Annotated in this window: 224 protein-coding genes (2 of these 224 only partly in view); 70 read left to right on the forward strand and 154 right to left on the reverse strand. The window is 64.1% G+C overall.

Going from position 1 to position 226,361, the window contains the following annotated elements; genetic code table 11:
• Both AAFN84_RS10895 and AAFN84_RS10900 read right to left on the reverse strand, forming a co-directional pair.
• A protein-coding gene (locus AAFN84_RS10895; protein ID WP_347514573.1) for a UDP-2,3-diacylglucosamine diphosphatase crosses the window boundary here: on the reverse strand, positions 1-240 show its 5' end (the start). 597 nt of this gene lie to the left of the window's left edge; the window shows 240 of its 837 coding nt (coding positions 1-240); its start codon is at positions 238-240; its stop codon lies beyond the left edge, outside the window.
• A 108-nt stretch (positions 241-348) separates the two neighbouring features.
• Positions 349-2,160 (reverse strand): feruloyl-CoA synthase, encoded by a 1,812-nt coding sequence (locus AAFN84_RS10900; protein ID WP_347514574.1) that lies wholly within the window; start codon positions 2,158-2,160, stop codon positions 349-351.
• A 109-nt stretch (positions 2,161-2,269) separates the two neighbouring features.
• Between AAFN84_RS10900 and AAFN84_RS10905 the strand changes: the two genes are divergently transcribed.
• On the forward strand, positions 2,270-3,049 hold the full coding sequence (locus tag AAFN84_RS10905) for a crotonase/enoyl-CoA hydratase family protein (protein ID WP_347514575.1): 780 nt from the start codon (positions 2,270-2,272) through the stop codon (positions 3,047-3,049).
• On the opposite strand, the gene AAFN84_RS10910 is transcribed toward AAFN84_RS10905, so the two are convergent.
• A complete protein-coding gene (locus AAFN84_RS10910) occupies positions 3,030-3,956 on the reverse strand; it encodes a LysR family transcriptional regulator (protein ID WP_347514576.1) in 927 nt (308 codons plus the stop codon). The two genes, AAFN84_RS10905 and AAFN84_RS10910, sit on opposite strands and share 20 nt — an antisense overlap.
• A 110-nt stretch (positions 3,957-4,066) precedes the next feature.
• Here AAFN84_RS10910 and mdlC point away from each other — a divergent pair, with 110 nt between their 5' ends.
• Positions 4,067-7,195: a benzoylformate decarboxylase gene (gene mdlC, locus AAFN84_RS10915; RefSeq protein ID WP_347514577.1), complete on the forward strand. Its 3,129-nt coding sequence runs from the start codon at positions 4,067-4,069 to the stop codon at positions 7,193-7,195.
• A gap of 88 nt (positions 7,196-7,283) precedes the next feature.
• Here the strand turns inward: mdlC and AAFN84_RS10920 are convergent, their stop codons facing one another.
• The 4 genes from AAFN84_RS10920 to AAFN84_RS10935 form a co-directional block, all read right to left on the reverse strand.
• Positions 7,284-8,585 carry a TRAP transporter large permease gene (locus AAFN84_RS10920; RefSeq protein WP_347514578.1) on the reverse strand — a complete coding sequence of 434 codons (1,302 nt, stop codon included), beginning with the start codon at positions 8,583-8,585 and terminating at the stop codon, positions 7,284-7,286.
• Positions 8,582-9,082: a TRAP transporter small permease gene (locus AAFN84_RS10925; protein ID WP_347514579.1), complete on the reverse strand. Its 501-nt coding sequence runs from the start codon at positions 9,080-9,082 to the stop codon at positions 8,582-8,584. Before AAFN84_RS10925 ends, AAFN84_RS10920 begins: the two co-directional genes overlap by 4 nt.
• 74 nt (positions 9,083-9,156) lie before the next feature.
• On the reverse strand, positions 9,157-10,173 hold the full coding sequence (locus AAFN84_RS10930) for a TRAP transporter substrate-binding protein (protein WP_347514580.1): 1,017 nt from the start codon (positions 10,171-10,173) through the stop codon (positions 9,157-9,159).
• 60 nt (positions 10,174-10,233) lie between these two features.
• Positions 10,234-11,250 (reverse strand): TRAP transporter substrate-binding protein, encoded by a 1,017-nt coding sequence (locus AAFN84_RS10935; RefSeq protein ID WP_347514581.1) that lies wholly within the window; start codon positions 11,248-11,250, stop codon positions 10,234-10,236.
• Between the two features lie 267 nt (positions 11,251-11,517).
• Between AAFN84_RS10935 and AAFN84_RS10940 the strand changes: the two genes are divergently transcribed.
• Genes AAFN84_RS10940 through AAFN84_RS10950 form a run of 3 tightly spaced genes read left to right on the forward strand, consistent with a single transcriptional unit; the run spans position 11,518 to position 15,780 of the window.
• A complete protein-coding gene (locus tag AAFN84_RS10940) occupies positions 11,518-12,744 on the forward strand; it encodes an alpha-hydroxy acid oxidase (protein WP_347514582.1) in 1,227 nt (408 codons plus the stop codon).
• Positions 12,741-14,408 carry a thiamine pyrophosphate-requiring protein gene (locus AAFN84_RS10945; protein ID WP_347514583.1) on the forward strand — a complete coding sequence of 556 codons (1,668 nt, stop codon included), beginning with the start codon at positions 12,741-12,743 and terminating at the stop codon, positions 14,406-14,408. Before AAFN84_RS10940 ends, AAFN84_RS10945 begins: the two co-directional genes overlap by 4 nt.
• Entirely contained in the window at positions 14,401-15,780 is a 1,380-nt protein-coding gene (locus tag AAFN84_RS10950; protein ID WP_347514584.1) for an FAD-linked oxidase C-terminal domain-containing protein, read from the forward strand. The genes AAFN84_RS10945 and AAFN84_RS10950 overlap by 8 nt, the downstream gene beginning before the upstream one ends.
• A gap of 475 nt (positions 15,781-16,255) precedes the next feature.
• On the opposite strand, the gene AAFN84_RS10955 is transcribed toward AAFN84_RS10950, so the two are convergent.
• From AAFN84_RS10955 to AAFN84_RS10975, 5 genes are all read right to left on the reverse strand, one after another.
• Positions 16,256-17,218: a catechol 2,3-dioxygenase gene (locus AAFN84_RS10955; protein ID WP_347514585.1), complete on the reverse strand. Its 963-nt coding sequence runs from the start codon at positions 17,216-17,218 to the stop codon at positions 16,256-16,258.
• Between the two features lie 35 nt (positions 17,219-17,253).
• Positions 17,254-18,141: a DUF1932 domain-containing protein gene (locus tag AAFN84_RS10960; protein ID WP_347514586.1), complete on the reverse strand. Its 888-nt coding sequence runs from the start codon at positions 18,139-18,141 to the stop codon at positions 17,254-17,256.
• Positions 18,142-18,247: 106 nt separating this feature from the next.
• The gene (locus tag AAFN84_RS10965; RefSeq protein ID WP_347514587.1) at positions 18,248-19,153 is read right to left on the reverse strand and encodes a methylenetetrahydrofolate reductase; all 906 of its coding nucleotides are present in this window, start codon (positions 19,151-19,153) and stop codon (positions 18,248-18,250) included.
• Between the two features lie 259 nt (positions 19,154-19,412).
• Positions 19,413-20,822 carry an aminomethyltransferase family protein gene (locus tag AAFN84_RS10970; RefSeq protein WP_347514588.1) on the reverse strand — a complete coding sequence of 470 codons (1,410 nt, stop codon included), beginning with the start codon at positions 20,820-20,822 and terminating at the stop codon, positions 19,413-19,415.
• A gap of 114 nt (positions 20,823-20,936) precedes the next feature.
• The gene (locus tag AAFN84_RS10975) at positions 20,937-21,641 is read right to left on the reverse strand and encodes a GntR family transcriptional regulator (RefSeq protein ID WP_347514589.1); all 705 of its coding nucleotides are present in this window, start codon (positions 21,639-21,641) and stop codon (positions 20,937-20,939) included.
• A gap of 318 nt (positions 21,642-21,959) precedes the next feature.
• Here AAFN84_RS10975 and AAFN84_RS10980 point away from each other — a divergent pair, with 318 nt between their 5' ends.
• From AAFN84_RS10980 to AAFN84_RS11000, 5 genes are all read left to right on the forward strand, one after another.
• On the forward strand, positions 21,960-23,129 hold the full coding sequence (locus tag AAFN84_RS10980; protein WP_347514590.1) for an ABC transporter substrate-binding protein: 1,170 nt from the start codon (positions 21,960-21,962) through the stop codon (positions 23,127-23,129).
• Positions 23,130-23,246: 117 nt separating this feature from the next.
• On the forward strand, positions 23,247-24,098 hold the full coding sequence (locus tag AAFN84_RS10985; RefSeq protein ID WP_347515109.1) for a branched-chain amino acid ABC transporter permease: 852 nt from the start codon (positions 23,247-23,249) through the stop codon (positions 24,096-24,098).
• A gap of 5 nt (positions 24,099-24,103) precedes the next feature.
• The gene (locus AAFN84_RS10990) at positions 24,104-25,093 is read left to right on the forward strand and encodes a branched-chain amino acid ABC transporter permease (protein WP_347514591.1); all 990 of its coding nucleotides are present in this window, start codon (positions 24,104-24,106) and stop codon (positions 25,091-25,093) included.
• Complete coding sequence (locus tag AAFN84_RS10995; RefSeq protein ID WP_347514592.1) at positions 25,090-25,851, forward strand: ABC transporter ATP-binding protein; 762 nt, start codon at positions 25,090-25,092, stop codon at positions 25,849-25,851. Before AAFN84_RS10990 ends, AAFN84_RS10995 begins: the two co-directional genes overlap by 4 nt.
• Complete coding sequence (locus AAFN84_RS11000; RefSeq protein WP_347514593.1) at positions 25,844-26,554, forward strand: ABC transporter ATP-binding protein; 711 nt, start codon at positions 25,844-25,846, stop codon at positions 26,552-26,554. Before AAFN84_RS10995 ends, AAFN84_RS11000 begins: the two co-directional genes overlap by 8 nt.
• Before the next feature lie 134 nt (positions 26,555-26,688).
• Here the strand turns inward: AAFN84_RS11000 and AAFN84_RS11005 are convergent, their stop codons facing one another.
• From AAFN84_RS11005 to sppA, 10 genes are all read right to left on the reverse strand, one after another.
• Complete coding sequence (locus tag AAFN84_RS11005; protein ID WP_347514594.1) at positions 26,689-28,161, reverse strand: DUF4214 domain-containing protein; 1,473 nt, start codon at positions 28,159-28,161, stop codon at positions 26,689-26,691.
• A gap of 154 nt (positions 28,162-28,315) precedes the next feature.
• Complete coding sequence (locus AAFN84_RS11010) at positions 28,316-29,191, reverse strand: GNAT family N-acetyltransferase (RefSeq protein WP_347514595.1); 876 nt, start codon at positions 29,189-29,191, stop codon at positions 28,316-28,318.
• Positions 29,192-29,349: 158 nt separating this feature from the next.
• Entirely contained in the window at positions 29,350-31,650 is a 2,301-nt protein-coding gene (locus tag AAFN84_RS11015; protein ID WP_347514596.1) for a response regulator, read from the reverse strand.
• A 71-nt stretch (positions 31,651-31,721) separates the two neighbouring features.
• Positions 31,722-32,720: an MDR family oxidoreductase gene (locus AAFN84_RS11020; protein WP_347514597.1), complete on the reverse strand. Its 999-nt coding sequence runs from the start codon at positions 32,718-32,720 to the stop codon at positions 31,722-31,724.
• 61 nt (positions 32,721-32,781) lie between these two features.
• Positions 32,782-33,276 carry a signal peptidase II gene (gene lspA / locus AAFN84_RS11025; protein ID WP_347514598.1) on the reverse strand — a complete coding sequence of 165 codons (495 nt, stop codon included), beginning with the start codon at positions 33,274-33,276 and terminating at the stop codon, positions 32,782-32,784.
• A complete protein-coding gene (locus AAFN84_RS11030) occupies positions 33,273-34,127 on the reverse strand; it encodes an RNA methyltransferase (RefSeq protein ID WP_347514599.1) in 855 nt (284 codons plus the stop codon). Before AAFN84_RS11030 ends, lspA begins: the two co-directional genes overlap by 4 nt.
• Positions 34,124-35,122, reverse strand: a complete 999-nt coding sequence (locus AAFN84_RS11035; protein WP_347514600.1) for a class I SAM-dependent methyltransferase — start codon at positions 35,120-35,122, stop codon at positions 34,124-34,126. The genes AAFN84_RS11030 and AAFN84_RS11035 overlap by 4 nt, the downstream gene beginning before the upstream one ends.
• Positions 35,123-35,190: 68 nt before the next feature.
• Complete coding sequence (locus AAFN84_RS11040; protein ID WP_347514601.1) at positions 35,191-35,511, reverse strand: LapA family protein; 321 nt, start codon at positions 35,509-35,511, stop codon at positions 35,191-35,193.
• A 34-nt stretch (positions 35,512-35,545) separates the two neighbouring features.
• A complete protein-coding gene (locus tag AAFN84_RS11045; protein ID WP_347514602.1) occupies positions 35,546-35,833 on the reverse strand; it encodes an integration host factor subunit beta in 288 nt (95 codons plus the stop codon).
• 55 nt (positions 35,834-35,888) lie between these two features.
• Positions 35,889-36,860 (reverse strand): signal peptide peptidase SppA, encoded by a 972-nt coding sequence (gene sppA / locus AAFN84_RS11050; protein ID WP_347514603.1) that lies wholly within the window; start codon positions 36,858-36,860, stop codon positions 35,889-35,891.
• Between the two features lie 418 nt (positions 36,861-37,278).
• Between sppA and AAFN84_RS11055 the strand changes: the two genes are divergently transcribed.
• The 6 genes from AAFN84_RS11055 (at position 37,279) to ptsN (ending at position 42,364) form a co-directional block, all read left to right on the forward strand.
• On the forward strand, positions 37,279-37,872 hold the full coding sequence (locus AAFN84_RS11055; RefSeq protein WP_347514604.1) for an LPS export ABC transporter periplasmic protein LptC: 594 nt from the start codon (positions 37,279-37,281) through the stop codon (positions 37,870-37,872).
• Entirely contained in the window at positions 37,862-38,416 is a 555-nt protein-coding gene (locus AAFN84_RS11060) for an LptA/OstA family protein (protein ID WP_347514605.1), read from the forward strand. The genes AAFN84_RS11055 and AAFN84_RS11060 overlap by 11 nt, the downstream gene beginning before the upstream one ends.
• Before the next feature lie 92 nt (positions 38,417-38,508).
• Positions 38,509-39,222: an LPS export ABC transporter ATP-binding protein gene (gene lptB, locus AAFN84_RS11065; RefSeq protein WP_347515110.1), complete on the forward strand. Its 714-nt coding sequence runs from the start codon at positions 38,509-38,511 to the stop codon at positions 39,220-39,222.
• A gap of 249 nt (positions 39,223-39,471) precedes the next feature.
• The gene (gene rpoN / locus AAFN84_RS11070; protein WP_347514606.1) at positions 39,472-40,992 is read left to right on the forward strand and encodes an RNA polymerase factor sigma-54; all 1,521 of its coding nucleotides are present in this window, start codon (positions 39,472-39,474) and stop codon (positions 40,990-40,992) included.
• A 251-nt stretch (positions 40,993-41,243) separates the two neighbouring features.
• Positions 41,244-41,825: a ribosome-associated translation inhibitor RaiA gene (gene raiA, locus AAFN84_RS11075; protein ID WP_347514607.1), complete on the forward strand. Its 582-nt coding sequence runs from the start codon at positions 41,244-41,246 to the stop codon at positions 41,823-41,825.
• A gap of 74 nt (positions 41,826-41,899) precedes the next feature.
• Positions 41,900-42,364 carry a PTS IIA-like nitrogen regulatory protein PtsN gene (gene ptsN, locus AAFN84_RS11080; protein ID WP_347514608.1) on the forward strand — a complete coding sequence of 155 codons (465 nt, stop codon included), beginning with the start codon at positions 41,900-41,902 and terminating at the stop codon, positions 42,362-42,364.
• A 52-nt stretch (positions 42,365-42,416) separates the two neighbouring features.
• Here the strand turns inward: ptsN and AAFN84_RS11085 are convergent, their stop codons facing one another.
• Both AAFN84_RS11085 and AAFN84_RS11090 read right to left on the reverse strand, forming a co-directional pair.
• Positions 42,417-42,674, reverse strand: coding sequence for a DUF1150 family protein (locus tag AAFN84_RS11085; RefSeq protein WP_347514609.1), 258 nt, complete (start codon positions 42,672-42,674; stop codon positions 42,417-42,419).
• A gap of 79 nt (positions 42,675-42,753) precedes the next feature.
• Positions 42,754-43,179, reverse strand: a complete 426-nt coding sequence (locus AAFN84_RS11090) for an Hsp20 family protein (protein WP_347514610.1) — start codon at positions 43,177-43,179, stop codon at positions 42,754-42,756.
• Positions 43,180-43,296: 117 nt separating this feature from the next.
• Here AAFN84_RS11090 and AAFN84_RS11095 point away from each other — a divergent pair, with 117 nt between their 5' ends.
• Entirely contained in the window at positions 43,297-44,238 is a 942-nt protein-coding gene (locus AAFN84_RS11095) for a nucleoside hydrolase (protein ID WP_347514611.1), read from the forward strand.
• 4 nt (positions 44,239-44,242) lie between these two features.
• Here the strand turns inward: AAFN84_RS11095 and AAFN84_RS11100 are convergent, their stop codons facing one another.
• The 4 genes from AAFN84_RS11100 to AAFN84_RS11115 form a co-directional block, all read right to left on the reverse strand.
• On the reverse strand, positions 44,243-44,584 hold the full coding sequence (locus AAFN84_RS11100) for a winged helix-turn-helix domain-containing protein (protein ID WP_347514612.1): 342 nt from the start codon (positions 44,582-44,584) through the stop codon (positions 44,243-44,245).
• Positions 44,585-44,663: 79 nt separating this feature from the next.
• The gene (locus AAFN84_RS11105) at positions 44,664-45,566 is read right to left on the reverse strand and encodes a ribokinase (protein WP_347514613.1); all 903 of its coding nucleotides are present in this window, start codon (positions 45,564-45,566) and stop codon (positions 44,664-44,666) included.
• A 62-nt stretch (positions 45,567-45,628) separates the two neighbouring features.
• Positions 45,629-46,507, reverse strand: coding sequence for a bifunctional helix-turn-helix domain-containing protein/methylated-DNA--[protein]-cysteine S-methyltransferase (locus tag AAFN84_RS11110; RefSeq protein WP_347514614.1), 879 nt, complete (start codon positions 46,505-46,507; stop codon positions 45,629-45,631).
• A gap of 62 nt (positions 46,508-46,569) precedes the next feature.
• Complete coding sequence (locus AAFN84_RS11115; protein WP_347514615.1) at positions 46,570-47,055, reverse strand: DUF2244 domain-containing protein; 486 nt, start codon at positions 47,053-47,055, stop codon at positions 46,570-46,572.
• Between the two features lie 21 nt (positions 47,056-47,076).
• Between AAFN84_RS11115 and nth the strand changes: the two genes are divergently transcribed.
• Positions 47,077-47,844, forward strand: a complete 768-nt coding sequence (gene nth, locus AAFN84_RS11120; protein ID WP_347514616.1) for an endonuclease III — start codon at positions 47,077-47,079, stop codon at positions 47,842-47,844.
• Here the strand turns inward: nth and AAFN84_RS11125 are convergent.
• From AAFN84_RS11125 to AAFN84_RS11145, 5 genes are all read right to left on the reverse strand, one after another.
• Positions 47,838-48,290 (reverse strand): DUF2214 family protein, encoded by a 453-nt coding sequence (locus tag AAFN84_RS11125; RefSeq protein ID WP_347514617.1) that lies wholly within the window; start codon positions 48,288-48,290, stop codon positions 47,838-47,840. The genes nth and AAFN84_RS11125 overlap by 7 nt on opposite strands.
• A gap of 88 nt (positions 48,291-48,378) precedes the next feature.
• Complete coding sequence (locus AAFN84_RS11130) at positions 48,379-49,125, reverse strand: sulfate transporter family protein (RefSeq protein WP_347514618.1); 747 nt, start codon at positions 49,123-49,125, stop codon at positions 48,379-48,381.
• Between the two features lie 104 nt (positions 49,126-49,229).
• Positions 49,230-49,727, reverse strand: a complete 498-nt coding sequence (locus AAFN84_RS11135; RefSeq protein ID WP_347514619.1) for a hypothetical protein — start codon at positions 49,725-49,727, stop codon at positions 49,230-49,232.
• A 1-nt stretch (position 49,728) separates the two neighbouring features.
• Positions 49,729-50,076: a hypothetical protein gene (locus AAFN84_RS11140; protein WP_347514620.1), complete on the reverse strand. Its 348-nt coding sequence runs from the start codon at positions 50,074-50,076 to the stop codon at positions 49,729-49,731.
• Between the two features lie 361 nt (positions 50,077-50,437).
• Positions 50,438-51,403 (reverse strand): AraC family transcriptional regulator, encoded by a 966-nt coding sequence (locus tag AAFN84_RS11145; RefSeq protein ID WP_347514621.1) that lies wholly within the window; start codon positions 51,401-51,403, stop codon positions 50,438-50,440.
• Positions 51,404-51,562: 159 nt separating this feature from the next.
• Here AAFN84_RS11145 and AAFN84_RS11150 point away from each other — a divergent pair, with 159 nt between their 5' ends.
• Entirely contained in the window at positions 51,563-52,555 is a 993-nt protein-coding gene (locus AAFN84_RS11150; protein WP_347514622.1) for an adenosine kinase, read from the forward strand.
• A gap of 11 nt (positions 52,556-52,566) precedes the next feature.
• On the opposite strand, the gene AAFN84_RS11155 is transcribed toward AAFN84_RS11150, so the two are convergent.
• The 3 genes from AAFN84_RS11155 to gyrB form a co-directional block, all read right to left on the reverse strand.
• Entirely contained in the window at positions 52,567-53,316 is a 750-nt protein-coding gene (locus tag AAFN84_RS11155; RefSeq protein WP_347514623.1) for an SDR family oxidoreductase, read from the reverse strand.
• Between the two features lie 63 nt (positions 53,317-53,379).
• The gene (locus tag AAFN84_RS11160; RefSeq protein WP_347514624.1) at positions 53,380-55,527 is read right to left on the reverse strand and encodes a transglycosylase domain-containing protein; all 2,148 of its coding nucleotides are present in this window, start codon (positions 55,525-55,527) and stop codon (positions 53,380-53,382) included.
• Between the two features lie 144 nt (positions 55,528-55,671).
• The gene (gene gyrB / locus AAFN84_RS11165) at positions 55,672-58,146 is read right to left on the reverse strand and encodes a DNA topoisomerase (ATP-hydrolyzing) subunit B (protein ID WP_347514625.1); all 2,475 of its coding nucleotides are present in this window, start codon (positions 58,144-58,146) and stop codon (positions 55,672-55,674) included.
• A gap of 208 nt (positions 58,147-58,354) precedes the next feature.
• Here gyrB and AAFN84_RS11170 point away from each other — a divergent pair, with 208 nt between their 5' ends.
• Positions 58,355-59,731: a cytochrome P450 gene (locus tag AAFN84_RS11170; RefSeq protein WP_347514626.1), complete on the forward strand. Its 1,377-nt coding sequence runs from the start codon at positions 58,355-58,357 to the stop codon at positions 59,729-59,731.
• Here AAFN84_RS11170 and AAFN84_RS11175 read toward each other — a convergent pair.
• From AAFN84_RS11175 to rph, 7 genes are all read right to left on the reverse strand, one after another.
• Positions 59,728-60,552 (reverse strand): cyclase family protein, encoded by an 825-nt coding sequence (locus AAFN84_RS11175; protein ID WP_347514627.1) that lies wholly within the window; start codon positions 60,550-60,552, stop codon positions 59,728-59,730. The two genes, AAFN84_RS11170 and AAFN84_RS11175, sit on opposite strands and share 4 nt — an antisense overlap.
• A gap of 88 nt (positions 60,553-60,640) precedes the next feature.
• Positions 60,641-61,015 (reverse strand): YraN family protein, encoded by a 375-nt coding sequence (locus AAFN84_RS11180; RefSeq protein ID WP_347514628.1) that lies wholly within the window; start codon positions 61,013-61,015, stop codon positions 60,641-60,643.
• A complete protein-coding gene (rsmI, locus tag AAFN84_RS11185; RefSeq protein ID WP_347514629.1) occupies positions 61,005-61,904 on the reverse strand; it encodes a 16S rRNA (cytidine(1402)-2'-O)-methyltransferase in 900 nt (299 codons plus the stop codon). The genes AAFN84_RS11180 and rsmI overlap by 11 nt, the downstream gene beginning before the upstream one ends.
• Before the next feature lie 4 nt (positions 61,905-61,908).
• Positions 61,909-63,063: a radical SAM family heme chaperone HemW gene (hemW, locus tag AAFN84_RS11190; protein ID WP_347514630.1), complete on the reverse strand. Its 1,155-nt coding sequence runs from the start codon at positions 63,061-63,063 to the stop codon at positions 61,909-61,911.
• Complete coding sequence (locus AAFN84_RS11195; protein ID WP_347514631.1) at positions 63,060-63,710, reverse strand: non-canonical purine NTP pyrophosphatase; 651 nt, start codon at positions 63,708-63,710, stop codon at positions 63,060-63,062. Before AAFN84_RS11195 ends, hemW begins: the two co-directional genes overlap by 4 nt.
• The gene (locus tag AAFN84_RS11200; protein WP_347514632.1) at positions 63,711-64,121 is read right to left on the reverse strand and encodes a VOC family protein; all 411 of its coding nucleotides are present in this window, start codon (positions 64,119-64,121) and stop codon (positions 63,711-63,713) included.
• A 26-nt stretch (positions 64,122-64,147) separates the two neighbouring features.
• Positions 64,148-64,864 (reverse strand): ribonuclease PH, encoded by a 717-nt coding sequence (rph, locus tag AAFN84_RS11205; protein ID WP_347514634.1) that lies wholly within the window; start codon positions 64,862-64,864, stop codon positions 64,148-64,150.
• Between the two features lie 145 nt (positions 64,865-65,009).
• Between rph and hrcA the strand changes: the two genes are divergently transcribed.
• Positions 65,010-66,080, forward strand: a complete 1,071-nt coding sequence (gene hrcA / locus AAFN84_RS11210; protein WP_347514635.1) for a heat-inducible transcriptional repressor HrcA — start codon at positions 65,010-65,012, stop codon at positions 66,078-66,080.
• A 2-nt stretch (positions 66,081-66,082) separates the two neighbouring features.
• On the opposite strand, the gene AAFN84_RS11215 is transcribed toward hrcA, so the two are convergent.
• The 10 genes from AAFN84_RS11215 to AAFN84_RS11260 all read right to left on the reverse strand — a co-directional run bounded on the left by AAFN84_RS11215 (position 66,083) and on the right by AAFN84_RS11260 (position 79,130).
• A complete protein-coding gene (locus tag AAFN84_RS11215; RefSeq protein WP_347514636.1) occupies positions 66,083-66,667 on the reverse strand; it encodes a thermonuclease family protein in 585 nt (194 codons plus the stop codon).
• 65 nt (positions 66,668-66,732) lie between these two features.
• Positions 66,733-67,767, reverse strand: a complete 1,035-nt coding sequence (locus AAFN84_RS11220) for a proline racemase family protein (protein WP_347514637.1) — start codon at positions 67,765-67,767, stop codon at positions 66,733-66,735.
• Positions 67,768-67,775: 8 nt separating this feature from the next.
• Positions 67,776-68,798, reverse strand: coding sequence for an Ldh family oxidoreductase (locus tag AAFN84_RS11225; RefSeq protein ID WP_347514638.1), 1,023 nt, complete (start codon positions 68,796-68,798; stop codon positions 67,776-67,778).
• Positions 68,795-69,970, reverse strand: coding sequence for a M20 aminoacylase family protein (locus AAFN84_RS11230; RefSeq protein WP_347514639.1), 1,176 nt, complete (start codon positions 69,968-69,970; stop codon positions 68,795-68,797). The genes AAFN84_RS11225 and AAFN84_RS11230 overlap by 4 nt, the downstream gene beginning before the upstream one ends.
• 20 nt (positions 69,971-69,990) lie before the next feature.
• Positions 69,991-70,812, reverse strand: coding sequence for an ATP-binding cassette domain-containing protein (locus AAFN84_RS11235; protein ID WP_347514640.1), 822 nt, complete (start codon positions 70,810-70,812; stop codon positions 69,991-69,993).
• On the reverse strand, positions 70,809-71,696 hold the full coding sequence (locus AAFN84_RS11240; protein WP_347514641.1) for an ABC transporter ATP-binding protein: 888 nt from the start codon (positions 71,694-71,696) through the stop codon (positions 70,809-70,811). Before AAFN84_RS11240 ends, AAFN84_RS11235 begins: the two co-directional genes overlap by 4 nt.
• Before the next feature lie 9 nt (positions 71,697-71,705).
• Complete coding sequence (locus tag AAFN84_RS11245; RefSeq protein WP_347514642.1) at positions 71,706-72,605, reverse strand: ABC transporter permease; 900 nt, start codon at positions 72,603-72,605, stop codon at positions 71,706-71,708.
• Positions 72,602-73,609, reverse strand: a complete 1,008-nt coding sequence (locus AAFN84_RS11250) for an ABC transporter permease (protein WP_347514643.1) — start codon at positions 73,607-73,609, stop codon at positions 72,602-72,604. The genes AAFN84_RS11245 and AAFN84_RS11250 overlap by 4 nt, the downstream gene beginning before the upstream one ends.
• Positions 73,610-73,660: 51 nt before the next feature.
• A complete protein-coding gene (locus AAFN84_RS11255; protein ID WP_347514644.1) occupies positions 73,661-75,217 on the reverse strand; it encodes an ABC transporter substrate-binding protein in 1,557 nt (518 codons plus the stop codon).
• A gap of 85 nt (positions 75,218-75,302) precedes the next feature.
• Entirely contained in the window at positions 75,303-79,130 is a 3,828-nt protein-coding gene (locus AAFN84_RS11260) for a hydantoinase B/oxoprolinase family protein (protein ID WP_347514645.1), read from the reverse strand.
• Between the two features lie 295 nt (positions 79,131-79,425).
• Between AAFN84_RS11260 and AAFN84_RS11265 the strand changes: the two genes are divergently transcribed.
• From AAFN84_RS11265 to AAFN84_RS11275, 3 genes are all read left to right on the forward strand, one after another.
• Complete coding sequence (locus AAFN84_RS11265) at positions 79,426-80,163, forward strand: IclR family transcriptional regulator (RefSeq protein ID WP_347514646.1); 738 nt, start codon at positions 79,426-79,428, stop codon at positions 80,161-80,163.
• Positions 80,164-80,297: 134 nt separating this feature from the next.
• Positions 80,298-80,963, forward strand: coding sequence for a nucleotide exchange factor GrpE (gene grpE / locus AAFN84_RS11270; protein ID WP_347514647.1), 666 nt, complete (start codon positions 80,298-80,300; stop codon positions 80,961-80,963).
• A gap of 67 nt (positions 80,964-81,030) precedes the next feature.
• Positions 81,031-81,663: a trimeric intracellular cation channel family protein gene (locus AAFN84_RS11275; RefSeq protein ID WP_347514648.1), complete on the forward strand. Its 633-nt coding sequence runs from the start codon at positions 81,031-81,033 to the stop codon at positions 81,661-81,663.
• Between the two features lie 11 nt (positions 81,664-81,674).
• Here the strand turns inward: AAFN84_RS11275 and AAFN84_RS11280 are convergent, their stop codons facing one another.
• The gene (locus AAFN84_RS11280; RefSeq protein ID WP_347514649.1) at positions 81,675-82,235 is read right to left on the reverse strand and encodes a PAS and helix-turn-helix domain-containing protein; all 561 of its coding nucleotides are present in this window, start codon (positions 82,233-82,235) and stop codon (positions 81,675-81,677) included.
• Positions 82,236-82,356: 121 nt separating this feature from the next.
• Between AAFN84_RS11280 and AAFN84_RS11285 the strand changes: the two genes are divergently transcribed.
• The 6 genes from AAFN84_RS11285 to AAFN84_RS11310 all read left to right on the forward strand — a co-directional run bounded on the left by AAFN84_RS11285 (position 82,357) and on the right by AAFN84_RS11310 (position 88,616).
• Positions 82,357-83,553, forward strand: coding sequence for a substrate-binding domain-containing protein (locus AAFN84_RS11285; protein ID WP_347514650.1), 1,197 nt, complete (start codon positions 82,357-82,359; stop codon positions 83,551-83,553).
• A 213-nt stretch (positions 83,554-83,766) separates the two neighbouring features.
• Positions 83,767-84,534, forward strand: coding sequence for an ABC transporter ATP-binding protein (locus tag AAFN84_RS11290; protein ID WP_347514651.1), 768 nt, complete (start codon positions 83,767-83,769; stop codon positions 84,532-84,534).
• A complete protein-coding gene (locus tag AAFN84_RS11295) occupies positions 84,531-85,250 on the forward strand; it encodes an ABC transporter ATP-binding protein (protein WP_347514652.1) in 720 nt (239 codons plus the stop codon). The genes AAFN84_RS11290 and AAFN84_RS11295 overlap by 4 nt, the downstream gene beginning before the upstream one ends.
• 231 nt (positions 85,251-85,481) lie before the next feature.
• Positions 85,482-86,477: a branched-chain amino acid ABC transporter permease gene (locus AAFN84_RS11300; RefSeq protein ID WP_347514653.1), complete on the forward strand. Its 996-nt coding sequence runs from the start codon at positions 85,482-85,484 to the stop codon at positions 86,475-86,477.
• A gap of 205 nt (positions 86,478-86,682) precedes the next feature.
• Positions 86,683-87,780, forward strand: coding sequence for a branched-chain amino acid ABC transporter permease (locus AAFN84_RS11305; RefSeq protein ID WP_347514654.1), 1,098 nt, complete (start codon positions 86,683-86,685; stop codon positions 87,778-87,780).
• Positions 87,777-88,616, forward strand: coding sequence for an alpha/beta hydrolase (locus AAFN84_RS11310; protein WP_347514655.1), 840 nt, complete (start codon positions 87,777-87,779; stop codon positions 88,614-88,616). Before AAFN84_RS11305 ends, AAFN84_RS11310 begins: the two co-directional genes overlap by 4 nt.
• A gap of 6 nt (positions 88,617-88,622) precedes the next feature.
• Here AAFN84_RS11310 and AAFN84_RS11315 read toward each other — a convergent pair whose 3' ends face one another.
• Entirely contained in the window at positions 88,623-89,075 is a 453-nt protein-coding gene (locus AAFN84_RS11315; RefSeq protein ID WP_347514656.1) for a host attachment family protein, read from the reverse strand.
• Positions 89,076-89,280: 205 nt separating this feature from the next.
• Here AAFN84_RS11315 and cysG point away from each other — a divergent pair, with 205 nt between their 5' ends.
• From cysG to rpsU, 5 genes are all read left to right on the forward strand, one after another.
• Positions 89,281-90,717 (forward strand): siroheme synthase CysG, encoded by a 1,437-nt coding sequence (cysG, locus tag AAFN84_RS11320; RefSeq protein ID WP_347514657.1) that lies wholly within the window; start codon positions 89,281-89,283, stop codon positions 90,715-90,717.
• Between the two features lie 17 nt (positions 90,718-90,734).
• Complete coding sequence (locus AAFN84_RS11325) at positions 90,735-91,043, forward strand: DUF2849 domain-containing protein (protein ID WP_347514658.1); 309 nt, start codon at positions 90,735-90,737, stop codon at positions 91,041-91,043.
• Between the two features lie 20 nt (positions 91,044-91,063).
• A complete protein-coding gene (locus AAFN84_RS11330) occupies positions 91,064-92,734 on the forward strand; it encodes a nitrite/sulfite reductase (protein WP_347514659.1) in 1,671 nt (556 codons plus the stop codon).
• A 6-nt stretch (positions 92,735-92,740) separates the two neighbouring features.
• Positions 92,741-93,277: a DUF934 domain-containing protein gene (locus tag AAFN84_RS11335; RefSeq protein WP_347514660.1), complete on the forward strand. Its 537-nt coding sequence runs from the start codon at positions 92,741-92,743 to the stop codon at positions 93,275-93,277.
• A gap of 207 nt (positions 93,278-93,484) precedes the next feature.
• A complete protein-coding gene (gene rpsU / locus AAFN84_RS11340; RefSeq protein ID WP_347514661.1) occupies positions 93,485-93,748 on the forward strand; it encodes a 30S ribosomal protein S21 in 264 nt (87 codons plus the stop codon).
• A gap of 63 nt (positions 93,749-93,811) precedes the next feature.
• On the opposite strand, the gene AAFN84_RS11345 is transcribed toward rpsU, so the two are convergent.
• From AAFN84_RS11345 to AAFN84_RS11365, 5 genes are all read right to left on the reverse strand, one after another.
• Complete coding sequence (locus AAFN84_RS11345; protein WP_347514662.1) at positions 93,812-94,006, reverse strand: hypothetical protein; 195 nt, start codon at positions 94,004-94,006, stop codon at positions 93,812-93,814.
• Positions 94,007-94,109: 103 nt separating this feature from the next.
• Positions 94,110-96,851 (reverse strand): sensor histidine kinase, encoded by a 2,742-nt coding sequence (locus AAFN84_RS11350; RefSeq protein WP_347514663.1) that lies wholly within the window; start codon positions 96,849-96,851, stop codon positions 94,110-94,112.
• The gene (locus AAFN84_RS11355) at positions 96,848-97,084 is read right to left on the reverse strand and encodes a hypothetical protein (RefSeq protein WP_347514664.1); all 237 of its coding nucleotides are present in this window, start codon (positions 97,082-97,084) and stop codon (positions 96,848-96,850) included. Before AAFN84_RS11355 ends, AAFN84_RS11350 begins: the two co-directional genes overlap by 4 nt.
• Before the next feature lie 27 nt (positions 97,085-97,111).
• Positions 97,112-97,498: a response regulator gene (locus AAFN84_RS11360; protein WP_347514665.1), complete on the reverse strand. Its 387-nt coding sequence runs from the start codon at positions 97,496-97,498 to the stop codon at positions 97,112-97,114.
• Between the two features lie 88 nt (positions 97,499-97,586).
• Positions 97,587-99,170 (reverse strand): short-chain fatty acyl-CoA regulator family protein, encoded by a 1,584-nt coding sequence (locus AAFN84_RS11365; RefSeq protein WP_347514666.1) that lies wholly within the window; start codon positions 99,168-99,170, stop codon positions 97,587-97,589.
• A gap of 171 nt (positions 99,171-99,341) precedes the next feature.
• Here AAFN84_RS11365 and AAFN84_RS11370 point away from each other — a divergent pair, with 171 nt between their 5' ends.
• The 6 genes from AAFN84_RS11370 to glp all read left to right on the forward strand — a co-directional run bounded on the left by AAFN84_RS11370 (position 99,342) and on the right by glp (position 105,913).
• On the forward strand, positions 99,342-100,703 hold the full coding sequence (locus tag AAFN84_RS11370) for a substrate-binding protein (RefSeq protein ID WP_347514667.1): 1,362 nt from the start codon (positions 99,342-99,344) through the stop codon (positions 100,701-100,703).
• A gap of 89 nt (positions 100,704-100,792) precedes the next feature.
• The gene (locus tag AAFN84_RS11375; RefSeq protein WP_347514668.1) at positions 100,793-101,824 is read left to right on the forward strand and encodes a branched-chain amino acid ABC transporter permease; all 1,032 of its coding nucleotides are present in this window, start codon (positions 100,793-100,795) and stop codon (positions 101,822-101,824) included.
• Entirely contained in the window at positions 101,825-102,967 is a 1,143-nt protein-coding gene (locus AAFN84_RS11380; protein ID WP_347514669.1) for a branched-chain amino acid ABC transporter permease, read from the forward strand.
• A 16-nt stretch (positions 102,968-102,983) separates the two neighbouring features.
• Positions 102,984-103,751, forward strand: coding sequence for an ABC transporter ATP-binding protein (locus AAFN84_RS11385; RefSeq protein WP_347515111.1), 768 nt, complete (start codon positions 102,984-102,986; stop codon positions 103,749-103,751).
• A 44-nt stretch (positions 103,752-103,795) separates the two neighbouring features.
• Positions 103,796-104,518 (forward strand): ABC transporter ATP-binding protein, encoded by a 723-nt coding sequence (locus tag AAFN84_RS11390; RefSeq protein WP_347515112.1) that lies wholly within the window; start codon positions 103,796-103,798, stop codon positions 104,516-104,518.
• 186 nt (positions 104,519-104,704) lie between these two features.
• Positions 104,705-105,913, forward strand: a complete 1,209-nt coding sequence (glp, locus tag AAFN84_RS11395) for a gephyrin-like molybdotransferase Glp (RefSeq protein WP_347514670.1) — start codon at positions 104,705-104,707, stop codon at positions 105,911-105,913.
• 17 nt (positions 105,914-105,930) lie between these two features.
• On the opposite strand, the gene AAFN84_RS11400 is transcribed toward glp, so the two are convergent.
• From AAFN84_RS11400 to AAFN84_RS11430, 7 genes are read right to left on the reverse strand one after another with little or no spacing between them, the layout of a single operon-like run.
• Positions 105,931-106,989, reverse strand: a complete 1,059-nt coding sequence (locus tag AAFN84_RS11400) for a 4-oxalomesaconate tautomerase (RefSeq protein WP_347514671.1) — start codon at positions 106,987-106,989, stop codon at positions 105,931-105,933.
• Positions 106,982-107,656 (reverse strand): 4-carboxy-4-hydroxy-2-oxoadipate aldolase/oxaloacetate decarboxylase, encoded by a 675-nt coding sequence (gene ligK, locus AAFN84_RS11405; RefSeq protein WP_347514672.1) that lies wholly within the window; start codon positions 107,654-107,656, stop codon positions 106,982-106,984. The genes AAFN84_RS11400 and ligK overlap by 8 nt, the downstream gene beginning before the upstream one ends.
• Entirely contained in the window at positions 107,656-108,387 is a 732-nt protein-coding gene (locus tag AAFN84_RS11410) for a PIG-L deacetylase family protein (protein WP_347514673.1), read from the reverse strand. Before AAFN84_RS11410 ends, ligK begins: the two co-directional genes overlap by 1 nt.
• Before the next feature lie 12 nt (positions 108,388-108,399).
• The gene (locus AAFN84_RS11415; protein ID WP_347514674.1) at positions 108,400-109,269 is read right to left on the reverse strand and encodes an amidohydrolase family protein; all 870 of its coding nucleotides are present in this window, start codon (positions 109,267-109,269) and stop codon (positions 108,400-108,402) included.
• Between the two features lie 26 nt (positions 109,270-109,295).
• A complete protein-coding gene (locus AAFN84_RS11420; protein WP_347514675.1) occupies positions 109,296-111,227 on the reverse strand; it encodes a TRAP transporter fused permease subunit in 1,932 nt (643 codons plus the stop codon).
• An 18-nt stretch (positions 111,228-111,245) separates the two neighbouring features.
• Positions 111,246-112,181 carry a TAXI family TRAP transporter solute-binding subunit gene (locus AAFN84_RS11425; RefSeq protein WP_347514676.1) on the reverse strand — a complete coding sequence of 312 codons (936 nt, stop codon included), beginning with the start codon at positions 112,179-112,181 and terminating at the stop codon, positions 111,246-111,248.
• A gap of 38 nt (positions 112,182-112,219) precedes the next feature.
• Positions 112,220-112,897, reverse strand: coding sequence for a TetR/AcrR family transcriptional regulator (locus AAFN84_RS11430; protein WP_347514677.1), 678 nt, complete (start codon positions 112,895-112,897; stop codon positions 112,220-112,222).
• Positions 112,898-113,112: 215 nt separating this feature from the next.
• Between AAFN84_RS11430 and AAFN84_RS11435 the strand changes: the two genes are divergently transcribed.
• From AAFN84_RS11435 to AAFN84_RS11445, 3 genes are read left to right on the forward strand one after another with little or no spacing between them, the layout of a single operon-like run.
• A complete protein-coding gene (locus tag AAFN84_RS11435) occupies positions 113,113-113,826 on the forward strand; it encodes a DUF1428 domain-containing protein (protein ID WP_347514678.1) in 714 nt (237 codons plus the stop codon).
• 11 nt (positions 113,827-113,837) lie between these two features.
• Positions 113,838-114,611, forward strand: a complete 774-nt coding sequence (locus AAFN84_RS11440) for a VOC family protein (protein WP_347514679.1) — start codon at positions 113,838-113,840, stop codon at positions 114,609-114,611.
• 11 nt (positions 114,612-114,622) lie between these two features.
• Positions 114,623-115,096, forward strand: a complete 474-nt coding sequence (locus AAFN84_RS11445; protein ID WP_347514680.1) for a VOC family protein — start codon at positions 114,623-114,625, stop codon at positions 115,094-115,096.
• 16 nt (positions 115,097-115,112) lie between these two features.
• Here AAFN84_RS11445 and AAFN84_RS11450 read toward each other — a convergent pair whose 3' ends face one another.
• From AAFN84_RS11450 to coxB, 3 genes are read right to left on the reverse strand one after another with little or no spacing between them, the layout of a single operon-like run.
• A complete protein-coding gene (locus AAFN84_RS11450; protein WP_347514681.1) occupies positions 115,113-115,445 on the reverse strand; it encodes a hypothetical protein in 333 nt (110 codons plus the stop codon).
• Complete coding sequence (gene ctaD, locus AAFN84_RS11455; protein WP_347514682.1) at positions 115,442-117,964, reverse strand: cytochrome c oxidase subunit I; 2,523 nt, start codon at positions 117,962-117,964, stop codon at positions 115,442-115,444. The genes AAFN84_RS11450 and ctaD overlap by 4 nt, the downstream gene beginning before the upstream one ends.
• On the reverse strand, positions 117,961-118,620 hold the full coding sequence (coxB, locus tag AAFN84_RS11460) for a cytochrome c oxidase subunit II (protein WP_347514683.1): 660 nt from the start codon (positions 118,618-118,620) through the stop codon (positions 117,961-117,963). Before coxB ends, ctaD begins: the two co-directional genes overlap by 4 nt.
• 132 nt (positions 118,621-118,752) lie before the next feature.
• On the opposite strand from coxB, the gene AAFN84_RS11465 reads away from it, so the two are divergent.
• Positions 118,753-119,253, forward strand: coding sequence for a DUF2231 domain-containing protein (locus tag AAFN84_RS11465; RefSeq protein ID WP_347514684.1), 501 nt, complete (start codon positions 118,753-118,755; stop codon positions 119,251-119,253).
• Here the strand turns inward: AAFN84_RS11465 and AAFN84_RS11470 are convergent.
• Together AAFN84_RS11470 and AAFN84_RS11475 are read right to left on the reverse strand one after the other, a co-directional pair.
• A complete protein-coding gene (locus AAFN84_RS11470) occupies positions 119,234-119,728 on the reverse strand; it encodes a CopD family protein (protein WP_347514685.1) in 495 nt (164 codons plus the stop codon). The two genes, AAFN84_RS11465 and AAFN84_RS11470, sit on opposite strands and share 20 nt — an antisense overlap.
• Positions 119,725-120,465, reverse strand: a complete 741-nt coding sequence (locus AAFN84_RS11475; protein ID WP_347514686.1) for a cytochrome c oxidase assembly protein — start codon at positions 120,463-120,465, stop codon at positions 119,725-119,727. The genes AAFN84_RS11470 and AAFN84_RS11475 overlap by 4 nt, the downstream gene beginning before the upstream one ends.
• Positions 120,466-120,641: 176 nt before the next feature.
• Between AAFN84_RS11475 and AAFN84_RS11480 the strand changes: the two genes are divergently transcribed.
• Positions 120,642-121,001 (forward strand): septal ring lytic transglycosylase RlpA family protein, encoded by a 360-nt coding sequence (locus tag AAFN84_RS11480; RefSeq protein WP_347514687.1) that lies wholly within the window; start codon positions 120,642-120,644, stop codon positions 120,999-121,001.
• Positions 121,002-121,004: 3 nt separating this feature from the next.
• Here AAFN84_RS11480 and AAFN84_RS11485 read toward each other — a convergent pair whose 3' ends face one another.
• Together AAFN84_RS11485 and AAFN84_RS11490 are read right to left on the reverse strand one after the other, a co-directional pair.
• Complete coding sequence (locus AAFN84_RS11485; protein WP_347514688.1) at positions 121,005-121,883, reverse strand: SMP-30/gluconolactonase/LRE family protein; 879 nt, start codon at positions 121,881-121,883, stop codon at positions 121,005-121,007.
• 60 nt (positions 121,884-121,943) lie between these two features.
• Complete coding sequence (locus tag AAFN84_RS11490) at positions 121,944-123,293, reverse strand: EAL domain-containing protein (protein ID WP_347514689.1); 1,350 nt, start codon at positions 123,291-123,293, stop codon at positions 121,944-121,946.
• A gap of 175 nt (positions 123,294-123,468) precedes the next feature.
• On the opposite strand from AAFN84_RS11490, the gene gshB reads away from it, so the two are divergent.
• Both gshB and AAFN84_RS11500 read left to right on the forward strand, forming a co-directional pair.
• Positions 123,469-124,410, forward strand: coding sequence for a glutathione synthase (gene gshB / locus AAFN84_RS11495; protein WP_347514690.1), 942 nt, complete (start codon positions 123,469-123,471; stop codon positions 124,408-124,410).
• A 193-nt stretch (positions 124,411-124,603) separates the two neighbouring features.
• Positions 124,604-126,136, forward strand: a complete 1,533-nt coding sequence (locus AAFN84_RS11500) for a YifB family Mg chelatase-like AAA ATPase (protein ID WP_347514691.1) — start codon at positions 124,604-124,606, stop codon at positions 126,134-126,136.
• 92 nt (positions 126,137-126,228) lie between these two features.
• Here AAFN84_RS11500 and AAFN84_RS11505 read toward each other — a convergent pair whose 3' ends face one another.
• The 9 genes from AAFN84_RS11505 to dnaK all read right to left on the reverse strand — a co-directional run bounded on the left by AAFN84_RS11505 (position 126,229) and on the right by dnaK (position 134,592).
• On the reverse strand, positions 126,229-126,747 hold the full coding sequence (locus tag AAFN84_RS11505) for a transglutaminase-like cysteine peptidase (RefSeq protein WP_347515113.1): 519 nt from the start codon (positions 126,745-126,747) through the stop codon (positions 126,229-126,231).
• Positions 126,748-127,010: 263 nt separating this feature from the next.
• Positions 127,011-128,291, reverse strand: coding sequence for a polyhydroxyalkanoate depolymerase (gene phaZ, locus AAFN84_RS11510; protein ID WP_347514692.1), 1,281 nt, complete (start codon positions 128,289-128,291; stop codon positions 127,011-127,013).
• A gap of 137 nt (positions 128,292-128,428) precedes the next feature.
• On the reverse strand, positions 128,429-128,977 hold the full coding sequence (locus tag AAFN84_RS11515; RefSeq protein WP_347514693.1) for a GNAT family N-acetyltransferase: 549 nt from the start codon (positions 128,975-128,977) through the stop codon (positions 128,429-128,431).
• Positions 128,967-129,260, reverse strand: coding sequence for a DUF1330 domain-containing protein (locus tag AAFN84_RS11520; protein WP_347514694.1), 294 nt, complete (start codon positions 129,258-129,260; stop codon positions 128,967-128,969). The genes AAFN84_RS11515 and AAFN84_RS11520 overlap by 11 nt, the downstream gene beginning before the upstream one ends.
• 23 nt (positions 129,261-129,283) lie before the next feature.
• Positions 129,284-129,976, reverse strand: coding sequence for an orotidine-5'-phosphate decarboxylase (gene pyrF / locus AAFN84_RS11525; RefSeq protein WP_347514695.1), 693 nt, complete (start codon positions 129,974-129,976; stop codon positions 129,284-129,286).
• Position 129,977: 1 nt separating this feature from the next.
• Positions 129,978-130,565 carry an NAD(P)H-dependent oxidoreductase gene (locus AAFN84_RS11530; RefSeq protein ID WP_347514696.1) on the reverse strand — a complete coding sequence of 196 codons (588 nt, stop codon included), beginning with the start codon at positions 130,563-130,565 and terminating at the stop codon, positions 129,978-129,980.
• A gap of 69 nt (positions 130,566-130,634) precedes the next feature.
• On the reverse strand, positions 130,635-131,237 hold the full coding sequence (gene pmtA / locus AAFN84_RS11535) for a phospholipid N-methyltransferase PmtA (protein ID WP_347514697.1): 603 nt from the start codon (positions 131,235-131,237) through the stop codon (positions 130,635-130,637).
• Positions 131,238-131,348: 111 nt separating this feature from the next.
• Positions 131,349-132,482, reverse strand: coding sequence for a molecular chaperone DnaJ (gene dnaJ / locus AAFN84_RS11540; RefSeq protein ID WP_347514698.1), 1,134 nt, complete (start codon positions 132,480-132,482; stop codon positions 131,349-131,351).
• 193 nt (positions 132,483-132,675) lie between these two features.
• Positions 132,676-134,592 (reverse strand): molecular chaperone DnaK, encoded by a 1,917-nt coding sequence (dnaK, locus tag AAFN84_RS11545; RefSeq protein WP_347514699.1) that lies wholly within the window; start codon positions 134,590-134,592, stop codon positions 132,676-132,678.
• Between the two features lie 284 nt (positions 134,593-134,876).
• Between dnaK and AAFN84_RS11550 the strand changes: the two genes are divergently transcribed.
• Positions 134,877-135,236 carry a DUF423 domain-containing protein gene (locus AAFN84_RS11550; protein WP_347514700.1) on the forward strand — a complete coding sequence of 120 codons (360 nt, stop codon included), beginning with the start codon at positions 134,877-134,879 and terminating at the stop codon, positions 135,234-135,236.
• On the opposite strand, the gene AAFN84_RS11555 is transcribed toward AAFN84_RS11550, so the two are convergent.
• From AAFN84_RS11555 to infC, 9 genes are all read right to left on the reverse strand, one after another.
• The gene (locus AAFN84_RS11555; protein WP_347514701.1) at positions 135,237-136,226 is read right to left on the reverse strand and encodes a Gfo/Idh/MocA family oxidoreductase; all 990 of its coding nucleotides are present in this window, start codon (positions 136,224-136,226) and stop codon (positions 135,237-135,239) included.
• Between the two features lie 99 nt (positions 136,227-136,325).
• Positions 136,326-138,731 (reverse strand): phenylalanine--tRNA ligase subunit beta, encoded by a 2,406-nt coding sequence (gene pheT / locus AAFN84_RS11560; RefSeq protein ID WP_347514702.1) that lies wholly within the window; start codon positions 138,729-138,731, stop codon positions 136,326-136,328.
• Positions 138,728-139,153, reverse strand: coding sequence for a GFA family protein (locus AAFN84_RS11565; protein WP_347514703.1), 426 nt, complete (start codon positions 139,151-139,153; stop codon positions 138,728-138,730). Before AAFN84_RS11565 ends, pheT begins: the two co-directional genes overlap by 4 nt.
• Positions 139,150-139,428: a DUF2442 domain-containing protein gene (locus AAFN84_RS11570; RefSeq protein ID WP_347514704.1), complete on the reverse strand. Its 279-nt coding sequence runs from the start codon at positions 139,426-139,428 to the stop codon at positions 139,150-139,152. Before AAFN84_RS11570 ends, AAFN84_RS11565 begins: the two co-directional genes overlap by 4 nt.
• Positions 139,397-139,645, reverse strand: a complete 249-nt coding sequence (locus AAFN84_RS11575) for a DUF4160 domain-containing protein (protein WP_347514705.1) — start codon at positions 139,643-139,645, stop codon at positions 139,397-139,399. Before AAFN84_RS11575 ends, AAFN84_RS11570 begins: the two co-directional genes overlap by 32 nt.
• Positions 139,645-140,742, reverse strand: a complete 1,098-nt coding sequence (gene pheS / locus AAFN84_RS11580) for a phenylalanine--tRNA ligase subunit alpha (protein WP_347514706.1) — start codon at positions 140,740-140,742, stop codon at positions 139,645-139,647. The genes AAFN84_RS11575 and pheS overlap by 1 nt, the downstream gene beginning before the upstream one ends.
• Positions 140,743-140,851: 109 nt before the next feature.
• Complete coding sequence (gene rplT, locus AAFN84_RS11585) at positions 140,852-141,253, reverse strand: 50S ribosomal protein L20 (protein ID WP_347514707.1); 402 nt, start codon at positions 141,251-141,253, stop codon at positions 140,852-140,854.
• A 34-nt stretch (positions 141,254-141,287) separates the two neighbouring features.
• Entirely contained in the window at positions 141,288-141,497 is a 210-nt protein-coding gene (gene rpmI, locus AAFN84_RS11590; RefSeq protein ID WP_347514708.1) for a 50S ribosomal protein L35, read from the reverse strand.
• Between the two features lie 187 nt (positions 141,498-141,684).
• Positions 141,685-142,221 carry a translation initiation factor IF-3 gene (gene infC, locus AAFN84_RS11595; protein ID WP_347515114.1) on the reverse strand — a complete coding sequence of 179 codons (537 nt, stop codon included), beginning with the start codon at positions 142,219-142,221 and terminating at the stop codon, positions 141,685-141,687.
• Between the two features lie 220 nt (positions 142,222-142,441).
• Between infC and AAFN84_RS11600 the strand changes: the two genes are divergently transcribed.
• A complete protein-coding gene (locus AAFN84_RS11600) occupies positions 142,442-143,215 on the forward strand; it encodes an alpha/beta hydrolase (RefSeq protein ID WP_347515115.1) in 774 nt (257 codons plus the stop codon).
• Positions 143,216-143,232: 17 nt separating this feature from the next.
• Here AAFN84_RS11600 and ugpC read toward each other — a convergent pair whose 3' ends face one another.
• The 19 genes from ugpC to AAFN84_RS11695 form a co-directional block, all read right to left on the reverse strand.
• The gene (gene ugpC / locus AAFN84_RS11605) at positions 143,233-144,351 is read right to left on the reverse strand and encodes a sn-glycerol-3-phosphate ABC transporter ATP-binding protein UgpC (RefSeq protein ID WP_347514709.1); all 1,119 of its coding nucleotides are present in this window, start codon (positions 144,349-144,351) and stop codon (positions 143,233-143,235) included.
• Between the two features lie 21 nt (positions 144,352-144,372).
• A complete protein-coding gene (locus AAFN84_RS11610; protein ID WP_347515116.1) occupies positions 144,373-146,025 on the reverse strand; it encodes an alpha-glucosidase in 1,653 nt (550 codons plus the stop codon).
• Between the two features lie 36 nt (positions 146,026-146,061).
• On the reverse strand, positions 146,062-147,216 hold the full coding sequence (locus AAFN84_RS11615; RefSeq protein ID WP_347514710.1) for a carbohydrate ABC transporter permease: 1,155 nt from the start codon (positions 147,214-147,216) through the stop codon (positions 146,062-146,064).
• 1 nt (position 147,217) lies between these two features.
• The gene (locus AAFN84_RS11620) at positions 147,218-148,231 is read right to left on the reverse strand and encodes a sugar ABC transporter permease (protein WP_347514711.1); all 1,014 of its coding nucleotides are present in this window, start codon (positions 148,229-148,231) and stop codon (positions 147,218-147,220) included.
• Between the two features lie 155 nt (positions 148,232-148,386).
• Positions 148,387-149,739, reverse strand: a complete 1,353-nt coding sequence (locus tag AAFN84_RS11625) for an ABC transporter substrate-binding protein (RefSeq protein WP_347514712.1) — start codon at positions 149,737-149,739, stop codon at positions 148,387-148,389.
• A 201-nt stretch (positions 149,740-149,940) separates the two neighbouring features.
• Positions 149,941-152,427 (reverse strand): NAD-dependent epimerase/dehydratase family protein, encoded by a 2,487-nt coding sequence (locus AAFN84_RS11630; RefSeq protein ID WP_347514713.1) that lies wholly within the window; start codon positions 152,425-152,427, stop codon positions 149,941-149,943.
• A 75-nt stretch (positions 152,428-152,502) separates the two neighbouring features.
• Complete coding sequence (locus tag AAFN84_RS11635) at positions 152,503-152,916, reverse strand: RidA family protein (protein ID WP_347514714.1); 414 nt, start codon at positions 152,914-152,916, stop codon at positions 152,503-152,505.
• Between the two features lie 51 nt (positions 152,917-152,967).
• On the reverse strand, positions 152,968-153,654 hold the full coding sequence (locus AAFN84_RS11640) for an ABC transporter ATP-binding protein (RefSeq protein WP_347514715.1): 687 nt from the start codon (positions 153,652-153,654) through the stop codon (positions 152,968-152,970).
• A complete protein-coding gene (locus AAFN84_RS11645; protein ID WP_347514716.1) occupies positions 153,651-154,400 on the reverse strand; it encodes an ABC transporter ATP-binding protein in 750 nt (249 codons plus the stop codon). The genes AAFN84_RS11640 and AAFN84_RS11645 overlap by 4 nt, the downstream gene beginning before the upstream one ends.
• On the reverse strand, positions 154,393-155,373 hold the full coding sequence (locus AAFN84_RS11650) for a branched-chain amino acid ABC transporter permease (protein WP_347515117.1): 981 nt from the start codon (positions 155,371-155,373) through the stop codon (positions 154,393-154,395). The genes AAFN84_RS11645 and AAFN84_RS11650 overlap by 8 nt, the downstream gene beginning before the upstream one ends.
• 10 nt (positions 155,374-155,383) lie before the next feature.
• Complete coding sequence (locus AAFN84_RS11655; protein WP_347514717.1) at positions 155,384-156,307, reverse strand: branched-chain amino acid ABC transporter permease; 924 nt, start codon at positions 156,305-156,307, stop codon at positions 155,384-155,386.
• 195 nt (positions 156,308-156,502) lie between these two features.
• Entirely contained in the window at positions 156,503-157,645 is a 1,143-nt protein-coding gene (locus AAFN84_RS11660) for an ABC transporter substrate-binding protein (RefSeq protein WP_347514718.1), read from the reverse strand.
• Positions 157,646-157,769: 124 nt separating this feature from the next.
• On the reverse strand, positions 157,770-158,606 hold the full coding sequence (gene kynA / locus AAFN84_RS11665; protein WP_347514719.1) for a tryptophan 2,3-dioxygenase: 837 nt from the start codon (positions 158,604-158,606) through the stop codon (positions 157,770-157,772).
• A 46-nt stretch (positions 158,607-158,652) separates the two neighbouring features.
• Positions 158,653-160,272 carry an AMP-binding protein gene (locus AAFN84_RS11670; protein ID WP_347514720.1) on the reverse strand — a complete coding sequence of 540 codons (1,620 nt, stop codon included), beginning with the start codon at positions 160,270-160,272 and terminating at the stop codon, positions 158,653-158,655.
• Positions 160,273-160,275: 3 nt separating this feature from the next.
• Entirely contained in the window at positions 160,276-161,421 is a 1,146-nt protein-coding gene (locus AAFN84_RS11675; RefSeq protein ID WP_347514721.1) for an acyl-CoA dehydrogenase family protein, read from the reverse strand.
• Between the two features lie 235 nt (positions 161,422-161,656).
• Positions 161,657-162,469 carry an enoyl-CoA hydratase family protein gene (locus AAFN84_RS11680; protein ID WP_347514722.1) on the reverse strand — a complete coding sequence of 271 codons (813 nt, stop codon included), beginning with the start codon at positions 162,467-162,469 and terminating at the stop codon, positions 161,657-161,659.
• Positions 162,466-162,942, reverse strand: a complete 477-nt coding sequence (locus AAFN84_RS11685) for a MarR family transcriptional regulator (RefSeq protein WP_347514723.1) — start codon at positions 162,940-162,942, stop codon at positions 162,466-162,468. The genes AAFN84_RS11680 and AAFN84_RS11685 overlap by 4 nt, the downstream gene beginning before the upstream one ends.
• Positions 162,939-163,697, reverse strand: a complete 759-nt coding sequence (locus AAFN84_RS11690) for an SDR family NAD(P)-dependent oxidoreductase (protein ID WP_347514724.1) — start codon at positions 163,695-163,697, stop codon at positions 162,939-162,941. Before AAFN84_RS11690 ends, AAFN84_RS11685 begins: the two co-directional genes overlap by 4 nt.
• Entirely contained in the window at positions 163,697-165,991 is a 2,295-nt protein-coding gene (locus AAFN84_RS11695) for a bifunctional salicylyl-CoA 5-hydroxylase/oxidoreductase (protein ID WP_347514725.1), read from the reverse strand. Before AAFN84_RS11695 ends, AAFN84_RS11690 begins: the two co-directional genes overlap by 1 nt.
• Positions 165,992-166,140: 149 nt before the next feature.
• Between AAFN84_RS11695 and AAFN84_RS11700 the strand changes: the two genes are divergently transcribed.
• Complete coding sequence (locus AAFN84_RS11700) at positions 166,141-166,971, forward strand: alpha/beta hydrolase (protein ID WP_347514726.1); 831 nt, start codon at positions 166,141-166,143, stop codon at positions 166,969-166,971.
• Between the two features lie 72 nt (positions 166,972-167,043).
• Positions 167,044-167,280, forward strand: a complete 237-nt coding sequence (locus AAFN84_RS11705; protein ID WP_347514727.1) for an Lrp/AsnC ligand binding domain-containing protein — start codon at positions 167,044-167,046, stop codon at positions 167,278-167,280.
• A 10-nt stretch (positions 167,281-167,290) separates the two neighbouring features.
• Here AAFN84_RS11705 and AAFN84_RS11710 read toward each other — a convergent pair whose 3' ends face one another.
• From AAFN84_RS11710 to AAFN84_RS11795, 18 genes are all read right to left on the reverse strand, one after another.
• Positions 167,291-168,877, reverse strand: coding sequence for an FGGY-family carbohydrate kinase (locus AAFN84_RS11710; RefSeq protein ID WP_347514728.1), 1,587 nt, complete (start codon positions 168,875-168,877; stop codon positions 167,291-167,293).
• Complete coding sequence (locus AAFN84_RS11715) at positions 168,874-169,551, reverse strand: HAD family hydrolase (RefSeq protein WP_347514729.1); 678 nt, start codon at positions 169,549-169,551, stop codon at positions 168,874-168,876. Before AAFN84_RS11715 ends, AAFN84_RS11710 begins: the two co-directional genes overlap by 4 nt.
• Positions 169,552-169,570: 19 nt before the next feature.
• Positions 169,571-171,049, reverse strand: a complete 1,479-nt coding sequence (locus tag AAFN84_RS11720; RefSeq protein ID WP_347514730.1) for a mannitol dehydrogenase family protein — start codon at positions 171,047-171,049, stop codon at positions 169,571-169,573.
• Between the two features lie 2 nt (positions 171,050-171,051).
• Positions 171,052-171,825: an L-iditol 2-dehydrogenase gene (locus AAFN84_RS11725; protein WP_347514731.1), complete on the reverse strand. Its 774-nt coding sequence runs from the start codon at positions 171,823-171,825 to the stop codon at positions 171,052-171,054.
• A complete protein-coding gene (locus AAFN84_RS11730; protein WP_347514732.1) occupies positions 171,822-172,823 on the reverse strand; it encodes an ABC transporter ATP-binding protein in 1,002 nt (333 codons plus the stop codon). The genes AAFN84_RS11725 and AAFN84_RS11730 overlap by 4 nt, the downstream gene beginning before the upstream one ends.
• A gap of 45 nt (positions 172,824-172,868) precedes the next feature.
• Positions 172,869-173,693 carry a carbohydrate ABC transporter permease gene (locus AAFN84_RS11735; RefSeq protein WP_347514733.1) on the reverse strand — a complete coding sequence of 275 codons (825 nt, stop codon included), beginning with the start codon at positions 173,691-173,693 and terminating at the stop codon, positions 172,869-172,871.
• Between the two features lie 19 nt (positions 173,694-173,712).
• Positions 173,713-174,585 carry a sugar ABC transporter permease gene (locus AAFN84_RS11740; protein ID WP_347514734.1) on the reverse strand — a complete coding sequence of 291 codons (873 nt, stop codon included), beginning with the start codon at positions 174,583-174,585 and terminating at the stop codon, positions 173,713-173,715.
• A 108-nt stretch (positions 174,586-174,693) separates the two neighbouring features.
• Positions 174,694-176,004, reverse strand: coding sequence for a sugar ABC transporter substrate-binding protein (locus tag AAFN84_RS11745; RefSeq protein WP_347514735.1), 1,311 nt, complete (start codon positions 176,002-176,004; stop codon positions 174,694-174,696).
• Between the two features lie 158 nt (positions 176,005-176,162).
• Complete coding sequence (locus tag AAFN84_RS11750) at positions 176,163-177,119, reverse strand: sugar-binding transcriptional regulator (RefSeq protein ID WP_347514736.1); 957 nt, start codon at positions 177,117-177,119, stop codon at positions 176,163-176,165.
• 31 nt (positions 177,120-177,150) lie between these two features.
• Positions 177,151-177,585, reverse strand: coding sequence for a universal stress protein (locus tag AAFN84_RS11755; RefSeq protein ID WP_347514737.1), 435 nt, complete (start codon positions 177,583-177,585; stop codon positions 177,151-177,153).
• An 11-nt stretch (positions 177,586-177,596) separates the two neighbouring features.
• Positions 177,597-180,269, reverse strand: coding sequence for a TRAP transporter permease (locus AAFN84_RS11760; protein ID WP_347514738.1), 2,673 nt, complete (start codon positions 180,267-180,269; stop codon positions 177,597-177,599).
• A 92-nt stretch (positions 180,270-180,361) separates the two neighbouring features.
• Positions 180,362-181,306 (reverse strand): TAXI family TRAP transporter solute-binding subunit, encoded by a 945-nt coding sequence (locus tag AAFN84_RS11765; protein WP_347515118.1) that lies wholly within the window; start codon positions 181,304-181,306, stop codon positions 180,362-180,364.
• Between the two features lie 140 nt (positions 181,307-181,446).
• Complete coding sequence (locus AAFN84_RS11770; protein ID WP_347514739.1) at positions 181,447-182,280, reverse strand: 3-keto-5-aminohexanoate cleavage protein; 834 nt, start codon at positions 182,278-182,280, stop codon at positions 181,447-181,449.
• Positions 182,277-183,629 (reverse strand): aspartate aminotransferase family protein, encoded by a 1,353-nt coding sequence (locus tag AAFN84_RS11775; RefSeq protein ID WP_347514740.1) that lies wholly within the window; start codon positions 183,627-183,629, stop codon positions 182,277-182,279. The genes AAFN84_RS11770 and AAFN84_RS11775 overlap by 4 nt, the downstream gene beginning before the upstream one ends.
• Positions 183,626-184,513: a MurR/RpiR family transcriptional regulator gene (locus AAFN84_RS11780; protein ID WP_347514741.1), complete on the reverse strand. Its 888-nt coding sequence runs from the start codon at positions 184,511-184,513 to the stop codon at positions 183,626-183,628. The genes AAFN84_RS11775 and AAFN84_RS11780 overlap by 4 nt, the downstream gene beginning before the upstream one ends.
• A 75-nt stretch (positions 184,514-184,588) precedes the next feature.
• Positions 184,589-185,812, reverse strand: coding sequence for an MFS transporter (locus AAFN84_RS11785; protein ID WP_347514742.1), 1,224 nt, complete (start codon positions 185,810-185,812; stop codon positions 184,589-184,591).
• A gap of 116 nt (positions 185,813-185,928) precedes the next feature.
• A complete protein-coding gene (locus tag AAFN84_RS11790; RefSeq protein WP_347514743.1) occupies positions 185,929-186,495 on the reverse strand; it encodes a thioredoxin family protein in 567 nt (188 codons plus the stop codon).
• Positions 186,496-186,654: 159 nt separating this feature from the next.
• Positions 186,655-187,161, reverse strand: a complete 507-nt coding sequence (locus AAFN84_RS11795; protein ID WP_347514744.1) for a ferritin-like domain-containing protein — start codon at positions 187,159-187,161, stop codon at positions 186,655-186,657.
• A gap of 353 nt (positions 187,162-187,514) precedes the next feature.
• Here AAFN84_RS11795 and AAFN84_RS11800 point away from each other — a divergent pair, with 353 nt between their 5' ends.
• Positions 187,515-187,664: a hypothetical protein gene (locus tag AAFN84_RS11800; protein WP_347514745.1), complete on the forward strand. Its 150-nt coding sequence runs from the start codon at positions 187,515-187,517 to the stop codon at positions 187,662-187,664.
• A 1-nt stretch (position 187,665) separates the two neighbouring features.
• On the opposite strand, the gene AAFN84_RS11805 is transcribed toward AAFN84_RS11800, so the two are convergent.
• From AAFN84_RS11805 to dut, 7 genes are all read right to left on the reverse strand, one after another.
• On the reverse strand, positions 187,666-188,028 hold the full coding sequence (locus tag AAFN84_RS11805) for a DUF1850 domain-containing protein (RefSeq protein ID WP_347514746.1): 363 nt from the start codon (positions 188,026-188,028) through the stop codon (positions 187,666-187,668).
• Complete coding sequence (locus tag AAFN84_RS11810) at positions 188,025-190,139, reverse strand: TRAP transporter permease (protein ID WP_347514747.1); 2,115 nt, start codon at positions 190,137-190,139, stop codon at positions 188,025-188,027. Before AAFN84_RS11810 ends, AAFN84_RS11805 begins: the two co-directional genes overlap by 4 nt.
• 85 nt (positions 190,140-190,224) lie before the next feature.
• A complete protein-coding gene (locus AAFN84_RS11815) occupies positions 190,225-191,181 on the reverse strand; it encodes a TAXI family TRAP transporter solute-binding subunit (RefSeq protein WP_347514748.1) in 957 nt (318 codons plus the stop codon).
• A 112-nt stretch (positions 191,182-191,293) separates the two neighbouring features.
• Positions 191,294-191,911: a LysE family translocator gene (locus tag AAFN84_RS11820; RefSeq protein WP_347514749.1), complete on the reverse strand. Its 618-nt coding sequence runs from the start codon at positions 191,909-191,911 to the stop codon at positions 191,294-191,296.
• A 171-nt stretch (positions 191,912-192,082) separates the two neighbouring features.
• Complete coding sequence (locus AAFN84_RS11825) at positions 192,083-192,646, reverse strand: type 1 glutamine amidotransferase domain-containing protein (RefSeq protein ID WP_347514750.1); 564 nt, start codon at positions 192,644-192,646, stop codon at positions 192,083-192,085.
• A gap of 112 nt (positions 192,647-192,758) precedes the next feature.
• The gene (locus AAFN84_RS11830) at positions 192,759-193,424 is read right to left on the reverse strand and encodes an HAD family phosphatase (protein ID WP_347514751.1); all 666 of its coding nucleotides are present in this window, start codon (positions 193,422-193,424) and stop codon (positions 192,759-192,761) included.
• Positions 193,424-193,903, reverse strand: a complete 480-nt coding sequence (gene dut, locus AAFN84_RS11835) for a dUTP diphosphatase (protein WP_347514752.1) — start codon at positions 193,901-193,903, stop codon at positions 193,424-193,426. The genes AAFN84_RS11830 and dut overlap by 1 nt, the downstream gene beginning before the upstream one ends.
• Before the next feature lie 166 nt (positions 193,904-194,069).
• Here dut and AAFN84_RS11840 point away from each other — a divergent pair, with 166 nt between their 5' ends.
• The 11 genes from AAFN84_RS11840 to AAFN84_RS11890 all read left to right on the forward strand — a co-directional run bounded on the left by AAFN84_RS11840 (position 194,070) and on the right by AAFN84_RS11890 (position 206,327).
• Positions 194,070-194,873 (forward strand): class II glutamine amidotransferase, encoded by an 804-nt coding sequence (locus AAFN84_RS11840; RefSeq protein ID WP_347514753.1) that lies wholly within the window; start codon positions 194,070-194,072, stop codon positions 194,871-194,873.
• 66 nt (positions 194,874-194,939) lie between these two features.
• Entirely contained in the window at positions 194,940-195,881 is a 942-nt protein-coding gene (locus AAFN84_RS11845; protein ID WP_347514754.1) for a glutaminase, read from the forward strand.
• A gap of 98 nt (positions 195,882-195,979) precedes the next feature.
• A complete protein-coding gene (locus AAFN84_RS11850) occupies positions 195,980-197,080 on the forward strand; it encodes a DNA alkylation repair protein (protein WP_347514755.1) in 1,101 nt (366 codons plus the stop codon).
• Between the two features lie 85 nt (positions 197,081-197,165).
• On the forward strand, positions 197,166-198,755 hold the full coding sequence (locus tag AAFN84_RS11855) for a peptide chain release factor 3 (protein WP_347514756.1): 1,590 nt from the start codon (positions 197,166-197,168) through the stop codon (positions 198,753-198,755).
• Between the two features lie 142 nt (positions 198,756-198,897).
• The gene (locus AAFN84_RS11860) at positions 198,898-200,763 is read left to right on the forward strand and encodes a DEAD/DEAH box helicase (RefSeq protein WP_347514757.1); all 1,866 of its coding nucleotides are present in this window, start codon (positions 198,898-198,900) and stop codon (positions 200,761-200,763) included.
• A gap of 124 nt (positions 200,764-200,887) precedes the next feature.
• A complete protein-coding gene (locus AAFN84_RS11865; RefSeq protein ID WP_347514758.1) occupies positions 200,888-201,832 on the forward strand; it encodes an aldo/keto reductase in 945 nt (314 codons plus the stop codon).
• Between the two features lie 155 nt (positions 201,833-201,987).
• Positions 201,988-202,647 (forward strand): peroxiredoxin, encoded by a 660-nt coding sequence (locus AAFN84_RS11870; RefSeq protein ID WP_347514759.1) that lies wholly within the window; start codon positions 201,988-201,990, stop codon positions 202,645-202,647.
• Between the two features lie 127 nt (positions 202,648-202,774).
• Entirely contained in the window at positions 202,775-204,022 is a 1,248-nt protein-coding gene (locus AAFN84_RS11875; protein ID WP_347514760.1) for an EAL domain-containing protein, read from the forward strand.
• 157 nt (positions 204,023-204,179) lie between these two features.
• Positions 204,180-204,986 carry a D-alanyl-D-alanine carboxypeptidase family protein gene (locus AAFN84_RS11880; protein ID WP_347515119.1) on the forward strand — a complete coding sequence of 269 codons (807 nt, stop codon included), beginning with the start codon at positions 204,180-204,182 and terminating at the stop codon, positions 204,984-204,986.
• 24 nt (positions 204,987-205,010) lie between these two features.
• Positions 205,011-205,697: a D-lyxose/D-mannose family sugar isomerase gene (locus tag AAFN84_RS11885; protein ID WP_347514761.1), complete on the forward strand. Its 687-nt coding sequence runs from the start codon at positions 205,011-205,013 to the stop codon at positions 205,695-205,697.
• A gap of 12 nt (positions 205,698-205,709) precedes the next feature.
• Positions 205,710-206,327 carry a nucleoside/nucleotide kinase family protein gene (locus tag AAFN84_RS11890; RefSeq protein ID WP_347514762.1) on the forward strand — a complete coding sequence of 206 codons (618 nt, stop codon included), beginning with the start codon at positions 205,710-205,712 and terminating at the stop codon, positions 206,325-206,327.
• A 14-nt stretch (positions 206,328-206,341) separates the two neighbouring features.
• Here AAFN84_RS11890 and AAFN84_RS11895 read toward each other — a convergent pair whose 3' ends face one another.
• The 7 genes from AAFN84_RS11895 to ureC are packed head-to-tail and all read right to left on the reverse strand — an operon-like array spanning position 206,342 to position 211,663.
• On the reverse strand, positions 206,342-207,112 hold the full coding sequence (locus AAFN84_RS11895) for a class II aldolase and adducin N-terminal domain-containing protein (protein ID WP_347514763.1): 771 nt from the start codon (positions 207,110-207,112) through the stop codon (positions 206,342-206,344).
• A 45-nt stretch (positions 207,113-207,157) separates the two neighbouring features.
• Positions 207,158-207,799 carry an urease accessory protein UreG gene (gene ureG, locus AAFN84_RS11900; protein WP_347514764.1) on the reverse strand — a complete coding sequence of 214 codons (642 nt, stop codon included), beginning with the start codon at positions 207,797-207,799 and terminating at the stop codon, positions 207,158-207,160.
• Positions 207,796-208,503: an urease accessory protein UreF gene (locus AAFN84_RS11905; protein ID WP_347514765.1), complete on the reverse strand. Its 708-nt coding sequence runs from the start codon at positions 208,501-208,503 to the stop codon at positions 207,796-207,798. The genes ureG and AAFN84_RS11905 overlap by 4 nt, the downstream gene beginning before the upstream one ends.
• Positions 208,460-208,984 (reverse strand): urease accessory protein UreE, encoded by a 525-nt coding sequence (ureE, locus tag AAFN84_RS11910; protein WP_347514766.1) that lies wholly within the window; start codon positions 208,982-208,984, stop codon positions 208,460-208,462. The genes AAFN84_RS11905 and ureE overlap by 44 nt, the downstream gene beginning before the upstream one ends.
• Positions 208,981-209,583 (reverse strand): glutathione S-transferase family protein, encoded by a 603-nt coding sequence (locus AAFN84_RS11915; RefSeq protein WP_347514767.1) that lies wholly within the window; start codon positions 209,581-209,583, stop codon positions 208,981-208,983. The genes ureE and AAFN84_RS11915 overlap by 4 nt, the downstream gene beginning before the upstream one ends.
• A gap of 31 nt (positions 209,584-209,614) precedes the next feature.
• The gene (locus tag AAFN84_RS11920; protein ID WP_347514768.1) at positions 209,615-209,911 is read right to left on the reverse strand and encodes a putative quinol monooxygenase; all 297 of its coding nucleotides are present in this window, start codon (positions 209,909-209,911) and stop codon (positions 209,615-209,617) included.
• 39 nt (positions 209,912-209,950) lie between these two features.
• Positions 209,951-211,663: an urease subunit alpha gene (gene ureC / locus AAFN84_RS11925; RefSeq protein ID WP_347514769.1), complete on the reverse strand. Its 1,713-nt coding sequence runs from the start codon at positions 211,661-211,663 to the stop codon at positions 209,951-209,953.
• Positions 211,664-211,880: 217 nt separating this feature from the next.
• Here ureC and AAFN84_RS11930 point away from each other — a divergent pair, with 217 nt between their 5' ends.
• A complete protein-coding gene (locus AAFN84_RS11930) occupies positions 211,881-212,372 on the forward strand; it encodes a hypothetical protein (protein WP_347514770.1) in 492 nt (163 codons plus the stop codon).
• Positions 212,373-212,398: 26 nt separating this feature from the next.
• Here AAFN84_RS11930 and AAFN84_RS11935 read toward each other — a convergent pair whose 3' ends face one another.
• From AAFN84_RS11935 to AAFN84_RS11950, 4 genes are read right to left on the reverse strand one after another with little or no spacing between them, the layout of a single operon-like run.
• Entirely contained in the window at positions 212,399-212,704 is a 306-nt protein-coding gene (locus tag AAFN84_RS11935; RefSeq protein ID WP_347514771.1) for an urease subunit beta, read from the reverse strand.
• An 11-nt stretch (positions 212,705-212,715) separates the two neighbouring features.
• Positions 212,716-213,309, reverse strand: a complete 594-nt coding sequence (locus AAFN84_RS11940) for a HupE/UreJ family protein (RefSeq protein ID WP_347514772.1) — start codon at positions 213,307-213,309, stop codon at positions 212,716-212,718.
• Positions 213,310-213,334: 25 nt separating this feature from the next.
• The gene (locus tag AAFN84_RS11945) at positions 213,335-213,637 is read right to left on the reverse strand and encodes an urease subunit gamma (RefSeq protein WP_347514773.1); all 303 of its coding nucleotides are present in this window, start codon (positions 213,635-213,637) and stop codon (positions 213,335-213,337) included.
• Positions 213,638-213,650: 13 nt separating this feature from the next.
• Positions 213,651-214,454 carry an urease accessory protein UreD gene (locus AAFN84_RS11950; protein ID WP_347515120.1) on the reverse strand — a complete coding sequence of 268 codons (804 nt, stop codon included), beginning with the start codon at positions 214,452-214,454 and terminating at the stop codon, positions 213,651-213,653.
• Positions 214,455-214,642: 188 nt separating this feature from the next.
• Here AAFN84_RS11950 and AAFN84_RS11955 point away from each other — a divergent pair, with 188 nt between their 5' ends.
• A complete protein-coding gene (locus AAFN84_RS11955; protein ID WP_347514774.1) occupies positions 214,643-215,347 on the forward strand; it encodes a glutathione binding-like protein in 705 nt (234 codons plus the stop codon).
• A 57-nt stretch (positions 215,348-215,404) separates the two neighbouring features.
• On the opposite strand, the gene AAFN84_RS11960 is transcribed toward AAFN84_RS11955, so the two are convergent.
• Genes AAFN84_RS11960 through AAFN84_RS11975 form a run of 4 tightly spaced genes read right to left on the reverse strand, consistent with a single transcriptional unit; the run spans position 215,405 to position 218,917 of the window.
• Complete coding sequence (locus AAFN84_RS11960) at positions 215,405-216,259, reverse strand: metal ABC transporter permease (protein ID WP_347514775.1); 855 nt, start codon at positions 216,257-216,259, stop codon at positions 215,405-215,407.
• Positions 216,256-217,116: a metal ABC transporter permease gene (locus tag AAFN84_RS11965; protein ID WP_347514776.1), complete on the reverse strand. Its 861-nt coding sequence runs from the start codon at positions 217,114-217,116 to the stop codon at positions 216,256-216,258. The genes AAFN84_RS11960 and AAFN84_RS11965 overlap by 4 nt, the downstream gene beginning before the upstream one ends.
• Positions 217,113-218,033 (reverse strand): manganese/iron ABC transporter ATP-binding protein, encoded by a 921-nt coding sequence (locus AAFN84_RS11970; RefSeq protein ID WP_347514777.1) that lies wholly within the window; start codon positions 218,031-218,033, stop codon positions 217,113-217,115. The genes AAFN84_RS11965 and AAFN84_RS11970 overlap by 4 nt, the downstream gene beginning before the upstream one ends.
• A complete protein-coding gene (locus AAFN84_RS11975; RefSeq protein WP_347514778.1) occupies positions 218,030-218,917 on the reverse strand; it encodes a metal ABC transporter substrate-binding protein in 888 nt (295 codons plus the stop codon). Before AAFN84_RS11975 ends, AAFN84_RS11970 begins: the two co-directional genes overlap by 4 nt.
• Positions 218,918-219,092: 175 nt before the next feature.
• Here AAFN84_RS11975 and AAFN84_RS11980 point away from each other — a divergent pair, with 175 nt between their 5' ends.
• Positions 219,093-219,524, forward strand: a complete 432-nt coding sequence (locus AAFN84_RS11980; protein WP_347514779.1) for a Fur family transcriptional regulator — start codon at positions 219,093-219,095, stop codon at positions 219,522-219,524.
• A 132-nt stretch (positions 219,525-219,656) separates the two neighbouring features.
• Complete coding sequence (locus tag AAFN84_RS11985; RefSeq protein WP_347514780.1) at positions 219,657-220,106, forward strand: Rrf2 family transcriptional regulator; 450 nt, start codon at positions 219,657-219,659, stop codon at positions 220,104-220,106.
• Between the two features lie 12 nt (positions 220,107-220,118).
• On the opposite strand, the gene AAFN84_RS11990 is transcribed toward AAFN84_RS11985, so the two are convergent.
• The gene (locus AAFN84_RS11990) at positions 220,119-220,271 is read right to left on the reverse strand and encodes a hypothetical protein (RefSeq protein ID WP_347514781.1); all 153 of its coding nucleotides are present in this window, start codon (positions 220,269-220,271) and stop codon (positions 220,119-220,121) included.
• Positions 220,272-220,496: 225 nt separating this feature from the next.
• Here AAFN84_RS11990 and AAFN84_RS11995 point away from each other — a divergent pair, with 225 nt between their 5' ends.
• Positions 220,497-221,597, forward strand: coding sequence for an acyltransferase family protein (locus AAFN84_RS11995; protein ID WP_347514782.1), 1,101 nt, complete (start codon positions 220,497-220,499; stop codon positions 221,595-221,597).
• A 50-nt stretch (positions 221,598-221,647) separates the two neighbouring features.
• Here AAFN84_RS11995 and AAFN84_RS12000 read toward each other — a convergent pair whose 3' ends face one another.
• Both AAFN84_RS12000 and AAFN84_RS12005 read right to left on the reverse strand, forming a co-directional pair.
• Positions 221,648-222,265 (reverse strand): ribonuclease D, encoded by a 618-nt coding sequence (locus AAFN84_RS12000; protein ID WP_347514783.1) that lies wholly within the window; start codon positions 222,263-222,265, stop codon positions 221,648-221,650.
• A gap of 17 nt (positions 222,266-222,282) precedes the next feature.
• Positions 222,283-223,668: a M20/M25/M40 family metallo-hydrolase gene (locus AAFN84_RS12005; RefSeq protein WP_347514784.1), complete on the reverse strand. Its 1,386-nt coding sequence runs from the start codon at positions 223,666-223,668 to the stop codon at positions 222,283-222,285.
• Positions 223,669-224,107: 439 nt separating this feature from the next.
• On the opposite strand from AAFN84_RS12005, the gene polA reads away from it, so the two are divergent.
• Positions 224,108-226,361 carry the 5' portion of a DNA polymerase I gene (polA, locus tag AAFN84_RS12010; RefSeq protein ID WP_347514785.1) on the forward strand. It continues 692 nt past the right edge of the window, so only the first 2,254 of its 2,946 coding nucleotides appear in the window; the start codon lies at positions 224,108-224,110; the stop codon falls past the right edge of the window.

Raw genomic sequence — 226,361 nt, forward strand, 5'->3', positions numbered from 1 at the left:
CAGAAGCTTCTGGACGACGTCGTTATGCGCCTGCGGCCAGTACCAGGAGGAACGCAGCCGCCATCCGTCGACGATGTCGCCGACGAGATAGATGGTTTCGGCGTCGTGATCGCGAAGGAATTCAAGCAACGCATCAGCCTGGGCACCCCGGGTGCCGAGATGCACGTCGGAAATGAAGAGGCTCCGATACTGCGGAACCTCGACTGACTGGTGAGAATCGCTGAGCCGTTGCTTCGTCATGCGATGCCTTTGACCAGCATTGCATGACATGTCGATGACTCTGCATGACGGCGCGATGACGGTGTCTGTAGACAGACGGTGTCGCAAACGGACTGCGTGCGGCCGCGACTACCTGCCGTCCAGCGCCACGACGCGCCCCGAACCGGCATAGAGCTCCTCGACCAGGGGGGCTCGGTTGCGCAGCACGGCGCGCTGGTTGAGCGACCCCTTGTCGGTGAGTTCGCCGGCATTCATCGACGGCGGCTCCTCGACGACGAGCAGACGCTTGATGCGCGTCGACGATCCCGACGCGGCTGCGGCGAACGAAGCGAGCTTCTCACGCAGGGATTCGATATAGGTCGGGTCGGCGGCCTTCTCTGGCTCCCGCGGGAAGATCAGCGCGCCGAGATAGGGCCGGTCGGCTCCGGTGATCGCGACATCGCGGATGAGGTCACCGAAATGTTCGATGACGGCCATGCGCAGCGCGCCGGTGGCAACCCAGGTGCCGGTGTCGAGCTTGAAATTTTCCGCCGTCCGACCATCGAAACGGAAGCCCTTGGTCAGGTCGTCCGGGTCCATGGGCAGAAGCGCGTCGCCCAGCCTGTAGAAGCCTTCCTCGTCGAAAGCCGCCGCCGAAAGTTCCGGCTGCCGCCAGTAGCCGGGCGTGATGTTGTCGCCCTTGAGACGCGCATCGTATTTGCCCTCGAACGGCACCAGCTTCAGCGTGACGCCGGGGATGGGCAGGCCGACATTGCCGGCCGCGTCCTGCGGCCAGGTGCAGAACAATGCCGCCGGCGCCGTTTCCGTCGCGCCCAGCCCGGTACCGATGACGATCTCGCGGCCCGTCGTCTCGATCGCCAGTTCCTTCAGCGCGTCCCAGCTATGCTGCGCCAGCGATGCGCCGGCGTACCAGAACATCTTCAGGTTCTTGAAGAACGTCTTTCTCAGCTCGGCGTCGGCCTTGAGATGCGGGATCAGCGCATCGTAGCCGGTCGGTACGTTGAAGTACCAGGTCGGCGAGACTTCCTTGAGGTTGCGGATGCTCTTGCCGATGTCGGCCTTGGTCGGCCGTCCATCGTCGATGTAATAGGTTCCGCCATTGAAGATGTTCATCAGGAACACCTTGTTGCCGCTGGCGGTATGGTTCCACGGTGCCCAGTCGAGAAAGACCGGCGGTTCTTCCTTCATGAAGGCAAAGGATTCGCGGGTCATCACCTGGTTGGAACACAGCATGCGATGGGTGTTGATCACCGCCTTCGGGGTCCCGGTAGACCCCGAGGTGAACAGGAACTTGGCGATCGTGTCGCCGGTTACGGCGGCCGCGGCCCTGTCTACGGCCTGCGTCGGCGACGTCGCCAGGATATCGGCGAAGGTCCGTTCCGCCCCACCGGCGGCCGCGTCAGCGATCAGCGGCACGCCGGGCGCGGCGGCGTTCGCCGCCGGACCGAACACCGTGGCATCGGCCGCGTAGATCAAGCCGGGCGTCACCGTGCCGAGAACGTCCTTGAGCCGGCCATAGTCGCCGCCGGACAGCGAGTAGGCCGTCGAAACGGCCGCATAGGGGATGCCGACATGCATCGCCGCCAAGGCCAGCGTCGCATGCTCGATGTCGTTGCCGGAGAGTATCACCAGCGGGCACTCGGCAGACAGGTCCTGATCGAGCAGGAACTGTGCGGCACGGCGCATGTGGTCGTGCATCTCGCCATAGCTGATGGTGCGCCAGCCGTCGCCGCCGGCCTTGCGGTCGGCCATGAAGACCCTGTCGGGAACCTCGGCGGCAAAGCGATCGAACGGTTCCGTTACGCGCACCGGATAGGATGGCAGCGGATAGCGCTCCGTGACATAGATGGTGCCGTCGGCGGCGTGCTCGACATGCGGCGTCGGCACGAGAAAATCGCCCGAAGGCGACGCCATGCGACGCTGCTCACTGCTTGTAGGCATCACTCCTCCCGGATGCTCGCTTGCGATCCACAATACTTATGTTGCATAACAATCTTGAGGAACACAAGAGCGCGATGCGCGATATTCACGTTCATCCCGGAGGAAGGCAATGGCACTGGTCGAGTATAGCATCGAGGAGGGTGTCGCCCTGCTCACTCTGGCACGCGCGGACAAGCGCAATGCGATGTCGGATGCGATGGTGGCTGATCTTTCCGTTGCGGTCGAGCGCGCTGATGCGGAAGCACGCGCGGCCGTGCTGTGCGGCGATGGCGCACACTTCTGCGCCGGGCTCGATCTCGCCGAGCATTCCGCAAAGTCGGCGGTGGAGACGATCGAAGGCTCGCGAAGCTGGCATCGCGTGTTCCAGCGGATTCGCGGCGGCCGCATCCCATGGTTTGCGGCGCTGCATGGCGGAGTGATCGGCGGCGGGCTCGAACTCGCTTCGGTCACGCATGTGCGAGTGGCAGATACGACGGCGTTCTTCGCCCTGCCGGAGGGCCAGCGCGGCATCTTCGTCGGCGGCGGCGGATCGGTGAACGTCTCGCGGCTGATGGGCGTGGCGCGCATGACGGACCTGATGCTCACCGGGCGCGTGCTCGACGCAAGCGAAGCCGAGCGCGCCGGCGTGGTGACCTACCTGACCGACCCCGGCGGCGCAGTGGCCAAGGCGATGGAGTTGGCGCGCAAGGCGGCGGAAAACGCGCCGCTTTCCAACTACGCCATCATCAACGGCCTGCAGCGCATCCACGACAGCGGCCAGGATGAGGGGCTGTTCTTCGAATCGATGATCGCCGCGCTGACGCAGACGACCCCGGAAGCCCGCGAGCGCCTCAAGGCATTCTTGGAAAAGCGCACCGCCCGCATCGAGGTCAAGGGCGAGAAGGCGTAATCCGGCTCTGATGCGCGAGATCGCGGATCGCCTGCACGAGGATCGCCGCCGACGGCGTCATCACCCCCTTGCGTCGACGGTAGATCCGGAAAGCGCGCGACCATTCCATCTGGGGTGCGTGGATGGCGACCAGCGCGCCCGCCCCCTCTTCCGCCGCGACGAGCGGCCGCGGCATCCAGCACAACACGTCCTCCGCCATGGAAGCGGCCTTTATCACGCCCACCGAACGCGAGACGATGCATGGGAGACGGGGCTCGACCGCGATGGCGTGGAAGCGCCGCAGCCATTCGCGCACGATGGGCGTTCCCGGCGGTGGCAGCGCCCAGTCGCGGGCAGCAAGATCCTCCAGCGACACCGAGGCCTTGCCGGCAAGCGGGTGGGCGGGACGTGCATAGGCATGGACCACGTCGTGGAGCGTGTCCTGCGTTGCAAGCGTGATCTCGTCATCGGCGTAGGGTTCCGGTGAAATGGCGATGTCGATCTCGCCGCTCTTCAGCGCGTCCAGCAGCCGGTCTTCCAACTCCTCGATCACCTGGAACTGCACGTCAGGATGATGGCGTCGTGTCGCGGTGATGGCGGCGACGATGACGGTGGACATCACGCTCGACACGCCACCGACCCGCACCACCCCCCGGCTGGCGCCGCGCATCTGGTTGATCATGTCGCCGGCATTGCCGGCTTCCGAGACGATCAGCTTGGCGTAGGGGAGCAAGGCTTCGCCATAGACCGTCGGCAGAACGCCACGGGTGGTGCGCTCGAAGAGCGGCACCCCATAACTTTCCTCCAGTGTCTTCAGCGTCCTCGTGATTGCCGGCTGCGTCATGTTGAGCGCCGCGGCGGCCCGGCCGAGGCTGCCTCGGCGGACGCATTCCAGCAGGATCGAGGCGGATCGCACATCCAAAGTCATGCCTATTCGTAATGGCTTTCGATAATTTGTTCAATTCCACGACGAGGTTGGCTGTGTCACACTGAGTTGCGGGCATGATCGGCCGATCGCATCCGCGCAGGGAGGAATTCATGAACAAGTTCAGCCGGGACTTCCTGGCCAACTCCGCATTGCACGACCGCACCGTCGCGGAGGTCGTCTTCGACTTCCTGCGCGCCAAGGACATGACGCGTGTCTTCGGCAATCCCGGATCGACCGAACTGCCGATGTTCGTCAACCTGCCGTCGGACTTCTCCTACGTTCTCGGGCTTCAGGAGTCGCTGGTCGTGGCGATGGCCGATGCCCATGCACAGGTCACGCGGCGGCCGGCCTTCGTCAATCTGCATTCCGCCGCCGGCCTCGGCCATTCGCTCGGCAACCTCTACACGGCGTTCCGCAACCGCGCACCGCTGATCGTCACCACCGGCCAGCAGACGCGCGATCTCCTGATGCACGATCCGTTCCTGTTCAACGAGGGTCCGACGGAGTTTCCGAAGCCCTACGTGAAATGGGCGATCGAACCCGCGCGGCCTGAAGACGTGCCGGCGGCGATCGCGCGCGCCTATTACGTGGCGATCCAGCCGCCAATGGGTCCGGTCGTCGTATCGGTTCCGCTCAGCGACTGGGAGCAGCCCTGCCCGCCTCTCGTCGAACGCGAGGTGGACACCGTCATCGGCCCTAACCCGGACGCGCTCGACCGGCTCGGGGAAAAACTCAACCGCGCCCGTGCGCCCGTCATGGTCGTCGGCGCCGGCGTCGACATCGATGGCGGCTGGGACGCGACCATCCGCCTTGCCGAAACGCTTCAGGCGCGTGTATGGGCGAGCCCGATGTCGGCCCGCTGCAGCTTCCCGGAACGGCATCCGCTTTTTGCCGGCTTCCTGCCTGCCCACCAGCCGGCGCTGTCGCAGTCGCTTGGCGATACCGACTTCGTTCTGGTGCTCGGCGCGCCGGTCTTCACCTATCATTTCCCCGGTTCAGGCGGGCACGTGCCGCAGGGCGCGGAGCTGTGCCTTATCAGCGACGACCCAAGGCAGACGGCAGGCGCGGCGACGGGTTCGGCGATGCTGTCGAACATCCGTCTCGCGGCGGAAGGCCTCGCGGCGCGCGTCAGCCAGCGCCCTTCGCGCCAGATAGGCCCGGCGCGGCGCATCCCGCGTTTGCCGCAGCCCGCCGCGATCTCGCAGGAATTCTTCATGCAGACACTGGCGGACGTGCGCTCGCCTAACAGCATCATCGTCGAGGAAGCGCCGAGCGCGCGCGGCCCGATGCACGATTTCCTGCCTATCGAGCGTGAAGGCGGGTTCTACACCACCGCCAGCGGCGGCCTCGGCTATGGGTTGCCGGCAGCCGTCGGCGTGGCGCTGACGAAGCCGCATGAGACGGTGATCGCCATCATGGGCGACGGATCGAGCCTCTATTCGATCCAGTCGCTTTGGTCGGCTGCCGAATACGACGTCGACCTGCTGGTCATCGTGCTCAACAATGGCGGCTATTCGGTGCTGAAGGGCATCGCGGACCAGTCCGGCAGCGCGAAAGTCGACGGCGTCGATATCGGCCATGTCGATTTCGTCGCCATGGCGAAGGCGCAAGGGGTGCAGGCCGCGCGCTGTTCAGCAGGCGGCGACCTTGCCGGCCATCTGCGAGAAATGCTGGCCCACAAGGGTCCGCGACTGCTGGAAGTCATGATCAACGGCCGGGCTCCCGCCATCGCGCAGGCAGTCCCGAAAGAGGAGGAAACCACAATGAACGTCGCAGCCAGAAACGTCGGTTCCGGTTCGTCCGCAGTTTCGACACCGGAACGCTTCTTCATCGGCGGCCGCTGGGTAGAGCCGATTTCGAAGTCGATGCTCAAGGTCGTGTCGCCATCGACGGAAGAAGAACTGTTTTCGTATCCAGAAGCAGGCCCGGCCGACATGGACCGGGCGGTCGCCGCCGCACGCGACGCCTTCGACAATGGCCCATGGCCGCGCATGGCGCCATCGGAACGGGCGCGCTACCTGCGCAAGGTCGCCGACATCCTGACCCGCCGCCTGGACGAGATCGCAACGGCATGGACCACGCAGGTCGGCGCACCGATCATGCTGACCAAGAAGCTGGTCGGCCAGAACCCGACGCTGTTCAACTACTATGCCGATCTCATCGAGACCTACGCGTTCGTCGACGAGCGGCGTCGCGACGATGGCGGCAAGGTCAAGGTGGTGAAGGAGCCGGTCGGCGTCTGCGCCGCGATCACGCCGTGGAACGCGCCCATGGTGCTGTTGTCCTACAAGATCGCCGCCGGACTTGCCGCCGGATGCACCATGGTGGCCAAGCCGTCGCCTGAAACGCCGCTCGAGGCCTACATACTGGCCGAGGCAATCGAGGAGGCCGGGCTTCCTGCTGGCGTGTTCAACCTGGTGCCGTCCGGCCGCGACGGCGGCGACCACCTCATCCGCCACAAGGGCATCGACAAGGTCGCTTTCACCGGGTCGACGGCGGCCGGCAAGCATATCGCATCGGTGTGCTCGGAACGGCTAGCACGCGTCAGCCTCGAACTGGGCGGCAAGTCCGCTGCACTCCTGCTCGAGGATGCCGACTTTGCCGCGGCGCTGCCCAGCCTGATGGTCTACACCATGCCGATCACCGGCCAGGTGTGTTTCTCGCTGACGCGCATCCTCGTGCCCGAGAGCCGCGAGAAGGAATTCCTCGACATGTATCTGGGCGCGGTCTCGAAGATCAAGGTCGGCGATCCGTTCGACCCGTCGACCCAGATGGGACCGCTCACCATGGAGCGGCAGCGCGCGCGCGTCGAAGGCTACATCGCCGCCGGCCGCGCGGCTGGTGCGACCGTCGCATGTGGCGGCGGCAGACCGAAAGGCTTCGACAAGGGCTTCTACGTAGAACCCACGGTGTTCACCGGCGTCACCGCCGACATGAAGATCGTCCAGGAGGAGATTTTCGGACCGGTGGTGTCGGTCCTGACCTATCGCGACGAGAACGAGGCGGCGGCGAAGGCAAACAATTCGGTCTACGGGTTGAACGCTTCCGTGTATTCCGCCGATCCCGAGCGCGGCTATGCGATGGCGCGCCGCATGCGTGCCGGCAACGTCACCGTCAACGGCATGATCGTCGATCCCAAGCAGCCCTTCGGCGGCTTCAAGGAGTCTGGCATGGGACGCGAAGGTGGTCCTGAGGGCCTCGAGAACTACGTCGAGACCAAAACGATCCACTTCGCCTGAGGCTGAAGCAATTACACACCGATGAAAAAAGGGCCGCCGGATCAGATCGATCCGGCGGCCCTTTGGTTTTTTGTGTTCTGGGCTGCCGCTATTGCGCGCGCATCGTCATCGGCAGCCAGAGGATGATCGCCGGGAAGATCACCATCAGCGCCATGCGGATGACGTCGGCGACGATGAACGGCATGACGCCGCCATAGATCGTCGTCAGCTTGACGTCCTTGGCGATCGAATTGATGACGAACACATTGATCCCCACCGGTGGACATATCATGCCGAGCTGGCAGGACGTGACCAGGATGATGCCGAACCAGATCGGATCGAAGCCGAGGTGGATGATCACCGGGAAGATAATCGGCACGAACAGGATGATCATCGCCATCTCGTCCATCAGCGCACCGGCGATGAAGAACATGATCAGGATCAGCACCAGCGTGCCATAGGCACCGAGATCCATGCCGATCATGAACATCGTCAGTTTCTGCGGCGCCTGGGTGATGGCCAGGAAGTAGCCGAACAGCACGGCACCGATCAGCACGGTGAAGATCGCAACCGAGGTGCGCAACGCCTCCACCAGGCTGAGCAGGATGGTTTGCGCGTTGAGCCGCCGACGCGCGATGCCGATGAGCATGGTGAGAAACGCGCCGACCGCCGCTGCCTCCGTCGGGGTCGCGATGCCGAGATAGATCGCGCCGACAATGGCGACGAAAAGTACGACGACGGCCCAGATCGGAATGAGCGAGAGCAGCGCCTCGCGCATGTCGAACTTCTTGCCCGCAGGCAGGCCCTTGCGATGGGCGATAACCACGGTCGCCATGTACATCAGGGTCGCCAGAATGCCTGGAATGATGCCGGCGATGAACAGCCGCCCGACATCGGTCTCGGTCAGGTAAGCGTAGACGACCATCACCACGGATGGGGGGATGAGGATGCCGAGCGTTCCGCCCGCCGCGATGACGCCGGTGGAGGTGGCGTCGTGGTAGCCGACCTTGCGCATCTCGGGAAGCGCGATCCGCGTCATGGTGGCGGCGGTGGCGACCGAGCTTCCGCAAATCGAGGCGAAGCCCGCGCAGGCGGCCACCGTGGAGAGCGACAGCCCGCCGCGGAACTGGCCTAGCCACGCGTTGCCGGCGCGGAAGAGTTCCCGCGAAATGCCCGAATTGGTGGCGAAGACACCCATGAGCACGAAGAATGGGACCAGGCTGAGGTTGTAGTCGGTCACCGTGCGCACCGGGGAGGTGGTGAGCAGGTTAAAGGCCGGCGTCATGCCCCGTATGGCGCCGAAGCCGAAAACGCCCACCACGCCCATGGCGATGCCGATGGGCACGCGCAGTGCCATGAGCCCGAACATGGCGACAAAGCCAAGGACTGCAATCCAGTCCGCATATGTCATTGGCCGCTCCCTCCGAAATCCGGATCGTCATTTTCCCGTGGCGCGCGGAGGATCGACAGCCCCACCGTGATGACGCTGACCGCGCAACCGACCCAGATGAGAGCGATCAGCGGCCATACCGGCAGGCGGAGGTCGAAGGTGGACTCGTTGCTGGTGTAGGCACCGGTGACGCGATACCAGAGCATCCAGGTCAACATGACCGTGAAGCCAAGCAGCACGGCCCAGGCAAAGAGATCGATGAGACGCCGCATTCGCCCTCCCGCCATCTCGTAGACCAGGTCGACGGCGATGTGCCCGCCGCGATAGCCGATCGACGCGAGGCCCCACATGATGCAGGCGCCGATAAGCAGGCGCGACATGTCGAAGGAATCAGGGATGGTCCAGGCGAAAAGGTAGCGGCCGGCCGTGGACGCGACGATGAGCATCATCACCGCGCCCAGCAATATGCCGGCAACCAGTTCCACCAGCTCGCAGAAGCGTTCAATGGTGCGAAGCATGGTCTGCCTCAGTCTTGATGAAGGAAATGGCGGGCGCTTGCGCGCCCGCCGACGAGAGTCGTCGTGTCGGTGTTCTACTCGACCTTCGAATCATATTTTTCGAGGGTCTCCTCGAGGCTTGCCCAGCCCGCTTCCGCGTCGATGCCGGCCTTCGTGGCGGCGGCCTTCCATTCGTCGCGCAGCGGAGCGGTTGCCTCGATCCAGAGTTCCACTTCCTCCGGCGTCGGCTTGTAGAGCGTGTGACCGTCATCGATCATCCGCTGGCGCCCGGCGGCTTCGCCATCGGCCCATTTGGTCGCCATCTTCTCGGCCCATTCCGGGGTGCAGTGATCGTCGATCACCTTGCGGTTTTCCTCGGACATGCCGTCGACGACCGCCTTGTTGAAGACGTGCGCGAAGGTGGTGACGTAGAACGGCATGTCGAGGTGATGCTTGGCAAGATCCTCGGCGCCGAAGGTGTAGATCGATCCCCAGGGCGATGCCGTGATGTCGGCGGCGCCACGAGCCAGAAGCTCGCGCATTTCCGCCGCACCGGCGAAGACGGAACTTGCGCCGAGCGCGTTGACCAGCCGCGCCATCGTTCCGTGGGCCGGACGAACGTTCTTGCCGTTCAGATCCGATGGAACCTGGATTGGGCCGCTGGTGCCGTGCAGCGTACCCGGATCATGCAGATGCACCATGCAGAAATAGACGTCGCCCATCTCCTGTCCCGCATATTGCCGGTACCATTCGTCGTAGGCCCTGGACCCGGCCTTTGCATTGGAGATGGTGAAGGGGATTTCGCCTGCCGCGACGATCGGGAAGCGGCCTGGCTGGTAGCCGGGATTGACGAAGGCGATATCGACGATGCCGTCACGCGCCATGTCATAATGATCCTGCGCGGCGCCGAGCTGGGACGCCGGGAAGATGGTGATCTCGATACGGCCTTCCGAGGCCTCCTTGATCGATTCCACCCAGGGCTCCATGCCGCCGGGCTGCAGCGGATGCTGGGCACCCACCCAATGCGAAAGCGAGAGTTCCACCTCGGCGGACTGCGCGGTGGCCGTCAGCGCCACCACACCGACCGTCGCCAGTAGGGTCTTGAATTTCATCGTCTGCTCCTCCGTTTTTGACGATACGGCGCCGGCGCTAACCGCCGGCGCCGGCGCATATCAGCCTGCAAAGGAATCGTATTTCTTCAGGTGCTCGATGAGGCTGTCATAAATGGCATCGGCATCGTGCCCCTTCGCCGAGACCGCCGCACGCCACTCCTCCGTCAGCGGCGCCGCTGCGTCCTTCCAGAGCTGGAGCTGTTCGGCATTAGGCTTGTGCAACGTGTGTGCGGAGTCGGCCGCGATCTTGTCGCGTCCGGCCGACTCGGCATCGGCCCAGCCGCTCGACATCGTCTCCGCCCATTCCGGCGTGCAGTGGTCTTCGATGACTTGCCTGTCCTGCGCTTCCATGCCCTCCAGCTTCGCCTTGTTGAAGGTGAAGACGTTGATCGAGGCATAGAACGGCATGTCGAGGTGATGGGTCACCACGTCCGCCGCACCGAAGATGTAGAGCGATTCCCAGGGCGACTGCGTCATGTCCGCCGTGCCCCGTGCCAGCACTTCGCGCATCTCGCCGACAGGAACCTGGACCGACGTTCCGCCGAGCAGGCTGACGAAGCGCCCCTCGGTCGCGTTGGCGGGACGTACCGCCTTGCCCTCGACGTCCTTAGGCACCAGGATCGGCGTCTTCGAATGGATGGTGCCCGGATCGTGCGAGATCGCCATGCAGAAATAGGTGTCGCCCATTTCCTCGTCGGCATACTGCTTGTACCACTCGGTCAGGCCGCGCACGCCGCCTTTGGCGTTGGCAAACAGGAACGGCAGCTCCGCCGCCGCCATGATCGGGAAGCGTCCCGGCTGGTAGCCCGGATTGATGAAGCTGATGTCGACGATGCCGTCGCGGGCCATGTCGTAGTGGTCGCCGGCTGCGCCGAGCTGCGAGGCCGGATAGATCGTGATCTTCACGCGCCCGTCTGTGGCGTCGCTGATCGACTGCGCCCAGGGCTCCATGCCCAGCGTCTGAAGCGGATGCGTGCCCGGCACCCAGTGTGAAAGCGTGAGTTCGACATCGGCAGCCGCGCTAGCCTGCACGAGGCCAACGGACAACGCCAACGCTGCAAGCGTTCGTGTATACATCTTTCCTCCCTTTCGAGGTGCACCGCCAGCCAATTCCTCCCGGCCGACTTTCACCTCACCCTTCAATTAACATCATAGTTAAAGCCGCAAAACAAGCCGATATCGGACAAGCCATGCGCGCGCCACAAAATCGGAGCTGCGATACCGCAGGTCAGGCTCGGGGGAGCGTGGCGCAGGGCGAATCGTTGATGGACGCCTGTTTGTATACATACTATAAGCCCCTTAGCGGGCGTGAGGTGCCGGCTGCGAGGGAGGAGACAGGCGTTGATGGACAGGGATGGCCGCCTGGCGCGCTGGCGCATGCGGTATCCGACGGTGACCGATCTGGTCCCGCGGGCGCGACGACGCGTGCCTGGATTCGCGTTTGATTTCCTCGAAGGGGGAACGGGCGAAGAGCTGTGCCTGGCCCGCAACAGGGCTGCGTTGGACGGGATCGAGATTGTCCCGCGTTTCGGCATCGACGTCTCGTCGGTGGAGGTATCGGTTCGCCTGCTGGGACGGCGCCATGCCGCGCCGCTCGTCATCGCACCAATCGGCATGGACGGCGCGGTCTGGCCCGGCGCGACACGTTATCTCGCGCAGACGGCACAAGACCTCGACATTGCCTACATGCCATCCACCATGGCGGCCGCCGCGATCGAAGATATCGCCGCAATCGCACCCGGACAGGCATGGTTCCAGCTCTATGGCTTTCCCGCCGACGACCATGCCGTGACTTTCGACCTCATCAGCCGTGCGGAACGCGCGGGCGTGCACGCGCTCGCCGTCACGCTCGACATCCCGGTGCCGGCGCGGCGGGCCCGCGACATGCGCAACGGGTTGCTGCCGCAGTTCCGGGTCACGCCGGGCAAGATCGCGACGATGCTGGCCCGGCCCACCTGGCTCGCGGCACTGGCCCGCGACGGCCTGCCGGTGGTGCACAACATGAAGCCCTACTGCCGCGAAGGCGCGGGAAAGAACGAGCTCGACAGGTTCGTGCAGCAGGGCCGCGCCGGCAGCGGCATCACATGGGACGTGATCGCCCGCATCCGGGAGCGCTGGAAAAAGCCGCTGATGGTCAAGGGCATCCTGCATCCCGCAGACGCGGAACGCGCGGCCAGCCTCGGCCTCGACGGCATTGTGGTTTCGAACCATGGCGGCCGCCAATTCGACGCGGCTCCCGCACCCATCAACGTGCTGCCCGCCATTCGCGCCACGGTCGGCGATCGGCTGGAAGTGCTCGTCGATGGCGGGATCATGTCCGGCACCGACATTCTCAAGGCGCTGGCCTGCGGTGCCGACGCCGTTCTCGCCGGCCGCGCCTTCATGCTGGGGCTGGCGGCATTGGGCGGCGACGGGGCTCGCCATGTCGCCGCTACGATGACCGACGAACTGCGCGTGGCCATGGCGCAGGCCGGCATCGTGTCGCTTGACCAGGCGCGAACGCTCAGCGCACGCCACCCCGGCGCATGGAAGCAGGACTTGTTCAGAGTATCAGCGGAGGAAGAGACATGAAGGTTGGCGACGCGATCGCGGAGATCATGAAGCGCGAGGGCATCGACACGCTCATAGGCTATCCGGTGAACCACGTGCTGGAGCACGCCGCCATCGCCGACATCCGCACGATCATCGTGCGCCAGGAACGCACCGGCATCCACATGGCGGACGCCATGTCCCGTCTCAGTTCCGGCAAGAAGATCGGCGCGTTCGCGATGCAGCTCGGACCGGGCACGGAGAACGCTTATGGCGCAGTTGCGCAAGCCTATGCGGAGTCGGTCCCGATCCTCGTCCTGCCCGGCGGCTACCCGCGTCGGATCGCCCATATCGATCCGAACTACAACGCGACAGTGTCGATGCGATCCATCTCCAAGATGGTCGAGCCACTGAACGTGCCCTCCGACCTTCCAAATGTCTTCCGGCGCGCCTTTACGCAATTGCGCAATGGGCGTGGCGGGCCGGTCGTTATCGAAATCCCGAACGACATCTGGGACGAGGAGGTGCCGGAGCCGATCAACTATCGCCCGGTGGCCGTTACCCGTACCGGACCGGAACCGGCGGCAGTGCGAGCCGCCGTCGACATGCTCGTCGGCGCGAAGCGCCCGGTGATCTATGCCGGCCAGGGCATCCACTATGCGCAGGCATGGCCGCAACTGAAGGCGCTGGCCGAACGCCTCGCCATTCCCGTATGCACGAGCCTCGAAGGCAAGAGCGCGTTTCCGGAGAACCACCCGCTGGCGCTGGGCTCCGGCGGCAACGCCATTCCCTACCCGGTGCGCCACTTTCTCGACAATGCCGACGTCATCTTCGGCATCGGTTGCTCATTTACCGAAACGGCGTTCGGCGTCGAGATGCCCGTCGGCAAGCGTGTGATCCACTCGACGCTCGATTTCGCGCATATCAACAAGGACTATGAGTGCGACGTGCCGATGGTCGGTGACGCTGCCCTCACCCTTGATGCGATGCTGGGCGAACTCGACCACCGCAAGGTCGCGGCGCGGCCGTGGACGTTCTTCGCCGACGAGATCGCCAGTGTGCGGGCAGCCTGGCTTTCCGAGTGGATGCCGAAGCTGACCTCCAACCAGAACCCGATGACACCCTATCGCGTGCTGTGGGACCTCCAGAAGACGGTCGACATTCCCAACACCATCATCACGCACGACGCGGGCAGCCCGCGCGACCAGCTCTCGCCGTTCTGGGTCTCGACAGAGCCCTTGAGCTATATCGGATGGGGCAAGACCACGCAGCTCGGCTACGGGCTCGGGCTCGCCATGGGTGCGAAACTCGCCTGCCCGGACAAGCTGTGCATCAATGTCTGGGGCGACGCGGCCATAGGCTTCACCGGCATGGATTTCGAGACCGCCGTGCGCGAGCGCATCCCGATCCTGTCGATCCTGCTCAACAATTTCTCCATGGCGATGGAGTTGCCCATCATGGGGGTGTCGACGGAAAAATACCGCTCGACGGACATTTCCGGCGACTATGCCGCATTTGCCCGCGCGCTTGGCGGCTACGGCGAACGCATTACAGACCCGTCGGAGATCATCCCGGCGATCAAGCGCGGCATCGAGCAGACCCGCAACGGGGTGCCGGCACTGCTCGAATTCATCACCTCGCAGGAGCTTGACTCGTCAAAGCATCCGACGAAGACCAAGAATGCCAAGGGAGGGCACTATGTCTGAGGCTGCCTCGCGCGCGATCGCGATGCTCGAACCGCTGCTGGGCGACCGGCTGGTGACCTCGCAGGCGGTTCGCGAGCACCACAGCCGCGACACCTCGCGTCTCGCGCCCGCGATGCCGGACGCCGTCGCGTTCCCGCGCGACGAGGCTGAGGTACAGGCAATCGTGCGCGCCTGCGCCGAACACGGCGTGCCAGTGGTGCCGTTCGGCGCCGGCTCGTCGATGGAGGGCCATACCATCCCGATCAAGGGCGGAATTTCGGTCGACACGCGGGAGATGAACCACATCATCGCGATCGTGCCAGAAGACTCGATCGCAGTCGTCCAGCCGGGCGTGACCCGCAAGCAGCTCAATGTCGAGCTGCGCGAGACCGGGCTGATGTTTTCCGTCGATCCGGGCGCCGATGCGTCGCTGGGCGGCATGGCGTCGACGCGCGGCAGCGGCACGACCGCGGTTCGCTACGGCACGATGCGCGAAAATGTCATGGCGCTGCGTGTCGTCACGCCGGACGGGGTGGCGATCCACACCGGCTCGCGGGCCAAGAAATCATCCACAGGATACGACCTGACGCATCTGTTCGTCGGTGCGGAAGGCACGCTCGGCATCATCACCGAACTGACGCTGAGGCTCCATCCGCAGCCGGAGGCGGTGTCGTCGGCGGTCTGCTCTTTTGCTAGCGTGCGCGGGGCGGTCGAGGCAGTGATCGAGACGGTGCAATACGGCATACCCGTGGCGCGCGTCGAATTTCTCGACGAGGTGGCGATCGAGAACGTCAACAGCCATTCCGGCCTGACGCTGCCTGTGGCGCCGACGCTGTTCTTCGAGTTCCACGGCACTCCGGCCTGGGTGGCGGAGCAGTCGCGCATAGTCGAAGAGATTACGGCCGGCCATGGCGGCAGCGGCTTCCAGTGGTCGACCGACGCGGACGAGCGCGGCAAGCTCTGGCAGGCACGCCACGACCTCTACTGGGCGACGAAGGCGCGGCGTCCCGGCTGCGAGCTCCATACCGGAGACATCTGCGTGCCGATCTCCAAACTCGCCGAAAACATCGTCGCGGCCCGCGAGGACATCGACGCCTCGCCGCTGATCGGCCAGATCATCGGCCATGTCGGAGATGGCAACTACCACACCGCCTATCTGATCGACCCGCACGAACCTGCAGAGCTGGCCGAGGCCGAGCGGCTATCCGAACGCATCGTGGAGCGCGCGCTTGCCTGCGGCGGCACGGTCAGCGGCGAGCATGGCATCGGCACCGCGAAGCTCAAATATCTCCGCCGCGAACATGGCGAGGCGGTCGATGTGATGAAGCGGATCAAGGCGGCGCTCGACCCCAAGGGCATCATGAACCCGGGAAAGATGGGGCAGGAGGGGTAGGATAGGCTACCAAAAATGCTGTGCTCGGCCGTGCACAGCACCCCCTCTCCGACCCGCTGCGCGGGCCACCTCTCCCCCTGCCCGGGGGCGAGGAACCCAAGCTGGAAAAGCGCCGGCATCGCGGCAACGCTTTTCCTCACCCCCGGGCAGGGGGAGAGGTGGCCCGCGCAGCGGGTCGGAGAGGGGGTGCTTAACGCCGGATACCACATGTGTGCCTTCGCAGAACCCCGCCGACAGATTCCCGGACAGAGGTGGACAAACCCACCCCCGTCATCCCGGCCGACCGGAGCGAAGCGGAAGGAGAGCCGGGAACCATTGAGAAGCTCGGCCGGGCCGCGGGTTTACGCAAACGGAGCTGACAGGTGTCAACGCGAGGACTGGGCCGTGCTGGACGATGTTCAGGCCAATGGATTCCGGCTCTCCCTGCGCTTCGCTCCGGTCGGCCGGGATGACGGCAGGGACTACAAGCCTTTCGCTACGTCTTCGCGACCGGCGGGGTGCCGTGGGTGTGGAAGCTCTCGATGGTCTTGAGCCCCCAGGCCTGGCCCTTCCGACGCTCGGCCTCGTTCCAGACGATCGGCTGCCAGTCGGGGTCGAGGATCAGGCGGGCACCGGCGTTTGCGATCTCGATGCGGTTGCCGGCCGGCTCGTAGACATAGAGGAAGAACGTGCCCTGGATCGCATGCTTGTGCGGCCCGGTCTCGATGAAGACGCCGTTTTCCAGGAATACGTCGGCGGCGCGCAGGATGTCGTCGCGATGGTCCGCCGCGTAGGTGAGATGATGGAAGCGGCCACGCGTGCCGGAGTGATCCTCCGTGCAGGCCATGTCGTAGCCCTTGTTGTTGACCGTGAACCAGCAACCGCCGATGCGGCCATTGTCGAGCTGGATCATCTCGGTGACGCGGCTGCCAAGCGCCTCGACCATGAAGTCACGTATCTTGGACACGTCCGTGGCGAGGAGGTTGAAATGGTCGATGCGCCGGGGCGCCGCGCCCCTGCCATGGAAGCGCTGGGCGATATTCTTCAAGGACGGCTTTTCGGCCTCCGGCGCTGCATATTTGTTGGTGTCCCAATAGAGCTCGAAGACGTGGCCGTCGGGGCTGTTGAACCGGTAGGAGCGGCCATGGCCGAGGTCGCCATCGGTCCAGCCGATGCCCAGCCCCATCTTCTCGATCACCGCGACACGGCGCTGGAGTGCCGACTCCGACGATGTCCGATAAGCGCAATGTGCCATGCCGGTGGTGTTTGAAGCCGTGAGCTTGAGCGAATGGAATTCGTAGTCGTCCCATGCGCGCAGGTACACCGAGTCTCCCTCGCGTCCGCTCTCCGTCAGGCCATAGACATTGACAAAGAAGTCGAGGCTCTCCTCGGGCTTGTCGGTCAGCAATTCGACATGGCCGAGATGGGCTACGTCAAAGCAGGGTTCTTCGTTGCTCATTTGGTTGCTCCTCCTGTGTGTCGGCGGTCCCGACTTCATGCCTTGTTGCGAAAAGCTCCCAACAGGCTGGAATACTGATCCGCCACGTCTGCGTCGGTGTCCGGCACGAAACCAAGGCGGCCGATCTGCTCCTGCACGTCTGCGATGGCATCGGCCAGTTTGTGACCGGCGTCGAACCCCAGTTCCTTCTGGGTCGCAGCCGACTCGCGCATTTCGGCTGCACGGCGAACACCGTGGCGCGAGACGCGTTCGATCTGATATTTCGGATATTTCGGCCAGTCGAGTTGCGGAAAGGATTCCGACAGCGAGGCATAGACCTCGTCGAAGCGGCCTGCCGCCTTCGCCGCCAGAAGCGTCTGCACCGTCACCGCCTCCATGCCCTTGACGAACAGGGAGCGCAGCATCTTGATGGAGGTGGCGGCGCCGATTTCGTCGCCGACGATCGAATAGGCGAAGCCGAGACGGGAAAACCGCGCCTCGAGCGTCTCGCAATCCGGACCTGCCAGCAGCACCGGTGCGCGGTGCCCGCGTGGATGCACTGGCGCCATCACGGCCATGTCGACATAGGCCGCGCCTCCCGCACAGACGCTTTGCGCCGTCTCGCGCTTGCGGCCGGCCGAGACCGAATTGATGTCGATGAAGGTCTGTCCCGTCGTCAAAAAGCTTGCGACGGAGCGCCCCGCCTCAAGGCTGTCGGTCGCGGTGACGGCCGAGATGATCCACTCGGCGCTCTCGATGGCTGCAGCAGGGCTGTCGGCGAGAGCGACGCCCATCTCGCCCGCCGCATCGCGTAAGGCACCCTCGGAATCGCGCCCCGAACCAAGCAGCACGTCATAGGCCGCGAAGGTCAGATCCGGCGTGGAACGCAGCGAGGCGACAAAAGCGCGCGCCGCCTCTCCGAAGCCAATGAAAGCAATCCTCATCGCGAGCCTCTCCCCGGTTCTTAGCCGCCGGCGCGATTGCAGCCAATAAGACGGGCTTCGTAGCGCCTGCCTTCAGCCACCGCAATCGCGACCGGCGCACAAGGAGTTACTTGACCGCGTCGAGCCTGCCATTGACCCATTCGGCATTGGTCTTGATGCCCCCGAGGGGGAAGAAGTGGACCTGCTTGATCAGGCCTTCCGGATGCTCTGCCTGCCAGGCGGCAAGCTCTGCGACCACGTCGTTGGGCTCGTAGGGGAGCATCAGCTTGGTCAGGTCCATGGCGCGTTTCTGCAGCACCTTGAGCGAGGGACCGACGCCGCAACTGATCGCGTATTTGATGAGCGTCTGCAGCTTTGCGGGCCCCGCGATGCCGACATGGATCGGGAGAGAGATGCCTGCATTTCGCAAGCGCTCGGCCCAGTCGACGATCGGCTTGGCGGCGAATGCAAACTGCGTGACGATGGCCATCTCTACGCCGGTCTCCTGCGCGAATGCCTGCTTCCAGGCAAGTGCTGCGTCGGCGATTGCCGATGAGCCGTCGGCGTCGATGTCCTTGTTGCCTTCAGGATGGCCTCCGACATGCAGGCGCTTTAGGCCGTGCTTCTGGAACAGCCCGGTCTCCATCATCTTCATGGAACTGTCGAAAGCGCCATAGGGTTGGGTGACGCCACCGGCCAGCAGCAGTGCCTGGTCGACGCCCGCTTCCTGGGTGTAGCGAACAAGCCACTCCTCGAGTTCGGCCGCATCCTTGATGATGCGCGCCGGAATATGCGGCATCGGCGCGAAACCCTCGTCGCGGAGCCGCTTGGCCGTCGCCACCATCTCCTCGATCGGCGTGCCTTCGATGTGCGCGACGTAGACCCGCGTGCCCTGCGGCAGGAGCGCGCGAAAATCCTCCACCTTGGCGGCGGTGCGCGGCATTACTTCAATCGAGAAACCGGAAAGAAAGTCTGCGATCAGGCGATCGTCGGTGGCGACGGTTTCCGTGCGCCCCTTGAGCAAGTTCAGCAAGGCCAATCCTCCCTTTGCCGATTGGTTGTGGACATAATGTATACATTATGCAGGAAGCTTGCAATCATCGCCCTGCGGAAAACGACGCCTTCCCCTCATTCTGCGGCAGATTCGGCGCATTTGGTGCAGCGGCACCACTTTACGCTCATTGCGACCGTGAATCCTGCATACATTCTCAAGGTGCTGCATACGAAAAGGCCGCGGCAGAACCGCGGCCTCATCCTGGCATGGTGCCGGCGAACCGGCGATCTCAGAAGCGTCAGGCGCCTTTCTTCGTGCGCCAGCTGTCGGCGTAGCTCTCGCGCGCCTGGCTTGCATAAGGGGTCGGCGAAACGCGCACGCGGATCTCCGTCTGCTTGTGCTTTTCGGTCGAAGTCTTGCCCGTGGTCTCGGGCTCGCCCCACAGCATCGTCAGCACGTCGCCTTCCTGGACGTCGGCATTGACGACGCCCAGCGAGAGCACGCAGCGCTCGTTCCAGGAATAGCCGTTGAACATCGACATGCCGACCATCTTGCCGTCGCGCATGACCATGTCGGCCGACGACGAGGCATAGTTCGGCTGCGGGAAGTCGATCCACTTGTAGGGCTCGCCCTTGTCGAAGGCCGAGGCGATGACCTTGAGCACATCGTCGCGGTTCCACTCGAAGGTGACCTTCTTGCGGTTGGTCTGGCCCTTCATTTTCTCGAGCGCCGCCTTGCCGACGAAGTCGTCCTTCTTCCAGCCGATATAGAAGTCGTAGCCGAGTTCGAACGGATTGACGTAGTAGTCCTCGATGTTGTCGGAAACGAAGCTGCCGCCGATCGCGCCGCTGGCCTCATAGCTGTCCGCTCCGAGCCATTCGCGATAGGCCTTGAGCATGCCGTCGCCGGTGTAGATGCCCGGCAGCGGAGACGGGATCCAGCCGGATTCCAGCGTGTTGGTCGAGTAGGCGCGGCTACCGCAGCGAACCAGATCGACGCCGGCTTCCTTGGCCGCTTCGAGGATGCACGACAGGATGTAGCTCTTGTCCTCGTAAGGACCCCAGATTTCGAGGCCTGGAGCACCGGACATGCCGTGGCGCAGCGCCTGCACCTTCTTGGAGCCGATATTGATCCAGTCGACGTGGAAGAACTTGATGTCCGGGATCGGGCCGCCGTTCATCTTCTCGAAGATCTTCGGCGCTTCCGGTCCCTGGATCTGGTAGCGGTAATGCGTGCGCAGGACGCGCTCGCCCTCGGGGCGGGACGGCGACCGGGGATCATGCTTGATGCGGACATTCCACTTGCCATAGGCGGCGCAGAACATCAGCCAGTTGGAGGTCGGCGCGCGGCCGACGAGGATGAACTTGTCCTCGCGCTCGCGGAAGATGATGTGATCGCCGATCACGTGCCCGGCAGGTGTAACCGGAACGAAGTGCTTGGCGCGGTTGAGGCCGAAATTCGAGAACGAATTGATGCCGTGATGGGAGAGGAACTTCTCCGCCTCGGGGCCCTCGACGATCAGCTCGTCCATGTGGTGGGACTGATCGAACAGCACCGCGGAATCACGCCAGGCGCGCTGCTCCTCGCGCCAGTTGGAAAATTCCGGCGCGACCACAGGGTATACATACATGCCTGTTTTTGAGTTGCGGAGCAGCTCAACGGGGTTACCGCTGCCCTGCAAAACGGCTTCCAGACTGGATTTTGTCACTATTCTTCCTCCCGGGTGGGTTCGTTGATGTATACAATCTCGCTCATACGGGCGACGAATGCAAGCGCGATATGCCGTCGCGCCATCTAATCCAGCGTCGGTAATGCGGGAGCGTCAGCTCGCCAGCAGAGCGAGGCCGGGCATCCGTGGGATGAGGCTGCGATCCTCGATCATGACGTAGTCGAGGTTTCGGCGCGCGCTTCGGGCGTGCTCCCTGGCGATCGCTTCCGCACGCGCGCCTTCCCGCGCGGCGATCGCAGCGACGAGTTCGCGATGCTGTTCCTGCGCGATGGTCAGCGACCGCCGAAAGGCGTCAATGTCGGCCTTGTCGGGGAGGAACGCCGACGGCGAGGCGAAGGGAAGCCGCGTCGCGCGATCTATCTCCCGCCGGATCGTCTCGCTGCCGGCCAGATCCGCAAGCTGCCGGTGAAACTTGGCGTTGAGCTCCGAGTAGCCGTCGAAGTCGACATCCTGCGGCGTGACGCCGAAACATTTGTCGAGCGCGGCAACCGTTGCGCGGATGCCTGTCAACGCCTCAGGGTCTGCGCCACGTTCGGCCGCCAGCCGTGCTGCGGTGCCTTCCAGCACCCCACGCAATTCGATCGCGTCGATGACATCGGCAAAACCGAAAGTGCGAACGATGAATCCTCCACCCCTTGCCCGGTCGAGCAGCCCCTCCTCCGCCAGGCGCGACATCGCTTCCCGGACCGGCGTGCGGGAGATGTTCAACGACTCCGCCATCGTCACTTCGAACAACCGCGTTCCGCCGGGGATTTCGCCGCTGACGATCTTCTCGCGCAGCTCGATGACCGCGCGCATCGCATGTGTCCTGCTGGAAGCCCGCTCCATACGTCCGACATCCTCCCGTGATCGGCATCCCAAGTATACATGTTTCGCTCCGATTACGCCATTCCGATGGGTATCGACGCCCGATCCAGCACCATGGGGCCGGAAAGCTGCGGCACTGAATACATTCCGGAATTGCCGGAAAGTTGATTGCCGTCATTTGGCCGCGAGCGTGCATCTGCCTCTTGGCGTGGCTGCAATCGATGTATACACTTTGCCTCAGGAGGCGCAGTTCCCGCGGATCGGTCGATCCATCAGGGGAGCGACTCGGCAACAAAGGGAGGATTTTGCATGTTGGGAAGAACAGCAGCCATTGCGGCGTTCGGACTGGGCTTGGCCTGGTCGACGAGCGCGCTTGCCCAGGAAACGGTTAAGATCGGCGTCATCCTGCCCTATTCGGGGCCGTTCGCCGATGCCGCAAATCAGCTTCAGGCCGGCATTGACCTCTATATCGCCAAGCATGGCGACGAGGTCGCCGGCAAGAAGATCGAGATCATCAAGAAGGATACTGGCGGCCCGGCGGCCGACGTCGCCCAGCGCATGGCGCAGGAACTCGTCGTGCGCGATGAGGTCGACATCATCGCAGGCTTTGCCCTGACGCCGGAAGCGCTTGGCGCGGCCCCCGTTGCCGACGAAGCGCAGAAACTGATGGTGGTGATGAACGCCGCCACCTCGGTGGTCACCGAGCAGTCGCCGTATATCGTGCGCACCTCGGTCACCATCCCGCAGCTCAACTATGCCTTCGGCAAGTGGGCGGTCGAGGAAGCCGGCATCAAGCAGGCCTATACGCTCGTATCGGATTACGGCCCGGGCCATGACGCCGAGAAGGCGTTCTCGTCGGGCTTCACCGAGGCGGGCGGCACGATCCTTGGATCGGATCGCACACCAGTCGCCAACCCCGACTTCTCCGCTTATGTGCAGCGCGTACGTGACGCCAACCCGGAGGCCGTCTACATCTTCGTGCCGGGCGGCGCACAGCCTGCCGCCATCGGCAAGGCGCTGGTGGATCGTGGCCTGGCACCGCCGGACACCAAGATCTTCGCGCAGGGCGAGCTCACCCACCCGGAAGCGCTGGAAAGCATGGGCGCGACGGCCAACGGCATCATCACCACCTTCCACTACACGCTGGAGCGTGACGATCCGTTGAACAAGGAATATGTCGACGCCTATCTCGCCGCCAACAATGGCCGCGCGCCGGACCTGTTCTCGATCGGCGGCTATGACGGCATGCACCTGATCTACGAGGCACTCAAGAAGACCAACGGCGACGCCTCGGGCGATGCCCTCGTCGAAGCCGCCAAGGGCATGTCGTGGGAAAGCCCGCGCGGACCGATGTCGATCGACCCCGAGACGCGCGACGTCGTGCAGACCGTCTACATCCGTGAAGTCCAGGATGTCGACGGCACGCTGCAGAACGTCATCATTCACGAGATCCCCGACGTGAAGGACCCGCTTCACTAGGAACCGGCAGGGGCGGCAGCGCCGCCCCTTCACCTTCGATCAGGCTTGGGGAACAGCGTTGCCCGGGCTTCTGAAGCCGCACCAACAGAGCAGGCGCGATCAGTCGCAATGAGCAGTATCGTCATCGTTCTCTTCGACGGATTTGCCTTCGGGATGCTGCTGTTCGTCCTGTCGGTCGGGCTTTCGGTCACGCTGGGGCTGATGAATTTCATCAATCTCGCCCATGGCGCTTTCGGCATGTTGGGCGGCTATGTCGCGGTGACCGTCATGCGGCAGCTCGGTTTTCCATTTCTCCTGGCGCTGCCGGCCGCCTTCCTCGCCGCAGCCTTGATCAGCATCGTTTTCGAGCGGACACTCTTTCGCAGGCTCTACGGCGCAACCGAGCTGAACCAGGTGTTGTTCACCATTGGCGTCGTGTTCGTCGCGGCTGCTGTCGCCACCTATGTCTTCGGCACCGTGCAGCAGGTGCTGCCGCTGCCGTCATGGCTGCGGGGTTCGGTGATGATCGCCGGCATGCCATTCGGAATCTACCGGATATTCCTGATCGTGGTCGCGCTGATCGTCACTGCCGTGCTGGTCTTCGGACTGGAGCGGACGCGGCTCGGCGCCCAGATTCGCGCGGCCGTCGACGACCAGCGCGTGGCACAGGGGCTGGGGCTTGATGTCAGCAGGATATTCGGCATCACCTTCGCGCTCGGCAGCGGACTGGCTGGACTGGGCGGCGCGCTTGCGGTGGAGATCGTCGGCCTCGATCCCTCCTTCGGTTTTCATTTCCTCGTCTACGTGCTGATCGTCGTGTCGGTGGGCGGCCTCGGCTCCATCACCGGTTCCTTCGTCGGTGCGGCACTTCTCGGCATCGGCGACGTGGCGGGCAAATATTTCGTGCCCGAGGCGGGATCGTTCCTGATCTACCTGCTGCTGGTGGCGATCTTGTTCGTGCGTCCTCTCGGCCTGTTCGGAAAGCGGTGAGCGGGATGAGCGACGTCACCATCGATCAAACCTCCGCGCGCGGCTGGCTCAAGCGGCAGAGCCGATGGAGCCCGTTCGAGATCGTTTTCTGGGCGGCGCTGCTGCTGCCGTTCTTCCTGTTTCCAACCTACCTGCCCCTGGCAAGCCAGGTGGCGATCGCGGCGCTCTTTGCGCTCTCCGTTGACCTCATCCTCGGCTATGCGGGCATCATCACGCTCGGCCATGCGATGTTCTTCGGGCTTGGCGCCTATGCTGCGGCCCTGCTCGGCCAGGCGGGTTGGGGCGAACCTTTGACGGGGCTGCTCCTCTCCGGCGCATTTGCGGGGCTGGTCGGCTATGCCGCGAGCTTCATCATCGTGCGCGTGCAACATCTGGCTCTGCTGATGATCACGCTCGGACTGGGGTTCCTGACGCTCGAGCTCGCCAACGCGATGAGCTGGCTGACCGGCGGTACCGACGGGCTCAGCATTCCCCGCACATGGCCGATATTCGGATATTTCCGGTTCGACCTGTGGGGCTACACGGCGTTCGGATATACGCTTGCGGTGCTCTTCATCTGCTTTCTCGCCAGCCGGAGGCTCGTCAACTCGTCGTTCGGACTGGCGTTGCGCGGGGTGCGCGAGAACATCAAGCGCATGCCGGCGATCGGTTCGGAATACCGCTCTCACCTGCAGAAGATTTACGTCATATCGGCGGCGATGGCGGGGCTCGCCGGCGCATTGCTCGTCCAGACCACCAGCACCGTGGCCCTCGACGTGCTCAGCTTCAACCGTTCAGCCGACGTCGTCGTGATGTTGATCCTCGGCGGCACGGGCCGGCTGTACGGCGCGATCGTCGGCTCGATCATCTTCCTCCTGGCGCGTGACCAGCTCTCCGGCATCAACCCGCAATACTGGTACTTCTGGATCGGCATCCTGCTGATGTTCGTGGTGCTTTTCATGCCCAAGGGCGTGCTGGGTTTCCTCGCGCGCATCACCGGCGGGCGTGATCGATGAGCGACACCAACGACGCAGTCCTGCGCACGGAGGCGCTAACCAAGAGCTTCGGCAAGCTCGAAGTGACGCAATCGGTGTCGCTGGCCCTGCCACGCGGTTGCCGCCATGCGCTGATCGGGCCCAATGGCGCGGGCAAGACCACCCTCATCAACCTGATGACGGGTCAACTGAAACCCGATTCCGGCCGCATTTTCCTTGAGGGCGACGACATCACCGGCAAGCCTGCCGCCGCCCGCGTTCGGCAGGGGCTGACGCGCACGTTCCAGATCAACACCCTGTTTCCGGAGCTCACGCCGCTCGAAGCAGTGACGCTGGCGGTGTGCGAACGCGAAGGCAAGACCGGCCAGTTCTGGCGCCCCCTCGCCTCGCATGATGACGCGATTGAGGAAAGCCTTGCGATCCTGTCGCAGCTCGGCCTCGCGGATGCCGCAACGCGCCGCACGCGGACACTGGCCTACGGCCAGCAGCGGCTTCTGGAGATCGCGCTCGCGCTTGCGACACGGCCGAAGGTTCTGCTGCTCGACGAGCCCGCAGCCGGCGTACCGAAGGACGAAAGCGCCGCCCTGTTCGAGGTGATCGCAGCACTCCCCGCCGACATCTCCGTGCTGTTCATCGAACACGACATGGACATCGTCTTCCGATTCGCAACGCGGATCATCGTGCTCGTCGCCGGTGGCGTGCTGCTGGAGGCCGAGCCGGACGTGGTGCGCAGCGATCCGCGCGTGCGCGAAGTCTATCTGGGCAAGGGCCATGACTGAACCGCTGCTCGAACTGCAGGACGTGCGCGCCGGCTATGGCGAAGCCGTGGTGCTGGATGGTGTGTCCCTCTCCCTGCCGGAGGGCGGCAGCCTGGCGCTTCTGGGCCGCAACGGCGTCGGCAAGACGACGCTGCTGCTGACAGTAATGGGATTCGTCGGATTGGCGCGCGGCGCGGTCCGGTTGAAGGGCCAGGATATCTCGCGGCTCCAGCCGCACAAGCGCGCGCGGCTCGGCATCGGCTGGGTGCCGCAGGAGCGCGACATCTTTCCGTCGCTGACGGTGGAAGAGAACCTGACGGTCGCGGCGAAGCCGGGACGGTGGGACGTGGATTCCGTCTACGGCCTGTTTCCGCGATTGAAGGAGCGGCGCGGCAACATGGGCAACCAGCTTTCCGGCGGCGAGCAGCAGATGCTCACCATCGCGCGAACGCTGATGACCAATCCTTCGGTGCTGCTCCTCGACGAACCGCTCGAAGGCCTCGCGCCGATCATCGTCGAGGAACTGACCGCCGCCGTGCGCAAGATGTCACAGGACGAAGGCATGGCCCTCGTGCTGGTCGAGCAGCATGCCGAAGTGGCGCTGCGGCTTACCCGGGACGCGGTGATCATCGAACGTGGCATGATCGCCCACCGCGCGCCCTCGGCGGACCTGCTGGACGACCAGGCAACGCTTGAGCGCTATCTCGGGCTCAAACTCGGTTAGGTCGGGCTGCTCCGAACCGAAGAGGTCCGCCACCTGAGTTAATATAAACCCGACGCAGGATATGCGTCGGGTCTGATGCGGTTTAGCATGCGCAACCGATATAGGGGGAGAACATTGCCCTGCCCCTAGCTTGCCTATAGCTGATACCAGATGCCGTCGGCGATCAGCGGCGCGATATTCTCGACGTTCTCCTCGCTTTCGGAGAAGACCGCGAGCAGCCAGTCATAGGTGGCGCCATTCTCCAGCGCCTCTTGCCAGAAGGCAAAGCCGTCGTCTTCGAATTCGCGACCGAGAATGTTCTCGTAAAGCAATTCGATGAAGCTCAGATTCTCCACCCCATTTCCATAGAGACTCTCGAACTCATCGGACTGGATGAATGATTGCGCGAGACCCAGCAGATCGATTTCTCCATCGTCAAGACGCTCGATCCAGAAGCCCAGGCCCGCCTCATCGGCCTCGCGACCGAAGGCCGCTTGGTAGAGGCGGAAGGCCAGGCCCGGTTCGGCCTCAACGTCGAGCGCCAGGACGCCGTCATCGAAGTGAAGGCGCTCGATCGACTGGAGAGTGTCTGCGGCTCCAGTGCCCTTGATGGTGAAACTGCCGTCCTCGTTGCGGGTGACCGTGAAATCCTCGCGAGAACCGGAGAGCGAGACTGCGTCGATGGCGTCATCCTCACCAACGAATGTCTCAGCCTCGTCCGTCGCCACAGCCTGCCCATCATCGTCGGTATGCACGATGTTTGGCTCAGGTTCCGGCTTGGGCTTAGGCTTCGAGCCACCGCCGCCGGTCGATGGTTTAGCTACGGTGAAGTTCAGGTCCGTTGCGCTGCTGATGCCTGCAAAAGCGTTGCCGTTGGCATCCTCAAGAACGCCCGACGCGATCTCGATATAATAATTGGCATCCGGCTTCAGATTGTCGGTTGGATTGATCGTGACCGTTTTGCCGTCGATCGTAACCTGACTTTCGCCAACAGCAATTGTCCGAGAATCGCTCGGATCATCTACATTGACAATGACGATATCTCCGCTGCCGGCGACCATGTCTTCGTCGAAGGTCAACACAATGTTGGCGTCGGCGGCAAATCCGGTTGCATCGTCTGCCGGCGTGTTGCTTACGAGCGTCGGCGCAGTGGTGTCTGGCGAAGGTGCGACCGACACAGCGGCGAACGCGTCCGAATCGAAGTAAAATGGTCCTCCACTGTTGTCCATGTACTCCAATTTGATGCCGTAAACGTCTTCAAAATTGAGTTCTAGTATTTGAGATGAAAACGCACTATTTACATCAACATTCTCAGTAAATAGACCAACCATACTACCTGTGGTATTTCCGTTTGAATCCAATCGCCATACAAAAATATAGTCGCTCGTATCTCCGGTATCCGCAACTACAAGAGACCCGATGTCGAACGGCGTATTTTCGTCAGACGTGATTGTGATATTATAATATGTAGCGGTTTGCTTGATGGCGGAGAAATACACCCCGCTGAAACCATTTATGTTTCCGTCGTTGTCCGCAACGGACCCTCCCTCAAACACCGTCACGTCAACTTCAGAAAGAGATTGAGTTGAGTCACCCAACTCAATGGAAATACTAACGTTAGTCGCCACGACTACCCCCGTCTACAACCTGCCCGAGCATGAGCACCGCAGTCGTAGGCGGAGTTTATGAAAGCGAAGTTACTGACTTAAGTGCTCTTGATTTACGCAACGGCAAGAACGTCCGCACGGCAACCAAGATATTAGGGAGTCGAACATTAGCTCTTCACGCTGCAAACCGCTCTGCGTCGGCGCCGTAATAGTTGATGTAGCGCGAGGAGATGGTTTCGACCGGCAGCACGATCAGCACGTCGGTGGTGCCGAAATCCAGGTCGACGACACAGCCGTCTCCTACCTTTGCGCCGAGCCGCAGATACCCCTTGATGAGCGGCGGCATGGCAGCCAGCGCGGCGCGGGCATTGATGGCTTCCACCGGCATCAGGTCCATCGGCTGGAAGCGCCGCGCGACGGCCGCGACATGCCAATCGCCGTCCGCGCGGCAGTTGTGGGCCAGGAACGACAAGGCTTCCGCATGCGCCGCCGGCACCGTTCCCGGGAATGAGGCACAGCCGGTCATCACACCGATGCCATGGTGGTTCACATAGGCCCAGATGCCTTGCCACAACAGCTCGATCGTCCGCTTGGAGCGGTATTGCGGCAGCACGCAGGAACGCCCCAGCTCGAGAAAGCTGAGATGTGGATGACGCGCGACCAGCGTCTCGAGGTCAAACTCGTCACTCGAATAGAAGCCGTCGGCGGCACGTGCGGACTCCTGCCGCAACAAGCGGTAGGTGCCGACGATGCGGGCATGGTCCGGCCCGTCTATCGTGCTGTCCAGCACCAGGAGATGATCACAGACGTCGTCGAAGCGGTCGGCATCGCGCCTGTCCTGCAGACCCGCCGCATGGGCGCGCGCGCCAAGTTCCTCGTGGAAGACGCGGTATCGTATCGCCTGGGCAGCCTCGACCTCGCCCGAATCACGCGCAAGGCGAACCTGCAAGGTGCCAATGCGCCCCAGAAGCCTGCCGTCCCGCAAGGCCGCCTCGACAGGGTGCCCGAGCGGGTGATTGAGAGGGGATTTTTCCATCATGACATCACGCATGACCGAATCTCCTTCCTGCGGCTATCAGTCCAGGTTCGATCTACGCCCGGACTGCAACAGGACTATGACCAGATTCGGATGGTAGAGCGTTTGGCGCCCGTAGGAAACGCCCCGGTTCCGCAAATCAGCCGCAAATATTGCCGGCTAATCACCGCGCTTCAAGCCGTGACTTGTCCCTCGACGGCCTCGATCATGCGTTGCGGATCGACAGGCTTGGTCAGGAAGCCGGTGGCGCCATGGGCAATCACGCCGTGGCGCGTCGTTTCCTGGCTGTCGGCTGAAAGCACGAGGATCGGAACCGGCGAAATGCCCTTGGCATCCTCATGCTTGCGGATGTGGGCGATCGCGTCGAGTCCGTCCATCACCGGCATATGCAGGTCCATGAGCACGACGTCGAAGCGATGCGCTCCGCCGCCAGCGGTAAGCGCTTCCACGGCCGCGCGGCCGTTGCGCACGACTTCGACCATGTGGCCGGCCTTCTCGAGCGTGGCGCGGGCGAGCAGCGCGTTGATCTCGTTGTCTTCGGCGACGAGGACGCTGAGACCAGAGTCGGACCCCTGTTGCGCCCCGATATCCGATGACATGCCGGTGAGCCCCGCCGTCGAAGGCGGCACCGACAGCAACACCCGCACAAGCGTTTCGCCGCGAACGGGTCGCGCGAGGAACGTGTTGTAGCCGACTGCACGGTATTCGGCGAGCTGGCCCCGATCGGTCGGCGCGATGAGCGTGATCGCCTCGGCGCCGTCGAAACCCGCGCTGCGCAAACGCTTGAGCACGCGTCCGTCGGCGCGCTCCAACCCGGCATCGACGAGAACGACGTCGAACTGCGCATCCGCGCGGGCGCGGAGCGCGGCGGCCTCCTCGACGGTGCAAGCCGTCGCCGCGATGCCACCATGAGCCGTGATGATATGTGCCAGCGCGTCGGCTTCGACGCTGTTGCTCGATATGATCATCGCATGGCGACCGGCGAGCGCGTCGGCAGCGCCGATCGACGAGTCCGCGGCGTCAATGGCGGGAATGCGCACGGTGAAGGCACTGCCCTTGCCGATGGCGCCTGCAACCGAAATCTCGCCATCCATGGCCTTGACGATGCGCCGCGAGATGGAGAGGCCCAGGCCCGCGCCGCCGTGGCGGCGGGTCGAGGTGCCGTCGGCCTGTTCGAATTCCTCGAAGATGCGCGCCCGGTCTTCTTCGCGAAGGCCGGGGCCGGTGTCGGTGACCGTGATGCGGATGGAACGGGCGCCGGGTTCCCCATCCATGTCGACGCCGACGATCACGCCGCCGGCTTCGGTGAACTTGACGGCGTTGCCGACGATGTTCAGCAACACCTGCCGCAGCCTGCCGGGATCTGCCGATACCAGTTCGGGAACCTGCGGCGCGATATGGCAGCCGAGCCCGATGGATTTCGCATAGGCGCGCGGCGCCAGCAGCTCGACGACATTCTCCACCAGTTCGCGCAGGCTTATCTGCTGCGGCTCGAGCTGGAAGCGGCCGACCTCGATCTTCGAGTAGTCGAGCAGGTCTTCGATCAACGCCAGCAGGGCTGATGCCGATGTCGACACCGCGGCGACGTAGGTCTGTTGCTCCGGCGTCAGCCGCGTATCGGCCAAAAGCTTGGCCATGCCCATGATGCCGTTCATCGGCGTGCGGATTTCGTGGCTGACGGTGGCAAGGAAGCGCGACTTGGCCTGGTTCGCCGATTCCGCGCGCTCGCGCGCGTTGATCAATGCCGTCTCGGCGTGTTTGCGCGCGGTGATGTCGCGCGCGACCGCGCGATGCGACACGGCATTGTTCTGCTTGTCGCGAACCGACAACTCGATCCACGAGAACCAGCGCACGCCGTCGCTGCCCCGCAGGGCGACATCCGTCGAGGACAGGCACTCACCGCTGGAGAAGGCACTGTCTGGCACGACGCCAATGTCGATGCCGAGTTCCGCCAGGCTCTTGCCCACCAGCTCATCCGGCGTGGCGCCGACCAGATCTGCCAGCACGCGATTGACGTAGACGATGCGGCCGGCACGATCCCGATGGACGACGACGTCGCCGAGCGCATTGATCAGCCCCTGGAAGCGCTCCTCGCTCTCTTCGAGCTCCCACATGCGATCGGCAAGGCGTTCGATCTCTTCACGGCTGCTACGCACGTTGTCCTCGAGCCGGGAGGTGAGCTGCCATTCCTTGCGCATGTCGCGCACCTGAAAGGCGAGAACCACCATGCTCATCGCCACAAGACCGCCGGTGACGAACAGGGATGACCCGGTGAGATACGCCACGCCCGCCAGCGCCAGCAGCGCGGCGACGAGAGCAGGACGCGCCAGCGGAACCCGCCAGCCAGACGTCAGATCGGGCGCGAGTGGAGGAGGCGCGCCGACATGCATACGCCGACGCGCAGCAGGCAGCGCGGCGTCGCGCCCTGCGCCGGCTTCTGCCGCCGTGTCGAAGTGATCGAGGTCCACCGTCATGACCGCACGGTAACAGCGAACGGTTAGGGAAGCTTTCGGCCTGTCGCTACAATTTTAGCAAGGCCGTGCCGTCAATCCCTACCCATGTCGACGACCAGGCGGCCGCGCACCTTGCCCTCGACGATGTCGTGGGCCGCGTTGATGATACCGGAGAACGGCATCACCGTGGACAGCGCGGTGAGCTTGTCGTGGTCGAGATCGCGGGTGATGCGACGCCAGGCTTCGAGCCTGATCTCCCGTGGCGCCATGACCGAATCGATGCCGAGCAGCGAGACGCCGCGCAGGATAAACGGGGCGACGCTGCCGGGAAGGTCCATGCCTCCCGCAAGGCCACAGGCGGCGACGGCGCCGCCATAGGCGGTCATTGACAGCACGTTGGCCAGCGTGTGGCTGCCGACGGTATCGACTGCGCCGGCCCACCGCTCCTTGCCGAGCGGGCGGCCCGGCTGCTCCAGTTCGGCGCGCTCGATGACTTCATTGGCACCAAGTTCGAGCAGGAAGTCGGCATGCGTCGGGCGCCCCGTGGAGGCAATGACGTGGTAGCCGAGCTTCGACAGGATCGAGATGGCCACCGATCCGACACCGCCGGCGGCGCCCGTGACGACGACGGGCCCGCGCTCCGGCGCAATGCCATGGCGTTCCAGCGCCATGACGCACAGCATCGCTGTGTAGCCGGCGGTGCCGACGGCCATCGCGTCGACCGGCGTCATCGACTGCGGCAAGGGCAACAGCCATTCTCCCTTGACCCGCGCGCGTCCCGCATAGGCGCCATGGTGGGTTTCGCCGACACCCCAGCCATTGAGGATGACGCGATCGCCTTCCTTCCAATCGGGATGTTGCGAGGTGACCACGGTTCCTGAGAGGTCGATGCCGGGAATAAGCGGCCAGCGCCGCACAACGGGCCCCGCACCGGTGATCGCCAGGCCGTCCTTGTAATTGACCGTGGTTGCTTCCACCGCGACGGTGACGTCGCCGTCCATCAGGTCGCCATCGCTCAACTCGACGACATCGACGGATTGTTTCTTGTCGTCGTCGCGCGAGACGAGGATTGCCTTGAACGTGTCGGTCATCGGTATCTCCCTGTCGGTTGGCAACGTCGTGCCGCAAGATTGCGGCTGGCCGGAGGCAAGGTCAATCGCGACGATCGGCCTCTTCCTCGCCGCGCCCGCGCCACCAGCCGAGGAATTCCTCGAAGATCACCAGCGCCGCGCCCATGGATATGAAGGCATCGGCGAGATTGAAGATGGCGAACGACCAGCCGGGCAGGTGGAAAAGCACATAGTCGACGACATAGCCGAGCCAGACCCGGTCGATCAGGTTGCCGATCGCCCCGCCGACGATCAGCGCGAAGCCCAGCCTGGCAAAGACCTGCCCAGGCTCCGTGCGGGCGGCGATCCACGAAACGAAGACGATGATGCCGATGGTGAGAACGGCCAGACCGACGCTGCCGATGTTGGAAAACATCGAAAATGCAATGCCGGTATTGTGTGCCCGATAAAGCGCCAGGAACGGCAGAACGTCGACCTGCTCATGCATGGCGAGGCGTGTTTCGACCGCGTACTTGATCGCCTGGTCGATCAGCACCGACAGCACCGCGATCACGCCGTAGACGGTCCAGCCCCTCACTGTTCTTCTCTCCCGACGCTCGGCAGCGCATGGCGGCGCATTTCATAAAGGGCAACGCCGGTGGCCACCGCAAGGTTCAGCGAGTCCGCGCGGCCGGCCTGCGGAATTCGGATCAGCGCGTCGCAGGCATCGGCAAGCGCGTCCGGCAGGCCCTGCTGCTCGTTTCCCATGACCAGCACGACGGCTCCGCGCGCATAGTCCACGGTGCGATAATCGACCGAGCCCTTGAGGTGGGTGCCGATGAAGCGCGCATCGGTCGTCTTGCGCCATGCCAGGAAGGCGTCGACGCCCGCCTTGGCGACCGGAACCGCAAAGACGGATCCCATGGTGGCACGTACGGTCTCGACCGAGAACGGATCGGTTGTATCGCCGACAAGGATGACACCCTTGGCGCCAACGGCGTCCACGGTGCGCAGGATCGTCCCCAGATTGCCGGGGTCCCGCACGCGATCGAGCGCCACCCAGAGGTCGCCATCCGCGGGCCTGATCTGCTTGAGGGTCGTCCAGCGCTGTTCGAACACGCCGAGCACCATCTGCGGATTATCGCGCCGGGTGATCGCGCCAAGCACTTTTTCCGACACTTCCAGAACCAGCGCGCCGGCAGCCACAGCGCGGGCCGCCACTTTCTCGACCGCCTGGTTGCCACGCTGCGACTTGCCGAAAACGAGGGTCCTGATTGTCCAGCCGAGATCGAGCGCGTCTATCACCAGCTTGAGTCCCTCGGCCATGAAGGCGTTCTGCTGGTCGCGGAACTTCTTCATCGCCAGCGCGCGGATGTCCTTGACGATCGGGTTGGTGAGGCTGGTGATCTCCTTCACCTGCCCGACGCGCCTGTTCTCACCGGTGCTCATTGCGCCACCCAGCGTGAATAGAGCGACGTGGACAGCGCCCGGCCCGCTGACTTCTCGCGGATGATCAGTTCGCCGGATTCGATGCGTCCGCCCATGCCGGCAAAGGTGTCACGCATCAGCGCGTGGATGGCGAAGAACGACGCGCGGATCGAATACGCCGTCAGCACCACCGCCAGCGGTTTTGGCGTCAGGATTTCTCGGCAGATGTCGGCCATGGCGGGCAGATGTTCGAAAAGCTGCCAGACCTCGCCCTTGGGACCGCGTCCATAGGCGGGCGGATCGAAGAGTATGATGTCATAGCGGCTGCCACGCCGCTCCTCCCGCTCGACGAACTTCATGGCATCCTCGCAGATCCAGCGGATCGGCTTATCGCCCAGCCTGGCAAGCTCCTGGTTCTCGCGGGCCCAGCCGATCGCCTTCTTCGAGGCGTCGACATGCGTCACCTCCGCACCGGCGCGCGCCGCCGCAAGCGAGGCAAGCCCGGTATATCCGAACAGGTTCAGCACCTTCACCGGGCGTCCGGCATCGCGGATCGTCTGCTCCATGTGACGCCAGTGTGAGCCCTGCTCGGGAAACACCCCGACATGGCGGAAGGAGGTGAAACGGCCGAGATAGTCGATGCCGTCATGCTTCATCGGCCAGGTCTCGCCCAGCGGCTGCCCGGGAAAGCGCCAGCGCCCGATGCCTTCCTCGTCGGTATCGCCGGTGAAGACGGCGTCGGCGTTCAACCACTCCTTTTCGGGCAGCGCAGGCTGCCAGATCGCCTGGCCCTCGGGCCGCTCGATGCGGTAGGGGCCGTATTGCTCGAGTTTGCGGCCATTGCCGGAATCGAGCAGCGCGTAGTCGACCGATGGCTCGACTTCGAGGATCAGCGGCAGATTCTCGGCCGGTAGCGCGCCCTGACGCCGCACCAGCACACGCGGCTCGGCAGCAGGGCCTGCCGGCGCATGGCGGGTCTGCGTTCGGTCGCGACGCTTGTCACGCGGGGCTTTCAAGACGATTGCTGGCTCCGTGGGATTGCGCCGCTTTTGACACAGGCGCGTTGCGAGCGCAACGCGCCGGGTCAGGCGCTAGGCTTCTGCAGCGCCGTGCCGGTCGGACCGGCAGGTCGAGCCTGCGCTGGGGCAGTTTCGACCGGGCGCTGCCTGGCGAGCTTGCGATAGCGTCCCTGCCGGAACCATGTCGCCATGCTGCCGATCACCAGCCCCAGCGCCAGCGCGGCAAAGAGATAAATGAACAGCGGCAAAGTCGTTGTGAGCCCGGGATTGCCGGGATTGAACGGGTCGAAGGTGAACGCGACCGGCGCACGGTTTGCGACCGCGAGCGCGATCAGCACGATAGCCAGCGGAATGAAGACCGCGACGGTCAAGACGCGATTCATCATGTCGAACTCCTGCGTCGCAAGGTGGGGTGAAGCATCACTTGTCGTCGGCGTTCAGGCGCTCGCGCAATTCCTTGCCGGTCTTGAAGAAGGGCACCCATTTCTCCTCGACCTCGACCGACTCGCCCGTGCGCGGGTTGCGCCCGATGCGCGCGGGACGATTCTTCACCGAGAAGGCACCGAACCCGCGCAATTCGACGCGATTTCCGGTTGCAAGCGCATCGGTGATCTCCTCGAAGATCGCGTTGACGATATTCTCGACGTCGCGCAGGAATAGATGCGGGTTGCGGTTGGCGATGCTCTGGACGAGCTCGGACTTGATCATCACACATGCTCCCTGCCGAAGGCCTTTTGTTATGCTTGTGTTTTTGCTTGTGTTTTCATTCCCCTAAAGCCCCGCTGGAAGGTTGCCAGAGCGACAGCAACCCGTCAAGGAAGATGCGGTCGGCGCCAATGGCGCGAGCTAGGTCCGGGCTGAGCGCGTCGATGCCGAGCAGCCTGGCAACGGCCTGTGCCAGCGACAACGAACCGAACATGCCATTGCTTTCGGCCTTCCACTCGATGACGGCCAGGTCAGCATCGACGCCCTTGGAGGCAAGCCATTCGATCGCCACCTCTTCGCCGCCCAGCCCATCGACCAGCTTGCGATCGAGCGCCTGACGCCCGGTGAAGATGGAACCGTCCGCCACCGCCAGTACTTCGGCACGGCTCAGCGGCCGCCGTTCCTCAACGAGCCCGACGAACCAGTCGTAGCTGTCCATGACGAGCGCGCGCAGCATGGCGCGTTCTTCTTCGGTCGTCGGCGTGAAGGGAGACGGTTCGGCTTTCAGCGGCGACGACTTCACGCCTTCCAGCCTGACGCCGATCTTGTCCATCAGCGCGGTAACGTCGGGAAACTGCACCAGAACGCCAATGGAGCCGACGATGGAAGACTGCCGCGCGACGATGTGGTCGGCCGCACTGGCGATCATGTAACCGGCGGACGCCGCCAGGGTGCCCACCTGCGCGACCACGGGCTTGTCAGCCGCGATCTTGCGCACCGCCTCGTAGATCGCCTCGCCGCCCGCCGTCGTTCCGCCCGGGGAATCGATCGTCAGGATCAGGCCCCGAACGCGCGGTGATTCCGCGATCCGTTCGAGGCGATCGAGAAGTTCCTCGTCCTCGGTGATCGTGCCTTCTATGCGGACCTTGGCGATGTGGTCGGCCGCACCGCCGCCAAAGGGCCCGCCCATCGCCCAAGAGGCTGCCGCAGCAACTGCCAGCACGACCACCAGCAGCGCAACCACGCGCCAGAAGGTGAGCTTGCGCCGCAATCGCCTGCGGTCGATGATGTCGTCAGCTCGGTTCGTCATGGCGCGCCTCTCTCGTGGTCCGCCCCCAATTTCGTTCAGCCTTTTAGTCCAGACGATGGGGCGGTTGGAAGGGGGCGCGTGGCGCGGCACTGTGTCCGCCTGCGACCAATTCCAAGGCCTGGCACCTGCCCGGCGCTCACGGGGCCTGTTCCTTTATCCAAAAATTACCATATTGGAGTGTAAATCGCAGTGCCATCGTCCAGTAACGATTGATCGAAACCAGCGACGATGGCGTATTTGGCCGGCTTGCCATCTGGCGTGAAGACCGGTTTCGCAGCATAAGAGGCGGATGACTCGATTGGCAGCCCACAGCCTTGCGGATAATCGGAAGATCGGACAGGTCCCGGCGGACCCATCCGGGTCTGGCCGCGCGGATGCCGCCTTCAGGAGCGCCCACCGGCACTCGACGCGCGTGCGCGTGCTAAAATTCATGCTGCCGCTGGCCGCGCTGCTCATCGTTTGCGGCTTCATTGCACGCTCCTGGCTTTCCGTGCCAGACGGGGTTTCGGTCAATCTGGCCGGGACCGCGATCGAAAACGGGCGCCTGGTGATGTCCGACCCGAAACTCGACGGTTTCACCCGTGAGAACCGCGCCTATACGATGACCGCTGTGAAGGCTATCCAGGATATCGGTGATGCCAGCAGGATCGACCTCGAAGGCATCAAGGCCAAACTTCCTTTCAACGAAGCCAACTGGCTGACTGTCGATGCGGCGACCGGGCTCTACGACCGCGACGCCGACACGCTGAACCTGGGCAAGGCGATCTCGGTGTTCACCGACAATGGCGTCAAGGCAAACCTGACGTCGGCAACCGTCGACATCGGCTCTGGGCATATCACGAGCAACGAGCCCGTCGACATCGCGCTCGACGGAGCAAGGCTCGCCGCCGATTCCATGACGATCAAGGACAATGGCGCGGTCGTGATCTTCGAACGCCGCGTGCGCATGGAGATCGATCCGAAGCGCATGCAGACCGCCGCAAACGAGGGGAATTCGACAAATGAGAATTGATTCCCCCCGCCTGGCATTGGCCGCCATGGCCCTGGCGCTGCTGTCATTGGCGCCGGTTGCGGCCCAGGAAGGCTCGCGCATGACCGGCCTGAAGCTCGATGGAGACCAGCCCATCCAGATCGAGAGCGACCAGCTCGAAGTTCGCGAAGCCGACAGCGTTGCCGTCTTCACCGGCAACGTCTCCGTCGTCCAGGGCCCGACACTGATGCGCTCGGGCAAGATGACGGTGTTTTATGCCAACAATGGCGGTTCGGCGACGACCGGCTCCGCCGACATCGACAGGCTCGAGGTCGAGGGCAAGGTCTATGTCCGCTCGCAGAACCAGGTCGCGACCGGCGAACGCGGAAGCTTCGACATGAAGACGGAAACGCTCGTGCTGACCGGCAGCGAGGTCGTTCTGTCGGAAGGCGACAATGTCGTGGTCGGCTGCAAGCTGACGGTGCGCATGGCGACGGGCCAGGCGCAGCTCGACGGCTGCGGCGGCACCTCCACCGGCGGCGGACGTGTGCGAATGCTGCTCAAGCCGGGATCGCAGGACAGATAGTGCCAGCGCCAGCTTTTCTGAAAAGGCTCGTCGGCCGCGACGGCGCCTCCGCGCCGGTTGCGCGTGCCGATCGCGAGCGCTTCAAGGGCACGATGATCGCGCGCGGGCTGACCAAGAGCTACAAGGGTCGCCAGGTCGTCAGCGGCGTGTCGTTCGGCGTGCGCGCGGGTGAGGCGGTCGGCCTTCTCGGCCCCAATGGCGCCGGCAAGACGACTTGCTTCTACATGGTCACCGGCCTCGTCCCGGTCGATCAGGGTTCCATCGAAATCGACGGCTACGACGTCACCGGCATGCCGATGTACCGTCGCGCCCGGCTCGGCATCGGCTATCTGCCACAGGAAGCGTCGATCTTTCGCGGGCTGTCGGTGGAGAACAACATCCGCGCCATCCTCGAAGTGGTCGAGAAAAGCCGCAAGGCGCGAGAACGCCGGCTGGACGAGCTGCTGGAGGAATTCCACATCGCGCATCTGCGCAAGTCGGCGGCGATCGCGCTTTCCGGCGGCGAGCGGCGGCGGCTTGAGATCGCCCGTGCGCTGGCGTCCAATCCGGCCTTCATGCTGCTCGACGAACCGTTCGCGGGCGTCGACCCCATTGCCGTGGCCGACATCCAGCAACTCGTGCGCCACCTCACCGCGCGCGGCATCGGCGTGCTGATCACGGACCACAATGTGCGTGAGACGCTCGGCATGGTGGAGCGCGCCTACATCATCCATGCCGGCCAGGTTCTGACCCATGGACTGCCGTCGGAGATCGTCGTCAACCCCGATGTGCGACGCCTCTATCTCGGCGAGCAATTTACGCTTTAGGCACCATGAAGGCGCTTTACGTGTCTGGTGCAGGCCAAATTGGCCCGAATCTTGGCTGCCGCCTCTCCAGATTAACGATTTTTACCCCTGCCGTGCTTGACAAGCAAAAGCCGGGCCAGTTTGATCCCGGCCGAGGATAGGGGCTTGTCACGGTCGCCCGGCGCTGCGCCGCGAGACCGAGATGGCCCGGGTGGGAGAGGTATGGCCACGTCCCGGATGGGGGCGCCGGCCAGGGGGTAGAGTTCGCTTATGGCACTCAGCGCCAAACTGCAGTTGCGTCAGTCGCAGTCGCTGGTGATGACACCCCAGTTGATGCAGTCGATCCGATTGCTTCAGCTCACCCATGTCGAGCTCGAACGTTTCATCGAGGACGAAATCGAGAAGAACCCCCTGCTCGAACGGGCGGAATCCCAAGGCGAGGACGGACCGGAACCCGAAGCCGCCATTCATGGCGACGAGGCACCAGGATCGCGGCTGGAGGGCATGTTCGAGGCTGGCGACACCAGCGCGGCGACGATGTCGGAGCGTCTCGACACCTCGATGGAGAATGTTTTCCCGGACGACCCCGGCACCGCTGACCGGCTCGGTCCGGACCTCGCCTCCCAATGGAAGTCGGCGGCGAACCAGGGGGGAAGCGGCGAGGGTTTCGACCTCGAAGACATCGTCTCGGCGTGTATCACGCTTTCCGATCACGTCACCGAGCAGGTCGCCTTCGGCGTCCGCGACCCCGATGACCGGGCGATCGCGCGGGTGCTGGCCGAGACACTCGACGAGACGGGTTACATGCGCGGCGATACGGCGGAAATCGCCGATCGGCTCGGCGTGCCGGAGGAGCGGATCACCGAAGTGCTTGCCGTCTGCCAGACCTTCGATCCGCCCGGCCTTTTTGCGCGCGACCTCGCGGAATGCCTTTCGCTGCAGCTTCAGGCGCGCGATCGCTTCGATCCGGCGATGCAGGCGATGATCGCAAACCTCGAGCTGCTGGCGCGGCGTGACTTCGCCCAACTGCGCCGGCTGTGCCGCGTCGATGACGAGGACCTGCTCGAAATGATGGCTGAAATCCGTACCCTCGACCCGCGCCCGGGTCTGGCCTTCACCGCAGGGACGGCCGACACCATCGTGCCCGACGTGATCGTCAGGGCCGCGGGTGACGGAAGCTGGGCGATCGAGCTGAACCCCGATGCGCTCCCGCGCGTTCTCGTCAACCAGGACTACTTCACCACCGTTTCCAAGCACACGGCGAACCAGTCCGAGAAAGACTTCCTCGCCGAGTGCCTGCAGAGCGCCAACTGGCTGACCCGCAGCCTCGACCAGCGGGCACGCACGATCCTCAAGGTGGCCGGAGAGATCGTGCGCCAGCAGGACGCGTTCCTGCTTCATGGGATACGGCAGTTGCGGCCGCTCAACCTGCGCATGGTCGCCGAGGCGATCGGCATGCATGAATCGACGGTCAGCCGCGTCACGGCCAACAAATACATGATGACGCCGCGCGGCGTGTTCGAACTGCGCTATTTCTTCTCCGTGGCGATCGCATCGGCGGAGGGCGGTGATGCGCATTCATCCGAAGCGGTGCGCGACCGTATCCGCGAGCTCATCGAAGCGGAGAAGCCGCTCGACGTCCTGTCAGACGACGCCATTGTGGATATCCTGAGGAGAACCGGCATCGACATCGCCCGCCGGACGGTTGCCAAGTACCGGGAAGGCATGAACATTCCGTCGTCCGTGCAGCGCCGGCGCGAGAAGCGTGCGATGGCCGGGGCTGGCGCCTGACGTGGTATGGGCAAGCCTAGCGCGACACGGCCTGGGCAGCCTTCATTGACAATCGAGAGGGAAGTGACTAGAAGCCCGCCCGCAAGTGGTGGGCCGCTGACGGACGCCATCCAACGAAGGTCTCAGATGGCGCGGGTGCTCGAAGAACAGAGTGCCGAGCCGACGCCGCAACCGCCAAAAACCTTGTGCGCACGTGCCACGGGTATAAACTCTGAATCATCAGAAATCCGTAGAGAGAAGGCCAGTTTCATATGAGTCTGCGAATCTCGGGAAAGCACATGGAAATCGGCGATGCGTTCCGGTCCAAGATCGAAGGGCGCATCGGCGATGCCGTCGGCAAATATTTCGATGGCGGTTTCGGCGGGCATGTCACGGTCGAGAAGTCGGGTTCCCGCTTCACGGCCGACTGTATGGTCCACCTCGACACCGGCACCGCGCTGCAGGCGACCGGCCAGGCCCAGGATCCGCAATTCGCCTTCGATGCCGCCGCCGAGCGCATCGAGAAGCGGCTTAGACGCTACAAGCGACGTCTGAAATCGCACACGCCTGTGAATGCTGCGGAGCCGATCGACCTCGACTACCGGGTGATGTCGCCGGTGGACGACGACGATGAGGACGTTCCGGACGACTTTGCCCCGGCGATCGTAGCGGAGTCGACCGTGGCCCTGCAGACGATGTCGGTCGCCTCGGCGGTGATTCAACTGGACATGAAGGACAACCCGGTGTTCGTCTTCCGCAATGCCGGCAACGATCATGTCAACATCGTCTATCGCCGGGCGGACGGCAATATCGGCTGGATCGACACGTCGTCAGCCAAGGCCGGAAAGGCCTAGCCGCCACACTTCTCAACCGGGCCGCGGGCGGGGGAACGCAACGCGGCGGACCGGCGGAGCAAAAGGATGTCATCATGGATCTCAGTGATCTGATCGAGGTTTCGGCAGTGATGCCGGCCTTGAAAGCCAATTCCAAGAAGCAACTGCTGCAATTGCTGGCGGAGAAGGCGGCGGCGGTAACCGGGCTCCCGGAGCGAGAGGTATTCGACACCATCCTGCAGCGTGAGCGGCTCGGTTCCACCGGGGTAGGCAATGGAATTGCGATTCCGCACGGCAAGCTTCCCGGCATTCCGCGCATCACCGGCATTTTCGCGCGGCTAGAATCTCCCGTCGACTTTGAAGCGCTGGACGACCAGCCGGTCGACCTCGTTTTCCTGCTGCTGGCGCCAGAGGGTGCCGGCGCCGACCACCTGAAGGCACTGTCGCGGATCGCGCGGGTGTTGCGCGACCCCGAGATCGTTGCAAAGATCAGAGGAACCAAGGACGCAGCAGCGATCCATACGTTCCTCGCCCAGTCACCTGCGTCCAACGCGGCATGAGCCCGTTCGGCGGCCCTTTCAAGGGCCGCCTCGGCGCGTTATAAAGTTGCCATCAGTGAAGGCTGACAGGCGTCAGATCGTTCTGGAGCGCTCCCGCCACCGCCGTATCGCGTGCATCGGTCAGCATGATCGGGCGACCATTGGCTGCAAACACGGCCCACAGGCGTGTTCCCGGCTCGATGTCCGGCATGCCGGGGAATTTTCCGCGCAGTTCCTCGCTGTCGATCTCCTTGAGATAGGCGAGCGAGCCTTCGCCCAGATGGGCCAGTTCCGCGTCCGTGAGGACATTCTTTTCTTCAATCGCAGTCATGTCAGCCTCCTACGCTTTAGCGGGGCGTCTACTTGACCAACCCGCAGCAGAGCCATTCGGTTCCGATACAAGCCGGAACTCAGTCTTTCACCGATATGTTTATTTTCCGTACCAGCCGCTCGGCTTCCGGCCGGTCGAGATCGATCGCCAGAAGTCCGTTCTTCAACTCAGCACCGAGGATCTTCATGCCGTCGGCGAGCACGAAGACGCGCTGAAACTGGCGTGCGGCGATACCGCGATGGAGAAATTCGCGTTGCAGGTCGTCGCTTTGACGACCGCGAACGGTCAATTCATTGTCCTCGACGGTGATCTCGAGATCGGATTCGGCGAAGCCGGCCACGGCAAGCGTGATGCGCAGCCGCTCACTCGTTTCGTCGTCACACCGCAGGCGTTCGATGTTGTAGGGCGGATAGGCATCGCCATTCTTGGCGACCCGCTCCAGTCTTTTTTCGATGGCATCGAAGCCCAGCAGGAGCGGGCTCGAAAAAGGCGTCATACGCGTCATTCAACATGTCCTCAAAGAGCGACGTGGAAAGGCTGAAACCCGGATGGCATTTCGGCCCGTGCCCCTGATATGGTCTGCCGCCGTTTCAAGTTCAAGGACATGTCGAGGGGGAACACGGTGGCTGCAGCGCGCAAGATCATTATTGACACCGACCCGGGCCAGGACGACGCCATTGCCATATTGCTGGCGCTTGCCAGCCCGGAGCTGGACGTGCTGGGACTGACCGCCGTTGCCGGCAATGTGCCGCTCGCCCTGACCGAGAAGAACGCGCGCAAGATATGCGAACTCGCCGGCCAGCCGCAGACCCGCGTTTTCGCAGGGGCGGTGCGGCCATTGGCGCGACCGCTGGTGACCGCCGAGCACGTGCATGGCCGTACCGGTCTCGACGGCCCTGACCTGCCAGAACCGACCATGTCGCTGGAAAAGCAATATGCAGTCGATTTTATCGTCGAGACACTGATGCGGGAGCCGGCCGGCAGCGTGACGCTCTGCGCGCTTGGACCGCTCACCAACCTGGCGCTTGCGATGATCCGCGAGCCGGCCATCGTGCCGCGTATCGGCGAGATCGTGCTGATGGGTGGCGGCTATTTCGAGCAGGGCAATGTCACGCCGTCGGCCGAGTTCAACATCTATGTCGACCCGCAGGCTGCGGATGTGGTCTTCTCGGCGGGTGCGCCGATCGTCATGATGCCTCTGGACGTCACCCACAAGGCGCTGACAACGCGCAAGCGCGTCGACGTGTTCCGCGTTATGGGCACGAGGGTGGGCACCGCCACGGCGGAGTTGCTCGACTTCTTCGAGCGTTTCGACGAGCAGAAATACGGCACGGATGGCGGCCCGCTGCACGACCCTTGCGTGATTGCCTATCTTCTGGAGCCAACTCTGTTTTCGGGCCGCCACTGCAACGTCGCGGTCGAAACCCGTTCCGAACTGACGATGGGTGCCACCGTGGTGGACTGGTGGCATGTATCCGGGCGGCCGAGGAACGCGATGGTGATGCGCGATATCGATGCCGACGGCTTTTTCGCCCTGATCGCCGAGCGGTTGGCGCGCCTGTAGGCCCTCAACCGCCTTCGATCTCGCGCTCCAGCGCGGCCATGTGCGGCTCTGCGGCTGCCAGTGCTGCGCGCTCGACGGCCCTGAACCGGCTGACGACCGCGAGCCCGATCGGTGTCAACTGCGCGCCGCCGCCCTTCCTGCCGCCTTTCTGGGTGTCGAGAACCGGCTTGCCGAACAGCGTGTTCATCTCCTCGACCAGTTCCCAGGCGCGCTTGTAGGACATGTTCATGTGCCGCGCGCCGGCAGAGATCGAGCCGAAGGCCGCGATCTGTTCCAGCAATTCGATCTTGCCGGGGCCGATATGCCCCTTGGGACCGAATTTGATGCGCAGGCTGAGGGACGGCACGGCCAGCCTCTAATTTGAACCAAACACGCCCGCGTTTATGCAGCAACCAGGACGGCGGGGCTACCGGGGAAGAGCGAAATCACGCCCCCGCCTCCGCGCGTTCGACGTCATCGCGCAGCGGAATCGATGGCTGCGCACCGGGCGTGAGGCACGCCAGCGAACCGGCGATCGCCGCCTGTCTCATCGCGACATCAAGAGCCTTGCCCTCCGCCAGGCCGGCCGCGAGATAGCCGCAGAAGGTATCGCCCGCGCCGACCGTATCGACAGGCGTGATGGACAGCCCCCTGGCGCGGAACAGAGCTTCCGGGCTGGCCGCGACGACACCGTCCGCGCCGAGGGTCACCACCATGGTTCTGCCGGTCTCTGCCGCGAAGACACGCATCCGCGCCTCGCGGTCGCCGCCCGCGAGCTTCAATGCGTCGGCGTAGAGGTCGAACTCTGTCTCGTTGGCGACGACATAATCGGCCTGCGCGAGAAGTGCGGCGGCATCGGCACGGAACGGCGCGGTGTTGAGCAATGACACGGCGCCGGCTGCGCGGGCAGCGGAAAGGGAAGCCTCCACGGTTTCAATGGGAATTTCGAGCTGGAGGAGCAGGTGATCGCCGGGTGCAAGCCGCGCCGCGCCGACATCGTGTGGGACAAGCGTTCCGTTGCCGCCGGGAATGACCGCGATGACGTTCTCGCCCGATGCGTCAACCAGGATCACCGCGATCCCCGTTGCCGTATCGGCGACACGCACGGCGGAGAGATCGACGCCGCCCGCTTTGAGCAAGTCCAGTGCCTGGTCGGCGAAGGCGTCGCTGCCGACGGCACCGACCATGCGCACCTGCGCGCCGGCACGTCGGGCCGCCAGTGCCTGGTTGGCGCCCTTGCCGCCCGACGCGGTCGCAAACCCGTTGCCGGGCACGGTCTCACCCGGGCCAGGCAGGCGTTCCACCCCGGCCACAAGATCGAGATTGATGGAACCGATGACGGCGATCATTGCACAGCCTCCCTGATCAGGTCCGCTCTGCTCTAGCCAGTTTTGCGTCGCCACGTAAGGGCTCAGCCCGTCAGTTGGCCGGCTTCCCAACCGAGAATGGCGCGTTTGCGCGTCAGGCCCCAGTGATAGCCGGTCAGAGCGCCCGACTTGCCGAGCGCGCGGTGGCAGGGCACGACGAACGACACCGGATTGGCACCCACCGCAGCGCCCACCGCGCGGCTTGCGGCCGGATTGCCGATCTCGGCGGCGAGCGACGAATAGGTCCGAGCGCGGTTCATCGGAATCTTCAGCAGCGCCTCCCACACACGGATCTGGAAGTCCGAACCGATGAGCACGACACGCAGCGGCTCCTGCGGGCGCCAGCGTGCGGGATCGAAGATGCGCGCGGCATAGGGTGCGGTCGCCGACAGATCCTCGACATAGTCGGCGTTGCGCCAGCGGCCCGCCATGTCCTCGAAGGCTTCGCGCTCCTCGCCGTGGTCGCAAAAGGCGAGGCCCGCCAGGCCGCGATCGGTGACCATGACAAGCGCGAGGCCGAACGGCGACAGATGATAGCCGTAGCGTATGGTCAGGCCCTTGCCACGGCTCTTGTAGTCTCCCGGAGACATCGCCTCGTGTGTGACGAACAGATCGTGCAGCCGGCCGGGGCCCGACATGCCGACCTCGAAGGCCGCATCGAGCAGCGGCAGGCCTTCATCGAGCAGCCTGCGAGCGTGATCGAGCGTCACCGCCTGAAGGAAGCCCTTGGGCGACAGCCCGGCCCAGCGGGTGAACAGCTTCTGCAAGCCGGTCGGCGTCTCGCCGACCTCGCTGGCCAACGCCTCGAGCGACGGCTGGTCACGATAGTCGAGGCTGATCTTCTCGATCGCGCGGCGGACGACTTCGTAGTCGTCGCCCTCCGGGGTCACGTCGCGCTGCAGGATTGCGGTCTGTGCGTTCATGGCGATATCTCCTTGTGCGGCAATATCGCCATCGGCGCGGCTTTCCGCCACCCGAATCCTGCCTATCCGGCTCTGGCCGTGGCTAGTGCCCGGCCGAAGGCGGTGGCAAAGCTCTCACGATCGTCGGGATTGAGGAACGACCCGAGCGCCACCTGCCTGCCTTCGCCCTCCACCGCCATGCCGGTGATGCCGATTTCTTCGTGGCGGGCGACGCGGAAGCGTGTCCAGAACGGGTTGAAGCGGTGTGCCTCCTCGCGGCCCGATGGCGCGACCTTGACGATGTCGAGGGCGGTGCGCGAGACCGAGACCATCTCGCGGGCACGGGCAGCTCGGTAGTTCATCTGGAACGCGACATAGAGCAGGATGACGTCGAGCCCGAAGAAGCCGAAGATCGGCCACGCCCCCATCGAGAGGAACAGCGCCCCGGTTCCCAGCCACATGAAGGCCACCACGGCCATCAATACCCAGAAGCCGGTTCGGCCAAGCGACCGGTATGGCACCAGGAGGGCGCGGAAAATCGGTTCGTCGGCGGCTTTCGTTTCGGTCATTGGCGAGAGTATAGAGGGCGTATGGAAAAGCCCAAAAGTAAAATTGGCGCGAGCGCGAAACCACCTGCAGACAAGCCCCGCCAGCCGACACGGCGAAAGCTGACAGTCTATACGAAGGCCGAGGTCGAGGAAATCTTTCGCCGTTTTGAAGTGCAGCGGCCAGAGCCGAGAGGCGAACTCGAACACGTCAATCCATTCACGCTGCTGGTCGCGGTCGTGCTATCGGCGCAGGCGACCGATGCGGGCGTCAACAAGGCGACGCGCAAGCTTTTCGAGGCCGCTGACACACCGGAAACGATGCTGGCGCTCGGCGAGGAACGCGTCGGCGATTTCATCCGCACCATCGGGCTGTGGCGGAACAAGGCGAAGAACGTCATCGCGCTCAGCGAAGCACTGATCCGCGAATTCGGCGGAGAGGTCCCGTCGACGCGCGACGCGCTGATCACCCTGCCCGGCGTGGGGCGCAAGACGGCAAATGTCGTGCTCAACATGTCGTTCGGCCAGCACACCATGGCCGTGGACACCCACATCTTTCGCATCGGCAACCGTATCGGGCTCGCGCCGGGCAAGACGCCCGACAAGGTCGAGGACGCCCTGGTGCGCATCATTCCCGACCACTACATGCGTCATGCGCATCACTGGCTGATCCTGCACGGACGTTACGTGTGCAAGGCGCGCAAGCCGGACTGCCCGGCCTGCGTCATCGCCGACATCTGCAAGTCGACGGAGAAGACGACGTCAATACCCGCACCACTCGTCGAGATCGAGACGCTGCCCGCAGCTCAGTAGAACACGCCGCGCGCCATCATCGCGGCAAGCACCGGTATGAGAAGCAGCACGAAGCCCTGGCCGTGAAGGAATGGGCGCAGCGAGGCGATCTCTTCCCTTGTCACAGAATAGGCCGGGTCGGTCTTGGCAGCCGCCAGCCAGCGGCGGAAGCGGATAGTCGGTGGGACCGAGAGGATGCCGACAAGCGCGACGGCCGCCATCTTGGCCCAGAACACGCCGTAGCCGGAATAATATTCCCAGCCCTTCAGGCCCCAGATGACGCGGGCGATGCCGACAATGATGACGCCCGTCGCCACCGCCCCGTACACCCCATCGATCCGGGCGAGGCGCGCGACGCCATCGCCCGTCAGCCCTGGCTTCAGCACGGCCACCTCCACCGCGTAGATGGCGAACATCGAGAACACCAGCACATGGTGCAGGCTTGCGAGAATGAGGTCCGACGCCATGATCTGTCCCGACGGTTGAAAGCGTGACGAGAAGCTAGCGCATAACTTTACATTGTCAAGATCTGACCGGTGGCCCGGTTCCTGGCTCTCACCCGCGCACACGAGGCGTGTAGCCGCCCGCTTCCAGCGGGACGCCATCGTCGCGCGCGGAGACCATCTTGTGGAGATGCACCATCATCGCGGCCGCAAACAGGGGGGTCAGCAGATTGACCAGCGGGATCGACAGAACGCCGGCAATCAGAAGGCCGGCTGCAAAGACGGTGCCGCCATGACGCCTGCGCAACGCCTTGGCGTCAGCTTCGGTGCGGAAGCGCATGGCGGCGAATTCGAAGAACTCGCGACCGAGCAGGTAGCCGTTGACGATGAAGAAGGCGGCGATGTTGACGCCGGGGATCAGGAGCAGGAACAGGGCAAGGAGGTTGCCGAGAATGACGATGAGCAGGAACTTCACCGACACGATCACTGCTCTTGCCATCGGCAGCGGCCGCCCAGGCGGATCGAGCGGATAGTCGTCGCGTTCGATGACCTCGGCGACATCGTCGAGGAACAAGCCCGCAACCAGGGCCGTGATGGGCGCGATCAGGAGCCCGAGACCCAGGGCAAGCACGAGGCTTGCAAGGATCGCGGCGGCGAAACCGAGCCATCCGGCCCATTGCGGAAGGTCCGGCAGCATATCGAGCAGAGGCGGCAGCGCGAATGCCTCGAACGTCGCCGTGATTGCGAACCATAGCCCGATCAGCGCGAGGATCGTCAATCCCAGCGATTTGAAGAAGGCCGCACGAAACTCCTTCGTGAACAACCGGTTGACGGCGGCAAGCGCCGCTTCGAGGATCATGAAGTCTCCACCATGGTCCGCAGATAGGAGGCAGCCGTCACCTTCGCAAGGCATCCCGCCAATGGCGGGCCATGCCGCCGCACGCATGCGCGCGACGGCGGCAGTCAGAAGTTGGCGAGATTGCGCAGCCGAGCGGCGAAGGGCTGGACGGCGTCGGCATGGGCCGCGCCCTCGCTTCGCAAAGCACGCAGGCCATCGACGAGCTTGCGCATGTCATCGACCATCGCCCGCTTTTCATCCTCGGAGAGGCCCTGGATCGAACTCAGCCTCTCGCCCAACCCGTCATGGATGGCCTCGAACTCCTCGGGCGGTATGAGCGCGATCAGGCCCTTGAGGGTGTTGTCGTAGGCCTCGCGCCAGGTTTCGCGTGAGAACCCGGCAGCCGCGATGAGGCCGTCCTGTTCCGCGTCGAACTCGTACCAGTCATCGGCGGCCTCGCCATCATAATAGATCGCCTCGCCGCGTGACGGCGACAGCTCCTCCAGTATGTCCGCGACGATGGCGACATCGCCGCTGCCGAAGGCGAGCGCATGACTTGCATGCAGCAGAGCGCCAAGCCCCAGAACGAGCGCGACAAGCGCATATCGCAGTGCCGTTCCCATTCTAGTAGCCACCACGTTTGTAGCATTCGCGCATGACCGTCTCCTGCGCCTTCTGCGCCTGGGATCGTGCGACCATGCCGCCGGCGGTCGAGGCCACCTGTGCGGCAACCGCGCCACCGCGTCCACCAAAGCCGCCGAAGCTGCCCACCATGCCAAGAGCACTTCCGAGCATCGCCGAATTGGCCTGGGCCTGGATCGCCTTGTCGCAGGGGTCCGACTTCTTGCCTTCGCTATGGCGGCTCTGGCCACCAGACTTTGACGACGCCGCCATCTCGGGTGAACTTGTGCCCGAGGTCTGGCTGCATCCAGCCGCCATTGCGCATAGCAGCACGATGGCAAGGCTCCTCATGGCCCGCTCCTTGCTGGTGGTCTCGGCGCGCCGTCGCTGCGCATCAGCAGCGCCTGTTGGAATAGAAATACGAGTGCTTTCATCAGCCTTTTCCTGTCTTCGATTTCGATTGGTCGATGCCGACGAGCCGGCCCCCGCGGCGAGGGCCGGCCCGTGGACGGGCAAGGCGCGAGGTACTGGAACCAGCCGCATTGGACCTTGCCCGCGAATGCACGCGGACTGCCGACCGAGGGCCACCGGCGGCAGACCGAATTGCATGGAGCGCGAATAGGCCAGGCAGGCGCGCGCCTTCAACGCGAAAGCCTGCGCGCATAACTTTCGCCATGGCGCATAGTTTTGCGGGTGTCAGACCAGGCGGGTTCTAGGGGGTGGTACGGCGACGTTCGCGGCGATCGCGCGCCGGCGAGACGCCAAAACGCCGTCGGTAGGCGTTGATGAAATTGGTCGGATGCGCATAGCCGACCTGCCACGCGATGCTCTTCAGGGGCATCGTGGACCCGCCATCGAGCATCTGGCGGGCGATATCGAGCCGTGCGTCGCGCAGATGGTCGAAGACGGTGGTCCCATACAGGACGCGAAAGCCTTCGTTGAGGCGCCAGGCGCTCAATCCCACCGCATGGGCGAGAGCGTGCAGATCGGGTGGCGTGCGCAGGTCTTGCAGCAATCTTTCCCGCGCCTCGCGCACACGCGTTGTCTCGCGCGCCGAGAGCGAGCCGGAATGCGGCGCATCTGCCAAGAGCTCCAGCATCTGCGCGAGATACTCGAGCGACCTGGCCTGGCGACGCAAGCCGGCAAGCTCCCCGCCGCTACGCGGATCCAGAAGATCGTTGGCAAGCCGCGACATCGACGACGCCTTCAATGGCCGCATCATGCAGAATGGACGTCCGCCGCCGCGCAGGCGGCTGATCAGCCCGGGAAGCGGATCGCCTCCGGCTAGTTCGTCGATGGCCTCGGGCGCGACAACCAGGCCCGCCGTTGCCCACGGCCTGTTCGGCTGGATGTGATAGGCGACCGGCATTTCAGGCGTCAGTGCATAAAAGCTGCGCTGGTTGCGCCAGCTCTGTTCCTCAGCGCCGATGGCAGCGATATGGCCGGCGCCGCCCAGCATGCTGCCCAGCACGATCCAGCCGGGCGGTGTCACGCCCTCGGGGGACAGGACATAGGGATGCGTGGAAATGCCCTCTACGGTGACGAGATGAAAGCCGGGCCGCAGCTCGACTCCCTCCATCGAACCACGAAACGGTCCGTCACGAAATTCGGCGCGGCCGGCGCGGTATTCCTGCGCTCCAAGCCCATTGTCGAATTCGAATGACCAGCTTTCGGCCATGCCCGCCACCGCTGCAACCAGAGGATGCGCGCCTATACGCGAATCCGACGGGATTGAACAGCCTTGCCCGTCGGGCTTGCATTTCAGAGCACAGGCGATAAACCCGACCGGTGTTCAGACCCGGACGGCAGCCGCCGGCCGGCCCTTCGGAGATCGTTCATGAGCCAATATGACGTGCTGTGCATCGGCAACGCCATCGTCGACATCATCGCACGCTGCGACGAGGCGTTTCTCAGCGACAACGGCATCATAAAAGGCGCCATGAACCTCATCGACGCGGAACGGGCCGAACTGCTGTACAGCCGTATGGGACCCGCGATCGAAGCATCGGGAGGCAGCGCGGGCAACACGGCGGCCGGCATCGCGAGCCTCGGCGGACGCGCCGCCTATTTCGGCAAGGTCTCCAGTGACCATCTCGGCACGATCTACACGCACGACATCCGTGCGCAGGGTGTCGCGTTCGATACGCGGCCCCTTGAAGGCACGCCGCCGACCGCGCGCTCGATGATCTTCGTCACGCCCGACGGCGAGCGATCGATGAACACCTATCTGGGCGCCTGCGTGGAACTCGGGCCGGAAGACGTCGAGCCGGAGAAGGCCGCGGGCGCCAAGGTCACCTATTTCGAAGGATATCTGTGGGACCCGCCGCGCGCCAAGGAAGCCATCAGACTGACGGCCGGACATGCACATGCAGCCGGGCGCGAAGTGTCGATGACGCTGTCGGATTCCTTTTGCGTCGACCGCTACCGCGACGAATTCCTCGAGCTGATGCGCTCAGGCATGGTCGATATCGTCTTCGCCAACGAGAGCGAGTTGAAGGCGCTCTACCAGACGTCGTCGTTCGAGGCCGGACTCGACGCGATCCGGAAGGACTGCAAGCTGGCGGTCGTGACACGTTCGGAGCACGGCTCCGTCGCCGTGCGCGGCAATGAAACGGTTGTGATCGAGGCGATCGAGATCACCGAACTGGTCGATACGACGGGCGCCGGCGACCTTTACGCCGCCGGCTTCCTGCACGGTTACACCACCGGGAAAAGCCTCGCCGATTGCGGCGCGCTCGGTTCGCTCGCCGCCGGCCTCGTGATCCAGCAGATCGGTCCCCGCCCCCGCCAGAACCTCAAGGAAGAAGCACAGCAGCGCGGCCTCGCCTGAGGCCCGCCATCTCAGACGTGCTGGCCGCCATTGATGTGGATTTCGGAACCGGTGACGTAGGACGCCTGGTCCGAGCACAGGAAGAAGATGATGTCTGCGACTTCGGCGGTCGATCCGAGGCGCCGCAGTGGGATCGTCTCGACGATCTTGTCGGTGCCGGGCGACAGGATAGCCGTATCGATCTCGCCCGGCGCGATGGCATTGACGCGGATGCCGTGGGGGCCAAAATCGGCGGCCATCTCGCGCGTCAGCGAACCCAGCGCCGCCTTGGAGGTCGCATAGGCGGTGCCGGCAAACGGATGCACCCTGCTGCCGACGATCGACGTCACGTTGACGATCGACCCCTTCGCGGTTGCCAGTTCCTTGAACAGGCCGCGTCCAAGCATGATCGGTGCGAAGAAGTTCACCTGGAACACGTCGCGCCAGACATGCATCGGCGTCTCGATCGAGTTCATTCGGGCGCCACCATCGAGTTTCGGCGAAATCGCGGCGTTGTTGATCAGCGCGTCGAGCCGCCCGCCGTCGGCTTCGAGGCGGTGACGTATCTCGGCCACTGCGCTGCCGACACCCTCGGGATCGGACAGATCGACCTTGATGTGGTTCTCCGGCCCCGATGGCCACGGGCAATCCTCGGCAAAAGCCTGCCGCGAACAGGTGATCACCCGCCACCCTTCCCTTGAGAAGCGCTTCACCGTGGCGTGGCCGATACCCCGGCTGGCGCCGGTCAGAACGAGGGTCTTGCGAGGATCTGCGTCGGACATCGGGAATCTCCTGCCGCGCTATCTAGCGGAAGCCATGGGCGATAGCGAGAGCACGATTGCGTGTCAGTTGCCCAGGATGACGTCCATGATCGAGCCGACGCCGCCCATCGCCTGGGGGCGCGTCTCGCTCGCGGGAACCGGACGCTCGATCGACGCGGTCCGGTCGTCCAGCGGGTCCTGCGCGCGCAGGATATCCTCGACCTTGGCGAGCACGCCGCCGCCGCTCCAGCCGCCGGGAAGCTGCGCCACCGGCACGCCTTCATGGGCGGCGGCCATGAACTCGTTCCACGCCAGCGCCGGCATCGAACCGCCGGTGTTCTTGGTCGGCGAGCCATCGTCGTTGCCGAACCAGACGCCGGTCGTCAGATTGGCGGTGTAACCGACGAACCACGCGTCGCGGGCGTTCTGCGTGGTTCCGGTCTTGCCGGCGGCAGGCCAGCCGAATGCCGCCTTGCGGGCTGTGCCCTGCGAGACGGTCTGCGCCATCATGGCATTCATCATCCCGATGACTTCCGGTCGCGCGACGCGCGGGCCGGTCGCGGGACGGTGCTCGTACAGCACCTCGCCCTTGGCCGTCTTCACCCGTTTGACGAAATGGATGTCCGGCCGGTAGCCGCCATTGGCAAAGGGCACATAGGCGGCGGTGAGCTCCAGAGGGGTCACCTCGGAGGTCCCAAGGGCGATCGACAGGTTCGGCTGGAGGTCGGATTCCACCCCCATGCGCCATGCCGTCTCGACTACGGCAGACGGGCCGACCTCGCGGGCAAGTTGCACGGCGACAGAATTGAGCGATTTCGCCAGCGCGTCGGTCAGGCTCACCTGGCCGTAATATTTGTCGTTGTAGTTGCGCGGCGCCCACTTGCCATACTTGACCGGGGCATCGTTTCGGGTCGTATCGGGCGTGAGCCCGGCTTCCATCGCCGCCATGTAAACGAAGGGCTTGAACGCAGAGCCGGGCTGACGGCGCGCCTCGGAGACCCGGTCGAACTGGCTGGTGGCGTAGTCGTATCCGCCGACCATGGCCCGCACCGCGCCGGTGGAATCGATCGACACCAACGCTCCCTGGCTGACGCTATGCGTCTTGCCCTGCTCGTCGATCAAGCGGCGGATCGAGGCTTCGGCGAACGTCTGGAGCACAAGGTCTGCCGTCGTCTCCACGATAATGTCCTGCCTGACCTCGCCGATGAGTTCGGGCAGTTCCTCCATCACCCGGTCGGCGAAATAGTGTTCCGAACCCGTCCAGTGGGCCGGCGTGCGCGAGGCAGGCGAACTCATCGCCGTGGCAAGCTCGCCGTCGCCGATGCGATCCTGATCGCGCATGGCGGACAAGACGAGCTGGGCACGGCGCTCGGCAGCAGCGGGATTGCGTGCCGGTGACAGCCGGGAAGGCGCTTGCAGAAGGCCAGCCAGCAGCGCGGCCTCCGGCAGCGAGACATCGCGTGCCGACTTGCCGAAATAGCGCCGTGAGGCTGCCTCGACGCCATAGGAGCCGGAACCGAAATAGACCCGGTTCAGGTACATTTCGAGAATCTGGTCCTTCGAATATTCATGCTCCAGCCATAGGGCCATCAGCACTTCCTGGACTTTGCGCTCGATCGTGCGCTCCGGCTTCAGGAACAGGTTCTTGGCAAGCTGCTGGGTCAGCGTCGAACCACCCTGGCTGATCCGGCCCCTGGCCACGTTGGCGACCATGGCGCGGCCGAGGCCGATGGGGTCGATGCCGAAATGCGAATAGAAGCGGCGATCCTCGATCGCCATGACCGCTTGCGGGATATAGGGCGACATCTCGTGCAGGCCGATCGCCTCGCCGCCGGTCATGCCGCGATTGGCGACGAGCTGGCCGTTAACCGAGACGATGCGCACGTTGGGCGGCCGGTCTGGGATAGCCCATGTGGTGGCCGCCGGCATCTGCGCGCCGTAATAGGCAACGATGCCGACACCGGCGATGCCGCCCCACAGGCACATCACCATGCCCCAATACATAGCGCCACGCATTAGCGCGAAGATGCCGCCGCGCTTGCCCTTGCCGCGCGATCGCCTGCTAGCCGACGTCTTGCGCGATCCGCCGCGCTGCTTTGCGGCCGGCTTTTTCTTGCGGGTGGACGGAACGACACGGTCGTCCTCACCGACGAAGAAGCCGGCGGATGATTCATCTCGCACCGACGCTTCGAAAGTCGGCTCGATGCGTGCGCTTTTCTTTCGGCTGGCCATTCCGTCCGCAGTCTCATCCCTGCCCAGGGGTTCCGGGCTGACGGGTGTCGGATGGAGACTAATTGGGGCGTTTTAATGGGGCGTTAAACAAGCCACCCGCCGCGATACGATCGCGACGGGTGGCTCGGTTGCTTGAAAACGGGATCAGACGTCCAGATTGGCCACAGAGAGCGCATTTTCCTGGATGAAATCGCGGCGTGGCTCGACTTCGTCGCCCATCAGGCGGGCAAACAGCGAGTCTGCGTCTGTCGCGTCGTTGACCTTGACCTGGAGCAGCGAACGCACATTCGGGTCGAGCGTCGTCTCCCAGAGCTGCTCGGCATTCATCTCGCCAAGACCCTTGTAGCGCTGGACGGAGAGGCCCTTGCGGCCGACCGCAAAGACGGCATCGAGCAAGGCCAGCGGTCCGGTGATGGTTTCCGACGTGTCACGGCGGCGCAGGACAGGCTGGTTTTCGTAGATCTCCTGCAGGCGGGCCGTGTAGCGGTCGAGCGCGCGCGCATCGGCGGAGCCGAGCAGCCCGGCATCGAGCGTCACGAGTTCGCGCACGCCGCGCACCGTCCGCTCGAAGACGAGGCCGCCGGCGCCTTCATTTGACGGATTGACCCTACCCTCCCAGCCGCGCTCCGTCTCCTCGGAAATGATATCGAGGCGGCGGGCGACATAGGCCGCTGCTTCCGCGGCCAGCGCCGGGTCCGTCAGGATGGCGGCGTTGAGCGCACCGGCGATCGTCGCCTGTTCGACCACCGAACGCGAATAGCGTGTGTGAAGTCCGTTCATCAGGGTGCGCATGGCAAGCGCGTCGTCGATGACGACACGCAGATCCTGCCCGGTCCGCACCTCGCCATTGCCGAGCACCAGCGACGCCTCGTCGAGACCCGATTCGATGAGGAACTCCTCGTACGAGCGCTCGTCCTTGACGTATTGCGCCGACTTGCCGCGCGTCACCTTGTAGAGCGGCGGCTGGGCGATATACAGGTGCCCGCGTTCGATCAGCTCCGGCATCTGGCGGAAGAAGAACGTCAGCAGCAGCGTGCGAATGTGGGCGCCGTCGACGTCGGCGTCGGTCATGATGATGATCTTATGATAGCGCAGCTTCTCGGCGTTGAACTCGTCCTTGCCGATGCCCGTGCCCAGCGCCGTGATCAGCGTGCCGATCATGTCGGAACCGAGCATGCGGTCAAAGCGGGCGCGCTCGACGTTCAGGATCTTGCCGCGTAGCGGCAGGATCGCCTGGTTCTGGCGCGAGCGGCCCGATTTTGCCGAGCCGCCGGCCGAGTCACCCTCGACGATGAAGATCTCGGACTTGGCCGGATCGCGCTCCTGGCAGTCCGCGAGCTTGCCCGGCAGCGAGGTGATGTCGAGCGCACCCTTGCGCCGCGTCAGTTCGCGCGCCTTGCGGGCGGCCTCGCGCGCGGCGGCGGCCTCGACCACCTTGCCGATCAGCACCTTAGCCTCGGCGGGATGTTCCTCGAACCAGGTGTTGAGCGCTTCGTTGACGAGATTTTCGACGACCGGGCGGACTTCGGACGAGACCAGCTTGTCCTTGGTCTGCGAAGAAAACTTGGGGTCGGGTACCTTGACCGACAGCACCGCCGTCAGGCCCTCGCGACAGTCGTCGCCGGTGAGCGAGACCTTCTCCTTCTTGGAGATGCCCGAGCTGTCGGCATAACCCGTCATCTGGCGCGTCAGCGCGCCGCGGAAGCCTGCGAGATGGGTGCCGCCGTCGCGCTGGGGAATGTTGTTGGTGAACGCCAGCACGTTCTCATGGTAGGAATCGTTCCACCACATCGCGACTTCGACGGTGATGCCGTCGCGCTCCGCCTTGATGGCGATCGGCGAGGAGATCAGCGGCTTCTTGGCGCGGTCGAGATATTTGACAAACTCTTCCAGCCCGCCATCATAGTGCAATTCGATCTGCTTGACATCGGCATGGCGGTTGTCGGTGAGGACGATGCGCACGCCGGAGTTCAAGAAGGCGAGTTCGCGCAGCCGGTGCTCCAGCGTGCCGTAGTCGAACTCGGTCTTTGTGAAGGTCTGCGTCGAGGGCAGGAAGGTGATCTCGGTGCCCGAGCGCCCTTCATTCGTGCCGGGCTGGTGGTTTTCGGCATAGGTGCCGGTAACCGCCAGCGGCGCGTCGGCGTTGCCGTGGGTGAAGCTCATCTCGTGGATCTGGCCCGCCTGCCGGACCTTAAGCCTGAGCTGCGTCGACAGCGCATTGACGACCGAGACGCCCACGCCGTGCAGGCCGCCCGAAACCTTGTAGGAATTCTGGTCGAACTTTCCGCCGGCGTGTAGCTGGGTCATGATGACTTCAGCGGCCGAAATTCCTTCGCCCGTGTGGATGCCGGTCGGTATGCCGCGGCCATTGTCGATAACGGTGCAGGAACCGTCCGGGTTGAGCGTCACAGATACCAGGTCGGCATGACCGGCCAGCGCCTCGTCGATTGCGTTGTCGACGACCTCGTAGACCATGTGATGCAGGCCGGAGCCGTCGTCGGTGTCGCCGATATACATGCCCGGCCGCTTGCGTACCGCATCCAGGCCCTTGAGAACCTTGATGGAATCAGCGCCGTACTCAGCGTTGCCGCCGTTGCCGCTTTCGGTCTCGTCGCTCATGAAAGTCCAATCTTGCCGTTCTTGAAAGGCGACGGATCGAACAGGTTCGAATCACCGCCGGAAGATGCTCCAAATATAGGCTCTAAGGCATGAGTTTCCAAGGTTTCGCAGTGATTCGGCTGGGGATGTCATTCGCCCGTCGCCAAGGATCGCATTTGAATGATTCGCCCACACTCCCTAGATTGCCTTAGGGCCAGCGGAGCAAGAGATGGACACCCAGCCAACCGCGTTCATACCACCGGCGCCGAAGCCGCGCACCCGACCCCCGACGACGCTCGAAATGATTCGGATCGTCTACCGGAATCCGCTCGAATTGTGGGGCGAGCCCTCCTACAACGAACCTTGGATTTCAATCCGCACCGGCATCGGCGGGCCATTGGTGATCGCCAATGATCCGGCCCTCATCCGGCATGTGCTGGTCGACAATGCGAAGAACTATCGCATGGCGCGGGTGCGCCAGAAGATCCTGCGCCCGATCCTGCATGACGGACTGCTGACGGCCGAGGGCGAAACCTGGAAACGCTCGCGCAAGGCGATGGCGCCGGTGTTCACGCCACGCAATATCGCGGGTTTCGCTGGCCCCATGCTGCGCGTGTCCGAGGATTTCGCCGCGCGATACCAGGATGGCTCAACAGTCGACGTCGCCCGCGACATGACGATGCTGACCTACGAAATTCTGGCCGAGACGCTGTTTTCAGGCGAGATCGCAGGCGATCCCGGCGATTTCGCACATCAGGTCGACCATCTGTTCGAGACGATGGGGCGCGTCGACCCGCTCGACCTCATCGGGGCACCCGATTGGTTGCCGCGCATTACGAGGCTGCGCGGGCGCAAGGCGCTGGCGTTCTTCCGCGGCCTCGTCGTCGAAACGATGAAGATGCGCAAGGAACGGCTGCTGCGCGAGCCGGACGCGGTGCCGAATGATTTCCTCACCCTTCTGCTGAAAGCCGAAGGTCCGGACGGGATCACCGCGTCCGAGATCGAGGACAACATCATCACCTTCATCGGCGCGGGCCACGAGACCACTGCGCGCGCGCTCGGCTGGACGCTCTACTGCCTGGCCGAAGCACCATGGGAGCGCGAGAAGATCGAAGCGGAAATCGACGCCGTGATCGCGTCGACGCCAGATCCTTACGAATGGCTCGGCAAGATGCCGTTCACCCGCGCGGCCTTCGAGGAAGCGATGCGGCTTTATCCGCCGGCCGCCTCCATCAGCCGCGAGGCGATCGCGCCGGAGCGCTGGCGCGACCTCGATATCGTCAAGTGCGCGCAGATACAGATCATGCCGTGGACGATCCATCGCCACCGCAAGCTGTGGACACAGCCCGACGCGTTCCTGCCGGAGCGATTTCATCCCGAGAACCGCGACGCGATCGACCGCTACCAGTACCTTCCCTTCGGCGCCGGCCCGCGCATCTGCATCGGGGCTGCCTTCGCCATGCAGGAGGCCGTGATCGCCATGGCGGTGCTGATGTCGCGCTTCCGCTTCGACACGGTGCCCGAAACCAAGCCCTGGCCGGTCCAGAAGCTGACCACCCAGCCGCAGGGCGGCCTGCCGATGCGGGTAAGCAACCGCCAAGACTAGACCAGCGCGAACACCCGTGCCGGTCCTCCGGTGCCGTTGCGTACTTTCGGCGCGCCGACGACGAGCGTGGCGCCGGAAGCGGGAAGCCGGTCGAGATTGGCGACACACTCGATGCCGTATTTGCCCGCCGGCAGCCACGAATAATGCACGGCGAAGTCGGGCGACGGGCCGAAATCGAGCGACAGCGTGTCTACGGCGATGGCTCCGGCGCGGCCTTCCTCGAGAAGCTTGTTAGTCGCTTCGACGTGAAAGCCCGGAAAGTGCATGGTGCCCTTGTCGTCGGCATTGCGGAACTCGTCACCGCCGACCTTCTCCGTCCAGCCCGACAGCATCGCCACGCAGGCGCCTTCCGGCAGTTCGCCGTGCTCGGCAACCCAGGCGTCGATGTCTTCGGGCGTGACCTGCGCATCCGGGTCTTCGGCGGCCTTGGCGCGGATGTCGATCACCGCCAGCGGACAGACGAGTTCGCCGACCTCGAGTTCCGCTACCGAGCGCCCGTCGGCCGAGAAGTGCAGCGGCGCGTCGATATGCGTGCCGCAATGTTCCTCAAGCCGCCAATAGTTGAGATTGTAGCCGTCGCCGTCGATCTTGTACTTGGGCTCCATGAAGAACTGCTGCTGACCGTCGAAGGTCGGAAACTGCTCGTGCAGTTCGTGGGTCAGGTCTTCCGCCTTCATCGGCATGCCCTGTGCAAAGAGCGGCCTGGGGGCGGCAGTGGCAACCAGCGCGGCCGCGCCCGCTGCGGCGGCGCTGCCGCGGAAGAAATCGCGGCGGCTGAGCATGCGCGCCTTGACGCTGTCGATTACGCAATGATGGCACATTCTTCATTCCCTCTCTGGTCATCGTTCGAGGATGCAGGGCAAGAATGATCCCGCGCCGAAGCTTCCGCAAGGTAAGATTTTTGGACCGTCAGCTCCCCTGAAACACGTTGGGTACATGCACAGGCCAGCGGCGCGGCAGGACCGCCACCATGTCGAAGCGAAGCGACAGGCGCGCATGATCCGGCTGGCGCATCAGCCAGAGATCGGCTGCGGCCTCAATGCGCTGCTCAGACATGCGCCCGATAGCTTCCATCGCCTCGACGAGCGTGGGCCGCACCTTGACCTCGACGAAGATGACGAGGCTGCCGCGCCGTGCGATCAGGTCAATCTCGCCGAGCCTGGTCCTGTAACGCCGAGCGACGATGCGATAACCCTTGAGCATCAGCGCCAGCGATGCGATCCGCTCGCCGCGATGCCCGCGCCGCTCGTGATCTTGCCGTCTCGCGCGGGCGCTATCCTCCATCGCCTTTCAGCTCCATCAGCCGGCGATAGAGGTCGGCCTTGCGCCCGCCGGTCATCTTCGCCGCTTCGCCCGCGGCGCGGGATGCGCCGAGTTCATCCGACAGCGAGAGCAGCAACGCGTCGACGTCCTGCGCGCTGGGGGTGTCGGCGACGAGCGGTGGGCCGACGCAGATGACGACCTCGCCCTTCGGCGTATCCTCCTCCCCGTAAGCCTTCGCCAGATCGGCGAGCGATCCGCGCCGCATTTCCTCGAACGTCTTGGTCAGTTCGCGTCCGATGGCGGCTGGGCGATCGCCGAGAGCCCCGACCATCGCCGCCAGCGTGTCTGCCAGCCGGCGCGGCGATTCGTAGAAGACCAGCGTGCCCGGTACGCCGCGCAGCTCTTCCAGCCGCGTCGTCCGCTGACCCGCCTTCGATGGCAGGAAACCGGCAAAGAAGAACGCGTCGGAGGGCAGGCCGGATGCCGTCAGTGCTGCAAGAAGCGCGGATGGACCGGGGATCGGTACCACCCTGCCGCCGCCTTCCACGACCTCGCCCACGAGGCGGAAGCCCGGGTCGGAGACGAGCGGCGTGCCGGCGTCGGAGATGAGCGCCACGCTCTTGCCCGACAGCACCGCCTCGACAAGTCGCGGTCCTGCCTCGGCTGCATTGTGTTCATGGTAGGCCGTGGTGCGGCGCCTGATGCCGTAGCGGTCGAGCAGCACGCGGCTGACCCGGGTGTCCTCGCAGGCGACGATGTCGGCGGCGGCCAGCGTTTCGAGCGCGCGTAGGGTGATGTCGGACAAATTGCCGATCGGCGTCGCCACGAGATAGAGCGCCGGTTCGAGCGCACGGACGGCGAAACCCGTCTGTCCGATCATGTAGCCGCGTCGTTGGTCGTCCCCGCTCATCGCGCTATCGTGCCAGATCGGCAACCACCGCGTCGAGCACGATCATGCCGGTGGAAGTGGCGCGCAGCCGCGAATTGCCGACCGGCGCGACAAGGGCCTCGTCCTGGAGCACGGCGATGCGCTTCGACGACAGCGGCTTTCCGGAGAGCTGCTCGTAGCGGGCAAGGTCGATGCCTTCAGCCAACCGCAACCCCATCAGCAGGAACTCGTCCGCCTCCTCGGAGCGGCTGAGCACCTCGCCACCGATGACGCCATGTCCCTTCGCTTCGACGAGATTGGCCCAGGTTTCGGGCATCTTCTCGGTAAAGGTAACGATGCGGCGCCCGTCCTCGACGAAGCGTCCATGGGCGCCCGGGCCGACGCCGACATATTCGCCATAACGCCAATAGACGAGATTGTGCCGGCTTTCCGCGCCCGGCCGCGCGTGATTGGAAATCTCGTAGGCCGGCAGGCCGTGGGCGGTGGTGACGTCCTGCGTCACCTGATAGAGATCCGCGGCAAGGTCCGGATCGGGGATTTCGAACTTGCCGGCCGCGTGCAGGGCATGGAAGCGCGTGCCTTCCTCGATGGTGAGCTGGTAGAGCGACAGATGGTCGGCCGCGTGGCCAATCGCCTCCTCAAGCTCCGTTGCCCATGCGTCAAGCGTCTGGCCGGGCCGCGCATAGATCAGGTCGAAGGAAAGGCGAGGAAATGTCTCGCGCGCAAGTCGGATCGCGCCGAGTGCCTGGTCGACGTCGTGGAGGCGTCCCAGAAAGCGCAGATCGCGATCGTTCAGCGCCTGCACGCCGAGCGAGACGCGGTTGACACCTGCCAACCGATAGCCCTTGAAGCGCGACGCCTCCACCGAGGACGGATTGGCCTCCAGCGTCACCTCGATGCCATCCGGCATGCTCCAGTTCGCTGCAATCGCCTCAAGGACCGCGCCGACGGTTTCGGGTTTCATCAGTGATGGCGTGCCGCCGCCCAGGAAGATCGACGTCACCTCGCGCGGTCCGGTGCGCTCGCGCATCGTGGCCATCTCACGCGCAAAGGCTGCGGCGAAACGCTCCTCGTCGATCTTCTGGTGCCGGACATGGCTGTTGAAGTCGCAATACGGGCATTTGGCCGCGCAGAAGGGCCAGTGGACGTAAACGCCGAAGCCTGGTTCGCCGGTCGTCATGTCGCTCCCAGCATGCTCTTGGCGAAGAGCGCGAAGGCGCGGGCGCGGTGCGACAGGCCAAGATCGCCCCGGCCGGCCTCCCACGAATGTTTCTGCGAAGCAGGCATCTCGCCAAACGTCTCGTCATAGCCGTCCGGCTTGAACACCGGGTCATATCCGAAGCCGCGCTCGCCGCGCGGGGGCCAGACCAGCGTGCCTTCCACTTCGCCGCGAAAATATTCCGCGTGGCCGTCGGGCCAGGCGAGACAGAGCACGGCGACGAAGCGGCCCGTCCGGGCCTCCGGCGAAAGCGCGCCCTTTTGGTGCAGCAGATCCTCGACCTTGCGCATCGCCATGGCGAAGTCGCGGGTGCCTGTGGCGGTTTCCGCCCAGTCGGCGGTGTAGACGCCGGGCGCGCCGTCAAGCGCGTCGACGACAAGTCCGCTATCATCGGAGAGCGCGGGAAGGCCGGTGGCTGATGCTGCCGCGAATGCCTTGATGTATGCGTTTTCCTCGAACGTCGTGCCGGTTTCGGCAGGCTCGGGCAAACCGTATTCAGCGGCCGATTTGGCCTCCAGGCCGAATGGGCCGATAAGGTCGGCGATTTCCGCGAGCTTGCCCTTGTTGTGGCTGGCCACAACGATCCGCTTGTCGTCCAGCGTGCGCATCTACAGTCCCCAAATCCTCGGTTCGGCGATTTCGAGCGAGTTTCCCGCTGGATCGCGAAAATAGATCGAGCGTCCGCCCTGCGGCCATTCGAAATCGGCCTCGATCTCGACGCCGTGTTTCCCCAGATGCGCCTTCCAGCGCTCTATCTCATCGGCGGTGCCGCGGAAGCACACATGGCCGTTGCCGGTTGTGCCATGCGGCGGAACCGGCAGACGCGCATCGGGCGCCGGCGGCTTCACCGTCTGTGACGGATCAAAAAGCAGCAAGACGCCGTCACCGCAACGGAAGAAGACATGGCGTTTCTCTAGCCGCGTGAGCACTTCGAGGCCCATCACGTCGCGATAAAAGGCCTCGGCCTTATCGAGATCGTCGACGTAGAGCGCCGATTCGAGGATGCCCGAGGGGGTCATTGCATGAGTCTCGTTGCCGGTACGACTTACGCGATCGCCATCGTCTGGAGATTGACCAGCCGCGCGATGCCATTCTTGGCAAGCGCCATCAATGCCGCGAATTCTTCCTCGCTGAAAGGCTCGCCCTCGGCGGTTCCCTGGACCTCGACGATCCCGCCCTTGCCGGTCATGACGAAATTGGCGTCGGTGCCGGCCGACGAATCTTCCAGATAATCGAGATCGATGACCGGTACGCCGTTGTGGATGCCGCAGGAGATTGCCGCCACATGGTCCTTGAGCACCTTGCCGACGCTGACCATCTGGCGCGTTTCCATCCACTTCAGGCAATCGTGCAGCGCAATGAAGCCGCCGGTGATCGATGCCGTGCGGGTGCCGCCATCTGCCTGGATGACGTCGCAATCGACGGTGATCTGCACCTCGCCCAGCGCCTGCAGGTCGACCACGGCGCGCAGCGAGCGGCCGATGAGACGCTGGATTTCCAGCGTGCGCCCGCCCTGCTTGCCCGACGACGCTTCGCGGCGCATGCGATCGCCAGTCGAACGCGGCAGCATGCCGTATTCCGCCGTGACCCAGCCCTTGCCGGAGTTGCGCAGCCATGGCGGAACGCGTTCCTCCAGGCTTGCGGTGCACAGAACATGGGTGTCGCCGAACTTGACGAGGCACGAACCCTCGGCATGCTTGGAGACGCCGCGTTCGAAGGAAATGGCCCGCATCTCGTCGGGCTGGCGTTTTGATGGCCGCATGGTCGTTTTTTGTCCCTTTTCGATGTGCGGGGGCTTGTAGCCTCCACAGCCCAAGGACGCAAAGGAAAAGGCTGATGCTGTTTGGAGCGTTGCGTCGCGCGACGCCTCGACTATATCTTCGTTCATGGACGAAACGAGGCCCACGATGACCAAGCCACTGGTTGAGCCGCACCTGCAGTCGCTCGACGGACGCTCGCGCGACATCTTCCGTTTCATCGTCGATTCCTACCTGCGCGATGGTGAGCCGGTCGGCTCGCGCAGCCTGTCGCGGCTCCTGCCGCAGTCGCTGTCGCCGGCGACGATCCGCAACGTGATGAGCGACCTGGAACATCTGGGCCTGATCTACGCGCCCCACATCTCGGCGGGGCGGCTGCCGACGCAGGCCGGGCTGCGCTTCTTCGTCGACGCGTTCATGGAGCTCGGCGACCTTTCCGACGACGAGCGGCGCGTGATCGAGGCGCAGGTGAAGGCTTCGGGCAGCGGCGCGACACTGGAGCACATGCTGACGGAGGCGAGCCAAATGTTGTCGGGCATGTCGCGCGGCGCGGGCCTCGTGCTGGCGACCAAGAGCGAGGTGCCGCTCAAGCACATCGAGTTCATCCAGCTCGAACCGCTGAAGGCGCTGACCGTGATGGTATCGCAGAATGGCGACGTCGAGAACCGCGTGCTCGACCTGCCGGCAGGTATTACCGCGTCGCAGCTCCAGGAAGCATCGAACTTTCTCAACGCTCATATACGCGGCCGCACACTGGCGGAAGCGCGCACGGAAGTCAGCCGTCTGCACGAGCAGACCCGGGCAGCGCTCGATTCGCTGTCCCAGGACCTGGTGGAACGCGGGCTGGCGGTGTGGGCCGGAGCGGAAAGCGGGCTGCCGGCACGTCTCATCGTTCGCGGCCGTGCCAACCTCCTCGAAAACGTCACGGCGCAGGCCGACATCGAATTGCTACGCCACCTCTTCGACGATTTGGAGACCAAGGAAGGGCTGATCCAGCTCCTCGACCTTGCCGAGGAGGGCCATGGCGTTCGCATCTTCATCGGGTCGGAGAACAAGCTGTTCTCGCTGTCGGGCTCGTCGCTCGTCGTGGCGCCATACCGCGACAAGGATTCGCGCGTGGTGGGCGCTCTGGGCGTCATAGGGCCGACGCGCCTCAACTACGCCCGCATCGTGCCGATGGTCGACTACACCGCGCAGATCATAAGCCGGCTCCTGAGATAGTATCAGGTGCACCATGGCTCGCGCCGGCCCGTCCATCGGCGTGCAAGCCCCTCGCGCACCAGGATCGCGCCAGCTTCACCTGAAGGTGTATCGGCGCGTGCGAGGGTCCGGCCATAGCGGTCGTGGCCACTGCGGGACAGCGTGATCTCCCGGTTGGAGAGGATTTCGCTCAAGCGGGATTTTGCCTGTTGCGCCAGGTTACGTTCATAGGAACAGGCACCCTCCATCTCTGGCGCATCGATGCTTTCGAGCCTGACCTTCTCGCCCGACAGCCAGAAGGTGTCGCCGTCGACGACGCAGGACACACGGCGGCCACCGCCGCAAAACGGCATCGGTCGCACCAGTCCCACCAGCGTGGCCGGCTGGCTCTGGCTCTGGCTCTGGCTGGCGGGCAGGAACGACTGGACGAAGGATAGCGCCTGCCCGGGTCCAAACTCCGACGCGGCAACGGCACCGATGCCGGCCGCGAGCGTCAGGACCCACAGCGACCGCAGGACACCAGCCTCCCTTTTGCGCGCGCGCATGGGATCGGGCAGGCCAGCTTCCTTCAATGTGTAGGACCGACGTCGCTTTCCGAATCTGCGCATGCGCGCCTCCTCGGCCCGCAATATCAGCGCGAGGTTTCGCAAGGCTTATCGGATTGGATCGAATGCTAGCCGTTCAGGCGCGGCCAGGTGTCGGACAGGCGATAACCGCCGGGCCACGGGTCGGACGGGTCGAGCATGAGCTGATGCGTACCGGTCACCCAGGCGCGCCCGGAAATCAGCGGATAGATCGCGGGACGTCCGGCAACGGTCGTTTCCGACTGGATGCTGCAGCGGAATTCGGAACCGATGATCGAGCGGCCGACAAAGGTCTCTCCGACCTTAAGCTCGCCACGCGCATGCAGAACCGCCATGCGTGCCGAGCAGCCGGTTCCGGTGGGAGAGCGGTCGATCTTGCCGGGGCGAATGACGACCGCGTTGGCCCCGGTGAGCACGCCGGCCTCGCGCTCGACCGGCGCAGCCATCTGGCAGAAGGAGAAATGGTCCCAGTCCGGGTTTTCGGGATGGACGAAGCCGATCTGCTCGTCAGCCGCTGCGGTGATCCTGACGCCGAGCTCGGCGATCTCACGGGCTTCGTCCGGGCGGATCGCAAATCCCAGCGCATGCGCATCGACAATGACGAAGCTGTCGCCGCCGTAGGCCGTGTCGACTGTGATCGTGCCGTGGCCGGGCACTTCCAGCTTCACGCCGAGCTTGTCGGCGAAGGACGGCACGTTGCGGACCTCGATGCGCTCTGCCTTGCCGTCGCGGCATTGCGCGGTGACTTCGATCAGTCCGCCAGGCGCTTCGAGCGTCATGGTTGTGACCGGCTCCTGCATCGGTACGATGCCCGTATCGAGCAGGACCGTTGCGACACAGATGGAGTTGGACCCCGACATGGGCGGCGTGTCTGCCGGCTCCATGATGATCCAGCCCATCTGTGCGCGTGGGTCCTTGGGAGGAACCAGCAGATTCACATGGCGGAAGACCCCGCCGCGCGGCTCGTTGAGCACGAAATTGCGCAGCGTCTCGTCGCGCGCGATATAGCGCGACTGTTCCCAGATCGTGTCGCCGGGCGGTGGAAGAACGCCGCCGACGATGACGTCACCGACCTCGCCTTCGGCATGGCAACTGACGACATGGACGATCTTCGACGTGCGCATAGCTGAACTCAGGCCAGTTTCGAGAGCAGCATCTGGTGGTCTGCCGCCGAAATGGCGATGCCGTCGCGCAAGGACTTTTCACGGATCACGAGGCGCCGGTCGCCTGGCAGGCGTTCCTGCCCGGCCTCGCGCGTCAGCTCGCAGATTTCCGATACGCGTTCTCGGAACACGCCATTTCCGCCGCGCTCCGGATCGATGACGATGAAGAGCTGACCGGTCTTCGGCGTCTGCGCGCCCTTGAAGTCGCTCCAGTCGAACTCGCCGGAGAAGTAGCCGCCGGTAAGCGCTGCACCCAGGATTTCGACCATGAGAGCGATGGTCGAGCCCTTGTGGCCGCCGAACGCCAGCAGCGCGCCGCCATTCAGGATCACCTTGGGATCGCGCGTCGGCTTGCCGTCACTGTCGACGCCCATGCCTTCGGGCAGGAGCCTGCCTTCGCGCGCGGCGATCTGCACGTCGCCATTGGCGATGGCGCTGGTGGCCAGATCGAAGACGAAAGGCGGCTCATCCTTGCGTGGCGCGGCGAAGGCGATCGGGTTGGTGCCGTAGAGTGGCTTCTTTCCGCCGAACGGGACGACGCAGGTCATGCTGTTGACGAAGCTAAGCGCCACGAGGCCTTCATCCGCAAAAGGCTCGACATCCGGCCAGAGCGCACTGAAGTGGTGCGAGCGGCGGATCGCCAGCAATCCTATGCCGTGCTGCCGGGTGCGCTCGACCAGCAGGTCACGCGCGGCGAAGAAGGCCGGCTGGGTAAAGCCACTTTGCGCGTCGACGCGGATGAAGGCGCCGCCCGTATCCTCGACGACCGGTACGGCCTTGCCGTCGACCCAGCCGCTTGCCAAAGACGAGACATAGCCGGGTATTCGGAAGATGCCGTGGCTGTGCGAGCCGTCGCGCTCGCAGCCGGCGCAGTTGGCCGCGAGGATACGTGCGTTTTCAGGCGAGACGCCGTGACGGACGAAGATGCGCTCCAGCAGGTCCGCCAGTTCGTCGAAGGACAGGGCGGCCGTTTCCGATGCGGCCGTGCTCATGCGGCACTGCCCAATCGCTGACCGACGAGCGTGGTCCAGTATCGCAGGCCGTGGATGATCGCATCGTCATTGAAGTCGTATGCCGGATGGTGAAGGCCGGCGGAATCGCCGTTGCCGATCCAGACGATGGCGCCCGGCCGCTTCTCCAGCATGTAGGAGAAATCCTCCGCGCCCATGGTGGCGGCGCAATTTCCGTCGACATTGGCTTCGCCGGCGACCGTCGAAGCCGCAGCGATGGCCGCCTGGGTCATGGCCGGATCATTAACGGTGACGGGATAGCCGGGACGCCAGTCGAGTTCGGCCTCGACCTCGAACAAGCGCGCCGTGTTGGCCACGATGTCGCGAAACCTCTGCTCGACGTCCTCGCGTGTTTTGGGATTGATGGTACGGATCGTGCCGCCGAGCGTGACGGAGGCTGGAATGACGTTCAGCGCCTCGGGGCTGCCGGCGGCGATGTGCGTCAGCGACACCACCACGGGATCGAACGGATCGGTGTTGCGCGAGGCGATCGACTGGGCGGCCGTCACCAGATGGGCGCAGGCCAGCACGGAGTCGCGGGTCTCGTGCGGCGAGGCGGCGTGGCCGCCACGGCCGTTGAGCGTGATCATGAAGCGGTCTCCGGCCGCCATCATCGGTCCCGGCTTCGTGGCGAACGAACCGACCGGACGCCCAGGCTCGTTGTGCATGCCATAGACTTCGTCGATGCCGAAGCGCTCGAGCATGCCTTCCTCGATCATGACGCGGCCGCCCGCGCCGCCTTCTTCCGCAGGCTGGAAGATGAGCACCACCGTGCCGGCGAAATCCCGCGTCGCGGCCAGATGCTTCGCGGTTGCCAGCATCATCGCGGTGTGTCCGTCATGGCCGCATGCGTGCATCATGTTCGGCACTTTCGATGCATAGGGCAGATTGGTCTGCTCCGACATCGGCAAAGCGTCCATGTCGGCACGCAGGGCGACGGTGCGGCCCGCTCCCAGCCGCCCGCGGATGACGCCGACCACGCCCGACTTCGCGATGCCCGTCGCCACTTCGTCGCAACCGAATGCCCTCAGCTTCTCGGCCACCAGGGCCGCCGTCTTCGGCAGGTCGAACAGAAGCTCCGGCTGCTGATGGATCTGGCGGCGCCAATCGGCAGCCTCCTTGGCGATTGCTTCGAGTGCGTCAGGGGAAGTCATGCGGTCCTCCGTGTCGTCGATCATCCAGCGCGCCGGAACGGCGAGCGATCCGGGTCGGGATCCGGCATAGCATCCAGAAGCATGCGTGTGTATTCGTTCTGCGGCGAATCGAAGATTTCCGCGACCGGTCCCTGTTCGACGATCTTGCCTCGATAGATCACGGCAACGTCGTCGCAGATGTAGCGGATGACGCCGAGATCGTGGCTGATGAAGAAATAGGTCAGTCCCAGTTCCTGCTGCAGCCGGTGCAAAAGGTTGAGCACGTCGGCCTGAACCGAAACGTCCAGCGCCGATGTAGGCTCGTCGAGGATCAGCAGTTCGGGCCGTACGGCCAGTGCCCGTGCGATGCCGATGCGCTGCCGCTGGCCGCCGGAGAACTCGTGCGGATAGCGGAACAGATGCTCGGTCTCCAGGCCGACCTGGAGCAGCAGCTCGACCACGCGCTCGGTGCGCTGGCGCGAGGACAGCGCCATGACGTCACGGTGGATCACCAGTGGCTCGGCGACGATGTCGTGGATCGTCATGCGCGGGTTAAGCGAGGCGTAAGGGTCCTGGAACACGATCTGCACCTGCGCGCGCAGACGGCGCATCTCGGCTGCGGAAAGCGCGTGAATGTCCTTGCCGTCGAACCGGATTGCCCCCGAGGTCAGCGTGTCCAGCCGCAGGATGCAGCGCGTCAGCGTCGTCTTGCCGGAGCCGGATTCACCAACCAGGCCGAAACTGGCGCCCTTCGCGATGGTGAGGCTGACATCGTCGAGCGCCGTGAAGCTCTGCCCGCCCGCCAGCATCCCGCGACGCGGGGTCTGGAAAATCTTGGTGACGTTGACAATTTCGAGGCTCATGCGAGGGCCTCCGGGGAAAGCCCGCCAATGCCGCGCAGTTCGCCCCGCTTGGTGTGGACGGTCGGCACCGAATCCAACAGCGCCTGCGTATAGGAATGGCTCGGATTCTTGAGCACGTCGCGCACCGGGCCGGCTTCGAGAATCCTGCCGCGGTACATCACCGCCACATGGGTGCAGATCTGGGCGACAACGCCGAGATTGTGGGTAATGAGCAGCACGCCGATGTTCCGCTCGGCAACCAGATCGTGGATTAGCCTTAAGATCTGCGCCTGTACCGAGACGTCGAGCGCGGTGGTGGGCTCGTCGGCGATCAGCAGGTCAGGCTTGCCGATCATCGCCATGGCAATGAGAACGCGCTGGCGCATGCCGCCCGAAAACTGGTGCGGATAATCATCAATGCGCTGAGCGGCATCCGGTATGCCGACCTTGTCGAGCATGTCGATGGCGGTCTGGCGCGCGGCGCGGCGGAAGGCCTTGCGCGACGCGCCGGGCTCCAGGCCCAGAACCGACGGGTCCGAATGTCCGGCGTGGAGCGCGACGTCGACGATCTGGGTGCCGACGCGGAAGACCGGGTTGAGGTTGGTGGTCGGGTCTTGGAAGATCATGCCGATGTGGCGGCCGCGCAGCGCGCGCATGTCCCGGTCGCTGGCAGTGAGCACGTCCTTGCCCTGAAATTCGATCGATCCGGCCAGATAGCGCCCCGGCGGCGTCGGGATGAGGCGGGAGATCGACAGGCCGGTGAGCGACTTGCCCGAGCCGGTTTCGCCGACCATGCCCCAGATCTCACCGCGCTCGATCTTGAGGTCGATGCCGTGCAGTATCTCGGTCTCGCCCTCATAGCTGCGCATGGCGAGCTTGAGGTTCCTGATGTCGAGAAGCGTCATCAGTGCCTCCTATCGCCGTGCCTTGGGGTCGAGCACGTCGCGTAGCCCGTCGCCAAGCAGGTTGAAGGCCAGGACCGCGAGGAAGATCGCCATGCCGGGCGCGACCGCCGTCCACCAGTAGTCCGGCATGTAGCTGCGCGCACCGGACAGGAGCGTGCCCCATTCCGGCGTCGGCGGCTTGACACCGATCCCGACGAAGCCGAGCGAGGCGACGGTGAGGATCGCGAAGCCCATGTCGAGCGAGGCTTTGACCACGATCGGCGAGACGATGTTGGGCAGGATGTGCCGTCCCAGTATCCGCGCCCACCCCGCGCCGAGCGCATGGGCTGCGACGACGAACTGCTCTTCCTTCTTGCCGATCACCTCGCCGCGGACCAGACGCGCATAGGCAGGCCACCATGTGATGGAGATGGCGACGATCATGTTGAAGACGCCGCTTCCAAGTGCTGCCGCCACCGCCATGGCGAGGATAAGGCTCGGGATGGTGAGCAGCAGGTCGGTGATGCGCATCAGGATTTCGTCGGTCCAGCCGCCGAAATACCCGGCGACCGCTCCAACCGCCGTGCCCACGACGATGGCGATGAAGACGACGGCGAGGCCGGAGAACAGCGAGACCTGCGAACCGACCACCACGAGGGAGAAGATATCCTGTCCCAGTTCGTTGGTGCCGAACCACGCGTCCGCCGATGGCGGCAGGAAGCGCGCGGCGGTGTTGGTGCCGCCTGCCACGTGCTCGGGATGCGGGACGATGTAGGGCGCCAGGATCGCTATGACGACGAGCGCGACGACGATGGTCAGCCCGATGACCGACAACCAGCTCTGACGAAAGCGGTAGTACGCGCGGCCCCAGTTCTCCATGCGCGCGGAGCGGTTGCGGGCGGGAATGACGATCTGAGTTTCGGCCGTCATGCGTAGCGCACCTTCGGGTTGAACACGCCGTAGAGAACGTCGACGACGAGCATGGTGAGCAGATAGATGATCGCGATGACAAGCGTGACCCCGATCACCGGCATGAAGTCCTGGGTCAGGATTGCCTGGGTCGCATAAAGCCCGAGGCCTGGCCAGTCGAAGACCGTTTCCACCAGCACCGTGCCGCCGAGCAGCCACGAGACGTAGAGGCCGATGACAGTGAGGGTCGAGGTCATGGCGTTCTTCAAGACGTATTTGAACAGGATCAGGCGGCTCGACAGGCCGAGGGCGCGCTCGGTCATGACGTAGTCCTGCTGGAGCACCTCGATGGTTGAGGCGCGCATCATGCGCATGATGGTGGCCAGCGGCGACAACGCCATCGCAATCGCCGGCAAGGCCAGATGAGCGGCGGCGATCTGGAAGGCATAGAGATCACCCGCGATCAGCGCGTCGATCGTGTAGAGGCCGGTGACGGTGTCCGGCGGCGATTCAATGAATGGATATCGCCCGGCGAGCGGCAACCAGCCGAGCCACGCGGCAAAGGCGAGCTGCAGCATCAGGCCCAGGAAAAAGCGCGGCATGGCGATGCCGCCCAGCGCCAGCGTGCGGGTGACGTAGTCGAGCGGGCCATTGCGGTAGACGGCGGTGAGCAGGCCGAGCGGGATGCCGAGCACGACCGCGATCAGCAGGGCGGCGAAAACCAGCTCGAGCGTCGCCGGCAGATATTCAAGGATGTCCTGAAACACCGGACGGCGTGTGAAGACCGAGGTTCCCCAGTCGCCCTCCAGCAGACCGGTCAGGTAGGTCCAGTACTGGATCGGCAGCGGCTGGTCGAAGCCGAATTGCTGGCGCAGTTGCGCGATCGTTTCCGCCGACGCGTTCGGACCCGCGGCGAGGCCGACAGGATCACCGGGCAGGAGACGCGCGACGACGAAGAGCAGCAGCGTCAGCCCGATAAGGATCGGAATGAGCAGGAGAAGCCGGCGCAGGATGAACAAGACCATGGAAAGCTCCGATTTGCCGGGACGGGCCGGTGAGCCCGCCCCGGCGAAACGTCATGCAAGCGACAGCGGCCAGACCTCGAAGGTGTTGGCGGCCACCGGGCAGAACTCGTAGTCCTGCACACTATCGCGCATTGCGAACTTGCGCAGTTCCAGAAGGCCGAAAATATCGGGGGCGTCGTCGACCACGAGTTCCTGGAACTGGCGGTAGAGATCGGCCCGCTTCTCCTGGTCCACCTCGGCACGCGCTTCCTCGATCAGCCGGTCGACCTCGGGGTTGCTGTAGACCGGATTCTGCCACTGGCCGTTGCGCGACGAGTGGTAGGCGGCATAGGCGGTGTTGTCCGGATCGGCATAGTTGGCCGACTGGAAGATCGAGTAGAAGTCCGTCATCGTGTCCGGCGACTTGGCCATCGCGACGATGTCCGGCCAGACCATCGGGCGGATGTCCAGGTCGATGTTCAGCGCCTTGAGCGATTCGAGCAGGATCAGGCACCACCGGCGCTGGTTCTCGTAACCCGCCGCATGCATGATCGACAGCGTGAAGCCGCCGTCCTTGTATTCGGACTGGGCGAGGTATTCCTTGGCCTTCTCCATGTCCTGGCGATAGATGTCGAGGCCTTCGGCATGACCGAACATGCCGGACGGCAGCGGGCCCTCCATCAGTTCGGCGAAACCGGCAGCTTCCAGCATGGACTGGTAGTTGTAGGCATACGAGATCGCCTTGCGCAGGTTCTTGTCGGCGAGCGGGCCCTTGGCGGTGTTCATCTTGATCGAAAACGAGCGGTAGTCCGGCTCCATGATGCGCACGACATTCGGCATGCCTTCGATGGCTTCCATGTCCTCGGTGAACATGTCGAGGGCGAAATGGACCTCGCCGCGCTGAAGCATCAGACGGGTCGTGGCGGACTCGCGCACGATCTTCCAGATGACAGCTTCGATGTTGCCGCCCTGGTGCCAGTCGTTCTCGGCCCGGATCAGCTCGTAGAGATCGCCCGGGCGCGCACGCCCCATGGTGAAGGCGCCGGAGCCCGCGATGTTGGAAAGCAGGTATGTCTGGCCGTCATCGCTGCCGAGATTGGCTTCGACGACCGCCGAGTTGACCACGAACATCCACGGCAGGACGGAGAGCAGCGGTGCGAATGGCTGCAGCAGGGTCATCGTGACGGTCATGTCGCCGGTGGCCTTGACGCCGTTCTCGTCGAGGACGCCGGAAACCATCCAGGCCGGACCCTGCTTGAGACGCAGGAGGCGCGCAAACGAGTACTCGACGTCCTTGGCGGTCACTGGATTGCCGTCATGGAAGCGGGCGTTCTCGTCCAGTTCGAAGGTATAGGTCAGACCGTCATCCGACTGCGTCCAGCTCTTGGCCAGGCCGGGCGTCGTCTCGGGCGGATTGCCGACCACGCGGACGAGTGCGTCATAGGTGTTGCGGAACAGCCATTGCGGCGCGTAGCCGGTGGCGACGTGAGGGTCGAAGTTCGGGATGTCGACCGTGCTCGCGAGCACCATGATCTTGCGACCCTGGGCGTTGGCGTACCACGGCATCGAGGCGGCGATCGTCGCTCCGGCCGAACCGATCAGAAATTGGCGCTTGTTCAATGTAACCATGTCCATTCCCCTGTTTTGCCGGCTGAGCCGGATGCTGACGGTGGGCCGGCACCCATTGCCGGCCCCCTGTGGTTTCCGAGTGGCGTCAGGCGGCCAGTTCCTTCTTGCGGGAACTCAACCGATAGACGCTCTCGGCGCTTTCGGAACTGATGCGCTCTTCGCGCAAATCGTCTTCCACACTCTCGATCGAGCGTTTTTCAGGATCGCCATAGCCGGCACCGCCGCCGAGCTGGAGTTCGACGATGCGATCGGTGCGATCGACGACGACCAGGCCGCCGCTGCCGACATCCTCCACGACAGCGCCGCTATCGTCGCGGACATAGCCGTGGGCGAGGAGGCCGGTCTTGCCGCCGAACAGGCCATCGATCGGCGCGTTGACGCCCTCCGGTGACACGAACACGGTCAGCGGCAGCCCATCGTCGTGGCGCTTGGTGACGCGGATGCGCGCGCCCAGCCCGCCGCGATGCTGCCCGGCGCCGGCGGAATCCGTCACGAAGCTCTTTTCCAGCACGACGACCGGCGAGCGGCTTTCGAGCAATTCGATCGACGAGGTCGCCGCCGAGGTCGGCCACAAGACGGAAGACTTGCCGTCCTTGGCTGCGCTGCCGCCCTGACCGCCGCCCGACAGCAGATGGTCGTAGTAGACCTTGCCCTCGGGCGTCTTGCCGTAGACGGTCATCAGGCTCGGCAGGCCGGTGTGTGCCACCACCTTGTCCGGCGCAGCCTCGGAGAGTGCGCGGAAGATGTTCGGCGAGGTGTACCAGCCAGTGCGCGTGCGCAGGCTGACGGGTGCCGGCTTGTTGCAGTTCAGCACCGAACCCTTGGGCGCCTTTACGGTGAACGCCCGGTAGCAGCCGGCATTGCCGCGCACGTTGGGCGTGAGCATGCATTTCAACGGGTAGGTCGAATGCGCCGTGGTGTAGCTAAGCGTGCAGTTGATGCCGCCCAGCGGCACCTCGTCGGGCGCGCCTTCGAAGTCGAGTTCGATCTCGTCGCCGGCGATGGTGACCTTGACCGGCACCGTCATCGGCGTGCCGAGCGGGTTGTAGGTGGTGGTCGAGGTGTAGACGCCGTCCGGCAGTGCGCGGATCGCCTCGCGCATCGCCTTTTCCGAACGTGACTGGACCACATCGGCGAGCGCCGTCAGGTCCGACAGGCCGTATTCCTCCATGAAGGAGGTCAGACGGCGGCCGCCGGTCTCGTTGGCGGCGATCAGCGAGCGGACGTCGCCGAGCACCTGCTGGGAGTCGCGGATGTTCTCCGCCATGATGCGGAACAGGTCTTCGTTCTCGACGCCGGCACGAACCAGCTTCATCGGTGGTATCTGCAGGCCTTCCTCGAAGACCTCCGTTGCCTTCATGCCGTTGCGGGTGCCGCCGATGTCGCCGACATGGCCGACCGTGCCCATCACGGCCACGACCTTGCCGCCGTGGAAGACGGGGGTGATGACGGCGATGTCGAAGAGGTGACCGGCGCAAAGCCAGGGATCGTTCGAGACCAGGACGTCACCGGGCTGCAACGTGTCGAGCGGATAGCGCTCGAGCGTCGCCTTGACCACCATCGGCAGGGTGAGGTTGAAGACCGGCATGACGCGGCTGGAATGCGCAAGCGTCTCGCCCCTGGCGTCGAGAATCGAACAGCCGAAATCCTGTGATTCTGAGATGATCAGCGAATAGGCGGTGCGGCATACCGTGTGCCACATCTCTTCCGACACCGTGACCAGACGGCTCCACATGATTTCGAGCGAGATCGGATCGGATTCGATCTTCTCGATCGCCTCGGCACGGGTCATGTCGGGGGTGACGAGATCCATGCCCTTGCCGGCGACCGCGATCGCAATGCGCAGATTGCCGGCTTCGTCGACGGTGAGCGTGTCGCCGGGCGGCACGATGGTCGTCGATTCGCGCTCCTCAATGATGGCGGGGCCCGCGACTTCGATGCCGGGGGTCAGGCGATAACGGTCGTAGATCGCCGCATCAACGAAACCATCGCCGAAATAGGCCTTTCGATGGCCCTTGAGCGCGCCCTGCGCGGTCTCCGGCACGTCCGCCTGGCGGATGGAGAGCTGCGGCTTGGGGCCGCTGGCACGCACACGGAAGGAGAGGATCTCAAGCTCGGCCTCACCGGGCACCAGTGTGTAGCGCGCGGTATAGACGTCCTCGAATGCCTTGCGGATCGCTTCGTAGGCCGACGCGTCGAGTGTCCCTGCCGGGATCGGCACGTTGATCTCGTGCAACTGGCCGACGAGGCGCATATCGGCAGTGCGCTCGATGGTGACCTGTTCGACATCCGCGCCGGCGGCGACCAGCTTCGCCCGGCCTTCCTCGGCAAGCGCATCGAACGCGGTGTTGAGTGCGGCGGCGTCGAGGTCGGGCGACAGCTCCATCGGATGCGAGCGCACGAGGTCGAAGGAAAGCGGCGCTGTGAGGAAGCCGAAGGCGGAGGCTGCACCGCTCGCTTGCGGGATGATCACCTCGGAGACGCCGAGAATGTGCGCCACGCGGGCCGCAAAGGCCGGGCCGGCGCCGCCGAAACCGATCATCGAATAGCCGCGCGGATCCTTGCCTTTCTCGACGAGATGGATGCGGGCAGCACTCGCCATGTTCTCGCCGACGACCTGATGGATGCCCCATGCCGCCTCGACCGTCGAGATATCGAGCGGCTCGGCGATGGTCTTCAGCGCCTGTTCGGCGGCGTCAAGGTCGAGCGCCATGCGACCGCCGAGGAAGAAGCCGGGATCATAGTAGCCGAGAGCGACACTGGCGTCAGTGACCGTCGGCTTGTCGCCGCCCTGTCCGTAGCAGGCAGGGCCCGGTGCGGCGCCAGCCGAATGCGGACCGACCTGGAGCAGGCCGACCTCGTCGATGGAAGCGATCGAGCCGCCGCCGGCACCGATTTCGATCATGTCGACCACGGGTGACTTGATCGGCAGGCCGGAGCCGTTCTTGAAGCGGCGCACGCGACCCGCCTCCAGATAGGAGGTGATGTGCGCCATGCCGTTCTCGATCATGCAGGCCTTGGCGGTGGTGCCGCCCATGTCGAAGGCGATGACGTTGTCCTTGCCTGCCTTCTGCCCGAACCATGCGGTTGCGAGCGCGCCGCCGGCGGGACCGGATTCGAGAAGCCGGATCGGGAATTCACGTGCCTCGTCGAGCGAGACCAGCCCACCGGCCGAATGCATCAGGCGCAAGGCCCCGCGAAAGCCACGCGCCGTCAGCTCGCGCTCGAGCCGGCTCAGATAGCGGTCCATCAGCGGCTGCACATAGGCATTGGCACATGTGGTGACGAAGCGCTGGTATTCCGAAATCTCGGCCACGACCTCCGAGGATATGGAAACCGCGATCTGCGGGTAGTGCTGCTTGATGAGCGCACGGACCCGCTGCTCGTGGTCGGGATTGCGGTAGGAGTGCATCAGGCAGACGGCGATCGCCTCGACCTTGCCGGCGACGAGCTTTTTGACCGCGCGCAGGACCGACATCTCGTCCAGCGGCTTGATGACGCCCCCATCCGCACCAATGCGTTCGGCGATCTCGAGCCGGCGAGAGCGGCGCACCAGCGGCTCGGGAAAGGTCAGGAAAAGGTCATAGATATCATAGCGCTGCTCGACGCCGATCTCGAGCACGTCGCGGAAGCCTTCAGTGGTGATGAGGCCAACCGGGGCGCCCTTGCGCTCGATGACGGCATTGGTCACCAACGTCGTGCCGTGCACGACTTCGTCGAGGTCGCCAACGTCGATGCCGGCGGCGGTGACCACTTCGGCGAGCCCGGCGAGCGCGCCCTTGGAGGGGTCGGCTGGCGTCGTCAGGCACTTATGCAGACGGATCGCCGCATCGGCTTCGTCGAACAGGATGAAATCTGTGAAAGTGCCCCCGATGTCGATACCCGCACGGAAACCCTTTGAAGTCGCTTGCATTCTGGCAGTCCCCATTGATCGAGGCCAGCCGCAGGCAAGCCTCCGTCGCTACCGCTGCGTGCAGCGGAACCGTGAATTTTCCCTTTTCGTATTCTTCCGCGGTGGCTTTGGGAGTGGTTGGGCTGCCCATTGACAAGGCACGCATTCGCCGCTCCTCACGCCTATTATTTGTGCATGAAGAATGTTGCACTTGTTATAGGCGGCAATAAAAGCGGTGTCCAGCATAAGTTTCATATTTGACAACTAGTTCCAATAGTGGAACAAACATGAGAATGATTGCACGAGGAGGTAGCAGATGAGCGCTCTGGAGGATGCGGTTGCCATTCTGGGTTGTTTTTCGTTCGACCACCCCGCGCTGACGCAAGCCGAGCTGACGCGCCGCGTCGGGCGCCCGAAAGCGACGATCTCGCGCGTGATGAAGACGCTCAGGGACACCGGCATGCTGGAATTCGACGCCGGCAGCAGGCTCTATCGCCCCGGCATCCGGCTGTTCGAACTCGGCCAGATATCACGATCGCACCAGAACTTCCTCGACCTCGTGCACAAGCGCCTTCAGCATGTCTGCGAGGTGGGCGGACATACCGGCTACATCACCGTGTTTGACGGGCCTCAGCTCGCGGTGCTGCGTATGCTGCGCGGCTCGAGCCCGATCGCCATCGCCGCGACACCGGGATATCGCGCCTGGCCGCACGCCACGTCGAATGGCCGGGCAATGCTGGCGCTTCTGACCGACGAGGAGTGGCGGCTGCGCGTGCCGCAGGAGCTGCCGATCCTGTCAAAAAACACGCCAAAGACGCATGAGGATCTTCTCGAACGCATCCGCATGGTGCGGGAAACGGGCCGCTCGTCTTCGTCCGACGATTCGTACGAAGGCGTGTCATCGCAAGGCATCGCCGTGCGCGATCCCGACAGCCACGAGGTCATCGGTATCGCGATTTCCTACCCCACGTCGCTCGGCACGCCCGAACTGAAGGAGAAGCTCGCGGTGCTGCTGGACGACATGAAACACGACCTTCAGCGTCATTCGCACTGACCGGGCTGCCGCATCGACCTGTGGCGGCACCGCCGCCGCCTAGGAACGCATTCCCTTCCGCCTCTTGATTTTCCGCGCGCGAACATCGATATCGGGCGCAACTTTCAGAACCATTCCAAAAACGGGATCAGGCGATGAGCGAACAGCCCAAAGACGAACGCGCGCCCGAGCAAACCGCGGCAAAGTCGGAATATGCCGAGACGGCTGCCGCAGGCGAAGCTTTTCAGGCCGAGGTCGACGCGCATGAACAGGCGGCCGACTACGAGGCCGTCGTGCGGCTGGTGAAGGAGAACGAGGAGCTCAAGGACCGCGCCCTGCGGCTGGCGGCCGAGATGGAGAACCTGCGCCGGCGCACCACCCGCGACGTGCAGGATGCGAAGAGCTATGCGATCGCCAATTTCGCGCGCGACATGCTCCAGGTCTCGGACAATCTCAGCCGCGCGCTTGAAGCGATCCCCGCGGATACCAAGGCAAGCGGCGACGCCGGCCTCAATGCGCTGATCGAGGGCGTCGAGCTGACCGGCCGCGCCATGCATTCGGCGCTCGAGCGCCATGGCGTCAAGATGCTCGACCCGCATGGCGACCGTTTCGACCCCAACTTCCACCAGGCCATGTTCGAAGTGCCCAATCCGGACGTGCCCAACAACACCGTGGTGCAGGTGGTGCAGACCGGCTACGTGATCGGTGACCGGGTGCTGCGGCCTGCCATGGTCGGTGTCGCCAAGGGCGGCCCCAAGCAGGCGGCGGAACCCGCCGTCGAGCCCGGCCCGCCCAACGAGCAGGCCGAAAAGGACGCGTAACGACGCGTCCGGTCGCGCCGCTTCCGTATCCAGCCGCCATCGGTTAATGATCGTGGCTGGAGGCGCCATGGACCCGATCATCTTGCTCGACTATGCCGGCGTGGCCGTCTTCGCCGCGACCGGCGCGCTCGCCGCCTCTCGCAAGCAGCTCGACATCATCGGCTTCCTTTTCCTCGCGGGCTTCACCGGCATCGGCGGCGGGACCATCCGTGACCTCGTGCTCGGCGTGCCGGTGTTCTGGGTCCAGAATCACGACTACATCGTCGTCTGCGCGGCCATGGCGATCCTCGTCTATGCCGGAGCGCACCTGATCGAGTCGCGCTACAAGCTGCTGCTGTGGCTCGATGCGATCGGGCTCGCCGCCTATTGCGTCTTCGGTGCGTGGAAAGGGCTGGTGGTGACAGGATCGGGGGTGGTGGCAGTGGTGATGGGCATGCTCACGGCCACCTTCGGCGGTATCCTGCGCGACCAGATCGCAGGCGAGCCGTCGGTCCTGATGCGGCCCGAGATCTACGTTACGGCCGCGATGGCCGGCGCCCTCACCTTCACCGTGCTGCACATCGCGGGGCTGCCGCTGATGCTGTCAGCCGGGCCGGCCTTCCTCGTGGCGTTCCTGATCCGGGGCGGCGCGCTGCGCTTTGGCTGGTCTTTTCCGCCTTACAGGAGCCGTCCCGGCCGCCATCCCGAGGACATTCCCTGATCCGCTTGCCGTCAGTGCGGCATAGAGGACAGGTGCGAGAGCAGTTCGGCGACATTGGCGGCACCGCATTTCTTCAACAGCCTGGCGCGATAGGCCTCGACCGTGCGCGGCGAGATCGACAGCATGCGGGCGATTTCCTTCGACGTGCGCCCCTCGCCCAGATGCATGACGATCTGGCGTTCGCGCGTCGTCAGGTCCTGCACCTGGCGGGTCTCTGAAAGGTCGGCGAAGCTCCATACGGCGCGGCGCAGCGGGTCATCGTCGGGCGTCAGGGAATGGCCGCGCACCCGGCACCAGAACAGCGTGCCGTCCTTTCGCGCCATGATCCGCTCATCGGAATAGCGGTTCATCTTCTTCAACGGCTCCACGCCGACGTCGCGAATGCGGACGAATTCCTCGAAGGAGGGGTAGAGGATCGCAAAGGAATGATCGACCAGCTCGATCCGCGCATAGCCGAACATTTCGGCGAAGCGCGGATTGCAGGCGCGGATGACGCGGCTTTCCGTCACCACGAGCCCGATCGGGGCGTTCTCGAACGCCAGTTCGTGCAGATTGTCGGCCCAGCTCGTCATCCGTGTTTCTACCGTTCGTATTCCTACGATATTGCGGGTGCGGCCGCCTGCCGCCGATAATGGCAATCGGTTCGGAGCGTGCCATCCGCGCGCATCCGTCTTACTCTGGGAGGAGATATTCATGAAGACGCTTTTTGCCGCGCTGGCTACGGCCACCGCGCTCATGGGCACGCAGGCATTCGCGCAGGAAGACACCGTGAAGATCGCGCTGCTGCACGGCCTTTCCGGCTCGCCGCTGGAAGCCTATTCGAAACAGACCCATGCCGGCTTCGAGCTCGGCCTCGAATATGCGACCGACGGCACGATGGAGGTCAAGGGCCGCAAGATCGAGGTGATCGTCAAGGACACCCAGTTCAAGCCCGACGTCGCCCGCGCGCTGCTCGCCGAGGCCTATGGCGACGACGACGCGCTGATCGCGGTCGGTGACACCTCGTCCGGCGTGGCGCTGTCGATGCTGCCGGTCGCCGCCGAGTACGAGAAGATACTGTTGGTCGAGCCCGCCGTCGCAGACAGCCTCACCGGCCCGGATTCCAACCGTTACGTCTTCAAGACCTCGCGCAATTCCTCGATGGACATGCAGGCGCAGGCACTCGCGCTGCAGCCTGACGAGAACCTGTACGTGGCGACGCTGGCGCAGGACTATGCGTTTGGCCGCGACGGCATCGCCGCCTTCAAGGCCGCGCTCGACGGCACCGGTGCCACCGTGGTTGCGGAAGAATACGTGCCGCAGCAGACGACTGACTTCACCGCGACGATCGAGCGGCTGTTCGACGCGCTTCGCGACAAGGAAGGCCGCAAGGTCATCTTCATGAACGTCGCAGGCATCGACGCCATGACGCCGCTGGCCGCCGCCGATCCGGGCCGCTACGACATCGAGTTGTCTTCCGGCGGCAACATCCTGCCGGCGCTCGTTGCCTACAAGCAGGTGCCGGGCATGGAAGGCGCGATGTATTATTACTACGAAGCCCCGGACAATCCGGTGAACGACTGGCTGGTCGAGCAGCACCAGGAGCGCTTCGGCTCGCCGCCGGACTTCTTCACCGCCGGCGGCATGGCATCGGCAATGGCCATCGTCACCGCGCTCGAGAAGGCGGAAGAGTGGGATACCGAAACCCTCATCGCCACCATGGAAGGCATGACCTTCGACACGCCCAAGGGTCCGATGACCTTCCGCCCGGAAGACCATCAGGCGCTGCAGTCGATGTACCACTTCAAGATCAAGGTCGAGGATGGCGTCGACTGGGCCGTGCCTGAGCTGGTGCGCGAGATCAAGCCCGAGGAGATGGACATCCCGCTGGGCAGGAACAACCAGGAATAACGCACGATTTGCATCGTTCCCGGCGGCTTGCGCCGGGGACGCACCACCCCCACTCCGACCCTTCGGGCCACCTCTCCCCCTGCCCCGGGGGAGAGGAACCCAAGCTGGATAAGGGTCGGCCTAGCGGCAGCGCCTTTCCTCTCCCCCGGGCAGGGGGAGAGGTGGCCCGAAGGGTCGGAGTGGGGGTGCTTCATCTTGAATGATTGACTAGCAATGACAACGCCCTCTCTCCGCACGGAAAACCTGACGATCCGCTTCGGTGGCCATGCCGCGGTCAGCAACGTCACCTGCGCGTTTCATCCGGGTGAGCTGACGGTGATCGTCGGGCCAAACGGCGCAGGCAAGACGACGTGGTTCAATCTGGTTTCCGGCCAGCTCGCGCCAACGGAAGGCCGTATCTACAAGGGCGACGACGATATCACCGCCCTGTCCCCATCGGCTCGCGCGAAGGCCGGAATCGGCCGCGCCTTCCAGCTCACCAATCTGTTTCCGAAACTGTCGGTACTGGAGAACGTTCGCCTTGCCGTACAGGCCAAGGCCGGCGAGGGACCGCGCATCTTCAAACGCGCCACCTCGATGACGGACATTCGCGACAAGGCGCAGGCGTACGTCGATGCGACGCGGCTCGGCGGGGTCGCGCATCTGCCGGCAGCGGCGCTGCCGCATGGCGACCAGCGCAAGCTGGAGGTGGCGCTTCTCGCCGCGATGGAGCCCGACATATTCATGTTCGACGAGCCGACGGCCGGCATGTCGGTGGACGAGGCGCCGGTGATCCTGGAACTCATCGCCGAAATCAAGAAGGACCGCACCAAGACGATCCTGCTGGTCGAGCACAAGATGGACGTGGTCCGCGCGCTGGCCGACCGCATCGTGGTGCTGCACAATGGCGAACTCGTCGCCGATGGCGAGCCGGCCGAAGTGATGGCCCTGCCCGTCGTGCGCGAGATCTATCTCGGTGTCGGCGCGGAGGAGGTGGCATGAGCAAGTCCATCCTGCGTCTCGACGACGTCCACACCGACATCGCGCAATACCACATCCTGCATGGCATCTCGCTCGACGTGCCGGAAGGCGGCGTCCATGTTCTGCTCGGCCGCAACGGCGCTGGCAAGACGACGACGCTGCGCACCATCATGGGCCTGTGGCGCGCGCGAAAGGGCGCGATCGTCTTCCGCGACAACGACATCGCGGCAATGAAGACGCCCGACATCGCCCGGCTCGGAATTGCCTTCGTGCCGGAGAACATGGGCATATTCGGCGGGTTGACCGTCGAGGAGAACATGCGCCTGGCCACCGGCGACGGGCGGTTCGACGACCAGCGCCTGCAGCGTGTCTTTTCGCTGTTCCCGGCGATGGATAAATTCTGGCGCAACCAGGCCGCATCACTCTCGGGCGGCCAGAAGCAGATGCTGGCAATCTCGCGCGCGATCATCGAGAAGCGCCAGCTCATCCTCATCGACGAACCGACAAAGGGCCTCGCGCCGGCGATCATCAGGGCGATGATCGACGCGTTCCGCGAGATCGCCAAGGACACGACGATCCTGCTGGTCGAGCAGAACTTCCACTTCGCCCGCGCGCTCGGCCAGACGGTTGCGGTAATCGACGACGGCCGCATCGTGCATCGCGGCTCGATGGCGGAACTCGCCGCCGACGAGGCGTTGCAGAACCGGTTCCTCAGCCTGTCGCTGGAGGCGCATTGAGATGGTCGCCCTCGACGTTGCCCCCCTCTGCCCTGCCGGACATCTCCCCCACGAGGGGGGACATTGGCTGTCATATCTGCTTTCGCCAATCGCCGAGATTGCAGAAAAGGCGGTACGGGCCGTGAAGGCTGATCTCCCCCCTTGTGGGGGAGATGTCTGGCAGGACCGAGGGGGGCGCCGTAGGGCGGTTTCCTTAGCGGCGGCCCGAATACTTGCCGGGAGACGGCAGCGATGAAATCCCTATCCACCACCTTCGAGCGCTTCGGCGGCGTCATGCTGTTGCCGGTCGTTCTGGGCCTGATCGCATTCCTGCTGATCGGGCGGCCGTCGACCTGGATCACGCTGACGATGGCGGGGCTCGCGATGGGCATGATGATCTTCCTGATGGCCTCGGGACTGTCGCTGATCTTTGGCCTGATGGACGTGCTGAATTTCGGTCATTCCGCTTTCGTCTCGTTCGGCGCCTTCATCGCGGCCAGCGTGCTTGCCTCGTTGGGCGTGTGGGTAACGGGCGACAGCGCCGTGATGAACGTCGCCGCATTGATATGCGCGATTGCTGCGGCCACCGCGTTCGGAGCGCTGGCGGGCTGGGCTTTCGAGCGGATCATCGTCAAGCCCGTCTACAAGGACCATCTGCGCCAGATCCTCATCACCATGGGGGCGCTGATCGTCGCCGAAGAGATCATCCTGATGGTGTGGGGCGGATCGCCCCTGCCCGTGCCCCGCCCCGCCGTGCTGACCGGCTCGCTCGTCTTCGGGGACGTGTCGATCGAGGTCTACCGCATCTTCGCCTTCCTGCTCGGCCTGGCGATCTACGTGGCCATGCACTTCGCGCTGAACCGCACACGCATAGGTCTGCTGATCCGTGCCGGTGTGGAGAACCGCGAGATGGTGGAGGCGCTCGGCTTCCGCATCGACCGGCTGTTCATCGCCGTCTTCATGGCCGGCTCAGCGCTTGCGGCCATGGGCGGGGCGATGTGGGCCGGCTATCAGGGGATCATCACGCCCGCGATCGGGTCGGAAATGATGATCCTCGTCTTCATCGTCGTCATCATCGGCGGGCTGGGGTCGATCGAAGGCTCGCTGCTGGGCGCCATCCTCGTTGGACTCATGGCAAACTATGTCGCCTTCCTGTTCCCGAAGATGTCGTTGGCATCGAACATGATCCTGATGATGGCGATTCTTCTATGGCGGCCCGTCGGCCTGAAGCCGGCGGTGAAGGGGTGATGGGCATGGTGGTTCTCTACGTTGCCCCCCTCTGTCCTGCCGGACATCTCCCCCACGAGGGGGGAGATCAGCCTGCACCGAGGCTTTCGTCGATCGTCGACGATTGGCGAAAGCGGAAACGATATCCAATCTCCCCCCTCGTGGGGGAGATGTCCGGCAGGACAGAGGGGGGCGCGACGGAGCGGCTGCATCCCGGGAGGCACGGATGACCACCACCATCGTCTCCTCCACCCCGCACAGCCTCACCGCCGGCCGTCTTCTCGTCTACGGCATCGTCCTTGCCGTCGGCCTGCTGCTGATGTTCGCGCCGTTCCTGTTTCCCGATGTGCGGGCGCAGGAAGTCGCGGCGCGGATCTGCGTCTTCATCGTGCTGGTGGCGAGTTACGACCTGCTGATCGGCTATACCGGCATCGTCTCCTTCGCTCACACGATGTTCTTTGGCCTTGGCGCCTATGGCACCGCCATCGCGCTCAAGACGATGGGAGCGAGCTTCGGCTCGATTTTCGTCGGCGGTTCGCTCGGCGTGGTTGCCGCGCTGGTGCTCGCGGTGCTGATCGGCCTGCTGTCGCTGCGGGTCAAGGCGATCTTCTTTGCCATGATCACGCTGGCGGCAGCTTCGGTGATGATGGTGCTGGCGAGCCAGCTATCGGAATTCACCGGCGGCGAGGACGGGATGACCTACACGGTTCCACGCTTCTTCTCGCCTGCAAATACACTGATCGAGGACGCCGACGGCAAGGCGCTGCGCATCTTCGGTGTCGCCGCCAATGGCAGGCTCGCACTCTACTATTTCGTCTTTCTCTCCTCGCTTCTGCTGTTCCTGACGATGCTGCGCATCATCGCCTCGCCGCTGGGTACCGTGCTGGAGGCGATCCGTGAAAACGAGATGCGCGCGGAAGCGATCGGCTATCGCGTCGTCGCCTACCGAACCGCCATCTTCTGCATCGCCGCGCTGATTGCCGCGTTGGCGGGAATCCTGCGCGCCGTCTGGCTGCGCTACACCGGGCCGGACGTCGCGCTGTCGTTCGATATCATGATCGACATCCTGCTGATGGTCGTCATCGGCGGCATGGGAACCATGGTCGGCGCAGTGATCGGCGTCGTCATCATGACGCTGGCGCAGTTCTACTTGAAGGACGTGATGGCGGCCGGCGCGTCCGCGGTGAGCGATGTGCCGCTTCTGCCGGACCTTCTCAATCCCGACCGCTGGCTGCTCTGGCTCGGGGTCATCTTCATCCTGCTCGTCTACTTCTTCCCGGCGGGCATCGCAGGCACCCTCATGGGCAAGGGCGGACACAAATGACCACACCACGCTCCACCTACGTCAACGCTGCCGGCTTCGAAGTTCATGTCACGGAGTGGGGCAACCCCGGCAATCCCGCGCTCGTGATGTGGCACGGCCTGGCGCGCACCGGGCGAGACTTCGACGAGGCGGCTGCGGCGCTGTCCGACACCTATTTCGTGATCTGCCCCGACACGCTGGGGCGGGGGCTTTCGAGCTGGGCGAAGGATTACACGCAGGATTATTCCTATCGCACCTTCGGCGAAGTGGCGCTCGGCATCCTCGATTTCTACGACATCGTCGATCTGCGCTGGGTGGGAACCTCGATGGGCGGGCTGATCGGCGTGACACTTGCTGCCAACGCCCTCAAGGGCCGAATCTCGCATCTCGTGATCAACGATATCGGACCCGATATTCCGGAAGCAGGCACAGGGCGCATCGCATCTTATGTCGGAAACCCGCCCGTCTACGACACGGTTGGTGAGATGGAGGCCTGGCTTCGGGACAACTACGCGCCCTTCGGCAAGAACACCGACGCCTTCTGGCGGCGCATGGTGGACACATCCATACGCCGCACGGACGACGGCCGCATCACGGTGCATTACGACCCTGCGATCGTCTCGCAGTTCACGCACCACAAGAGCGATCTCGACGTCTGGGACGCCTATGATCTGATCGAGGCAAAGACGCTGCTCTTCCGCGGCGAGCATTCCGACGTGCTGCCGGCGGGCATCGCGGAGGAAATGATCAGGCGAGGGCCACGGCCGCGCCTGGAAGTGATGCCTGACTGCGGCCATGCACCCACCCTGGCCAGCGCGACCGAGATCGCGCTGCTCAGGGATTTTCTTGGCACCTGAAGGGCCTCAACCCTTCATCAGGATCTTTTCGATCTCGTCGACGGTGTGGTTGGTGAGCGTCTTGGGCAACTCAGCGATGACGCGGTCCTCGACTTCCTTGTGCAATTCTTTTCGCATTTCGCCCATCACCAAGGGCGGCGCGACGATCACCAGGCGCTTGAAGTCTCCCTTGTGGGCGGACTTGTAGAGGCGCGCGGCAATCTCCTTGGCGAAGCGCTCCTTTTCCACGCGGTGCCAGTCGGTCTCCTGGACCGCGCTCTTGTGGACGCTTGTTCCGCCGTCCGCGAAGCGGCCAGGCTTGTCGGTGCCCTGATCATGGGTTGGCGGATTGTCCTCGTTCATCTCACGGAACACTTCGAGATGCGGGTATTTCTCGTCACCCTCGTTGCGAAGAAACAGAGCCTTTTCCCCGTCGGCGACAACGACCCAGATGTCGTGCTCGAGCTTGATTCCGGACATGTCCTGCTCCTTTTCGCAGTTGTTGTTCTTAGAGCCACATCAACGCGCTGCAGTGTCGGCGCGTTCCGCATTCACGGCGTGTCTAACGGTTCACTAGAAAACTCTTGCGGCCATACTGCGGTGGAAGGAAAAAACATTCCAAGGCTTTCGACGCCGCGCGAGACCATGCCTTCAGAGTAGGGCTGATCGCGGCGACAATCGCCGCATGGTTTCCAACTCTGCCAAGACTGCAAAGCTCAACGCCTTCCCCGTATTCATGCGGGTGGAGGACCGTACCGTCGTGATCGTCGGCGAAGGTGAGGAGGCGCTTGCCAAGGCGCGCCTGCTTGGCCAGTCGGCGGCACGACTGCAGATCGTCGCTGACGGACCGGAGAGCGATCTCGTGCGCTGGGCGGCAGACAATGACGCCGAACTCGTCGATGCCGGCTGGAACTTCGCGTTCCTCGAGAAGGCCGTGCTCGTCTTCGCGGCAACCGGGGACGAAGCGCGCGACATGCAGGTCGTCGCAGACGCCAGGCAAGCCGGCATCCCGGTGAATGCGGTCGATCGGCCAGAACTCTGCGACTTCTTCACGCCGGCCCTCGTCAATCGCGCGCCTGTTGCCGTGGCGATAGGCACGGAGGGTGCGGGACCAGTGCTTGCACAGATGATCCGCGCCCGCATCGACCGCATGCTGCCGCCCTCGCTTGGGCGTCTGGCAACACTCGCAGCCGGCCTGCGCGAGCGCGTCGAGACCGCCCTGCCAAAGGGTTTCGCCCGTCGCAGCTTCTGGCGTGATTTCTTCGGCGGTGAGCCCGCCCGCGCGATCGAAGCAGGTGACGAGGCGCGTGCCGGCGATGCAGTCGACGCCCTGTTTGCGCGCGCCGGAGCGCCGAAAGGCCATGTCGCGCTCGTAGGCGCCGGACCCGGCAGTGAAGACCTCATCACCTTGCGCGCCCATCGGCTACTGATGGAGGCCGACGTGATCGCCTATGACGCGTTGGTGCCCGACGCGATCGTGTCGCTGGGTCGCCGCGACGCCGAGCGCATAGCCGTCGGCAAGCGAAAGGGCTGCCACTCGAAGACCCAGAACGAGATCAACGCATTGCTGGTCGAACTGGGGCGCGCCGGCAAGCGCGTCGTCCGGCTCAAATCGGGCGATCCGCTGATCTTCGGACGGGCAGGCGAGGAGATGGCGGCGCTGCGGGCCGCTGGCATCGCGCACGAGATCGTGCCGGGCGTGACGTCCGCGCTTGCGGCCGCGGCAGACTTCGAGTTGCCACTAACGTTGCGGGGCGTGTCGTCATCGCTCGTCTTCACCACCGGTCACGACCTCAAGGGCAAGTCGCTGCCGGACTGGGCCAAGCTCGCAATCTCCGGCGCCACCGTGGCGATCTATATGGGCCGGACGAACGCGTCCGAGGTGTCCAGACATCTCGCCGAAGCCGGCCTGTCGCCCGATACCGCCGTCGCGGTGGTCGAGAATGCGAGCCTTCCGTCGCGGCGCATGTTTCACGGCACGCTGGCCGACCTGCCGGCGCTGCAGCATCGCAGCGACCTGGCCGGCCCCGTGATGACGATCATCGGTGACGCCGTGGCGGGCGCCAATTTCGACAAGTCCCAACCCCTGCGTGCGCGCATCGAAGCCGCCGCAGCGGCCTGAACCGAAAGGACCTTGCGATGAAGATATTGACCGCAAACCGGCTGACGGACGGCGAGGCCGTGTGGCTCGCGCCGGACCACTCCTGGGCGACGTCGATCGAGGCGGCGGACGTAGCGCAGGACACTGCGACCGAGGAAAAACTCGAGCGCGCCGGGAAGGCAGCGCTCGTCAAGAACGAAGTCGTCGATGTCAATCTCATCGACGTCGCGATCGTCGAGGGAAGCATCGTTCCCCAGCGGCTTCGCGAGCGCATCAGGGCCGCAGGCCCCACAAATCGGACAGACCTAGGCAAGCAGGCACGGCCGCAGATCGCCGTCGCAGCCTGAATACCCGGAAGGCAAGCAGCATGTATCGTTACGATGAGTTCGACCACGGCTTCGTCAAGGCCCGGGTCGACGAGTTCCGCGACCAGGTGGAGCGACGGCTCGCCGGCGAGATCACGGAGGACCAGTTCAAGCCGCTGCGGCTAATGAACGGCGTCTACCTCCAGCTCCACGCCTACATGCTGCGCGTCGCCATCCCATATGGGACCCTAAACGCCCGGCAGATGCGCATGCTGGCGCATATCGCGCGCGCATACGACAAGGGCTACGGTCATTTCACCACGCGGCAGAACATTCAGTACAACTGGCCGGCACTGTCGGACATTCCCGCGATCCTTGACGACCTGGCCAGCGTCGAGATGCATGCGCTGCAGACGAGCGGCAACTGCATTCGCAACGTGACTGCCGACCATTTTGCGGGTGCCGCGGCAGACGAGGTCGCAGATCCGCGTCCCTACGCCGAGATCCTGCGGCAGTGGTCTTCGGTGCATCCCGAATTTTCCTACCTGCCACGCAAGTTCAAGATCGCCGTGACCGGTGCGGAACGAGACCGCGCCGCGATCCAGGTTCACGACATCGGACTGCATTTGAAGAAGAACGAGGCCGGCGAGCTCGGATTTGCCGTCTATGTCGGCGGCGGCCAGGGGCGTACGCCGATGATCGCCAAGAAAATCAGGGATTTCCTGCCCGAGCGCGATCTGCTCGCCTATGCGACCGCGATCCTGCGAGTCTACAATCTCAATGGGCGCCGGGACAACAAGTACAAGGCGCGTATCAAGATTCTCGTTCACGAGACGGGTACGGAGGAACTCACTGCCTGGGTGGAGAAGGAATTCGAGGCACTGAAGGACGGTGAACTGACGCTGCCGTCGGCGGATGTCCGCGCCATCGAAGCCTATTTCGCGCCGCCCGCTCTTCCGTCTCGTCCGGAGGGAGAGAACGCAGTGCGACAGGCACGGCTGGACAATCGCGGTTTCGACGCCTGGCTCAAGCGCAATGTCACGACGCATCGCCATCCCGACTACGCGGCGGTGACGATCTCGCTCAAGGGCACCGGCGAGGCGCCGGGCGACGCGAGCGACGCGCAGATGGAGGCCGTGGCCGATATTGCCGAGCAATTCGCCTTCGACGAGATTCGCGTCAGCCACGAACAGAACCTGATCCTGCCACATGTGGCCCGCGCCGACCTGAAGACCGTCTATGACCAGCTTGTCGCGCAAGGCCTGGAGACGGCCAATGCCGGTCTCATCACAGACATCATCGCCTGCCCGGGCCTCGATTATTGCGCGCTCGCCAATGCGCGCTCGATCTCGGTCGCGCAGGACATTTCACAGCGGTTCGCATCGCAGGAAAGGCAGGAGGAGATCGGCGAGCTGAAGCTGAAGATTTCCGGCTGCATCAACGCCTGCGGCCATCACCATGTCGGCCATATCGGCATCCTCGGCGTCGAGAAGAAGGGCACCGAACTCTATCAGGTGACTCTGGGCGGCTCCGGCGATGAGCATACGTCGATTGGAGAGATCATCGGTCGCGGCTTTACCGCCGAGGAGATCACTGACGCCATCGAGACGGTCGTCGATACCTATCTGGCATGGCGGAACGGACCTGACGAGACGTTCCTTGAAGCGTATCGTCGCCTCGGGGCTGCACCCTTCAAGCAGGCGCTGTATGGCGACGAAGCAAAGGCGGCCTGAGCTGAGATGACCGAGACCACCACGCCTGCCACGACCCGTCTATGGACCAATGAAGGTTTCCGTGACGACGACTGGGCACATGCCGAGACCGTCGATGCACTTGCCGGCAACAGCCGCGTGATCCTGCCATTGGCCGCATTCCTTGCCCTCGACGATGAGACCCGGTCCCGGCTGGGCGACAGGATCGGGGTGCATGTCATGCCCGGCGAGGCATTGGACGCTCTTGTTCCGCACCTTGGTACCGTTGCGCTGGTATCGCTGGCGTTTCCGGCGTTCAGCGACGGCCGCAGCTATTCCAAGGCGCAATTGCTGCGGGAGCGTCACGGATACGAGGGTGTCGTCCGGGCTTCCGGAGACGTGCTCATCGACCAGATCCCGCTGATGTTGCGCACCGGTTTCAGCGAATTCGAGGTCTCCAACGAAACCGCTCTCGCCCGGCTGGGGCAGGGGCGCGTCGGCGGCATCGATTTTCATTACCAGCCTGCCGCGACGCAGGAACCGGGCGGTCCGGCCTACTCCTGGCGGAGAGTTGCGACCGTCTGAGACCGGCCTGGCCGACGTTCGGGGTTGCATCTGCCAGCCAGCGCTCTATATCGAGTTCAGCTTTTGGCGCCCGCCGGATTCGGGACAGGCACCGTCCGTCCATACTTTCACCGCCTGCGCCGCTTCGCCGGATCGAACCCCGATCCGCTCCCATGTCCTTCATGTTCAGCGCATGCCGGGCGAACCCGTTAGAAGTCAGGAAATCCATTGCAGGTCATCGTACGCGACAACAATGTCGATCAGGCCCTCAGGGCTCTCAAGAAGAAATTGCAGCGCGAAGGTGTTTTTCGCGAGATGAAGGCGCGTCGCGCCTATGAGAAGCCGTCCGAGAAGCGGGCGCGCGAGAAGGCAGAGGCCGTACGCAGGGCGCGCAAGCTTGCCCGCAAGCAGGCGCAGCGCGAAGGCCTGCTGCCCGGCCCCAAGAAGAAGCCGGCCCGTCCGGCGCGTCCGGCCCCTTCGCAGGCGGCGTGATATTTTCAGATATTGTGAGTTTTTGATCCCGCCGGCCTTGAGCCGGCGGTTTCGTTTCAGCTGTCAGCGCGACGAGCGCGCGTTTTCTGCCTGGTCCAGTTCGCCAAGCAGCGATTTGAACTGATCGGGAATATCACCATCGAGCTTGAAGGCTTTCATGCGGCCGAGAAAGCGTCGGTTGGTGTCCGATCCGAGTTCCTTGCGGACCAAATCCTTGAGGCTTCCCTTCCGCTTCATGCTGGCCTTCTCTTCAGTCATGGTTCGTGTTTCCGCGTTGTGTACAAGAACCATGGTGCGCAGCAAAAGGTTCCGAAAACCTGATATTCGCGACCATATCGGGGCATCTATGGTAAAATTCTAATTAAATCTTCTGCTTTTCCGGCTGGACGGCGGGCTCGCTCACGATGAGCGGCAGGGTGACCCTGAAACAAGCGCCGATATGCGTGTCCGGCACAAGTTCGAGCCTGCCTGACATGCGCATGATGATCTCGCGGCTGATTGGAAGCCCGAGCCCGGCGCCACCATACGGCGCGGCTTCCCCGAGCCTGCCGCGATAAAACTTGTCGAAGATCCTCGGCCTTTCCTCTGGGGGAATGCCGGCCCCGTTGTCGGAGACCTCGATGACATAATTCGTGCCTTCCAGGCGCGACCGCACCTCGACCTCCGGTTTTATGGCGCCATTGTACTTGATCGCGTTGGCGATGAGATTGATCAGCACCTGGCTCAGCCGATCGGGATCGGCGGACACGCGCGCACTCGCCGCGCGCGTGCCGGCGCGCAACAACGTGTTGTTCTGGCGCGCCAGGGCGTCGCATACACGCAGCGCCTGCTCCAGCGGTTCCTCGGCATCAATGGGGCGGTTTTCCCACGGGCGTTCGCCGCGCTCGAGCGCCGACAGGTCGAGAATCTCGTCGAGGAGCGACGTCAGGCGCAAGCTCTCGGCGTGGATCGTCGCCGTGAATCTCTTCCGGGCGGACATTTCCAGGTCCTGCTCTGAAAGCAGGATTTCGGAGAACGCACGAATGGCGGTCATCGGCGTGCGGACCTCATGGCTCACCTGGCTCAGGAACTCGTCCTTCTGAAGGTCGACCTTGCGCAATTGCCGGTTGGCGATCTCCAGCTTTTCCGCCGTGGCGCGCAATTCAGCGGAGGTCCGTTCCAATTCCTGCGAATGTTCGATGGCCTGCTGCGTCTCGTCGGCCATCTGCATGACTTCCTCCAGCGATACGGCGTCGCCGGACACCACCTTGGACAGCATCACATGTGCGGATGCCGCACCGATCGATCCGGCGAGCTCGCGCTCGAGGCGGTGAATGAAGGCCGGGCTCGGCTCCAGGCTCGTCCACGGCATTCGCGCCTGCTTGGCCTCCTCCGAAAACAGCGCCACCGCGCGGCCATGGCCCAGAACTCGTCGCGCGACGAGGAATAGATCGTCGGCTGTCGCCGATCCGCGCAACGGGCTCGTTTCGCCGGCTGCCCGGCGGAACACGTTGAGGAACAAGGCTGCCTGGACGTGCTCCAGCGCCGACTGGTTGGTAATGAGTGAGCCCACGATCAGCACCGTGGTATTGAGAAACAGGCTCCAGAACACCGCGTGGGCAAGCGGATCGAGCCGGTCGAGCCCGAACAGCGCCTGCGGCCGCAGCCACGCGATGCCCGCGGGCCCTTCCTCCATGATCATGGCGACCATCGGCGACGACGACGCGAAGGACGGCATCAGGCTCGACCACAGCCAGATGACGAAACCGACGGAGACGGCGGCGATTGCCGCCTTGGTCGATGCATCGCGCCAGAATAGCCCTGCGAGGATGGCCGGCAGGAACTGCGCCACGCCAGTAAACGAGATCAGCCCGATCGGCGCGAGGGCGTCCGATTCCCGCGTCAGGTAAAAGTAGGCGAAGCCGAGCCCCAGGATCAGGATGATCGACAACCGCCGGGCATTGAGGATCAGCCTGCGTACGCCCTGCCCGTTGCCGATGCCGTCGTCCGAGGTCAGGCGCAGCATGATCGGCACGACGATGTGGTTGGAAACCATGATCGACAAGGCGATCGATTCCAGGATGATCATCGACGTGGCCGACGAAAAGCCTCCGATGAATGCGAAGAGCGCGAGCCCGTCCTGCCCCGCCGCAAGCGGCAGCGTCAGCGTGAACATGTCCGGGTTGGAGCCGGCCGGCATGGTGGTGAGCCCAAACAGCGCGATCGGCAGGATGAACAGGCTCATCAGCAGCATGTAGCCCGGAAAGGCCCAGCTCGCCGTGCGCAGGTGGCTTTCGTCGGAATTCTCCACCACCGTCACCTGAAACTGGCGCGGCAGGCAGATGATGGCGGCGGCGGCCAACAGCAACGACGCGATCCAGCGATCGCCGAACGTGTCGCTGGCGTGGATGTTCAATCCGGCGCTTTCGGCGCTGTCGAAGATCGCCTCCGGGCCGCCGCCGATATAGAGCACGAAGACGCCGACGGCGACGAGCGCCGTCAGCTTGACGACGGCCTCCAGGGCGATCGCGGCAACCACCCCGTGATGCTGCTCCTTGGCATCGACGTTGCGCGTGCCGAACAGGATGGTGAACACCGCCATGCCCGCGGCCACACCGAGCGCGAGCCCCACCTCGTCCCATCCCTCCAGACTGCCGCGGCCGAATTCCGACGCCGTCGCGATCGCCTCGATGGACGAGGTGATCGCCTTGAGTTGCAGGGCGATGTAGGGCGCGATCGCGATGACCGCGAGCACGGTGACCAGCACGGCCAGCCGGCTCGACTTGCCAAACCGGGAGGACAACAGATCCGCGATCGACGTGATGCGCTGATCGTGGCTGATGCGGACGAGCCGTCGAAGGATGAACCACCAGCCGATGAAGACGAGGGTGGGGCCGAGATAGATGGTGACGAATTCGAGGCCGTTGCGGGTGGCCGAACCGACCGCGCCGTAGAAGGTCCAACTCGTGCAGTAGACCGAGATCGACAGCGTGTAGACAAAAGGCGAGCGCAGGAACCCGCCGGCCCGGTCACGGGTGTGACGGTCGCCGAGAAAGGCGATCAGGAACAGCAGCCCGACATAGGCGATCGCGGTGGCGATGACGAGATCGGCGGTCAGCGTCATGGCTTGCCATCCGCCTGGGTCGTCCCTGATGGCTCGTCATTGGGAAGCGCACGGCTGAACCAGCGAGCGCCGCCGACAAGCAGCGTCCAAAGCACGAAGATGTAGACGGTTTCGATAGGGACGCCGAGAATGCGCGCGTCGAAGCGGAACAGCAGAACCAGCGGCGGGAGGAAGGCGATTGCTCCGAAAAGCGCGAAGAAAAAGGCTGCTCCAACGAGCTTGCGGCGGGTCACGCTCTCACCACCGCGCTGTCGAGGCCATCAGGCCGAGCGGGCAGCGGTTTCGCCGAGCAGGGCGCGTACGCTGTCGACCACGTCGGCATTGGCATAGGGCTTGGTGACGAACTTGTCGGCGCCGAGTTCCTCGGCAATGCGGCGGTCCTGCTGTTGGCCCTTGGCCGTCAGGACCAGCACCGGCAGGCTTTGCGTGTTGCGGTCGGCGCGGATCTGCTTGAGAACCTCAAACCCGGAGCGCTTTGGAAGCATGATGTCGAGCACCAGCACACGCGGCTGCGAGCGTCGAATGGCCTCCATGACCGCCTCACCGTCCGTGACCGCCCCAATCGTCCATCCGGCCCGTTCCAGGACAAAGGTAAGCGCTTCAAGAATGCTGGGTTCGTCCTCGGCTATCAGTACGTCGATTGCCAAATTGCTCCTCCATTCCCTTCCTCCAAAGGGACCCCTCGTCACATAAGCGCAATGCGGCCCTCAGGCCAAGCCCTAATGAAGGGCGGGCCTAGATACCCACCAGCGGTGGCGGCGCCGTCTCGCCGCCCGGCGACCACGCCTCCTCCTGCCTGTTGGAGCAATCGGTGCGGGTGCACAGGCGGCAACTCGGCCCGACCGGTACGTCGGCGTGCTGGTCGTGCAGGTTCAACCCGTCCGCATAGACGGTCTCGTCCGCGTGCAGGATGTCCGTCACCAGCAGGACCGAGAGCGGCAGAGCAAGGTCGGCAAATCCCGCGCTGCGCCGCGACGTGGCCTTGGCAACGAACAGGAAGCGGGAGCCGTCGAGAAAGCGGGCGACCTGGCGCACGATCTGGCCGGGAGCGCGGAACGCGGCGTAAATCGCCCATAAGGGGCAGGCATGGCCGCTGTTGGGCAAGAGCAGGCCTGGAAGAGGGAAATGCTTCGACAGCCGGCCTGCCGGGTCGGCGCGCAGGAAACCGAACGGGACGCCCGCCGCGCCGGGCTGGCGCAGCGTGACGAGCCGGTGGGCCACCTGCTCGAAGCTGGCATTGTAGCGCTCGGCGAGCGCATCGATGTCATAGCGCAGCGCACGCGCGTCCGCCAGGAAGGCGTCATAGGGGAACAGCACGGCGCCGGCGATGTAGGCGGCGAGATAGCGGTAGGCGCCGCGTCGTGCAGCGGGCGAGGAGAGCGTTGGCGTATCGACGGCGGCGGCAAGCGCGTCGCCGGCGTCGAGTTCGGCGAGAAGACGGGCCATCTGGAATTGGCGGGTCGCCTGCGCCACCGTGTTGCGAAACCACAATTGCCTGTCCGCCGCATCATAGCCGAAGGCACGCCCGGTGCCGGAGGCTGCGGACCGGCGAACAGCGACGCCATGATCCCGGCGCAGCGCCTCGGCCATGGCGTGTTCCCCGAACGCCCCATGGGCGTCAACGCGGGCGCGCAGTTGCGCGCCCTCGGCTTCCAGCGCGGGGAAATAGTTCTGTGCCGCGAAGATCATGTCATCGACCTCGCGGCGCGCGGACGCGAAGCTCTCAGCGCTCGATGCCTGGTCGAACTGGCCGATCAGGTTGCGGGCGACCGCGCTGAGGCTGCGGGTCTCCCGGGTGATGCTGGACAGGAAGCGTTGGCTTTCCTGCGCGCTCAGGTCCGGCTCGCTCTCGAGGATTTCCGCTCCCGAGCGGATGACGGTGATCCCCGACAGAACCTGATGCAGCAGTTGCGACAGAAGCGGATCGGCACGCAGCCTGTCGGCATAGGATTCCGCGTTGTTCATGGCCGCAGCGTAGGCGCGATGCAGCCGTGCGACGACCTGCGCCATCTGCGGGCTGGTGGCGACGAGAAGACGTGCCTGCTCGGCCCCCATTCCGCTGCCGGCCAGGGCAGGATCGGCGAACGCCTCGACCAGTTCGTGGATGAGCCGGTGTTCGGCTTCGCCGGTCAGTTCGGCGATATCCATGTCCAGTTCGGCGGCGATGCGCTGCAGGAGCGCCCCACCCACCTGGCGCTTGTTGGCCTCTATGAGATTGAGATAGCTCGGCGACACCCCGACGGCGCGGGCCAGCCCGGCCTGCGACTTGGAAAGCGCCTTTCGGCGGGTGCTGATTCTCAGGCCGATCGGGGCGTGCATGGGACATGCCTTGTCAATTCATTGACAGATCATACTGCGATCCGGTCCAAGAATTTACAGGATTTCCTTTAAATTACAATAAGATATTGCGCCTCTGTTAACACACACCGATAGTGCAAGCGCGGGGAGCCTCCGGGAGGGTTGTGGCTTCCGCAACCAAGGAGGAGAATCATGAGCACATCCAAGCGCGGCATTTCACGCCGCAACGTCATCAAGACTGGCCTTGCGGGCATCCTCGCGACGGGAGCGGCGCCGCTGGTCTTCTCGCGCGGTGCCTGGGCGCAGGAATTCTGCAATAATCCCGACGCCGGCAGCACCGTCACCTACGGTCTCAACCTGCCGCTCACCGGCACCTATGCCGAGGAAGGCGCCGACGAGCTGAAAGCCTACGAGCTGGCGATCCAGCATCTGAACGGCGAAGGCGACGGCGGGCTTCTCAACGTATTCAAGCCGTCAGCGCTCAAGGGCAACGGCATCCTCGGCAAGAAGGTGGAGTTCGTCACCTCAGACAGCCAGACACTGTCCGACGTGGCCCGCGCGGGCGCGACCCGCATGATCGAACGCGACAACGCGATCATGATCACCGGCGGTTCATCGTCCGGCGAGGCGATCGCCGTGCAGAGCCTGTGCCAGGAGATGGGCATCATCTTCATGGCGGGACTGACCCACTCCAACGACACCACCGGCAAGGACAAGCGCCGCTACGGCTTCCGCCACTTCTTCAACGCCTACCAGTCCGGCATCGCGATCGCGCCGGTGATCGGCGAGGCCTACGGCAACGACCGCCGCGCCTACCATCTCACGGCCGACTATACTTGGGGCTGGACGCAGGAAGAATCGATCAAGAACGCCACCGAGGCTCTCGGCTGGGAGACCGTTCAGGCCGTCCGTACCCCGCTGGGCGCAGGCGACTTCTCGCAGTTCCTGACCCCGGTGCTGAACTCGGGCGCCGACGTGCTGATACTCAACCACTACGGCAACGACATGGTGAACTCGCTGACGCAGGCGGTGCAGTTCGGCATGCGCGATCGTCAGGCCAACGGTAAGCAGTTCGAGATCGTCGTGCCGCTGTTCTCCGAACTCATGGCCAAGGGCGCCGGCGAGAACATCAAGGGCATCTTCGGAACCTCCAACTGGCACTGGAACCTGCAGGACGAAGGATCGCAGGCCTTCACCAAGTCGTTTGGTGCCGCCTATGGATCGCCGCCCTCGCAGGCAGCGCACACCGCCTATGTGCAGGCGCTGCTCTATGCCGATGCGTGCGAACGCGCCGGAACCTTCTATCCGCCGGAAGTCATCAAGGCACTGGAAGGCTTCGAGTTCGACGGCATGGGCAACGGCGCCACGCTCTACCGGGCAGACGACCATCAGTGCATGAAGTCGGTGCTCGTGGTGCGCGGCAACGAGAGCCCGACGAACGAGTTCGACGTGCTCAACGTGCACAAGGAAATCTCGCGCGAGGAGGCCAACTACGACGCCTCGATCTTCGGAGGTGAACTGGGCGCCGCCGAGCCGGTTCCGCAGTGCACCTGATCCAGCCGAACTGACAGCGCGCCCCGCACGTCTTCGACGCGCGGGGCGCGCGTCGCTCTTTTAAGCTGACGGCGGTCCGGAGGCCGGCCATGTTTGAAGTGATTTTCCTGCAGTTTCTCAACGGGCTCGACAAGGGCAGCGCCTATGCGCTGATCGCTCTCGGCCTGACTCTCGTCTTCGGCACGCTGGGCGTCGTGAACTTCGCCCACGGGGCCTTGTTCATGCTTGGCGCCTTCTGCGCCGTTGCATTCCGGCAGCTCATCACGCTGGAGACCGTCACCACCGATCCGGAAAAGCTGTCGCCCTGGGGCGCGCCGGTGGAGATACGCGAACCGCTGGTGCAGACCTGGTTCGGCGATTTCGGCGCCGTGCTCGTCAACTATTCGGTGATCGTCTCGCTGCTGCTCGCGATCCCGGTGATGCTGTTTGTGGGCGTGGCGATGGAGCGGGGGCTGATCAAGCATTTCTACAAGCGCCCGCATGCCGAGCAGATTCTCGTGACCTTCGGACTTGCGATCGTGCTTGGCGAACTCGTCAAGGCGATCTTCGGGCCGAACCCGCATCCGCAGCCGATGCCCGACACGTTTCGCGGCGCAGCCGACATCGGCGCCTTTCTCGGCATGCAGGCCGGTGTGATCACCTATCCGCTGTGGCGGCTGATATACTTCCTGTTCTCCGCGGCCATCATCGGCGCGGTGTTTGCCTTTCTCCAGTTCACCACCTTCGGCATGGTCGTGCGCGCCGGCATGGCGGACCGCGAAACCGTCGGCCTGCTTGGCATCAACATCGACCGCCGCTTCACCATCATGTTCGGCATCGCCGCCACGGTGGCGGGCATGGCGGGCGTGATGTACACGCCTCTGCTCCCGCCGAACTACACGCTCGGCATGGAATTTCTCGTCATCTCGTTCGTCGTGGTTGTGGTTGGCGGCATGGGATCGCTGCCCGGCGCCGTCGCCGCTGGTTTCCTGCTCGGGATCCTCCAGTCGTTTGCATCGATGACGCAGGTCAAGGCGATCGTTCCGGGGATCGACCAGATCATCATCTACCTCATTGCCGTCGTCATCCTGCTCGTTCGCCCGCGCGGACTTCTGGGCCGGCGTGGCGTGATGGAGGCGTAAATGTCCATGTCGCGCAAAGACCTCATCCTGTTCTTCGGTTTTTCGGCGGTGGTCCTGCTGCTGCCGATCCTGGCTGCGCCGTTCGGGGCGGCATATCCCGACCTCCTGCAGCGCTTCATGATCTTCGGCATCTTCGCGATCGGCTTCAACATCCTCTTCGGCCTCACCGGCTACCTGTCGTTCGGCCATGCGGCCTTCTTCGGTGTCGGCTCCTACGCGGCGATGTGGTCGTTCAAGCTGCTGTCAACGAATGCGCTGCCGGCGATCATCTTCGCCGTCATCGTGGCCGGACTGTTCGCGCTGGCCATCGGCTTCGTCTCGCTGCGCCGCTCCGGGATCTACTTCTCGATCCTGACACTCGCCTTCGCGCAAATGAGCTACAACCTCGCCTATTCGGTGCTGACACCGATCACCAATGGTGAGACCGGCCTGCGCATGGCGCTGAGCGACCCGAGGGTGCTCGACAGGCTCTTCTTCAGCACGCCGCCCGGTACGCCGGTGCCGTCGCTGTTTGGCATGTCGCTGTCCGGCTGGAACGGCTTCTTCTTCTCGGCGGCGCTGTTGCTGGCCACATTCTTCCTGGCGATGCGCATCACCAACTCGCCATTCGGCATGATGCTGAAGGGCATCAAGTCGAACCAGAACCGGATGAACTATACCGGCTTCAACACCCGGCCCTACACGCTCACCGCCTTCGTCATATCCGGCATGCTGGCCGGTCTTGCCGGCTCGCTGCTGGTCGTCACCGATCCACTTGCGGGTGCGGAACGCATGCGCTGGACGGCCTCGGGCGAGGTCGTGCTGATGACCATCCTCGGCGGTGTCGGAACGCTGGTGGGCCCGGTGCTGGGCGCCTGGATCATCAAGTATTTCGAGAACATCTTCTCGTCCTTCAACGCCAACGTGCTCAATAATTTCTACAGTTTCCTGCCCGATGGCGCGCGCGAAGTTGCGGTGACCGTGAGCTCCAAGTTCGTCGGCGAAGGGTGGCACCTTTCTCTCGGCCTCGTCTTCGTGCTGATCGTCGTGTTCCTGCCCGGCGGGATCATGGAAGGCGCGAGACGCATCGGCGCCCGCTTCCGGCGTTCGAACGCCCGTCCGGAAGCCCGCCGCGAACAACTCAGTCCAACGGCAGCCGAGTAAGGGGGCGACCATGTTCATGCCATCAAAGGACAACGTCGTTCTTCATGTCGCCGACGTCCACAAGCGTTTCGGAGGCCTGCACGCGCTTGCCGACATCGACCTGCAGGTCGAGGAGGGCAAGACGCACGCCATCATCGGCCCCAACGGCGCCGGCAAGTCGACGCTGCTCAACGTGATCATCGGCCGCCTGCCGCCGACCAGCGGCGCCGTGGTCTTCGACGGCACCGTGCTGACGGGAAAGATGCCGCACGAGATCAACCAGCTCGGCGTGGCGCGCGTCTTCCAGACCCCGGAGATTTTCGCCGATCTCTCGGTGCTGCAGAATGTCATGACGCCGGCATTCGCGAAGCGTGACGGGGCGTTCAGGATCAACATGTTCCGCCAGGTCGCCGACGAAACCGCGATCCGCGAGGAAGCCGAGCACATGCTCGACGATGTCGGGCTGATCGACCGGCGCGAAGTCCATGCCGGTTCGCTGTCGCGCGGCGACAAGCGGCGGCTCGAACTGGCGATGTGCCTGATCCAGAAGCCTCGCCTGTTGCTTCTCGACGAGCCAACCGCCGGCATGAGCCGGCATGACACCAACACCACGATCGAACTGCTCAAGAAGATCAAGAGCCGCGGCATGACCAAGGTGATCATCGAACACGACATGCATGTCGTGTTCTCGCTTGCCGACCGGATTTCGGTGTTAGCCGGCGGACGGATCATTGCCGAGGGTTTGCCCGACGAGGTCCGTGGCGACCCGCGGGTGCAGGAAGCCTATCTGGGGGGAGCGCACTGATGAGCGTAACGGCATTCGACAACGCTCCAGCGACGCACCCGGCCATGGCCAGCGAAGGCGCAAAACCGTTCTTCTCGGCGCGCGACATTCATGCCTATTATGGCGAGAGCTATATCGTGCAAGGCATCAGCCTCGACATACGGCATGGCGAAATCCTCGCGCTGCTGGGCCGCAACGGCGCCGGCAAGACCTCGACGCTACGCACCATCGCGCGGCTCGACGATCCCGCACTCCAGCGCGGCGAGATATGGTTGGACGGACAGGCCATTCACCAGATGAAGGCTTTCCAGGCGGCGCGCGTGGGAATCCAGCTCGTGCCGGAGGATCGCCGGATCATCCAGGGACTGACGGTGGAGGAAAACCTGACACTTGCGCAGGTGGCGCCGGGAGCCGGATGGGAACTTGACCGCATCTATGGTCATTTCCCGCGCCTGGCGGAGCGCCGCAAGCAGGAAGGCACAACGCTTTCCGGCGGCGAGCAGCAGATGCTGGCGATAGCCCGGGCACTGGCGCGCGACCTCAAGCTCCTGCTGCTGGACGAGCCCTATGAGGGCCTTGCTCCCGTCATCGTGCAGGAGATCGAGGGCATCCTCAACGAGATCAAGGCGCTCGGCATCACCACGATCATCGTGGAGCAGAATGCGGTCGCCGCATTGAAGCTCGCCGATCGCGCGGTGATCCTCGACACCGGCGAAGTCGCCTTCAGCGGCACGGCAAAGGACGTGCTCGACAACACCGAACTGCGGCACGAATATCTGGCGATATGACGCCGTCGCGGCGAGAACCGCGAAGGCATCGACGAGGCAATGGACGGCGCGGCCCGGCTTGTGACAGATTGACGGCTTTCCATTGGGAGGTGCGAGAGCCGGATGACGATCACGCATAGCCGCGCGCCGGACATGCAGACTGCACCGGCCCGGAGGGGAAATTTGGCCGGAGATGGCGATCGCCCCGTGGCGCCAGATATTGCTGCCGCGCGGGCGGCGGCGATCGCCATCGCAGTCTCACAGAGCGAGTCCCTGGATTTGCTGGATGCCGCCGGCCGCGTGCTCGGCGCGGACCTGTTCGCGCGCCATGACGTGCCTCCCTTCGACAATTCCGCGATGGATGGCTACGCGGTCCGTTGTACGGACCTTGGCGGTCACGGTCCGTGGCGCCTGCCGGTCGGCGGACGCAGTGCCGCGGGCGATCTAGCCGGCGCGAACGACCTTCAACCCGGAACGGCAATGCGCATATTCACCGGTGCGCCGGTGCCCGCGGGATTCGATGCCGTGATTATGCAGGAGGACTGCGAACGGCAGGGCGACACCGTAGCGATCGCCGCAAGGCCGTCACCCGGCCACAATATCCGCCGCGCCGGCGAGGACGTCGCCGCAGGCACGCGCCTTCTGTCGCGCGGCGACCTCCTGACACCGCAGCGGCTGGCTCTACTCGCCGAATCCGGCCATGCGCAGGCAGACGTGTTCCGAAAGGTGCGCATCGGGCTGATCTCCACCGGCTCGGAACTGCGTGAGCCCGGCGAGCCGCTCGCGCCCGGGCAGATCCACAATTCGAACCGGGTTTTCCTGCGCGCCATGCTCGGTGCACTTGCCTGGGCAGAGGTGCATGATTTCGGCATAATCCCCGACGACAGGAAAAGGATCGAGCAGGCGCTGCACGAGGCCTCCCGGACCTGTGACGCCATCGTCACGACTGGCGGGGTGTCGGTGGGCGACGAGGATCACATCGCGGCGATCATGCGGGAGGGGGGCGGCCGGCTCGATGTGGTCAAGGTCGCCATGCGCCCCGGCAAGCCGGTCAAGATCGGGCTGATCGGGCACACGTTCCTCGCCGGGCTGCCGGGCAATCCCAACTCGGCACTGGTTACCTTCCGCCGTATCGCCTTGCCGGCTCTGCGTGCGATGGCGGGGCTGAGTGTCATCGAGCCGGCATGGCAGCCCGCCATCGCCGGCTTTTCGCATGCCAAGAAGCCGGATCGCACCGAGTTCGTACCAGTCAGGCGCAGCGGCCAGACCGACGCCGGCATGCCCATCCTCGAACTGCTCGCGCGCGGATCGTCGGCAAGCCTTTCAGCAATGGCGGCCGCCGACGGCATTGCGCTCCTGCCACCGGAGGATACGGCAATCGAGCCCGGCATGCTGCTGCGTTTCGAACCGTTCTGAGCGGGCGCCTCGAAGGTTCAATCGCCGAAGACCACACCGTCGAAGAGCTTGCGCGCGGTACGCAGGATTGCCGCGCTGACGACTTCGCCCTTTGCGTCCAGCCGGGCGACGACGGTCATTTCACCCGTCGGGTGCTCGACGGAGAGCGTACGCTGCTCGCCGCTGCCGACTTCCGCGAGTTCCGCTGCCGGCGATCCGGGAAGAAGGCATGCGGTGGCGACGCTGACCGCGCCGAGTACGCCGATCGAGGAATGCGCGCGGTGGGGAATGAAGGTGCGCGTCGAGATCGCGCCGCCATTGCGGGCTTTTGCCACCATAGTCATCTTCGGCACCGACTTTTCGGCAACGTCGCCGAGGTTCATGAGCGGGCCGGCCTTGAGCCGTATGGCTTCGAGCTTTGCACGCAGCGCCTCGTTGGCTTCGAGATCCGCCGGCTCCTCATAGCCCGTGATGCCCATGTCTTCAGCCCGCATGACCACGCACGGCATGCCATTGTCGATCATCGTGACCGCGATGCCTTCGATCTCGTCCATCGCATTGCCGGTCGGCAACAGCGCCCCGCACGAGGAACCCGCCGTGTCCTTGAACTCGATCGGCACGGGTGCCGAGGTGCCCGGCACGCCGTCGATGCGCGCATCGCCTGCATAGCTGACCCGGCCACCGGGCGTTTCCACCGTGGCAACGGCAATCTGCCCGGTGTTTTCCATGAAAATGCGCACGTCCGTCCGGCCGTCCTTTGCCGCTACCAGACCGCGCTCGATGGCGAACGGCCCGACACCGGCGAGGATGTTGCCGCAGTTCTGCGCGTCGGTGACGATCGGTCGATCGACGAAAACCTGCAGGAACAGATAGTCGACGTCGACGCCGTCATGCTGGGACTTCCGCACAACGGCAACTTTCGACGTCAGCGGGTCCGCCCCGCCCATGCCGTCGATCTGCCGCTTGTCGGGCGAGCCCATCACGCGCAGCAGGAATGCGTCGCGCGCGGCTGTCTCGGCGGGGAGCTCGTCGGCTAGGAAGTAGCCACCCTTCGAAGTTCCGCCACGCATCCACATGCAGTGCACGCCGTCAGACATATTTGAGGCCCCTCTCCGCCAGCCTTTCGCGCATCTTGTAGAGGTCGAGGCCAAGCTCGCCGGTGGCAAGACGCTTGCGCTTGTCTTCCTCGGCTGCGACACGTGCCTCGGCCTTTTCCGCCACGTCGGCAGCCTCCTCACGCGCGACAACGCATACGCCATCATCGTCGGCGACGATCACGTCGCCCGGATTGACGAGCGCGTTTGCGCAGACGACCGGCACGTTGACGGAACCGACCGTCTCCTTGACCGTGCCCTGCGCGAAGATCGCCTTCGACCAGACGGGAAATTTCATTTCGGTGAGGTCGGCGACGTCACGCACGCCGGCGTCGATGATCAGCCCCTTGCAGCCGCGCGCAAGCGCCGACGTTGCCAGCAGGTCGCCAAAATATCCGTCCTCGCAAGGGCTCGTGGGGGCCAGCAGCAGGATGTCGCCAGCCTTCAACTGCTCGATGGCGACGTGCAGCATCCAGTTGTCGCCGGGAGGCGCGGAGATGGTGACGGCGCTGGCCGCCAGCCGCGCGCCGCGATAGATTGGACGCATGTAGCTGGCCAGCAGACCCTTGCGGCCCTGCGCTTCATGCACCGTCGCGACGCCACAGGCCGCCAGCCTGTCGATGACCGACTGATCGGAGCGCTTGATGTTCTGTACGACGACGCCACCCATCACAGTTCATCCACGGTGCGCGGGAAGATCGACTGGAAGCCTTCGGCGTATTTCGCCGCCCGGCCACCGGACTGGCCGCCCGAATTGCGCTGGAAGTGGTTGGCGCGGTTCTCGGCGACGTTCTTGTAGAAGTGCCACAGGTGCTCCTGGCCCTCCATGCACTGGATCGCGGCCCACTTCTTGTCCCACACGTCGGTGATGTCGAGGAAGACATCCGGCTTCCACTGCATCTGCTCGGTCTGGTGCGGCTCGAACAGATAGACCTGCGGCGCGCCGAGGATCTTCTGGCCGGGGTTGTGTCCCCATGCCTGCGCGATGGCGCGGCATTCGAGCGTCCATTCCGAGACGTACATGTGGTCCGTATTGTACGGATCGTATTTGGAGTGGCTCATCATGAAGGAGGGCTGCACGGCGCGCATCACGTCGACCAGCCTGTCCTTGGCGGCGCGATCCATCTCCAGCGGATAATCGCCCAGGTCGAAGAACTGGATGTCGTGGACGTCGAGCGCCTTTGCGGCGTTCTCCGCCTCACGCTGGCGCTCGGTCTTGACCCGATCGAGCGTCATGCCTTCCTGCTTCCACAGCTTGGCGCTCTCGCCACGTTCGCCATAGGAAAGGCAGACCACGGTGACGTCGTAGCCAAGCGAGGCGTGCAGCGCGATCGCGCCGCCACAGCGCCAGACGAAATCCGCGGAATGTGCGCTGACGATCAGCGCGGTTTTCTTGCTCATGTTGAGTTCCTCCTAAAGTGTCTCGGGCCAGTAAAGGCGGGTCGGGTTATCCACCACCAGCGTCTTCAACAAGGCCGCATCGGGCGCTATACGGGCCAGCAGGTCGACGAGCGCGCCATCATCGGGCATGTGCTGCTTGATGTTCGGGTGCGGCCAGTCCGTGCCCCAAAGCACCCGGTCGGGAAATCTCTCTACCAGAAACCTGCCGAATTCGGCGGCGTCGTGGAAAGGCGGCCCGGCGCGCGACACGCGCTCGGAACCGGACACCTTCACCCAGAAGCGCTCGTCCTCCATCAACTGGATGAGAAGCTGGAACGCTTCCTGCTCAAGGCCGGCGCTAGCGTCGACGCGCCCCATGTGGTCGATCAGCATCGGCAGTTCCAGCTCCTTGAGGAACGGCGCGAGGCCGACGAGCCGATGCGCATCGAAATGGATCACAGCATGCCAGCCGAGCGGGATGATCTTGGCGACGATCTCGCGCACCGCGTCGTGGTCGGCGGCCTTGCCGAGATGGGTGACGAAATTGAAGCGGACGCCACGAATGCCACCCTCGTGCAGGTCTTCCAGCTCCTTGCGGCTGACGTCGCGGGCGACCATGCCGATGCCGCGATAGCGTCCATTTGATGCCGCGATGGCATCGACCATCGCGCTGTTGTCGGTGCCGTGACAACTCGCCTGGACGATGACGGCGCGATCGATGCCAAGGTGACGGTGAAGCTCGAAAAGCTTCTCCTTCGGTGCGTCTTCCGGTGCATAGGTCGCCGACGGCGAGAAGGGAAACACGGCAGCAGGACCGAAGACATGGCAGTGGGCGTCGCAGGCGCCGGCAGGCAGCACGAGATCGGGCTTCTTCGGGTTCGGATGGAAGGTAAGGGGCGTCATTCCAGTCTCTAGCGGTCTGTTGTCATTCATGATTTGGCCGACTGAATTGCTGCATGGGAGACAGTGAGCTTGTAGCTCATCGCAACCAGCAACAGTAGGCCGAGAAGGCGGGCACCGATGGTCACCGCATCCGCGGCGTCAACGGCCGACGGCCACAGGACGAGCAGCGATCCCAGGCTAATGACAGCCCTTTCGAGCGCCGACATCGTGCGCACGAACCAGCCGGCAAAGGCCACCGACAATCCGGTCAATCCGATCGTCGCGAACACAATCGCCAGAGTGATCTGCAGGCCGTCGCCCAACATCAGCAATCCCGGCATGGTGACGAACAGGATCGGCACCAACAGCTTGACGAAGCCCAGCCGCATGGACTCGACCGCCGTCGCATTGGCGTCCGCGCCGGAGATGCTGGCCGCGGCATAGGCGGCAAGCGCGACGGGCGGCGTGATGGCCGAGACGAGCCCATAGTAGAAGATGTACATGTGGGCGACGATCGGCTCGACGCCCAGCCGCACCAGCGCCGGCGCGACCAGCACCGCGAGCAGCAGATAGGCGGCCGAAGTCGGCAGGCCGAGGCCGAGCACGAAGGAGGCAGCGGCGGTGAGCAGCAGGATCAGCCAGATGCTTCCGCCACCGACCTCGACGATGAGGCTGGATACCATCAAACCCATGCCGGTGAGGTTGAGCACGCCGATGACGACGCCGGCGGCGGCGACCGCGGCGACGATCGGCAGTGTCGAGACCAGCGTGTTGCGGCACACCGCCACGAGGTCCACCAATCCGACCCGTGTCTCCTTCTTCCAGGGACTGATGAGCAGGGCAAAGATGAGGCAGTAGACCGCGGCGCGCGTCGGCGTCATGCCATTCATCAGCAGGCCGACCAGGCCGACCAACGGCAGCAGCAGGTAGCCGCGCTTGAGCAGCGTTTCCCTGAGAAGCGCGAGACCACCGGACGCATCACGCTCAAGGCCAAGCCTGCCGGCCTCCAGCCTGACCGCGACCATCAGGGCGAGAACGTAGAGCAGGCCCGGCACCAGTGCCGCCAATGCGATTGTCGAATAGGGCACGCCGATGATCTCGGCCATGATGAAGGCCGCGGCGCCCATGATCGGCGGCAGGATCTGGCCGGCGGACGATGCCGCGGCCTCGATGGCGCCTGCCGTCACGGGCGTAAAGCCGGTGCGGCGCATCAGCGGGATGGTGAAGGTGCCCGTGGTGACGACGTTGGCCACCGCGCTGCCGTTGATCGTGCCCAGCAACGCGCTGGCCAGCGTGGCCGACAGCCCCGCCCCGCCCTGGACGCGGCCCGTCATGCCGCGTGCGAGATCGACGAAGACCTCGCCGGAACCGATCTTCATCAGCAGCGTGCCGAGCAAGGCAAACAGGAAGATGTATTCCACCGCCACGCCCATCGGGACGCCGTAGAAACCTTCGGTGGACAAGAGCAGCGTGGACGCCAGACGCGAGACGTCATAGCCGCCGTGCCCGTATTGACCGGGAATCAGGTAACCGAAATAGGCATAGGCAAGTGCCAGTGCCGACAGGATGACGAGCGCCCAGCCGAGCGTCAGCCGCACGAGCACGAGCACGACCGCCAGAACCGCGAGAAAGACGATCTCGTCGGTCTGGGTGGCAATCGCGCCGCGCATGATGATGTCGAGATAGGATTGCCAGAGATACGGCCCCGGCACCAGCGCGACGGCTGCCAGCACGTAGAGAAAGACGCGTGCCGGCAAGGATGGCATGCGCAGCGCCACCCAGATGAGCCCGCCGGCTGCGACCGCCGAAAAGAACAGCGATCGCAGCAGCAGTGCGGTAATGCCCCCGAAGAAGGCGCCATGAATGACAAGCCCGGTGGTTGTCACGGCGAGCACCGCGAACAGAAGCGACACGATGCGCGCTTCCCCTTCGCCGACATGGTCGCTGGGCAGAATCAGCTTGTTCAGTGCGTCCTTCATCGGAATGCGCCTTCGGATCTATTGACCGGCTTCGTCGAAATAGCGCTGCGCGCCCGGATGCAGATCGATCGGCGAGTTGGTCGCATTCTCGACGCTGATCTCCTTGGCCTGCGGATGGATCTCCTGGATTTCAGCCAGATTGTCGAACAGCGCCTTGGTGATCCCATACACCGTCTCCTCGGGCACTTCGGTGGCGGTGAAGATCGTCGCCGGATCGTTGATGGCCATCACCCCGTTCTCCTGGCCGGTATAGGTGCCGGCGGGAATCTCGTAGAACTGGTAGAAGGGGTAGGTCTCGACCATCTCCGCAAGGCGATCCTGCTCGATCGGGATCAGCCGCATGTCGCGCTGGGCACCGAGATCGATCAGCGCCGCCGTCGGCGCGCCGGCGAGCACAACGGTGGCGTCGACGGTGCCGTTCATCAGCGCGCTGGTGCCCTCGTTGTAGGACAGGAACTGTGCGTTGGATGCATCGAAGACGTCGTAGGCCTCGAGCATGCGCTGGACCAGCACGGCGGAGTTCGAGCCGGGAGGCCCGAGATTGATGCGCTTGCCGTCGAGATCATCCATCGTCTCGATGCCGGTGTCGGCGGTCGTGGCGATCTGCAGCACGGCCGGGTAGAGATAGGCCATGCCCGCGACGGGCAGCGCCTCCTCGAACGGCCCTTCGCCGACCGATGCCTCATAGAGCGTCGAGGACGAGGAAAAGCCGAAGGTCATCTGGCCGGCGGCGACGCGACGGATGTTTTCCACCGAAGCGCCGGTCACTTCGGCGCGCGCGGTCATGCCATCGACGTGCGTGTTGAGCACTTCGGCCATGCCGGCCCCGATGACATAGAACAGACCGCCGGTACCGCCCGTGCCAATGGACACGCGCTCCTGCGACATAGCCGGCGAGGCGGCGAACACGGCCGCCAGGCCCGCCGCTGCAAGCATTGATCCCAATATTCTCATAACTTTACCTCCACTTTGACAGGAATGAGCGGTGACGCTTATTCGGCCGCTGCGCGGCCTTGCGCATCCGCAAGGGCATGGAAGCTTGCAAGGCTCGCCTCCACGATCTGGTTGATTGCCGCCTCGCGGTCGTTGCCGTCGACGGCGCCGTCCGAAAGCCGCGTCACGCGCTCCGGATTGATGAGGGCGTAGTATAGGGACCCGAGCAGAAACTGGCTGCGCCAGACGAGCCCCTCGAGGGAAGCACCCGGCACGCATTCGCCGATGGCCTCGATGAAGGCCCGGCTGATGTCATCGAAGGCGCCGGCGATGATGGCGCGTGCGTCTTCGTTGCCCTCGGCGGAGAGCACGGCGCGCATGCGTGTGAACTCGGCGCCGCCACCGCTGTCACCCGACGGCGCGAAGGCCGGCAGCACATAAGCCCGCAGGATCGCCCGTAACCGTTCATGCGGGTCGCGTATGCGCCTCGCCTCGCCCAGCAGTTCCAGCCGGCGGCGGTTCATCGGCTCGGTGTGACGGGCGTAGATTTCACGAAGGAGGTTGGCCTTGGAGCCGAAATGGTAGGTCAGGCTACCGACATTGGCGTTCGCGACCTTGGCGATCTCGCGCATCGACACGGCGCTGTAGCCGTTCTTTGAAAACAGTGTCGCGGCTGCTTCGAGCAGCGCATCGCGGACATTGCCCTGGCGCACGAATTCCTCCCTGGGACTGATCACTCGACCAATCTTCTTGTACGTATGTACAAATGCAATGGACGAGTCAACGAAAATTGACGCCGCACGCGGCCGCTTGCCTGACGCCTGGCAGATGACGCTGCGTTGCATGAGGATGTCAGGAGTGACTGCCTCGACGCTTGCGATTGACACCGATACCAATATACGTTGATATCAACATTACAAAAGTAGCCGCACTGAACACGAGAGGAAACCAGATGACGTATGTCGACGGATTTGTGGCAGCCGTACCGGCCGCCAACAAGGAGGCCTACCGCAAGCACGCCGAGGAGGCCGCGCCGCTCTTCAGGGAATTCGGCGGCACGCGTCTCGTTGAATGCTGGGGCGACGACGTGCCCGAAGGCAAGGTCACGGATTTTCGCCAGGCGGTGAAGGCCAAGGATGGCGAAGTCATCGTCTTTTCCTGGATCGAATATCCATCGAAGGAGGCACGCAACGCCGCCGGCGAGAAAATGATGTCGGACCCGCGCATGGAGGCAATGGGTGCCGAGATGCCGTTCGACGCCAAGCGGATGATCTATGGCGGATTCGCGCCCATCGTCGAGGACGGCAAATCGTCGGGCACCGGATATGTCGACGGTGCGCTGATCGCCGTACCGGCGGGAAACAAGCAGGCCTACCTCGATTTTTCCGCCATCTATTCCTCCGTGATGAAGGATAGCGGCGCCAGCCGCGTGGTCGACTGCTGGGGCGACGACGTTCCCGACGGCAAGATCACCGACTTCAAGGGCGCGGTGAAGGCCGAAGACGGCGAAACCGTCGTCTTTTCCTGGGTGGAATGGCCGTCGAAGCAGGCGCGCGACGAGGGCTGGGGCAAGGCAATGGCCGACCCGCGGATGACAAACGGAAAGATGCCGTTCGACGGCCAGCGCATGATCCATGGCGGTTTCGCGCCTATCGTCGACGCCTAGGAGGGGCTCCTATGCGAAACGTGCATGGCGATTTCATCTGGTATGAACTGATGACATCGAACCCCGACGCTGCAGCCACATTCTATGGGGCGGTTGTGGGATGGGGCTCCCACGCCTTCGCCGGCGACACGACGGGCTATCGCGCATTCTCCGCCAACGGCACCGACGTGGCTGGCCTTCTTCGCACGCCGGCCGAGGCCGAGGCCGGGGGAGCGCGGCCGTCCTGGTTCGGCTATGTCGGCGTCGATGACGTCGACAAGGCGGCGGCGGACATCGTCGCTGGCGGGGGAACGCAATATGTCCCGCCTACTGATATACCCGGCGTCGGCCGCTTCGCCATGCTGACCGACCCGCAGGGCGCGACCTTCTATGTCATGCGCGGAGAGCCGGACGAAACGAGCAAGGCATTCGATCCAGCCAGTGCAGGCCACTGCCAGTGGAACGAACTTTCCACCAGCGATCCGGCCGCCGCCCTCTCCTTCTATACGTCCCGCTTCGGCTGGACGAAGGGCGACACGATGCCGATGGGCGAGATGGGCGACTACCAGTTCATCGACCACCATGGCGGCATGATCGGGGCCTTGACGAAGGCCACGAACGGAATGCCGTCGGCATGGCTGTATTATTTTGGCGTCGAGGATATCGACAAGGCAGCGCAAGCGGTCACCGAGAACGGCGGTGAAATCCATTTCGGACCAGACCGGGTGCCCACGGGCGGCTACATCATCGTCGCATCAGATCCCCAAGGCGCGATGTTCGGAGCCGTCGGTCCGCGCCGAGAATAAGGAGATCCGCAATGACGAAAGTGACCCAGCACCTCTGGTTCGAGAAGGACATGGAAGCGGCCGTCCGCTTCTATACCGCGCTCATACCCGGTTCCTCCCTGAGCTGGATATCGAGCATGCCTGCGGAGACCCCCAGCGGTCCCGCAGGCAGTGTTCACATCGCCGGCTTCACGCTCGGCGACCAGAACTACATGGCGATCGAGGCGGGGCCGCTCGACGCGTTCAACCACAGCTTTTCGATCATGGTGGAATGCGACGACCAGGCTCAGCTCGACGCGCTCTGGGATGCGCTTGGCGAAGGCGGCTCGTATGAAGAATGCGGCTGGCTGCGTGACCGCTGGGGCCTGTCGTGGCAGATTGTGCCAAAGAGGCTGGGCGAGCTTATGATGGACCCTGACCAGGCAAAGGTGAAGCGCGTCGCCGCGGCAATGCTCAAGATGGTCAAGCTCGACATTGCCGGACTGGAAGCCGCGGCGGCAGGATGATCACCTGCCCCGCGACTCAATGGCAGGTTGAGAGGAAGAAGACGCCGCCGAACGAAAACAGCGTCGAGGCCAAGGCTGCCAGAGCCGCGGCATAGCCGGCACGGCGCATGAAAATCGCGGTGCCGTCGGCCCGATTCCCCTGCCCGCCGAGCATCCATACGATGGCGGCGCCCGCGGCCACATGGACGAGCAGGATCACGGCCAGTTGAACGCGCTGCAGGCTGGTGCCGGCGAATGCCATTTCGTGCCAGCCAAAGCGGCAGCCGACTGAAAGCATGGCATAGAGCAACACGAATGCCGAGGCCCAGACGGCGAAGCCGGCGGTCAGCATCACGCCATGGCGGTTCATCGCGGCGCCTCCACATTGCCGGCCAGATATGCAAGCAGCATCGCTGCCATGAGGCCAACGATGCCGGTCGCGCATGAATAGTCGTGCCAGATCCTGCCGATGCGCAGGTCGAGGCTCCGTCGGGCGGAAAGATAGCCGGCATGATTGCGCCACAGCCCGAACCCGGCAAGCAGCACGCCGATGGCCGCGCGGATGCCCCCATAGGCGAGAATGACGAATAGGGTTGCCTGCTGGGCGTGGCTGGTCGGCTCTGGCACCTGGGCGGCCATGAAGCCGAATGCGAGGCTAGCGACGAGTTGTGCCAGCCCGGCCGTCAGGAGCCAGAGCTTCGGCGCGACCTGCTGCTGTAAAGCGCTCACGGCCCGCCGACCGGCCATCGCTGCTAGAACCACCGCTATGGCCGCCACGATGACCGGGGCGATCGCCGGACCCGCCACCGTCTCCGGGGGCCAGCCCGGTGCGACCAGCCATAGGAACAGCGCGCCGAACAGAAGCGACGCGTAAAGGGTCGCGTCAGCACTGCAGGCGAGGGCCATGGCCCACCAGGAAGGCGGGCGATCCGACTCCCAGTGCGTCGGGGCCATTTCGCCATGGCCGATCGGCAGGTCGCCCATGTCTTCCTTCAGCCCCGTGCCCGCCGACCACGCCAGCAGGGAGGCAATGGCGAATGCGAGGAACAGCAGCGACAGCCAGTAGAATTTGAACAGCAGGCAGAGGACAAAGCAGCCGGTCAGCAGCCCGCTGACCAGGGGCTTGTAGGTGCGTCTTGGCAGCACCACGATCGCCAGCGGCCGGCCACTCGACATGTCGACGTCGAGAATTTCCTGCCAGCCGTTGCGGGCCTGACCAAGATAGCCGCGCCCCGCCGCCAGGGCGGCCGCCTCGCTGTCCGCATCGATCCTGTCGGCGCGGTCCGTCACTTTCGGCAGCGACGCGAAGGCGTAGGAGGGCGGCGGTGTCGGCATCGCCCATTCCAGGGTGCGCGCATGCCATGGGTTGCGGCGGAACGGCTTGCCGAACCGCACCTGAACGACGAGATCCATGACGAAGAGCGCGAAGCCGATCGTCATGAGGAAGCTGCCGACCGAGGATAGCAGATTGAGCCAGTCCCAGCCCGCTTCGGCGGGATAGGTGGCCACCCGGCGCGGCATGCCGAGTAGCCCGGTCAGGTGCATCAGGAAGAACGTGACGTTGAAGCCGCCAAAGATCAGCCAGAAGGCAGGAACCGACAGCCGGTGGTCCGAAAGGCGTCCGGTCATGTGCGGCAGCCAGTAGTAGATCGCCGCCATCATCGGGAAGACGAAGCCGCCGACCAGCACGTAATGCAGGTGGGCGACGACGAAATGCGTGTCATGCGCCTGCCAGTTGAACGGCACCATGGCGAGCATCACGCCGGTCAACCCGCCAAGGATGAAGATGACGAAGAAGCCGCCGAGATAGAGCATCGGCACGTCATAGCGCGGCCGTCCCTGCGCCAGCGTCGCGATCCAGGCGAATATCTGGACGGCTGTGGGGATCGCGACGAGCCCGCTCGCGGCGGAGAAGAAGGCGAGCGCCAGATGCGGTATGCCGACGGTGAACATGTGGTGTACCCACAGGCCGAAGGAGAGAAATGCGACCGCAATCACCGCGACGATGACTGACCGATAGCCGACCAGTTCATGGCGGGCAAAGGTCGGTATCATCATCGACACCGCTCCGGCCGCAGGCAGGAAGATGATGTAGACCTCCGGATGGCCGAACAGCCAGAACAGATGCTGCCAAAGCAGTGAATCGCCGCCACGCGTGGGATCGAAGAACGGCAGGTCGAATGCACGTTCGAGTTCGAGCAGGATCGAACCGAGGATCAGCGGCGGAAAGCCGAAGAGCATCATCAGCGCGGTAATGAGCAGGTACCAGGCCATGATCGGCATGCGCTCGATGCTCATGTGGGGCGCGCGGAGCTTGAGGATGCTGACGGTGATCTCGATCGCCGCCGACATGGCGGATATCTCGACGAAGGTGATGCCGAGCAACCAGACGTCCGCGTTGATACCCGGCGTGTAGGTAGAAGACGACAGCGGCGTGTACATGAACCAGCCGCTGTTTGGCGCCACGCCCGCCAGCATCGCGACAATGAGGATCGAACCGCCGAAGACGTAGCACCAGAAGCCGTATGCAGTGAGGCGCGGGAAGGCGAGATCGCGGGTGCCGAGGATTTTCGGCAGCAGATAGATCGCGAGACCCTCGAACATCGGGATCGCGAACAGGAACATCATCACCGTGCCGTGCATGGTGAATATCTGGGCGTAGACGTCGGGCCCGACGAAAGCGGTGCCGGAGGTCGCGATCTGGACGCGGATCAGCATCGCCAGCAGGCCACCGATCGCGAAGAAAACGAAGGCCGCGATCATGAACCGCTTGCCGAGGATCGTGTGGTTCACCGCCGAGAGGCGACCCCAGCCCGGGGGCGTGTCCCAGATGGCGGCCAGTTGCTTGTGAAGGCGGATGGGGCTGTCCATTGGCGGCTTGTCGGTCATTGCTGGCCCTCTGCGCCGAATTCGGCCAACCGTGCCTCGAAATCGCCCTGCTCGACTGCCTCGACACTGAACCGCATCGGTGCATGGCCGTCGCCGCAGAATTCGGCACAGACGCCGCCATAGACCCCTGCCCGGTCGGCGCGAAGGCGCACCACGTTCTCGTGCCCGGGGATCGCGTCGATCTTGCCACCCAGCCTCGGTATCCAGAAGGCATGGATCACGTCCTCGCTGGTCACGGCGAAGTCCACGTCTTCGCCGACCGGCATGACGAGACGGCCACTCGTCGCCCGGCCGTCCGGATAGCGGAACTCCCAGACCCATTGGCGAGCGATGGCCTCGATGCGAAGCGGTGCCGGATCGCTTGGAACAGCCAGCAGTCTCTCGCCGAGAGCCAGAGCGGCGGCGACCAGCACCGTCAGGATCACCGACGGGATGACGAGCCCGCCCCACACCATGGTCCGCTCGGCGCCGAAAGTCCGCAAGGTGCGGGGTTTCCACAGTGCAAGGGCGAGCACCGCCGAGACCATCAGGAAGATCGCCGCGAAGCCGGCGAGCATGATCCACCACAGCGTTGCGGCCCCGCGCGCAGACGGACCCTCGGGTTCGAGCGCGGAGAACGGTCCGCCGCAGGCTGCAAGCAGCGGAAGGACCGCCATTAACGCAAGCGCGCGGCACGCAAGCGTACCGATCCGTGCGTTGCGGTCTTCCCTGTTCCCGCCGCGGACGGTATCGTCGCGGCGGAACCAAGCAGTGCCTACGGCGCTTCCTGGCCGAGCAGGAGAGGTCGATTGAGCGAAACCCACGACAAGGACAATCCGGTCATCGAAGAGGTTGCGGACGAGCCGGTTGCGTCCGCCGTCGCGGTGGCGGGCCATCCGCTGCATGCGATGAGCGTGCACTTCCCGATCGCGCTGATCATCGCGACGCTGGGATGCGACCTGTTCTACTGGTTCACCGCCGATCCCTTCTGGCTGCGCGCCGGGCTCTGGTCGTCGGGTTTCGCGTTCGCGGCCGGCGTCGGCGCCGGGATGGTCGGCACGGCCGAACTGCTGCTGGTGCCGGGCATCCGCATCCGGGTCGCAAGCTGGACCCATGCTGTCGCCGCCATGATGCTGATCGCAATCGCCGGGATGAACTGGGGACTGCGGCTTTCGGATGAAAGTGCGGTGCTGCCGCATGGGCTGCTGCTCTCGCTTATGGCGAGCCTGTTTACGGGGCTGGCGGGCTGGCATGGGGGCAAGCTCGTCTTCGATCACGGCATCGGCCTCATCATCTCCCAAAAGGATTGATCGGCTCGAGCAATTCGGCAAGCCCGCCGGGACGGCTCATCACATCGGGAAACACATTCGGAAGATCCGGCTTTGCGAGAACCACCGTCAGCACGGATGCTATGATCAGCACCGTAAGACCGGTGACCGCGATGAAGCGCCAGGCGGGATAGACGTTGCCATCCTCGAACAGCCGGATGATCACCAGGCCCGTCAGGATATGCGTCACCACCATGCCCCCGATGAGGGCGAGCTTGAGCGAGAACCACGGCTCGAAGCTCTCGCGCACGAAGATCAGCGCGGTGCCGCTGCCCACGGAAAGAAACGCCGCAGGTGATACCACCGCCACATAGAGAAAGCGCACCATCGCCTGCAGTCGATGCACGGAGTCCTGGTTCGCCACATGCGCGCGCTGCACATAAAGACCGGGCAGACAGATAAGCCCGGCGCTCCAGATAGCGATCGCCGCCACATGCAGGAATTTCAGCCAGATCATCGCGATGGCGCCCCGGCGCCGCGCTCGAGGCGCTGGGAAAGCAGGATCAGCGCGGCAGCGAGATAGGGCAGCGCCGCAGGCACCCACATGATGAGTCCAGCGAGCTGCTGGTCCGCGAGCGGGGTCAAGCCATAGGGCAGTGTCGTCAGGAAGTGCGGCGCGTAAAGCGGCTCGCGTGCGAATGTCAGCAGCGCGCCCAGCATGCCCATCTGGACGATGCTTGCAAGGAACGCGAGCATCGCGGTGCCGAGTTCCGTTCGCGGCGAAAGGATCGCCCTCCACATGAACACGGCCGAGGCAAGCAGGGTCATCTGCATGATCCAATATGGCAGGGCCGACTGTATGGCTGGCGCATAAATCTGGGGCGCATGCCAGAACCATACGACCAGCGCGTGGATACCGACAAGCCACTCCAGCGGCATCGGCGGGCGCGACTTTCTCTGCGGGAAGGCGAGCGCAAGCAACGGCGCGGCGACCGCGACGAGCAACACGTGGTGCGCCACGCGGGCGGAAAACAGGGAAACCGTGAGGGCGCAGAGCGGCGAGACAAAGAGAGCCAGAACTATCGTGACCCCGGACCACAAATATGTCTTGCCGGAACCTCGCCCGTATCTGCGATGAAGCAGTACCAGTGCGACACACACCAACGCAGCGATAACATCCGCGTTCCAGGCTGACGCCAAGGCGTGCGGCGGCGTCGCCGGGCCGCAATACGCCGTCGCCAGAATCGGTGTCATGGTCGCTCCCCTCGCATGGCCATTGACTGTAACCGACGACGCGAAAATTGGTTCCGCGCGGACCTGCTGGTTTGACCAATTGTTTCAGGGAGTCGCGAGACGTGTTCACCGTGCCATGGCACGGCCCCATTTCGTGCCTACCGGCGGGTCATTCTCAACGGAGCAGGATTTTCCGCATGAACCAACGCCGAGCCCGGGTCGCAACCGCGATCCTCGCCGCAGCGGCCTTTGTCGCCATCCTTCCCTCGACCGCGTCCGCCCAGTGCGGCAGCGCATCCTGGTATGCCCTCACCTCCAAGACGGCATCGGGCGAGCGCATGAACCCCGCCGCCATGACCGCAGCGCATCGTTCGCTGCCTTTCGGTTCCAAGATCATCGTCACAAATCAGCGCAATGGGAAATCGGTGGTCGTGCGCATCAACGACAGGGGCCCTTTCATCAAGGGTCGCGTGATCGACCTGTCCAAGGCCGCGGCCGCCAAGCTCGGTTTCATCCGTGCGGGCCATACCCCGATCTGCATGGCCGCCGCCGGTTGATCGTCAGATCAGGACGCGCGGCTCGTGCCGGCCCCTGACCGGCACTTCGATCAGGAACGTCTTGCCCGCGTCGGGATCGCCGGCGCGCGTCGCCTCGTCCATTCCCTGCCATGCGCTGGTGACGACGAGGCGGTCGGCGTCGGGACCAACGAAGGCAGGGCATGTGCCCTGTTTCGCGGGCAAAGCGATGCGATGGAAATGGCGTCCGTCCGGCGCGTAGCAGTCAAGCGCGGCCGCGCCCCAGCGCGCGTTCCATAACTGGCCGTCGGCGTCGATGACCGACCCGTCCATGCCGCCCTTCATTCCACCCTGGTCGAGGAAGACTTGCGGCTCTCCCACCGGAAGCCCGGTGCCGGCATCGCATTCCACCCGGTACAAAATGTTGGTGCGCGTGTCGGCGAAAAAGGCGGTCCCGCCATCCGGTGAAAAGCAGATCGAATTGGGCACCGTGATGTGCGGATAGAGGCGGCGCGATTCGCCGCCGCGATACCAGTAGATGGAGCCGGCCTGATGCTCGCCCCGCTTGCCCATCGTGCTGATCCAGAAGGCGCCGGACGGGTGGACGCGCGCGTCGTTCGATCTCGTCTCCGGTTGATCACTCTCGATGTCGATCACCTTCGAGAGGGCTCCGGTGACGGCGTCGCGCAGGAACAGGCCCGTCTCCGTGGCCATAAGCTGGCGCTTTTCGTCGACGACCGCGATTGCGCTGGCCATTTCAGGCAGGGAATGGACCGTCGTCGGCCCGTCAGGCCACTGCCGCTCCAGCAGCTTGCAGCCGACAATGTCGAACCAAAGGACCGAATTGCGTAAAGGATCGTAGGTCGGGCCCTCGCCCAGCCGGCACGTGATGGCGCAGAATACGGATACGGTCTCTGTGCTCACGAAGGCCCCCCGTTCCCTGGCGTGATCGATCTTAGCGAAGGGATGCGGTGCAACGCAAGTTCAGGCATCCTGCCAGGTGGCCATGGCCCGATAGGTCTCGCGCAGATAGTTCATCGTGCCTTCGGCATCGCGCGGTTTTCCGAAGAGATAGCCCTGCCCGCCGCCGCAGCCGAACTGCACCAGCCGCGACGCCTGTTCCTCGTGCTCGATGCCCTCGGCCACGACATCCATGCCCAGCCCTTCGCACATTGCGAGGATGGCGCGAATGATATGTTCCGACGGCCTGTCCTCGAGAATGGACGAGACGAAAGCACGGTCGATCTTGAGCTTGTCGAAATGAAACTCGCGGAGGCGGCCGAGCGACGACTGGCCGGTGCCGAAATCGTCGAGCGAGACGCGGATGCCGACGGCCCGCAGGTCGTGGACGATCTTTTCCGCCGAAGCCGGATCGCTCATCAGTCCGGTTTCGGTGATCTCGATTTCAAGGCGACGCGGATCGAAGCCCGTCCGGTCGAGGATATCGAGGATGTCGCGGCCTGTGTTCTGGTCGACGAGCTGGGACGGCGACAGATTGAACGACAGGAAGAGTTCGTCCGGCCAGTTTCGCGCAGTTTCCGTCGCCTTGCGCAGAAGAAGCTGGGAAAGCGGGCCAATGATGCCGCGTTCCTCGGCGATCGGTATGAAGACGTCTGGGCGCACCGCGCCCAGATCGCGGTCGGTCCAGCGTGCCAGTGCCTCGAAGCCGATTACCTGCTTGCGACGCAGGTCGACGATCGGCTGGAAATGCGGCTCCACCTCGCCGGCGGCGACGGCGCGACGCAGCGCCTGTTCGATGCGCGTCATGCGCTTGGCCGCTTCCTCCATCTCGCGCGTGTAGACGACCACCCTGCCACGGCCGGAGCGCTTGGCATGGTAGAGCGCGGTTTCAGCCTTCGACACCAGGGTCTCGGTGTTCTCTTCGCCGGAATAAAACAGCGAGCAGCCGACCGAGGCCGAGAGCCGCGCCGTGCGGTCGCCGACGTCGTAGGGAGCCGACAATATCTCGATCAGCATCAAGGCCTGCTCGCGCGCGACGTCCTCGCTGAACACCATCGGATACAGAAACGCGAATTCGTCGGCGCCGACACGCGCGACGCTCGAATGCTGATCCATCGAAGCAGAAAGCCGCATGGCGACCTGCTGAAGGATGTTGTCGCCTGCCTTGCGCCCGAAAAGGTCGTTGATCGGCTTGAAGCCGTCGAGGTCGATGATGCCGACGGCGAAGGGTGCGGGGTCTTCCGCACGTTCGACGATCAGCCGGTCGACCTTGTCGAAGAATCGACGGAGATTTCCGAGGCCCGTCAGAGGGTCGGTAAATGCAAGGTCATTGGTTCCGCTGACGATTTGGCCGCTGCCGAACGGGCTTTGCATCGGCGCCTCTGGATGCGTGTTCTTATTCTAGGCTCGTTGGTTCGACCCTGTCATGAAACCCTTTAGGAAAGGTATCGAATGAAACAGTTTCGTTTTCGGCGCCGTGATGCCGATTGGCAATCGGCGCGCGAGCCGGTAGAGCTTCGTCACACCAAACCGATAGCCGGAGCCTTCCATGAGCCTCAAGGTCGCCGTCCAGATGGACCATGTCTCGACCGTCTCGATTGCCGGGGACACGTCGTTCGCCCTCTCCCTGGAGGCGCAGCGGCGCGGCCACGAACTCTACCACTATACGCCTGACCGCCTGTCGATGCGCGACGGAAAGATCTACGCACGCGTCGAGACGATGGCGGTTCGCGACGTCAAGGGCGACCACTTCACGCTCGGCGAAGCGGTGCGGACCGACCTGTCGGAGATGGACGTGATCCTGCTGCGGCAGGACCCGCCCTTCGACATGAACTACATCACCACCACGCATCTTCTGGAGCGCATTCATCCGGGAACGCTCGTGGTCAACGACCCGGCATGGGTGCGCAACAGCCCCGAGAAGATCTTCGTCACCGAATTCCCCGACCTGATGCCGGAGACGCTGATCACCAAGGACCCGCGCGAGGTCGACGCATTCCGCAAGGAGCATGGCGACATCATCGTCAAGCCGCTCTACGGCAATGGCGGGGCCGGCATCTTCCACATGCTGGAAGCCGACAGGAACCTCGCCTCGCTGCTCGAAATGTTCGAGCAGATGTTCCGCGAACCCTACATCGTCCAGCGCTACCTCAAGGATGTGCGCAAGGGCGACAAGCGCATCATCCTGATCGACGGCGAACCCGTGGGTGCGATCAATCGCGTGCCGGCAGACCATGACTCGCGTTCCAACATGCATGTAGGCGGGCGTGCGGAGGCGACCGAGCTCACCGAGCGCGAGCGTGAAATCTGCTCCAGGATCGGCCCGTCGCTGAAGGAACGCGGCTTCATCCTCGTCGGCATCGACGTCATCGGCGACTACATGACCGAGATCAATGTCACCTCGCCAACCGGGGTACGCGAGGTGAAAAGGTTCGGCGGCGCCGACATCGCCGCCCTGTTCTGGGATGCCGTCGAAGCCAAACGTGTCTGACCACGTATCGACAATTCGTCATGGCGAGGAACATTTGTTCCAACTTTGCAACCCGCTGCAACTATTCCGGCGTGCTTTGCCGGAATGTTCGCTTAATGTTCTTGCCGCAGCGTCAGTTCCGTGCTTCACTGTTCTACAGGAGTTCTGTTTTGGGACAGGTGTAGGCCCGTAGGGCGTCAGTCTGGAGGCGGGGATGGTATCGCGGGTCACGACGATCGCCTTTGAGGGCGTGGAGGCGGTTCCTGTCGACGTGCAGGTTCTGGTCGGTCCGGGCAAGGTCGGAATGCAGATCGTCGGCCTCGCCGACAAGGCTGTGGCCGAGAGCCGCGAACGGGTACAGGCGGCGCTCCAGGCCTCCGGCCTTTCGATGCCTGCGAAGAAGGTGATCGTCAATCTGGCGCCGGCCGACCTACCCAAGGAGGGCAGCCACTACGATCTGCCGATCGCGCTCGGGCTGATGGCGGCCATCGGCGTCATTCCAACCGACGCGATTGCTTCCTATGTGGTTCTGGGCGAACTCGGTCTCGACGGGGCCATCGCGGCGGTGGCCGGGGCACTGCCGGCTGCGATCGGGGCGAATGCGATGGGCAAGGGGCTCATCTGCCCGCATGACGTAGGCCCCGAGGCCGCATGGGCCGGAGAACAGATCGACATTCTCGCGCCGCGCAGCCTGATCGCCATCGCCAATCATTTTCGCGGAACGCAGGTTCTGTCGCGGCCCGAACCGGCAACGCAGGCCGCACCCAGCAACCTGCCGGACCTCGCGGACATCAAGGGTCAGGAGACGGCGCGGCGCGCGCTGGAGATCGCGGCCGCCGGCGGACACAACCTGCTGATGATCGGGCCGCCCGGATCGGGCAAGTCGATGCTGGCGCAGCGCCTGCCGTCGATCTTGCCGAAACTGCTGCCGCGCGAACTGCTGGAGGTGTCGATGGTCGCCTCCATCGCCGGGGAGATTGCCGAAGGGCGGTTGTCTGACCGGCGGCCGTTTCGCGCGCCGCACCACTCCGCCACAATGGCCGCCCTCATCGGCGGCGGGCTCAAGGTGCGTCCGGGGGAGGCATCATTGGCGCATCATGGCGTGCTCTTTCTCGACGAGTTGCCGGAGTTCTCGCCCCAGACGCTCGATTCGCTGCGCCAGCCGCTGGAAACCGGCGAATGCGTGGTGGCACGAGCCAACGGGCGCGTGGCCTATCCCGCGCGTTTCCAGCTCGTGGCGGCGATGAACCCGTGCCGATGCGGCATGGCGGGCGAACCCGGCCATCGATGCGCGCGCGGCCCGCGTTGCCAGGCGGATTATCAGGCGCGGATTTCAGGCCCACTGCTCGACCGGATCGACCTGCGAGTCGACGTGCCGGCGGTTACCGCTTCCGATCTGATCGGTCCGTCACGGTCGGAACCGAGTGCTGTGGTGGCGGAAAGGGTCGCACGGGCGCGCACCATTCAAGCGGCGCGCTTTTCGGCGCTCGGCATCGACGGAGTGACCACCAATGCCGGCTGCCCGACTGCGCTGGTCGAGGAAGTTGCGGCGCTCGATGCGCCGGGAACCGCGCTCTTGCGCGAAGCAAGCGACAAGTTCGGCTTCTCCGCCCGCGCCTACCACCGCGTCCTCAAGGTGGCGCGCACGCTTGCCGATCTGGACGGCAGGGATTCCGTGGGGCGCATCCACCTTGCAGAGGCGATATCAAGCCGCATGGCTGGCGAGAGGCTGGCTCAGGCCGCATAGACAAGTCGGGCGGAGACAATGTGGGCCCGCTGACAAGCAGCAGGGTCACGCGATGCGATCAGGCGTCCCGAAGGTGCCGTGTCACGATGGTTTCAGTTGACCGCGCCAACGAGCATGTTCTGCTCTTCACGCAGCGACACCCAGCGGCCGGTATGGGTCGACGCCTGGCGCTTGAGGAAGCGATAGCCGGTCTTGTACCACGGCTTCATCTCGTCATTGAGGTTGTCGAGGATGAAGTCGCCGCGGTCGGTCCGCACCGTCAGGACCGCGTGCCCCTCACCGTCCGGCTTGCGCAGCACCGTGATCAGCAGATTGGCAAGCGCGATGCCCTTGTCGGCGAGCATGCGACGCTTTTCCAGAACGTAGTCCTCGCAGTCGCCGACGCCGTGAACCGGGTACTCCCAGAGCTCGGCCTTGCCGTAGATGTCGAAATCGCTCATCGGCTTGACGGCTTGGTTGACTGCCTGATTGACGCGCGCGATGGCCGCCCAGATCTTGTCGCTGACGACCAGCGGGCCCGGATCGCGCGAGCGGATCGCGCATTCCGCCGGATTGGCCTTGCAGAATTCGTAGTGACCGATCGGCTGCGAGGTGATGCCGCCCGTAACCATCGAGGTCACGCCCGATGCCTCCGACGTGCTTCCCGTTGCAGCCGCGAAGAACAATGCGGCGGCAAAAAGCGGCCATAGCCGCCACATGCCAAGCGTGGCTCTCATATCGCCCAAACCCCGAAAGTCACCGAATCTTCTGGTCGTTAAATAAAAGTTAAGTGACGGTTTGAATGCAAGTCAATTGACGGAGCCGTGAGGAATGCCGGCATGGTTACCGTTGGGCGCCCACTGTGGCAAGTTGCACACAGTAGGCGCCACGCGATTCAGCCCTTTGAACTGACGAGGCGCGGCTTTGCCTGCCCGCCCGTGCGCGCCTTGCGCCCGTTGCTCGCCATGAAGTCCACGATGCGCGGCACGATCTCGGCGCGGAAGCGGGAGCCGTTGAAGACGCCGTAATGGCCGACCTTCGGCTGCATGTAGTGAGCGCGCTTCTCTTCAGGGATGTTCACGCACAGATCATGCGCGGCTTGCGTCTGGCCGAGGCCGGAAATGTCGTCGTTCTCGCCTTCGACGGTGAACAGGGCGACGTTCCGCACGGCCGTCAGGTCAACCTTCTCGCTGCGGTGCAGCATCTGTCCTTTCGGCAGATCATGCCGCACGAAGACGGTGTCGACCGTCTGCAGATAGAATTCCGCCGTCAGATCCATCACCGCGAGGTATTCGTCGTAGAAGTCACGATGCTTTTCCGCCGAGTCGCCATCGTTCTTCACCAAATGGACGAAGAAGTCCTTCTGCGCGATGAGGTGGCGGTCGAGATTCATGCTCATGAAGCCCGAGAGCTGCAGAAAACCGGGATAGACGTCACGCATAAAGCCGGGATTGGGAAACGGCACCTGCATGATGACGTTGTCGCGGAACCAGTCGATGCCCTTTTCCTCGGCCAGGTTGTTGACGGCGGTCGGGTTGCGGCGCGTATCGATCGGCCCGCCCATCAGCGTCATCGAGGCCGGTGCGTTGGCGTCGCCGCGCGCTTCCATCACCGCGACTGCGGCCAGCACCGGCACCGAGGGCTGGCACACGGCCATCACATGGGTGTCGGGACCAAGGTGATGCAGCATGTCGATGACGTAGTCGATATAGTCATCGAGGTCGAAGCGGCCATCGGACAGCGGCACCATGCGCGCGTCGGTCCAGTCGGTGATGTAGACTTCAGCATGCTGGGTCATCGACTCGACCGTGCCGCGCAGGAGCGTGGCATAGTGGCCGGACATCGGCGCGACGATCAGCAGCTTCGGGTCAGGACGCCTGCCCTTCGGCAGGGCACGCTCAAAATGGATCAGGTCGCAGAACGGCCGAGACCACACGACCTTTTCCTTCATCTCGACTTCGGTGAAATCCACCTTGGCGGTCGGCAGGTTGAAATCCGGCTTGGCATAGCGCCGTGTCGTGCGCTCGAAAACTTCCGCGGCGGCCGACATCGAGCGCCCGAACGGCGTCGTCGACAACGGGTTCAGCGGATTCTTGTAGAAGAGGCCGAGAGCATCGGCATAGGCCCTATAGGGCTGGAGAACGGCATGGTTGAATTCGTAGAGCTGATAGTACATCGGCGCTCCTTGGCCGCGGCCGGCAGCGGCGGGAAGGGCAGCCGGTCAATGCAAACGTTATGCGGCAAAAGCTAACAGTCTTTTGCTGCGATGCAATAGAACCGGGCATGGTTTCTCGGTGGTTATCTTGCAGTGCGTCAGAATGAGTGCAGCATCAGGACACGCTCCCACGCCGCGACGCCCGCGGGAAGCTCCGAAAGGAACGTTTCGCGCAATGCCGACGGCGCCTCCTCCCAAGGCAGCACGGAAAAGTCGCGGCGAGCATAGAATGGTGCGTTGAACGGCACGTAGCGAAATGTCGTGAGACTGACGCCACGATGCCGTCCGCGCCGCGCCTCTTGGATCACGTGACGAACGAGCGACGCCCCCAGCCCCTTGCGGCCGTGGCCGGGATCGACGGAAATCTCGCGTAGATGAAGGAACTCGCCGCGAGGACCCGCCACCGCATAGCCGACAGGAAGGCGGCTTGCATCGTCGACGACGACCCAGCACTGGTGCCCTTCCAGCATCGCGCGAAAATCCGCCAGACTGGCGAGCGGATTGTCGGCGATCTGCGGATATCCGTGCTCACGGAACAGGGCTGCGGCCCGGTTCTCGACCTTCAGCAGCCAGCGATCATCATCGCGACGATGCGGCCGGATGGAATATCCGGCCGGAAGCGTCGCGACAGGCCCATCAGCCGTCATGGCCCTCGACGATCACCATCTCGGCGTCGGCAACGGTGATGCGGATCGCCTTGGCTGCCTGGTACTCGTCGGAGTTATAGCAATCGAGAGCGGCCTGCATCGACGGGAACTCAATGACGACGTTGCGGGCCCTGCCCCGGCCCTCCAGGGCTTTCCACTCGCCGCCCCGCGCCAGGAACCGGGCGCCGAAGCGCTCGAAGGCGGGTTTCGCCGTGGCAACGTAGTCCTTGTAGCGTTCCGGGTCCTGCACATCGACATGTGCGATCCAGTATCCCTTGGCCATGCAGCCCTCCCTTTCATGACGTTTCAGGCGGCCGCCATTTCAGCCAGAATGGCCTGGGCGGCTTCGCGCCGGTCCGGCGCCCCGATGATCGGGCGCGCCACGACCAGATGGCTGGCGCCGGCGCGCAGGGCGTCCGAGGGCGTCATCACGCGTTTCTGGTCGCCTCGCTCGGCGCCGGCAGGCCGGATGCCGGGCGTGACGATCGCCATGTCCGGGCCGACGATCTTGCGGACGGCGGCGGCTTCCGCCGCCGAGCAGACGATGCCCCCCATGCCCGCCTGCAGTGCCTGTTCGGCGCGACGCAGCACGAGCGTGTGCGGGTCGTATTCGTAGCCTGCATCCTGCAGGTCCTGTTCATCCATCGAGGTGAGCACCGTTACTCCCAGAAGCGTCAGGCCGGAGCCCCGCGCTGCTGCCACCGCGGCGCGCATGGCCTTGGGATAGGCGTGCAGGGTCAGCATGCTGACGCCCATCCGGGCAACGTTCTCGACACCTTCGGCAACGGTGTTGTCGATATCGAGCAGTTTCATGTCGAGAAAGACCTGCTTGCCGTCGCGCACGAGGTCACGCGCGAACTCGAGCCCGCCGGAAAAGACGAGGCGGTAGCCGATCTTGTAGAAGTTCGCCACGCCGTCGAGCTGGCGGACGGCCTGCTCGGCTTCGGCAACAGTGGGAAGGTCGAGCCCGACAATCAGGCGCTCGCTGATCGCGGTCATCTCAACGGGTCCTTCCGGACAACAGCCAGGCATGCTCGATCAGCGTCCTGCAGACGTTCTGCATCGATTTCTGCATGCGCTCGTCCTTGAACGCGCCGTGCTCGTCAAATGCCTCTTCCGCGTTCGGAACCGAGCATTGCGGCGAGATCAGGTCCATCTGGATATGTGCCAGGACCTGTCGGAGGTGGGATGCGGAACGGATGCCTGCGAAATGGCCGGGCGAGGACGAACAGATCGCGACAACCTTGCCGGGCAGCGGGCGCAGCGGTTTGCCGCCGTCACTCTTGATGCGGCTGATCCAGTCGATCGTGTTCTTCAGCAATGGCGGTATCGAGCTATTGTATTCCGGCGTCGCGATGAGCACACCGTCGGCGGCGTCGACCAGGCGGGCAACCTTGTAGGCACTCTCCGGAATGCCCTGCTCCTCCTGCAGATCCTCGTCCATGATCGGCAGCGGATAATCAGCAAGTGAAATGCGCGTCACATTCGCGCCCTGCAGCGCCAGTTCCTTCTGCGCAACGTCTGCGGTCTTGCCGCTGAAGGCTCCGCTGCGGATGGAGCCGGCAAGAACCAGAATAGTTGGCGTCATGGCTGGTGAATGCCCTCGTTGTTCAGGGCCTCCGGATACATCCGTTCGCCAGCGCTTGTCAAAGTCGCGTCAGGACGCCATCGGACGGCGGTAAATCCACAATTGCGTGGGCGGCAGGTTGCGTATGATGAAATCGAAATGTTCGACCGCGTAGTTGCCCCTGCCGGGCGGCACCGGAGATTTCGGCCCATAGGTCAGTTGCACGATGGGGCGTCCAACCGGGATGCGGTCAAGCAGGTCTTCGATATAGGCGACGCGCTGCGGCACGGGGAAATTCAGCAGCGGAACGCCGGAAACGACGGAATCGAACGTCATGGCACGGTTATCGCCCAGCGTCTCGTCGAGGTTGAAGGCGTCACCATGCACCACGTTCACGCCGGGATAGGCGGCGCGCAGATGCTCGACGAAATCCTGCGAATATTCGATCGACCACAGCGATTGCGGCTTCACGCCCGCTTCTAGGATTGCCTTGGTGATCACGCCGGTGCCGGGGCCCAGTTCAAGCACCGGCAACCCTGAATGAGGATTGACGACCGAGGCCATGCGCTTCGCGGTGACGCTGCTGGTCGGGACGATCGAACCAACGGCCCGCGGCTTGTCGATCCACCCCTTGAAAAAGCGAAGTTCGTCATCGAACCGCCGCGCAAGCGACTTTCGAAGGTTTTCGGCCATGCGATGCCGCCTCCAGACCAGCAAATGTCGTTGACCTAAGGTAGGCCCTGCCGCGTCCGATGCAAGAGCGCGGCCCAAATTAGCGGTGGGCAGACACAGCCGGAGAAGCGGTCAGGACCGCTCTGCAAAGGAGTCGAAGAAGTCCTTCATGCGCGAGAAGAAACCCGTAGACTGAGGATTGTTCTCCTGCGACGAAATCTTCTCGAACTCCTCCAGCAACTCGCGCTGGCGCTTGGTCAGGTTCTGCGGCGTTTCGATCGCCACCTGGATGTAGAGATCACCGATCGTCGCCTGGCGCAGGATCGGCATGCCCTTGCCTTTCAGGCGGAACTGCTTGCCGTTCTGGGTGCCGTCCGGCACCTTGACCCGCGCCTGCGATCCGTCAAGCGTGGTCACTTCGAAGGAGCCGCCAAGTGCAGCCGTGGTCATCGAGATCGGCACCTTGCAGAACAGGTCCGCACCGTCTCGCTGGAAGAATTCGTGCGGCTTAACCGACAGGAAAATATAGAGGTCGCCGGACGGCCCGCCACGCAGGCCGGCTTCGCCTTCGCCAGCGAGACGGATGCGGGTGCCGTCCTCGATGCCGGCGGGAATGTTCACCGACAGGGAGCGCTCCTCGGTAACGCGGCCCTGGCCGGCGCATTTCGGGCACGGATCGGGGATCGTCTGGCCGCGGCCCTGGCACTGCGGACAGGTGCGCTCGATCGAAAAGAATCCCTGGCTGGCGCGCACGCGACCCGAACCCGCGCACATCTGGCAGGTGACGGGCTGGGTTCCGGGCTTCGCGCCGGAGCCCGAACAATCATCGCAGGTCACGGATGCCGGTACATGTATCTGCGCCGTCTTGCCGTTGAACGCTTCCTCCAGCGTGATTTCCATGTTGTAGCGCAAGTCGACGCCACGGTCGCGACCACCCGCGCCACGACCGCCGCGGCGGCCCATCATGTCGCCGAAGATGTCCTCGAAGATGTCGGCAAATCCGCCGGCGGCGAAGCCCTGCCCGGCACCACCCATGCCGCCCTGTTCGAAGGCAGCGTGGCCGAAGCGGTCATAGGCCGCGCGCTTCTGCGGGTCCTTGAGGCACTCATAGGCCTCGTTGATTTCCTTGAACTTGTGTTCGCACGCCGCATCACCCGGATTGCGGTCGGGATGGAACTGCATTGCGAGCTTGCGAAAAGCGCTCTTCAGCTCCTTCTCGTCTGCGCCCTTCTGGACGCCCAGCGTTTCGTAGAAATCAGCCTTCATCATTTTCCCTGGGCGTCGACCCGCCTTGGTTCTGCGCGGCGCTTCCTGTTCGGCTCCGCGCGGCTGGACCTCGATTTAGTGAGCTTTCGGCGCATATGCCAGAGCCAGCGGGCGAAAGGCCGGAAATCTCCGGCGACGAGCCATCAATGGCAAACCCGGCGCGAGGCCGGGTTTGCGTTGACGTCAGGCCTGATCAGGCCGACTTCTTCTTGTCGTCGTCGTCGATTTCCTCGAAGTCGGCATCGACCACGTCCTCGCCGCTCTTCTCGGCATCGGCACGTGCATCAGCCTGCGCCGCTTCCGCCTGGCTGGCCTCGTACATCGCCTGGCCGAGCTTCATCGACGCTTCCGCAAGCGCATTGGACTTCGCCTTGATGTCCTCGGCGTCGTCACCTTCGGTAGCCGTGCGCAGAGCCGTGATGGCGTCCTCGATTGCCTGCCGATCCTCGGCCGAAACCTTGTCACCATAATCCTTCAGCGACTTCTCGGAAGAATGTAGCAGCGCCTCAGCCTGGTTCTTGGCTTCGACGGAATCGCGCCGTTTCTTGTCGGTCTCGGCATTCGCCTCGGCGTCCTTGACCATCTTCTCGATGTCGGCATCGGAAAGGCCGCCAGATGCCTGAATGCGGATCTGGTGTTCCTTGCCGGTGCCCTTGTCCTTGGCCGAGACGTTGACGATACCGTTGGCGTCGATGTCGAACGTCACCTCGATCTGCGGTACGCCGCGCGGCGCGGGCGGAATGCCGACCAGATCGAACTGACCCAGCATCTTGTTGTCGGCCGCCATTTCGCGTTCGCCCTGGAAGACCCGGATCGTCACGGCGGACTGATTGTCTTCGGCCGTGGAGAATGTCTGGCTCTTCTTGGTCGGGATCGTGGTATTGCGCTCGATCAGGCGGGTGAACACGCCGCCCAGCGTCTCGATGCCAAGCGACAGCGGCGTCACGTCGAGCAGCAGCACGTCCTTGACGTCGCCCTGGAGCACGCCAGCCTGGATTGCCGCACCCATGGCGACGACCTCGTCCGGGTTGACGCCCTTGTGCGGCTCCTTGCCGAAGAACTGCTTCACGACCTCATGCACCTTGGGCATGCGGGTCATGCCGCCAACGAGCACGACTTCGTCGATCTCGCCCGCCTTGAGGCCCGCATCCTTGAGCGCTGCCTTGCAGGGCTCGATCGTGCGCTGCACGAGGTCGTCGACGAGCTGCTCGAACTTCGCCCGCGTCAGCTTCATCGTCAGGTGCTTGGGACCGGTCTGGTCTGCAGTGATGAAGGGCAGGTTGACTTCCGTCTGCGACGACGACGAGAGCTCGATCTTGGCCTTCTCGGCCGCTTCCTTCAGGCGCTGGAGTGCCAGCTTGTCGTTCTTCAGGTCGATGCCCTGTTCCTTCTTGAACTCCGCCGCCAGGTACTCGACCAGACGCATGTCGAAGTCCTCGCCGCCGAGGAAGGTGTCGCCGTTGGTGGACTTCACCTCGAAGACGCCATCGCCGATCTCGAGCACGGAAATATCGAAAGTACCACCGCCAAGGTCATAGACGGCAATGGTCTTGCCTTCCTTCTTGTCGAGGCCATAGGCGAGCGCGGCCGCAGTCGGCTCGTTGATGATGCGCAGAACCTCGAGGCCCGCGATCTTGCCGGCATCCTTGGTCGCCTGGCGCTGGGCGTCGTTGAAGTAGGCGGGAACGGTGATGACAGCCTTGTCGACCTTCTCGCCGAGATAGGCTTCCGCCGTTTCCTTCATCTTCTGCAGGATCATCGCCGAAATCTGGCTGGGCGACTGCTTCTTGCCGCCGGCTTCGACCCATGCGTCGCCATTGTCGCCATTGACGATCTTGTAAGGCACGAGGCCCTTGTCCTTGTTGGTGACCGGATCGTCATAGCGACGGCCAATCAGGCGCTTGATCGCAAACAGCGTGTTTTCAGGGTTCGTCACGGCCTGACGCTTGGCCGGCTGGCCGACGAGACGCTCGCCATCATCCGCAAAAGCGACCATCGAGGGTGTCGTGCGCGCGCCCTCGGCATTCTCGATGACCTTCGCGTCCTTGCCGTCCATGACCGCGACGCAGGAATTGGTTGTTCCCAGATCGATACCGATAACTTTCGCCATAGTTCATTCTCTCCGTTAGCAGGCCGTCATGGACCCTATGAGGCGTTCCGGGGACGGCCCCTTCTCAGTCGAAATTTCACAAGTGCGCCCTGGCTTGTGGCGTCCTTGCGAGGTTGACGGGTATATAAGAAGCGCAGATTTACCGCGCAAGCCGCTTGGCATCATCAGTGACAGTGAAATGCCGTTCATCCCTCCCATATCATGCCGATGGAAAACCTGTCCCCCGTAATATCCATGGCCTGCGGCAACCGCCGTAACGGCTCTTTCAGGCCGGAGGCCTAGCGATGCCGACAACACAACGACTATTCGTTCTCGCAGGAGGGCTTGCCGGGGCCGCCGGCGTGGCGCTGTCGGCGGTTGCCGCCCATGCCGGGGGCGGCAATATCGCAACCGCCGCGTCCTTCATGCTTGCGCATGCGCCGGCGCTGCTCGCGATCGGGCTCGTGGGCCGCGGCCGGGTTCTGGCCGCCGGGGGGAGCATCCTGCTCGTCGGACTGTTGCTTTTCTGCGCCGACCTTCTGTTGCGCCACTATGTCGGCGACCGGCTGTTTCCGATGTCCGCTCCGATCGGCGGCACGGCGATGATCGCTGGCTGGCTCGTCGTGGCGGCGTCGGCTTTCTCGTCCGGCAGCACGAAAAGCTGATCAGAGCGGCTTCCAGCCGCCATCCTTTTCGCCCGCGCGGAAGATCGCATCAATGACCCTCTGGTTCCTCACCGAGTCTTCCAGCGTGAATACCGCGACATCTTCGCCCTTTGCAGCCCTTGCGAACGCCTCCACCTGAAGCCTGTATTGCAGTGCCCCGGCAAACCGGAACGCCTGGGACTGCGAGCGGTCGCGGTTGTACAGCGTGACGACGTGATGGTCGTAGGTGCCGGCATTGAACGGTGCGGCGACCTCGATCACGCCGGCCTCGCCGTGGAACGCCATCGTCTGGCGCAACGCCATCTGCGTGGAGGTGTAGAAGGACAGTTCGAACCCGCCGAAATCAGCGCGCACGCTCGCATAGATGTCGGTACCGAAATCGGGCGAGCGCTCGACCGTGGCCTGGACGCGCAGCGGCTCCGCGCCGGTCACGAAACGTGTCGTCACGGTCGGATAGACGCCGATGTCCGGCAGCGCGCCGCCGCCCAGGTCGGGACGGTTGCGCATGTTCGCGGGATCATCGTTGAAATAGGAGAACGCGCCTTGCACGTGACGCAGGCGGCCAATGGCGCCAGTCCTCACCAAGTCCCGCACCTTCAGCCATTGCGGGTGGTAGGTGACCATGAAGGCTTCGCAGACAAGGACGCCTGCGCGGTCACGCGCGGCAATGACGGGGCCGATATCGTCCGCCCTGAGCGCCAGCGGTTTTTCGACCAGCACGTGCTTGCCGGCGTCTGCCGCCCTTATCGCCCATTCGGCATGCTGGGACGTCGGCAAAGGGATATAGACACCGTCAATCAGGTCCGACGCCAGCATCTCCTCGTATGAACCGAACGCATGCGGCGCGCCAAACCGGTCGGCAAGCGCGCGCGCCTTCGCGGCATCGCGGCTGGCAATGGCGGAAAGCACACCGTTCTCGGCGTCAAGAATGGCCGGAATGACCTGTTCGCGACCAATTTTCGCGGTGGAAAGGACGCCCCAACGGAACATTTCTACCTCCCGGATGAATTCGGGCGGACCCTATAGAGGGGGGAGAAAAAAGAAAAGCCGGGTGCGGGACCCGGCTTTGGCAGGCGCGCTATCGGGCAACTACGCCCGCAGCACTCCACCGGTCTGCTTGCCGACATTCTCGACGATCCTGCCGGCCAGCGCCTCGAAGTCCTCGTCGGTCAGGGTGCGGTCGACCGGTTGGATCGCGACCTCGATGGCCACCGACTTCTTTCCGTCTCCAAGCGCGGCACCTTCGAAGACATCGAAGACGCGCACCCCGGTGATCAGCTTCTTGTCGGCGGATGCGGCAGCCTTGGTCAGCGTCGCTGCCTCGACCACCTTGTCGACGACGAAGGCGAAATCGCGGCGTACCGCCTGGAACGGCGACAGATCGAGGCGCGGCTTGGTGCGCGTCGGCTTGGCCTTCGGCTCGGGTATGGCGTCGACGAACACTTCGAACCCGCAAAGCGGACCCGACACGTCGAGCGCCTCCAGCGTCTTCGGATGGAATTCGCCGAACGTTCCCAGCACGACTTTCGGGCCGAGCTTGATCGTGCCGGAGCGGCCCGGATGGTACCATTCCGGTCCGCCGGCTTCCACCTGCAGCTTGTCGACCGGCGCTCCTGCCGCCTCGAGGGCTGCGAAGGCATCGGCCTTGGCGTCGAAGACGCCGACGGGCGCGGCGTTGCCCGCCCAGTGGCGGCCTTGCCCGTCCAGTCTTGCCGTGCCGCGACGAACGCCGCCGGCAACGCGGCGTTGCTGCTCGGGCTTGTCACCTTCATAGGTGCCCGACACCTCGAACAGCGCGACATCGGCAAAGCCGCGATCGGCGTTGCGTTGCGCAGCCGCGATCAGTCCTGGCAGCAGCGATGGCCGCATGTCGGACATGTCGGCTGCGATCGGGTTGGCGAGCTTCAGTGCCGGCTGCCCGCCACCGAACAGTTCGGCATGCTTCGCCGGAATGAACGACCAGGTCACGGCCTCCATCATGCCGCGCACGGCCAGCGCCCGCTTGGCGTTGCGGGTCCGGATCTGGATTGTCGTCAGGATACGTCCGTTGACGGCGTCATGCGAGACGAGCGGCTGCGGCGCGATCTTGTCGACACCGTGAATGCGCATGATCTCCTCGACGAGATCGGCCTTGCCGTCGACATCCGGACGCCATGACGGCACCGCTACGTCGATGACGTCGCCATCGCCCGTCGGCACGAAGCCAAGGCGGGAAAGGATCGAACGGCTTTCATCTTGCGGCACGTCGATGCCTGTGAGACGCCTGACTTCCGACATCGGGAACGAAACGACCTTCGGCGTGTAACCGTCGTAGCCGACGACCTCAATGTCGCTCGGCGTGCCGCCGCACAGATCCATCACCAGCTTCGTCGCCAATTCGAGGCCGGGCACCATGAACTCGGGATCGACGCCGCGCTCGAAGCGATAGCGCGCATCGGTGATGATGCCGAGCTCGCGCCCGGTGCGTGCGGTGGCCAGCGGATCCCAGAGCGCCGATTCGATCAGCACGTCAGTCGTGTTCTCGTCGCAGCCCGAGTGCTCGCCACCCATGACGCCGGCGATCGACTCGACGCCGTTTTGATCGGCGATGACGCACATCTCGCTGGTCAGCGTGTATTCGCGCGCGTCGAGCGCCAGCACCTTTTCACCGTCCCTGCCACGACGCACGACGAGGTCGCCGGCGACCTTGTTCGCGTCGAAGACGTGAAGGGGGCGGCCGCGGTCGAAGGTGACGTAATTCGTGATGTCGACCAGCGCGTTGATGGGACGCAGGCCGATCGCGATCAGGCGCTGCTGCATCCACTTGGGGGAAGGCCCGTTGTTCACGCCCTTGACCATGCGCAACGCGAAGCCGGGGCACAACTCCGGTGCCTCGATCGTCACCTTCACGGGGCAAGCAGCGTCGCCCTTGATCGGCTCGATCGCGCGGCCCTTGAGCGTGCCTAGACCCGCCGCGGCGAGATCGCGCGCGATGCCGTAGACGCTGGTGGCATCGGGGCGGTTTGGCGTCAGGTTGATCTCGATCACCGGATCGTCGAGCTTCGCCCACGCCGCATAGCTCGTGCCGACCGGAGCGTCCTCGGGCAGGTCGATGATACCGTCATGTTCGTCGGAAAGTTCCAGCTCGCGTTCCGAGCACATCATGCCGTGGCTTTCGACACCGCGGATCTTGCCGACCGACAACGTCACGTCGATCCCGGGAACATAGGTCCCGGGCGCCGCGAATGCGCCGACGAGGCCAGCCCGCGCGTTTGGCGCGCCGCACACGACCTGAATCGGCGCGCCCGTCCCCGTGTCGACCGAAAGAACCCGCAGCCTGTCGGCATCGGGATGCTGGACGGCGGACAGCACCTTGGCGATGACGAACGGCTTCAGCGCCGCCTTGTCGTCGATGCTCTCGACCTCGAGGCCAATCATCGTCAGCTTCTCGACGATCTCGTCGAGCGATGCGTCGGTCTCCAGGTGGTCCTTCAACCAGGAAAGGGTGAGTTTCATGTCTCGTGTCCGTCGTTCGGTTTGACTCGTTCGACCGAGAAGCCCTCGTAGCGGGGCAGATGGTCGTCAATGATCAGAAAGGGCAGCCTGCGTTTCTCGAATGCATGCAGCGTCGGCGGGTAGCGTTCCGGCTCTTCCATGAAACCCAGCGACATATAGACCTCTCCGGGCAGCTTCTCGTCGCGATAGCCGATCTGGCTGCCGCAATAGTCGCAGAACGAGCGGATCACCCCGCCGGCGCGCCATGTCTTCGGTTCGCCGTGCCATGTCACCGCATCCTCGCGAAAGCCGACGAACGCCATCACCGGCGCGCCGCTCTGCTTTCGACAGTCGCGGCAATGGCAATAGGAACGCATCACCGGCTCCGCGCTCATCTCGGCGGAAATCAGCCCGCAGCGGCAGGATCCTGCGTGAGCACTCATTCTGCAGCGATCCCAGGTTTGGCTGCGCCGGGATATTTCCATCCGCGCAGCATGCCACGGATCGAGAGATCTTCGTCCACATCAGGCCAGTGAACTCCGTCGAGCATCAGTTCCACCTTGTTGCGCTCGCCGGGCGTGGCGCCAAGCAGGCGCGGATACCACCAGAGCGGCGTCACGATCTCGCGCCCATCGGCAAGCCGCACATGGAGGTTGACCGGATCACACCAGGCCTCAACCGGGCGCTCACTTTCCGGATATGGATTTGAAGAATTCATCCCATGCCTCCAGAAGCTCATTTCTGTGTTCACTGGCCACTTCGAGAATACGCTTCAAGTCGGAACTCTTGAAGCCTTGATGTTCCGCGAACTCTACCGAGCTCAACCAGACCTTGGCCTTGCCGCCTTGACCCGAGGCGTTGATATGAGGCGGCTCATCCATGTCCGACCCATAAAAATGAAACCTGATGCCATATTTGCGCAATACGGTCGGCACTAGCTGCTCAACCCTCCGAACAGCGTCGGCAGGTCGAGCGGGCGGAAGCCGTAATGCGACAGCCAGCGCACGTCGGCGTCGAAGAAGGCGCGCAGGTCCGGCATGCCGTATTTCAGCATTGCGATGCGGTCGATGCCCATGCCCCAGGCGAAGCCCTGATACTCGTCCGGGTCGAGCCCGCCATGGCGCAGCACGTTGGGGTGCACCATGCCGCAGCCAAGGATCTCCATCCAGTCGTTGCCTTCGCCGAAGCGCACCTCGCCGGGACGCGAGCGGTCGCATTGGATGTCGACTTCCAGAGACGGCTCGGTAAACGGGAAGAAACTCGGCCGGAAGCGCATGTTGACGCTCGGCACCTCGAAGAACGCCTTGCAGAACTCGCTCAGCACCCACTTCATGTTGGCGACATTGGCGGTCTTGTCGATGACCAGCCCTTCGAGCTGGTGGAACATCGGCGAATGGGTGGCGTCCGAATCCTGCCGGTAGGTCTTGCCGGGGATGACGATGCGGATCGGCGGCTTCTGCGTCTCCATAGTGCGGATCTGCACCGGCGAGGTGTGGGTACGCAGCACCTTGCGCTTGCCGTTCTCGTCCGGCTGGAAGAAGAACGTGTCGTGCATCTCGCGCGCCGGATGACCTTCCGGGAAATTCAGCGCGGTGAAGTTGTAGTAATCCGTCTCGATGTCCGGGCCCTCGGCGATCGCGAAGCCGAGGTCGCCGAATATCGCCGCGATCTCGTCGACGATCTGGCTGATCGGATGGATGCGGCCACGCTCGGCCGGCGCCTGGCGCACCGGCAGCGTCACATCGATCTTTTCAGCAGCCAACCGCGCCTCGATTGCCGCATCGCGCAGCTCGGACTTGCGCTGGTTCAGCGCCGCGCCGACGCGATCCTTCAGGCCATTGATCGCCGGCCCCATGAGCTGGCGTTCCTCCGGCGTCATCGCGCCGAGCGTCTTCAACTTCTCGGAGACCGACCCCTTCTTGCCGAGCGCGGCTACGCGCACGCCCTCGATCGCCGCCTCGTCCGAGGCCGCGGCAATGTCGGAAAGCAGGGCGGCTTCCAGGGTGGCCAGTTCCGCGTTCTGTTCGCTCATGTCGAAATCACTTCAAAGAGAATGGACGGATCAAAGAAAAACCCGCGCCGGCCGTGCCAGCGCGGGTTTCCCAATACAGGTGGTGCAGAAGCTTGGGAAGCGCTGGTCTTTAGGCGACAGCGCTTTCAAAAGCGTTCGGCGTGGTGTCCTTGAGGTATTCGAGCGCCGTCTTCGACTTGGCGACCAGCGCAGCGAATGCCTGCGGCTCGTGGATGGCCATGTCGGACAGAACCTTGCGATCGATCTCGATGCCGGCCTTGTTGAGGCCGTCGATGAAGCGGCCATAGGTCAGGCCATGCTCGCGGACGGCAGCGTTGATGCGCTGGATCCAGAGCGCGCGGAAATTGCGCTTGCGATTCTTGCGGTCGCGATAGGCGTACTGCAGCGACTTCTCGACAGCCTGCTTGGCGATGCGGATGGTGTTCTTGCGGCGACCGTAGAAACCCTTGGCCTGGGCAAGAACCTTCTTGTGCTTTGCGTGGGCGGTAACGCCTCTCTTTACGCGTGCCATGTCATGATCTCCTTAAAACTCTTGTCCAACCGGCTCAGAGGCCGCCGCCGTTAGGCAGAAAATTCTTCACGACCTTCTTGGCATCGGGTTCGGCCAGAACCATCATGCCGCGGGCGTCGCGGATGAACTTGTTGGAGCGCTTGATCATGCCGTGGCGCTTGCCGGCAGCGGCGGCTTTCACCTTGCCGGTGCCGGTGATCTTGAACCGCTTCTTGGCGGCCGACTTGGTCTTCATCTTGGGCATTTTGCTTGTCCTTTCCGTGGGCCTCCCGAGGGAGGCGAATGTGCTCCGGGCTGACCAAAGCCCGAAAAGCATAAGAAACCGCCACGGCATGCCCTGCCGGGCGGCTCTTTGAACGCGCGCTGTATATCGGTGCGCAGGCAAAAGCGCAACAGGCTTCTGCCTCGCCGCGCCAGAACGTCGACCGCTGTTATTTCGGAGCGAGCACCATCATCATCTGGCGGCCTTCGAGCTTAGGCTCGGCCTCCACCTTGGCGATCTCTCCGACGTCTTCCTTGACCTTGTTAAGAAGCTGCATGCCGAGTTCCAGATGCGCCATCTCGCGGCCGCGGAAGCGCAGCGTCAGCTTGACCTTGTCGCCTTCGTCGAAGAACCGGCGCACCGCCCGCATCTTCACGTCGTAATCATGCGTGTCGATGTTCGGACGCATCTTGATCTCCTTGATCTCGATGGTCTTCTGGCGCTTGCGGGCTTCCGCCGCCTTCTTCTGGCCCTGGTATTTCATCTTGCCGAGATCGGTGATCTTGCACACCGGCGGTTCCGCGTGGGGAACGATCTCGACAAGGTCCATTCCGGCGTCTTCCGCCATCAGCAGTGCGTCGTTGATCGAGACGATGCCGCGATTCTGGCCTTCGGCATCGATAAGCTGAACCTGCGGTACGCGAATCTCGAGATTGGAGCGCGGGCCTTCCTTTACGGGCGCCGTAGCTTTGAATGGTCTGCGAATGGTCGTAAACTCCTCGAATCGTTATAGTCGAATGGTTTCTTCACGGTTGCGGTTCGATGTGTCGCGCGCATGCCGCGCCACTCAATAACACAAGACCGGGAAAGAATCACGCGGAACGCTACAAACTCCCGACAAGAGGGCCTAGCCTTCATCGCATCGGAAACAACGCGGTGCGGTTCCACGCGCCCTTTCAATATATGAGCGAGAACGACCAATGTCCATGAACGCCGGCAAATTGGACCACCTTACGGTCGATGGCACCCGTATCGCGGTGCGCCATCGCGGCGGCCGAACCCCGGGCATCGTCTGGCTGGGTGGCTACCGCTCGGACATGATGGGCACCAAGGCCGAGACGCTCAACGGCTGGGCGGCTGACCACGATCACGCCTTCACGCGGCATGACTATTCGGGCCATGGCGAGTCCGGCGGGGCGTTTGCCGACGGCACGATTTCGGCGTGGCTGGCGCAGAGCCTCGCCGTCCTGCGTCAATGCACAGTCGGGCCGCAAGTGCTCGTCGGCTCCTCAATGGGCGCATGGATCGCGCTGCGCATGGTGCAGGAACTGCAGAAGGCTGGCGAAGGGGAACGGATCGCCGCATTGCTGCTGCTGGCACCGGCCCCGGACTTCACCGTTGAGCTGATGGAGCCGCAGCTTTCCGACGAACAGCGGCGCGAACTTGAAGAAACGGGAAGGATCGAGGAGCATTCCGAGTATTCGCCGGAGCCGAACATCTACACCAAGGCGCTTTTCGACGATGGCCGCAGGAACCGGGTCTTGACGGGGCTGATCGACACCCATTGCCCGGTGCACATCCTGCAGGGCATGGCCGATCCTGACGTTCCCTACCAGCATGCGCTCAAGCTGGTCGAGCACCTGCCCGCCGACGACGTCACCGTGTCGCTGATCCGCGACGGCGACCACCGGCTGTCGCGTCCGCAGGATTTGAGGATGATGCTAGCCGCACTTGAAGGACTGATCGAAAGGGCGGCTTGACAGACGCGGCGTGCGTTCTAGTTCGCCGCCACCGCCAGCCGTTTGCGCGCATAGGAGCGGCCTTCGGGGTCGAAGATGTGCAGGTCGCCGCCATCGGCGGTCAGCCGCATCGTGGTGTTGCGCTTGACCTCGGCGTTGCCCGGAAGCTTGGCCACCAGCGGTTCTCCCTTGCGTCCGAGATCGAGATAGACGAGTTGCACCTCGCCAAGCTGCTCGACGTAGTCGATCATGCCCTCGAAGAGAATGTTGCCCTCACCGTCACCTGCCACCCGTAGGTCTTCCGGGCGAACGCCGAAGCTGATCGCCGATCCTGCTGCATCTTCCGGCGTGGACACAGGCACATGCGCGACCACGCCGCCGGCGAGCCTTGCAGCCGTCGGTACACCTGCCCGCTCGATCGTCGCCGGCAGGATGTTCATCGAGGGCGAACCGATAAACTGCGCCACGAACAAATTGCCCGGGTGGCAGTAGAGGTCCATCGGTGTCCCCACCTGCTCGACATAGCCGTCCTTCAGCACGACGATGCGATCGGCGAGCGTCATCGCCTCGACCTGGTCGTGCGTGACGTAGATCATCGTGGTATCCGCCATCGTCTCCTTGAGCTTGGCGATCTCGATGCGGGTGGCGACCCGCAGAGCGGCGTCGAGATTGGACAGCGGCTCGTCAAACAGGAAGACCCTGGGATTGCGGCAGATGGCCCGGCCGATGGCCACGCGCTGCCGCTGGCCGCCAGAAAGCGCACGCGGCAGGCGGTCGAGATATTGCGTAAGTTGCAGGATCTCAGCTGCCTGCTTCACGCGCGCCTCGATCTCGGTCTTGCTTGCCTTGGCGATCTTCATGCCGAAGGCCATGTTGTCGTAGACCGTCATGTGCGGGTAGAGCGCGTAGGACTGGAACACCATGGCGATGCCGCGCTTGGACGGCGGGACGTCGTTGACGACTTCGCCGCCGATCTCCAGCCGTCCCGACGTGATGTCCTCAAGCCCGGCAATGGTGCGCAGCAGCGTGGACTTGCCGCACCCCGAAGGACCGACGAAGACGATGAACTCGCCGGATTTTATGTCGAGGTCGATGCCGTGCAGGATTTCGAGGTTTCCGTAGGCTTTCCTGACATCCCTCAGCAGTAGCTCGGCCATGGTTTCCTCCCGGTGGCACGTCTAAGAAATTCTCCCGAACCAGCCGCCATAGGCTGGCAACCGTATGACGCCATCCGCATTGGAACCGGACAGGCCATGGCCGAGGATCGACTCCGGCGTCGCGTCGTCACGCAACGTGGTCGAGGCTTCCTCGTGCCCCAGATTGAATACGCACATTATGCGTTCGCTGCCCTGGCTGCGCACGAAAGCGACCACGTCGCCGCTTGTCTGCAAAAACTCGATCGCGCCTTTCACCAGCGTCGGATGGTCGGCGCGGAAGGTGAGCATCCGACGATAGTGCTCGAGCAACGAGCCCGGATCGTCTTCCTGGGTATTCACCGCGAGCGTGATGTGCTCGGCCGGCACCGGCAGCCACGGCTTTGCGGTCGAGAAGCCGCCATTCGGCTGATAGGATTCCCAGACCATCGGCGTGCGGCAGCCGTCGCGCCCCTTGAACTCCGGCCAGAAGCGGATGCCGTAGGGGTCATGCAGGTCCTCGAAGGCAAGGTCCGCCTCTGGAAGGCCGAGTTCCTCGCCCTGATAGATGCAGACCGAGCCACGCAGGCTCATGAGCAGTGCAGAGATCACCTTGAGATAGGCGTTGCGGTCGGGTTCCAGCGCGGCCCAGCGCGAGGCGTGGCGCACCACATCGTGGTTGGAGAAGGCCCAGCACGACCATCCGTCCGGAGCGACGGCGCCGAATGCTTCCAGAACCATGCGCACACGCTGCGCGCTGATGCGGTCGGGTCCGAGGAAGTCGAAGGAATAGCACATCTGGATGCGGTCATTGCCGGCCGTGTAGTCCGCCACGATTTTGAGGCCGCGTTGCGCGTCGCCCACCTCGCCCACGGCAGCGGCGGCGGGATATTCGTCGAGCAGAGCGCGAAAACGCTTCAGGAAGGCGATGTTTTCCGGGCGGCTCTTGTCGAAGACATGATCCTGCCAGTTGTAGGGGTTCACCGCCGGCGCGGTGGAATAGTCGCGATCTTCCGGCGCGAGTGGCGGATTGTCTTCCAGCCCCTCGCTGTGAAAGTAGAAATTGATCGTGTCGAGGCGGAAACCGTCGACCCCACGCTCGAGCCAGAAGCGGGTGATGTCGAGCAGTTCGTCCTGAACGTCCGGGTTGTGAAGGTTCAGGTCCGGCTGCTCGGCGAGGAAGTTGTGCATGTAATATTGCTGGCGGCGCGTATCCCACGCCCACGCCGAGCCGCCGAAGATCGACAGCCAGTTGTTGGGCGGCGTGCCGTCTGGCTTCGCGTCGGCCCAAACGTACCAGTCGGATCGCGGATTGTCGCGCGATGCCCGGCTTTCCTTGAACCAGACGTGCTGGTCCGAGGTGTGGGACAGAACGAGGTCGATCATGACCTTGAGCCCCAGCCTGTGAGCCTCGGCGATCACGGCGTCGAAATCGTCGAGTGTGCCGAACAGCGGGTCGACTGCGCGATAGTCCGAGACGTCGTAGCCGTAGTCGGCCATCGGCGAGCGGAAGAAAGGCGAAATCCAGATCGCGTCGACCCCGAGCCGCGCGATATGCGGCAGGCGCATCAGCACGCCGCGCAGGTCACCGACACCGTCGCCATCGGAATCCTGGAAGGAACGGGGATAGATCTGATAGATCACCGCGCCGCGCCACCAGTCCCGGTCAGGCCGGGTCATGGGTCTTGCGCGCTCCATGTCCCGGTCGTGCATCTGGACTGCCGTCTGCATCAATCAACCACCTTTGACCGAACCCGCGAGCAAGCCGCGGACGAAATAGCGTTGCAAGGAGAAGAACACGATCAGTGGCACGATTATGGTGATGAAGGCCGACGTGGTGAGAATTTCCCAGTCTCCGCCACGCGACCCCAGAAGGGCGTTGAGCTTTCCGGTCAGTACGAGTTGGCTGGACCCCGATCCCAGGAACACCATAGCGACGAGCAGATCGTTCCAGACCCACAGAAACTGGAAGATGGCGAAAGATGCAAGCACCGGGAACGACAAGGGCAGCACGATCTTGACGAAAATCTCGAAGTCGCTGGCGCCGTCGATGCGGGCGGACTCCATGATTTCGCGCGGCAGGCCGGCGATGTAGGAACGCAGCAGGAAGATCGCGAACGGCAGACCGAAGCCCGTATGGGCCAGCCATATGCCCAGATAGGTCTTGGACGGCACGCCGAAGAACGCGCCGACGCCGTTGTAAAGCTTGAGCAACGGTATCAGCGTCATCTGGAGGGGCACGACCAGCAGGCCGATTACCACAGCAATGAGAATGGCGCGGCCGGGGAACCGCATCCATGCCAGCGCGTAGGCGGCGAACGCCGCGATGAGGATCGGAATGACCGTAGCCGGAATCGTGACCGTCAACGAATTGATGAAGGAGCGCCCGATGCCCTCTGAGAAGAGGACGGTTTCATAGTTCTCGGTGGTGAAGCGCGGCGGCGTCGTGGCTTCGAAGAACACCCGCTGGCCGCGCCTGCCTTCGAACGCGACCGGCGACGAATGCTCGTAGCTGCCATCTTCATTGACCACCAGTGTCACGCCGTCGCCAAGATCGGCAGTGGTGCCCACCTCATGCTCGGTCGGCTCCTGGATGCGGGTGCCAAACGCGGCGATGGTCCCGGCGTCGTCTTCACCCAGAAGGTTGCCGGAAATGACGAAGCGGCCATCGCGCTCGACCTGTGCCTCTGCGCCCTCCGTGCGGCCCTGGCCGGTCTGGGACGACGTCGTCAGCGCCGTCCACCATCCGGAAACGGCGATCTGGTCGCGGTCGCGCAGCGAGGAAACGAGGATACCGAGCGTCGGTATCGTCCATGCGATCACGATCAGCAAAACGGCGAGATGCACGCCCCAACGGGAAGCGAAGCTTTTTCCGGCAGCAGCGGCCATCTCAGTGCCCCTTGGTCTCACGCGTCGCGTTGCGGATGTTCCAGATCATGATCGGGATGACGGCGAGCATGATGACGATGGCGATGGTTGCCCCGCGTCCGAAGTCACCGCCGCCACGGAACATCCAGTCGAACATCAGATTGGCGAGCACCTGGGTGTTCCACTGGCCGTTGGTCATCGTCAGCACGATGTCGAAGACCTTGAGAACGAGGATGGTGATCGTGGTCCAAACGACGGCGATGGTGCCCCAAATCTGCGGCACCATGATCTTCCAGAAGATCTGGAAACCGTTGGCGCCGTCGATGGTTGCCGCTTCGATGGTTTCGTCCGGAATGCCGCGAAGCGCCGCCGACAGGATGACCATGGCGAAACCGGTCTGGATCCAGATCAGGATCACCATGAGAAAGAAATTGTTCCAGAACGGAATCGAGATCCATACCTGTGGCTCGCCCCCCAACCACTGGACGAACGCGTTGAGCACGCCGATCTGCGTCTGTCCGGCGCCGCGATATTCGTAGATGAATTTCCAGATCACGCTGGCGCCGACGAAGGAAATGGCGAGCGGCATGAAGACGAACATCTTGGCGACGTTGCCCCACCAGATGCGGTCGGTGAGCACCGCGATGACGAGGCCGAAGAAGGTGCAGGCGGCCGGCACCACGGCCAGCCAGAGAAGGTTGTTGAAGATCGCCTGCCGGAACTCGCGATCGCCGAACGCCCATTCATAATTGTCGGTGCCGACGAAATTCCGGCCGCCACCATCGAGGAAGGAAAGCCGCGCCGTCTCGATCACCGGATAGACGAGGTAGATGGCCAGGATCAGCAGTGCAGGGCCGAGGAACAGCCAGGGACGTATGAGGCCCTGACGGCGCAAATTGTCGATCGCGGCATGGCCCTGGACCCCGCGCGATGGAAAGACGAGATCGAGCAGGCGATTGGCGCCCCAGAAATAGGCCACGCAGCCACCGACACCAAGCACCACGGTGAGAAGCGCGGAAACGATCTGCCACGTCATGCTCGCCCTCCTGTTTCAGTAGAGGCGCATCGACCCCCACTCCGTCCCGCTGCGCGGGCCACCTCTCCTCCGATCGACGGGGGAGAGGAAGGCTCAGGTCCGACAATCCCGTTCTCTTCGATTGCCCGGCAGGGGGATGAGGGCCCCGATCCGCGCTACTTGATCGAATCCCAGCTCGACTGGATTTCCGTCGCGACCTGTTCGGCCGGCTTGCCGCCGACAAGCTCGACCACACCGGTCCAGAAGGACCCTGCCCCGATGCGGCCTGGCATCAGGTCCGAACCGTCGAACCGGAACGTCGTTGCCTCAGCGAGAATTTCGCCCTGGCGCTTGAGTTCCTCATTGGCATAGGCGTCCGCGTTCACGCCCTTGTGCGGCGTGACGAACCCGGACTGCGCCATCCACAATTCATGGGTCAGAGGCAGCTTGAGGAACTCGATGAACGCGCGCGAGGCGTCGGAATCCTTGGTGATCATCGCAAGGGTGCCGGCACCCAGAACCGGACGGCCGAGATCCTTTTCCGCATAAGGCGGCATGTAGAAGAAGTCCGCATCGATGCCCAACTCGGTGCCTTCGGGGAAGAAGGACGGGATGAACGACGCCTGATGGTGCATGTAGCAGCGCGGCGGAATCCCGAACAGGCCCTTCGGGCTGTCGCGGAAGTCGGTCGCCGCCACCGCGGCTGCGCCGCCATCGACATAGTCGTCATTGGTGGCAATCGAGGCGAAGATTTCCAGCGCCTCGACCACCTTGGGATCGTTGAACGGGATTTCGTTCGTCACCCACTGGTCATAGACCGAGGGCTCGTGAATGCGCAGCATGATGTCCTCGACCCAGTCGGTCGCCGGCCATCCGGTCGCGCCACCGGAACCCAGGCCGATGCACCACGGCACACCGCCGTCCTCGACGATCTGGTCCTGCAGCGCCAGCAGGTCTTCCATGGTCTCCGGTATTTCGTAGCCCGCATCCTCGAAATTGTCGGGCGAGTACCAGACCAGCGACTTCACGTCGGCCTTGTAGGGAAAGGCGAAGAACTGCTCTTCGCCGTTCTCGTTGGCATAGGTTCCCAGATCGACCCAGGATTCGCCGGCGCCATAGTTCTGCGCCACCCATTGTTCGGTCTCATCGCCGAGCGGCGTCAGCAGGCCCTTCGAGGCGAGATCCTGGATCAGGCCCGGCTGAGGCAGGATCGCGATGTTTGGCGGGCTGCCGGCCTGGGTGTCGATGACGATCTGCTGTTCATAGTTCTCCGAGGATGAATAGTTGACCGTCGCGCCGGTTGCCTCGCGGAAATAGTTGAGGACCGACTGGATCAGATCCTCGTCAGCACCGCGCCAAGGCCCGAAGACCGTCAGCGTCTCTCCGGAAAGATCGGTTTGCTGCAGCGTCTCGTAATCTGCCCAGTTGAAGCGATCGTCCTCGCCCGGTTCGAAGAGCAGTTGCGCAGAAGCCGGTGATACATGCAGCAGCGCGGCGAGCGCGGCGCCCGCCATCAGGGTCTTCTTCATGGTATTCCTCCCGTACGAAACTTTCATTCGATAGGACGCGGAACCTCCATTCCGCGCGTCGCGCTTCCACCATCGCCGATTGCCGAAACATCCTCCTCGACGGCACCGCGAAGCGCTTGCGTGGCAGCATCTTCGGCACCGACACACGACGGAGTCAAGTGCGCGGCGATAAATCGATTTAAACCGGGATTCGGGGCCCCGTTATCGAATCAATATCGAAGACATTCCCCATTTCTGCTCGATCGGTCCGCGCGGGATGCTGAGCGCAATCAGGAGTATGCCGCTGACCAGGCTCGACACGGTCGCGGCAGCGCTCGCGTCGAATATGAAGGGTGTCACGAGAAGCGCGGCACCGAGCGGCATATTGAGGAAGCGCACCGCGCGCCCGATCTCGGCGAAGGCGATGACGCTGAACGTGACCACCAGCGCGCCGATGAGATGATCGGCATCGGCCATCGCGCCATCGCTGCCGAAGGTCAGGCGCGTGAACATCAGCCAAAGGCCGATCAAAGCGCACAGTGTCAGCGTCCAGGGGAAGTTCACCCCACCGCCGAAGAGGTCGGCGATGATCGCGCGGGCGGGCCGGGCGAATTCATCCGCCTCGTCCTGCTGTTGCGCGGAGTCGCTGCCGCGGACTTCGTCGGTGTCACCAGTGAAGAATATCTTCAGAAGCGGCGCGCCCTGTTTCCGGCGGCGATAGAGAAACTCGCAGGTCGCGATCAGCTCGTCGAGCGAGTAGGGGATCTGGATCAGCATCGCGGCCGCGCCGATCAGGCAGAGCGTGCACCACGTGCCAAGCACGATCGGCTGAATGATGATGAACGTGATCGAGACCACGCCAAGCGGCACGATGAGAACACCGAAGGCCACCACCATCCAGGGCATTGTTCGCCAGCGGCGGCGCGAGCCGATCAGGCCGGTGAGGATCTCAAGCACATAGACCGCCGCGCCGGCGCCCGCATCCGGCACGGGCCATGCCTCCGAAACGCTTGACGTGACGATATCCTCGCTGCCGTTCTTGCCCGGCACGGTGCCGGGGAAGAACGGATCCCACGCCGCCTCGATATGGCCGAGCTGGTAGGCCGCAAGATAACGTGAGAAGTAGAGCCCGACGAAGGCGAGCAGGATGATCGGCGCGCGCTGCAGCCAGCCGGATGGGTTGTAGCTCCAGCCGGGCGGGATGTTGGGGCCGGTCATCTCGGCGACCGGGCTGATGCCCGGCGTCGGCCTTACTGCGAGGGCGAAGCCGATGACCAGCGTGCCCACCAGCGTGCCGTTGAGATAGGCGGCGGCAGACGGGGTCCACAGGAACAACGGTGCGGCGAGAAGCCAAAGGCCGATGATGGCGACGCCATAGCGCACCAGCGCCAACCGCCAGGACAGCGAAGCGAAGCCCAACCCCATCAGCAGGACGCCGGCGGCGATATCGCTCCACCCCATCCATGTTCCGGAATAGCCCATCGTCGCCGGCGAGAAGATCAGCCACGAACCAAGTGCCGCATTGGCGAAATGCGCCCAGAGATTGTCCCGATGCTCGCGCCGGAACTTCTCTTCGTACCCCGCCCGGATCTCTTCCGGATTTTGATCCGACACTTCGTCTGCGGTTTCAAGCCAATCCGGCGGCGTGATGCGGTTCTTCTTGTACCAGACCAGCGGATCCCGCTTCAGCGCGGCGACGATCTTGGGCAGGGTTTCGGCAATGCCGCGTTTCGGCTGCCACCCCAGCAGATCGCGGGCGCGCGTGATGTCGAGAGCGTAGTGATCATCCGCCATTTCGATCATGAAGGCGCGGATGAAGGGCTTCTCACCCTTGTCGATGTCGTCGGGGATGACCGGCTCAGCTTTCTCCTCGACCCACGCGCCGACTTTTGCCAGCGGCTTAGGCAGCGACAGCGTCGCCCATTCATCCTCGCCATGGATCAGCTTGCCCAGACGCTCCTGAAGTTCCGAATAGGCGAGCGCGTCCTCTTCGCCGGCGAGGATCACGACCTCGTCGGGCAGGGCTGCGCGTTTTTCCACAGCGAGCCGGAAGAGGCGCATCATGTCCTCGCGGTGGATGAAGGACTGGCCGGCATCCGTGTCGCCGGAATACAGCCGGCTCTTCATGTCGCGTTCGTAGATGCGGGCGATCTGGTGAGCCAGCGTCGGCACCGCCGTCTCGTCGTCATAGAGCCCGGCCAGATGCAGCAGCAGGACGGGGATGTTGCCGCGATGGGCGTGGATGACTTCTTCTGCCTTGGCCTTCGAGATCGGATAGGCCCATTTCGGCTCGATCGGGGTGTCTTCGTCGACCACATCGCCGGGCTCCCCGGCACGATGGACCAGCATTGTGCCGGAATAGATGAAGCGCTCGACCTGGAAGGATTGCAGCGCATCGAGAAGGTGACGCGTGCCCTCGACATTCACCTTCTCGTAGAGCGGGTTCTCCTCGCCGGTGAAGTCGAAATAGGCGGCAAGGTGGATCACCGCCGCAATGGTGCGGCCGTGGTCACGCGCGAATTCTTCCAATGCGCGATCAACCGAAGCCCGGTCGGAAAGGTCGATCTCAAGCAACGGAAAATCGGCGGTCTTGCCCTTCATGTCGAGACCGACGATGTCGAACGCATCGCCGAGTTTCTTGGCCAGCGCGCTGCCGATGCCGCCGGCCGCACCCGTGATCAATACGACAGGCTTTTCGTGGCTTGCCATGAATTTCTGCCCCTCTGAGAATCGTCAGATGAGGCAACGCGGGCATGCTGTGGTTCGTTCCTGCGGAGTCGAGCGTCAGTCGGGCAGGACGGCGGTCGCCTCGATCTCGACCTTGGCGTCATTCTCGATCAGCGCGACCACCTGCACCATCGTCATCGCCGGAAAGTGCTTGCCCATCACGGAACGATACGCTGCCCCGACGCCCTTGAGATTGGCGAGGTAGTCCTTCTTGTCGGTAACGAACCAGGTCATGCGGACGATATGTTCGGGCCGGCCGCCGGCCTCGCGCAGGATGGCGACGATGTTGCGCAGCGCCTGCTGGGTCTGGCCGACGAGGTCCTTTGCCTCGAAGACCTGATCGCCGGTCCAGCCGATCTGGCCGCCGACCCATACCGTTCGCCCCTGCGCCAGCATGCCGTTGGCATAGCCCGAAGCCTTCTTCCAGTTCGAGGGATGAAGGTTTTCATGCGGCGTGCGGGCGTCGGTCATGCGAGAATCCTCCGATGGCGAGCCCGGCCGGCCCGCTCTGCTTTGGCGGCGTCAGACGCCGAGATAACGATCCTGAAGTTCGGGCGTCAGTTCCGCCGGACGTCCCCGCCAGACGGTGGCGCCCTTCTCGAGCACAAAGCAACGATCGGCGCACGGAAGCAGTTCCGACAATGTCTTGTCGACAATCAGGATCGACTGCCCCTGCTGCTTGAGGGTGCGGATGACAGCCCAGATGTCATGCCGGATCACCGGCGCGAGACCTTCGGTCGCCTCGTCGAGGATCAGCAGCCCCGGATTTGTCATCAGCGCCCGGCCGATTGCCAGCATCTGCTGCTCGCCTCCCGAAAGCGTGCGCGCCATCTGGTCGCGGCGCTCGGCCAGGCGCGGGAACAACTGATTGATTTCGGCCAGCGTCCACCGACCCGACCGCGCGGCGGCAGTCAGGTTTTCGGCAACCGTCAGGTTGGGAAAGCAGCGCCGTCCTTCCGGCACCAGTCCGAGCCCCAGCCGCGCGATGCGATGCGGCCGCATCGCGTGGATATCCCGGCCGGCATAGCGCACGGAGCCCGAGCGCGCCGGCGTCAGCGCCATGATCGAGCGGATGGTGGTCGTCTTGCCCATGCCGTTGCGGCCCATGAGCGCCACCACCTCGCCTTCGCCGACATCAAGGTCGACGCCGAACAGCGCCTGGCTTGCGCCATAGAAGGTCTCGAGGTCCTTGATTTCAAGCAGGCTCATTCGGAATCCCCCAGATAGGCGCGGCGGACTTCGGGATCGTTACGAATTTCCTCCACCGTGCCGGAGGCGATGATGCGACCATAGACCAGGACGGAAATGCGGTCGGCGAGCGCGAAGACGGCATCCATGTCATGCTCGACCAGCAGGATCGGCGCCTCGCTACGCAAGCCATCGAGAAACTCCGTCAATTGACGTGATCCTTCCGGACCCATCCCGGCCATCGGTTCATCGAGCAGGAACGCGCGTGATCCCAGTGCCAGCGCGATGGCGATCTCGAGCTGCCGGCGCTCGCCATGCGACAGCTCGGCGGCTGCGACACCAGCACGGCCCGCGAGGCCGACCCGTTCGAGCGCCGCCATGGCGGGATCGACCAGAGTGGGGTCCTTCTTTACCGGCCTGAAGAAACGGAAGGACGAACTCTGCCTCGACTGTACCGCAAGCATCACGTTGCGCAGCGCGGAGAATTCCGGCGCCAGCGACGAAACCTGGAAGGAGCGCCCCAGCCCTAGCCTTGCCCGCGCGGCGACGCCGAGATGACCGACGGGCTGGCCGAGGAACGAGATGTCGCCGGAATCGGGTTTCAGCGTCCCAGCGATCTGGTGGATCAGCGTCGACTTGCCCGCCCCGTTGGGACCGATCAGCGCGTGAATTTCGCCAGGTCGCAGGTCGAGACTGATATTCTCGGTCGCCTTTAGGGCGCCGAAGCTCTTGTTGAGGCCGCGTATGTCGAGGACGATATCAGCCATGACGCGCCTTTCCGGCAAGCAGCCCGAGCATGCCGCCGCGCGCAAACAGCACCACGCCGAGAAGTGCGAGACCGAGGAATAACTGCCAGCGTTCGGTGAACCCCCCCAGCAGGAACTCGAACATCACATACAGCATGGCCCCTGCAACCGGACCGTAGAGCCGGCCGACGCCGCCGAGAATGATGAGCACGATGAACTCGCCCGACATGTGCCAGGACAGCATGGACGGGCTGACGAAACGGTTGAGATCGGCATAGAGAGCGCCTGCAAGCGCGGTGATCATGCCGGAAATGACAAACGCGACGAGCCTGATCCTGAACGGCGCGATGCCGACCGAGGCAACACGGACCTCGTTCTGCCGCGCCGCCTGCAGCGCAGCGCCGAAGCGGGAGTCACGGATGAAGGCGGAGACCAGCAGCGCGACCATCAGCACGGCGTAGCAGATGAGGAAATAATTCAGCGGAACCATCGTGTTCACGCCGGGAAAGCTGTTGCGCACGATGATCGAGAGCCCGTCCTCGCCCCCATAGGCAGGCCAGGAAATGGCGAAGTAGAACGTCATCTGGGCGAAGGCGAGCGTGATCATGATGAAATAGACGCCCGACGTGCGCAGTGAGATCACGCCGATGCCGGCGGCCAGCAGCCCGCCGGCGCCCAGCGCCACCAGCCAGATGATGGGCATCAGCGTCGTTCCCGGCACCGAGAGGATGCCGAAGTCGAGCGGTTGGGCGGAAAATGCATGGCTGGCGAGGATACCCGCGGCATAGCCGCCGACGCCAAAGAAGGCGGCATGCCCAAAGGATACCAGCCCGCCCAGGCCGAGCGCGATGTTGAGCCCGACGGCGGCAAGGCCGAGGATCGCCATGCGTGTTGCGAGCGTGACGTAGAACGGATTGCCGAACTGGATCGCGGCGAACGGTATCGCCAGCAGCAGCAACGCCAGCACGAGATTGATGACGGTTTCGCGTGAGATCGCCATCGCGTCAGCCCTTCATCGCGGGAAACAGCCCCTGCGGGCGTACGGCCAGGATGACCGCCATGACGATATAGATCAGCATGGAGGCGAGGGCGCCACCGACGAGGCCAGCTTGCGAGGGATCCATGAAGATGCCGAACACCTGCGGCAGCAGGAAACGGCCCATCGTATCGACCAGTCCGACCAGTAGGGCACCGACCAGCGCGCCCTTGATCGAGCCGATACCGCCAATGACGATGACCACGAAGGCGAGGATCAGCACCGGCTCCCCCATGCCAACCTGCACGGACTGCAGCGCGCCGACCATGGCGCCAGCCAGACCGGCCAGTGCTGCTCCGAGCGCGAAGACGACTGTATAGAGCGTGCGGATATCGACGCCCAGCGCGCCGATCATCTCGCGGTCGGATTCGCCTGCACGGATGCGCATGCCGAGCCGGGTTCTCGAAATGAGAAGGAAAAGCCCGACGGCGACGGCAATGCCAACGCCGATGATCGCCAGACGATAGAGCTGATAGCGTGAGCCGCCGGGCAGCGGGACGGTGCCCTGCAGCAGCACCGGTATGTCTAGATAGAGCGGGAACGAGCCGAACAGCCAGCGCGTGCCCTCCGAGAACACCAGGATCAGCGCGAAGGTCGCCAGGACCTGGTCGAGATGTTCGCGCTCGTAGAGCCGCCGGATCACGAGGATTTCCACGATGGCGCCGGCTGCCGCGGCGGCGGCGAGGCTCGCGACCAGACCGAGCCAGAACGAGCCGGTGGCGGCAGCCACGGCCGCGCAGGCGAACGCGCCGACCATGTAGAGCGAGCCGTGGGCGAGATTGATGAGGCCCATCACGCCGAATATCAGGGTCAGCCCGGCCGCCATGAGAAACAGCATCACGCCGAGCTGCAGCCCGTTGAGGATTTGTTCTGTGAAAAGGGCGATTTGCACGGTTGGGCTGCTTCGGTTGAGAGACTAGGCGATGACGGCACCCTCTCCCCGATCACGGTTAGAGGATGGCCAGAACGGCAGGGCGAGGGGCGGCGCAAGCGTTGCCAATTGTCTGAGACGTTTCGGCATCGCCTCATCGACTGCCGGGTCCTTCTCCCCTTCAACGGGGAGAAGGAAGCTTGGAATGAGCCCGCCCTACTGCAGCGCGCACTCTGCCACGTAAGCGTCCGTGTGATCGGTGAATGCCGTTGCGACGATCTCGTTCGTCAACACGTCACCTTCCTTGACCACCTCGCGGACGTAGATGTCCTGGATCGGGTGGTTGTTGGTGTTGAAGGAGAACTTGCCACGGACGGAATCGAAGTCGGCTTCCTTCAGCGCGGCACGGAATGCCTCTGCATCGGCAACGCTCGCCTTGCCGGCGGCTGAAACGATCAGATTGGCCGTGTCGTACGCCTGCGCTGCATAGACCGACGGCAACCGGCCATATTCTGCCTGGAAGGTCTCGACGAACTTGGCGTTCGCTTCGTTGTCGAGATCGTGCGACCAGGAAGCGGAGTTCTTCACGCCCAGAGCCGCATCACCGATCGCACCGAGCACGTCCTGGCTGAAGGAGAATGCCGGACCCATCAGCGGAATGCCGACACCGGACTGCGAGTACTGCTTGGTGAAGGCTATGCCCATCCCGCCCGGCAGGAACATGAAGACGGAATCGGCGCCCGAAGCGCGAATCTGCGCGATCTCGGCGGCGTAGTCGGTCTGGCCGAGCTGGGTATAGACCTCGCCGGTCAGTTCACCCTTGTAGAAGCGCTTGAAGCCTGTCAGCGCGTCTGTGCCCGCCGGATAGTTCGGCGCCATGATGAAAGTCTTCGAGTAGTCCTCGTTGGCGTACTGGCCCATCGCCTCATGGAAGTTGTCGTTCTGATAGGCGACGTTGAAGTAGTTCTCGTGGCATTGCGCGCCGGCCAGCGGGGAAGGCCCGGCATTGACGGAGAGGTAGAACTTGCCCTGTGCGACGGCGCTCGGGACGACCGCCATAGCGAGGTTGGACCAGATGATGCCGGTCAGCAGGTCGACCTGGTCGGACTGGATCATCTTGTCGGCGATCTGAACCGCCAGCTCGGGCTTTTGGCCGTCGTCCTCGGTGATGACCTCGATCTCGGCGGCTGCGTCGCCGGCATTCTTCAGCGCCAGCATGAAGCCGTCGCGCGCATCGACGCCGAGGCCGGCACCGCCGCCGGAAAGCGTGGTGATCATGCCTACCTTGATCGGCTCGGCGGACGCGACCGAAACGCTCATGGCGAGTGCGGCGAGGCTAGCAGCTATCAGTTTCTTCATGGTTGTACTCCCGTTGTTACCTGGACCCTCTGAGGTCCCGCACGATGGATAAGTTTTGACCGCAAAGCCAGTCCGCGGCAGTGTTTTTGTTGGGCCGGCGGCCATGATGGCCCCCGGCCGGTCGTCACAGTACCGTCCTCACCTTCCAGAGTTCGGGAAACAGTTCCACCTCGAGCATGCGCCTGAGATAGGAAACCCCGGCAGTGCCGCCGGTGCCGCGCTTCAGCCCGATGATGCGCTCGACGGTGGTGACGTGGTTGAAGCGCCAGCGACGGAAATAGTCCTCGAAGTCGACCAGCTTCTCGGCAAGCTCGTATAGCGCCCAATGCGTTTCCGGCGCCCGGTAGATCGTCTGCCACGCGGCAAGCACCGCATCGCTTTCGGGGCGTGTGGTGCGCCACTCGGTCCTGGTCGCATCCGCGCCGATGTCGAAACCGTTGCGGGCAAGCAGGGCCAACGCCTCGTCGTAGAGGCTGGGGCGCGCCAGAATGTCTTCCAGCCGCGCGATGGTTTCGGGGCGATGCTCATGCGGTTTCAGCATGGCGAGGTTGCGGTTGCCGGCGAGGAACTCGATGGCGCGATACTGCGATGACTGAAAACCCGACGACTTGCCGAGATCGTCGCGGAACCGCGTGTACTCGCTCGGCGTCATGGTGCGCAGCACGTCCCAGGCGCTATTGAGCTGCTCGAATATGCGCGCGACACGCGTCAGCATCTTGAAGGCCGGCCGCAGATCGTCGGCCCGCAAGACTGCGATCGCCGCCGAAATCTCGTGGATCGCCAGCTTCATCCAAAGCTCCGACGTCTGGTGCTGGATGATGAACAGCAGTTCGTCGGGCGATGCGGACAGCGGCGACTGCGCGTCGAGGATCTTCTCGAGATGCAGGTAGTCCCCATAGGCCATGCGCTCGCGGAAGTCGGTCTCCGCGCCGTGGGTGTCCTGGCCGGTCGGGCTGGTCATGATGCGTCCATCATGGAAATGACAGCGCTGTTCGACGCGTCCATGCTCATGCTCCCTCGCGCAGGCGGAAGCGCTGGATCTTGCCTGTCTGGGTCTTTGGCAGCGCCGTGACGAACTTGACCGAGCGGGGATATTTGTAAGGCGCGATCACCGCCTTCACATGGTCCTGCAGGATACGAATGGTTGCCTCGTCGGACGATGCGCCGGCCACCAGCACGACGTGCGCCTCGACGATCTGGCCGCGTTCGTCGTCGGCGGCGCCAATGACGGCGCATTCCAGCACCAGCTCATGGGCGAGCAATGCGGCCTCCACTTCGGGGCCGGCGATGTTGTAGCCGGCCGACAGGATCATGTCGTCCGAGCGCGCCGCGAATCGGAAATGGCCGTCCTCGTCCTGGATGAAGGAGTCGCCGGTCAAGTTCCAGCCGTCCCTGACATATTCCTGTTGCCGGTCGTCGGCGAGATAGCGGCAGCCCGTGGGACCGCGAACCGCGAGGCGGCCAACCTCGCCGCGCGGCACTTCGTTCATATCGGCGTCGACGATCCTCGCCTCGTAGCCGGTCACCGGCCTGCCGGTGACGCCGGGTGCGCGGTCGTTGAGCCGGTTGGTGATGAAGATGTGCAGCATCTCGGTGGCCCCGATGCCGTCGAGGATGGGCTTGCCGGTCTTCGTGACCCACTCCTCATAAACGGGAGCAGGCAGTGTTTCACCGGCCGAGACGGCGATGCGCAGGGAGGAAAGATCGGCGCCCTCGTCCATCGCCTTCATCATCGCGCGGTAGGCGGTCGGCGCGGTGAACGAGATCGTCGCCTTATAGGTCTCGATGATGTCGATCATGTTCGGCGGCGTCGCGCTTTCCAGAAGCGTCGCCGCGGCACCGAAGCGCAGCGGGAACACCGCCAGCCCGCCGAGGCCGAAGGTGAAGGCCAGAGGCGGCGAGCCCACGAACACGTCGTCCGGCGTGACGTCAAGCACCTCCTTGGCGTAGCCGTCGGCGATGATGAGCACGTCGCGATGGAAGTGCATCGTCGCCTTGGGCACACCGGTCGTGCCGGAGGTAAAACCCAGCAGGCAGACGTCGTCGCGGCCCGTCTTCACCGCCTCGAACGTCACGGGCTTGTCGAGCGCAGCACGGTCGAGCTCGGCGTCGTGGTTTGCCGTACCGTCGAAGCCGACGACCTGCTTGAGGTACTTGCTGTCCTTGGCACAGGCGACGATCTCGTCCTTGATGCGGGTATCGCACAGAGCGAGCGAGATTTCCGCCTTGTCGACGATTTTCGCCAACTCGCCGGCCCGCAGCATCGGCATGGTGTTGACCACCACCGCGCCGGCCTTCGTCGCCGCCAGCCAGCAGGCGACCATCGCCGGGTTGTTGGGCGCGCGGATGAGGATGCGGTTGCCCGGCTTGACGCCGTAGTTCTCGACAAGGGCGCGGGCCAGCCGGTTGGTCCAGTCGGCGAGTTCCTTGTAGGTGCGCCGGCGGCCATTGCCGATCAGCGCGGTGCGATCGCCATAGCCCATCTCGACCAGGCGATCGGTCAGTTCGACACCGCAGTTGAGATATTCGGGATAGTCGAAGCCCCCGACATTCAACTCCGGCCATTGGTCGAACGGCGGGAGATTGTCGCGGGAGAAGGTATCGAGATGTGCTGACGGACCCAGCATTGGTCAAGCTCCCATTGTCTGCCGCGCGATAATCACCTTCTGGACGTCTGACGCGCCCTCGTAGATGCGTAATGCGCGGATTTCCCGGTAAAGGCTCTCGACGATGTGCCCCCTGCGCACCCCGTCGCCGCCGTGAAGCTGCACCGCCTTGTCGATGACCTGCTGGGCCTGGTCGGTTGCGTAGAGTTTCGCCATCGCGGCCTCGCGGGTGACGCGCGGCGCGCCGGAATCCTTTGTCCATGCGGCGCGATAGACCAGCAGTGCGGAGGCATCGACGTCCAGCGCCATGTCGGCAATGTGGCCCTGGACCATCTGGAGGTCGAACAGCGGCGCACCGAAAAGCTGGCGATCGCGTACGCGCGCGACACTTTCGTCCAGCGCGCGGCGGGCGAAGCCGAGCGCAGCCGCGCCGACGGTGGAGCGGAATACGTCGAGCACCGACATGGCGATCCGAAATCCTTCGCCCGGCTTTCCGATCAGCGCGGAAGCCGGCACGTGGACATCGTCGAAAGCCAGCCGGGCGAGCGGATGCGGCGCGACCACATCAATGCGCTCGGCAACGCGCAAGCCCGGCGTGTCGGCCGACACCACGAAGGCCGAAATGCCCTTGGCGCCCGGCGCCTCGCCGGTGCGGGCGAAGACGCAATAGACATCGGCGATGCCGCCGTTGGAAATCCAGGTCTTTTCGCCCGACAGCACGTAGTCATCGCCGTCGCGCGTGGCTGTCATTTCCATGTTGGCGACGTCGGAGCCCGAACGCGGCTCGGACAAGGCGAAGGCGGAAAGGGCCCTCCCTGAGCGGGTCTTATCGAGCCACTGGCGCTGTTCAGGCGTACCGAACAGGCTGATGGCGCCGGTACCCAGGCCCTGCATGGCGAAGGCGAAATCGGCAAGCCCGTCATGTCGCGCCAGCGTTTCGCGGGTGATGCAGAGCGTACGCACGTCGAGCGGCTGCGGGTCGGCCGGATCGATCGCCGTCGGCTTCAGGAAACCTGCGTCGCCGAGCGCGGCCACCAGCTTGCGGCAGGCCGAGTCGACATCCGAATGATCGACGGGAAGGTTCGCCGCGCACCACGCTTCCAGGCGCTCAGCATGGTCGCGGTGGCGGTCTTCGAAAAACGGCCAGGAAAGGAAGGAGCGGTCAGGCATGGAGGGTCTCCACTGCCGTCGGCGCTCTACGTTGCCCCCCTCTGTCCTGCCGGACATCTCCCCCACGAGGGGGGAGATCAGATGTGTCGACGGCTATTGCCACTCGTCCAAGTTTGGCGAAAACAGTGATGACAGCCAATCTCCCCCCTTGTGGGGGAGATGTCCGGCAGGACAGAGGGGGGCGCTGTCCCGCCAGCTTTTCCGTGCATTGGCCCGACGCGAGCAGAGTCATCCCTCAATTCCCCTCGAACACGGGACGTTCCTTGGCGACAAACGCCCGATAGGCCCGCTCGAAGTCCCTGGTCTGCATGCAGATGGCCTGGGCCTGGGCTTCGGCCTCGATCGCCTGGTCGAGACCCATCGACCATTCCTGGTTGAGCTGCGTCTTGGTGATGCCGTGCGCGAAGGTCGGGCCGGCGGCGAGCTGCTGCGCAAGTTTCAGGGCCTCGGTCTCGATCAGGTCCGCCTCGACGAGGCGGTTGTAGTAGCCCCAGCGCTCGCCTTCGGCGGCGCTCATCGAGCGGCCGGTGTAGAGCAGTTCCGCCGCCCGTCCCTGTCCGATGATCCTCGGCAGCATGGCGCATGCGCCCATGTCGCAGCCGGCAAGCCCGACCCGCGTGAACAGGAACGCCGTCTTGGCCTCGGGCGTCGCGATGCGGATATCCGCGGCCATCGTAATGATCGCGCCGGCACCGACCGCAACTCCATCGACGGCCGCGATGATCGGCTTGCCGCAATTGAGCATGGCCTTCACGAAGTCGCCGGTCATCCGGGTGAAGGCGAGCAGCTCCTTCATGTCCATGTCGACCAGGGGGCCGATGATGTCGTGCACGTCGCCGCCCGAGCAGAAATTGCCGCCATTGGGCACAAAGACCACGATGTCGATGTCGTCGGCATAGACCAGATCTCGAAACGTATCGCGCAACTCGGCATAGGAATCGAAAGTCAGCGGGTTCTTGCGTTCCGGCCGGTCGAGCTGGATGACGGCGACGCAACCCTCGACGCGCCAGAGGAAATGCTTCGGTTTCAGCCCCGCCATATGGCTCAATGCTCTGCCTCCCAATTGCTTCGGAACGCTTTCAGCATCGACGACAGGTGACGCGCGTCCTGCTCGCCGACCTCTCCGAGAAGTTCGTCGATCCAGTCTTCATGCGCGGCCGCCATCGCCGCGAAACGCTTTGCGCCGCCCTCGGTCAGGCGGACGATCGAGGTGCGGCGGTCGCCCTCGCGGTTCGATCGCACGACGAAGCCATCGGTCACCAGCCGGTCGATGATGCCGGTGACGTTGCCGTTGGAGACGAGAAGGAAACGCGACAGGTCGCTCATCAGCATGCCGTCGGGCTGACGATAGAGCGCCGACATGACATCGAAGCGCGGCAAGGTCGTTTCGAAGTTGGACTTGAGCCGCTCGCGCAGTTCGCCCTCGACGATGCGCGCGGCCCGCAGCAGCCGGATCCAAAGGCGCAGGCGATCCTTGTTGCCGGCAACCGCGTTGTCTCGCTCCAGAACAGCCTCGCTCACACTTCGCCTCCCGACAGGGCAATCGCCTGTCCGTTGACCGAGCGCGCGCCCTCGCCGCACAGCCACATCACCGTATCCGCCACTTCCTGCGGCGCGATGATCCGGCCTTGCGGGTTGTCCTTGGCGACCGCAGCGCGCGCGGCCTCCGCGTCACGTCCGGTCTTGTCGACGATGTTGGCGATCGTCCGCTCCAGCATCGGCGTCTCGACATAGCCCGGGCACACGGCATTGACGGTGATTTCGGTCTGCGCGAGTTCGGCCGCCAGCGCCCGGGTCAGCCCGACCACGCCGTGCTTGGACGCGACATAGGCGGAGATGTATGGCGAACCCTTCAGTCCCGCGATCGAGGCGATGAAGATGATGCGGCCCCTGCCCGCCTTGCGCATCGGGTCGACGGCAGGACGAACGGTCAGGAATGCGCCGGTGAGGTTCACGCTCATCATCTGCTGCCAGAGGTCGAGCGTCGTGCGGCCCGCCGGTGCGCTTGCCGCCATGCCGGCATTGGCAACGACGATGTCGAAAGGCCCGCGGGCCGCCTGCGCCGCGTCATAGAGTTGTGCGACGGAGGCCTCGTCGGTGACGTCGGCAACATGCGCATGGATGCGTGGGTTGCCGGCAGCGACAGTGTCGAGCGCATCGATGCGGCGGCCGCAGATCGTCACGTCGACGCCCTGAGCGGCCAGTGTCTCGGCAGTCGCCTTGCCGATTCCGCTTCCCCCACCGGTGACGAGTGCGTGCTTGAAGGCTATCCCCATCACACCTTCCCCGTCATCTGTTCCGGACCGCGTTCGGCAAGCCTGTAGAGCTGGTCACGGCCCGGAAGGTAGGGGGCCGGCCAGGTCACACCTTTGTCGCCCAGCCTGGCCGCCGCATGCAGGGTCCAATAAGGATCGGCGAGATGCGGGCGGGCGAGGCAGACGAGGTCGGCGCGGCCGGCCATCAGGATCGAGTTGACGTGGTCGGGCTCGTAGATGTTGCCGACGGCCATCGTCGCCATGCCGGTCTCGTTGCGGATGCGGTCGGAAAACGGCGTCTGGAACATGCGGCCATAGACCGGCTGCGCCCGCTTCGACGTCTGGCCGGCCGAGACGTCGCAGATGTCGACGCCCGCTTCCTGCAGGATGCGCGCGATCGCGACCGCGTCCTCGGGCGTCACGCCTTCGTCGCCGACCCAGTCATTGGCCGAAATGCGCACCGAAATCGGCTTTTCGTCCGGCCATACGGCGCGCACGGCCTGGAAGACCTCCAGCGGCCAGCGCATGCGGCTTTCGAGACTGCCGCCATACGCGTCGGTGCGCAGGTTGGTCAGCGGCGAGATGAACGACGCCAGCAGGTAGCCATGCGCCATGTGCAGTTCGAGCATGTCGAAGCCGCAGCGATCCGCCATTTCGGCCGATGCTACGAACTGGTCGCGCACCACGTCCATGTCGGCGCGCGTCATTGACTTGGGGGTCTGGTTCTCCGGCGACCACGGCGTTTCTGACGCCGACAGCAGCGGCCAGTTGCCATCTGTCAACGGCGCGTCCATTTCCTGCCAGCCGAGCTGCGTCGATCCCTTGGCGCCGGAATGGCCGATCTGGGCGCAGATCTTCGCATCGGTCTCCGTGTGGACGAAACCGACGATGCGCTTCCAGGCAGTCTCGTGCTCGGGCTTGTAGAAGCCCGGGCAGCCCGGCGTGATGCGGCCTTCGGGCGAGACGCAGGTCATCTCGATATAGACGAGGCCGGCGCCACCCTTGGCGCGCTCGCCATAATGGACGAAATGCCAGTCGGTCGGCGTGCCGTCCACGGCCTTGTATTGCGCCATCGGCGAGACGACGACGCGGTTCTTCAGCTCCATGCCGCGCAATCTGTAGGGGGCGAACATCGGCGCGCGGTTGGTGTTGGCCGGAGCGCCCGCCTGCTGCTGAAACCAGGCTTCGGCGCCGCCGAGCCATGTCGCGTCGCGCAGGCGCAGGTTTTCATGGCTGATGCGCTGGGAGCGGGTGAGCAGTGAATAGCTGAACTGGACCGGATCGAGGTGGAGGTAGCGCTCCACCTCCTCGAACCACTCCATCGAGTTGCGGGCCGCCGACTGAAGGCGAAGCACTTCGAGACGGCGGGCATCCTCGTACTTGGCGAAGGCCGCTTCCAGCGTCGGCTCCGAGTGCAGATAATCGGCCATGGCGATGGCGGATTCCAGCGCCAGCTTGGTGCCGGAGCCGATGGAGAAATGCGCGGTCGCTGCCGCATCGCCCATCAGCGCGATGTTCTTGTAGGACCAGCGTTCGCACAGGACGCGCGGGAAGTTGATCCATGCCGAACCGCGGACATGGTTGGCGTTCGACATCAGCGCGTGGCCGCCGAGATGATCCTTGAAGATGCGCTCGCAGGTCGCGATCGACTCTTCCTTGGTCATGTCGCCGAAGCCGAATTTCTCCCAGGTGTCCTGCGCACATTCGACGATGAAGGTCGCGGTGTCCGGATCGAACTGGTAGGCATGCGCCCATACCCAGCCATGCTCGGTCTTCTCGAAGATGAAGGTGAAAGCGTCGTCGAATTTCTGCCTTGTGCCGAGCCAGACGAACTTGCATTTGCGCGTGTCGACATCAGGCTGGAAATGGTCGGCGAAGGCTGCGCGCGTCCTGGAATTGAGCCCGTCGGCAGCGATCACCAGATCGTATTGCGCCATCAGATTCTCATGGTCGTCGACCTCCGCCTGGAAACGCAGGTCGACGCCGAGTTCGCGCGCACGCTCCTGAAGCAGGAGCAGCAGGCGCATGCGGCCGATGCCGCAAAAGCCATGGCCGGTCGAGACCGTGCGAACGCCCTGGTGGATGACGGCGATGTCGTCCCAATAGGCGAAATGCTTACGGATGGCCGCAGCGCTGGTCGCGTCGTTCGCGGCGAGATTGTCGAGGGTTTCGTCGGAAAGGACCACGCCCCAGCCGAAGGTGTCGTCGGCCTTGTTGCGCTCGAACACAACCACCTCGTGAGCCGCGTCGCGCAGCTTCATCGAGATGGCAAAATACAGGCCTGCCGGCCCTCCGCCGAGCACTGCAACTTTCATCCGTCGCATTCCCCGTTGTTCTGTTTTGCCGGAGGATTGCACCAATCCAGGCATGCTTCAAGCATAAAATTTCAAGGTTGAAATATTCTCAGGGCTGGACAGGATAGGTTCATCGCGCCAAGGAAGACGCACATGGGGACGTTGACGAAATGATCCATCATCGCATCGAGGACTGGGACGACGCCTATGCCAACGGCGCCAACATTCCGCAGGGCGACCGCTGGCCGAATGCCTGGGTGGAGCCCGCCCGGACGTTCCGCGAAACGCTCGAGAACCAGGATCGGGCGCGGCTCGGGCTCGCCTATGGCGACGCGCCCCGCAACCGGCTGGACCTCTTTCTGCCTGCCGGCACTCCGAAAGGTCTCGTCGTCTTCGTGCATGGCGGATTTTGGCTGCGTCTCGATCGCAGTTTCTGGTCGCACCTGGCAGCCGGGCCGCTGGCCCATGGCCATGCGGTGGTGATGCCGTCCTATACGCTATGCCCCGACATCCGCATTTCAGGCATCGTCAAGGAGATAGGCAAGGCGATCGAGCATGCCGCCGGCATGGTGCAGGGACCGATCCGCCTCACCGGACATTCGGCCGGCGGCCATCTGGTGTCGCGCATGGTCTCGGAAACGTCGCCGCTGCCGGAGGCCGTACGCACGCGCATCGTCAACACCGTCTCGATCTCCGGCGTGCATGACCTGCGCCCGATGATGAAGACGAAGATGAACGCGGACCTTAAGCTCGACATGGACGAGGCGCGCGCGGAAAGTCCCGCGCTGCTCGAGCCAATGGAAAACGCGCGCATCGCCTGCTGGGTCGGCGCCGGTGAGCGCTCCGAGTTCATCCGCCAGAACGCACTGCTTGCCAATGCCTGGACCGGCCTCGGCGCTACCACGATGATCGTCGAGGAGCCCGACCGTCACCACTTCAACGTCATCGACGGCCTTACCGACCCCGACCACGCGCTGACCAGGACGCTGTTGACAGGGTGACGGGCAGGCACGAGTCTGAATGACAGAGACGCGCGTCTTTCAAGACGCGACACACCATCGGAGCATTGTCCCATGAGAGCGGTATTCGTGCAGCTTCAGGTTTCGCCGGGCAGGACCTATGAGGTTGCCGACGAATTGTTCAAGCGCGAAGTCGCTTCGGAACTCTATTCGACCAGCGGCGACTATGATCTGCTGATGAAGATCTACATTGATGAGGGCGTCGATATCGGCAAGTTCATCAACGACAACATCGCCAATGTGCCGGGCATCATGCGATCCCTGACCACGCTGACCTTCAAGGCGTTCTGACGCCGTTGGCTCACGCCAGCCGATCGAGCGCGCGGCGTTGGCGATGCATTTCAAGGAAGACACGATAGTCGCGGTCGAACCGCGCGCGGGCAGCGGGATTGGGTGCTCGCTCGCGACCCGTCTGGCGCATCGCCATGCCGGCTTCCGCAAGCGACCGATTGAGCCCTGCCGCGACCGATGCCGCCATCGCGGAGCCGAGCAACACCGCCTCGCCGGCTTCCGGCTCCACGACGCGGCAGCCGGTTGCATCGGCGTAGAGTTCCATCAGGATCGGATTTCGGGTGTGGCCGCCGGCCACATGCAGCGTGTCGATGACGAAGCCGCCGTCATTCAAAGTATCCAGAATATGGCGCACGCCGAGCGCGATCGCGACGCAGGTGCGCCAATAAAGCCTGCACAGGCTGTCGAATGACGCGTCCAGCGTTAGGCCCGAAATGACGCCGACGGCGTGCGGATCGGCGAGCGGCGAGCGGTTGCCGTGGAAGTCGGGAAGCACGTGCATTCGCCCCGCCAGATCGAGCCCTTCGCCTGCCCGCAGTTCCATTATGCGTTGGCCAATGCGACCGTGCATCGCGGCATCCGGCTCGCCGCCCGCGCCATGCAGGCGGATGACATGGTCGAGCAAGCCACCCGAGACGGACTGGCCGCCTTCGATCATCCACAGGTCCGGCAGCGTCACGCCCCAATAGGGGCCCCAGCCGCCGGCAAAGGATCGTCTTTCGCGCGAGAGCGCCATGACGCAGCTCGACGTCCCGGCGATCAGAGCCATGTGCCGCTCGATGTCGGCCGGATCGGCGGCGAAGCCGCCGAGTGCGCCTAGCGCGCCGGCATAGGCGTCGACCATTCCCGCCGCCACCCGGCATGACGTCGTCAGGCCCAGGGCGGCGGCCGCCTCCGGCGTCAGGGGTCCGAGGTCGCTGCCGACGGGCGTCGCACGATCGGGCAGGCCGCCGCGCTCGAGCATGTCGGCAAGCCCGACGGCGGCGAGGAAATCGTGGCGCCAGCCCTGCGCCTCGCGGGCCATGTAGGTCCACTTGCAGGTGAGCGTGCATTGCGAGCGGGCCAGCGAGCCGCTGGCCTTGAAGGTCAGGAAATCCGCGAGATCGAAGAAATGCGCGGCCGATTCCCAGCTCGTCGGCAGGTTGCGCTTGAGCCACATCAGCTTGGGCACCTGCATCTCCGGCGACATCACGCCGCCGGCATGCTCGAGCACCTTGTGGCCGGTCGCCGTGCATTCGTCCGCCTCGCCGATGGCGCGGTGATCGAGCCAGACGATGGTATCCCAGTGGGCATCGCCCGTCGTCGAAACCGTTAGCTGTCGCTTACCTTCATCGCGCATGACCAGCGAACATGTCGCGTCGAAAGCAATACCAGCAATGTCGCCCGTGTCTGCTCCCGACGCCGCCACTGCCTGCCGCACCGCCGAACACACCGCCTCCCAGATATCTTCGGAATCATGCTCGGCATGATCATGCTCCGGGCAGTTCATGCGGATCGGGTGCTCCGCGCGACCCAGCATCACGCCGGTGCGGTCGAGTATGCCCGCGCGGGCGCTGCCGGTTCCGACATCCACGGCGCAGACAAGCGGTGCGGTCACGACGCATCCGCCTCGGCGAGCAAAGACGGCAGGCGCCGCATGTCGTCGAAAACGAGATCGGGGGCCAGCGTCTGGAACGCGGCGTGGAGCCCCCCGGCCACCGCGTGGGACCCGCCCGAGAAGGCGAAGACGCGCATGCCAGCCGCCTTTGCCGCCACGATGCCGGCGGGGCTGTCCTCGATGACCGTGCAACGCTCCGGCGCCGCCGCCATCTCGCTGGCGGCGTGCAGGAAGAGATCAGGTGCCGGCTTTCCTCGCTTGACCATCGTCGCACTGTAGATAGCCGGCTCCAGCAGGTCCAGCAGGCCGGTGATCGTCAGTGACATCCGGATGCGTTCCGGACGGCTCGACGAGGCCACGCAGCGCCGATGCGGCAGCGTCTCCAACGCCTCACGTATTCCGTCGATGGCCTTCAGCTCGGCATGGAACCGCGCCGCCATGCTTTCGCGCATCGCTTCGAGGTGATCGCCGGAAAAATCGAGGCCGAAACGTTTAGCCAACGTGGCGGTGATCGTCACCATCGATCGGCCGAGGAACAGCTCGTAGGCCAGCGCCTCGTCGATGTCGTGGCCGGCACGCGCGATCACCTCGCGCATCACCGCGATGGAGATCGGCTCGCTGTCGACGAGCACGCCATCGCAGTCGAAGATGACGAGGTCGGTTGCGGTTTTCATGCGACACTCCGATGGCCGGTCAGGCACCACCGGCAAGATAGGTTTGCAATGCGCCTCGCGCGCCCTTGTCACGGATCATGCGCAGGTTGCGGGCAAACGACTCGGCAAAGAAGGGCGACGTGCCTGTATTGCCGAAAATGTCTGCCATGGCCAGGAAGGCGTTGGGGTCCTGGCGTGCCGCCAGCGCCCGTTCCTTCAAGCGCTCGGCGCTGGCATCGTTGGGTGGTATCTGGCGGCCGGAATCACTGGTTCCTTCGCAGTAGCGGCACCAGAAGGCCGACACCAGTGACAGGCCGGCAACGCTTTCGCCCGCCTTCAGCCGATCGGCCACGGTCGGGAGGATGAATTTTGGCTGCCGGTTGGACCCGTCGAGGCACAGGCGCGCAATGGTGTCGCCGATCTTCGGGTTGGCAAAGCGGCGCTCGATGAGCGCGAAGTACTCGTCGAGGTCGGTATCGGGTACCGGCGGAACGACCGGGATGATCTCCTCGCGCTCCAGCTTGGCGAGGAAGCCGCGGATGAGCGGCTCCTCCATGGCCTCGTGGACGAAATGGATGTCCATCAATGCAGCCGGATAGGCGATTGCCGCGTGGCCACCATTAAGGATACGGATCTTCATCAGCTCCCACGGCGCGACGTCATCCACAAACGTGACGCCAACCTTCTCAAGGGCCGGGCGTCCGGCGGGAAAGTGATCTTCCAGAACCCATTGTCGGAACGGCTCGCAAAAGACCGGCCAGGAATCGCCGACCCCGAATGCGTCGGCCAGGATCTTGCGCTCGCGATCGGTCGTGGCCGGCGTGATACGGTCGACCATCGCATTGGGAAACGCCACCTCATCGCGCACCCAACGCGCCAGCTCGGGATCGAACAATGCCGCTAGGCCGGCCACGGCATCTTCGGTGACGTGGCCATTGCCGGGGATGTTGTCGCAGGACATCACCGTGAAGGGGATCAGGCCGGCCTCGCGCCTTCTCATCAGCCCGGCAAGGATCAGGCCGAACACCGTATTCGGGGCCGCCATGTCGGCGGCATCTGCCCGTATCGCGGGATTGTCCGGGTCAAACGCACCGGAAGCCGGGTCGATGAAATAGCCACCCTCGGTGATCGTGAGTGAGACGATGCGGGTGGACGGATCGGCGAGCCTGTCGATGATCGCGGCAGCGTTGCCGGGCTCGAGAAAATCGATCATCGCGCCGGTAACGCGGGCGACCATGTGGCCGCTATCCTGCTCGACGACGGTCGTCAGGTAGTCCTGCGCGGCGAGTTTTTCGCGGCCGGTCCTTTCTGCCTTGAGCACGCCGGCGCCGACGATCGCCCAGTCATGGCCATGCCCCTGATTGAAGAGTTCGTCGAGATAGACGGCCTGATGCGCTCGGTGGAAATTGCCCACCCCGAAATGGACGATGCCCGGCGACAGCCGGTCGCGCTCATAGAGAGGACGCGCCACCTTTTCAGGCAGATCGTCCAGGGCGGTCAGGGAAAGTGTCTGTACCATTCTCAACTCATCCAGTTCCCGCCGTCGACGTTGAAGGTCTGCGCGACGACATAGTCGGCCTCGGCGGAGGCCAGGAAGATCGCCATGCCCGTGAGATCCTCGGCACGGCCCATGCGGCCATAGGGGACGGCGGCACCGACCTGCTTCTTCTTCTCGCCCGGCGGCAGACCTTCATGCCTGGCGAAGAGCGCGTCGACATGATCCCAGTGCTCGCCGTCGACGACACCGGGCGCGATCGCATTGACGTTGATGTTGTGGCGGATGAGATCGAGCCCGGCGGACTGGGTCAGCGAAATGATCGCCGCCTTGGAGGCGCAGTACACCGCCACCAGAGCCTCACCCCGACGGCCGGCCTGGCTGGCCATGTTGATGATCCGGCCGCCACGACCCCGCGCGATCATCGACTTCGCCACGGCCTGCATGGTGAAAAGTGCACCCTCGACATTGACGGCAAACAGCCGCTCGTAGCTGTTGCGCGTGATCTCGACGATGGGCGCCATGTCGAACAGGGCCGCATTGTTGACGAGAATGTCGATGCCGCCGGTTCGCTGCTCGACGGCGGCAACGGCAGCGTCGATGGAGGCCTGGACGGTCACGTCGAGTTGTACCGCAAAGGCTGCGTTTCCGATCCCCTCAGCCGCTTCCCGCGCCCGCGCCAGATCGATGTCGGCGATCGCCACCGTCGCGCCTTCGCGGGCATAGGCCTGGGCGAAGGCGCGACCGATGCCGCGTGCCGCGCCGGTGATCATGGCGCATTTGCCGTCCAGTCGATTCACCGGATCGCCTCGCCGCCGGCGTTGAATCGATGCACCCGCTCGGGCTCCGGCGTCAGCCAGACAGTGTCGCCGTGGTGGACGGGAAATTCGCCGTCGGCGCGCACCGTCAGTTGGCCCAGCCCGTCAGCATGGACATGCAGGAAGGTGTCGGAGCCGAGATGCTCGGCGACGCCGACTGTCCCCTTCCACTTGCCGCTCTCGGTCGACAGATTCAGATGTTCGGGCCGCACGCCGATCGTGGCGGCGTCCAGGCGCTCCGCCTCGCCGCCGCTGATCAGGTTCATGCGCGGTGAGCCGATGAAGCCGGCGACGAAGAGGTTCCTCGGGCTGCGATAGAGCTCCAGCGGCGAGCCTACCTGTTCGATGTTGCCGGCATTGAGCACCACGATCTTGTCGGCCATGGTCATCGCCTCGACCTGGTCGTGGGTGACATAGATCATCGTTGTCTTCAGATGCTGATGCAGTTCGCTGATCTCCAGCCGCATCGTTCCGCGCAGCGCCGCATCGAGGTTGGACAGCGGCTCGTCGAAAAGGAACGCGCCGGGCTGGCGCACGATTGCGCGGCCGATGGCGACGCGCTGACGCTGGCCGCCGGAGAGCTGGCCCGGCCTGCGATCCAGATAGGGCGTCAGGTTCAGCGTCTCGGCAGCCGCGCGCACCGTCTTGTCGATGCTCGCCTTGTCGAGTTTGGCCATCTTCAACGGGAAAGCGATGTTGTTGTAGACGCTCATATGCGGATAGAGCGCATAGGACTGGAACACCATCGCCAGGCCGCGCTTAGCTGGGGGCTCGTCGGTGACCTCACGCCCGTCGATCGAGATCATGCCGGAGGTCAGGTCCTCCAGGCCGGCGATCAGCCTCAGCAGGGTCGACTTGCCGCAGCCGGACGGGCCGACGAAGACGACGAACTCACCGTCGGCGATTTCGAGGTCGATGCCCGGGATGACCTCGGTCGAACCGAATGTCTTGCGCACGTTGTTGAGCGTGATGTTACCCATGGAAGACGTTCCCTTCGCGTGCGTTTCCCTTCGTCGCAGGACCGGTCATTTCACCGCCCCGAAGGTCAGTCCGCGCACCAGCTGCCGCTGCGAGAACCACCCCATGATGAGGATTGGCGCGATGGCGAGCGTCGAGGCTGCGGAAAGCTTCGCCCAGAACAGGCCCTGGGGGCTCGAGAACGACGCGATGAAGGCGGTCAGAGGTGCGGCGCTGGACGTCGTCAGACGCAGCGTCCAGAACGCCTCGTTCCAGGCGAGAATGATGTTGAGCAGCATGGTCGAGGCGATGCCTGGCACGGCCATGGGCGTCAGCACATAGATGATCTCGCCGGCCAGCGACGCGCCGTCCATGCGCGCGGCCTCCAGGATCTCGCCCGGTATCTCGCGAAAATAGGTGTAGAGCATCCACACCACGATCGGCAGGTTGACCAGGGTCAGCACCAGCGTCAGCCCGACGCGCGTGTCGAGCAGGCCCGTATCGCGAAAGATCAGGAACAAAGGCACCAGCACGCCGACGGCCGGCATCATCTTGGTCGACAGCATCCACATCAGGATGTCCTTGGTCCGCCTGGTCGGCGAAAACGCCATCGACCACGCGGCCGGTACCGCGATCAGGAGCGCGACCAGCGTCGAGCCGACCGAAATGATCACCGAATTGAGGAACGGCTTGAAGTAGTCGCGCTGGGTCTGCACCTCGACATAGTTCTCGAAGGTGAAGGAGGGGATCAGGCTGATGCCCGCGATCGCCTCGGCTTCCGTCTTCAGCGACGTGATCAGCATGTAGAGGATCGGGAAGAAGATCACGAAGGCCACGCCCCAGGCGGCGAGTGTGACGATGATCTTGCGGCGAGTGGAGATGCTGCGGGCCATGTGTCAGATCCTTCTCGCCTTACCGGTCCAGGTTCCGGCCGACGGCGCGCATCAGGAAGATTGCGACGATGTTGGCCAGGATGACCGCGATGACGCCGCCCGCTGAAGCGCCGCCGACGTCGTAGGACAGGAGCGCGGTGCGGTAGATGAGGAAGGCTAGATTGGTCGACGCATAGCCCGGACCGCCATTGGTGGTGACGAGGATTTCGGCATAGACGGCGAGCAGGAAGATCGTCTGGATCAGGATCACGACGGTGATGGCGCGCGCCAGATGCGGCAGCGTCAGATACCAGAAACGATTGAGGAAGTTCGCGCCATCCATCTCGGCGGCTTCCTTTTGCTCCTCGTCGAGCGATTGCAGCGCGGTGAGAAGGATGAGCGTCGCGAAAGGCAGCCACTGCCAGGCAACGATGATGATGATCGACGTGAGCGGGAACTGTGCGAACCAGTCCACCGGCTGCAAGCCGAAGAACCGGGAAATGTCGGCGAGGACGCCGTAGCCCGGATGCATGATCATGTTCTTCCACACCAGCGCCGCCACGGGCGGCATGACGAAGAACGGCGAAATGATCAGAATGCGCACGATCCCCTGCCCGAAAATCGGCTGGTCGAGCAGCAGTGCCAGCAGGATGCCGCCGATGACGGTAATCGCAAGCACGCCCAGAACGAGTATCAGCGTATTGCTGATCGCCTGGAAGAAGGCCGGATCGGTGTAGAAATACTCGTAGTTGAAGAACCCTGCGAAGCCGCGGGTCATAGGGTTGAGCAGGTTGTAGTTCTGGAACGAATACCAGATCGTCATCGACAGCGGCACGATCATCCAGATCAGCAGCAGGATGACGGCGGGCGCCATCATCAGGCGTGCCAGTGTACGCGTCTGTTTCGTGGCCATCGTCAGGGTTTCCCGCGGGTCCAAAAAGGACACCGCTGCGCAATCGGCTTTCTGGGAAGGCCGCCCGGCCCGCTGCCGGGCCGGACGGCCTTGGCTTCGGGAGGAAGCCTACTTGATGTAACCGGCGCGCGTCATTTCGCGCGTCGCCACGTTCTGGGCCTGGGCAAGGGCGTCGTCGACCGAGGACTGGCCGGCAAGGGCCGCCGAGAAGAGCTGGCCGACAGTCGTGCCGAGCCCCTGGAACTCGGGGATCGCCACGAACTGGCCACCGGTGTAGGGGACCGGCTTGACCGATGGGTTGGTGATGTCGGCTGCGTTCATCGCTTCCAGCGTCGGTTCGGCGAAGGGCGCGGCGTCCTTGTAGGCCTGGTTCTCGTAAAGCGAGGTGCGCGTGCCGGGCGGCACGTTGGCCCAACCCTCCTTCTCCGCCACCAGTTCGGTGTAGGCCTTGTTTGTCGCCCAGGCGATGAAGGTCTGGGCAGCCTCGGCCTTGGTCGAGCTGGCCGGAACCGCGAGGTTCCACGACCAGAGCCAGTGGCCATGATTGCCGTTGCCGGTATCCGGGAAGATGGCGTAGTCGACCTTGTCGGCAACGGTCGAGTCATCCGGATTGGAGACGAAGGAGGCAGCCACGGTGGCGTCCATCCACATACCGCACTTTCCTTGCTGGAACAGCGTCAGGTTTTCGTTGAAGCCGTTGGAGGATGCGCCAGAGGGACCGGCATCGTTCATCAGGTCGACATAGAACTGGAACGCTTCCTTCCATTCCGGCTGGTCGAACTGCGGCTGCCAGTTTTCATCGAACCAGCGCCCGCCGAACGAATTGGCCAGCGCGGTGATGAACGCCATGTTCTCGCCCCAGCCCGCCTTGCCGCGCAGGCAGATGCCGTTGATGTCGTTCTCGCGGTCGGTGATCTTGCGCGCCGCCTCGCCGATGAATTCCCAGGTGGGGGATTCCGGCATTTCGAGACCGGCAGCCTCGAACAGATCGGTGCGGTACATGATCATCGCCGACTCGCCGTAGAATGGCGCGGCATAGAGCTTGCCGTCGAGCGAAAGGCCGCCGCGGATGGCGGGCAAAAGATCATCCACGTCATAGTCGTCGCCGAGGCCGTCGAGTTCGAGCAGCCAGCCCTGCTTCGCCCAGATCGGCACTTCGTAATTGCCGATCGTCATGACGTCGTATTGGCCACCGCCGGCGGCGATGTCGGTGGTGACGCGTTCGCGCAGGACGTTCTCTTCCAGTGTCACCCACTCCAGTTCGATGTCAGGGTGCTTGGCGGTGAAATCGTCGGTGAGCCGCTGCATGCGGATCATGTCGCCATTGTTGACGGTGGCGATCGTGATGGTCTCGGCGAACGACGCCTGAGAGAGCGCGATGGTGGCGCAAGCCCCGAGAAGGGCAGTCGTGAGTTTCATGGAAATCCTCCCTGGCCATGAGCATTTGCCTATGCTGTGGGCAATTACTCATCATCAGCTTGGCCGAGTCAAGCCGGATTCGATGCTGCAACGCACCCAGGCGGCGCTTCCGGGCACGAGGAATAGGGCCGGACGGCACACCGCCCGCGCACGGAAAGCTACATTGCGAGCAGGGAAGCAGCCGTCCGCTCGTCGGTGATGAGGCCATTGACGAGGCCACGGCTGGCGGCCGCGTAGATGCCGGGCAGCTTGCGCTCGCCCATTGCAAGCGCGATGACGAGCGCATCGTCCGGCGAGGGCAAAGGTGCCGACGCGACACGGTCGTTGCTGATGCCGTCGATCAGTCGGCCCTCGCGATCAAAGGCCCAGCCGACGATCTCTCCAACGGCGCCGGCGGTCTGCAAGGCGGCGAGGTCCTCGGCCGATATGAAACCGTCTTCGTAGAGTGGCGCATTCGGTCCCAAGTCACCGATGCCGACGAAGGTGACGTCGGCCTGCGCGGCCAATGCAAGCGTCGCGCGGATCAACTGCTGGCCATGCAGGAGTTCGCGCTCCTCGGGCGAGGACGCAATCACCGGCAGCGGCATCGGGAAGGAGCGCGACTTCACCTTGTCGGCCATGGTGAAGACAACGTTGTAGAACGCCGCGGACCCGTCCGGTGCGATGTTTCCGGTGAGCGAGACGACCTTGTGTTGAGGGCAGTCCATCGCCGGCAGCCTTTCGATCGCCGCCTTGAGCGTCCGCCCCGTTCCCATCGCCATCACCACCGGCTCGGGCATCGACAGCCAGCGCTCGATCTCGGCGGCGGCGGCCTCCGCGACACCGAGTGTCGTGGAGACCGATTCGGGATCGCTGGGCACCACCTCGGCAAAGCGGAACGAGAATCGCGCCTTCAACCGCTCCGCCAGGTCGAGGCAGGTGGCGATCGGATGGTCGATGCGGACCTTGACCAGCCCCTCGGAGACGGCCAGCGAGACCAGGCGCTGCGCAGACTGGCGCGATACGCCGAGTTTGACGGCAATCTGGTCCTGCGTGTTGCCGGCAATGTAATAGAGCCACCCGGCGCGCGCCGCGTCCTCAAGCCGGCTGTCGCCGCTCTCCCTCACTGTCTTCATCTTTCCCGTACCTTCGGAACGCGGAGCCCCGTCACGCCTCGTCGCGCACCACGAGCACCGAGGTTTTCGCATGCCGTACGACCCGCGCCGCGTTGGGGCCGATCAGGTAGTCCTCCGGCCCCGAACGGCCGGCAGACAACACGATCAGGTCTGCATCCACGACGCCGGCATAGCGCAATATCTCGCGGTAGATCGAGCCGTGCCCGACGATATGGCGATGCCTGACGCCCTCAGGAACCTGCTCTGCCGTATAGCGATGAAGCGCCTCGTTGGCGAGCTGGATGGCCTGCTTCTCGTGCTCCTTGGGGAAGAAGCCGCCGACAATCGACATGCCATAATCCGGCACGACGGTCATTACGTGCAACGTGGCGCCGAACACCTTGGCATAGTCGACGGCGGTGTTGATCGTCGCCCTTTCGCCCTCGACATCGCCAAGGTCGACGGACACGAGGATGTTCCTGTACATCACGCTTCTCCCTAGACCGTCTTCGGGTTGCCGAACACCGTGCCGCCACGCCTGCGCTGGGTGAAGACGACGAGGCCGAAAATCAGAAATGCGGGAATGTAGAAGACTTCACGCGGCAGGCGTTCGGCCGCCACTTCGATCGCGGTAATCTGGACCGGCCGGTCGGGATCGTAGAAATCGAGATCCGACAATGTGCGCCCCGCCAGGCTGTTCATGTCGAGCGGCTCTTCCAGAACCGCGACGTCGTCCTGCATCATGACGGTCATGCCCATGGCTCGTTCGAACCGGGCTTCGCCGCTTTCACCAACAGGTCCAAGTGCAAACGCCATGGTGCGTTCGACCAACTGGTCGGGATTGTCGAAATCCGGCCCGGATATGACCAGCCGCACTTCGGCGCCGTCCGGCTGGTTCTCCATCACCTCGAAAACCCTTACTGGCTCGACCTGGTCATAGGGTGCCTGAACGAGATCGAGGAAGAAGCCGGGGCGCAGCAGCATGAATGTCACCAGCAGCAATGCCGCGGATTCCCACAGGCGCGAGCGTGCCATGAAGAACCCTTGCGTTGCAGCCGCGAAGATCAACATTGCGAACGTCGCCTTGATGGTGATCCAGATCGCCCCGACGAGGCCTACTCCGATCAGCAGAAGGTCCGTGTTGAAGACGAAGATGAACGGCAGCAGCACCGTCCGCAGCGAATAGAAGAAGGCCGTGAAACCGGTCTTGATCGGATCGCCACCCGAGACCGCCGCCGCCGCGAACGAGGCGAGCCCGACGGGTGGCGTCACGTCCGCCATGATGCCGAAATAGAACACGAACATGTGCGCGGCGATCAGCGGAATGATGACACCGTTCGCGGCACCCAGTTCGACGATCACCGGCGCCATCAGCGAGGAAACCACGATGTAGTTGGCCGTCGTGGGCAACCCCATGCCGAGCACGAGGCTGATGACGGCGGTAAAGACGAGGATGAGGAAGATGTTCCCGCCCGACAGGAACTCGACGAACTCCGCCATGACCTGGCCGATGCCTGTCAGCGTCACCGTGCCGACGATGATGCCGGCTGCCGCGGTGGCGCAGGCGATGCCGATCATGTTGCGTGCGCCGGAAATCATGCCGGCAATCAGATCCTCGAAGCCTTCGCGGAAGGCGGCGCGCGTCTCCTCGCGCTGAAGCCCTCGGAACATCGCCTTCAGCGGCTTCTGGGTCAGCATGATCACGATCAGCAGCACCACCGCGTAGAATGCCGAGAGCCCCGGCGAACGACGCTCGATCATCAGGAACCAGACGAGCACGAAGAGCGGCAGGAGATAGTGCAGACCCGTCTTGATCACCTCCGTGGCAATCGGTAGCTCGAGAACGGGGGCGTTCGGATCGTCCAGTTCCAGATCAGGCTGGCGCGCCGCGTACCAGATCAGAACGACGTAGACACCGAGCAGCGCCAGCAGCAGAACGGGCGCGGAAATCGCGGGAAGCAGCCATTTGATGAAATTGATGGCGTAATAGATCGCACCGGCAAGGATGATGATCGACGCCGTGACCAGGCCGGACCGCAGCAGTGCGATCCTCGCCGGGTGCTGGACGCGCTTGGGCAGCGACGGCATGTCGTTCCGCACTGCCTCGAGGTGCACCAGATAAAGCAACGCGATGTAGGAAATGACCGCTGGCAGAAATGCGTGCTTGATCACCTGGAGGTAGGAGATCCCGACATACTCGACCATCAGGAACGCCGCAGCGCCCATCACCGGCGGCATGATCTGGCCGTTGACCGAACTCGCCACCTCGACCGAGCCGGCCTTTTCAGCGGAGAACCCGACCCGCTTCATCAGCGGGATGGTGAAGGTGCCTGTGGTCACCACATTGGCGATTGAAGAGCCGGAGATCAGGCCGGTCATCATCGAGGCGAGCACCGCCGCCTTTGCCGGACCGCCCTTGAGATGGCCGAGCAGGGCGAAGGCGAGCTTGATGAAGAAGTTGCCGGCACCGGCGCGGTCCAGCATCGAGCCGAAGAGCACGAACAGAAAGACGAATGCGGTGGAGACGCCGAGCGCGACGCCGAACACGCCGCCCGTCGACAGCCACATCTGGTCCATCGCGCGGGAGAACGAGGCACCGCCCCAGCGGATGATGTCCGGCACGATCGTCGAGGAGCCGAAGAACACATAGGCCAGGAATACCAGCGCCACCACGACCAGAGGCGGGCCGAGCGCCCTGCGGGTCGCTTCGAGCAACAGGACCATGCCAATGCCGGACGCAACGAGGTCCTGCGTAATCGGCAGGCCGGGGCGCTGAGCGAGATCGCGATAGAAGATGAAGATGTAAAGCGCGCAGAAGGCCGCCAGAAGACCAAGCACCCAATCCAACAGCGGGATACGGTCGCGAGGGCTTCGCGCGAAGGCGGGGAAGGCCATGAAAGCCAGAAAGACGCCGAAGGCGAGATGGATCGAGCGTGTCTGCGTGTCGTTGAAAACCAGCGCCAGGCCAGTCAGGCGCGACAGCATGAAGGGCAGTGGCGAGGCGATGTAGAGCTGGAACAGCGACCACAACAGCGCGACCCCCGCAATCGCGAGGCCCGCCGTCCCGGCTGGATTGCGCGCGCCGGTATCCGATGAGGCTACCAGATCCTGGAGTTGCTCGTCGCTGAGAGCGGAGGAGTTGCCGGAAGCCGGCTGCGGATCACTCGTCATCTGGTTTCCCCTCCTGATGCACGGCTGAGCAGGCGCTCATCGTGGATGAAAAAGGGGCGCCCGGCAATCGGACGCCCCCACATTATCCCGGCTTACTGGAGCCAGCCCTGTTCCTTGTAGTAGCGCTCCGCGCCCGGATGCATCGGCGCGGAGTTGCCCTGGCCGACCATCTCTTCAGGGGTCAGGTTGGCGATCGCCGGATGCAGGCTCTTGAAGTTGTCGAAGTCGTCAAAGACCGCCTTGACGAACTGGTAGACGACTTCCTCATCGACATTGGCCGAGGTGACCACCGTCGCGCCGACGCCGAATGTATTCACGTCACTGTCGGTGCCGCGATACATGCCGCCCGGGATCACCGCCTTGAAGTAGTAGGCATTGTCGCCGACGATCTTGTCGACAACCTCTCCTTCGACAGGAACGATGACGCTGTCGCAGGTGGTGGTCGCCTCCTGGATCGCACCGGCCGGATGGCCGACGGTGTAGGCGAAGGCATCGATGTTGTTGTCGCACAGGGCGGAGCTCTGTTCGGCCGGCGCGAGCTCTGCCGCGAGCGCGAAGTCGGCGTTTGTCCAGCCCTTCTCGGCGATCAGCAGGTCCATGAGCGAACGCTGGCCGGAACCCGGATTGCCGATGTTGACGCGCTTGCCCTTGAGATCGTCGAAGCCTGCCACGCCCGCTTCGGCGCGCGCGACCACCGTCAGCGGCTCTGCGTGCAGCGAAAAGACCGAACGCAGGTCCTCATGCGCGCCGCCCTCTTCGAAATTGGCCGCGCCATTGAACGCGTTGTACTGCACGTCGGACTGGACCACGCCGAATTCCAGGTCGCCGCCCTTGATCGCGTTGACGTTGAACACCGAGCCGCCGGTCGATTCGACCGAGCAGCGGATGCCGTGTTCGCGACGCGTCTGGTTCATCAGACGGCAGATCGCCCCGCCGACCGGATAATAGACGCCCGTCACGCCGCCCGTCCCGACGGACACGAACTGCTGCTCCTGTGCGCTGGCGGCGCCGCCGGCGAGGGAACCGCCCATCGCCATGGCAAGGCCGAGGCCGATCAGTTTTCTGGAAGTCATGTCTGCGTCTCCTTGTTGCACGTTCCCCTTCAGGGATGGTTGATAACGACCGGATCATCCGTGCACGATGTCCGGTTTCCTGGCCGCGTCGCCGCGGTCGAAACCTATGCGGCACCGGCGGGCGGAGGCCGTCGCCAGAGCCTGCGCAATTCTTCGGCAGTTGCAAGCTCTCTTTGCGACGACAGCGCCGCCGTCGCCGTCGCGCTCACGATAGCGGCGTTCGAGGACGCCACGGCGCCATCCGGCAACCAGAGATTGTTTTCGAAGCCGACGCGGGCGTGTCCGCCCGAATGTGCAGCGCGCTGCATGAAATGCGCCTCGCGCGGGCCGAAGGCGCACAGCATCCATTGGTGGCGCGAGAGGCCGGCATCGCGGAACGCATCGAACTCGGCGTCCGTTGCGCCTTGTTCGCTGTATCGACCGAGCACCGCGAGAACCGCAAGCGGCGCGTCAGGCACGATGCCCCGCGCCGCCAGCGCATCTAGGCGCTTCAGTTCGGTGGCGTCGTAGACGATGAGCTGATGGAGGATGCCGGCGGCTTCCATGCGCTCGAACAGCGCTGCAACGTCGCGCTCTTCGCCGCCATCCGGCAGAATCTCGCGAAGCGCGATCGAAACTGACTCGGGCTGCAGAGCGTCGATGACGGCGATCTGCTGTGAGGGCACATAGCGCCCCACTGCCTCGGTGGTGATCTGGATGACCAGATCGTCGCCCACCGCGTCCCGAACCGCCTTCATCGCCTCGCGATAGAGATCGATGTCCAGCGTATGCATGCCACCGGCATCGCGAACATGGAGGTGGATCATCGCCGCACCTGCCTCCAGCGCTTCCGATGCATCACGCGCGATCTCAGCGGGCGACATCGGCAGGCGGGGATGGTCCGCTTTGGTGCGGCGGGCGCCGTTGGGCGCGACAGCAATGGCGAAGGGATGCGTCATCGCGGCATGACCGCCGGCGACAGCGCAACCTCGATGGCACGCCCGAGCCGTTCGACGATCATCGCGACGTGGTCCTCGCCAATGATGAAGGGCGGTGCAATCAACACGTGATCGCCAGCCTTCCCGTCGACGGTACCGCTGCCCGGATAGACCATCAGCCCCTCCTCCATCGCCGCTGCCTTGACGCGGCCGAAAAGCTTGAGCGCCGGGTCGTAGGGAGCCTTTGTCTCCCGGTCTTCGACCAGTTCGAGACCGACGAACAGGCCACGACCGCGCAAGTCGCCGAACCAGGGGCGATCGCCGAACGCATCCTGGAGCCGCTCCATCAGCAATCCGCCCATCGACCGGCAGTTCGCCAGCAGGCCGTCTTCCTCGATCACCTTCTGCACCGCGAGCGCGCCGGCGCAGGCCGTGGCATGGCCGATATAGGTGAAGCCGTGCTGGAACGCGCCGCTGCCGCCGGTGATGGTGTCGTAGATGTCGTTCGACAGGATCGCCGCACCGATCGGCTGGTAGCCCGCCCCAAGACCCTTGGCGCAGGTGAGGATGTCCGGGGAAATTCCGTCCTGCTCGCAAGCGTGGAGGGTGCCCGTGCGCCCCATGCCGCTCATCACCTCGTCGAGGATCAGGAGAATTCCATGCCTGTCGCAGATTGCGCGGATTCGCCGGAAATATCCCGGCACCGGCGGCACAGCGCCGATCGTCGCGCCGACCACCGTCTCGGCGATGAATGCAATCACCGTTTCCGGCCCCAGCCGGAGGATTTCCGCCTCGAGCTCGTTCGCGGCGCGGATGCCATACGCCTCCGGTGTCTCGTCGGCCAGGCGGCTGCGGTACTCGAAGCACGGAGCGATATGGCTCGCCGGCAGCAGGATCGGCTCGTAGATGGCGCGGCGGCCGGCATTGCCGCCAACCGACAGCGCGGCGATGGTGTTGCCGTGATAGCTCTGGCGGCGGGCGATGAAATGACGCCTTTGCGGCTCGCCGCGCTCGTGGAAATACTGCCGGGCCAGCTTCATCGCCGTTTCGTTGGCCTCGGAGCCGCCCGAGACGAAATAGACGTGCCCGAGACCGTCCGGCGCGCGCTGGACGAGATGCTCGGCCAACGCCTCCGCAGGCTCGTTGGTGAAAAAGCCCGTGTGGGCGAACGGCAGCCGGTCGAGCTGTGCCTTGATCGCCTCGATCACGCGGCGGTCGCTGTGTCCGAGGCAGGAAACTGCGGCGCCGCCGGAAGCATCGAGATAGCGCTTGCCGGCGGTATCGATGATGAACGGACCATCGCCGGCAGCGGCCATCGGCAGCTCGCGTGCCGGCTCACGGTGAAGGATGCGGGTCTGGTTGGCACTCATCGTTGGGTCTCTTCGGGAAGGTAGGCGGATATGGTTTCCAGCGCCGCCTCGCGGCGACGCAACGCCATGAGCGCGCCGTCTCCGGCGCGGGCAAGCACCAGCGAGGCAAGTGCCTGCGCTACCGCGATGAGGCCGATCGGAGACGGAATGTGCGCCGGACTGTCATTGGTGGCGACCAGCACGATGTCCGCCGACCGCGCGATGGGCGTCAGCGGGCCGTCGGTAATGCCGACGACGCTCACGCCGTCCTGCTTGGCCAGCTTCGTCAATTCCACGCTTTCACGGCTGTAGGGCGCGACCGAGATGACCACCAGCACGTCGTCCTTGCCGAGCTGGTGCAGATCGTCGAGCAGGCCACCGCCGACGCTGCCCATCAGACGCGTTTCAGGGCGGAAGAGCGAGAGCGTGTAATGCAGGCTGTAGGCAACTGGATAGCAGCTTCGGATGCCGGCAATCGCGATGCCGGAGGCCCTTCCGAGCATATCGGCGGCCAGCTTTAGGTTCGGCCGAGCGTGGGGATCGAACGCGTAGCGAAGATTGGCCCCCTCGGCGACACGGATGTTGTCGAGAAGCACATCTTCAGCGCCCGGGCTTCGCGTCTCGCTGATGAGCCTGTTGGCGCGGTCGGAGAACGTCTTCGCGGAACCAGCCGTCAGCCAAGTGCGATGATCGGCCTGGAAGCTTTCCCAACTCTCGAATTCAAGCGCGTGCAGAAGCCGCGACATCGAGGTCGGCGATACGCCCGCCTGACCGGCCACGCCGCGCAACGAGTGCAGCGCGATCTCCTGCGGGTTTTCCCGCACGAAGCGCGCGGCGCGGCGAAGCTGCGGCGAAAACGCGCCGTAGCGAAACTCGATACGCTGCCAGATTTCCTGAAGGGACACGGCATAGCCCACGATGAGACAATCGTTCCACAATAGAACTCAACTGAAACAAATGTGTCAACGGGGCTGTTTGCGTCAGGCCGCGAGGATACGAGGAATGCGGGTGCGCCACAGAAGCATGGTCATGATGGCGATGTTGAGCATGTTAAAGGCGATGCCGTTCCAGAACGCGGCGGCGTATGAACCCGTCAGGTCGTAGATCCAGCCCGACAACCAGCCGCCGAGCGCCATGCCCGCGATGGTCGACATGATGACGATGCCGACACGCTGGCCCGCTTCATGCGCGGGCAGGTATTCGCGCACGATGATGGCATAGCTCGGCACGATGCCGCCCTGCGAAAGGCCGAAGACGAGCGAGACGACATAAAGAGACGCCAGGCCGTCGAACGGTATGTAGGCGACAAGCGCCGCGCATTGCAGCACCGAGCCGATCAGAAGCGTCTTCACGCCGCCGATATAGTCGGCGAGAAAGCCCGAGGCCAAGCGGCTGGCAATGCCGCCGACCAGCATCAGCGACAGCATCTCGGAGCCCCGCGCGACGCCGAAACCGAGGTCGACGCAATAGGCGACGATGTGCACCTGCGGCATCGACATGGCCACGCAGCAACCGATTCCGGCGACCGCCAGCAGAAGCTGCAGCGCGCGTGGCGACAGGTCGATCGTTCGGGTCTGGCCGGTGCTCGCCGGCGCTCCCGCCGACATGGGAAGCGCGCCCGGCGCGCGGCGCCTCAGCAGCAGGGCCAGCGGCACCATGGTCGCGGCGCAGAAAATGCTTATGGCGGCATAGGTAAAGCGCCAGCCTTCGTCCGGCAGCGTCAACTGCATCGCCAGCGGCCAGATCGCCCCGGCGAAATAGTTGCCGCTGGCGGCGGCCGCAACCGCGACACCCCGACGCTTGCGGAACCAGTGCGACAGATCGGCGATCAGCGGACCGAACGTCGAGGAGGCGCCGAAGCCGATCAGCCCCTGCAGCAAGGCGAACGCCCAGATCGACGGGACCATCGCCGCGAGCCCGTAGCCGACGAACAGGGCGGCGGCCGAAGCCACCAGCGGCAGGAAGATGCCCGTGCGGTCCACGATCCGCCCGAGCGCGACGTTGCCGAAGGCGAACCCGACCATGGTCATCGTGTAGGGTAGCGAGGCCGCTGCGCGGTCGACCCCGAATTCGGCCTGCACCGCAGGCAGCACGACAACGACCGACCACATGCCGACGCTGCCGATCGTGGCGATCAACACCGATACGAGCAACCTCGTCCAGGCATATCGCCCGTCTATGTCCGCGTGTGCTGCCGCATTCATGCATCATTCCTCCCTGGCCCCAGCATTGCCCGGTCAGGGACACGGGCCACAGCGCCACGGAGTGCCCATCCACCACGCCAGCGGCAATGCGGCAGGGAAAACCGTCCGGTCGGCGTTCAGGCAGGCGCGTTGCCGTCCTTCCACTTGATCGAGCAGCCGATGGAGGCGACCTGGTCGCGCGGGCCCTGGCCGTTGCGGGCGATCTCGACCATCGCTTCGTAGAGATCGCGGCGCAGGCCGTCTGCTACCTCGTATTTACGCGAGGCGTCGAGGCGGCCGCGATATTGCAGCTTCATATCGGCGTTGAACCCGAAGAAGTCCGGCGTGCAGGCAGCGCCATAGGCCCTCGCAATGGACTGGTCCGCGTCGTGGAGATAGGGGAAGTTTATGCGATGATTGCGCGCGAAGACCTTCATGTTGTCGAAGGAGTCCTCTGGATATGCGTCGGCGTCGTTTGCGTTGATCGCGACGAAGCCGACGCCATGCTCGCGAAGGTCGCCGGCGTCCCTGACGATCCGGTCGATCACGCCCTTCACATAAGGACAATGATTGCAGATGAATGCGACGACGAGCCCGCCGGGCCCGACCAGTTCCGAGAGCTGATGTTCGTTGCCGTCAATTCCCGGCAGGATCGCGTCGATCCCTTTCCAGTCGAATTCGCAAACCGGTGGCACTGCCGCCATGTCGCCGACCTCCCTTTAGATCATGAAGCGTCCATCATAGGCACAGTCGTGTTGCCACGGAACCCTCCGAACATGCATCGGCCCGCCGCATGGGAGAAGCGACGGGCCGGAAAGCCAGCCAGGCATTGAGCCTCGCGCTGGCGTACTACTCGTTGGCGGCTATTCGGCCGCCTGAAGATTGACACGGCGCTCGGCGAGCTCGGTGAGCTTGCTGTCGGTCGCCTTTTCCTCATCAAGGTTCTTCTGCAGCATCGCCGCGCAATCGCTGCGGCCGAGTTCCTTGGCCCATGCTATCAGCGTGCCATAGCGGGTCATCTCGTAGTGTTCGACGGCCTGGGCGGCGGCGACCAGTGCCGCGTCGAGAACGCGATCGTCGTCGACCTCGCCCGCCACTTCATCGGCTTCCTTCAGGATGCCGTCGATGGCCGGGCAATTGACCGCCTTCGCCTCGACGCCATGCATGCGGAAGACTTCTTCGACACGTTCGACATGGCCTTCTGTCTCGGCCATGTGCTTTTCAAAGCCCTTCTTGAGCTCAGGGTTGGTCGCCTTGTTGATCATCTTCGGGAGATTCTTGAGAATCTGCTTCTCGGCGTAATAGATGTCACGCAACGTGTGGACGAACAGGTCGTCCATCGTCTTGATGTCTTTTGAAAAAATGCCCATCGTCGTAGCCTTTCGTGCTTTCTTCGTTGGACGGCTCACAGCGGCGGTTGGTGCCGCCAAAAGCGCGGGAGTGTGAACTCTCCCCGTCCCGCCTCCAACGTTGCCGGCAGATGGCGGTTCCATGTTTTTCCATCGTCGCGGCGACAAATCCTACCGATGCCGCAACCGCAACTGTGGCGTGCAAGCAACACCCAAGCAACAACAGCAACAAGGCCATGAAAAAGCCGTCGAATCGCCGCTGAACGGGCCCGTTCCGGCAACTGATTAACATCGCGTTCACGGCTTATTCATGGATGCGCGCTAGGGTGGTGGCACGATCGGAAGGGACATCCGACGGCGACAGGGTTCAAGACATGAGTATCTGGGTTCATATCGTCAGCAGGCTGGTTGCGCTGCGCGAATTCCTCGCGCCTTCCTACAGGCCGGAGCGTTATTACATGCGTGGCCCCGGCCCGGCATGCGCACGCATCCGCCGCGTCCCGTCGAACGCCAGCTTCCAGTAGATCAGCGCTCGCAGGCTTCGACCGCGACCGGTTCTTGTGCCTGCGCGCCGAGCGACAGGCATTGACCGTCAGCACATAGCGACCAGCCTGACGCCGTGGCACCGGATGCCGCGAGAAGCAGTTTCGACTGCGCGGGCAGCGTCGGCGTCCACTGCCACCAGCCGTTGGACAGCGTCGCACCTTCGGGCGGCTCCATGCCGGCACCCGATCCCTTGACGCGCGCCTCGACGAGTTGAAGGCCGGCTTCGGTTATCCGCCAGTCTTCTTCCCAGGCCGTCTTCTCGACCGAGTGCGTCCAGGCAAGCGTGAAGGCCGTCACCGCAAGCGTCATGGCCTTGCCGCCTGCAAGGATGCACAGGCTCATTGCGCCACCGTTTCCCGGCCCCCGTCATTTGCACCGCGGTTGCGCCACCAGTTCCACGCAAGGAACATGAAGGCGAAGGCGAAGCCCAGTTCGTCCGTGACGGGGAGTGCTGCGATCATCAGAGCCGCCGAGCCTGCGGCCCAGAGACGCTCCCAGGCAGTCAGGCGCACGCGCAGGAAGCCGATGACGGCCGCCCCCCATAGCGCAATGGCCAATCCTGCCTTCAGGATGATGTAGGCGACGGCCGGCCAATAGCCGATCGACTCCGCCAGTGGGCCTCCATCCTGCAGCATCAGGGCGGGGGTGTAGACCGCCATGAACGGGATAACGAAGCCCGCGGCGGCAATCTTCAGCGCCTCCATGGCGATCTTGAGGCCGGATTCGCGGGCGATCGGAGCAGCGGCGAAGCAGGCGAGAGCGACCGGCGGCGTCAGATCAGCCATGATGCCGAAATAGAACACGAACATGTGGCTGACGATAAGCGGCACGCCGAGCGCCAGCAGAGCGGGACCCGCGATGGTCGAGGTGATGATGTAGTTGGGTATGGTGGGGATGCCCATGCCGAGGATCAGGCAGGTGATCATCGTCAGTACGAGTGAAAGGAACAGTGACGTGTCGCCGACGGCGACAATGTACTGGCCGAACGTGTTGGCGACGCCGGTGAGCGTCATCGTGCCGATGATGATGCCGACGACGGCGCAGGCCACGCCGACGGGAAGTGCCGTCTTTGCGCCTTCGGCCAGCGCGTCACGACAGGCTGCGAGCGTGTCGCGACCACCGGCGACGAACAGGTTCGCAACGATGAGCAGGAGCGCAAGCAACAGCACGACATTGATGCCGAACCGGAAGAAGCTGGCCGCCACGACACCCAGCGCGATCCAGAAGACATAGCGCAGCACAATCGATGGCAGTCCGAGTGCCACGCTGCCGCCGAGCACCAGCAGCGCCGTCAGCGAAAGCCCGACCGTGCCGGCATATAGCGGCGTGTAGCCGGAAAAGAGCAGCCAGACGAGAGCGGCGAGCGGCAGGATCAGATACCAGCCTTCGCGCATGGCCCGCATCGGAGACGGCAGTTCGGATTTCGGAAGACCGAGCAGGCCGCGCTTGCCGGCCTCCAGGTGAACCATCCAGAACGCCGAGGCGAAATACAGCATCGCCGGGACGATCGCCGCCTTGACGACCTCGTAGTATTCGATGCCGAGGGTCTCGGCCATGATGAAGGCGACGGCACCCATCACCGGCGGCATGATCTGGCCGCCCATCGAGGCGGTGGCTTCGACGCCACCGGCAAAGGCCGCCTTGTAGCCGAAGCGCTTCATCAACGGGATGGTGAACTGGCCGGTCGTGACGACATTGGCGACACCCGACCCGGAAATCGTGCCCATAAGGCCCGATGAGATCACCGACACCTTTGCCGCACCACCGCGTGCATGGCCGACAAGGCCGAGCGAGACATCGGTGAACAGCTTGATCATGCCGGCCCGTTCCAGGAACGAGCCGAACAGGATGAACAGGAAGATGTAAGTGGCCGACACATAGATCGGGATGCCGTAGATGCCCTCGGTTCCGAACGCCATGTGGTCGATGACCTGGTCGAACCAGTAGCCGCGGTGGTTGAGCGGGCGCGGCAGATACTGGCCGAACAGGCAGTAGGCGAGGAAGATGCCCGAGATGATCGGCAGCGCCGGCCCCATCACCAGCCACGCCGCCGCGAAGACGGTGACCAGCGCGACAACCCCGACGATGATATCCCGCGTCAGCGGGAAGCCGGTGCGCTGGATGAGCGCCGCATATTCCCACCACTGATAGAAGGCCACCGCCATGCCGGCCACACCGAGAACCCAGGCGACGGCGCGCACCGGTACCGATTTCCCGGTCATCGCGGCGACGAGCGGAAATGCGAGCAGCATCAGGAAACCGACGTGGAAAGCCCTGACGACCTGGCTCGGCAAGTTGATGAGATGCGCTGCGGATCCAACCTGGTAGAGCGAAAACGCCACCGCGATCCAAAACAGCACCTGGCCCTCGCGCCCGAGCGGAAAACTGCCATGGGTGGGGTCGTGGATCGACGCCGCCACTTCCGCCGGCTGACCGGGCGTGGACCTGCTCATCGTTCGCTCCGAAGATGTCGTGAAGTGCCGTCAACTGCGCCGGCGCGTCGGAACGCGCCGGCGATACACGTCCTGGATGGCTGCCTTACAGCAGGCCTGCTTCCTTGTAATAGCGCTCGGCGCCCGGATGCAGCGGGATCGGCAGGCCCTTGGCGGCTTCATCAGCCGAGATCGCGCCCGCTGCCGCGTGAGCCGAAACCATGTCGTCGAGGTTCTCGAAGAGCAGCTTCGCCATCTGGTAGGCAACCTCATCCGAAACGCCGTCATGGGTCACGAGGATGTTGGTGATTGCCACCGTCGAAACGTCTTCGGCCTGCCCCTCATAGGTACCAGCCGGGATCGTGGCGGCGATGAACGGTGCGCCCATCGATTCGGCGATCTCCGCCGGCACGGCGACGACGCTGGTCGGAAGCGAGATTGCGAGATCCTTGATCGAGGCAACGCCAAGGCCGGCTGACTGGAGCGTGGCGTCGAGCTGGCGGTTCTTGATGAGTTCGACGGATTCGGCAAAGGGCAGATATTCCAGCTTGCCGAGATCGTCATAGCTCATGCCAGCGGCCTCGAAGATGGCGCGCGCGTTGAGTTCGGTGCCGGATGCCGGGGCGCCGACGGACAGGCTCTTGCCCTTCAGCCCTTCGAGATCGGTCACGCCGGATTCCTGCGAAGCGACGATCTGGACGTAGTTCGGATAGATCGCGGCGATGGCGCGCAACTTGTCGAGCTTACCCGGGAAGCCGGCTTCGGTGTTGCCTTCCCATGCAGCCTGGACTGAATCGCCCAATGCGAAGGCGATTTCACCACGGCCCTGCTGGAGCAGATTGAGGTTCTCGACCGATGCCTTGGTCGACTGGACCTGCGTCTGCACCCCGTCGATGTTGTCGCCATAGATCTTCGCCAGCGCGACACCAAGCGGATAGTAGACGCCCGACGTGCCGCCGGTGAGCACGTTGATGAACTCCTGCGCCTTGGCACCGGTGCTCCCGAGACCGGCCGAAAGGGCAATAACGCCGGCAGCCAACAGATTCCTGGTGATGATCTTCATGAATATCCTCCCTAGATACTTCCAATGGCGACGGCTCCCCGCCGCCGCTTCGTGGTCAACCTAGCATGTCGACCGGCGATTCCAAGTTATTAGCTTCGCCGCCGCACGGGCGCTACTGGCGCGCCGCGATCGCCACGGCTGCGCCGGCCATGAACGCCGCCGCCGTACGGTTCAGCGCCTTGAGCGCCAGCGGCGTCGCCAGGAACCAGCGCGCCTTGGCGGCAAGAGCCAGGTAGGGCACCAGCACCACGAGCAGCACCATCGACGTGATCGCCAGAAGCACACCATAGTCGGCGAGGCTGATGGTTGCGATGTCGATGATGGTCGGGGTGATCGCGAGATAGAACACCATCACCTTGGGGTTGCCGAGCGTCACCAGCAGACCCGACAGCATGCTGGCGATCGCCCCGTCGCGGCTTCTGTCCGCGCCGACCATCGTCGTGGTGATGCCGGTGCGCCAGAAGGTCCATGCCAGCCAGGCGAGATAGGCGACGCCCACCCATTTGATGACAACGAAGGCGGCACCGAACGTCTGCGCGAGCAGCGCCAGGCCGAGGACGACGGCGGTGAGATATACTATATCGCCGGCCACGAGACCGAGCGCCATGAAGGCCGCGGGCCGGAAGCCTGAGCCCAGTGCCCGAGCGATGAGCGCCACAACGCCAGGGCCGGGAATGGCCACGGCGATGGCGAGTGCCCCCGCATAGGTGACGAAACCGGTAAGCGTCATGAAAGCTCCCTCCCAATGGAGGCGAAGCTATCGCACAGGGTGACGCGCGCGAGAAGCCTGCTTTGCATGCCCAGAATGCAAAAGCGGCGCGGCAGCCCCGAAGGGCGCCTGCGCCGCCTTGCCCGGCCGCGAGACTGATCCGCTACTCAGCGACCGAACGCCGAGCGGACTTTACTCGGCCGCAACTCGCGCTGACGCGTTCTCCTCGACAGCGTCTATGATCGCCTTGACGAATGCGCCGAGATCGTCGGGCTTTCGCGAGGTGATCATGTTGCCGTCACGCACGCAGGGCTTGTCTTCCCAGATCGCGCCGGCATTCTCCATATCGGTGTGGATGGAGTGATAGGACGTGGCCCTTCGCCCGCGCATCAATCCAGCTTCGATCAGCAGCCAAGGCGCATGGCAGATCGCGGCGACCGGCTTGCCGCTGGCGTGGAACTCGCGAATGAACGCAACCGCGTCGTCTTCGACACGCAGAAGGTCGGGGTTGATCTGGCCGCCCGGCAGAACGAGCGCGTCGTAGGCGGTGACGCGGGCGTCCGCAATCGTGTGGTCCACCTTGACGGCGGTGCCCCAGTCATTCTTGTCCCAGCCGGTGATCTCGCCTTCCTTCAGCGAAACGACGTCGACGCGGGCGCCGGCCTTGCGCAGTTCGTTGAGCGGCACCTCGAGTTCCGACTGCTCGAAGCCATTGGTGGCGAGGATGATGATGCGTGAATCTTTTATTGCGGGCATTGGTCGACTCCTTTCCCGTGTCCGGCCGCGGCGCGCGGCCTCGTGTCCGAAAGTTCACATCCTCCCAAACGCATGCCCGGCGATTTCGTTCACCGCGAATTCGCGTCAAGCATCAGCCAAACAGGAGGCGCGGCAGGTCTCGCATGTCGTCGAAGAGAATACCGCCAGCGGCCGCAAGCGCGTCACGGTCGGAGTGCGGGTCGGCATGGTAGGAGTAGACCTGCATTCCAGCGGCGACGCCGGCCCTGCTGCCCGGCACACTGTCTTCGATGACGACGCAGTCGCGCGGCTGAAAACCCATTTCGGTTGCCGCGTGCAGGAAGAGGTCCGGAAAGGGCTTGCCGCGCTCGACCATGGTCGCGCTGTAGAGCACGGAGTGGAAATGCGGCAACAGGCCGGTGGAGCCGAGCGTCAGATGCATCTTGTCCACCTTGGCCGAGGATGCGACGCACCAGGCGACGTCGCGCTCGCGCAGCGCATCGAGCACCAGTTCCACATGCGGGATCGCCTCCACGCCCGCGCCGAAGATGTCGCCGATCGCGGCGTACCAGCGCTCCGTCAGGTCGAAGCCGAGAACGTGCCCTGCCTCCTCGATCTCCGCCTGGACGCTCTTCATGCTGCGGCCCGAATAGAGCCGGCGGCAATCCTCGTAGCTGGCGACATGCCCCGCCGTGGTAAGCCAGTCGGAGAGAACCCGGTTGGCGCGCTCCTCGGTGTTCACCAAAACGCCGTCGCAGTCGAAGATGACGAGGCGGGGATGCGTCGGAGAGGATGCCACTACGCGGTGCCCGTGGAACCGAAACCGCCGGCGCCGCGCGTCGTCTGGCTCGCCAGCGATCGCTCCTCGACCGCAAGCCGATTGACCTGCGCCAGGACGATCTGGGCGATGCGCATGCCGCGTTCGATCACGAAATCCTCGCCGCCATGGTTGATCAGAAGCACCTGGACCTCGCCACGATAGTCGCTGTCGATGGTGCCTGGCGTATTGAGGCACGTCACGCCATGCCGGAAGGCGAGGCCGGAACGCGGCCTCACCTGGCCCTCGAAGCCATCCGGAATCTCGAAGACGAGCCCGGTCGGCACCAACGCCCGACGGCCGGGAAGCAGAAGCAGCGGACGATCCTCGGGCACGGCTGCGCGCAGATCCATGCCGGCGGCACCCGCCGTTTCGTAGGCCGGCAAGGGGAGGCCGGATGCATGAGGAAGCCGCACGATGCCGAGCGAGCCAGCGATGGTGTCCTGGGAGTTTGTAGCCATGCGGGATGCTATGGCTGCCACGGCTTGCGCGGTCAATTCACGGGATGAAACCTGCACCGAAAATTTCGTGTTTATCGCCCTCCTGTCACGGCGTTCATACTTTCTTGCCGATTTCGAATGAACACTCGAATCATGTGCGCTGCGCACGGTGGTGAGGGGAAAAAGCATGTGCAGGTGGGCAGCCTATATCGGCGAGCCGGTGTTCCTCGAGGATATCGTGGCCGCGCCATGCCACTCGCTGATTGCGCAGAGCCATCACGCGCTAGAAGCCAAGACTGCAACAAACGGCGACGGTTTCGGCATGGCATGGTACGGCGAGAGGCCGCAGCCCGGGCGCTACCGCGACGTGCTGCCGGCCTGGTCGGACTGCAACCTGCGCAGCCTCTGCCAGCAAATCCGCTCCGGCCTGTTCCTGGCCCATGTCAGGGCGTCGACGGGCGGTGCCACCAGCCGCGATAACTGCCATCCCTTCGTATCAGGCCGCTGGTCGTTCATGCACAATGGCCAGATCGGCGATTTCGAGCGCATCCGCAGGCCGCTCGAACAGAGCCTGCCCGACGAGCTCTACAACCAGCTCCAGGGCTCGACCGATTCGGAACTGATCTTCCTGCTGATGCTGGCCGAGGGCCTCGCATTCGACCCGCATCGTGCGGCCTCCCGTGCCGTTGGCCGAGTGATCGAGGCGGCGGAACAGGCAGGCGTGGAACCGGCGGTCAAGCTCACCGCGGCGTTTGCGGATGGAGAACGGCTCTACGCGGTCCGCTATTCCACCTCTGCCAGCGCGCCGACACTCTATGCCGGTTCATTCCGGGATCGCGCCGGACGCTGCCTGGTCTCCGAACCTTTCGACAGGGACGGCCCCGAGTGGCAGGCGGTGCCGCCCGGCAGCATGGTGACGATGACGGAAAGCAGCCTGAGCGTCCGGCACTTCGAGCCGGCACGGTCAATGCTTCACGCGGTGGCGGTTTAGCAAAGTCGCGCGGCGGATCGAATCGGGGGCTGACGCGTTCCGTTCCGCACACAACCGGAGGGCGGGATGGCCAGGCAGATCGGCAAAGTCGACAAGAAGAAGCTCGAGGAGGTCGTTGCCGAACTCGTCGAACGCATCGGCATCATCGAAGGGTTCGGCAGGGCAGCGCATCACATAGACGCCCTTGCCGAGATCGAGACCGACCGTTTCGGCATCGCGGTGACGACCGTCGATGGGACGATGGTCACTGGCGGCGAGGCGGAAGAGCCGTTCCCGATCCAGAGCATTTCCAAGGTCTTCGCCCTGACCCTGGCGCTGCGTGCCTTCGGCGACGATGTCTGGAAGCGCGTCGGACGCGAGCCATCCGGCGACCCTTTCAATTCCGTCGTCGACCTGGAGCGCCACAAGGGCATTCCGCGCAACCCGTTCATCAATCCGGGCGCAATCGTGATCGTCGACATGCTGCTGGACATCGCCAAGAACGCCGAAACGCCGCGAACCGTCCGCGACCTGCTGGCCGCCGAGATCGGCGAGGAGGTGTCGGTCGACCGCGCGGTCTACGACAAGGAATCATCGGCCGGCTTCACCAACCGCGCCATGGCAAATCTGTGCAAGTCGTTCGACAACCTCAACCACGACGTCGAAGCGGTGATGAAGCCATATGTCAGTCAGTGCGCCGTGGCCCTGTCATGTCGCCAGCTTGCCCTGGCCGGACGCTATCTTATGAATGGCGCCGGCAAGACCGACCAGGAACCCGGCGACCTTCTGGCGCGACGCATCAATGCCATGATGCTGACTTGCGGCCAATATGACGGGTCGGGCGATTTCGCCTTCCGCGTTGGGCTGCCGGCAAAGAGCGGTGTCGGCGGAGGCATCCTGGCCATCGCGCCGGACGTTGCGTCGATCGCCGTGTGGTCGCCGACGCTGGACGAGAACGGCAACTCGCTGCTGGGCACGCTGGCGCTGGAGCAGCTTTCCGAGCGGATGGGCTGGTCGGTGTTCGGTTGACGCGACGGACGCTGTGGATGACCCGACACTCCTGACAGTTTTGGGCGCCACCGCGCCGTAGTATACGGCGTGTTCCATACCGTATCCGGATACCCGCCGTGACCGACCAACCAAACCCCGCCGCGCTGAAGGAAATCTTCGACCGGAACCGGTTGCGCCATTTCGTCGACCAGACGCGTGCGATTTCCAGCACGTTCGATGCGGAGCGGTTCTACGCGCATGCGACGCAAGACCTCGACGGCCTCGGCATCATGCAGCGCATGCGCCGGACGGCCGAAGCGTTCGCGCTTACCTTGCCGCAGGACTATGAGAATGCGCTTGGCGTCCTCGCGGAACTGGCGCCGCGGATCGGGCATGGCTTCGCTGCGATCACGCTGTGCGAATTCGTTGTGCTGCGTGGCGGCGACGATTTCGACCGCTCCATGGAGGCGCTGCGCCTTTTCACGCGTTACGGCTCCGGCGAATTCGCAATCCGGCACTTTCTCAAGCGGGACCTGCACTGCACGCTCGCCGTGATGCGGCGATGGGCGGAGGACGAAAACGAACATGTGCGGCGACTGTCCAGCGAAGGCGCGCGGCCACGCCTGCCATGGTCTTTCCAGCTTCGCGAGATCGTCGCCGATCCCGCGCTGACGATGCCTATTCTCGACACGCTGAAGGCCGATCCGAGCCTCTACGTGCGCAAGTCCGTCGCCAACCACCTCAACGATTTCAGCAAGGACCACCCGGAATGGCTGGTCGACAGGCTGGGTTGCTGGCCGCTCGACGATCCCCATACGCAGTGGATCGTCGGCCATGCATTGCGCACGCTGATCAAGAAGGGCGACGCGAAGGCGCTGGCGCTGTTGGGCGTGACGGGAAAGGCGGAGGCGAAGGTCGAGGCGTTTGCCGTGTCGCCACCGACGCTTGCACTGGGCGACCGGGTGTCGGTGTCGGCGCGCATCGCTTCATCCGGCGAAAGCGCGCAGAAGATCGTCGCCGACTATGCCATCCACTACGTCAAGAAGAACGGATCGGCGTCGCGAAAGGTCTTCAAGTTGAAGACGTTCACGCTGGAGCCCGGCGGCGAGCAGGTGCTGTCGATCTCGCAGACCATCCGCGACTTCACCACGCGGACGCACAATGCCGGTTTCCACGAAGTCGACCTGATGCTCAATGGCGAGATCGTCGCGCGCGGCGGCTTCGAACTGGCGATCTGAGGCCAGGCAACCGGGGGCGAGAATTCCCGTTCGACATGTCGTCGCCGTCTGGCTATAAGCCGGCCATTCCGAAGGACTTCATTTAATGGCCGAGACGATCCGCAGCGCGGTAGCCCGCCGCCGCACATTCGCAATCATCGCCCACCCCGACGCGGGCAAGACGACGCTGACCGAAAAGCTGCTGCTCTTCGGCGGCGCGATCCAGCTTGCCGGCGAGGTCAAGGCGAAGAAGGACAAGATCCAGACCCGCTCGGACTGGATGAAGATCGAGCGCGAGCGCGGCATATCGGTCGTCACCTCGGTGATGACCTTCGAATATGGCGACAACGTCTTCAACCTTCTCGACACGCCGGGCCACGAGGACTTCGCCGACGACACCTATCGCACGCTTTCGGCGGTCGACAGCGCTGTCATGGTCATCGACGCCGCGAAGGGCATCGAGCCGCGGACGCTGAAGCTGTTCGAGGTCTGCCGGCTGCGCGACATCCCGATCGTCACCTTCGTCAACAAGATGGATCGCGAAGCGCGCGACACCTACGAGATCCTCGACGAGATCGAGCAGAAGCTGGCGCTCGACACCGCTCCGATCACTTGGCCGATCGGGCAGGGCAAGAGCTTTTCCGGCACCTACCACCTGGCAGAGAATGCGGTGCGGCGCGGCGATGACGAGACCGAGCGCACCAAGGTCAACGGGCCGGATTCGAACCGCGTCGCGGGCCTGCTGCCGGAAAACGAGCGCGAGGCTTTCATCGAGGGACTGGAACTGGCGCGCGAGGCGTGTCGACCGTTCGACTTCGACGCCTTCCGCGAAGGCCACCTGACGCCCGTCTTCTTCGGATCGGCCCTGCGCAACTACGGCGTGCGCGACCTGATCGAAGCGCTCGGGGAGTGGGCACCGCCGCCCCGCGCGCAGGAGGCCGACACCCGCCGCGTGGAAGCGACCGAAGAGAAGATGACCTCCTTCGTCTTCAAGATCCAGGCCAACATGGACCCCAACCACCGCGATCGCATCGCCTTCGTGCGCGTCTGCTCGGGTACGCTGGAACGCGGCATGAAGGCCAAGCTGGTGCGCACCGGCAAGCCGATGAGCCTGTCGGCGCCTCAGTTCTTCTTTGCCCGTTCGCGCATCACCGCCGACGAAGCCTATGCCGGGGACGTCGTCGGGATCCCCAACCACGGCACCTTGCGCATCGGCGACACGCTCACCGAAGGCGAGGACATCCTGTTCCGTGGGGTCCCGAACTTTGCGCCGGAGATCCTGCGGCGCGTGCGGCTCGGCGACCCGATGAAAGCGAAGAAGCTGAAGGAAGCGCTGCAGCAGATGGCCGAGGAAGGCGTCGTGCAGCTTTTTACGCCCGAAGACGGATCGCCGGCGATCGTCGGTGTCGTCGGCGCGCTGCAACTGGACGTGCTCAAGGAACGCCTGAACGTTGAATACGGGCTGCCGGTCGATTTCGAGGTGGCTCGGTTCTCTGTCTGCCGCTGGATCTCGGCGGCCGCCAGGCAGGAACTGGAACGTTTCATCGAGGCCCATCGCGGCGACATCGCCCGCGACCTCGACGACGACCCTGTCTTCCTCGCGCCGCATGAGTTCGGACTCAACTACGAGGCCGATCGCTGGAAGGATATCCGTTTCGCGGCAATCAAGGACTATCAGGTGCGCGACGCCGCCTGACCGTTCAGGCGCCAGCGCTGCCGACCCTGTACAATCGCGTCTTCACTCCATAGAACCATGAAAAACACACCGTCCCGGATGCCGGGGCGGCGGCGGCGTGTCGCGGCAGGGCCGGGCAGCCAGAATTCCGAAAGATATCGATATGACCAAGTTTGAAGGGATCGTTCCCGCGCTGGCAAGCGCGCTCGAGGCCCGTGGCTACGAAACCCTCACCCCGGTGCAGCAGTCCGTCATCGACCCCTCGCTCGGCGATGCCGACGTGCTCGTATCGGCGCAGACCGGTTCGGGCAAGACGGTGGCATTCGGGCTGGCGATGGCCCCGACATTGCTCGGCGAGGCGGAGAGGTTCGACCAGGCACGGTTGCCACTGGCGCTCGCCATCGCGCCGACACGCGAACTGGCGATGCAGGTCAAGCGCGAGCTCGAGTGGCTCTACGCGCCAACCGGCGCGACCATCGCCTCATGCGTCGGCGGCATGGACATGCGCAGCGAACGCCGAGTCCTGGAGCGCGGCGCGCACATCGTCGTCGGAACGCCCGGCCGCCTGCGCGATCACATCACGCGCGGCGGTCTCGACATGTCGGAACTGCGTGCGGTGGTGCTGGACGAAGCCGACGAAATGCTCGACCTCGGCTTTCGCGAAGATCTCGAATTCATTCTCGATGCCGCGCCCGCGCAGCGGCGAACGCTCATGTTTTCGGCCACCGTGCCACCGGCGATCGCCAAGCTGGCGAAGAGCTACCAGCGCAACGCGGTGCGCATAAGTACCGCTGCCGAGGCGAAGCAGCATCTCGACATCGAGTATCGCGCCCTGACGGTTGCGCCCAGCGACCGCGAAAACGCCATCATCAACGTCCTGCGCTATTACGACGCGAAGAACGCGCTGGTGTTCTGCTCGACGCGCGCGGCGGTGAACCACCTAACCGCGCGCTTCAACAATCGCGGCTTCGCCGTCGTCGCCATGTCGGGCGAACTGAGCCAGAACGAGCGAACCCATGCGCTGCAGGCGATGCGCGACGGCCGCGCCAAGGTGTGCATCGCCACCGATGTCGCCGCGCGCGGCATCGACCTGCCCAATCTCGACCTCGTGGTTCATGCCGACCTGCCGACCAACCCAGAGACGCTGCTGCACAGGAGCGGCCGCACGGGCCGCGCCGGACGCAAGGGCGTCAGCGTGCTGATCGTGCCGACAAGCGGACGCCGCCGCGCCGACCGGCTGCTGCAGAACGCGTCCATTACCGCCGAATGGGCGCGGCCGCCATCCGCCGACGAGATCGTCGCGCGCGACGACGAGCGCCTGCTGGCCGATCCCGTCTTCGAGCAGCCGGCCGACGAAGCGGAAAGCAGCCTCGTGGCGGCACTGCTCGAACGCCATGGCGCCGACCGGGTTGCTGTCGCCTTCGTGCGGATGTCGCGCGCCGGCAAGTCGGCTCCGGAAGACCTGATCGAATTGCAGGCATTCTCGGCGCCAACCGATCGCAGAAGCGACCGCGACGCGCCCGCCGGGCCGCGCGAGGAGTTCGGCGAGAGCGTCTGGTTCTCGATCTCGGCCGGTCGCCGGCAGAATGCCGAGCCGCGCTGGCTGATCCCGATGCTGTGCCGCGTTGGCAAGATCACCAAGGCGGAGATCGGCGCGATCAAGATGCAGCCGGAGGAGACCTATGTGCAGATCGCCGCCCATGTCGCCGACAGCTTCATGAAGGCCGTCGGCCCCGAGCGCGAGCTGCAGAACGGCATCATGGTCGCCAGGCTCGACGGCACGCCGGATCTCGGTCGCGGCGGCGGCAAGCCGCCCGCTTCCAAGCCTTACAAGAAGTCTTTCGGCGACAAGCGCTTTGACGGGCCGAGGCCCGCAAAGTCGGGCTATCCGAAGAAGGAGGCGTCTGCGGACCAGTCTGCAGACCACCGGCCATGGACCAAGAAGGGCCCCAAAGGCGGGGCGGCCAAGACGGGCGGACCCAAGCCCGGCGGTGCGAAGAAGGCGAAAGCGAAGCGCCGCGACGGCTGAGCTCGGGGCCGACGTGAAGCGATCTTGCGCGTCTGGACCAATCGCCGGGACGCCCGCGCATTGAATGCTTCTGGAGCGCGCTGCATATAGGGGCGCAGGCAATGTGCAGCCATGGAGCGAAAAAATGAGCCCTCGCCGTCTCGGACGAACCGACATTGAAATCGAGCCGCTGGTGTTCGGCACCAATGTGATCGGCTGGACGGCGGATGAACAAACATCGTTCGCACTGCTCGATGCGTTCGTTGCCGAAGGGTTCACCGCAATCGACACCGCTGACGCCTATTCGCGCTGGGTGCCTGGCAACGACAGTGAGAGCGAGAAGATCATCGGGCGCTGGCTCAAGGCGCGCGGCAATCGCGACAAGGTGCATGTCTTCACCAAGGTCGGATCCGACATGGGCCAGGGCAAGCGCGATCTCTCCGCCAAATGGATCGAGCAGGCGGTCGAGGCGTCGCTGACGCGGCTCCAGACCGACTATATCGACCTCTACCAGAGCCACTGGCCCGACCCCACCGTATCTCAGGAAGAAACGCTGGGTGCCTATGATCGGCTGATCCAGGCCGGCAAGGTGCGGTTCATCGGGGCTTCGAACTATGACGAGACGCTGCTGTCGGAAGCGCTGGCTCTCTCCAAGGAAAAGGGCCTGCCGCGCTACGAGACGCTGCAGAACGAATACAATCTTTACACCCGCAACAAATTCGAGGGACCGGTTCAGGATCTCGTCCTGCGCGAGGGACTGAGCGTGATCACCTATTACGCGCTAGCCGCCGGGTTCCTGACCGGCAAATACCGTTCCAAGGCGGATCTCGACAAGAGCCCTCGCGGCAAGAGCGTCGAGCGGTTCATGGACGACAAGGGAATGCGGGTGCTCGCCGCCCTCGATACCGTTTCCGAGCGCACCGGGGCGGCCCATTCCGAGATCGCGCTGGCGTGGCTCAACGCACAGCCCGGCGTTGCCGCACCCATCGCCTCGGCGACATCGCTGGAACAGATGCAGGGGCTGGTTCGCGGGGCGCGGCTCAAGCTCGCCCCGGAGGATCTGACGCTGCTCGACCAGGCGGGCGCATGATGGTTCGGACACGCTGGAATGCGTTGCCTCCCATCGGCGCGATCGGAGAATTCCATTCCGCTTATCCGTTAGAAAATTATTCCGCCATACCCAGGCTCTTCAGCCCCGGCGTCCTATATTCTGTCCAATGACCTTTCCTACAAGGGAGTAGCACCATGGGCCTTCGTATCAACGACACCGCACCTGATTTCACCGCCGAAACCACCCAGGGAACGATCAATTTCCACGAATGGCTGGGCGATAGCTGGGGCGTGTTCGTCTCGCACCCGAAAAACTTCACGCCCGTCTGCACCACCGAGCTCGGCACCATGGCGGGCCTCGCCGACGAATTCGCCAAGCGTGGCGCCAAGCTGATCGGCATTTCGGTCGACCCGGTCTCGGACCACGCGCGCTGGAAGGACGACATCAAGACCGCGACCGGCTTCAATGTCGAATATCCGCTGATCGGCGACAAGGATCTCAAGGTCGCGAAGCTCTACGACATGCTGCCCGCTGGCGCCGGCGAGTCCTCGGAAGGCCGCACGCCCGCCGACAACGCCACTGTCCGCTCCGTCTACGTCATCGGGCCGGACAAGAAGATCAAGCTCGTGCTCACCTACCCGATGACGACCGGTCGCAACTTCGATGAAATCCTGCGCGCGATCGACTCGATCCAGCTCACCGCCAAGCATCAGGTCGCAACGCCGGCGAACTGGAAGCAGGGCGACGACGTGATCATCACCGCGGCGGTGTCCAACGAAGACGCCACCAAGCGCTTTGGCTCCTACGAGACGATCCTGCCCTATCTGCGCAAGACCAAGCAGCCGCAGGCCTGAAACGGCGATCACGGCGCGGCGGCAAGACGCTGCGCCGGACGCGTCGATCGTCGGTGACGATCCGCCCTTAACGTTTCCGAGACGGACTTTCTGCTATCCAGCTTCCTGAACCCGTCAGGAGATGGTTGTGGACACAGGTGGCAAGGCGCCGATACTGACCTCGGTAGCGGAAGTAGAAGGCGGCACGTTGACGATCCAGCGCGCCTTGAACGCGGTACGCACTCATCTGGGCATGGATGTCGCCTATCTTTCGGAATTTGTCGGAAACGACTCCATTTTCAGGGTCGTCGACGCGCCGGGGCTCGAGACACTCGTCAAGCCCGGCGACGCGCGCTCGCTTGATGACGTCTATTGCCGCCACATCGTCGAAGGCCGCCTGCCCGAACTCATTCCCGACACCGCGAACGAACCGCTCGCCCAGTCACTGCCCATAACAAAGGCGGTGCCGATCGGTTCGCACGTAAGCATCCCGATACGGATGTCCGACGGCTCGCTATACGGCATGTTCTGCTGCCTGAGCGCCAGGCCGAACCCGTCGCTCAACGATCGCGACCTGCAGGTGATGCGGATGTTTGCCGATCTGGCGGCGCATCAGGTTTCCCGGGATCGAGACGCGGAATGGGATGCTCAGTCCAGACGCCGGCGCATACAGCAGGTCATCGTCGAGCAGGCCTTTACGCCCGTCTACCAGCCGATCTGCGATATCAGGCTCGGCGGACCGGTAGGGTTCGAGGCGCTTTGCCGGTTTGCCGGCGAACCTTACCGCTCGCCGGACAAGTGGTTTGCCGAGGCAGTCGAGGCCGGGCTCGGCATCGAGCTTGAACTGGCTGTGCTTCAAGCGGCGCTCGTGGGGCTGAAGGTCCTGCCCGCTTCGACGTATGTCTCGTTCAATGCCTCGCCGGAGACGATCGTCAGCGGCAAGCTCGTCGACGCGTTTGGCGATGCGCCGCGCGAGCGGATCGTGCTGGAGGTCACCGAACACGCACCCGTGGCCGACTACGAGCAGCTCGGCGCGGCGCTTCGGCCGTTGCGTGACTCTGGGGTGCGGCTCGCGGTCGACGACGCTGGCGCGGGATTCTCAAGCCTGCAGCACATCGTCCAGCTCAATCCCGACATCATCAAGCTCGACATGGCGCTGACCCGCAGCGTCGATGCCGATCCGGCCCGGCGGGCTCTCGCCTCGGCCCTCATCCATTTTGCCCATGAGATGGGCTCGACCATCGTTGCGGAAGGCATCGAGAGCGAGGCCGAACTCTCGACGCTCGGCATGCTGGGCATCACCAAGGGACAGGGCTTCCTGCTCGGCCGTCCGGTGCCGCTTCAGGATGCCAGGCTGATAGCCGAGAATTCGGGTCAGCACAGGCTTTCGGCCTGAGGGGTAGCCGATAACCTCGGGGACCGGGATTGCGGCAGGCCCGGCACTGGGGCATCATTCCAACCTCAGGCTGTACACATCGCCGAATCAGGGTGGAAAATTGTTCGTCATCTCGCGGATCGTCCCGCAGCTTCTTCGCGCCGTCGCACTCGCATTCATGTTCGCCCTCGCATCGGGCTGCACGACTCAGTCCGCGATGCAGTCGGTCGTCGCCCCGCTACCATCTGAAAAATATGCAGCGATCGTCATTGATGCCCACACTGGGCGCGTCCTGTACGACCGCAATTCGCGCGATCCGCGCTACCCGGCGTCCCTGACCAAGATGATGACGCTTTACATGCTGTTCGAAGCGATCGACGCAGGGCGTCTCGGCATGGATACCGCCATTCCCGTTTCTGCCTACGCCGCGAGCAAGCCGCCGTCGAAGATCGGCTTCAGAAAAGGCCAATCGATCGACGCCCAGACCGCGATCCTCGCCCTGTGCGTGCGTTCCGCCAACGACGTGGCGGCGGCCGTGGGCGAATATCTCGGCGGCTCGGAAGAACGTTTTGCCGCGATGATGACCGCCAAGGCGCGTGAACTCGGAATGGTCTCGACGACCTTCCGAAACGCGTCCGGCCTGCCGGACGAGGGCCAGCGGACCACGGCGCGAGACATGGCCGTGCTGTCGGTCGCGCTGCACAAACGCTTTCCCCATCACTACCACTATTTCAGCAACCGGCAGTTCTCCTATGCCGGGAAGGTCATACGCGGCCATAACGACCTGCTCGGCCGCGTTGCGGGCGTCGACGGCCTGAAGACCGGCTACATTCGCGCCTCGGGCTTCAATCTCGCCACCTCCGTCGGGCGCGGCGGTCGCAGGATCGTGGCCGTCGTGATGGGCGGCGAGAGCGCCAAGACCCGCAACCAGCACATGGAAGAGCTGATCGAGGCCTATCTTCCGCAAGCGAGCCTGGGGAGCTGACAGGTCCGCGCCGGGAGGCACCGCATGAGACGTTCGCAGATCAACGCCCTCATCGCCCACGCCGATGATTTCATCCGCTCGTTCGGCCATGTGCTCCCGCCTTTCGCCTATATCACGCCGCAACAGTTCAAGGCGCGGAAGGCGGACCTTGCCGGCATCATCGACGCCCGGCTCGGTTGGGACGTGACCGACTATGGCAAGGGCGACTTCTCCCGGACGGGCCTGTTCCTGTTCACGACGCGCAACGGCAACGCCGCGGACCTGAAGACCGGGCGCGGAATGCTCTACGCCGAAAAAATCATGATCTCGCGGCGCGACCAGATCGCGCCGATGCATCGCCACGACGTCAAGGCGGAGGACATCATCAACCGTGGCGGCGGCACGCTGGCGCTGAAGCTCTTCATGCCGGCGCCGGACGGCTCCATCGATGATCGCGCTCGGGTTCATGTGCCTTGCGACGGCGTAATGCGCGAACTCGAGGCCGGCGGTGTGCTGCGGCTTGTGCCGGGCGAAAGCGTCACGCTTCTGCCGGGCGTCTGGCACGCGTTCTGGGGTGAGGACAAGGACGTTCTCATTGGCGAGGTTTCGACCGTCAACGACGACGAGACCGACAATGTCTTCGCAGAACCTGTCAGCCGCTTCTCCGCCGTTGAAGAAGACGTCGAACCGACCCATCTCCTGGTTTCGGACTATTCGCGCTGGCTCGGCTGACAGGAGGAAGGCATGAGCGATATCGCGCATCTGGCGGCCACACTTTTCCGCAAGGCTGCCGGCGCACGCCGCATCATCGTGGCGGTGGCGGGCGCACCCGGTGCCGGCAAATCAGCTTTCGCCGAGGCGCTCCTGCCGCTGCTGCCCGAGGGGTCAGCCGCACTGGTCCCGATGGACGGTTTCCATTATGACAATGCCGTTCTTTCGGAGCGCGGCATGCTTGCCCGGAAAGGCGCTCCGGAGAGCTTCGATTTCGAGGGATTTCGGCATCTTCTTACGCGCTTGAAGCAGGCGGACTCGGACGTCGCAATACCGATCTTCGAGCGTAAGTCCGATTTTGCGCGGGCCGGAGGCCGGGTCGTGCCGGCCGACGCGCGGTTCATCGTCGTCGAAGGGAACTATCTGCTGTTCGACGAGAGCCCCTGGTACGGCCTGTCGCCGCTGATCGACCATTCGGTGTGGCTCGACGTGCCGATGGCCGAGCTCGAGCGGCGCCTGCTCCAGCGCTGGCTCGACCATGGGCTGTCCCTGGAGGACGCGCGGCACAGGACATTTTCCAACGACTTGCCGAACGCCCAGCGGATTCTGGCGCGGCTGCGCCAGCCGGATACCATCATCAAGAATGGATAAGGTATCCGGACCGGTCAGTTTCGGTAGTTCGAGCCTTCTTCATCCAGGATCGCCTTGAGTTCCTGGAGGTGGCGCGAGGCGTTGTCGACGGGGTACTCGTCCATCTGACGGGCCACCGTCTCGGCCACCTCGTCCGGCAGCCCCCGCAGCGGTTGGCCGGTCCAAAGCGCCTTGATGTAGGTCTCGCAGGCGCGCTCGAAATAATAGAGCCGGTCGAACGTATCGCCGACGGTGTCGCCAATCACCAGCACGCCGTGATTGCCCATCACCATGACCTTGGCCTTCGGATCGGACAAGAGAGCCGAGCAGCGCTCGCCCTCTTCCTCGAAGGCGAGACCGCCATAGTGCTCGTCTACCACAACGCGGTTGAAGAACATCGCCGAGTTCTGGTCGATCGCCGGCAGCCGTGAATCGGCCAAGGAGGCGAGAACCGTGGCGTGAACCGAGTGGACATGCATGACGCAGCGAGCATGCGGGCAATTGCGATGGATCGCGCCATGCAGGCCCCATGCGGTCGGATCGGGCGCATCCGGGCGATCCATGGTGGACGGATCGTCGGCGTCGACCAGCAGCAGGTCGCTCGCCTTGATGCGGGAGAAATGCCGCTGGTTGGGATTGATGAGAAGCTGCGTGCCCTGGTCATTGACCGCCAGCGAGAAGTGGTTGGCGACGGCCTCGTGCATGTTGAGCCGCGCTGTCCAGCGGAAGGCGGCCGCAAGGTCGGCCCTCTCCTCCTCATGCGGCATGTTCGAACGGCTTCGTTTGGAAAACTGGGTGACGCTCATCTGCGATGCCTCTGGCTGAATGGGGGTGTGTCGAGCATGGCCCGGTCAGGCGCTCGCCGCAACCGGCTTTGGTTGCGTCAGTCCGCCATGCTCGAGGATGTAGCTGACGACCTCGTCGAGGCCCTTGCCGCGCGACAGGTCGGTGAAGCCGAAAGCCCGGCCTTGCCGCATGCGGTTCGCGTCGCTTTGCATGACGTCGAGATTGACGTTCACATAGGGCGCGAGATCGGACTTGTTGATGACGAGGAAGTCTGACCGGGTGATGCCGGGGCCGCCCTTGCGCGGTATCTCCTCGCCCTGGCAGACCGAGATCACGTAAAGCGTCAGGTCTGCGAGGTCTGGAGAAAACGTGGCGGCGAGATTGTCGCCGCCAGACTCGATGAAGACGATGTCGAGGTCGGGAAATTTCTCCCGCATCGTCGCGATCGCCTGGAGGTTGATCGACGCGTCTTCGCGTATCGCGGTATGCGGGCAGCCTCCTGTCTCGACGCCCATGATGCGTTCTTCGGGCAGCGCCTGGAGGCGCGCCAGCATCATCGCGTCTTCCTTGGTGTAGATGTCGTTGGTGATGACGGCGATGGAAAAGTCGCTGCTCAGCGCCTTGCACAGCTTCTCGGTCAGCGTCGTCTTGCCGGAGCCGACTGGTCCGCCGATGCCGATGCGCAGTGGTCCGTTGGGAGATGTCATGATCTGAACAGCCTCGAATACAGGGTCTCGTGTTTCATGGCGGCGATTTCGGCCAGGATCGTGGCAGAGCCGAGATCGTCGAGCGTCGATGCGGCCGCCCGCGCCGCAGTCTCGATGATCGGACGTTCAAGACGAGCGAGGGTCGCAACAGCGTCGCCCTGACCGATCACTGAGAGCCTTATGGCCGCCTGTAGCTGGTTTGTCGCGAAGGCCTGCAGGAAGGCCGCCAGCGTGGTCTCAAGATCGATGCCGTGATAGCCTGCAAGGGCGCCTACCGCCACGCAATAGGGGCAGTCCTCGGGCAATTCGTCGCGAATGCCGCCACCCCAGCTTGCCGCGGCCTTGAGGAAGGCGTTTCCTTGCAAGGTGGATTCGCGGTGGCGCTGGAGACTGCCGGCCATCGCCTGCGCCAGTTCCGCCTCGTCGTGCGGCGTAGTACCCGACCCCGCCTTGCGCCAGCTCTCGGCCAGCACGACCGCATCGTTCCACGCCGAGCCGCAGATCAGCAGCGCGTCTATCCAGTCGGCCAGGCTGGCTGCGTCTTGCACCTGCCCATCATGAACGGCACGTTCCAACCCGTGGCTGTAGCTGAACGAGCCCACCGGGAAGGCCGGCGAAAGCCAGGCCATGAGACGGAGCAGGGCCGCCTCGCCAGCGTGTTCAGTGGTCGTGGTGAAGCTGGTCGTCATGATGGTGATGACCATGCGAGTAGCCTTGACCAGAATAGGCGCCGCGCACCGGCACGAACGGCGCGGTGATGTCGCGCACGGTCGCGCCCAGCCCTTCGAGCATCGCCTTGATGACGTGGTCGCGCAGTATCAGAATGCGGCCAGTCTCGATCTGCGCGGCGAGATGGCGGTTGCCGATGTGCCAGCAGAGTTCCGCGAGATGAAGCTGGTCGCGGGCCGTGATCTCGTAGACCTCTTCCGCCGCCGCCGCGATGCCGGCGCGACGGCCGTCATCGAGCACGAGCACGTCGCCATCTTCGAGCGCCACCGGTTCAGGCAGGTCGACCAGAACCTTCTCGCCGCCCGACAGCACGAGTACGCGCCGGCGCAGGTGCCGTTCGTCATGTGCCAGCGTTGCCATGTCGAACGGCTTCGGTCCGGCCTGAGCCTCGGAGGCACGCAGGAATGAGCCGGCGCGCGGAAAACTGGTGAAATCCTGCTGGATATTGAGCTTCAAGCGACCGCTTCCTCTCTTGCCCGCGCTCGCGCGAGTGCCGGCCGGCCCAGCACCCTGTCGAAATAGGCGTTGACGCGGTCCGAGTTGATCTCGAAGCGGGCGCCGCGTGCCCATTGGCCACAATGGCCAAGAATGACGTCTGCGGCAGTAAACCGGTCGCCCATGGCGAATTGATGGTCGCCCAGCCGCGCGTCCAGAGACCGGATCTCGCGCGTGAATTCAGCCGTTGTCCACGGACCGACATCGACGCGCTCCTCCTCCGAAAGCAGCATGCGGTGCTTGAGCTTGTTCCACAGCGGCGCCTCGAGCTCCGACTGGGCGAAGAATAGCCAGGCATTGAGGTGGGCGCGCTCGGCCAGCGTCTCGGCGCCCATGCGCTTTTCGGGATGCTTGTCGGCCAGATAGGCGCAGATGGCGGCGGAGTCGGTGACCACCACCTCGCCATCGACCAGCGCCGGGGCCTTGCCGGAAGGATTGTAGCGGCGCATCTCGTCCGTGTGCTGCTTGGTCTTGACGATCTGGTAGGGCTGGCCGAGCTCTTCCAGCATCCAGGTGACGCGGATGAGGCGGGAACCGGGTGATCCGATGGCCTGGTACATGTCTGTCTTTCCTCCCTTTGCGTGTTCGAGCCTAGAACTGCTCGATTCGCTCGGGATGGACAATCTCGATTCGACGCTCGACCAGGTAGGGCGCGCTCGCCTCTCGCCACGTCTCGAGGTGCGGCTGCTTGGAGTGGGCGGTCAGGTCTTCGCGGGTCTCCCATTTCTCGACGAAGATCACCTTTTCGGGATTGTCGAGGCTGGCGAAGAGTTCGTAGGAAATGCACCCTTTCTCCTTGCGGGTCTCCACGATGCACGCGGCAGCGGGAGCCCAAAGCGCCTCGAGCGCGCCAGGCTTGATGGTAAGGGTTGCAACGACGTAGATCATGAAGAGAGCGCCCCCCGGCTGGTTTCGATCGGCGGCAAGCTAGAACAGAAAATAGCGTTGCGCCATGGGCAGTACCGTAGCGGGTTCGCATGTCAGCAATTCGCCGTCGGCGCGGACCTCGTAAGTTTCGGGATCGACTTCGACATGGGGAGTCGCATCGTTGAGCACCATCGAGTGCTTGCCGATGCCGCCGCGGGTGTTTTCCACCGCAACCATGGCCTTTTCCACGCCGAGCCGGTTCTTCAGGTCGAAGTCCAGTGCCGCCTGACTGACGAAGGTGACGGACGTGTTGGTGATCGCCTTGCCGAAGGCGCCGAACATCGGCCGCATGTGCACGGGTTGTGGCGTCGGAATGGATGCGTTTGGATCGCCCATGGGAGCGGCCGCGATCATGCCGCCAATCAGCACCATATCGGGCTTGACGCCGAAGAATGCCGGGCTCCACAGGACGAGGTCGGCGCGCTTGCCCACCTCGATCGACCCGATCTGCTTGGAAATGCCGTGTGCGATGGCGGGATTGATGGTGTATTTCGCGATATATCGGCGAACGCGGAAGTTGTCGTTGTCGCCCGTCTCGTCGGGAAGGCTACCGCGCTGGCGCTTCATCTTGTCGGCGGTCTGCCAGGTGCGGATGATCACCTCGCCGATACGGCCCATCGCCTGACTGTCGGAAGAGATGATCGAGAACGCGCCGATGTCGTGCAGGATGTCCTCCGCCGCGATCGTTTCCTTGCGGATGCGGCTCTCGGCGAAGGCAATGTCCTCGGGGATCGACGGCGACAGATGGTGGCACACCATGAGCATGTCGAGATGCTCGGCGATTGTGTTGACCGTGTAGGGCCGCGTCGGATTGGTGGACGACGGAATGACGTTGGGAAGCCCGCAGACCTTGATGATGTCCGGTGCATGGCCGCCGCCCGCCCCCTCGGTGTGGAACGCGTGGATGGTGCGCCCCTTGAAGGCGGCGACGGTATCCTCGACGAAACCACTCTCGTTGAGCGTGTCCGTGTGGATCATCACCTGGACGTCGTAATTGTCGGCGACCGTCAGGCAATTGTCGATCGCCGCCGGTGTCGTGCCCCAGTCCTCGTGCAGCTTCAGCGCGCACGCGCCGCCGAGGATCATCTCCTCGAGCGCGGCCGGCCGGGAGGCGTTGCCCTTTGCCGAAAGGCCGATGTTCATCGGGAAAGCATCGAAGCTCTGGATCATGCGCCCGATATGCCACGGACCCGGGGTACAGGTGGTGGCGAGTGTGCCGTGAGCGGGACCGGTACCGCCGCCCAGCATGGTCGTCAGCCCCGCCATCAGCGCCTCGTCGATCTGTTGCGGGCAGATGAAATGTATATGGGCGTCGAAGCCGCCTGCGGTGAGGATCCTGCCTTCGCCGGCGATGACTTCGGTGCCCGGCCCGACGATGATGGTCACGCCCGGTTGCGTATCTGGATTGCCGGCCTTGCCGATACCGGCGATGCGGCCGTCCCTGAGGCCGATGTCGGCTTTGTAAATGCCGGTCGAATCGACCACCAGCGCGTTGGTGATGACCGTGTCGACGGCGCCCTCGGCGCGGCTCGCCTGGCTTTGGCCCATGCCGTCGCGGATGACCTTGCCGCCGCCGAACTTGACCTCCTCGCCATAGGTGGTGAAGTCCTTCTCGACCTCGATGAAGAGTTCGGTGTCGGCGAGGCGCACCTTGTCGCCCACCGTCGGACCGAACATCTGCGCATAGGAGGATCGCGGGATTCTGGCTGGCATCTGTCTTCCCCGTTCAAGAGTTCCGGTGCGCTTCAGGCACTCGCGACGTCGTAGCCTTGCGGTGCGCTTGCCCTTGCGTCGACGTAATGCTGCTGGTAGCTCGACCTCGCGCTGGCGCCGACGACCGCCTGAAATCCAGACGCAACAAACCTGCTTCTCGTGCGTTCGGGCCTTTGATGCGGCGCCTCGCGTCAGCATAGGAAATGGAGCTATAATCTTGATCACAGCAACGATCGATCGCATCAGCACCGGCTGGATCCACGCCGCCGCCGCAGCCGCTTTCCTCGTCGCGTCTGCGCCCAACGTGGCGTTGATGGCTCAGGGCCTCGAGGCAGACGGTGCAATCGATGCCATTGTCGGATCCGACGTCACCACGGGTGAGGAAGCCGTCACGGCCGACGAAGCGAGAATCGTGGCGGCGATCGAGCGGACCACGGAAAATGCCGCAGAGGTGCGAAAGCGTTTCGCACTCAACAGTCTCGAGATCGTCTTCCTGCCGGACCTCGACGAGAAAACCACCACGATCGACGAAAAGCTCGTCGAGTACGAGCCGCAGATCGAGGAACTTCGAACCGAAATCCAGGGTAGCGCTCTGTTCTACCATGCGGTCGATTCGCGCTCCGTTCTGCTCACAGACATCATCGCGATCGAGTTCGACGACGCGGACAACGCAACCATCTTCGTGGCCGGCCAAGACCCCGAGAACTGAACAGCGCGGCTCTCGCGTCTGCTGCACTAGAGCTTCCCCATGATCTGCTGGCGGAACCCGTAGACGGTGCGTGAGCCGCCGAGTGGCACCAGCGTGACATCGCGCTCCTGGCCCGGTTCGAAGCGCACGGCGGTTCCCGATGCGATATCGAGGCGCATGCCGCGTGCCTTGTCGCGGTCAAACGAAAGCGCGCCGTTGGTTTCATGGAAATGATAGTGGCTGCCGACCTGGATGGGCCGGTCACCGGTATTCGCGACCTTGATCGTCACGGTCGGCGCCCCGACATTGAGTTCGATATCGCCCTTGGCGGTGATTATTTCTCCCGGGATCATCGTCGCCACCTCTAGCCGGCAACGATGAGATAGATGCCCGACACGGCCGTTAGCCAACCGGCCAGCCGCATCGCCAACGTGCCGGCGTCACTCCTGAAAAGCCTGGCAAAGCCGATGCCCAGCCCCAGGCCCGCAGCGTGCAATGCCGCGGTGGCGATGGCGAAGCCGGCGGCGTAGCCGAGCGCGCCTGCCTCGCCAATCTCGCCGCCATGTGCATGGCCATGGAACACCGCGAAAAAGCCGACGATCGCCATTCCGATCCCGACTGGCACGGGCACCGCCAGCGCCACGAGCAGTCCGATTGCCACCACCGACGACAGGATGGTCGGCTCGACGAAAGGCAGCGGCAGCCCGAGCGCCGAAAGGACGAAGCCGAGCGCCATTACGCCGACGAAGGCCGCCGGCACCGCCCACAGCGCCCTGCCGCCAAGCATCGCGGCCCAAAGACCCACGGCCACCATCGCAAGGACGTGGTCAAGGCCGAAAAGCGGATGGCTGAAGCCGGCGGCGAAGGAGCCATGCTCGCCCGGATCGAGGTGAGCCAGCGCTGGTGTGGCACTTGCGGCGAGCGCCAGCAAGGCGAGATAGGTGGCTCTGGTCTTCATCGTGTCGGTTCCCTCTGTGCGATGGTCAGCGAATGGGCTCGTGGACGGTCACCAGCTTGGTGCCGTCCGGAAACGTCGCTTCGACCTGGACGTCATGGATCATCTCGGCGATCCCTTCCATCACCTGGTCGCGCGTCAGCACATGTGCGCCGGCTTCCATCAGATCGGCGACGGAGCGCCCGTCCCGCGCGCCCTCGACGACGAAGTCGGTGATCAGGGCGATGGCCTCCGGGTGGTTCAGCTTGACGCCTCGCTCAAGCCGCTTGCGGGCGACGATGGCCGCCATGGCGACGAGGAGCTTGTCTTTCTCGCGCGGCGTCAGGTTCATGCTCGATCCATCCCTAAAGTGACCATGTTTTAGGCAAGCCTGCCCGTCCGTTAAGCATCTCGACAAGCGGTATGAGCCGCGCGCGCAGGCCGTAGCTGTCTTCGGCGACGAGCCTCGCAAGAAGCTTGCCAGTTGTCCCGACGCTCCACGCCGATACGCCGCCGCTCTCGCCAATGATCGCACGGGCCGCCTCGAGATGCCGGCCGACGTCCTCGCCAATCAGAAGCAGGGTCGCCATTGCCGTTGCGCTGCCCGTCACCGCGGTGCGCGAGAGAAGGTCGGCGACGTCCGGTCCAATGCAGACATCCTCGGCATGAACCAGCCGGCCATTGCAGCGTACGCGCCACCGGTCGCGGAACATCGCGTGACCGACCGTCTCGCCCATCGCACGGCGTCCGAATACCGTCGCCTCCAGAAGCAAGAGCTGCGCATCTTCGGCCAGCTCGACATCGAGCCGGCGCGCAAAGGCGGAGCGGTCGTAGGCGATGGTCTCCTGCGGCAGCCAGGCAAGGCGCGCGCCCGCGCCCGCGACCAGTTCGCAGTTCGCCTCCGCACGGCCCGCCGACGAACGGTAGAGCTTTTCGCAGGCTTGCGTGGTGATCGCCACAGACGTGCCCTCGCCGGCCTCGATGCGCCATGCGATCCGGTCGCCCCCGGTGAGGCCGCCGGCGGTGTTGATCAGGATCGCCTCGAGCGGTTCTCCGGTCCGCGACGGCAGCCTTATCTTGGCCGCGCCTTCCTGGAAAAGCCGGTCGAGCCTGGTGGTTTCCCTGACACGCTTGGCAGTCAGCACGCCCCGCGCCTCCACCCGCTGCATGCGCGTCGCACCCGAAAGATCATCTGGCATGCAGTTCATCGGTTACTCCCCGACCCACCTTAGCAACCTGCGTGCCATGCCGCAGGCGGTATTTTCTGGCTCCTGGGTTGCGGCGGCGGCGAGGATATCTATCTCAAGCCGGTTCCATCCTCGCCGCCCTGCGCGGCCACACCCCCAAGAGGCAACCGATGACCGACCTGTCCAACTTTCCCATTGCTGCGCGTTGGCCGGCGAAGGAGCCGGAGAAGCTGCAACTGTATTCGTTCCCCACGCCAAACGGGGTCAAGGTGTCCATCGCGCTCGAAGAGAGCGGGCTTCCTTACGAGGCCCACGCCGTCAACATCATGAAAAACGAGACCTGGACCGACGACTTCCTGTCGCTCAACCCGAACGGCAAGATCCCGGCTATCCTCGACCCGGACGGCCCCGGCGGCAAGCCGCTGCCGCTCTTCGAGTCCGGTGCGATCCTCGTCTACCTCGCGGAAAAGACCGGCACGCTGATGCCGGCGGACCCCGCGCTCCGTTACGAGACGATCCAGTGGGTCTTCTTCCAGATGGGCGGCATCGGGCCGATGTTCGGCCAGCTCGGCTTCTTCTATAAATTCGGTGGCAAGGACTTCGAGGACAAGCGTCCGATGGAACGATACGCCAACGAATCGAAGCGACTGATGGGCGTGCTTGAAAAGCGGCTCAGCGACCGGCAGTGGATCATGGGCGACGACTATACGATCGCCGATATCGCCATATTCCCTTGGGTGCGCGCGCTGCGGGAGTTCTACGACGCCGATGCCGTGATCGGTTTCAAGGATTTCCCGAAGACGTTCGAATGGCTGGACCGCTGCCTTGCGCGTCCGGCAACCCAGAAGGGCCTGACGATCCCGCCACGGCCCTAAAGCATGTCTCCCGAAAGTGAGAACGGGTTCGGGATAAAGGCACGCTAGAAACAAGCGCTAGAGCGCGGGAAGCGAATCCGAAGGATCGCGACGCGCTCTAGCCGCCTTCAGCCGCGACCATGCGAACGCGCCGATGAACAAGGTCGTCATCAAGACGACAATCGTCGGCGCGGGCGCGCTGTCGATGAAGAAGGCGAGATACACGCCCATCACGGCGCTTGTGGCGGCAATAGCCACCGACAGCGCCAGCATCGCCTCGAACCGCCGCGTCAACAGGAATGCGATGGCGCCCGGTGCGATCAGCATCGCGATGGCGAGGATGATGCCGACCGCCTTCAGGGCCCCGACGATCGTCAGCGACAAAATCCCCAGCAGACCGTAATGCAGGAAGCGCACCGGAAGACCGATGGCGCGCGCATGCTGGGCGTCGAACGCCGCCAGCAGCAGGTCACGCCGCAGCAGGCCGACGAAACCGAGAGAAAGCAGTGCGATCAGTCCGGTTTCGGCGACATCGCGCCAGACCACGCCCAGCATGTCGCCGAACAGGATGTGGGTGAGGTGCAGTTCGCTCTCGATCATCGAGAACATGACGATGCCGAGACCGAACATGCCGGAAAAGACGACGCCCATCACGGTGTCCTCCTTCACGCGGCTGTTCTCCTTCAAATATCCGACCGCAAGAGCACACACCAGCCCGGCAGCGAAGGCGCCAACGGCGAGCGGCAGGCCAACGACGTAGGCCAGCACGATGCCAGGCAGCACGGCATGGCTTATCGCATCGCCCATCAACGACCAGCCCTTGAGGACCAGGAACGGCGACAGAAGCCCCATGGGCAGGGCGACGAGCAGCGCAATCGCCATCGCCTGCTGCATGAACGGAAGCTGGAACGGCAGCACGAGCAGTTCGATCATGCGGCATCCTCCAGCGCTGCCCGCGCCTGCCGGCGCGCCGCCAGCAATCCGTGCTTGGGCGCAAGGAAGAAGGCGGCGAGAAAGATCAGCGTCTGCAAAACGACGATGATGCCGCCGGTGGCGCCGTCGATGAAGAAGCTGGCATAGGCGCCGACGAAACTCGTCAGCGTGCCGATCGCGACGCTCAACAGGATCAGGCGTGGGAAGCGGTCGGTCAGGAGATAGGCGGTGGCGCCCGGCGTCACCACCATGGCAATGACCAGGAACGCGCCCACCGTCTGCAGCGCGGCAACCGTGGAAGCCGACAGCAGCGTGAAGAACAGCACCCGCAGCAGGTCCGGCCGCAGTCCCACCGAGCGCGCGTGGTTCTCGTCGAAGAAAACGACCATCAGGTCCTTCCATTTCAACGTCAAGATCGCCAGCGACACGCCGGCGATGATGGCGAGCTGCATCGTGTCGGCCGGCGTGATGGCAAGGATGTTGCCGAGAACGATGGTTTGGATGTTGACCGATGTCGGCGACAGCGACACCATGAACAGGCCGAGCCCGAAGAACGACGTGAAGATGAGGCCGATGACGGCGTCTTCCTTGAGTTTGGTCTGGCGGCTGATGAACAGCATCGCCGCCGCCGCGAGTCCGCCCGAAAAGAATGCGCCAACCGCGAAGGGAAGACCAAGCATGTAGGCGCCTGCCACGCCCGGGACGATCGCATGGGATAGCGCGTCGCCGATCAGCGACCAGCCCTTGAGCATCAAATAGGCCGAGAGGAACGCGCACACGGCGCCCACGAGCGCCGACACCCACATGGCGTTGACCATGTAACCATAGCCGAATGGCTCGAGCAGGAGTCCGATCATGACTCGTCGCGACCCTGCGGGCCGGCGCCAGCGACGCTGGATTGCGGTTGGTCGCCGTAGAGCACGAAGGGCCGCTCGTCGTCGCTGATGACGGTGAGCTGCCGCGCATCCTCGTCTGCGTGCAGGTCGGTGCCGCCAAGCACGAAATGCCGCAGCACGCCGCCGAACGTCTTTTCGAGGTTGGCGCGGGTGAATATCTCATGCGTCGGGCCGTAGGCCAGCACGGTGCGGTCGAGCAGGATGGCGCGGTCGCAGAATTCAGGCACCGAGCCGAGATTATGCGTGGAGACCAGCATGATCCGGCCCTCCGCGCGCAACCGGCCGAGCAGCGCGATGATCGCTTCTTCGGTGTTGACGTCGACGCCGGTGAACGGCTCGTCGAGCAGGATCACCTGGCCTTCCTGCGCCAGCGCGCGAGCCAGGAAGACGCGCTTCTTCTGGCCGCCGGAGAGTTCGCCGATCTGGCGCTTGCGAAAGTCGGACATGCCGACGCGTTCAATGGCTTCGTCGACCATGCGGCGATCGTTCGCCGTGGGGATACGCAGGAAGTTCATGTGGCCGTAGCGTCCCATCATCACCACGTCCTCGACGAGGATCGGGAAGTTCCAGTCGACCTCCTCCGCCTGCGGAACATAGGCAACGACGTTGCGCTTGAGCGCGCGCCCTGCCGGCTCTCCCATGATCGAGACCGAGCCTGCCGCGAGCGGCACGAAGCCCATGATCGCCTTGAACAGGGTCGACTTGCCGGAGCCGTTGACGCCGACGAGCGCGGTGATGGTGCCGCGCGGGATTGCGAAGCTGGCATTCTTGAGGGCCGTGTGGCCGTTGCGATAGCTGACGGTGACGCCATCGACGCGCAGGCCGTCAGCCTCCGCGCCCGTCTCCGATGCGATCGTCCTGCCGGGGTCGAGGTTCATTCAGACAACCCCGCGGCAATCGTCTCCGTCGTCACCCGCAACAGGTCGAGATAGGTCGGCACGGGCCCGTTCTCGTCCGACAGCGAGTCGACGTAAAGTACGCCGCCATATCGGGAGCCTGTCTCGCGCGCCACCTGCTCTGCCGGGTCCGACGAGACGGTGCTCTCACTGAAGATCGCGGGGATGTCATGCTCACGCATCGCGTCGATGACCTTGCGGATCTGCTGGGGCGTGCCCTGCGAATCCGCGTTGATCGGCCAGAGGTAGAGCTCCTCGAGCTCGAAATCCCGGGCGAGATAGGAGAATGCGCCCTCGCTCGTCACCAGCCACCGGCGCTCTTCGGGAATGGCTGCGAGGCGCTCGCGGATCGGCGCGATGGTGGCCTCGATCTCTTGAGCATAGGCGGCGGCATTGGCGGCATAGGTCTCCGCATTATCCGGATCGTGCTCCGACAGGGCGTCGCGGATGTTGTCGACATAGATAAGCACGTCCGAGGGAGACATCCAGGCATGCGGATTCGGTTTGCCGGAATAGGGCCCTTCGGAAATCCCCATCGGCTCGACGCCCTCGCTGACGACGACGCCCGGCACGTCGCGCAGATTCCTGAAGAAGCGTTCGAACCACAGTTCCAGATTGAGGCCGTTCCACAGCACCAGATCCGCGTCCTGTGCGCGCAGAATATCGCCTGGCGTCGGCTGGTACTCGTGGATCTCGGCATTCGGCCGGGTAATGGATTCCACGTCGGCGGCATCGCCGGCAACGTTTCTGGCAATGTCGGCGATGACGGTGAAGGTGGTGACGACCTTCAGCCGGTCCTCCTGCGCGGTGGCGGGCAGGATCGCGAAACAGAACAGGAGGGACGCGAGCAGCGGCCTGACGAACATACGGGGCTCCATGTGTGGAGGGGAGGCGGCAATCGTTGCATGACATCTAAAGCGCCCGCGGCGCGTTGTCAATGCAATTGCAAATCACTTGCAACTGAAGATTCCAAGAGAGGTCGGCTCGTCTGGCGACGCTTCCGTCTTTGCAAGCCATTCCCAACTGGCGCATAGTCCCGCCATGAACGAAACGCTGATTCCGAAACCGGATTATGAGGCGGCCCTGCGCGAAGCGGGCGTGCGCATCACGCGGCCAAGGCGCGTGATCCTCGGCATCCTGTCGGACGCCGGCGATCATCCTGACGCGATGGAAATCTTCCGGCGTGCGGTCGAAATCGACGCCAGCATTTCGCTGTCCACCGTCTACCGCACCATGAAGCTGCTCGAAGGCATCGGCGCCATCCACCGTCATGCATTCGAGGGCGGCCCGTCGCGGTTCGAACCCGCCGCCGGCGACCACCACGACCACCTGATCGACATCGAGACAGGCGACGTCATCGAGTTCCAGTCCGACCGCATCGAGGAACTGCAACACGAGATCGCGCGGGAACTCGGCTACGAGATCGTCCACCACAGGCTGGAGCTCTACGGGCGCAGGAAACGCAAGCGCTGAAGGCGACCGGACACGCTCGCTTAACGTGTGACCTTCATATTGCCGAAATCCTGGTGTCGCAGAGAGAAGTGGTGACGTCGACGAACGGGCCCTGCCGGACGGCGTGCGCGGGCCGGGTGGGTGTGTGAGAGAATGCTGACGCGAAAAGGCAAATACGGGCTCAAGGCGCTCGTGCATCTGTCACGGCTGCCCGGTGGCCAGATGGCCTTCGTCGGCGACATCGCCGCTGCCAATCGCATTCCCAAGAAGTTCCTCGACGCCATCCTCGGCGAATTGCGCAATGCCGGCTTCGTGCAGAGCCGCAAGGGCAAGGATGGCGGCTACCGCCTCGCCAAGCCTGCCACGGAGATCAAGATCGGCCACGTCGTGCGTGTCCTTGACGGGCCGCTGGCACCGATCTCCTGTGCCAGCCGATCCCGCTACGAGCGCTGCGAGGATTGCGATGAAGAGACCTGCCATGTCAGGCACATGATGCTCGACGTCCGGCAGGCGATCGCCGAGGTTCTCGACAATCGCAGCCTCGCCCAAATGCGGGACGCGGCGAATGACGACAGTGCACTGGAACTGCAGGTCAGGGCCTGAGGCATATCGTCCTCAGGCGAGGGCACCGAAAACGACTGCGGCCATGAACCCGACCGCGAGCAGGAAGATGATGTAGGTGAGCGCGCCGGCGCGGCGCGATCGCCTGCCCGAGCCGTGATCCGTGGATGCCGCGCGACCGGAACGTGTCATGTGAGCGTACGCCATTTCCGCCTCCGTTGAGCCACAGTCTATAAAATTGGTAGACTTTGTCGATTGCAAAAATTCGGCAAGACCGCGCAATCCTTTCCTCCTGTTGGGCCTGGCGTGGATTCCAATTCCAGACCGCGCCACCCGCCAATCCCACCACCGATTAACGGTTCAGTGGCGTTTGGGCGCTATGCTGCGCCGCAAAGTCCGGAAAACGGATACGCCACGACAGGGAGTCGGGACATGGCAGAGACTGCATCACGGGTCGACTGGGTCGACACGGCCAAAGGCATTTGCATCATCTTCGTCGTGATGATGCATTCGACACTGGGCGTCGGAAACGCCATGGGCGGCGAAGGCTTCATGCACACGGTCGTGGATTTCGCGCGCCCGTTCCGCATGCCGGACTTCTTCCTCATATCCGGTCTTTTCCTCGGCCTCGTCATCAACCGCCCCTGGCTGCGCTATCTCGATCGCAAGGTCGTGCATTTCGTCTATTTCTACATCCTGTGGCTGACGATCCAGTTCGTCTTCAAGGCGCCCGGAATGGCGATGGAGAACGGCATCGGCGCCGCGGCGTTCGAATATCTCTACGCCTTCGTGCAGCCATTCGGCACGCTGTGGTTCATCTACATCCTGCCGATCTTCTTCGTGGTCACACGGCTGGTGAAGGGCTTGCCGGTCTGGTTCGTACTCGGCTGGGCCGCGGTCCTCGAGATCCTGCCGGTGAGCACCGGCATCCTCGTCTTCGACGAATTCTGCGCCCGCTACGTCTATTTCTTCGCCGGATACGCCTTTGCGACCCACATCTTCGATCTGGCTGCCTGGGCCCAGGCAAACAAGGCGAAGGCGGTGGGCCTGCTCGGCCTGTGGGCCGTCGTCAACGCCGTGATGGTGTTCACGCCGGCACCGGCCCTCATGGAACCCATCCTTCATGCTGACGAAGTCGCCGCGAACAGCCAGGGCCTCGCCGCGCTGCCCATCCTGTCACTGATCATGGGTGCTGCGGGCGCCATCGCGATCGTCACCGTCTCCGCGCTCCTCACCAGCCTGTCATGGATGCGCTGGCTGAGCTGGCTCGGGGCGCATTCGATCGTCGTCTATCTGGCGTTCTTCCTGCCGATGGCAGTAGCGCGCGTCGTGCTCATCCGTCTCGGCATCATCACCGATATCGGTGTGGTCGCGTTCCTCGTCACGGCGAGCGCGGTCGCCGGGCCGGTCATCCTGTATGGCCTGGTGCAGTACACCGGTTATGGCCGGTTTCTGTTCGAACGGCCCGACTGGGCCTATCTCGACCGCGCCGGCACGGCCGCAGATGGCCGGCAGCCCCACCTCTTAACCTGAAACTCGCATTCGAAATTGGGCCCGGAGAGAGATCTCCGGGCCTCGTTCGTTCATGAGTGGGCGAAAATGTCCTGCTCGTCCCAACCCATCAGATCGAGCCTTGCGCGCGTCGGCAGGAAGCGGAAGCAGGCCTCCGCCTCCTTCATGCGGCCGTCCCGCTCGAGACGGAGCAGCAGCTTGTCGCGGAGCTCGTGCAGATAGAGCACGTCGGACGCCGCATATTCGAGCTGTTCGGGAGACAATGTCTCGGCGGCCCAGTCCGACGATTGCTGCTGCTTCGACAGGCTGACGCCGATCAGTTCGTTGCAGAGGTCCTTGAGGCCGTGGCGGTCGGTATAGGTCCGCACCAGGCGCGAGGCGATCTTGGTACAGAACACCGGTTCCGGCATCACGCCAAAGGCATGGTACAGCACGGCGAGATCGAAGCGGCCGAAATGGAACAGCTTGGTTATCTTGCGGTTGCGCAGCAGCGCGACGAGATTCGGCGCGCGCTTCTGACCGCGCGCGATCTGGACCACGTCGGCGCTTCCGTCCCCCGGCGAAAGCTGCACCACGCACAGCCGGTCACGATGCGGATTGAGCCCGAGCGTTTCGGTGTCGATCGCCACCGCGTCGACGTCGTAGTTCGCCAGGTCCGGCAGGTCGCCGGTATGGAATCGGATCGTCATGAGATGTCCTTCCCCGTTCAGGCTGTCAGGGCCGCGAGGATGCGTGCCCAGCTTCGCTGCCCCTTGTGGAACGAGGTCAGGTCGTACTTCTCGTTGGGCGAATGGATGCGGTCGTCGTCAAGGCCGAAACCGACCAGCAGCGATTCCATTCCGAGCCGGCGCTTGAAGTCGCCGACGATCGGGATCGAGCCCCCCATCGCGAGCACAAGCGCCTTGTTCGGCCATTCGTCCGACAGCGCTGAGGCCGCCTTTGTGACGATCGGCGAGTCGTAGGCAAGCTGCAGGGCCGGCGACCCGCCATGCTTCTCGAACGTCGCCGAGCAATCGGCCGGAAGACGCTCTTCCACGAATGCGCGGAAAGCCGCACGGACAGCCTCGGGATCCTGGTTTCCGACGAGGCGGAACGACACTTTTGCCGAGGCCTGCGAGGCAATGACGGTCTTGAAGCCATCGCCTTCGTAGCCGCCGGAAATGCCGTTGAATTCGGCGGTCGGCCGGGCCCAGACCATCTCGGGAACCGAACGGCCCTTTTCACCCGACGGGACGGACAGGCCAATTTCTCCGAGGAAATAGTCGGGCGTCATGCCGAGCGCGTCCCAGGAAGCCTTGATCTGGCTCGGGGTCTCTTCGACTCCGTCGTAGAAGCCGGGGATCGTGATGCGTCCGTCCGCGTCATGGATGTCGGCCAGGACCTTTGCGAGAATGCGGATCGGGTTGGCCGCCGCGCCACCATAGACACCCGAATGCAGGTCGCGGTCTGCGGCGTGGATCGTCACCTCCTCGCCCACGAGGCCGCGAAGCCCGACCGTGATGCACGGCGTGTCGCGGTTCCACATGCCGGTATCGCAGACCATCGCGAAATCGGCCTTCAGCTCTTCCGAGTTGGCATCCAGGAACGGCTTGACCGAGGGAGATCCAGACTCCTCCTCGCCCTCGAACAGCAGCGTGATCTTGCACGGCAGGCTGCCATGGACCTGTTTCCACGCCCGGCACGCCTCGACGAACAGCATCAACTGTCCCTTGTCGTCCGATGCGCCACGACCGGTTATCACCTTGCGACCGGGCTCCAGTTCCTTGACCGTCGGGTCGAACGGATCGGCGTCCCAAAGTTCGAGCGGATCGACCGGCTGCACGTCGTAATGGCCATAGAACAGCACGTGCGGCGAGCCAGCCGGCCCGTCGTGATGGGCGACGACCATCGGATGGCCGATGGTGTCGCGGGCGCTGGCGTCAAAGCCGATCGCCGTCAGATCTTCGACCAGCCAATCGGCGGCTCGGCGGCAATCCTTGGCGAAGGCGGGGTCGGTGGAGATCGATGGAATGCGGATCAGGGAAAACAGGCGTTCGAGGCTGGCATCGAAATTGGCATCGATGCGGTCGAGTACTGGTGCGAGTGCGGACATGGGGCGGCCTTTCGATTCTGTGGCCGCGAACCTATAGCCGCACCGCACGAACGAAAAGCCCCGGAGCTTGGGCCAGCGTGAATTGAGCCGGGCCGACGATGAGACGGCGCTTGTGCGGCAATGACGAAACACGGAAACGGACAAAAAAGTGCCGCCGTGGTGGAGGGGGGACCACGGCGGCTTTACTTCAAACGATGCGGGAGCCCGGAGAGGGGGATGAGGCTCCCGCAATGTCCGGTTCAGGCGGGGGACGGGCCTATTTCCGGACTCGGCGAAAATTGCCGATGACTGCTATTTGTGTCTTTGAAAATGGCGATTCAAGGGCGTCAACATTACACTTCCGTAACATGCCCGTGATGCCGTTCCGATGGCAGCAGCGCATCTCGCAGATGCTCTTTGGCATGGACAGGACGCGCGCCTCGCGCTACCGCTTTGCGCCATGAAAAAGGGTGATCACCTCTTCCTCGTCGATGGCTCCGGCTACATCTTTCGAGCCTATCACGCGCTGCCGCCGCTGACGCGCAAATCGGACGGTTTGCCGGTCGGTGCGGTGTCGGGCTTCTGCAACATGCTGTGGAAGCTGATGCAGAACGCGCGCGATACCGATGTCGGTGTCACCCCGACCCATTTCGCGGTCATCTTCGATTATTCCTCGCATACGTTTCGCAACGACCTCTATCCGGAATACAAGGCCAACCGGTCTGCGCCGCCGGAAGATCTGGTGCCGCAGTTCGGCCTGATCCGGCACGCAACGCGCGCCTTCGACCTGCCCTGCCTGGAGATGGAGGGCTTCGAGGCCGACGATCTGATCGCCACCTATGCGCGGCTCGCCTGCGAGGCGGGCGGCGACACGACCATCATATCCTCCGACAAGGACCTGATGCAGCTCGTCGGCCCGACAGTGACGATGTACGACCCGATGAAGGACAAGGAGATCAAGGTCCCCGAGGTCATCGAGAAATGGGGCGTACCGCCGGAAAAGATGATCGACCTGCAGGCGCTGATGGGCGATTCCGTCGACAACGTTCCCGGCGTGCCGGGAATTGGCCAGAAGACGGCGGCTCAGCTTCTGGAGGAATTCGGCGATCTCGACACGCTTTTGGCGCGCGCCTCCGAAATCAAGCAGAACAAGCGCCGCGAGACCTTGATCGAGCACCGCGAAAAGGCGCTGATGTCGCGCGAGCTGGTGCGGCTGAAGGACGACGTGCCGAATGTCGAGCCGCTGGATTCGCTGGTACTGCAGCCGCCGAACGGACCCAAGCTGATCTCGTTCCTGAAGACGATGGAGTTCACCACGCTGACGCGACGCGTGGCGGAAGCCAGCGGCACGGAAGCAGCCGAGATCGAGCCGGCGCATGTCGACGTCGAGCTCGGCAAGGATGCCCGTGGACCCGATCTCGATGCCTCGTCACCGGCGGATGCCGGAGCAGGTGATAGCGGCGACGTCGCGCCAACGCTGGAAGCCCGGGAAGCAGGCGATACGCCAGCAGCGCTCGCCGCCGCCCGCGCAGCAGAAGCCGGCGCGGCAAAATTCGACACCACCGCCTACGCCTGCATCCGCGATATCGAGACGTTGCGGCAATGGATTGCCGAAGCCCGCGAGGCAGGCGTGGTCGCCTTCGATACGGAAACCACCTCGCTCGATCCGATGCAGGCGGAACTGTGCGGCTTTTCACTCGGCGTGGCCCCCGGGCGTGCCGCCTATGTGCCGCTGATCCACAAGTCGGGCTCCGGCGACCTGCTTGGCGGCGGCGCCGTGGAGAACCAGATCCCGGTGCGCGAAGCGCTCGCCGAACTCAAACCGCTGATGGAGGACCGCTCGGTCCTCAAGGTGGCACAGAACCTCAAATACGACCTCGTCATCATGCAACGGCATGGCATCGACGTGGCGCCGTTCGACGATACGATGCTGATTTCGTACGTGCTCGATGCCGGCGTGTTCGGCGGCCACGGCATGGATGCGCTGTCGGAACGCTGGCTCGGCCATACGCCGATCCCCTTCAAGGAAGTCTGCGGCTCGGGCAAGAACCTCATCACCTTCGATCTCGTCGAACTCGACAAGGCGACCGCCTATGCCGCGGAAGACGCGGACGTGACGCTGCGGCTGTGGCGAGTGCTGAAGCCCCGCCTCGTCGAGAAGGGCCTTGTCTCCGTCTATGAGCGGCTCGAGCGGCCGCTGGTGCCGGTTCTGGCCCGAATGGAGCAGCGCGGAATCTCTGTCGACCGACAAATCCTTAGCCGGCTCTCTGGCGAACTCGCGCAGGGCGCCGCCGGGCTGGAGGAAGAGATTTTCCAGCTCGCGGGCGAGCGCTTCACGATCGGCTCTCCGAAGCAACTCGGCGACATTCTTTTTGGCCGCATGGGCCTGCCGGGCGGCAACAAGACCAAGACCGGGCAGTGGTCCACCTCGGCCCAGGTGCTCGAGGACCTCGCGGCCGAAGGTCACGAACTGCCGCGCAAGATCGTCGACTGGCGTCAGCTCACCAAGCTCAAATCCACCTATACCGACGCGCTGCCGGGCTTCATCCATCCCGAGACCAAGCGGGTGCATACGTCCTACGCCCTGGCCGCGACGACGACGGGGCGGCTTTCATCCTCGGACCCGAACCTGCAGAACATCCCGATCCGCACCAGCGAAGGCCGCAAGATCCGGACCGCGTTCATCGCCGAGCCGGGCAATGTGCTGATTTCGG

Origin of the sequence: Mesorhizobium sp. CAU 1741, from assembly GCF_039839275.1 — a bacterium.
In the GTDB taxonomy this organism is placed as follows: domain Bacteria; phylum Pseudomonadota; class Alphaproteobacteria; order Rhizobiales; family Rhizobiaceae; genus Aerobium.

Coding starts and splice junctions, on each gene's coding strand:
- AAFN84_RS11760 (WP_347514738.1), bottom strand. CDS start 180,269: ATGACGAGTGATCCGCAGCCGGCTTCCGGCAACTCCTCCGCTCTCAGC.
- AAFN84_RS11250 (WP_347514643.1), bottom strand. CDS start 73,609: ATGGTCTTGTTCATCCTGCGCCGGCTTCTCCTGCTCATTCCGATCCTT.
- AAFN84_RS10935 (WP_347514581.1), bottom strand. CDS start 11,250: ATGTATACACGAACGCTTGCAGCGTTGGCGTTGTCCGTTGGCCTCGTG.
- AAFN84_RS11700 (WP_347514726.1), top strand. CDS start 166,141: ATGATCCATCATCGCATCGAGGACTGGGACGACGCCTATGCCAACGGC.
- ptsN (WP_347514608.1), top strand. CDS start 41,900: ATGGATCTCAGTGATCTGATCGAGGTTTCGGCAGTGATGCCGGCCTTG.
- AAFN84_RS11110 (WP_347514614.1), bottom strand. CDS start 46,507: ATGAACGCACAGACCGCAATCCTGCAGCGCGACGTGACCCCGGAGGGC.
- ureC (WP_347514769.1), bottom strand. CDS start 211,663: ATGCCAGCCAGAATCCCGCGATCCTCCTATGCGCAGATGTTCGGTCCG.
- AAFN84_RS11500 (WP_347514691.1), top strand. CDS start 124,604: ATGGTATCGCGGGTCACGACGATCGCCTTTGAGGGCGTGGAGGCGGTT.
- AAFN84_RS11380 (WP_347514669.1), top strand. CDS start 101,825: ATGTCCATGTCGCGCAAAGACCTCATCCTGTTCTTCGGTTTTTCGGCG.
- rpoN (WP_347514606.1), top strand. CDS start 39,472: ATGGCACTCAGCGCCAAACTGCAGTTGCGTCAGTCGCAGTCGCTGGTG.
- AAFN84_RS11675 (WP_347514721.1), bottom strand. CDS start 161,421: ATGCCTGACCGCTCCTTCCTTTCCTGGCCGTTTTTCGAAGACCGCCAC.
- AAFN84_RS11795 (WP_347514744.1), bottom strand. CDS start 187,161: ATGGGCATTTTTTCAAAAGACATCAAGACGATGGACGACCTGTTCGTC.
- AAFN84_RS11515 (WP_347514693.1), bottom strand. CDS start 128,977: ATGACGGCTGATGGGCCTGTCGCGACGCTTCCGGCCGGATATTCCATC.
- AAFN84_RS11285 (WP_347514650.1), top strand. CDS start 82,357: ATGAAGACGCTTTTTGCCGCGCTGGCTACGGCCACCGCGCTCATGGGC.
- AAFN84_RS11365 (WP_347514666.1), bottom strand. CDS start 99,170: ATGCACGCCCCGATCGGCCTGAGAATCAGCACCCGCCGAAAGGCGCTT.
- AAFN84_RS11885 (WP_347514761.1), top strand. CDS start 205,011: ATGAGACGTTCGCAGATCAACGCCCTCATCGCCCACGCCGATGATTTC.
- AAFN84_RS11530 (WP_347514696.1), bottom strand. CDS start 130,565: ATGACGCCAACTATTCTGGTTCTTGCCGGCTCCATCCGCAGCGGAGCC.
- AAFN84_RS11980 (WP_347514779.1), top strand. CDS start 219,093: ATGAACGAAACGCTGATTCCGAAACCGGATTATGAGGCGGCCCTGCGC.
- AAFN84_RS11400 (WP_347514671.1), bottom strand. CDS start 106,989: ATGTCTGACGGCGTGCACTGCATGTGGATGCGTGGCGGAACTTCGAAG.
- AAFN84_RS11695 (WP_347514725.1), bottom strand. CDS start 165,991: ATGAAAGTTGCAGTGCTCGGCGGAGGGCCGGCAGGCCTGTATTTTGCC.
- AAFN84_RS11265 (WP_347514646.1), top strand. CDS start 79,426: ATGAGCGCTCTGGAGGATGCGGTTGCCATTCTGGGTTGTTTTTCGTTC.
- raiA (WP_347514607.1), top strand. CDS start 41,244: ATGAGTCTGCGAATCTCGGGAAAGCACATGGAAATCGGCGATGCGTTC.
- AAFN84_RS11215 (WP_347514636.1), bottom strand. CDS start 66,667: ATGCGCAGATTCGGAAAGCGACGTCGGTCCTACACATTGAAGGAAGCT.
- AAFN84_RS11820 (WP_347514749.1), bottom strand. CDS start 191,911: ATGACGCTTACCGGTTTCGTCACCTATGCGGGGGCACTCGCCATCGCC.
- AAFN84_RS11765 (WP_347515118.1), bottom strand. CDS start 181,306: ATGGCGATGGGCGGTTCCCTCGCCGGCGGCGCCGCCAGCGCACAGGAG.
- AAFN84_RS11880 (WP_347515119.1), top strand. CDS start 204,180: ATGTTCGCCCTCGCATCGGGCTGCACGACTCAGTCCGCGATGCAGTCG.
- AAFN84_RS11290 (WP_347514651.1), top strand. CDS start 83,767: ATGACAACGCCCTCTCTCCGCACGGAAAACCTGACGATCCGCTTCGGT.
- AAFN84_RS11315 (WP_347514656.1), bottom strand. CDS start 89,075: ATGTCCGGAATCAAGCTCGAGCACGACATCTGGGTCGTTGTCGCCGAC.
- AAFN84_RS11905 (WP_347514765.1), bottom strand. CDS start 208,503: ATGGTCATCACCATCATGACGACCAGCTTCACCACGACCACTGAACAC.
- AAFN84_RS11940 (WP_347514772.1), bottom strand. CDS start 213,309: ATGAAGACCAGAGCCACCTATCTCGCCTTGCTGGCGCTCGCCGCAAGT.
- AAFN84_RS11280 (WP_347514649.1), bottom strand. CDS start 82,235: ATGACGAGCTGGGCCGACAATCTGCACGAACTGGCGTTCGAGAACGCC.
- AAFN84_RS10920 (WP_347514578.1), bottom strand. CDS start 8,585: ATGACATATGCGGACTGGATTGCAGTCCTTGGCTTTGTCGCCATGTTC.
- AAFN84_RS11260 (WP_347514645.1), bottom strand. CDS start 79,130: ATGCAAGCGACTTCAAAGGGTTTCCGTGCGGGTATCGACATCGGGGGC.
- pheS (WP_347514706.1), bottom strand. CDS start 140,742: ATGAGCGAACAGAACGCGGAACTGGCCACCCTGGAAGCCGCCCTGCTT.
- AAFN84_RS11770 (WP_347514739.1), bottom strand. CDS start 182,280: ATGACGCATCCCTTCGCCATTGCTGTCGCGCCCAACGGCGCCCGCCGC.
- rph (WP_347514634.1), bottom strand. CDS start 64,864: ATGCGGCCATCAAAACGCCAGCCCGACGAGATGCGGGCCATTTCCTTC.
- AAFN84_RS11440 (WP_347514679.1), top strand. CDS start 113,838: ATGCGAAACGTGCATGGCGATTTCATCTGGTATGAACTGATGACATCG.
- AAFN84_RS11375 (WP_347514668.1), top strand. CDS start 100,793: ATGTTTGAAGTGATTTTCCTGCAGTTTCTCAACGGGCTCGACAAGGGC.
- AAFN84_RS10955 (WP_347514585.1), bottom strand. CDS start 17,218: ATGAGCAACGAAGAACCCTGCTTTGACGTAGCCCATCTCGGCCATGTC.
- AAFN84_RS11060 (WP_347514605.1), top strand. CDS start 37,862: ATGAGAATTGATTCCCCCCGCCTGGCATTGGCCGCCATGGCCCTGGCG.
- AAFN84_RS11935 (WP_347514771.1), bottom strand. CDS start 212,704: ATGATCCCGGGAGAAATAATCACCGCCAAGGGCGATATCGAACTCAAT.
- AAFN84_RS11085 (WP_347514609.1), bottom strand. CDS start 42,674: ATGACTGCGATTGAAGAAAAGAATGTCCTCACGGACGCGGAACTGGCC.
- AAFN84_RS11640 (WP_347514715.1), bottom strand. CDS start 153,654: ATGAGCCTGCTTGAAATCAAGGACCTCGAGACCTTCTATGGCGCAAGC.
- AAFN84_RS10950 (WP_347514584.1), top strand. CDS start 14,401: ATGTCTGAGGCTGCCTCGCGCGCGATCGCGATGCTCGAACCGCTGCTG.
- AAFN84_RS11990 (WP_347514781.1), bottom strand. CDS start 220,271: ATGGCGTACGCTCACATGACACGTTCCGGTCGCGCGGCATCCACGGAT.
- AAFN84_RS11845 (WP_347514754.1), top strand. CDS start 194,940: ATGGCCAGGCAGATCGGCAAAGTCGACAAGAAGAAGCTCGAGGAGGTC.
- AAFN84_RS11030 (WP_347514599.1), bottom strand. CDS start 34,127: ATGAGCACCGGTGAGAACAGGCGCGTCGGGCAGGTGAAGGAGATCACC.
- AAFN84_RS11200 (WP_347514632.1), bottom strand. CDS start 64,121: ATGACCCCCTCGGGCATCCTCGAATCGGCGCTCTACGTCGACGATCTC.
- AAFN84_RS11425 (WP_347514676.1), bottom strand. CDS start 112,181: ATGAGAATATTGGGATCAATGCTTGCAGCGGCGGGCCTGGCGGCCGTG.
- AAFN84_RS11690 (WP_347514724.1), bottom strand. CDS start 163,697: ATGGGGATAGCCTTCAAGCACGCACTCGTCACCGGTGGGGGAAGCGGA.
- AAFN84_RS11240 (WP_347514641.1), bottom strand. CDS start 71,696: ATGACGCTTCTCGACATCAGGAACCTCAAGCTCGCCATGCGCAGCTAT.
- rsmI (WP_347514629.1), bottom strand. CDS start 61,904: ATGAGCGGGGACGACCAACGACGCGGCTACATGATCGGACAGACGGGT.
- AAFN84_RS11490 (WP_347514689.1), bottom strand. CDS start 123,293: ATGCAAAGCCCGTTCGGCAGCGGCCAAATCGTCAGCGGAACCAATGAC.
- AAFN84_RS11815 (WP_347514748.1), bottom strand. CDS start 191,181: ATGAAGATCATCACCAGGAATCTGTTGGCTGCCGGCGTTATTGCCCTT.
- AAFN84_RS11965 (WP_347514776.1), bottom strand. CDS start 217,116: ATGATCGGACTCCTGCTCGAGCCATTCGGCTATGGTTACATGGTCAAC.
- rplT (WP_347514707.1), bottom strand. CDS start 141,253: ATGGCACGCGTAAAGAGAGGCGTTACCGCCCACGCAAAGCACAAGAAG.
- AAFN84_RS11160 (WP_347514624.1), bottom strand. CDS start 55,527: ATGGCCAGCCGAAAGAAAAGCGCACGCATCGAGCCGACTTTCGAAGCG.
- AAFN84_RS11115 (WP_347514615.1), bottom strand. CDS start 47,055: ATGACCGAAACGAAAGCCGCCGACGAACCGATTTTCCGCGCCCTCCTG.
- AAFN84_RS11145 (WP_347514621.1), bottom strand. CDS start 51,403: ATGGCCGAAAGCTGGTCATTCGAATTCGACAATGGGCTTGGAGCGCAG.
- AAFN84_RS11955 (WP_347514774.1), top strand. CDS start 214,643: ATGACCGACCTGTCCAACTTTCCCATTGCTGCGCGTTGGCCGGCGAAG.
- AAFN84_RS11730 (WP_347514732.1), bottom strand. CDS start 172,823: ATGGGTAACATCACGCTCAACAACGTGCGCAAGACATTCGGTTCGACC.
- AAFN84_RS11870 (WP_347514759.1), top strand. CDS start 201,988: ATGGGCCTTCGTATCAACGACACCGCACCTGATTTCACCGCCGAAACC.
- AAFN84_RS11140 (WP_347514620.1), bottom strand. CDS start 50,076: ATGAGGAGCCTTGCCATCGTGCTGCTATGCGCAATGGCGGCTGGATGC.
- AAFN84_RS10995 (WP_347514592.1), top strand. CDS start 25,090: ATGAGCGACACCAACGACGCAGTCCTGCGCACGGAGGCGCTAACCAAG.
- ctaD (WP_347514682.1), bottom strand. CDS start 117,964: ATGACCGACAAGCCGCCAATGGACAGCCCCATCCGCCTTCACAAGCAA.
- pyrF (WP_347514695.1), bottom strand. CDS start 129,976: ATGACCGCGATCAGCGAGCGCCTGATTGTCGGGCTCGACCTTCCCACT.
- dnaK (WP_347514699.1), bottom strand. CDS start 134,592: ATGGCGAAAGTTATCGGTATCGATCTGGGAACAACCAATTCCTGCGTC.
- AAFN84_RS11715 (WP_347514729.1), bottom strand. CDS start 169,551: ATGAAAACCGCAACCGACCTCGTCATCTTCGACTGCGATGGCGTGCTC.
- AAFN84_RS10905 (WP_347514575.1), top strand. CDS start 2,270: ATGGCACTGGTCGAGTATAGCATCGAGGAGGGTGTCGCCCTGCTCACT.
- AAFN84_RS11000 (WP_347514593.1), top strand. CDS start 25,844: ATGACTGAACCGCTGCTCGAACTGCAGGACGTGCGCGCCGGCTATGGC.
- AAFN84_RS11945 (WP_347514773.1), bottom strand. CDS start 213,637: ATGAACCTGACGCCGCGCGAGAAAGACAAGCTCCTCGTCGCCATGGCG.
- mdlC (WP_347514577.1), top strand. CDS start 4,067: ATGAACAAGTTCAGCCGGGACTTCCTGGCCAACTCCGCATTGCACGAC.
- AAFN84_RS11705 (WP_347514727.1), top strand. CDS start 167,044: ATGAGAGCGGTATTCGTGCAGCTTCAGGTTTCGCCGGGCAGGACCTAT.
- AAFN84_RS11890 (WP_347514762.1), top strand. CDS start 205,710: ATGAGCGATATCGCGCATCTGGCGGCCACACTTTTCCGCAAGGCTGCC.
- AAFN84_RS11735 (WP_347514733.1), bottom strand. CDS start 173,693: ATGGCCCGCAGCATCTCCACTCGCCGCAAGATCATCGTCACACTCGCC.
- AAFN84_RS10900 (WP_347514574.1), bottom strand. CDS start 2,160: ATGCCTACAAGCAGTGAGCAGCGTCGCATGGCGTCGCCTTCGGGCGAT.
- AAFN84_RS11895 (WP_347514763.1), bottom strand. CDS start 207,112: ATGAGCGTCACCCAGTTTTCCAAACGAAGCCGTTCGAACATGCCGCAT.
- AAFN84_RS11150 (WP_347514622.1), top strand. CDS start 51,563: ATGAGCCAATATGACGTGCTGTGCATCGGCAACGCCATCGTCGACATC.
- AAFN84_RS11670 (WP_347514720.1), bottom strand. CDS start 160,272: ATGCTGGGTCCGTCAGCACATCTCGATACCTTCTCCCGCGACAATCTC.
- gyrB (WP_347514625.1), bottom strand. CDS start 58,146: ATGAGCGACGAGACCGAAAGCGGCAACGGCGGCAACGCTGAGTACGGC.
- AAFN84_RS11570 (WP_347514704.1), bottom strand. CDS start 139,428: ATGAATTCTTCAAATCCATATCCGGAAAGTGAGCGCCCGGTTGAGGCC.
- AAFN84_RS11180 (WP_347514628.1), bottom strand. CDS start 61,015: ATGGAGGATAGCGCCCGCGCGAGACGGCAAGATCACGAGCGGCGCGGG.
- AAFN84_RS11225 (WP_347514638.1), bottom strand. CDS start 68,798: ATGAGCACGGCCGCATCGGAAACGGCCGCCCTGTCCTTCGACGAACTG.
- AAFN84_RS11175 (WP_347514627.1), bottom strand. CDS start 60,552: ATGTGCCATCATTGCGTAATCGACAGCGTCAAGGCGCGCATGCTCAGC.
- AAFN84_RS11505 (WP_347515113.1), bottom strand. CDS start 126,747: ATGGTTACGGGCGGCATCACCTCGCAGCCGATCGGTCACTACGAATTC.
- AAFN84_RS11245 (WP_347514642.1), bottom strand. CDS start 72,605: ATGACGGCCGAAACTCAGATCGTCATTCCCGCCCGCAACCGCTCCGCG.
- AAFN84_RS11235 (WP_347514640.1), bottom strand. CDS start 70,812: ATGAGCCTCGAAATTGTCAACGTCACCAAGATTTTCCAGACCCCGCGT.
- ugpC (WP_347514709.1), bottom strand. CDS start 144,351: ATGGCCGAGCTACTGCTGAGGGATGTCAGGAAAGCCTACGGAAACCTC.
- AAFN84_RS11435 (WP_347514678.1), top strand. CDS start 113,113: ATGACGTATGTCGACGGATTTGTGGCAGCCGTACCGGCCGCCAACAAG.
- dnaJ (WP_347514698.1), bottom strand. CDS start 132,482: ATGAAGGCTGATTTCTACGAAACGCTGGGCGTCCAGAAGGGCGCAGAC.
- AAFN84_RS11610 (WP_347515116.1), bottom strand. CDS start 146,025: ATGGAGCGCGCAAGACCCATGACCCGGCCTGACCGGGACTGGTGGCGC.
- AAFN84_RS11785 (WP_347514742.1), bottom strand. CDS start 185,812: ATGAATGCGGCAGCACACGCGGACATAGACGGGCGATATGCCTGGACG.
- AAFN84_RS11015 (WP_347514596.1), bottom strand. CDS start 31,650: ATGACGGTGGACCTCGATCACTTCGACACGGCGGCAGAAGCCGGCGCA.
- AAFN84_RS10975 (WP_347514589.1), bottom strand. CDS start 21,641: ATGCGCGCGGTCATCGAGCTGCGCGAGAAGATCGTCAGCGGCGAAATC.
- AAFN84_RS12005 (WP_347514784.1), bottom strand. CDS start 223,668: ATGTCCGCACTCGCACCAGTACTCGACCGCATCGATGCCAATTTCGAT.
- AAFN84_RS10945 (WP_347514583.1), top strand. CDS start 12,741: ATGAAGGTTGGCGACGCGATCGCGGAGATCATGAAGCGCGAGGGCATC.
- AAFN84_RS11105 (WP_347514613.1), bottom strand. CDS start 45,566: ATGATCGCCGTCATCGGTTCCATCAATCTCGATCTTGTGGCCGGGGTG.
- AAFN84_RS11295 (WP_347514652.1), top strand. CDS start 84,531: ATGAGCAAGTCCATCCTGCGTCTCGACGACGTCCACACCGACATCGCG.
- AAFN84_RS11125 (WP_347514617.1), bottom strand. CDS start 48,290: ATGGCGTCGGACCTCATTCTCGCAAGCCTGCACCATGTGCTGGTGTTC.
- AAFN84_RS11800 (WP_347514745.1), top strand. CDS start 187,515: ATGAGTATCTGGGTTCATATCGTCAGCAGGCTGGTTGCGCTGCGCGAA.
- AAFN84_RS11855 (WP_347514756.1), top strand. CDS start 197,166: ATGGCCGAGACGATCCGCAGCGCGGTAGCCCGCCGCCGCACATTCGCA.
- sppA (WP_347514603.1), bottom strand. CDS start 36,860: ATGACGAACCGAGCTGACGACATCATCGACCGCAGGCGATTGCGGCGC.
- AAFN84_RS11970 (WP_347514777.1), bottom strand. CDS start 218,033: ATGAACCTCGACCCCGGCAGGACGATCGCATCGGAGACGGGCGCGGAG.
- coxB (WP_347514683.1), bottom strand. CDS start 118,620: ATGGCGGTCCTTCCGCTGCTTGCAGCCTGCGGCGGACCGTTCTCCGCG.
- AAFN84_RS11630 (WP_347514713.1), bottom strand. CDS start 152,427: ATGGCAAGCCACGAAAAGCCTGTCGTATTGATCACGGGTGCGGCCGGC.
- AAFN84_RS11550 (WP_347514700.1), top strand. CDS start 134,877: ATGCCGACAACACAACGACTATTCGTTCTCGCAGGAGGGCTTGCCGGG.
- AAFN84_RS11090 (WP_347514610.1), bottom strand. CDS start 43,179: ATGACGCGTATGACGCCTTTTTCGAGCCCGCTCCTGCTGGGCTTCGAT.
- AAFN84_RS11220 (WP_347514637.1), bottom strand. CDS start 67,767: ATGCGCACGTCGAAGATCGTCCATGTCGTCAGTTGCCATGCCGAAGGC.
- gshB (WP_347514690.1), top strand. CDS start 123,469: ATGAGCCTCAAGGTCGCCGTCCAGATGGACCATGTCTCGACCGTCTCG.
- AAFN84_RS11350 (WP_347514663.1), bottom strand. CDS start 96,851: ATGACGCTGACCGCCGATCTCGTCATCGCCACCGCGATCGCCTATGTC.
- rpmI (WP_347514708.1), bottom strand. CDS start 141,497: ATGCCCAAGATGAAGACCAAGTCGGCCGCCAAGAAGCGGTTCAAGATC.
- AAFN84_RS11135 (WP_347514619.1), bottom strand. CDS start 49,727: ATGGGAACGGCACTGCGATATGCGCTTGTCGCGCTCGTTCTGGGGCTT.
- phaZ (WP_347514692.1), bottom strand. CDS start 128,291: ATGTACTATCAGCTCTACGAATTCAACCATGCCGTTCTCCAGCCCTAT.
- AAFN84_RS11130 (WP_347514618.1), bottom strand. CDS start 49,125: ATGATCCTCGAAGCGGCGCTTGCCGCCGTCAACCGGTTGTTCACGAAG.
- AAFN84_RS10990 (WP_347514591.1), top strand. CDS start 24,104: ATGAGCGACGTCACCATCGATCAAACCTCCGCGCGCGGCTGGCTCAAG.
- AAFN84_RS11975 (WP_347514778.1), bottom strand. CDS start 218,917: ATGTTCGTCAGGCCGCTGCTCGCGTCCCTCCTGTTCTGTTTCGCGATC.
- cysG (WP_347514657.1), top strand. CDS start 89,281: ATGGTTTCCAACTCTGCCAAGACTGCAAAGCTCAACGCCTTCCCCGTA.
- AAFN84_RS11330 (WP_347514659.1), top strand. CDS start 91,064: ATGTATCGTTACGATGAGTTCGACCACGGCTTCGTCAAGGCCCGGGTC.
- AAFN84_RS11600 (WP_347515115.1), top strand. CDS start 142,442: ATGAACGCCGGCAAATTGGACCACCTTACGGTCGATGGCACCCGTATC.
- lptB (WP_347515110.1), top strand. CDS start 38,509: ATGATCGCGCGCGGGCTGACCAAGAGCTACAAGGGTCGCCAGGTCGTC.
- AAFN84_RS11415 (WP_347514674.1), bottom strand. CDS start 109,269: ATGACGCCCCTTACCTTCCATCCGAACCCGAAGAAGCCCGATCTCGTG.
- AAFN84_RS11020 (WP_347514597.1), bottom strand. CDS start 32,720: ATGACCGACACGTTCAAGGCAATCCTCGTCTCGCGCGACGACGACAAG.
- hrcA (WP_347514635.1), top strand. CDS start 65,010: ATGACCAAGCCACTGGTTGAGCCGCACCTGCAGTCGCTCGACGGACGC.
- AAFN84_RS11620 (WP_347514711.1), bottom strand. CDS start 148,231: ATGACGTGGCAGATCGTTTCCGCGCTTCTCACCGTGGTGCTTGGTGTC.
- AAFN84_RS11195 (WP_347514631.1), bottom strand. CDS start 63,710: ATGCGCACGCTGGACGACAAGCGGATCGTTGTGGCCAGCCACAACAAG.
- AAFN84_RS11825 (WP_347514750.1), bottom strand. CDS start 192,646: ATGCCCGCAATAAAAGATTCACGCATCATCATCCTCGCCACCAATGGC.
- AAFN84_RS11790 (WP_347514743.1), bottom strand. CDS start 186,495: ATGGCGGCAGTGCCACCGGTTTGCGAATTCGACTGGAAAGGGATCGAC.
- AAFN84_RS11865 (WP_347514758.1), top strand. CDS start 200,888: ATGAGCCCTCGCCGTCTCGGACGAACCGACATTGAAATCGAGCCGCTG.
- AAFN84_RS11985 (WP_347514780.1), top strand. CDS start 219,657: ATGCTGACGCGAAAAGGCAAATACGGGCTCAAGGCGCTCGTGCATCTG.
- AAFN84_RS10910 (WP_347514576.1), bottom strand. CDS start 3,956: ATGACTTTGGATGTGCGATCCGCCTCGATCCTGCTGGAATGCGTCCGC.
- AAFN84_RS11645 (WP_347514716.1), bottom strand. CDS start 154,400: ATGGCTGATATCGTCCTCGACATACGCGGCCTCAACAAGAGCTTCGGC.
- AAFN84_RS11275 (WP_347514648.1), top strand. CDS start 81,031: ATGGACCCGATCATCTTGCTCGACTATGCCGGCGTGGCCGTCTTCGCC.
- AAFN84_RS11660 (WP_347514718.1), bottom strand. CDS start 157,645: ATGAAGAAACTGATAGCTGCTAGCCTCGCCGCACTCGCCATGAGCGTT.
- AAFN84_RS11420 (WP_347514675.1), bottom strand. CDS start 111,227: ATGAAGGACGCACTGAACAAGCTGATTCTGCCCAGCGACCATGTCGGC.
- AAFN84_RS12000 (WP_347514783.1), bottom strand. CDS start 222,265: ATGACGATCCGATTCCATACCGGCGACCTGCCGGACCTGGCGAACTAC.
- AAFN84_RS11170 (WP_347514626.1), top strand. CDS start 58,355: ATGGACACCCAGCCAACCGCGTTCATACCACCGGCGCCGAAGCCGCGC.
- AAFN84_RS11775 (WP_347514740.1), bottom strand. CDS start 183,629: ATGAGTGCCAACCAGACCCGCATCCTTCACCGTGAGCCGGCACGCGAG.
- AAFN84_RS11555 (WP_347514701.1), bottom strand. CDS start 136,226: ATGTTCCGTTGGGGCGTCCTTTCCACCGCGAAAATTGGTCGCGAACAG.
- AAFN84_RS11045 (WP_347514602.1), bottom strand. CDS start 35,833: ATGATCAAGTCCGAGCTCGTCCAGAGCATCGCCAACCGCAACCCGCAT.
- AAFN84_RS11805 (WP_347514746.1), bottom strand. CDS start 188,028: ATGAGCCTGTGCATCCTTGCAGGCGGCAAGGCCATGACGCTTGCGGTG.
- AAFN84_RS11345 (WP_347514662.1), bottom strand. CDS start 94,006: ATGACTGAAGAGAAGGCCAGCATGAAGCGGAAGGGAAGCCTCAAGGAT.
- AAFN84_RS11310 (WP_347514655.1), top strand. CDS start 87,777: ATGACCACACCACGCTCCACCTACGTCAACGCTGCCGGCTTCGAAGTT.
- AAFN84_RS11475 (WP_347514686.1), bottom strand. CDS start 120,465: ATGACACCGATTCTGGCGACGGCGTATTGCGGCCCGGCGACGCCGCCG.
- AAFN84_RS11840 (WP_347514753.1), top strand. CDS start 194,070: ATGTGCAGGTGGGCAGCCTATATCGGCGAGCCGGTGTTCCTCGAGGAT.
- kynA (WP_347514719.1), bottom strand. CDS start 158,606: ATGACCAGCCCGACCGGCCAGGACACCCACGGCGCGGAGACCGACTTC.
- pheT (WP_347514702.1), bottom strand. CDS start 138,731: ATGAAACTCACCCTTTCCTGGTTGAAGGACCACCTGGAGACCGACGCA.
- AAFN84_RS11370 (WP_347514667.1), top strand. CDS start 99,342: ATGAGCACATCCAAGCGCGGCATTTCACGCCGCAACGTCATCAAGACT.
- nth (WP_347514616.1), top strand. CDS start 47,077: ATGGAAAAGCCCAAAAGTAAAATTGGCGCGAGCGCGAAACCACCTGCA.
- AAFN84_RS10925 (WP_347514579.1), bottom strand. CDS start 9,082: ATGCTTCGCACCATTGAACGCTTCTGCGAGCTGGTGGAACTGGTTGCC.
- AAFN84_RS10930 (WP_347514580.1), bottom strand. CDS start 10,173: ATGAAATTCAAGACCCTACTGGCGACGGTCGGTGTGGTGGCGCTGACG.
- AAFN84_RS11335 (WP_347514660.1), top strand. CDS start 92,741: ATGACCGAGACCACCACGCCTGCCACGACCCGTCTATGGACCAATGAA.
- AAFN84_RS11810 (WP_347514747.1), bottom strand. CDS start 190,139: ATGAGCAGGTCCACGCCCGGTCAGCCGGCGGAAGTGGCGGCGTCGATC.
- AAFN84_RS10980 (WP_347514590.1), top strand. CDS start 21,960: ATGTTGGGAAGAACAGCAGCCATTGCGGCGTTCGGACTGGGCTTGGCC.
- AAFN84_RS10960 (WP_347514586.1), bottom strand. CDS start 18,141: ATGAGGATTGCTTTCATTGGCTTCGGAGAGGCGGCGCGCGCTTTTGTC.
- hemW (WP_347514630.1), bottom strand. CDS start 63,063: ATGACGACCGGCGAACCAGGCTTCGGCGTTTACGTCCACTGGCCCTTC.
- AAFN84_RS11720 (WP_347514730.1), bottom strand. CDS start 171,049: ATGGTACAGACACTTTCCCTGACCGCCCTGGACGATCTGCCTGAAAAG.
- grpE (WP_347514647.1), top strand. CDS start 80,298: ATGAGCGAACAGCCCAAAGACGAACGCGCGCCCGAGCAAACCGCGGCA.
- AAFN84_RS11385 (WP_347515111.1), top strand. CDS start 102,984: ATGCCATCAAAGGACAACGTCGTTCTTCATGTCGCCGACGTCCACAAG.
- AAFN84_RS10940 (WP_347514582.1), top strand. CDS start 11,518: ATGGACAGGGATGGCCGCCTGGCGCGCTGGCGCATGCGGTATCCGACG.
- AAFN84_RS11960 (WP_347514775.1), bottom strand. CDS start 216,259: ATGATCGAACTGCTCGTGCTGCCGTTCCAGCTTCCGTTCATGCAGCAG.
- AAFN84_RS11750 (WP_347514736.1), bottom strand. CDS start 177,119: ATGAAGACAGTGAGGGAGAGCGGCGACAGCCGGCTTGAGGACGCGGCG.
- AAFN84_RS11860 (WP_347514757.1), top strand. CDS start 198,898: ATGACCAAGTTTGAAGGGATCGTTCCCGCGCTGGCAAGCGCGCTCGAG.
- AAFN84_RS11565 (WP_347514703.1), bottom strand. CDS start 139,153: ATGAGTGCTCACGCAGGATCCTGCCGCTGCGGGCTGATTTCCGCCGAG.
- AAFN84_RS11745 (WP_347514735.1), bottom strand. CDS start 176,004: ATGAAACTCACGACTGCCCTTCTCGGGGCTTGCGCCACCATCGCGCTC.
- AAFN84_RS11625 (WP_347514712.1), bottom strand. CDS start 149,739: ATGAAGAAGACCCTGATGGCGGGCGCCGCGCTCGCCGCGCTGCTGCAT.
- AAFN84_RS11305 (WP_347514654.1), top strand. CDS start 86,683: ATGACCACCACCATCGTCTCCTCCACCCCGCACAGCCTCACCGCCGGC.
- AAFN84_RS11390 (WP_347515112.1), top strand. CDS start 103,796: ATGGCCAGCGAAGGCGCAAAACCGTTCTTCTCGGCGCGCGACATTCAT.
- ligK (WP_347514672.1), bottom strand. CDS start 107,656: ATGGGTGGCGTCGTCGTACAGAACATCAAGCGCTCCGATCAGTCGGTC.
- AAFN84_RS11300 (WP_347514653.1), top strand. CDS start 85,482: ATGAAATCCCTATCCACCACCTTCGAGCGCTTCGGCGGCGTCATGCTG.
- AAFN84_RS11230 (WP_347514639.1), bottom strand. CDS start 69,970: ATGACTTCCCCTGACGCACTCGAAGCAATCGCCAAGGAGGCTGCCGAT.
- AAFN84_RS11950 (WP_347515120.1), bottom strand. CDS start 214,454: ATGCAGCGGGTGGAGGCGCGGGGCGTGCTGACTGCCAAGCGTGTCAGG.
- AAFN84_RS11520 (WP_347514694.1), bottom strand. CDS start 129,260: ATGGCCAAGGGATACTGGATCGCACATGTCGATGTGCAGGACCCGGAA.
- AAFN84_RS11410 (WP_347514673.1), bottom strand. CDS start 108,387: ATGAGCAAGAAAACCGCGCTGATCGTCAGCGCACATTCCGCGGATTTC.
- AAFN84_RS11450 (WP_347514681.1), bottom strand. CDS start 115,445: ATGAACCGCCATGGCGTGATGCTGACCGCCGGCTTCGCCGTCTGGGCC.
- pmtA (WP_347514697.1), bottom strand. CDS start 131,237: ATGGCCGAAAACCTTCGAAAGTCGCTTGCGCGGCGGTTCGATGACGAA.
- AAFN84_RS11995 (WP_347514782.1), top strand. CDS start 220,497: ATGGCAGAGACTGCATCACGGGTCGACTGGGTCGACACGGCCAAAGGC.
- AAFN84_RS11010 (WP_347514595.1), bottom strand. CDS start 29,191: ATGCGTGATGTCATGATGGAAAAATCCCCTCTCAATCACCCGCTCGGG.
- AAFN84_RS11155 (WP_347514623.1), bottom strand. CDS start 53,316: ATGTCCGACGCAGATCCTCGCAAGACCCTCGTTCTGACCGGCGCCAGC.
- AAFN84_RS11040 (WP_347514601.1), bottom strand. CDS start 35,511: ATGATGAATCGCGTCTTGACCGTCGCGGTCTTCATTCCGCTGGCTATC.
- AAFN84_RS11445 (WP_347514680.1), top strand. CDS start 114,623: ATGACGAAAGTGACCCAGCACCTCTGGTTCGAGAAGGACATGGAAGCG.
- AAFN84_RS11615 (WP_347514710.1), bottom strand. CDS start 147,216: ATGGCCGCTGCTGCCGGAAAAAGCTTCGCTTCCCGTTGGGGCGTGCAT.
- ureG (WP_347514764.1), bottom strand. CDS start 207,799: ATGACATCTCCCAACGGACCACTGCGCATCGGCATCGGCGGACCAGTC.
- AAFN84_RS11915 (WP_347514767.1), bottom strand. CDS start 209,583: ATGTACCAGGCCATCGGATCACCCGGTTCCCGCCTCATCCGCGTCACC.
- AAFN84_RS11740 (WP_347514734.1), bottom strand. CDS start 174,585: ATGGCCACGAAACAGACGCGTACACTGGCACGCCTGATGATGGCGCCC.
- AAFN84_RS11920 (WP_347514768.1), bottom strand. CDS start 209,911: ATGATCTACGTCGTTGCAACCCTTACCATCAAGCCTGGCGCGCTCGAG.
- AAFN84_RS11470 (WP_347514685.1), bottom strand. CDS start 119,728: ATGATCTGGCTGAAATTCCTGCATGTGGCGGCGATCGCTATCTGGAGC.
- AAFN84_RS11755 (WP_347514737.1), bottom strand. CDS start 177,585: ATGTACAGGAACATCCTCGTGTCCGTCGACCTTGGCGATGTCGAGGGC.
- dut (WP_347514752.1), bottom strand. CDS start 193,903: ATGGCTACAAACTCCCAGGACACCATCGCTGGCTCGCTCGGCATCGTG.
- AAFN84_RS11480 (WP_347514687.1), top strand. CDS start 120,642: ATGAACCAACGCCGAGCCCGGGTCGCAACCGCGATCCTCGCCGCAGCG.
- AAFN84_RS11635 (WP_347514714.1), bottom strand. CDS start 152,916: ATGACCGACGCCCGCACGCCGCATGAAAACCTTCATCCCTCGAACTGG.
- AAFN84_RS11255 (WP_347514644.1), bottom strand. CDS start 75,217: ATGGTTACATTGAACAAGCGCCAATTTCTGATCGGTTCGGCCGGAGCG.
- AAFN84_RS11325 (WP_347514658.1), top strand. CDS start 90,735: ATGAAGATATTGACCGCAAACCGGCTGACGGACGGCGAGGCCGTGTGG.